Source organism: Novosphingobium sp. Leaf2 (genome assembly GCF_001421325.1).
Lineage (GTDB): Bacteria > Pseudomonadota > Alphaproteobacteria > Sphingomonadales > Sphingomonadaceae > Novosphingobium.
Window position 1 is genome coordinate 57,672 of sequence record NZ_LMJY01000019.1, and the last position, 163,232, is coordinate 220,903.

Genomic DNA, 163,232 nt, shown 5'->3' on the forward strand with positions numbered 1-163,232 from the left:
TCGTGCGATCGAGGATCGAGACCCGCCCGGCCGCCCGCGCCTCCTGAAAGCTCTCCAGCGCGCTGGAGTTGTATCCCCACAGCGCAAACGGATCGGCGGAGCGGATCTCCGAGGCCAGCAGGCTGGCGAAACGGCGATTGCCGAACTGATCCAGCTTCACTGCTGCACGTGCGAAGCCCCCGCGCGCGGCCATCCGCTCCAGCCATTCGTAGAAGCCGATCGTCTTCACCAAGTCCGGGTTGAGGGCGCGATGCTCGAACCGACTGAATTCGCGATGGACTTTCGCGCGCAGACCGCTCGGCAGAAAACGTTCGACCCGGTATGGCCATTTATCCGAATTGTAAAAAATGCTGGTGGCATAGAATTGCAGGCGTTCCAGGTTCTGCAACGCGGTTGCCGTCTGCCAGCTATGCTGCGTACCAGGGTGAAATACGGCGATCTTCAAGGACACACCTTTGCGCAAACGAACACCCGGAAATGACCAGCGACCTTTTTGCGTTGCGCTGCGGAATGTCAATCGGATAGGTGTTTGTCCATGGATTTAGCCGTCAACCCGCACCCCGGAATCCGCCGATGACACCCCAGGTCCGGGAGCGGCTGCGGGCCTTGCGGGTCCTATGGGTATCCCATGGCTACGGCTACGGCGGCGACTTCATGTATTTCGGCGAGATATTTCGGTGTTTCCGCGATCTGGTACCGAACATGGCCGTGGTGGTGGATGACCGCACGATTTTTCAGAACACCTATGACATCGCGCTGCGGCCGATCCTACGCGTGCTGCGCAAGCCGATCAAACGCACCGCGCCGGACGGGCAGGTCTATGAAACAGAGATCGCCTTGCCCAGCCCGGCCTTCGCCGCGCGGCTGGCCCGCGAAAAGGCGGATGTGATCATCACCATCGAATTCACGCCCGCCGCCCTCATCGCCACCACTGTCGCCGCGCTGATGCCGGGCCGCAAGCTGGTGCTGCTGGTGGAATCGGACCCCTCGCGGCGCGGTGGCAGCGCCAACAAGGCGGTGCGGGCGGTAAAGCGCTGGGCGGTGCGCCGCGCCCATGTCATCCAGACCAACAACGTGCATGGCCGACGCTATCTGGTGGAGGATCTGGGCGCCGCACCTGAGCGCGTGCGGGTCGCGCCCTATCTCACCTCGCGCCCGCCCGGCCCGGAGACCGTCATCACCGCGCACGACGGGCCGCTGCGCCTGCTGTTCGCCAACAGCATCAATCCGCGCAAGGGTCTGCGCGAACTGATCGCCGCGCTGGCACTGGTGGACCCGGCGGTGCGCCGCACCATCACGCTCACTGTGGTGGGCGATGGGCCGGAGCGCGCCGAACTCGAAGAATGGGCCACCGCCACGCTCGACATGGGAGAGCGCTTGCGGTTTGAAGGTCGGCGATCCTATGCGCAGCTTGGCCCGTTCTATGCGCAGGCCGATGTGCTGGCGATCCCCTCTTTGGCCGATTACCGCTCGCTCGCCGGGTTCGAAGGGCTGGGCTATGGGCTGGCATTGCTATCCTCGATCCACGACGGCGCCACCGAAGAGACGCTGGAGGACGGCATCAACGGCTTCGCCATCGACCCACAGGATACAGCGACACTGGCCCGGCGCATCGAAACATTGGCCCGCGATCCGGACCGCGTTCGTGCCATGCGCCGTGCCGCGCTTGATCGCTATCGGGACCGGTTTTCGCTGGAAGCGATCGCCGCGAACCTTGCGGAAAGTGTCGCCCTTGCCGTGGAACGGTAATCCAATCGTGCTGTATTGCCGGCGGCATAATTGCGGCGAGCGGCGATTTCGCGTAGCCTCGATCGCTAGGGGAATCACGTAATGCTCGAACGGCCAGACCATCCGCGCAACGCTTACGCATGGATGGATGTCTTCCGGGCGCTGGCCGCAACCCTGGTCGCGATCAGCCATGTGCGTGACATTATGGTTCGCGATGCCAGCGGTTCGGATGGCCTCCTCACCAAGGTTTTCTATTTTCTGACCGGGTTCGGGCATACCGGCGTCGTGGTATTCTTCGTGCTGAGCGGGTTCTGGATCACGCGGTCCGTCATGAACCGGATGGATCAGCACCGCTTCTGGCCCAATTACCTGATCGACCGGGTCTCTCGCCTGTGGGTGGTGCTTCTGCCGGTTCTGCTGATCGGCGGCACGCTTGACTGGATGGGAAGCCACCTGTGGCAATTCCCCAACTACGTGGGCACCAGCGGCGCACACAGCATCACCGGCAGCGTGGCCGATCATCTCGAGATCATGCACTGGATTGCCGGCCCGCTGTTCCTGGCAAACATCTTCGTGGCGCCCTTGGGGTCGAACGGGCCACTGTGGAGCTTGTCGTTCGAGTTTTGGTATTACATCTGGTTCCCGGCACTGGCCATGTTGCTGTTCCGGAAGCGCGCCACGATAGCCCTGCTGTTCCTGGGCATCGGCATTTTCTGCCCGCCGCTATCGGTCGGGTTTATCAGCTGGCTGGCGGGGTCGGCCCTGCATTTTGCCCTGAAGCGTTTTGCGCAGGGCAGGCGCACCGGCGTGGACGCACTGGGGCTCGTCGGCATGTTCGCGCTGGTCCTGATGCTGCTCAGCATGTCGCGGATCTTTCATTCCATATGGTTCGATCCGGTGGTGGCGGTGGGTTTCGCGATGTTCCTGTTCTTCCTGTGTCGGACGAATCTGCGATTTCCGACGATCCTGTCCCCGGTCGGCAGCTTTGGCAGCATGGGCAGCTTTTCGCTCTACGCGCTGCATTTTCCGGTCGCGATGGCGGTGGTGGGGTGGTGGTACGGCGGGGTCCGCCGCGAGCCTACCCTAGCTACCATGATTCATGCGGTGCTGCTGACGTTTGCCCTTGTCGCCATCGGATGGGTCTTCTCGCGCGTAACCGAGGCCAGAACCGATGCAATTCGGGCATTCTTGAAGGCCCGAATTGCAAATCGAACCAGAACCGCTACCGTATGATCGACCGGCCCATGAATCTTACGCTTCTCGCCACGAACTGGATGCCTGCCGATGTATGAGTGGGTGCTCTTCGCCAACGTGGTGGTCTACCTCGTCATCCTGGCGTATTATCTGCGTTCGCCTTGCATCAGCGCATTTCATCCCGCGACCTTTTATGCCGCGGTGCATGGCTTTGTGTTCGTGGTCCGACCGATTTTCGCGTGGTACGGGCACTACACCAAGGTCTATACCGTCTATGGCTTCATGCCGACGCAGGATGTGAAGATCACGTCGATTGGCGTGGTCGCTCTGGCCTATTGCGTGGTCATGCTGAGTTTGATGCATTGGGCGCCAAAGCCAGTCACAACCGTCGAAATCCCCAGTGACATCCGCGAGCGCCTGAAAAAGCCGATTCTGGCTACGTTTGCGCTCCTATCGCCAATTGCCCTTTATGCCTTGCTGCGTTCTTGGGCCAACCGCGCTTACGATACCGACACAATGGTCACAACGGCCAGCGGCTATCGCGTCAACACCAGCGGCGTGGGCTACCTTACCGAAGCGCCCAACATGCTGATCCCCCTCACGTTGATGCTGGCGTGGGCTTTCCGTTTCCGGCCGGTGGCGATGATCCCTTTTGCAATTTTCGTCGTTCTGAAGGCCGGATCGGGCGGGCGCGGCACGTTTGTCATCGGGGCCGCCGCAATGGGGCTGCTGTACCTTTACGAGCACCGCCGCAAATGGCCTACGCCCCGCATCATGGGTCTGTTTGCGATTGCGCTGGTGCTGTTTACGATCGTCGGCGCGGATCGGGGGCGCGGTATCCGTGGGTATTTTATCAAGAACCAGGTTGAGGAAACCCAACCGCGCGTTGTCGAAGACAGATCGCTGCTGGATGGCATGGACTATGCCAATATGGAATATACCGAATACATGGTTCGGGCGGTTCCGGAACTCACCCACACATACGGATATTTCCTCGACAACCTTCAGATCCTGACCGAACCGATCCCGCGCGCTCTGTGGCAAGACAAGCCCGTCGGGCCACCGATCAAGATGTGGAATCTACGCGACTATGGCAACGCGATGGGCATCACGGTGTCGGTCGGCGGCAACGGGTGGTCTAACCTGGGCTGGATCGGGGTGATCCTGTATTCGCTGTTTACCGGATTCTGTCTGGCGAAGTGCTACAATCTGTTCCTGCGCTATCGTTACGCGCCGCTGGTGGTGATTGGGTACTTCGGCTTTCTGGCCGGCACCATCCTATACCTCCGTGACGGCGCGTTGATCACCGTTTTCCGCTCACAGCTGTTCAACATCGCGCCGCTGTTCCTGGTCTACCTGCTCAGCAGGCGCGTGCATCGCCGCGTTCGCCTGCTCGGCATCCTTGGGCCGGCGGCGTACAAGGCGCAGCTCGCCAGAAAGCTGCAGGAACTGCGTGAGCGCAAGCGGAATGCGGCCCTTGCGGGCCTTCGCGGCGGCGCACGGCCTCTCCCCGTCGATCCCGCTACGCCCTGATCTGCCCGGCGATCACACAAACTACCTCCAGTCAGTATCGGCACAACCTTGCATGACTAACCGGTCCGACGCTTATCCCACCTCGCCCCAGTCGCTCTCCGGCTTGCGAGTCGGCCAGTTGACGGCATCGCTCTCCAGGATGGGCGGCGGGGTGTCCGAAGCCGTCGTCAAGCAGGCGGAGATGATCCGCGCGCTGGGCGGTGAACCAGTGGTGTTCGCGCTCGACGACCCCCATGCGGCGCAGGACGCCGCACGGTTCGGCGACGCTGAAGTGCATATCGCTCCGGTCAGCGGGCCGCGCCAGATCGGGTTTGCCCCCGCGCTTGTCGGCATGCTGGAGAAGGCGCGCCTGGACGTGCTGCATCTGCATGGCATCTGGATGTACCCGTCGCACGCCGGGGCGGCGTGGGCGCGGCGGACGGGCAGGCCCTACGTGATCAGCCCGCACGGCATGCTGGATCCCTGGATCACAGCGCGCGGCCGCCTGAAGAAGACCCTGGCGCGGGCGGGCTACGAGCGGGCAAGCTGGCGCACGGCTGCCGCGATGCATGCTTTGACCGCCCGCGAAGCGCAGGATATCCGCCGCGAAACGGGCCGCACGGACAGCCTGGTGATACCCAACGCCGGTCCTGCTCCGATGTCGCAGCCTGCGCACACGCGTGCCCCGACGTTCCTGTATCTGGGCCGCATCCACCCCAAGAAGAACATCGACGCGTTGATTGCCGCCTGGACCCAGCGCGCCAGCGCAATGGCCGCGACCGGCGCGACGCTGGTGATCGCCGGGTGGGGCGAGGATGCCCACGTGGCACACTTGCAGCAAAGCCTGTCGGGGGCCCCATCCAGCATCACGTTCGCCGGGCCGCTTTACGGCGATGCAAAGGCGCGCGCCTATGCCGACGCGCGCTTTTTCGTGCTGCCCTCGCACAGCGAAGGGCTGCCGATGGTGGTGCTGGAGGCATGGGCGGCAGGTACGCCGGCCCTCATGACCAGCGAGTGCAACCTTCCCGAAGGCTTCGCGGCTGGCGCTGCGATCAACTGCGGGTTCGATCCTGCGGTGATCGGCGCGGCGCTGGATACCGCACTAGCGATGCCAGATCCGCAATGGCGAACAATGTCGGACGCGGCCCTATCGCTGATGCAAGGCCGGTTCTCGGGCGAGACCGTGGCGCGGCAGTGGGCCGGCGCCTACCTCGGCCTCACAGGACGGCACGCGGAAGCGGGGATTGCCGCATGAGCCTGCTCGATGCCAGCAAGACCGCGCCGCTGGAAGGCGGGGCCAGCTTCTCGCTCGCCAATCGGCTTGCGCGTGTTGCCTGGGGCGTGGCGTGGCTGGTGCTGGCACGCTGGACGCCGCCGCCGCTTCATCGCTGGCGCCGGCTGATCCTGATTGCCTTCGGGGCCAAGGTTCACCCTACCGCCCGCGTCCATGCCAGCGTGACTATATGGTTGCCGGCCAACCTGGCGCTTGGCGCCCATTGCCTGGTCGGGCCGGGTGCCCGGATATACAATCAAGGGCGCATTGAAATCGGCGCCCACACTGTCATCTCCCAAGGCGCTTATCTGTGCGCCAGTTCGCATGACGTGCGCGATCCTGCATTCCAACTGGTGCTGCGCCCGATCCGCATAGGTGAGCGGTGCTGGGTGGCCGCCGATGCCTTCGTCGGCCCGGGCGTGACGATCAACGATCGCGCTGTCCTCGCCGCGCGTGCCGCCTTGTTCGAGGACGCCGTGGTGGACGGCATATATCGCGGCAACCCCGCCGTGCTGATCCGCGAACGCAAACTCAATCCAATGCCGTCCCGGAACTGACGGGTAACGCCGTCAGCCGTGCCTGGTCAGCGCAACACCAGTTCACCAGGACCGCCAACACCCTGCCCTGCCATCAATTCCACGCTTTGCACCGGGCAGTTTTCGTTCGGCAGCGTGAAGGCAACGTCGTCCTCCACCAGGGATTTGCTGACCATGAAACGGCTGGGATTTGCGGGATTGAGGCACTTCACACGCAAATACACGGTTGCGGCTTTGGCCCCCTTGGCGATTTTGCCGGATGACCACGTTGCGTAATGCATGCCAGGCCCGAGCCGGACGATCTTGTTTGCAAGCTGCTTCATCATCGGGTCGGTATTTTCGAAGGACAACCGGTACCGGCCATCGGAACCGCGCGCCACAGTGGAGTCTACCCCGGGCTCTTCCGGATAGCGCCATTCGAATGGCCCGGGCACGTAATCGTCCGCAGCTGAATTGAACGCCGAAGACGCAGGTTGGGCGACCTTGTTGCGAGCGCAAGCGCCATTCCACAATGCCTGTGCGGCATCGACACGGCCTGCCATCGCCAGATTGCCGGCTCTGCGTCCCATGTCGGCACAATCGAAGGTGGCGCCGCGCGCCGCCAGCCGCGCCAGCACGCTGCGCAGCACCGCCGGGTCCAGACCATTTGCCGCCCAGTCGACGAAATCGTTTACCGCCGGGGTGTAGTGCCCGATCCGGTCGACGAAGTGAGCCTGAACTTCAGGCTGCACCAGCATCGCCTTGGTAATCGTGAAGGTGCGGTTATCCTGCACCGACGTACGCCACAAAGCTGCGAGGCGATCCGCGGCCACATCCCACATGCCGTTGTCGAAGGCCGAAGCGCCGACCACGATCTGCGGCACGGCGCTGCGCCAGCCCCGTCCCGCCGCAGCGGCGAGCGCCTCGCGGCTTAACGTGTCGTTCTGGACCCGCAGCGCCGCAAAGCCGAGATCCGCAAGGCTTTCCTCAGGCATGGGACGACGATCGACCAGCAGCCTCGCATCATCGAGCGTGCCATCATCATCGCCGGCATCCAGCGCGCTTTCAACCAGCGCCTGCTGGGCGAAATTACGGAACGGGATGGGCACGATCCTGGCCAGCACCGGGTCACGCCGCGATTGGCGATCAAGCGCATACCCCACGGCCACAACCGCCAGGGCCGCGAGGACGGCCCACCACACAATGCGCGATGCGAGGAGGGCCGGGCGCACGGTCAGACGGTCTTTTCCTCGTCCCGGCCATAGGAGTAGTAGTTGTAGCCGTAATACTCCTGCTCGCTACCCCCGCTCTTGGGGTCGAACTTGTTGAGCACGATGCCCAGGATCGGGGCATTGATCAGCTTGAGCCGGCGCAGCGCCGTCTTCACCGCGCCGCGATGGAAGCCGCTGGCATCCAGCAGGAACAGCACGCCGTCCGACAGTTTGGCGATCGCGACGGTATCGGAAAGGCCCAGCATCGGCGGACAGTCGATGATGACCGAATCGTACATCTGCGCCAGTTCGGCGATCAATTGCCCCATCCGATCACCGCTGAGCAGAAGCGCCGGTTCGGGCGGCATCGGCAGCGCGGTCAGGTAGCTGAGGTTTTCTATGTCGGAAGGCAGCACCAGCGAGGAAACCGGCACATCGCTGACCAGCGCCTCCGTCAGACCCGGGGCTTGCGCGCCCATCCGGCGGTGCAGGGTCGGTCTGCGCAAGTCGGCGTCGATCAGCAGGATGCGGCGGCCCAGGCGCGCCATGTCTGCGGCGATGGCATAAGCACTGGTGGTCTTGCCTTCGGACTGCCCGGCGCTGGTGACGACCAGCACCTTGGGGAAGCCGTGTGTAGTGGAATACCGCAAGTTGACCACCAGCGAGTGGTAGGCCTCGCTGATCGAAGACTTGGGATCGCCAAGGCTGTCTGCGGTCGAACCCTCTTCCTGCACAGGAATGACAGCGAGGAGCGGGAGGGCCAGCTTGCGTTCGACGTCGGAGGGAACCCGGATCGTGTCGTCGAAGGTTTCCTTGAGATACACGAACACGGCAGCGGCAAGGCATCCGAGCACGAAGGCGACCAGCAGGTTGACGAACATCTTGGGCGACGCCGGACGGTCAGGAACTTCGGCACGGTCGATCAGCGAAATGTTGTTCGACGTGGCGCCGGCGGTGGCGCTGATCTGGTTGTAACGGGCCAGCAGCGCGTCGTACAGCGCCCGGTTGGTGTCCGCCACGCGCTTGAGCAGGTTGTAGTGAACGCCCTGATCCTGTTCGTTCAGCGCGTTCTGCTGCAGGTTGCCGACGCGCGAATTGAGCGAATCTTCCTTCGCCTTCACCGCTTGGTAGTTCAGGTAGATCGAACGCTTGATCGACGTACCGACGGTTTTGATCCGCCGATCGAGCTCCGCGATCTGCGCCTTGTACGTCTTGATCGTGGGGTAATCTTCGAGATGGCGGGTGCGTTCGTTGGCGAGCGAGCCTTCCAGCGCCGCTTTCTGCTTCAGCAGGTCTTGCACCACCGGATTGGCTTGCACTTGTGGGATATTGAGCAACGGCTCATTGGCGATGGTGCGCCAGGCGTCTTCGGCGGCAATGCGATCGGTCGTTGCGCTACCTGCCGAGCCGTTGGTCTGAACCAGCGCTTCATTGGTGACGGACAGCGTTGAATCCGAATTGGCCGCGCCACCCTGGCCCGCCACGCGGATCAAGCCGGCAGCGCGCGAGTACCGATTGAGGTCGCGCTCGGAATTTTCCAGGCGCGCGCGCGTTTCCTCAAGCTGCGACATGAGGAATTCGCGTGCATAGGCGGAACTTTCGAACTTCTGGTTGAGGTTCGCCTGAATGAAGTTTTCCGCATACAGATCCGCCAGCTTCGCGGAGTAGCCAGGGTCACGGCTGGTAATGCTGATGCTGACAATGCGGCTGTTGGTGGGCAGGTTTACGGTGAGCGCGTTGGACAGCAGGTCGACCGCCTGCTTCATGCGCGCTGCAGCATTGCCCTGCGCGGTCTGACTGCCACCAAGTGCGTTGAAAAAGCGCGGGTCGTTTACCAGCTTGCCGCTGGCGATGACACGCTGCGCGAGGGACCTACCCTTGAGGATGTCAACCTGGGTCTGCAGAAACCTGTCGGCGTCAAAGGATTCGTTGCCGCCAGAAACATCGCTGCCCTGGATGATCTCGTCCGCCTGCTGGTTCACCAGCACGCGCGAGAAGGCAACGTACTGCGGCGTGATCATCAGCGTCAGCACGATGCCCGCAACGATCGCCGCGCCGATGATGGCCAACACCCATTTCAGGTTACGGCGCAGCGCCGCGATGACCGCACGCAGATCGAAACCAAGCCCCGAGGCGCTGGCGTCATCATCCAGATCGTAGATGAGGCTCGCCTCATGATCCATCGTCTGTCCCTGCAACTGCTGTTCCACCCTCATTGTACCATTCATCCAGAACCTAAATCGCCGTCACCGGCAACAGGATCGGCACTGTCACGGACAGCATCGCCGTACCAAAACAACGCACGTTTCCGATGAACCCGCCCCTTGCCTCAAGCCCTGTTACCACCGCGCACCAAACTATCCGAACCGGAACTTTTACCTGCAGACCGGCTCTTGCCGATGAGGATCGCGACGAGCATCGCTGCCAAGCACAGTATCGTCTGGTTTCTCAATGGATAGTCCAGAACGGATTGAAAAGCGATACAGCACAGCATGATCGCGGCGGCCGAGCGACCCGGACTGTCCCGGCCGGCCAGCGCGCGAAACGTGGTGGCACCAAGCCAGCCCAGCCATGCCAGCGTCAGCGCCACGCCGAAAATGCCGGATTCCACTGCCTGCTCAAGCAGTTCGTCATGCGCCCGGCCTGCACGCGTGGGTTCCAGATATTCGATTGATTCGTCGATCTGGAACACTTCGTCAAACGTGCCCACACCCGCGCCCACCGGCCAGAACCGTTTGGCCGAAGAGATGGTGTCGTCCCAGATCCAGAGCCTGACGGCCTGCAGATCGTCAAAACGCGCAACCGCGTTGTGGATGCGATCGTTGCCTTGCACCAGCAGGCCGACGCCGGTGACGATCACCAGGAACGCCGGCGCGAGCACCAGCAGGATGGCCCGCGGCTGTCGAGCCGTGGCTGCACGCAAGCTCGGCAAGGCGCGGGATGCGAGATACAGAAGCGGGATAAGCATCAGCGCCATGGCCGAGCGGGAATGGCTGAGGATGATGGCGAAGCAGAACACTGCCCCCAGACCTATGCCCGCGATCGTGGCAGGGTTAAGGAACCTGCCGCGGTCGAACCGGCCGCGCGATATCAGCGCGGTCAGCGCCAACACCAGGAACAGGCCGCTGGTGTTGCGGTTGGCAAAGGTTCCGAACAATTCGCTGCTGCCGATGTCTTCGGCGTAGATCATTCCCGCCGTGCCGCCTGATGCAAGTTGCACCCCGCCCAGCAAAACGACGAGCACACCGCCCAGAACCACGAGCATCAGCATCTGGTCTCGCTTTTCCGTCACGCGCAACGCCAGAAGCAGTACGGTAATCGGTGCGATCAACCCAAGGAATCCCACGATCGTGCGGGCAGGCGAGACACTGATGGGGCGCCAGGACTGTGCCTGACCGATCAGCGCCAAGGCTTCTTTTTCCAGCCCACGGCCCGGAAGCGCTTGCCAGATCGCTGGCGGCAGCGGAACGAGCTGCACCAACGGGACGGCCAGCGTCAGCGCCAGCAGAATGGTAAGGGGACGCGACGCGCGCCACAGGACAGCGCCGATTGCAGGGCCGTTCCAGGCCAGCAGGCCGATTGCCGCCAACTGCACCGCGAGGTTCCCACCCGCGGCACCGACACCTCCGCCGCCCGCCGCGAGCGCAACTGCCAGCAAGAAAGCCAACTGAAGGAACAAAGGCGATGGCGCGCGCATGGACCGCCTGTAGCCCGGAGCAGCGGAAACCTGGTTCCCAGCGTTCAAAAGCGCGCTCCCGTAAGTGCCAAGGCGGGTGATCACTAAACCGGAGCCTGGCACCGGAAAACCCCAACGTGACCAGAGCAAACTACGCCGGACACGTCAACGCCCGCAGACAGCATTAGCTGTCTGCGGGCGTAAACTTAACGAACCCGTCGTTGGCTTAGTTAGAGCCGTTCGACTTGTTGTTATTGTCGTCCGCAATGATCACTGCACCGCCGACAAGAGTGGCAGCCGCAAGGGCGCCAACGATTGCGGTGGATGTGCCATCGAGGTTTTCGTTCGAACGCACCTTGGTGGAGCGACGCGAACCGAAGTCCGAAAGTTTGCCGGCCGAAACGACCGAACCAGCTGCTGCCGTGCCTGCCTGAGCAGCCACGGGAGCAACGACTAGACCTACGGCGGTAGCGGCCGAGAGCAGATTGCTGAGCTTCATGTTGCCTCCTGAAAGACGCGGATAGATTGATACGCCGTTCGGTTATATCGCACTGCACAATGAAACGCAATCCAAATTCCGTATATTCCCTTAGGAAATAAACGCGTTAGATTCCCGCAGCCTACTTCGTCTTTTAGGCCTATAGTTTGCGGGTGGCATCAAGTCATCTGAATACAAAAATGCGAATCGCGTTAATTGCCGGAGTGGCCTTAATGAAAACATCGGGTCTGGCGTTGTGCGCGGTTGCGCTCGTTGTCGCGCCAGTGCGGGCGCCGGCGCAGGAGTGGCCGCTCAATTTGCGGACGCAGATGATTCGCATGGCGTCGGTAGGGTACCGCCTATCGATCGCCGCCGCTCCGCTGTGCGGCAAAAAAGGCTCCCAGACCGGCCTGTTGATCGACGCTCTGGCGGCCTACAGCCCGCAGGATCGACCGCTCGTGCGCAGCCTGCTACATTTTTCGGACCTGCCGCAAATCGCCGGGGTCGCGCCCGGCAGCCCTGCCGCTGGTGCAGGTATTCAGCCAGACGATCAAATCATGGCTATCGACGGCCGCGCCGTCTCAGCCATTCAGGCGGCCTCGCGCACGCCCGATCTGATTGCCGACGAGTTGGACGAGCAGCTAACCGCAGCCCCGGCAGGCGCTGCCGTGCATCTTGAGCTGAAGCGCGACGGCAAGATCATGTCCGTAGATTTGCGCCCCGCCCAAGGCTGCGCAGCGCGGTTCGTGGTAAAGACCGACAAGGGAATCGAAGCGTTCAGCGACGCACGCAATGTCGGTCTTGGCGCAAAGCTCATCGCCTTCACGCAGAGCGACGACGAACTGGCGATGGTGGCGGGGCATGAACTGGCGCACATCATCTATCGCGACGCCTCTACCCGCAGCCGCTTGCGCCAGCGCGACAAAGAGGATCGTGCCGATATTCTGGGCGCGTCGCTGGCCAGATGCGCCGGCTACGACCTGAAGCGCGCGCTGGCGTTCTGGCCGCGATACGACAAACAGAACTGGTTGCGCTTCTTCCGCGACGCTGCCCACCGGCCGGTGAAAGACCGCGTTGCCCTGATCGAAGCCCGTTCGCTGGCGGGCCCCTGCCCTCCTGAACTGCAGCCAGCGCCAGACACGTGAGCCGCCTGCAGCACGCCTGTGCGCTATAGCCCTTCACAAAATGCCTCTACGGCACTACCGCGTTGCAATGTGCGATGCAGGGTCCGTGCAACATCGTGTGTCAGTTCGTGCTTGAACGACTTTAGGCGTTGAGGCTTGATATTGGGACGGGGTTGATGGCATCCAATCGCACACGTTACCGCAAGTTCCGAACTGGGCACTGGCGTTGGTTCATGCGGTTGCCGGCCGCTTGAATCTGCTATGGTTCACGTCAGGGGAGACGTCCGATAGTGCTTCGATATTCCAGGCTTCGCAGCTTTTCAGTCCTGCTTGCAGCCGCGACCGCCATGGCCGGATGCACGTCGACGACGCCAAATCCAAACCTGCCGCAAGGGGCCGCCGCTTATGACGTGATTCCGGCCAAGGCGCCATCACCCGCAAATTACGTTATCGCGCCCAGTGACGTACTGAACGTCAACGTGTTCGGCGAAGACGGGCTGAGCAATCCGCAGGTCCGCGTCGATGAAGCGGGATATGTGCAGTTGCCGCTGGTGGGGCAGATCAAGGCTGCAGGCATGACCGCGCCGGAACTGTCGAGCCAGATCGCCACCAAGCTGGGCAGCCGCTACCTCATCGACCCCCAGGTCACCGTGGCTGTTACGGAGCCGGCCAAGCGGATCGTGTCGGTGGAAGGCGAAGTGAAAACGCCCGGCGTTTATGAAATCGACAACAACTTCACCCTGCTCTCAGCCATTGCGCGGGCGCAAAGCCCGACGCAGACCGCGCGGTTGAGCGAAGTGATCATCTTTCGCACCATCGACGGCAAGCGAATGGCGGCGCGGTTCAATCTGAAGGACATCCGCAGCGGCATTGCGCCCGATCCCGAAGTGCTGAACGGCGACGTTATCACTGTAGGCCTTTCGGGCATCAAGCAGACGTGGCAGGATATCCTGCGGGCTGCGCCGATCTTCAACGCCTTCGTGCTGCTCAGCTCAAACTGACGCAGGTCTTGCCGATCGCCTCCGGAGCCGACGGCGCAAGCCGCAGCAGGCGGACGGTCGGCCAAGCGGATTTAACGGCACGCGCATCACATGCCGGTTGAACGAGGTTACGCATGACTATCAAGCACCCCGTCCTCGTTACCGGCGGTGCCGGCTATATCGGCAGCCACGCCGTGCTGGCACTCAAGGATGCCGGCTGGCCGGTCGCGGTGATCGACAATCTGGTCACCGGCTTTCGATTCGCGATCCCCGATGGCGTGCCGCTGTATGAAGGCGACATCGCGGATGGCGCGCTGCTGGCACGGATCTTTGCCGAACAGGGCATGGGCCAGGGCCAGGGCGCGATCATGCATTTCGCCGGCTCGGTCGTCGTGCCCGAATCGGTCAGCGATCCGCTGAAGTATTATCACAACAACACCGCCAAGAGCCGGGCGCTGATCGCAGCAGCGGTGGAAGCCGGCGTGCCGCATTTCATCTTCAGTTCCACGGCCGCTACCTACGGCATTCCCGAAGTGTCGCCCGTCACCGAAGACAGCCCGAAGGTGCCGATCAATCCCTACGGCATGTCCAAGCTGATGACCGAGGCCATGCTGGCCGACGTGGGCCGGGCCCATGCGTTCAATTATTGCGCCTTGCGCTACTTCAACGTGGCCGGGGCGGACCCGCAAGCGCGCACCGGGCAATCGACCGCCGGGGCCACGCACCTCATCAAGGTTGCGGTTGAAGCGGCGCTGGGCAAACGCAGTCATGTGTCGGTGTTCGGCACCGATTTCGACACGCCCGACGGCACCGGCGTGCGCGATTATATCCATGTCTCTGACCTCGCCAATGCCCACGTCCTGGCGCTGGAAGCGCTGATCGAACAGCCGGCCCGCTCGCTCACCATGAACTGCGGATACGGGCGTGGCTTCTCGGTCCTGGAGGTTCTCGATGCAGTGGACCGGGTGACCAACCAGAGGATCGATCGCCAGCTGGAAGGCCGCCGCGCCGGCGATCCCGATGCACTGATCTCGGACAACAGCCGCATCAAGGCGACGATTCCCTGGGTGCCGCGCTACGCCGACCTGCCCACCATCGTCGAACACGCACTGGCGTGGGAGCGCAAGCTGGGCGAAATCCAGCAGCGGTAACGCCAGGCGCGCCTGGCCCCGGCGTTTCAGTTCGTCGGCCCGACCGAAGGCACGAACAGATATCCCTCATTGCGCACGGTGCGGATAATGTCGCTGCCGCCCTGCCCGTCTGCCAGCTTGCGGCGCAGGCGTGAGAGTTGCACGTCGATGGCGCGGTCATAATGATCCGAATCCTCGCCGCGCGACCAGTCGAGCAACTGATCTCGGGTCAGCACCCGGCGGGGATGCTCGGCAAACGCGCGCAGCAACCGGAATTCACCGTCCGATAGCGAAATCAGGGCATTGGTGGGGTCGAACAGCAGGCGCAGGCCAAGATCCATGCGCCATCCGGCAAAGTGCAGGCATTCTCCCGAATCGACGTCAGCCACGCGGGCGAGCGCAAGCGTCGTGTTGGAGGTGACGGCAGCATCAGGCTCGGCAGCAGCCCGGCGGCGCAGGACGGTGCGGATGCGGGCCAGTAGCTCGCGCGGGTTGCATGGTTTTGCGAGGTAGTCGTCCGCGCCCATTTCCAGCCCGACGATGCGATCCACATCGCTTCCCACGGCAGACAGCATGATCACCGGGGGGGCGTCACGGCCAAGCTGGCGCAGCGCGGTAAGCCCGTCCTCGCGCGGCATCATCACGTCCAGCACGATCAGATCGAAACGCTCGCCGGCCAGCATCGCGCGCATTTCCAGCGGGTCTGCGGCGGTGCGGGTCTCGTAACCGTGCTTGGCGAGGAATTCGCCGATCAGGGAGCGGATGCCCTCATCGTCGTCAACGATGAGAATGCGCGTATCAAGGTTCATCACCGGCAGGTCTATAATCATTCCCGCGTGATGAACAGCACCTGTTCCAAGGGTATTTCATCCACGGATACAGGTCGCGACGAGTCTGAAATAGATCTGCAAAGCGGTGAAATCCGTTCGCAACCTGCGCCGCCCAGATCAGCAGCCATGGACAGCCACGAGATGCATCGGGCCGCCGGAAACCGCCGCATGGAAGCGCCCCCCGCTTTCCGTGCCAGCCCTCCCGCGCCCTTTGCATCCCAGCCCATCGCCCGGGACGCCGCCGCCATGGCTGCCCGCGGTGCCGGGGTCGTCGCACGAGCAGGTTCTGTAGTCGCACCCGTCTTGCTCGTAGACGACCCCGGATCTAAAGGGCGTGCATCTGACGGCGTTGCCTGGCGCCGTCTGCAAACTGTCATGGCGCGCTGCTACCCGCAGCGCCGTCAAGCCGCACCGCCCGCTGAGCCGGGCTGCGCGATACGAGTTTCCTCCGGCCTGCGGCATCGCGGCCGGATCATCCGGGGTGACCGTTCCCGCCACCAGCCCTTGTGGCTGGCGGGAACGCGGAGCGGGGACAGGAGGGACGTGTCCCTCTCTCCTGTCCCCGCTCCGCATACCATCTACCGCTATCGAATTTCACCGTTCCCCGTGCCACAAGCACGCGCATGATTCTTCCCGTGCTTCCCCGCCGGTTCGGCATGCCGCTGGCGATGCAGATGGTCGCCATCCTGGTGTGCGTGCTGCTGGCTGCACAGTTGGTGACCCTGGCGCTGACGGTCATCCTGCCGCCACGACCGAATGCGCGGTGGGACATGGCCGAGGTGGCGGCTGCGCTCATGGGCGGCAATCCGCCCGCGCGGCTGGAGCGCAGGATCATGCGCGGGCCGCCGGACGTGGCCGGGCAAGGCTGGCTGGTGTCGCAATCCTCGCGCGATGCGCTGGCGCGCCGGATCGGCCGTCCGCCGCAGGACGTGATTCTGGCCTTCTACACGCAGCTTCCGGTTGGCGGGGTCGCCGTGCCCAGCGCGCGCGGTTCGCCGCTTGCTTTGGCCGACGGGATGTCCGGCGGCATGTCGGCATTGCTGATCGCGCCTGCACATGCGCAGGCCATACCTGGCGGCCCCCCGATCGCCGGCAGCCCCGGCCCCGCCGGCATGCCCGGCGGTGGATTTCCCGGAGGCCGGCTGCCGGGCGGCGGCCTGCCCGGTGGCGGACTTCCGGGGCGCGGGTTTCCGGGCGCTTCTTTTCCGCGAAATCCCGGTCAACCTGGAACGGGGATGCCGCGCACGACTTTGCCGGGCGGCGGCAGCTTGCCTGCCGGGCCTGGTGCAAACCCGGGAGGTTCCGGCAGACCCACTGGCGTAGGAGCCGGATCAACCGCACCCGCGCCAGGCCAGACCACCACGGGGTTGGGCCAGGGCGCGCTGCCCGGTAGCCCGTTTGGAGGCCGTGGCCCATTCGCCGGGCCCGAATCGCTGGGAGCGCTGGGACGACCCACCGGCGCACTGGGACCCGGGATGAGCTCCCGCATCATGGTCATGCCCAACCTGCCGGCCATCAACCCGGACGCCCCCCGGACGCCGCGCGCGGCGACGCAGAATATCGTTGGCGACACCGGCGAAAGCAGGACAGTCCTTCCTGGCGCCGCAGGCCCGGTAAGCGTGAAAGTACCCCTCGCGACCGCGCCGATTGTCCTGCCCGCGCAGCGCCCTGTGGTAACGGCTGTGGCGGCGCCCGATGCGGCAACCTCTGCCGTCGTCACCAAGCCGGAGCCCATACCATTCCGCCGCGAACGTGATTCGCTGTTCGAGCTGGCATCGCCGCCGTTTATCGAGGGGGATTTCGTGGCCGCTGCACGCCAGGCTGACGGCACCTGGCTGGCAGTGGCCCCCCGCGCCGAGGCGTTCCCCAACGCCTGGCAGACCCGGGTGATGCTGTGGTTTGCCCTGTCGCTGGCGATCGTCAGCCCGCTGGCATGGCTGTTCGTGCGGCGCATCGTACTGCCGCTGCGCGATTTCGCGGTGGCGGCGGAGCAACTGGGCCGCGATCCTTCCGCAACGATCCTGCCGCTCTCCGGGCCGGCAGAGATCGGCCGCGCTGCCAACGCCTTCAACCAGATGCGCCATCGCCTGCGCGCCTTCGTCGATGACCGCACCGCCATGGTGGGCGCGATAAGCCATGACTTGCGCACGCCGCTCACCCGGCTGCGCTTCCGCATCGAAGACGTGCCAGACGATCAGCGCACCGGATTGCTGAAGGAAGTGACCGAGATGGAAGCGATGATCAGCCAGGTCATCGGCTTCATCCGCGATGCCTCCACGCCGGGGCCCCGCCAGCGCCTGGACTTTGCCGACGTGATCGCCGGCAGCGTTGCCGACTGGCAACTGGTGGGCGCCAACGTCCTGATCGAAAGCACCACCCACGTGCCGGTGGACGTGGACCCGGTGGGCATTCGGCGCCTGCTGGCCAACCTTCTCGAAAACGCGGTGAAATACGGCGAAAGCGCGCGCGTGCGGGTTTCGCTTTCCGGCGGCGAGGCGGTTGCCGAAATCGTCGATGCCGGGCCGGGTATCCCCGAGGACGAGTTCGACCGCGCATTCGAGCCGTTCTATCGCAGCGAAGCGGCGCGACGGTCCGGCCGCACCGGCAGTGGCCTTGGCCTTGCCGTATGCCGCTCGATCGCGCGGGCGCACGGCGGCGATGTCTCGTTCGCGCACGGCAAGGACGGCTTCATCACCCGGCTGAGCGTTCCGGCAGCATTCTCCTCCCCCCTGCGCAAGGCGGCGTGATCCGCTTGAAAACGCCCATCGTCCTAAGCACACTGGCGCCGCTGCTGGCGCTGCTGCCCGGCGCCCGCGCCGCCGCGCAAGACACCACAGCGCCGATCCAGGCCCCGACGACCGTATCGCTGGACGCCGCTGCCCAGCCGGCTGACGCGGCAACCGCTGATCCTGCTTCCCCGGCGCCGCCCCTGTGGACGGCGGCATTATCCACCGGCATCAGCGCGCGGGATAGCGGGCCGGACGGCACCTGGCAGACGCTCAACCTGACCCGCCGGGTGGGCCGGGGCTACGTGCGCGGCACCGTGATGCGCTATCACGGCACGCTGCTGCAGTCGGACGTGGCGCTGCCGTCCGATTACTATGTCGGCACCATCGGCGCGGGCGGCAACTTCGATAACTGGGTGATCGATGGATGGGCCAGTTACGGGCGGCAGGTCTACGGGCGGATCAGCACCAGTGCGGGAAGCCGGGCCAGCACCGGATCGAAGGCGAGCGACTATTACGCCGCCGGCGGCGATTTCGGGCGCGTAGTGCCCCTGGGCGGCAACTTCTTCCTGACCCCCACGATCGCCGCCGCCTTCGCCCAAGGCAAACTACTGCGCCCTGCGCCCACCGGCACCACGTTTACGGACCTCGAAACGAACGAGCCCACCTGGTCCGCCAATGCGGCCACCCGGATCGATTATGCGTTCGGGCCGCAGCACAGCGATTACGTCGGCTTGTCGCTGTCCCGCAACTGGACCAGCAACGGCATCTCGATGCTGCGCATCCGCCCCGAGCTGCAAAACGACGGCGCCTTGGGCCTCGGGCTTTTCAGCAAGCATTATCCCGACAGCTGGTTCGAGGCCGGGGCCAGCACCAGCCTGAAGCTTCGGCGGGACATTTATCTCGATCTTTTCGCCACCCGCAGCTTTGGCGTTTCGACCGGCGACATCACCACCGGCGGATTGTCTTTACGCAAATCCTTCTGACACTTGACCAAACCAGGTGGCGTGACGGCGCGGCAAACTTTGTCATTACCGCATTGCTGACTATCGGGTCTCGCGGAATTTTGCATTGCAGCAAAGACCCTCGGGCTTTATGGAATTACCACTATTTCATTTGGGGTGTGTCTAACGATGAGCAATTCAGGCAGCGGCGCGCGCAAAGTGGCTTTGATCACAGGCGTTACCGGACAGGACGGCTCCTATCTGGCCGAATTTCTGCTTGAGAAGGGCTACGAGGTTCATGGCATCAAGCGCCGCGCCTCGCTGTTCAACACCGCGCGCGTCGATCACATCTACGAAGATCCGCATCAGCACGGCTCGCGCTTCAAGCTGCACTACGGCGATCTTAGCGACACCTCCAACCTCACCCGCCTGATCCGCGACATCGAGCCGGACGAGATCTACAACCTAGGCGCGCAAAGCCACGTGGCCGTCAGCTTCGAAGCGCCGGAGTATACCGCCGACGTCGACGCGATCGGCACCTTGCGCATCCTGGAAGCGGTGCGATTCCTTGGTCTGGAAAAGAAGACCCGCTTCTACCAGGCCTCCACCTCCGAACTGTACGGGCTGGTGCAGGAAATTCCCCAGCGCGAGACGACGCCGTTCTATCCCCGCTCGCCTTATGCGGTCGCCAAGCTCTATGCGTACTGGATCACGGTGAACTACCGCGAAGCCTACGGAATGTATGCGTGCAACGGCGTCCTGTTCAACCATGAGAGCCCGCGCCGCGGCGAAACCTTCGTCACCCGCAAGGTCACCCGCGGCCTCGCCAACATCGCGCTCGGCCTCGAACCGTGCCTGTACATGGGCAACATCGATTCGCTGCGCGATTGGGGCCACGCCAAGGACTATGTCCGCATGCAGTGGATGATGCTGCAGCAGGAAGAAGCGCGTGACTTCGTGATCGCCACCGGCGTGCAGTATTCGGTGCGCCAGTTCATCACGTGGGCCGCCAAGGAACTGGGCGTGACGCTGGAATTCACCGGCACCGGGGTGGACGAGATCGCCACGGTCACCGCGATCGAAGGCACTTTGGCGCCCGCACTTGCCGTTGGCGATGTCGTCATGCGCATCGACCCGCGCTATTTCCGCCCTGCCGAAGTGGAAACGCTGCTGGGCGATCCCTCCAAGGCCAAGGAACTGCTGGGCTGGGAGCCGGTCATCACGGTGCAGGAAATGTGCGCCGAAATGGTCGCCGAGGATCACAAGGCCGCGCGGCGCCACGCGCTGCTGAAGGAGCACGGCCTGGAAATCCCGGTCAGCGTCGAAGGCTGATCGCTGCCGCATCACAGGAAAGGGGCCGGGACCGGAGACTGTCCGCCGGCCCCTTTTTCTGTGCGTGATTAGCTTCTGATCCACCTTTGGCCGCTATGGCCGGATCGCAACGTGAGCGGCACCCGCCCTCGCCGCTGCTGGAGGCATGATGACGACGCTGGGTTCAACGGTTCTGGTGACAGGCGCAGCCGGGTTCATCGGCGCGCAAGTGGCGCAGGCCCTGCTGGCGCGCGGTCAGCAGGTTATCGGCATCGACAACCTCAACGCCTATTACCCGGTGTCGCTGAAGCAGGCGCGCCTCGATCGCGTGGGGGCAGCGCACGGCGATGCGTTCCGCTTTCTCCCGCTCGATTTTTCGGACGCCGGGGCGCTGACAGCCGCGCTCGAACCCTACCGCTTCGATGCCATCGTCCATCTGGGCGCGCAGGCCGGGGTGCGCTACTCGCTGGAAAATCCGCAGGCTTACGTTGCGTCCAATCTGGCCGGCCATGTCAACATGCTGGAAATCGCCCGCGCGCGCGGCGTGGCGCACATGGTCTACGCCAGCTCAAGCTCGGTCTACGGCGGCAACGCCAAGCTGCCTTTCGCCGTCGAGGATCGCGCCGACCATCCCGTGTCCCTCTATGCCGCCACCAAGAAAGCCGACGAACTGATGAGCGAGACGTACGCCCATCTGTTCCGCATCCCTCTGACCGGCCTGCGCTTTTTTACCGTATATGGCCCGTGGGGCCGGCCCGACATGGCAATGTGGAAGTTTGCCGAACGCATCCTGCAGGACCGCCCGATCGAGGTTTATAACCACGGCGAGATGCAGCGCGATTTCACCTACATCGACGATATCGTGGCCGGCGTACTGGCCTGCCTCGATCGTCCACCGGCAGACGATGGCGCACCAAAGGCGGGCGGCAGCGTCAAGCCCCATGCGCTCTACAACATCGGCAACAACCGCTCGGAGCATCTGATGCGCCTGATCGCGGTGCTGGAAGAAGCCTGCGGCCGCAAAGCCACGCTGAACCTGATGCCGATGCAGGCCGGCGACGTTCCCGCCACGTATGCCGACATCACCGCGCTCACCCGCGACACGGGCTATGCGCCCAGCACGCCGATCGAGGTGGGCGTGCCGCGCTTTGTGGACTGGTTTCGGGGGTACACCGGCCTGTAATCGCCGTCACCGACGTGACCGGGAGGTGCGCTGCACTTCCCCTTGCGCTCCTTCGGCCCTAAAGGCCGCTCCTGTTCTCCTCCCATGAGGTTCACATGAAGATTGCTATGGTGGGCTCGGGCTACGTTGGCCTGGTGTCAGGTGCCTGTTTCGCGGATTTCGGCCACGATGTGGTGTGCATCGACAAGGACCAGTCCAAGATCGATCGCCTGCATGACGGGATCATGCCGATCTACGAGCCGGGGCTGGACGCGCTGGTCGCCGGCAACGTGCGCGCCGGGCGGCTTTCGTTTACCACCGATCTGGCCGAGGGTATCGCCGGAGCATCGGCAATCTTCATCGCCGTGGGCACTCCTTCGCGCCGGGGCGATGGCCATGCCGACTTGTCGTTCGTGCATGCCGTGGCGCTGGAAGTGGGGGAGCACCTGTCGAACGATGCGGTCGTCGTCACCAAGTCCACGGTGCCGGTGGGTACGGGTGATGAAGTGGAGCGGATCATCGCGCAAAGCGGCACGAAGCACCGCGTCTCGGTGGTTTCCAACCCGGAGTTCCTGCGTGAGGGCGCCGCCATCGGTGACTTCAAGCGGCCTGACCGGATCGTCATCGGCGCTGAGGACGAGTTTGGCCGGGCGGTGATGCGCCAGGTCTATCGCCCGCTGTTCCTGAACGAATCGCCGATACTGTTCGTCTCGCGCCGGTCGGCCGAAATGATCAAATACGCGGCCAATGCCTTCCTCGCCACTAAGATCACCTTCATCAACGAGATCGCGGACTTGTGCGAGAAGGTCGGCGGCAACGTGCAGGACGTGGCGCGCGGCATCGGGCTGGACGGGCGCATCGGCAAGAAGTTCCTCCACGCCGGCCCCGGCTATGGCGGTTCGTGCTTCCCCAAGGATACGCTGGCCCTGCTAAAGACCGCGGAGGACTATGACAGCCCGCTGCGCCTGGTGGAGGCAGTCGCCAAGGTCAACGACAGCCGCAAGCGCGCGATGGGCCGCAAGGTCATCGAGGCGCTGGGCGGCCACGATGCGGCGCGCGGCAAGCGCGTGGCGATGCTGGGCCTGACCTTCAAGCCCAACACCGACGACATGCGCGATTCGCCCGCCATCGCCATCGCCCAGACGCTGACCGACAACGGCGTGTCGGTGGCGGCCTTCGATCCCGAAGGCATGGAATCAGCCCGCGCGCTGATGGCCGAAGTGGAGATGGTGGGTGACCCCTACGCGGCGATCACCGGCGCGGACGCGGTCGTGATCGTCACCGAATGGGACGCCTTCCGCGCGCTCGACCTCGACCGGGTAAAGGCGCTCGCGAACGCGCCCGTGCTGGTGGACCTGCGCAACATCTACAAGCCGGAAGACATGCGCGCGGCGGGCTTTGCCTATACCTCGATCGGGCGGGCATAGGGCAGGCTATTCAACCGCTGCGCTCTAAGGTCGCCGAGCGGATTTCCCCGTGCGCTTGGCGGCATAGAGCGCCGTGTCGGCGCGCACGAACAACTCTTCGGGATCATAGGCGAAGGGATCGGGCGGGACGGCGATGCCGCTGGTAGCACCGACCGTGAATATCTGATCCTGCCACAGCGCGGGTGCGCGCAGATGCGCCAGAAACCTGTCAACGCGCGCCCTGATGGCGGTTATTGGCTCATCGTCACTGACAACCACGGCGAATTCGTCGCCCCCTATCCTTGCAGTCAGCAGTGCATTGGGGAAGCTTGCGGACAACCGCTCGGCGAATACTCGGAGGCAGGTATCTCCAGCCGCATGACCCAATCGATCGTTGACGCCCTTGAAGCCATCGAGATCGAACAGGATCAGCGCGCCGAGCGGCACCAGCGGCAATGTTGCGCCGCACCTGTTCAAAAAGCGGCTTTCGTAGACGGCGCGACTTGCCAGCCCGGTCAGCGCATCATTTTCTGCGATACGGCGCAGTTCTTCGGAGCGTAACTTCTCCTCGGTGATGTCCTGCTTCAGTCCGTGGAGGATGGGATCACCATTTGCACTGCGGGCCATTTCGCCCGTTATTCGCATCCATCGCTGCTCGCCGCCGGGGCGCACAATTTGCGCATCGAGCGTAAAGGCACCGCGCATGGCGATCGCCTGCGCGCGGAGCCTCTCCAGATTTTCGCGGGATTCATCGGTGTACATGGCGACAGTCTGCTGCCGGTCAGGCACCATCTGGGGCGGTAGCCCAAAGATGTCGTAAACGCCCGAAGTCCAACTCAAGCGATTGTCCAACAGATTGCAGGACCACGCACCGATCCGTGCCAGTGCCATCGCCCGGTCGAGCGCCGGGTCCGTCATTTCAGGAAAACGGCTTGCAGGCTCACTCGACAAACGTTCACCCCAGACAGGTGGCGGCGCATGAAACTGCTGAGTGCACATCGACATGGGGCCGATATACGCACCATTCTGTTAAGAGACCGTTCTCCAACGATCTCTTACGCAGTGGCCTTCTCAATACTGGCCGGGATCGTACGGCTGGTTCTGGCCGTACCCACGCGGCGGCGCCTGACGAGGCACCGGGGTGGGGCCGGGGACCGGCACCATCCGGCCGCGACCGTTGGCGCCGGGGCGCAAGCCCGGATCGTCATTGCCTCGCCCGGTCGCGCGGTCGAGGAAATCGCGGCCCGCAGCGGGCGGTGCGCCGCCCGGTTGCGGACCCGGCTGGGGTCCATAGTCCGGCGGCACCGGCGCGCCGTCATCCGGCTGGCGCGGTTCGGCGGGCTGGCCGCCGCCTTCGGGGCGCACCAGATTGCCGTTCTCGTCCGTGTAGTAATAATCGTCAGGATTGCCCTGCAGCTGCTCGTCGTCCGGCTCCAACTGCCACTCGGGAAGCTTGAGCTGGGTGTCGAACTGCTCCACCGGGCGCTTGGCGACGGCAACGCGCATGTAATCGGCAAAGGCGCGGGCAGGCGCATGGCCGCCGGAGAGGCCCGGCACCGGCCTGGCATCATCGCGGCCCATCCACACGCCGGTGGTGATGCCGCTGGAGAAGCCCAGGAACCAGCCATCCTTGTTTGAACTGGTAGTGCCGGTCTTGCCCGCCACCGGGCGGCCGATCTGCGCCGCGCGCCCGGTTCCGGTGGCCACGGCGGTCTGCAGCAGATCCGTGATGCCCGCTGCCACATGCGGGGGCACCAGCAGCTGGCCCTGCGCGGACTTGTGCTGATACAGCAGTTCGCCCGACGTGGTGGTCACTTTGAGGATGCCGTAGGGTTCAACCGACGTGCCGCCCGCCGAAATCGCCGCGAAGGCGCGCGTCATATCGATCACCCGCACTTCGGACGTACCCAGCACCATCGCCGGCTTGGTGTTGATCGGGGTGCTGATGCCAAACCGGCGCGCCATGCTGGCAACGGTGCCAAAGCCGACCTCGTTGCCCAGCTGCGCCGCGATGGTATTCTTGGAATAGGCAAAGGCGGTGCGGATATCGATCTGGCCGGCGAAGTTGCGCCCGTCATTCTTGGGGCTCCAGCCGTCGATCGTCACCGGCTCGTCCACCACGCGGTCGTCGGGCTTGTACCCGGCTTCCAGGGCCGCGAGGTAGACGAACAGCTTCCAGGACGAGCCTGGCTGGCGCAGTGCGCTGGTGGCGCGGTTATAGTTGGAATTGACGTAATCGGTGCCGCCCACCATCGCCAGCACCGCGCCGTCCCGATCCAGGCTGACGAGCGCGCCTTGCGCACCCTTGGGCACGTTGCTGTCCACCGCCCTGGTCGCCGCATCCTGCATCGCGGGATCGAGCGTGGTCCACACCTCGATCGGCTCCTTGTTTTCGGGCAGCAACACATCGAGCTGGGGCAAGGCCCAGTCGGTGAAGTAACGGACCGAGTTCTGGCCCTTTTCCCTGGCGACGGCGACGTCCGAGAAATCGGTGCTTTCGGCCTCCGCCTGCGAGATCACGCCCGATCGCGCCATCAGCTGCAGCACCACTTTGCCGCGCTGCTTGGCGGCCTCGACATCGGCGGTGGGCGAATAGTTGGACGGGGCCTTCACCAGCCCGGCGATGATTGCGGCCTCGGCGGTGGAAAGTTCGGTAGCGGGGTGGCCGAAAAACTTGCGGCTGGCGGCATCGATGCCATAAGCGCCGCCGCCGAAATACACCTTGTTGAGATACAACTCGAGGATCTCATCCTTGGTGAACTTGCGCTCCAGCGCGAGCGCCAGCACCATTTCGCGCGCCTTGCGGGTAAACGAACGGGAATTGTTGAGGAACACGTTGCGCGCCAGCTGCTGCGTGATCGTGGAGGTGGCCTTCGCCCGCCCTCCGGTCGTGAACGAGACGTAGACCGCGCGCATCAGCCCGATCGGATCGACACCGGGATGCTCGCGAAACCGCCGGTCTTCCACGGCCTGGATCGCGCCGCTCATCACCGTGGGGATCTGGGCGTACGGTATCCACTTGCCGTAGCTTGGCCCCAACGAGACGAGTTCGCGCCCGTCGCGCGCGCGCACCACGATCATCTGGCCGTTCTGGCTGCTTTTCAGCGCGTTATAGTCCGGCAGTTCGCGCATCGTGAAGAATACGGCGGTGCCAAGGAAGATCGCTGCCAGCAACACCAGCGCGGTGCCCCATACCAGCGCGGCGCGCACGATGCGGCGCCAGAGGGGTTTTTGCACAGGTTCAGGAGATGCGCCGCGGGTCGGGCGGCGGCGGCCGGGAGGATTGGCCATGGGTAAGGTATAAGCCCCAATCAAAAACGAACGTTCGGGTAACTCCTACACCTTGCACCGGCATTTGTAACCAGACGTGAACGGGTGGGCCCGGCGGCATGCCGAACCCGCCCGCGATCATCGTGGAAAAGCCTCAGTCCTGCGGTTTGAAGTCCAGCGAGGCGCTGTTGATGCAGTAGCGCAGGCCCGTGGGCCCAGGACCATCGGGGAACACATGGCCCAAGTGACCTTCGCACTTGGCGCAGGTCACTTCGGTGCGCACCATCCCGTGCGAGGTATCGCGATGCTCGTCCACCGCGCCGTCAGTGACGGGCGCGGTGTAGCTGGGCCAGCCGGAGCCGGATTCGAATTTGGTGTCGGACCCGAACAGCGGTTCGCCGCACGCAGCACAGGTATAGACGCCCGGCTGCTTGTTCTTTTCATACTTGCCGGTGAATGCGCGTTCGGTTCCGCCCTCGCGCAGCACGCGGTACTGCTCAGGCGTCAGGCGATCGCGCCATTGTTCATCGGTGAGTTCGATCTTGTCGGTCATGGCAGGCAAAACTCCTTCGCGCCCCGATATGGGCGGTCCAGGCGCCCAATTCCAGAGGTTCAGCTGCCCAGCGCGGCCAGCCCCCCGGTCGAGCCGAACCCGCCTTCGCCGCGCGCCGTCTCGTCAAGCTCGTCCACGGTGAGCCACGATGCGCGCGTGACCGGGGCCAGCACCAGTTGCGCCACGCGGTCGCCCCGGCGGATCACGAAAGGCTCCAGCCCCAGGTTGACGAGGATCACCTTCAACTCGCCGCGATAATCGGAATCAATGGTGCCGGGCGCATTGGCGACGGTGACACCGTGCTTCAGCGCCAGCCCCGACCGCGGACGCACTTGAATCTCATACCCGGTGGGAATGGCGATCGCGAGGCCGGTGGCCACCGCCTGCCGCTCGGCCGGGGCCAGCGTCAGATCCTGCGCGCTTACCACGTCCATGCCTGCTGCGCCGTCCGTCGCGTAACCGGGCAGGTCCAGCCCCTCCCCGTGAGGCAGAACCTTGACCATCACGGGAACGTCAACGGGGGAGTGCATCGGCGATCCTTTCGATCAGGACGCGCGCCACGTCCTGCTTGGGCATTTCGGGCAGCGTGATCACGCCGTCGGCGGTGACGATGTGGACGGTGTTCGTATCCCCGCCCATGACATCGCCCGACACGTCGTTGGCGACGATCCAGTCCGCGCCCTTGCGGGTGCGTTTTTCGGTGGCGTGCGGGATGACGTCCTGCGTTTCGGCGGCAAAGCCCACCACCAGCGAAGGGCGGCGCAAGCTGCGAGACAGACCCGCCAAAATGTCCGGGTTTTCCGCCAGCTGGAGCGCAGGCACGGCCCCGCCCTGCTTCTTGAGCTTCTGGTCCGCCGCACCGGTCACGTGCCAGTCCGCCACGGCGGCCACCATGATCGCGACGTCAGCGGGCAGCGCAGCGTCCACTGCCGCTGCCATGTCCCGCGCGGTTTCGACGTCCACCCGCTCGACGCCCGGCGGGGTCGGCAGATGGACCGGCCCGGCCACCAGCGTCACCCGCGCGCCCGCTGCCGCTGCCGCTGCTGCGATGGCGAAACCCTGCTTGCCGGACGAGCGATTGGCGATGTAGCGCACCGGGTCGATCGGCTCATGCGTCGGCCCGGCGGTGACCACCACGTGCCGCCCGTACAATGCGCGGTGCCGCGCGCCGACGTCAAAATCCGGCTGGCCCAGAAGCACGTCCTTCCCACCGGTTTCGACTCCGCCTTCCAGCGCATCGGCGATCCGTTGCCAGATCCGCTCCGGTTCGGGCAGGCGACCAGGTCCGTATTCACCGCAGGCCATCGCGCCTTCGTCCGGCTCCATCACATCAACGCCGGACGCGCGCAGCGTGGCGACGTTGCGCATTGTGGCGCCGTGCTGCCACATGCGCACGTTCATCGCCGGAACTGCCAGCACCGGCTTGTCGGTGGCCAGCAGCAGCGTGGTCGCCAGATCGTCGGCCATGCCCGCCGCCATGCGCGCCATGAGATCGGCGGTTGCTGGGCACACCACCACCAGATCGGCCTGGCGGCTAAGCTGGATGTGGCCCATCTCGGCCTCGTTCTTGAGATCCCACAGCGTGGTGCGCACGGGATTTTCGGACAGCGCCGCCAGCGTCATCGCGGTGACGAACTTCGCGCCGCCATCGGTCAACACGCAGGTGACGGAGCCGCCCTGCTTGCGGATAAGGCGTACGAGTTCGCAGGCCTTGTACGCAGCGATGCCGCCGCCAACGATCAGCAGGATGCGCGGTCCGTTCATGGTGCGGGCTTGTGCAACACGGCGGCGCGGCGCGCAATCGCTTTGCGGTCATTGGCCGCGAGGCGCAAAGCGCAGGGCGATCTTTATCCGTTCCCTGGCCGCTGATCCAGGCAGCCACCCATGCTCCCGCGCTCAGGCAAAAATGCCTCCAAACCAAGTGCTGCGCATGCCGCCGACAAGATAGCGGGCGCACCGCGACAAGATTCGTCGGCCCGCCCACCATAGCCTCGCCAAGAGCGGTCCAATCTGTCGACTAAGGGCGTATCACTGATGCAGAGCCTATCCCTCCCCGAATGCGTGCGCACCGCAATGGTACCGGCGCATGGCTGATCCGCTGCCGCATATTGCCCAGCCGGCGGCGATGATCGCACCGCAAAACACCGCTCTCATCGTTATCGATGTCCAGGTGGATTTCGCTTCGGCAAAAGGCGTGATCGGTCGCCACGGCGTGGACATGAGCCCGGCCGAGGCAGCGATCGATCGCATCGAGGCGTTGATCGCCGCCGCGCGCCAGGCGGGTACAACGGTAGGCTTTATGCGCGTCATGACCCGGCCCGAAACCGATTCAAAGGCGCTCAAGATGTGGATGGCCCGCCGCGGCACGCCCGGCAGCGAAGGCATATGCAGGATCGGCAGCGGCGGCGAAGACTACTACCGCGTCCGCCCCGAGCCGGGCGATATCGAAGTGAGCAAGCTGGCCTACTCCAGCTTTCACGGAACCGATTTCGAGCACCAGCTGCGCGCCCGCGGGATCGACACGCTGGTAGTGACCGGGCTCACCACCGACTGCTGCGTCGATTCCACCACGCGCGATGCCTTCCACCGCGACTTCCACACCTTCGTGGTGTCCGATGCCTGCGCCAGTTTCGATCCGGGGCTGCACACCCACACGCTGAACGCGCTGAGCCAGCATACCTCGCTGCTGGTGACGACAGACGCGGTGGTCGACGCGTGGCGCAATGGCGACGACGTAGCCGATGCGCCTGAAAAGCGCGCCGTGGCATGAACGAGCGCCCTGGCCCCGTTACAGTCGACCTGCTTATCCGCAATGCCTGGATCGTTACGATGGACGCGCAGCGGCGCATCTATCGTGATGGCGCGTTGGCCATAGTGGGAGACCGTATCCATGCAGTTGGCCCCAGCGCGGAAATCGAGGCGATGGTATCGGCGCGCGAGGTGATCGACGGATCGCGCTTCGTGCTGACGCCCGGGTTCGTCAACTGCCACGTCCACGTCACCGGAGAGCCGCTCACGCGCGGTGCGGTCCCCGACGATACGGACTGGGAAGCCAACGTGATGGGCTGGTTGATCCCCACGTATCAAGCGCAGACCCCTAAGGAGGAGCGGCTCTCCGCGCGCTTCGCTGCGCTTGAAATGCTGCGCACCGGCACCACCTGCTTCATCGAAGCGGGCACTATCCTGGATCTGGCCGCCGTGCACGACGGCCTCGCGGAAACCGGGATACGCGGTCGCATCGGCCAATGGGCGCAGGACCGCGCTTTCGCGCCGGGCGAGGACCAGGCCGCCCTCACCCGTCAGGCGATCGATACGCTGCAACGCGAAGTGGAGCGCTACTCGTGCGCTGGCGATCCGCTGCTTGCCGCATGGCCCGCACTGGTCGGTCATGCCACCGCAACTGACGATCTGTGGCGCGCGGCGAGCGAATTGGCGCTGGCACACAACGCGGGCGTCACGGCCCACATGAGCCCGGACCCGCAGGACCCCGAATTCTATCTTGCCACCACCGGACGCCGGCCGATCGCCCACCTCGCCGAGATCGGGGTGCTGGGCGACCATGTGTCGCTGACCCACGCGATATTTCTCGATCGGGCGGAAGTGGATCTGCTGGCCGCCACCGGCACCCACGTCACCCATTGCCCGATGACCGCGATGAAAGGAGCCTACGGCGCCAGCCACTCTGGCCTGTTCCCCGAAATGGCCGCAGCCGGTGTCCCGATCCAGTTCGGCACCGACGGCAACAACAACGGCAATGCCGCAGACCTGATGCGCGCGATGTATGTCACCGCGGGCCTGTTCAAGGATTCCCGCCGCGATTCCAGCCTCTTTTCCGCGTACGACGTGCTCGAATGCGCCACCCTCAACGGCGCCGCCGGCGCACAAATGGGCCATCTTATCGGCAGCCTGGAGCCGGGCAAGAAGGCCGATTTCGTCGCCCACGACCGCGATCGGCCGGAATGGACGCCACTGCTTAATGTCGTCAATCAGCTCGTCTGGTCGGCCGACGGACGCGGCGTGCACAGCGTGTGGGTCGATGGCCGCCGCGTGGTCGACAGCTATCGCTGCACCACAATAGACGAGGACGCCATCTACGCCGAGGTCGAAGCCGCCGCGCCCATCCTGCTGGCACGGGCGGGCAAGACCGTACCGTGCCGCTGGCCGGTCCTGTAGACACCGCCGCGCAAGGCAGCGCAGGGTAACGGCTGACCGGGGCTTACCCCGCCGCCAGCATCACGCCCAGCGCGGCCCCGGCCACCCCCAGCCCGCGAACCCAGCCGGACGGCATGCGCCGTGCGATCTGTACGCCAAGGATGTGCAGAACAGCGGTTGACGCGATGAAACCCGCGGCGAAGTTCGCCAAGCCCTGACCCGGCGCTTCCAGCCCGTGCGCCATGCCATGCGCCATGCCGAATGCGCCGGTCACCGCGCACGCGGTCGCCAGCGACGCGCGCAGGCGCAGCGCCACGATGCAACCGAGCACCAGCACCGACAGCACTATTCCCCATTCCGCGCTGCCGGTGAACCCGCCCAGCCCGGCTCCCGACAGCGCAAGGCCAAAGCCCGCGACCATTGCACCGACGAACGCAGCCGGTGGCGCCCAGCGGCTTTTGCCGGGCAGCGTGCCGCTCCACATCCCGACCAGCACCATCGCCGCCAGATGGTCCGTCCCGGTCAACGGATGCAGTACGCCCGATAGCAGCGGATAGGCTGCCAGAGCATGGCCGGGGTGTGCTTGTGCCACAGCCGGCACCAGAATCGCCGCCGCCGCGATCGGCGCTGCGAGCATGCTTTGCATTTTCATCGGCCCAGCCCTCCTTTGGTGATGATGAAGCTTTCGATCTCGGCGACACCGTGGCCGGCGCGCACGTTGGCAAAGACGAACGGACGCGCGCCCCGCATCTTGCGAGCATCACGGTCCATCACCTCCAGACTGGCGCCGACATGCGGCGCAAGATCGATCTTGTTGATCACGAGCAGTTCGGAGCGCGTAATCCCCGGCCCGCCCTTTCGCGGGATCTTGTCCCCTGCCGACACGTCGATCACGTAGATCGTCAGATCCGCCAGTTCCGGGCTGAACGTGGCGGCAAGGTTGTCACCGCCGCTTTCGATCAGCACCAGTTCAAGACCGGGGAAGCGCCGTTCGAGGGTGTCGACCGCGGCAAGGTTCATCGAGGCGTCCTCCCGGATCGCGGTGTGCGGGCAACCGCCGGTCTCCACGCCCAAGATGCGGTCCGCATCCAGTGAGCCGGCACGCGTCAGAAACTCGGCGTCCTCACGCGTATAGATGTCGTTGGTGATGGCCGCGATCTGGAAGCGCTCGCGCAGCGATTTGCACAATGCGTCCATAAGCGCCGTCTTGCCTGAGCCGACCGGCCCGCCGATGCCGACGCGCAACGCGCCGGTGGTCTGCGGTGGGACGATCTGTTCCATCTGCGTCATGTCCTGAAAAGCCTTGTGTAGGTGGTTTCATGTGCCATGCAGCCGATCTCGGCCACCAGCGTGCAGCCGCGCAGCGCCAGAAAGGGATCACCACCCGCGTGCGCGATCAGGTCGGCGGCCAGTGTTCGCAAGGGCACGCGCAAGGCGTGGAGCGCGCGTTGGGCATCGGTCTGGCCCAGCGGCACCAGGCGCTGGGCGGCCGAGACCAGATTGGCCACGCAGCCGTGGAGGTATGCAACCAGCCCGTGCATCTCCGGCACCGCATGAAAGCCGAACAGGCAGCCGGCCGCAACCGGATACGCCAGCGCGCCCTCCGGCACCGCCGCGATCATCCCGGCAAAGCCGCTGGGCGCCGCAGCGTGGAGCGCGATGCGCCGAAATGCCGCGCCCTGTGCGGTGGTTTCCAGGTGGCGCTCGAAGCCGCTCTGCGCCGCGGCGGCAAGCTCGGCCACCTGCACCAGCATATCTGCGTCGCCTGCTGTGGCCGCACGCAAGGCGTGAAGGAAGAACACCGCTTCGTTGTGCAGCGGGCCGTGTTCGAGCAGGTCGCCGATCCAGTCGACCGTCGATGCGAGGTCGCGCACATGGCCCGCCTCCACAGCCCATTCCAGCCCGCCGGAATGCGCGAAAGCGCCGATCGGCCAGGCCGGGGACATCCAGCTCAACAGATCGAAGAGGGTTCCGTCATCCATGGGCATGGTTATGGTGGGCGTGATGGTGATGATCGTGCGCGCCGTCATGCCCGGCATCCCCGTGCGCGTGGCTATGGGCGTTGCTATGGGAATCCCCGTGGCCGCCACCCGCGTAAGCGCCGCCTTCAGGATCGAACGGCGCAAGAACGGCCCGGCACGTGCCGCCCAGCCCTTCGACCATGTGCGCGATCACATGGTCGGCGCGGATCAGCAGGGTTTCGCCGGCCAGTTGCGTGGGAAGGTGGCGGTTGCCCAGATGCCATGCGATACGCACGAGCGCGGCGATATCGGGCGCGCCGATCGCGATCAGATGCTCGGGCGTCGCCTGGACCGCTACGACCGCGCCGTCCTCCAGTTGCAGGCCATCTCCGTCGCGCAAGTGAACCACGTTGGGCTGGTCCAGCAGGATCGTGCGGCCATTGCGGGTGGCATGCACGATCCGGCGGCGGCGGCGGTGATCGTGGTCAAGTTCTACCACGTCATCGGCCGCTGCCCCGCCGCCCGGAATGATCGTGATGATGCGCTGCATGGTGTGATAAACCCTTGCTCAGTAAAGAAAATAGCGTTGCGCCAGAGGCAGTTCGTCGGCCGGTTCGCAGATCAGCAACTGGCCATCTGCGCGCACTTCGTATGTCTCGGGGTTCACTTCGATCACCGGTAGCGCGTCGTTGTGCTTCATGTCGCGCTTGCCGATCGCGCGGGTCGCGCGCACGGCGCTAAGGGTGCGATGCAAGCTCAGGCGGTGCGCGGGATCGGTTTCGAGCGCCGCCGCGCTGACGAACGTGATGCAGCTTGCCGCCATCGCGCGTCCGTAGCTACCGAACATCGGCCGGGCATGGACGGGCTGCGGCGTGGGTATCGAGGCATTGGCGTCGCCCATCATGGCATGGACGATCATGCCGCCCTTGATCACCAGTTCGGGCTTGGCGCCGAAGAAGGCGGGGTGCCACAGCACCAGATCGGCCAGTTTACCAACTTCGACCGAGCCGACCTCGTGCGCCAGTCCTTGGGCGAGCGCGGGGTTTATCGTGTACTTGGCGACGTAGCGCTTCACGCGCGTATTGTCGGCCGCGTCGTCATCGCCATCGAGGGGGCCGCGCTGCCGCTTCATCTTGTGCGCCGTCTGCCACGTGCGGGTGATCACCTCGCCGACCCGCCCCATCGCCTGACTGTCCGACGACAGGATCGAGAGCGCGCCAAGATCGTGCAGAATGTCTTCGGCTGCGATCGTTTCCTTGCGGATGCGGCTTTCGGCGAAGGCGAGATCTTCCGCGATCGAAGGGTCGAGGTGGTGGCATACCATCAGCATGTCGAGATGCTCGTCGATGGTGTTGACTGTAAACGGCATCGTCGGGTTGGTGGACGAGGGGATGACGTGCGCCAGACCGGCCAGGCGGATGATGTCGGGCGCATGACCACCGCCCGCGCCTTCGGTGTGGAACGCGTGGATGGTGCGGCCCTGGAAGGCGGCTATCGTGTCCTCGACGAAGCCGCTTTCGTTCAGCGTATCGGTGTGGATCATCACCTGGATGTCCATGGCGTCAGCAACGGAAAGGCAGCAGTCGATCGCGGCCGGCGTGGTACCCCAGTCCTCATGGAGCTTGAGCGCGCAGGCCCCGGCGCGAATTTGCTCCACCAGCGCTTGCGGCTGGCTGGCGTTACCCTTGCCGGCAAAGCCCAGGTTCACCGGCAGGCCTTCAGCCGCCATCAACATGCGCTCGATATGCCACGGTCCGGGCGTACACGTCGTCGCGTTGGTGCCGGTCGCAGGGCCGGTGCCGCCGCCGATCATGGTCGTCACACCGCTGGCGATCGCCTCTTCCACCTGCTGCGGGCAGATGAAGTGGATGTGCGCGTCCACGCCGCCTGCGGTGAGAATGCGCCCTTCACCCGCGATGATCTCCGTCCCCGGCCCGATCACGATGTCGACGCCGGGCTGCACATCGGGATTGCCAGCCTTGCCGATCGCAGCGATCCGCCCGTCGCGCAAGGCGATGTCGGCCTTGTAGATACCGCTCCAGTCAAGCACCACGGCGTTGGTGATGACGGTATCGGCAGCGCCCGCCGCGCGGGTTGCCTGGCTTTGGCCCATCCCGTCGCGGATCACCTTGCCGCCGCCGAATTTCACCTCCTCGCCATAGGACGTGCAGTCATGCTCGATGCGGATGATCAGGTCGGTGTCGGCCAGGCGCAGGCGGTCGCCGGTGGTGGGGCCGTACATGTCGGCATACGCGGCCCGGCTCATCCGATAGGCCATCAGTCGAGGTCTCCCATGACATCCTGCCGGAAGCCGAACACCCGGCGCGTACCGGACAGCGGCACGAGGTCTACCATGCGGCTCTGCCCCGGCTCGAAACGCACCGCCGTGCCGGCAGGAACATCGAGCCGCTGCCCGCGCGCCGCATCGCGATCGAACGCCAGCGCCGGGTTGGTTTCCGCGAAATGGTAGTGGCTGCCCACTTGGATTGGCCGATCGCCGGTGTTGGCAATGGCAAGCCGCGTGACCGGACGGCCCGCGTTCAATACGATCTCACCGTCTGCGGCAAGCAGTTCGCCCGGGATCATCGGCGCCATCGGATCAGCGGATCGGGTCATGGACGGTAACCAGCTTCGTGCCATCGGGAAAGGTCACCTCGACCTGCACGTCCGGGATCATTTCGGCGATGCCGGGCATCACCTGCTCGCGGGTGATGACGTGCGCGCCCGCTTCCATCAGGTCGGAAACCCGGCGTCCATCGCGCGCGCCTTCGATCACGAAGTCGCTGATGAGCGCGATCGCCTCGGGATAGTTGAGCCGCACGCCGCGTTCCAGCCGCCGGCGGGCCACCATTGCCGCCACGGAAATCAGCAGCTTGTCCTTTTCCCTGGGCGTCAATTGCACGTTAGCAACGCCACACGCGAGGCAGTCGGGCATCGCCGCGCAGAACGTCGAGCGCGCCCGAAAGGCACAGCCGCAGCGCCGCCGGATCGGCACAGAGCAACCGGGCCGAGACGATCCCGTTCCACGCGCTCGCCCCGGCAAGTACGTTCGGATGATGTTCCAGTTCGGCGCGCAAGGCGTCCAACCGCCCCGCCCCATCGCCTCCCAGCGCAAGGATCACCGCTGACGCCGTCGCCCCGTTCCCCAGTGCGGCGCGGGCCATCTGCGCGGCGGGCGCTTCGCCAAGGTCGAGGACGTCGGCATAGATCAACGTGCCATCGCGCCACGCACGCACGCGGTCACGCAGCATGCCCGAGGCGAAACGCTCACCGCGCGCAAGGCGACCGAACACGAGGCATTCGCACCACAGCAGCGTGGCATCGCCCTGCACCACGATCGCGGCCTCACGCTCCAGCCTGGCCCCATCGAACAGGATGGTTTCCTGGGGCAGCCATTCCCCGTGGGCACCCGCCGCCACCGTCAAGCGGGTGGACACCGTGCTGGCGGGGCCCCGGCTGCCATAGACCTTTTCCGCCGCCTGGGTCGTCAGCACAGCGGCCGTGCCGGTATCCCACATGACATCTTGCGTCACCGCGTCACCGCCGCACAGGCCGCCCGACGTGTTGATCATGACCGCTTCGGTGGTCCGCCCACGCGGCACGCGCACGCGCAGGCATCCGCCCTCCTGCCGCCGGCGCAGTACGGTGGCACCGCCCCGGCGTTCGAAACGCAGCGACAGGCTACCCTGGCTGCGAAGGTAGGCCGGGACCGTGGCCACAGCAGGCTTCAAACCGGCGTCTCACCCTTGATCTGGATGCGGTATCCCGAACGGACTTGCGGGAAGTAATCCCAAATCGCCATGTGCTGGCCGCACCGGTTATCCCAGATCGCGATCGCATGTGGGCTCCACGTGAACCGGCACTGGAACATCGGGCTTTGCACATGTTCGAACAGGAAACCCAGCAGGGCCTCGCTCTCGCGCTCGGAAACCCCGTCGATCCGGGTGGTGAAACCGCGATTGACGTACAACGCCTTGCGCCCGGTAACCGGATGGGTGCGCGCGATCGGATGCGACGTGCACGGCAGCGTCATCCCCTCGGGCACGAGGCCCCCGAACGCCTTCACCCCGTCATGAGTCGCGGTCAGCCCTTGCAGCTGCGCGCGCATCCGGTCGGACAGCGCGTCCCAGGCGGCGTACATGCTGGAGAATACGGTATCACCGCCAAGCGGGGGAATGGTGTGCAGGTAAAGGATCGAACCCATCGGCGGCTGCGGATCGCAGCTCATGTCCGAATGCCAGTCCTCGCCCGCGACATACTTGGACGTGTGGTCGGCGTGCATCTTGGTGATCTCGTCAAAGCCGGGGACGCGCCAGGGCTTGGTGCTGGGCGCGACATGCGCTTCTCCGAATACCGCGGCAAGACGGCGATGCGCGGCGAAATCCAGCGGCTGATCACGCAGGAAAATCACCATGTGATCGGCCAGAGCCTGACGCAGCTCCGCCGCCACATCCTCGCCATAGGGCTGGGTCAGGTCAACGCCGCTGACATAAGCGCCGATCGTGGGATTGAGACGCTCCACCTTGAGCAGCGCGTAGCGCCCGTCCGCGTGCGGCCTGTCCTGAACCACTGTCTCCATTGCTGACTCCTAATCCCTTGCTGATCGAAGGATTGCACCAATTCAAAACTGGTGCAATTTATAATGCATATATCATGGCGAACTACACGGCTGTTCAAACGTTCGACCATCCGCGCGCGTCAAACCCTGCGCGCATACTACACCGTCGATGTTTTCGTGCTTGAGCCAGAGCGCCATTTCCTTCGGCATGGTGCGCGCAGCCCCGGTCGATGACCCACCTGCTCAGACAGTCGCCGCCACCAGCGCGTCCACCGCCGCGCGGTCCGGCATCGACGGCGCCGCGCCGCGCGCGCGCACCGAGAGGGACGCGGCGGCATTGGCAAGGCGAAGCGCGTCTTGCGGCCCGATGCCCTGATCGACGCAGGCCGCGATGACGCCGCAGAAACAGTCTCCGGCGCCGCTCGTGTCCATCACAACGGGTGCCGGGATCGCAGGCGAGAAGATCGCATCGTTTGCCCACACCGCTACCGAACCGATCGCGCCCAGCGTCACCACCACGGCCTGATTGGGCCGGCCCAGCAGCCGCCGCGCGACCAGCACGTCATCCAGCGTTTCCGGTTCCCGGTCCAACTGGAGATAGTCGGCAAATTCGGTCTGGTTGAAGATCAGCATATCGGCCAGTCCGAACAGCGCCGCACCCGCCGGAATCGCCGGCGCGGCGTTCAGGATCTTGCGCAAGGATGCGGCCGGCGCGCTGGCCAACAACCGGGCAATCTCGTCCACGTCGTTTTCCAGCTGCACCAGCAGCACGCGCGTTTGTGCAGACAATGCGGGCAGCGCGTCCATCGCGCGCGCGGCCATATTGGCGGCAGGCTCTACCGCGATCATGTTGTCGCCGCCCGGTTCGATCAGGATCGTCGCGCGCCCGCTGGGCTGCCCGGCCAGCACCTGGACATGCGCGGTATCGATGCCCTCGGCCACCAGCGCGCTGCGTAACTGGACACCTGCGTTATCGTCACCCACCGCGCCGGCCATGTGCGTGACCGAGCCGAAGCGCGCAGCGGCGATGGCCTGGTTCAGGCCCTTGCCGCCCACGGCCTCCTCGCTCTCCTGAACCAGCAGCGTCTGCCCCCAGCCGGCCTTTGCAGGCAGCCGCAGCGCGATGTCCAAATTGAGCGACCCGAACACTGTGACAGACATACACCACCCAACCTGGCCGGAATCGGCCCGCTACCGTGCTAGACGCGCCGCGCCGCCAAGTCTTGGCCTGGCGCGCACACGTTCAGTACGGGCGATCACCTTTCACCCACATGCGATGCATCTCGCGGATATACCGTGTGTCGTCAAACAAGGTGCCCGTGTGCAAAGTACAGCGGTTGTCCCACACCAGCACGTCGCCGACCTGCCACTTGTGGCGGTAGACAAAACGCTCCTGCGTCACGAATGCGATCAACGCGTCGATCACCGGCTCGCTCTCGGCGGTAGACCAGCCGACGAACCCGGGCGTCAGGCTTGACACCCACAGCGCCTTGCGCCCGTCGGCCGGATGGGTGCGGACCAGCGGATGCACCACGTCCGGATTGGCGCGCAAGACTTCAGGCGGAATCGCCTTTCGCCCTTCGCTGCGCATGTTGGCAAGGTATTCGAACGAATGGATCTGCTTGAGCCGCGCCAACTCCGCCTGCCGCTGTGCGGGCAACGCCGCAAAGGCCGCGCATTGATCTGCCAGCAACGTATCGCTGCCCTCGGGCGGGACCGCGATCGCATAGAGCATGGTGCACATCGCCGGCTCGGCGGTGTAATTGAGGTCGGTATGCCAGCCGATGCCGTCGTTGTGCGCGCCGACCGGCCTGCCGTCCTCTACCCGGTTGGACAGGATGTAGATCTCCGGATGATCGGGCAGCGTGAAATCCTGCAGCGTGTGTCCCTCCAGCGGCCCGAACGCCTTGCCAAAGCGCACGAACTGCTCGGGCGTGAGTGACTGCCAGCGCAGCACGAGGGCGCCGGTGCGATGGAACTCGGCGACGATATCGGCCAGTTGCGCATCACCGGCAGCCGCAAGATCGACCCCGCCGATCTGCGTGCCGAAGCCGGGCTTAAGCTCTGCGCGATCAAGCGATGCCGTGCTCATACAACTGCCTCCGGCCCATCCTTGCCCAGCAGCGACCAGTCGTACTTGAGGTTCAGGTGCGACCCGTCACAAAAAGGCTTGGTCCTGGAATAGCCGCAACCGCAGATCGCCTGCAGCCCGGTTTCGGGGACAGTGAAGGCCATCGCCGGGGCAGTTCCGCACATGTGCGCGGGGTCACACGGCTGCGCCTCGGCCTTTCCGCATTTGCACCAGTGGTACGTCTCGCCGGCTTGGAGAGTTGCGAAGTACGGCTGCTTGCGCGTGCCGTCGGGCCAGCGTTTCTTCACCCACCCTTCGGCGATCGGGCTTGCCATGTTGAGCTTGAGTTCGACTGTGCTGAACAGCCACCTGCCACCGACCTTGCGGAACCGCGCATCGTACGTGCCGGCGATCCAGTACGCCTCCGCTTCGTTGGTATGCTCGTTCGGCAGGTTTGCCGCTTCCCACAAGTACCAGAACCCGATCGCCTCCTCGCCGGACGGATCCAGGGTGATCTGCACCGAGATCATGTTGTGCAGCGACCACCAGATCTTTTCGCCCGCTACCGCCTTGAGGCCCAGCGCACAGCCATCGCCGCCCACGAAAGTGCCGAACCCCTTGCACGTCCACGTGGCATCGTCGGTAAACAGCGGGCGCAGCAGCACCGGATCGTTGCCCACGTCGCACGAGCGCGCGTAGGTGGTAACCAGATCGGCGATGGCGTCCTTCGCGGTCAGCTTTTCGACTTGCGCGCGCAAGGTCGCGAGTTCTGCTGCGATATCCGGGATGCCGAAATCGGTGGTAACGGTCATCACTCGGCCGCCTCCGCATAGACGCCAAGCGTGGCGGCATAGCTCTTGTACCGCTTGATCAGCCAAGTGTTGATCTGCGCCAGCGTCTTTTCATTGGGCGACCAGCGGGTGCGCGGTGCCACGCGGGACGACAAGCCCTTGTGGGTGCGGATATTGGCTTCGGTATCCTGTTCGTTGAACACGGCCACCCCGTCGATCGTGCCTTTGAGCAGCAAGTCCGCCGTGGGCAGGGACAAGTTGTCCCAGCTGGTCAGCACGCCCACGCGCAGGGTGATGTCGCCAGCAGCCTGCGGCAGGATCACGTAATAGAACACCACGTCTGCCTGGGCGCCCAGAAACAGGTTGGGCATCACGCCGGCAAACACCACGCGCGAACGCTCTTCGTCGGTCAGGTCGGGCAGCGCAGGAAACAGCGCCTTGCCCGCAATGTTGAAGCCACCGTCGATGTGCGTGAATTCGACCTCGCGATAGATCGCGCCATCGTCGGCGTCATCCCAATCGTTGAAGCGCACGTTGCTGGAAGGCGCAAAATCGTGGATGCCGGCATGCAGGTAGTGTGTGTGGTACGGCTCCAGCGCGTTCTCCTGCATGAACTTCCAGTTCCACTTGTTAGAAGCCCACTCGACCGGTTTGATCGAGGCGAGTTCGGCCATGCGGTGGTTTTCCAGCAAGCCCGTCAACGTCTTGAGCCTGGGCGCGAGCGGCGCGGCCTCGCCATCGAAGTTGACGAAGATGAAGCCGTTCCAGATCTCCGAGCGGAACACCGGCAGGCAGGCGGTGCGCCTGAGTTCCGCGAACGGCAGCGTGCCTTCCATTTCGGGCGCGGCGGTGAGATTGCCCTCCAGGTCATAGGACCAGCCGTGGAAGGGGCAGGTAAAACCGCGGGCGTTGCCGCTGGCTTCGCCCAGCAAGTGGCCGCGATGACGGCAAACGGCAGAGAGCACGCGTACCGTGTCGTCCTTGCCGCGCACCACCAGCAGCGGCTCGCCAACGATCTCAATCGTGAAGTAGTCCCCCACGTCCGGGATCGCGCCGACGTGGCCGGTCGCCACCCACTCGCGATCGTACACGGCGCGCTTCTCGAATTCGAACCACGCGGGCGAGGTGTAGCACGCGGGTGGGAGGCTCATGGCCTGCGACACGTCGCCAACGCTGGCGCCAAGCTGGTCGAGAAGGTTCAGCACCTCCGGTTCCAGGGTCGCTTGCGGCAAGCCGGCCTGCACGAACGCACTCATCGTGTCACCTTTCGAAAATTCGCATTACAAGCATCAATATTTTGCCGTGCATCTTGCATTGCACTATACATGTGTAATGACTGGTCGCAACCGCCCTTTTCGGAGAGCCCACGTGATATTTTTGTGCAAGGCGGTTGACGTACCGGTGGGTCGGGCCAAGCGCATCGCGCGCGGCCGCAAGCCGGCGGTGGCCGTGTTCGAAGTCGGCGGGGTGTTCCACGCTACTGCGGACCAGTGCACGCACGGCACTGCGCTGCTTTCGCGCGGGAAGATAATCGACGGCGTGCTTATCTGCCCGCTGCATGCCGGCAGCTTCGATCTGGTCACCGGCGCACCGGTGGACCCGCCGTGTGATGAGCCGCTGGCCGTCTATCGGGTGGAACTGCGCGATGACGGAATCTACGCCGACGTGCCGGACTGAGCGGCGCGATCAAACCGTGGCAGCAGCAGGAACACCACCAGCGCCAGCACCATCAGTGCGCCGACCAGATAAAGGCCAGGCGCATAGCTGCCGTTGCGGTCGTACGCGGCATTGAGAAGCAGGGGAGACAGACCGTTGCTGATCAGCGCGCCGGCATAGGCAACACCGGAAATCGCGCCCATCTCACGCAGGCCAAAGTAGCGGGCGAGCAGATACGGCAGCACACTGAATTCAACGCCAAGACCCATGCCGGTAAGGATACTGCCCAGCACCGCCATCCCCGGGCCCTTGGCATGGGCCAGCAGGATCAGCCCCGCTGCGGCCAGCGCGAAGAACGCCGCCGTGCGGCGCGGGCGCGCTGCATCGTCAAGCATGTGGCCGGCAAGCGGCTCGATCACTACGCAGACCAGCGCAAACAGGGTGACCGCCAGGGTCGCGCTGCCCACCGCAACGCCTTGCGAGGTCAACACCGTAACCGTGCTGGCAAAGACGCCCGTAAGGGCGCCGCCGCCAACCGGCACTGCCGCGAAGATCGCCCAGAACAGCGGGCTGCGCATCGCCTGCGCGAACGTGGCGCCGGCTTGAGCCCCCTCCTCCTGGGCCACGGCCTGCCGGGGTTCGCGCAAAGTTACGAACAGGATCGGGAAAGCCGCCAGCAGTATGAATACGCCCAGCGCACCGAATGCCACCCGCCAGCCGACGGTGGCCGCCAGGAACGCCGCGAGCCCAGGCATGACCATACCGGCCAAGCCGTTGCCGACCCCGCCCACGAGGCCGAGCCAGAAGCCGCGCCTGGCAAGAAACCATTGGGACAGAAGTTTTGCCAACACCATCGTGCTCGCCAGCACGCCCACTGCGCCTGCCAGGAAAAACAGTGCGTAGAATGCGATGAGCGACACCGGGGCAAGGCCGATCAGCACCAGCGTCAGGCCTAGCGCGGCAAAGCCGGACAGCAGGGTTGCGCGGGTTCCAAACCGGTCGGCGATACGGCCCGCTATCGGGTAGCCCAGGGCCTGCGCCAGTGAGAGCGCGGTGAATGCGCCCGCCACTTCGGTGCGGGTCCAGCCCAGGTCCTGCGCGATCGGCACCAGCAGCACGCCCAGCGGGATCGAGATGCTGCCGGTCACGCCGATGAAATTGCCCAGGGTCGCGCCGAACACCAACCCGCCGCGCCCGGAACCGGACCTTGCGCGCAATGGACCGGACGCAGGGATGTTGGCGATCGCTTCGGTCATGGGACATCCTCGGATTGCAGCGTGGCCTGCCTCGGCGCGGCGGCGAAGGCCGCAGTCGGGGCGATGGTGACGGCGTGACGGCACGGCGCGCGCAGCACCGCGGCATGGTCCAGCGGCGAGCCGCCGGGCGCCACGAAATCAAGTTGGCTGTCGACGATCAGCCGTACGCCTTTTCTGCCGGACAGCATGGACGCGAGCGATGGAAGCACGTTGGGCGGCATGGCGAGGTGACTTCCGAAGCAGCGACCGGAGATCAAGCTACACAAAATTTACACGGTATCAACAATGTAATATGCCATGCATTATGTATCGCTAACCGATATGATATGCATTGCACAACGATGGCCAAACCTGCGCCCATGGCCGTGCCCGCTCGAAAGCGGCAGCGGCGGTGAGCACCAAGCCATCGGCAAGGTGGCGCCCCACGATCTGCAGCCCCACCGGCAGCCCGCTTCCGGTAAAGCCCGCCGGCACGCTCGCCGCCGGCTGTCCGGTCCAGTTGAACGGGTACGTGAACGGCGAAGCGTTGGCCTGTTGCGCAGGGATCGCGCCGATCGCATCGGGATTGAAGTCCTCCACGCTGAACGGCGGGGAGGATACGGTGGGCGTCAGCAACAGATCATAGCCCTGCATGAAGCGGCGCAGTTCGTTGCACACGCGCTGCCGGGCCATGGCCGCGTCGGTAAAGTCCTGCCCGGTCCAATCGCGCTCCAGCATCATCAACAGTCCGGGCAGGTGGATCAGGCCCTGCCCGGCCAGATCGCGCAAACCGCGCAGATCGGAATCGCGCATGATGATCGCCAGGAACACGTCGAACATGTCCTCAAGCACCGGCGTGTCGTCAACCACTTCGCAGCCCAGATCCGTTGCGAAGACCTGCGCGGCGGCCTGCGTGATCGCACGCACTTCGGGATCGACGGCGGAAAACCCGAAATCAGGCGTGAAGGCGATTCGCAGCGGCGGCAACGGTGCGCGCGGGGCGGCCAGCCAGTCCACATCGCCGGCGGGAAGCGAATGCCAGTCCCGCGCGTCCGGCCCGGCGATTACCGACATCAGCAACGACGCATCTTCGACCGTGCGGGTCAGCGGGCCCAGGTGCTCCACGCTTTCCCAACTGCTTACGCCGGGATAGCGCGGATCGCGGCAGCCCGGATACGCCGGCACGCGGCCGTAGGACGGCTTCAGCCCGAACAGGCCGCAGTAGCTGGCGGGCCCCCGGATCGAGCCGCCGCCATCGCTGCCGATACTCAGCGAACCCATCCCCGCCGCCACCGCCGCCGCGCTGCCCGCGCTCGATCCGCCCGATGTCATGGCCGTGTTCCAGGGGTTGGCCGTAGACGCAAAGACCGCATTCTTGCCTGCACCCGCATAGCCGAATTCCGGCGTATTGGTCTTGCCGATGACGATGGCGCCCGCCGCGCGCACGCGCTCCACGCAGACGTCGTCTTCCTCGGGGATGAAGCCCACGTAGGCGCGCGAGCCGCTGACCGTGGGCATATCGGCCGTGCAGATCAGGTCCTTTACCGATATCGGCACCCCGTGCAGCGGACCCAGCGCATCACCGCGCAGAACCGCCGCCTCGGCCGCACGAGCGTGATCGAGGGCCGGAGCGATGTCGAGATGACAGAACGCATGGACGAGCGGTTCGAGCGCCGCGATCCGGGCGAACACCGCGTCGACCACCTCGACCGGCGAAACCTGCCCGGAACGGATGAGCTGCGCCTGTTGCGTGGCCGTAAGCGCCGCAAGGTCGCCAACTCCAACGGTCGAGCCGGTGTTTGCCAGTCTGCTCATACCCAACTCCATAAAGACGCCGCGCGGCGCCAATGGAGCAAGGGTAAGGCTATCTGGCACGTCAGATCAATCAAAAAGCATGGAAATGTGCGCGGCATATTCGCGGTTTCGTTACCGGCATCTGCCAATACCGTCCCCAACGCAACGTGGAAGGAGACGGCAGATAGCGGTTTGCGCTTCGCCGTGCCTGCAGCCGGGTCCGAAAGCCTGAAAGCAAGGGTATCCGGCGTAGTCCCCGCACACGGATCACTTGTCGATCGCGGTTGTACTTGTCGTGGAGCGCACACTCTTTGGTACGGATCAACCCCTGCATTGCGGTACATCAAAAGTTATGGAACGATGCTGCCGGAACAAGATGAGGTGTCGGTCCGGCACGGGTCCAGTCATATTTTTTGAATATAGTGCCGTACAATTTGCATTGCATATTTTTCATGGCATCGTAATCTTGTCCGCAAGGCCTTTGCTTACGTTCGCGGCGCGGGGGCGCCGCCCGGGGTTTTTGAATCAACCAGAAAAAGACTGACCAGGGAGCGGATCTCAACCACAAAACAGGGAGATCCACATGCAATCAACAAACGTGATCGAACAGGTAGTCCGGCTCGCTATCTCAACCTCGCTCTTCGCGATCGCAGCGACCTCCACCCAGGCGATCGCGGCGGATGCCAGCGCCCCGGCCGATACCGACGCGCCGCAGTTGAGCGACATCATCGTTACCGGTGAAAAGCGCGAGACGCGTCTTCAGGACGTGCCGATCGCCATCACCGCCATCGACAGCAGCGTGCTGCGCCAGCGCAACACCAACAGCCTTGACGACCTTGACGGCTATGTCCCCGGCCTCAACATCGCCCGCAATCAGGGCGCCGAGCGCGTGATCACCATCCGCGGTATCGGCTATGAAACCAGTTCGAACCCTAACTCCCAGCCCGGCGTCGCCTTCCACATTGACGGCGTTTACATCGCCCACACCATGGCGCTCGGCCAGGACCTCATCGACGTCGACCGTATCGAAGTGCTGCGCGGGCCGCAGGGCACCGTCTTCGGCGAAACGTCTACCGGCGGCGCGATCAACGTCATCACCAACAAACCCAAGCTGGGCGACACCAGCGGCAATGCCTCGGCCTCGTACGGCAATTACAACTACGTGAAGGTCGATGGCGCGGTGAACGTGCCGCTTGGGCCGACCCTGGCGGCGCGGTTCGCCGGGCAGTACCTGCGTCACGACGGCTATGGCTATTCCGTTGGCGTGCCGAACGTCAGCAAGTACGCGCTGGATGACGCAAACAACCTGGCCGGGCGCGCCTCCCTGCTGTGGCAACCCAGTTCGACCTTCAGCGCCTTGCTCGAAGCCTCCGCATTCCACGCAGACCATGCCGGCGCGGTGCAGAAGCTGATCACGGACACGACCCCGGGCGCTCGCAACGTCGATCAGGACCTGCCTGCAACGTACAAGCTCGACACCCGTATGGTATCGCTGACGCTGTCGCAGGAGCTGAACGACACGATGGTACTGAAATCGGTCAGCGCATACCAGTACATGAACAAGAACCAGACGTCGGAGTCCGACCGCACGGCGAACCCCGCGATCTTCGATCACCTGGTGCGCTGGCACGATCGCAGCAAGACATTCAGCCAGGAAGTCACCCTCAGTTCGCAAAACACCTCCACCGTGGAATGGACCCTGGGCGGTTTCTTCCTGCGCCAGCGCGCACTGCAGGATATCCTGGAGCTATCGGCTCCGGGCATCGCAGCGGTGGTGTTGCCCGATGGCACGGGGGTGAAGTTCCAGACTGACAGCCCCTACCAGCACACCTCGCTCGCCGGGTACGGCCAGGCGATCTTCCACGCCTCCGATGCGCTCGCGATCACGGCGGGTCTGCGCTATAGCTGGGACAAGGTTTCCGCGCAGCCTTACCAGTTCTATTACCTGGTTCCGCCGCGCTCTGCCAAAAGCGATGCCCTGACCGGCAAGATCAGCGCCGACTACAAGCTGACGCCCGACAACTCCATCTATGTCACCGCATCCACCGGCTACAAGCCGACGGGCGTGAGCTTCGTTTCAGACAAACCGTTCGAAGCCGGCAGCTTCTCCTCCGGTCCGCAATACGTGCCGCAAAGCTTCAAGAAGGAGACGGTGAAAGCCCTGGAGATCGGCTCGAAGAACGAATTCTTCGACAGGCGCGTTCGCCTGAACGTGGCCGGATACTATTACTGGTACAAGAACTTCCAGTTCACCGCCGACGACCCGGTGCCTTTCGCCGGCGGCACCGACAACATTCCCAAGGCGGAAGTCTGGGGCGCCGAGGCGGAAGCCACGTTCATCGCCTCGCCGGCACTGCGCTTTGACGGCACGTTCTCATGGGGCAAGGGCAAGTTCACGTCGGACTTCCTGACCATCGATGCGCAGACAGCAGCGCAAGTGCGCGCGCAAACCTTCGCCGCGCTGGGCTACCCCGCCGGCTACTACTACGACGCGCGGATCGAGGCAGCCGTGGACGCCGCGCGCGAGAACCTGAACGGCAAACGTCTGCCAAAGATGCCGACCACGCAGGGCACTTTTGCGGCGACATATACCGCCGCGCTGCCCTCTGCCGAACTCGCGATGCGCGGTGAGGTGGCCTATCGCGGCAGCTACAACTACCGCGTGTTCGCCAACAGCTTCCTCGACAAGGTGCCGTCCTACACCATCTTCAACGCCTCGATCACGTATACACCTGAAGGTCAACCCTGGCGCCTGGCGCTTCGGGCGCAGAACATCAGCAACAAAGCGGGCATCGCCTCGCGCTTCTCGGACCCATATGGCTCTGGCACCACCAGCGTGGAATACATTCCGCCCCGCCAGGTGATGGGCAGCGTGTCGGTCAACTTCTGAGGGATAGCGGACGGGTCTTGCCAGCAAGGCTCGTCCGGCACCCCGCGGGCGGCGGCCCTAAGGCGGCGTAGACACATTCCGCAACGCCGCGATTTGCCTGTAAAGGGGCTGGACCAAAAGCCGCCACTTCCGCGTCGGCTTGGCTCGAAATATCGACATATTCCATCACCTCACCTCCTTGAACTGACGGCTTTTGCCTCCAGTCGTGGCGATGCGGAATGTGTCCACGCCGCCTAATGACGGATCAGCCGCGCTCTACCGTCAAAGGCACGCGTGCCGTTGCCTTGGATTTCGCGGCGGACGCCCCGCGCACCTTGGCAGCGCGCTTGGATGCTGGCTTGGCGGAGGATGCACGCTCCCCAAGTTCGCCCTGACGATCCCCCTGCAGCACCCGCATCACCGAGATCGAGCGCGCAGCCTGCTCGTAAAGGCCGCAGATCCGCCACATGCTCTTGATCGCGGCGGAGAGTTCCTCATTGCCCTGGAACGTCGTCCCCAACGTGTTGAGCAGGACATCCTTGCGCACTTTCGCGTAACGGTCGGTCAGTTCCATCCCCCGGTCGGTCACGCGGTAAGTCGTCTGCCGCAAGGGACCATCGCCCTTCTCGATCAGGCCCGCTTTCTCCAGCTTGCGCAGGGCGTACAGGATGTTGGAGGAATCGTCCCGGTTCAGGTAGCGCCCGATGTCCGCCGCGCTCTTGGGCTCCTCGTTCATGCGAATGAGCTGCAGAACGGAAACGTCGGGTTGCGCCAGATATTCACCACTCACGAATTCGTGGACGGACGACGACCAGCGCGCAAACGCCTCGGAAATGTGGTGCAGCGCAAATTCAAACTCGTGAAATTCACGCTCGGCCTCGCCGGGAGAAAGGTGCGATTTGAGCAGGAGATTCTTGGTTTGCTCGTCCTGATCCGCATTCCCGGCCATCGTCGATCCATCTTTTCATGTAAAGGTGCACAGCGAATTGCTCGCAAAACCTGACTGGAGAGATACGCCCAGTGCATCCGATTTTCAAACTGTAGCGGTGCACGCAACGGCGCGTTTTCAGATGATGTGCACATATATCGGCATCGGCCGCTGTCTTTCGGCTGCCCAAAGGGGGCAACCGCGCAAGGAATTGCGTTCGCCAGAACAGAGATGGCCACGCAACTTTGTGCATGAATTCGTACTGTCATCAAAGTTAAGTCAAACTGCCACGATCCTTGCCTAACCGACGCCCAGCATGGGTGCGACCATGCGAGATTCACAGGGCACATTTACATGATGGCAATTCGATCGACGGCCAAGGCCGCGCGCTGGGCAATGCTCGCTGGCACCGCGCTTACAGTGTGCTCGGCAACGCAGGTAATGGCACGCGAAGATGCCGCGACAGCGGACGCGGCTCCGGCGGCTGACGACACGTTGAGCGGCGGTGCAATCATTGTCACCGGCGCCAAGAGCACCCGGTCCGCCACGGCGATTTCGGACGCGGAAATCCAGAAGATCCTGCCCGGCGTCTCGCCGCTGAAGGCGATCCAGACGCTGCCTGGCGTCTTGTACATCACGGCCGATCCGTGGGGCAACAACGAGCAGAACGCGCAGATCTTCATCCACGGGTTCGCCGGCAACCAGCTTGGCTACACGATGGACGGCATTCCGCTGGGCGATCAGAGCTATGGCAACTACAACGGCCTGTCCCCCCAGCGCGCGGTGATTTCGGAGAACGTGGGCCGGGTCGTCGTGGCGACCGGCGCCGGCGATCTGGCGACCCCTTCGAACAGCAACCTGGGCGGCACGGTGGAAACCTTCTCGTCCGACCCGCTCAGCCGGTTCAGCATCCGCGGTGCGCAGACGGTGGGCAGCTACGACACGTCGCGCACCTATCTGCGCATCGACAGCGGCGATCTGGGCGGCGGCAATTCGGGCTATATCTCCGGCGTGCGGCAGCGGGCACGCGCCTGGGACTTCAACGGCATCCAGAAGGGCTGGCAGGCCAACGCGAAGTTCGTGCACGACGACGATGCCGGCAAGCTGACGCTCTATTTCGACTACAACGACATGACGCAGCCCAACGAGGATGCGACCGTGTTCTTCAAGCCCTCCGCAGGTGGCACCGCCACCGCCGTGCAGTTGTTCACGCCCTATACAAAGCCGTTCTTCTATCCCGATTTCGACGGCTACCGGACCAATTATCTGAGCGCGCTGGGCAACTCCCCTGCGGCGGCTGGCAGCAATTACCGCAACTATTACTCGGACGCGCAGCGCACCGATTATCTGGGCTACGTGCGCTACGACGCACACCTGTCCGACAAGATCACCTGGTCCAACACCGGCTATTATCACCACAACGACGGTGCCGGCGTGGTAGCCGGCCCGCTCGGCCAGTCTATCACGACCGCGCAAGCCTATCTTGATCCCAACTACGCGACCCTGCCGACCAACTGCCGGTTCACCGCCAACAACAACGGCGTGCGCCCCTCTGCCTGCACGGCGTTGACCAACGCCCAGGCGGCAGCGTCCGGCGCTGCGCTGGTGGCGGCTACGGGCGGTTCGGGCATGATCACCCGCACCACCGAATACCGCATTGATCGTGAAGGCCTGATCTCGGCGATGAATATCGACCTTGGCGCGCACAAGATCGAGTTCGGCGGCTGGTTCGAGCACAACAGCACGACGCAGTGGCGCCGCTGGTATGCCGTACCGGTGTCCGATTCTTCGCTCAGCACGCCCTACGTGCGCCCCGCCGACGTGCTGGACCCGCTGTTCACGCAGTATCAGGGCGAAGCGCGGATCAACCAGTTGCAGCTGCACCTTCAGGACACCTGGCAGGCGACCGACAGGCTGCTGGTGCAAGGTGGCTTCAAGACCAGCGCGCAGTGGGCCAGCGGCCGCTTCCCGGTGCAGCCGCGCGTCGGTTCGCTGGGTGGCACCACCGCGCTGCCGGAAGGCAAGATCAACACCAAGAACTGGTTCCTGCCCGCCTTCGGCGCGACGTATGATTTCAACGGACATGAGCAGGTCTACTTCAACGTCCAGAAGAACCTGCGCCAGTATCAGGCCTATCTCGCTGGCGGTGGCGGTCCCTGGTTCACTGGCAGCCAGGCCGCGTTCGATGCCTTTGCCGATGAGGGCAAGCCCGAGACCAGCTGGAGCTACGAAGCAGGCCTGCGCACCAGCCGCACGTTTGCCAACGACGTGGCGATCCAGGCGCAGATCAACTACTACCACGTCGATTTCAGCAACCGCCTGCTCGCCATCCCGACCAACCCGGGCGGGATCGCCGGCAGCGGCATCACCGGCGGCACCTCGACACTGGTGAATGTCGGCGACGTAAAGACCAACGGCGTTGACGCCGCGATCACGCTGCGCATCGGGCGCAAGTTCTCGCTCTACAACGCCGTCTCGTACAATCTGTCCAAGTACCAGAACGACTACACCTCAACCGCGCTGGGCATCGGCGCGGCCACTAACACCTGCATCGGCGGCTTCATAGTGACCGGCGGCGTCGTGCCGACGTGCGGCAAGCAGCTTCCCGGCACGCCGAAGTGGATGAACAAGACGGTCGCGACGCTGGACGTTGGCCCTATCGAAGTGCAGGCGATCGGGGACTATGTGGGCCGCCGCTTCGCCACCTATACCAACGACACCAGCGTCTCCTCGTACTTCCTGACCTCGCTGCGCGTCGCCGCGCGAGTGCCGGACCGCACGCTGCCGCTGGACAAGGTGGAACTTGCGCTCAACGTCACCAATCTGACGGACAAGAAGGGCGTGTCGACACTGTCGATCGGATCGGCCACAAACAGCTATTCGGCGTATCCGATCGCGCCGCGCCAGTGGTTCCTGACGCTTTCGGCGGCCTATTGAGCGTCATGTTCTCAAGGCGCTGTACACTGATCGGCGGCGCGGCCCTGGCCTGCGCCGCCGCGCTTCCGGCAACCGCCGCGCCCCGGCGCCAGGGCGCGCCGCTGGTGATCGGCCACCGCGGCGCCTCGGCGCTGCGGCCCGAACACACGATCGGTTCGTACGCCAAGGCGATCGAGGACGGCGCGGACTTCATCGAGCCTGATCTGGTGGCGACCAAGGACGGCGTGCTGGTTGCCCGGCACGAGAACAACATCGCGGAAACTACCGACGTGGCCGCGCACCCGCAGTTCGCCAGCCGCCGCACGCAAAAGACGATCGACGGGCAGGCGGTGACCGGCTGGTTCACCGAAGACTTCACTCTGGCCGAACTCAAGCAGCTGCGCGCGCGTGAACGGCTTACCGGCATGCGCACACAAAGCCATTCCTACGACGGGGCGTTCCAGATCGTCACGTTCGAGGAAATCGTCGATTTTGCCGCTGCCGAAGCGGCAGCGCGCGGGCGGCCAATCGGGCTGATCCCCGAAATCAAGCACGGCACGTACTTCGCCGGCATCGGTCTGCCGCTGGAACCGCGCCTGCTGGCGATGATCGGCCTGGGCGGCTACCTGCGCCGCGCACCGCTGGTCATCCAGTCGTTCGAGGTCGGCAACCTGAAGGCGCTGCGCCCGAAAGTGGCCGGCTTTGCCAACGTCCAGCTCATGCAGCTGATCGAAGCGCCGCAGAACGCCCCTTACGATCTGGTCGCGGCTGGCTGGAAGGGCACGTACGCGCAGATGCTAACGCCCGAAGGGCTGGCGGAAATCGCGACGTATGCCGACTGGCTGGCCCCCCAGGTCCGCGCCTACATCCCGCTCGACGCCGCAGGCCGGCTCGGCGCCTCGACGGGTCTCGCCGCAGCAGCACAGCGCGCGGGCCTTCTGGCCGGCACTTGGACTTTCCGCCCGGAGAACAGCTTCCTCGCTGCCGATTTCCGCGACAATGCCGGCCCAGCCGCGCGCAACCCGACCGGCAGTATCGCTGAAATCCGGCGCTATCTTGCCGAGGGCCTCGATGGCTTTTTCACCGACGACCCCAAACTGGGACGCGAGGCGGTCAAACAATTTGAGGGATGAGGCAAAGCCTTCAGCGCGCGGCAGCCGACACTGACATAGCGGCCCGCCACACTTGCGCGAGCGCCCGTGGCGCGAATACCAGACCGCCGAACATGGCGGGGGCGATCATCGCGCCCCAGTAGAAGTTGTCCCACCGCCCCGCGATCATGAAGGCAAAGCCGTAGCCTGCGCACAGCAGGAACCCGAACAAGCCGGAGCGGCTGCGCCAGCCCAGCCAGCCGAACGTCATCAGAACAACCGCCGGGCCGGCCAGAAAATGCGGCAGCCAGCGCAAGTTGCTGGATTGCACGACGTTGGCCAGCCAACCCGTCATCCCGCGCATCACCAGCCACGGCGGGCTGTGCCGCTCGTTCGCCAGCACATGCTGCTCCACCAGCGACAGGTGCCAAGCGAGACCAGCGGCGAACACCACGATGAGTGCGATCCACGCCGCCGCCTCGCGCCAGTTGCGGTTCCAGGCCGCAAAGGCCGCCATCAGCAGCACGAACGGCAGCGCCAGTTCGCGGATGGCGAGCGCGAGCGCAGCTGCGCACAAGGCCGCTATCCAGCGCCCACCCTGCCCGTCCCTGCCAGGCCGGTGCAACCCGAAAGACAGGGCCAGCAGTCCACCGGACCACAGTTCATGGAGCGGAAAATAATGGCGGTTAAGTTGTAGCGATGCACCCACGAACACCAGCGCGGTGCCGATGCGCGGCAGCCGCCCGCGATCTTCCGGCCGCTCGCCCAGCCGGCGCCACCACACCGCTACGATGGCCAGCATCAGCGCAATAGCGGCCACCACCTGCCCGGTCTTGCCCAGCCAGGCGTCGAGATAAGCTAGCGTCGGCAGGCGCACGGCGATGGCGGGGTTCACCGGGTAGTTGCGCGCACGCTGTTCGGGCACGATGAAGTCGTAATAGTTTTCGCCGCGGGCAATCCGCGCGATCGCCACCTCATACAGCGCGATGTCTTCGTCGTACGGCGTCTTCGCGGTGTTGACTGCGTGGCCCGCCGTATCCACCGGGCCTTCGACTGCCCCCTGCCAAGGCGAGCGGTTGCCCGGCTTGTTGGTGGGGAATATCATGGACGCGATCAGCACGGCCAGCAGCAGCACCAGCGCGGCGCGCGCCCATGCAGGCGACAGACGCGACAGCCAGCCGCCAGCCGGGGATGTCAGTGAAGAAGTGTCCAGTACGTCAGGCCCCACGCGATGCCGCCCCCCAGGATTGCGGCCAGAGCATAACCACTCCAGTGGTTACTTTCGCGTTTACGAGACCGGCGCCGATCCCAGATCAGGTCCACTTTGGGCAGCGGCGCCTGTTCGGGCGCGCCGCCCTTGGCAGGGAAGCGTTCCTCGATCCGGCGCACCAGCGCGGGCAGGCGCAGCAAGGTGTCCACATCGGTACGCAGGCGATCGACGATCATCGCCTCTGGCCCCAGCTCGTCGCGGATCCAGTCCTTCACGAACGGGCCGGACACGTCCCACATGTTGATCTGCGGGTCGAGCGCGGTGGCCAGCCCTTCGACCATCACCATCGTCTTTTGCAGCAGCAGCAAATGGGGCTGCACGGCCATGTCGAAATCGCGGGTGATGGCGAACAGCCCGTCCAGCATGGCTCCGACCGACAGTTCGGACACCGCCTTGCCGCGCATCGGTTCGCCCACCGCGCGCAGCGCGGTCGCGAAATCGTCCACCGTGTGATAGCTGGGCACGTACTGCGCCTCGAAGTGGATTTCCGCGACGCGGCGATAATTACCGGTCGTCAGGCCATAAAGAATCTCGGCCAGCCACAGCCGGGCCTGACGGTCGATCCGGCCCATGATCCCGAAATCGATGGCAACGATGGTCGCCTTGCCGGGCGCGCCGCGCACGAACAGGTTGCCCTGGTGCATGTCGGCATGGAAAAACCCGCAGGAAATCGCCTGGATGAGGAACGTCAGCACCAGCCTGCGCGCCAGTGCCGGCAGATCGTGCCCCGCCTCGCGCAAGCCGGACAGGTTGCTCATCTTGATGCCGTCGATCCACTCGATCGTCATCACCGCGCCGCTGGTCCGGTCCCAGTCGATGGCGGGAACACGGTAATCGTCGATCCCCTTCATCGCGTCGGCCAGTTCCGAGGCGGAAGCCGCTTCGCGCCGCAGATCGAATTCGCGCAGCGTCCAGCGCTTGAGGTTGGCGATCACCGCGCGCGGGCGCAGACGCGATGCCTCCCCGCCCAGCGCTTCGAGATGCGCGGCGGCCCACTCATACGTTTCCACATCGCGCGTGAACTGCTCGCGAATACCGGGGCGCAGCACTTTGACCGCAACCGTGCGCCCATCCAGCGTCACCGCACGGTGCACCTGCGCGATCGAGGCCGCGCCAACCGGCGTTTCCTCGATGGAGGCGAACAAGGTGGTTAGCGGACGACCGAACGTGGTTTCGATCTGGTGGCGGATTTGCCCGAAGTCCACCGGCGGCAGGCTGTCCTGCAAGCTCAGCAGATTGCGCGCGGGGCCCTCACCGACCAGATCGGGCCGGGTTGCCAGCGCCTGGCCCAGCTTGATCGCTGCCGGACCGATGGATTCGAACGCGCCGGCGTAATCCGGCTCTGCCGGCACGCGCGCACCGAACCGTGCGATCCGGCACAAGCGCTTGACCGGGCCAGGCGCATTGCGATCGTTCTCGATCCCGCGCAGCGCACCGTGGCGCGCCAGAACGCGGCCCCACTTGAGCAGCCGGGTGATGTGCGTGACGGCGGAGGTCACCGGGGTGTCAGACCTTCCACCCCGAATGAATGGCCACAAGGCCGCCCAGGATCGGCTCCACCTTGGTATGCCGGAAGCCGGCGGCCCGGATCATGCCTTCGAATTGCGGCATCGGCGGGAAGCGGCGAATCGATTCGATCAGGTAGCGGTAGGATTCGGCATCGCCCGCGATCATGCTGCCCAGCTTGGGCACCAGCTTGTGCGAATAGGCGTCGTACACGTCCTTGAAGCCGGGCCACTCGGTCGTCGAGAATTCCAGGCAGAAAAAGCGCCCGCCGTACTTCAGCACGCGGTGCGCTTCAGCCAGCGCCTTGTCGATGTGCGTGACGTTGCGGATGCCGAAAGCGATCGTGTAGGCGTCGAACGCGCGGTCCTCGAACGTCAGTTCCTCGGCGTTCTGGCGCGACCAGACCAGCGTGTCGATCCCGCGCTCCATCGCCCGCTCTATGCCCACGTCCAGCATGTCCTGGTTGATGTCCGACACGGTGACGTGCGCGCCGTCCTTCTCCATGCGAAACGCGATGTCGCCGGTGCCGCCCGCCATATCGAGGATCTGCTCACCCGCGCGCGGTTTCACGCGGCGCACGAACTTGTCCTTCCACAAACGGTGCATACCCACCGACATCGCGTCGTTCATGATGTCATACTTGCGGGCAACGGAGGAGAAGACAGCGCCTACGCGCTCTTCCTTCTCTTCGGGACGGACATCTTCGTAGCCGAAGGAAACGGTATCGCTCATGCGTGATCCTCTAACCGGCGGGGGGCCGGGGCGCCACCAAAGTTTTGTTCGCCTCACCCCGCAACGCCAGAGCGGAAAGTATGATCCCGGCCAGGATCGCGGCCATGCCCAAATAGTGGTAGCGCTCCAGCCGTTCGCCCAGCAGCAGCGCGGACAGCAGCGCGCCGAACAGCGGCATCAGCGTGATCGCTTGGCCCGCCCGCGCCGCGCCCAGTTGCGCGGTGGCGGAATTGTAGATGAAATAGGCCAATACGGAGGGGAATATGCCGACATAGGCGAACGCGGCGATAGTGCCCGCGCTCCACACCACGCGCTGACCATGCGCCCATTCCCACGCGGCCAGCGGAGCCATCGCCGCCGCGCCAAGGATGAAGACCAGCAACAGGAACGCCCCCGGCCCGATCGCCGGCTTCTTCCTGAGCAGCACAGTATAAAGGCCCCAGACCAGCACGCCGCACAACACCAGTGCATCGCCCGCGCCCAGGTGCAGGCCGGACAGCGCGGAGAGGTCACCGCGAAACACGATAAGCACCACGCCGAGGGTGGATGCCAGCACGCCCGCGACCTGGATCGGCACCGCCCGCGTCTTGAACAGCGCACGGTCGAGCACGAGCACCAGCGCCGGGATCGCGGCCTGCAGCAGCAGCGCGTTGGCCGCGCTGGTGTGGTGCAGGCCTGAGTAGATGAAGGCGTTGAAGCACACGATGCCCAGAAACCCCAGCGCGGCGATCCAGCGCCACCCCGCCATCGCCGCCGCACGCTGCTGCCACGCGGTACGCGCTGCGAACGGGGCGATGATGATCGCGGCGATCAGCCAGCGCCCGAATGCCAGGGTAAAGGGCGGGATCACATCGCGCACGGCGCGCCCGGTTATCGAATTGCCTGCCCAAAACAGCATGACGAGACCAAGCAGCAACAGGGCGCGGGTGGTGGAACGCGGTTGGGACATGCCGCCCCGCCTAGCGTCACCGGCGCACAATGGCGAGACTGGACTGGCTGCGCCGCGCGTGTGTCCCTATGTCATAGCCAACATGCCCGAACTTCCCGAAGTCGAAACCACGGTGCGCGGCCTTGCCCGCTTTCTCGAAGGCGAGCGGATTGCGCGTGTCGTGGTAAACCGCCCGGACCTGCGCCGCCCGTTCCCGCCCGATCTGGTGCAGACGCTGACCGGCGCGCGCGTCACCACGATGGGGCGACGCGCCAAATACGGGCTGATCCATACCGACCGCGACCAGACCATGGTGTTCCACCTGGGCATGTCCGGCCGCTGGCGCATCGAGCCCGAAACGCCGGACAAGCACGATCATCTGCTGCTGGAAACGGCGGGCGGCCACGTTCTGGCGCTTAACGATGCGCGGCGGTTCGGCTCTGTCGACCTGGTGCCCACCGGCGCGCTGGATAGCTGGGGCCCGTTCGCCTCGCTTGGCCCTGAGCCGCTGGGCAGCGGGCTGACGAGCGGCCACCTGTACACTGCGTTCGCCGGGCGCACCGCGCCGGTAAAGCAGATGCTGCTCGACCAGACGATCGTGGCAGGGCTGGGCAACATCTATGTGTGCGAGGCGCTGTTCCGGTCCGGCATCCGGCCAGACAAGGCGGCGGGCCGCGTCACACGCCCGGCCCTGGCACGGCTGGTGCCGGCAATCCGCGAGGTCTTGTCCGAATCGATTGCGGCCGGCGGCTCCACGATCCGCGACTATGCCCAGCCCAACGGCGAACTTGGCTATTTCGCCGCATCCTGGCAGGTCTATGGCCGCGAAGGCGCTGCCTGCGCCTGCGGCGCGCCGGTGCAGCGGTTCGTACAGGGCGGGCGCAGCACCTTCTGGTGCCGCAAATGCCAGAAATAGGGGCTTTGCGCCGCCCCTCCGGGTTGACGCAAACGGCCTTCATCGCTAAGGGGCGCGCTTTCCGGCGAGTCCTGCTCGCCAAAGCAGATTCGTCAGACATCGGCGGCCCAGTCAACTGTTGGGGCGCCACACAGAGGAAATTCGATGGCCAATACGCCGCAAGCCCGCAAGCGCATCCGTCGCAACGATCGCCGCGCCGAGATCAACACCAACCGCGTCAGCCGCATCCGTACCTTCATCAAGAAGGTCGAGACGGCTCTGGCTGGTGGCGACAAGGATGCCGCTGCGGCCGCGCTGAAGGAAGCGCAGCCCGAGCTGGCACGCGGCGTGGCGCGCGGCGTGCTTCACAAGAACACTGCGTCGCGCAAGCTGTCGCGTCTGACCAAGCGGGTATCCTCGCTCTGATCAGCGAGTGATTCGCTTCTTACGCGAGTTTTCGAAAGCTTGCGCAAGGTACGGAACAGGAACGGAGCCGGGGTCGTCGATCCCGGCTCCGTTTTCGTTTGTGCTGCGGTGCAGCAACCCATCGCGGTAATCGGCGGAAATGCTGCGATTCGAACTGCTGCGGCGCGGAACTTTTTGATTCTAAACAACATTACAGTTCGACGACGGATTTGCGCCACTCCCGCGTGAGTCAACCGTCATAATTTTTTTTATTTGGGGAGGACCGTATTGCCTGCGCGGCGATGCGGTTCATACAGAGCCTCGAGCCGTGCGGAACGGCTTGGGGAACAGCATCAATCCTGACGTACCGGCCGAGAACGCACGTTCGCGGTTGAGGATCGTTTTACGCTGATTTTTGCTGGGATTCAGGCTTCCGCAACCATCGGGCAACCACACCGTTGCCCCGCACACGAGACAGGGAGTTGATAGCGATGTCGAATACGTCAACAGGTCAGCCCCTGATATACCTCGCCGCGGAAGATGGGGCTGAAGGCGCAAGTGTGAACAAGAAGACGAAGGCGGTACGTGTGGCGATGGAAGAAGATCAGGAAGCCGTTAATCTGGCGGCAGACTGGGCAGACATCAGCCAAGGCCTGCGCAAGGATCTGGGCCACCAGGCCCACAGCCAGTGGATCAAGCCGATCCAGCCGGGCAACTGGTGCAAGGAAACCGGCACGCTGGACTTGTATCTCCCCACCGAATTTTCGGCGAACTGGGTGAACGACCGCTTCGCGGACCGTCTGTCGCTCGCCTGGAAGATCGCGCGCCCCGACGTGCGGCACGTGCGTATCCTGGTGCACCCCGGCCGCCGACAGCTGCCTGAGCTGCGGCTTGGCAACGGTGGCCGTCCGGCCAGCGCGCCGGCCAACGATTCGGCAAACGGCGGGACAGACCCGCTGGGCATCGCGCTGGCGGGCGAATCGTTCGCGGCGCTGGGCCAGGGCCCTGCCGGGATCGACGCATCACAAACCTTCACCAGCTTCGTCACCGGCACCTCCAACGTGCTGGCCTGCAACGCCGCGCAGCGCATGGCCGCCACCGAAACGCCGCAGTTCTCGCCGCTGTATCTCAAGGCCGCGACAGGTCAGGGCAAGACCCACCTGCTCCACGCGATCGGCCACGCCTATCTCGCCACCCATCCGCATGCGCGCATCTTCTACTGCTCGGCAGAGCGGTTCATGGTGGAGTTCGTGCAGGCTCTGCGCCAGAACCAGATGATCGAGTTCAAGTCACGCCTGCGCGGGTTCGACCTGCTGCTGGTGGACGACATCCAGTTCATCATCGGCAAGGCCAGCGCGCAGGAAGAACTGCTCTACACGATCGATGCGCTGCTGCAGGAAGGCAAGCGCCTGGTATTCGCCGCCGACCGTGCGCCGCAAGCGCTGGACGGCGTGGAGCCACGCCTGCTCTCGCGCCTGTCGATGGGGCTGGTGGCCGACATGGCGCCAGCCGATATCGAATTGCGCCGCTCGATACTGGAAAGCCGCCTGCAGCGCTTCGCCTCGATCCAGGTGCCCGCAGACGTCATCGAATTTCTGGCCCGCACCATCAATCGCAACGTGCGCGAACTGGTGGGCGGCCTCAACAAGCTGATCGCCTACGCCCAGCTCACCGGCCAAGCGGTCTCGCTGCAGCTGGCCGAGGAACAACTGACCGACATCCTGTCGGCCAACCGTCGCCGGATCACGATCGACGAGATCCAGCGGACGGTCTGCCAGTTCTACCGCATCGATCGCACCGAGATGAGCTCCAAGCGCCGCGCCCGCGCGGTCGTGCGGCCGCGTCAGGTGGCCATGTATCTCGCCAAAGTGCTGACGCCGCGCTCCTACCCGGAAATCGGTCGCAAGTTCGGTGGCCGCGATCATTCCACCGTCATCCATGCGGTCCGCCTGATCGAGGAACTGCGCACCCGCGATGCCGATATGGACGGTGACGTGCGCTCGCTGCTGCGCCAGCTGGAAAGCTGATTTCCCGCTGGTTTCTGGCGCATACCGTCCGGCGCTCGGCTGAGCGGTTTACGGCAAAAAATTAACGATTAGATAAGGCCGTGGCCGTAGCGTCGAGCAAACGCACACGCGTTTCCCGTTTCGTTTCAATGCCAGGGCCTGCTTCGTCATGCGCTTTTATCGAGCCACCACGTTCCTGTTCCCGCGCAGCTTCGAACATCGCATCTTGTTCGTCTGCTTCGGGGCCGTTCACGTCCCCCTGATCGCCTGCATCGTACTTCAGGCGATCACCGGCCAATGGCAGCTGACCACGCTGGTCACGCTGCTGGTGGCAACACTCATCGGCACCGGATTGGGCCTCGCCGCGATCCATGCCCTGCTGGCGCCGCTGTCACAGGCAACCGCCATGCTTCAGGCGATCCAGACTGGTGAGCGCGTGCCGGTAGTCCCCCAAGGGGCAAACGATCTGGTGGGCCGCCTGCTTGACGGCGTCGCCACCGCCGCCAACGAATCCGCCGCCCCCATCGAGCGCCTGACCGACGCGGCCGAGCGTGATCCCCTGACCGGCATCCGCAACCGTCGCGGCTTTCTGGATGCCGCCGAACAAGTGCTGCGCAGCCGCGGCAACGCAGTGCTGGCGATCATCGATATCGACCGGTTCAAGACAATCAACGACGATTTCGGGCACGATACCGGGGATGCGTTGCTCCGCTCGCTTGCCAAGCGAATCGAGGATCACTTGCGCCGCAGCGACATCGCCGCGCGCTGGGGCGGGGAGGAATTCGCCGTCCTGCTGCCCCATACGACGCTGGACGAAGCGCGCCTGGTGATGGAACGCCTGCGCGCCACAGTGGCGCTGGACAAGGGCCTGGGCGTGGAGGACCGCGCAGTCACGTTCTCCTGCGGGTTGGCGCCGGTGCGCAGCTTTGCGCAGTTGGCGGATGCCACCAAGCAGGCGGACGAGGCTCTCTATGCCGCCAAGAACGCGGGGCGCAATCAGGTCCACGTTATCGACTCGTAGGGCAGTGGCGCAGGCGCGATGAACGTCCGGCAATGCAACGGATCGGATCAGGCCTCAGGCAGCTCTACGCAGACATCGTCGCCTTCGATGATCGCCGGATAGACCGGGATCGGTTTACGCGTCAGCGTGCCGCTCGGCGTGCCGTCCCTCATGTCGAAGCGAACACCGTGCAGCGGGCAGAAGATGTGCGGCCCTTTGACCTTGCCACCCTCAAGATAGGCGAACGCGTGGCTGCACATGTTGTCCATCGCGAACACGCCAAGCGGCGTGCGGCAGACGAGCACCGATTTTCCGCCGATATCGAACGCCTTGCCGCCATTTTCTGGAACGTCCGTCAGCGATGCTATGCGATGCCGCGCCATGTTCCACGATGCCTCTTATGTTGACGAGGCCGCCGATCATGCCCCTTTTGCGATATCTGAACGGTCAGCCCTGCGCGCCAGGCTGGCCGATGTAGCGATCCAGCTCGGCATGGAAATGGCCGATCCGCTGCTCCTGTTCGGACAGGATCGACCCCTTGAATGCCATGCTTTCTATGCCCCGTTGGACTTCGGCAAATAGGCTGCTGTCCTGGTCGAACACTTCACCCAAACCGCCTTCACGCCAATCGATGTGCTGGATTTCAGCCTTTTCTCGGCCGGAAATGTCCCAGCCTTCGGGGAGCCCCATGTACGCTGGCGGCAGAATCTGCGCGTCTTCCTGCGGCGGCATCATGACGATGACATCGAAGATGAACTTGCGCGGATCATGCGGATGGGGCCGGAAATACAGCATCGACACACCTTCCGGATGTATCCCCAGCTGGATGTTGGGAAAAATGTCGTAGTTCCAGTCATCGGTAAGCTGATTGTCGAGAAAGCCGGAGAAATCCAGCCCGAGCCGCTCGGCCCGCTGGCGCTTCGCTTTTTGAATGGCCTGGCGCACATCATCCTTGGTGCCGGCAAAACTGTCCGGGTCCAGACCGACCTCGATCATCGTGGCGCGCAGCCCCGGATTGAGGCCATCGGCATCCATGCGCGGGCTTTGCGTGGCGAACTTGGTCACCATCCGGCTCATGCCGTTGGGATACAGATCGATCTGCGCATTGTAGTCGTTGAACACCGGCAGGATCTGGGGGTGTATGGCGTGCACGTGATACGCCTCGTTGAAGCCGTCCACCGCCACCTTCCAGTTGGACTCCCAAACCGCTTGCACACGCCGCATGATGCGCATGTCCTTCAGCCGATAGGGTTTTGCGTGGTCCACCAGCGGGCCAAGGTATTCCAGCAGTGGCTTGGCTTCGCGGTCCATGTTGAGGAAGATGAAGCCTTCCCAGCTTTCGCAGCGCACTTCCACCAGATCCATCGACCGGCACAATGCTTCCGGCCGGAAAGTCTCTCGGTCCGTGACATGCGCGATCTTGCCATCGAGCCCGAAGCGCCAGTTGTGGAACGGGCACGTGAAGCCACCGGGGCGGCATCCCTCCTCATCGGAAACCAGCCGATTGCCGCGATGCGGACAGACGTTGAAGTAGGCGCGAAGGCGATTGTCGTCATCGCGCGTGACGATGAAGCTTTCTTTGCCGATCTCGAACGTGATGTAGTCGCCGGGGTCGGGAATATCTTCCTCCCGACCTGCCCAGTTCCACACCCTGGACCACAGCAGCTTGCGCTCCGCGTCCATATAATCAGCCGACCAGTACCTTTCTGGCGAGATCGGCTGCACGCCGTTGTCGACATACGGCGCCTTGGCTTCGTAGCTGTCGCGAGGTGCTTCGGGATTGACCGGCCACGTTTGGCGATAATCGTACGCAGGTTGATGTGCCATGACGCAGACCCTGACCTCTCTCATCTTCCGGGCTTTCACCCGGCGAGCGGGACTTGTTGTCCTCGCCATGCTCCGAACCATAAATGATTATCCCGGCATGACAATCACGATATAATCATTCATGACTGTTTTTTATTTCAAGGCGTCGGGGCCTGGGACAATCCGCGCACTTCTCGTATGCCTGTACATGCTGTAGGCGGGCGGGATGATACCTGCCACATTTACCCAGGCCCTCCTGCGCGGCGTCCGTTCTCACTGCCCGCGCTGCGACAAGGGCCACCTGTTTCGCAAATGGCTCAAACCGCGGGAACGGTGCCCGGTGTGCATGCTGGACCTTACGCCCCAGCGCGCGGACGATTTTCCCGCCTACATCGCCATGCTTGTCACCGGGCACCTTATGGCGCCGCTGATCATCGCCTTGTCGGTGGACTGGGATATGGGCCCTGTGGCGATGATGGCGATCCTGGTGCCGCTGGCCATCGCCATGATGCTGGGCATGCTGCAACCTGCAAAAGGCGGCGTGATCGCGCTGCAGTGGTGGTTCGGCATGCACGGTTTCGTCAAGGAACGGCTGGCCCTGCCCGAAGCGGAAGACGGCGGCGCGGCGTGAGCCTGTCGCCCGATCGGCTCGCCCGCTTCGCGCGGCATATCGTGCTGCCCGAAGTGGGCGGCACGGGCCAGGTGGCATTGTCACGCGCGCGCGTGGTGCTGGTCGGCTGCGGCGGAATCGGCAGTCCGGCCCTGCAATACATCGCCGCCGCAGGGATCGACCGGCTGACGCTGGTCGATGACGACACGGTGGACCTCAGCAACCTGCAACGCCAGACGATCTACACGCCCGCTGACATCGGCAGGTCAAAAGCGGAAGCCGCTGCCCTTTGGGTTCAGCGCTTCGATCCGGCCATCAAGGTTGATGTGGTCGCCGCGCGGCTGGGGGATGACAACGCGCGCGACGTCCTTTCCGGCGCCGATCTTGTACTCGACGGTTGTGACAACTTCGCGACGCGGCTGGCCGTGTCGGACGCCTGTGTGCACCTCGGCACGCCTTTGACCACCGCCGCGATCGGACGCTTTCAGGGCCAGGTGGCGAACTTTGCGGGGCATATGGCCGATCAGCCCTGCTATCGCTGCTTCGTGGGCGATGCCTTCGACGGGGCCGATTGCGATACGTGCGCCGCGGACGGTGTGCTGGGCGCGATGGTGGGCGTGGTGGGCACCTTCGCCGCCATGCACGCCATGCGGGTGCTGCTGGCCGGCCACGCAGCCTTGGGCGAGCCGCAGTTCGGCACGCTGCACCTGATCGACGGGCTGGCCCCGTCCATGCGCCCGCTCAGGATCGCCAAGGACCCGGAATGCAAGGGGTGCGGTTCGGGGCGGTAAGCAGCCCTGCCCTTACCCCGACTGCCCGCTCAGCACCTCGTCCACCCAGGCAGGCACCAGGACGCTGGCCGGACCGTGGCGCGCCTCGTCGAACCAGCGCGTGCCTTGACTGGGCTCAAGGTTCAACTCCAGCGTCGCGGTGCCTTGCGCGCGGGCTTCGCGTACGAGCCCGGCGGCGGGATAGACGGCGCCCGAGGTGCCGATCGACACGAACAGGTCCGCCTGCCCCAGCGCGGCGTAGATGTCGTCCATGCGATACGGCATTTCCCCGAACCACACGATATCGGGGCGCAGCGCGTTGGCACCGCAGTGCGGGCACGGCGGACGGTCCATCAGCGGCCCACGCCAGGGATGGCGCGTATCGCAGGCCGTGCACCAGGCGTTCAGATGCTCGCCATGCATGTGCAGCACCCGGCGCGCACCGGCCCGTTCGTGCAGGTCGTCCACGTTCTGGGTGACGATCAGCAGGTTGCCCGCCCATTCCCGATCCAGCCGGGCCAGCGCCAGATGCGCGCCGTTGGGCACCTTGGTCTGGATCGCCGCGCGGCGCATGTCGTAAAAGCGCAGCACCAGATCGGGATCGCGGGCAAAGGCTTCCGGCGTCGCCACATCCTCCACGCGGTGCTGTTCCCACAGGCCGCCTTCCGCGCGGAAAGTGTCGATCCCGCTCTCGGCCGAAACACCCGCGCCAGTGAGAATCACGATGTTGCGATAGTCCGTCATCAGCGCGATGTAGCGCCAACGGACGAGGATTTCGCCGTCAGTTTTACCCACACCACGGCAATGCCCGCGCCAACGATCGCCATCGCCATATCTTTTTGCGCATCCCACACATCGCCTTGCTGTCCGTTGTAATCGTCCGCCGTTGCAGGGGATGCCACCATCGTCAGCACCCATTCGAAGATTTCGTATAGCGCGCTGACCGCACCCACGAACAGGAACGCGGTCCACAAGCTCGCCCGCCATCCCATCCCCGCATGGCGCCGCATCGCCTCTGCGAAGGGCGCCACCCACAAGACGCCGAAGGCAAGATGCACCAGTCGATCGTATCCGTTGCGCGCCATCCCGAATGTGCCGCTGATGGTGTGGCCGGTCAGCGCCTGCGACCATTCGTCGTAAGGCACGTTAGAATACGTGTAACGCCCGCCCAGTGTGTGCAGCAGCCAAAACCCCAGGAGCAGGCCCACAGCCGTGTCGGAGAGCGGCCAGCGCGCCAGCAGGAGTGGAGCGGCCAATAGCAGCAGCACCGTCGGCACGTGCTGCAGCCACGCAATCGCAGGATAAGGCTGATCCACGTTCGCGGCCAGAACGGCACATGCCAGGACAAGCAGGGCCAGGAACTGGCGCTGCGAAAGGGTGCGCCAGGCATGAAGATAGCGGGTCATGCAGGCGCGATGACAGCCGCATTTCCGGGTGTCGAGCGCGAAGGCCGCTGGCAGTGAACGGATGACGATCTTGCGGATGCCGGCCACCCCCGCCATGAGGCCGGCATTGAACGGAGACGGCACGTGGCGCGAATCGGGATTATCGGCAGTCAGGGGCGCATGGGCCAGGCGATCGCGGCGGCCATTGCCGATGCGGGCGAGGATTTCACCGGCGGCGTCGACAAGGACGGCGACGTCAGCGCGGTAGCCGGCATAGCCGACATCCTGATCGACTTTTCGAGCCCCGCCGCGCTGGAGGCCAACCTTGATGCGGCGATGGCGGCGGGCGTGCCCATCGTCATCGGCACCACCGGACTGGAAGAGCGCCACCACTGGCTGATAGACGCCGCGTCGCAAACCATCCCGGTGCTGCAGACCGGCAACACGTCGCTGGGCGTAACCCTGCTGGCGCATCTGGTTCGCGAAGCCGCCGCGCGCCTGGGAGACGACTGGGATATCGAGATCGTGGAGACGCACCACCGCATGAAAGTGGATGCGCCGTCCGGCACCGCGCTGCTGCTGGGCGAAGCGGCGGCACAGGGACGCGGGCTGCCGCTGGCGGACAACGCCGTGCGCGGACGCGACGGGATTACCGGGCAGCGCGAGGCCGGGACGATCGGCTTCGCCTCCTTGCGCGGCGGTAGCGTGGCGGGCGATCACACCGTCCATTTCCTGGCCGACAATGAGCGGTTGTCCCTGTCGCACCTGGCGGAAAACCGGGGTATCTTTGCCAAGGGCGCCGTGCGCGCGGCGCAGTGGCTGCTGGGCCGTGAGCCGGGCCGCTATACGATGCCGCAGGTGCTTGGCCTTTGAAAAAGGCGGACATATTCGAATTCTTCCGCCGCCTGGCAGAGGCCAATCCGGCACCGGAAACCGAGCTGGCGTTCGGCAATAGCTATCAGTTGCTGGTCGCCGTCACATTGTCTGCGCAGTCAACCGATGTCGGCGTGAACAAGGCTACGCGCGCGCTGTTTCAAGACGTTAAAACACCCGCGCAGATGGTGGCGCTGGGCGAAGATGGCCTGAAGGCGCACATCAAGACCATCGGCCTGTTCAACACCAAGGCAAAGAACGTCATCGCCCTGTCGCGCATCCTGGTGGAGCAGCACGGCGGCGAGGTGCCCGCAGACCGCGAAGCCCTCGTCGCGCTGCCCGGCGTGGGCCGCAAGACCGCCAACGTAGTGATGAACTGTGCGTTCGGCGCGGAAACCTTCGCGGTGGATACCCATATCTTCCGGGTCGGCAACCGCACCGGTCTTGCCAAGGGGAAGACTCCGCTGGCGGTGGAACTGCAGCTGGAAAAGAAAGTGCCCGCGCCGTTTCGCGTGGGCGCACATCACTGGCTGATCCTGCACGGACGCTACATCTGCAAGGCGCGCACGCCCGAATGCTGGCGCTGCCCGGTCGTTGACTTGTGCGCGTTCAAGGCCAAAGTGCTGGAGCCGAAAAAGACGACGGCCTGACGCGGGGCGGGAACGATTACCCCTGCCGAAACGTCGCACACGGGAGAGGATCGCGCCATGAACATACGCCCTGCCGCGCTGCTGCTTACGCCCCTTGCGCTGGCCGCCTGCACGCCGGACAATCCCGCCAACACGCCGCCGCCCGCCCCCGCCGCCACGCAGATCGGCGCGGCCGTGGACTGCCTGTCCGTCACCCGCTTCAACAACACACGCATCCGCGATGACCGGACGATCGATTTCTTCGGCGGCGCCGGCAATCAGATCTGGCGCGTAACGATGCCCAACGGCTGTCCGGGCCTGAAATCAGCCGGCACGTTCAGCTACGAAACCTCACTGACTCAGCTGTGCAAGCAGGACATCATCTATCCGCTTCAGCAGCTGGGCGGATCCTACCAGCGCATGGGCGGCTGCGGCATGGGTGCTTTCGTGCCGGTTAAGCTGGCCAAATAAGGCCGGTCAGCCGTCGTACTGCGCCGGGTCCACGTTCAACCCGCGCCGTCCGTCCGCCGCCGTGTGCGCGGGCGCATGCGGCACATCGGCATCGGGGTTCATCAGCGGCTGAAGCATCCCTTCCGAACGGGTAATGACGGCGGTGGCCACTGCATTGCCGACCACGTTGGTGGCAGACCGGCCCATATCCAGGAATGTATCGACGCCCAGCAGCAGCGCGATGCCTTCCACCGGCAAACCGAACTGGGTGAGCGTGGCGGCGATCACCACCAGGCTGGCGCGTGGCACCCCGGCGATGCCCTTAGAACTGACCATCAGCGTCAGCAGCATCAGGATCTGGGTGCCGATCGGCACGTGAATGCCATAAGCCTGCGCGATGAAGATCGACGCAAAGCTCATGTAGATCATCGAGCCATCGAGATTGAAGCTGTAACCCAGCGGCAGGATGAAGCCTGAAATCCGGCGCGGCACGCCAAAGCGGTCAAGCTGCTCGAACAACTTGGGCAGCCCGGCCTCGGACGAGGCAGTGGAGAAGCTGAGCAGCAGCGGTTCGCGAATGTAGCGAAACAGCGTGATGACCCGGCGGCCCAGGAACAAGCCACCCACGCAAAACAGCAGCACCCACAACAGGAACATGGCGAAGTAAAATTCGCTGACCAGCACACCGTAGGTCACGATGATACCCAGCCCACGCGTGGCGATCACCGCCGCCAGCGCGCCAAATACGGCGAACGGGGCAAAGCGCATGACGTAGCCGGTCACCTGGAGCATCAGTTCGGCGAGCGCTTCCGTGCCACGCACGATCGGCGCGCCTTTCTCACCGATGGCGGTCAGGCCCACGCCCACGAACAGGGAAAACACCAGGATCTGCAAGATGTTGTTCTGCGCCATCGCCTGGATCGGGCTGGCGGGAAACACCTCCAGGATGAAGTGGCGCAAGCTCAGTTCAGCAGTGTCCAGATCGCCAAGGTCGCTGGCACGCTCCAGCCCCACGCCGACGCCGGGCTTGAACAGGTTCACCAGCAGCAGGCCGAGGCTGAGCGAGATCAGGCTGGCCGTCAGGAACCAGCCCAGCGCCTTGCCGCCGATGCGGCCCAGCGCCGCACTGTCGCCCATGCCGGCGATGCCGGTGACGATGGTGGAGAACACCAGCGGCGCCAGGATCATCTTGATGAGCTTCAAGAAAACATCGGGCAGCAGGCGCAGGTAATCGGCCCAGGCGGCTATCCGCGGGTCGCCATCGGGCAGCACGGCGTGCATGCCCCCGCCCACCACGATGCCCAGCGCCATGCCGATAAGGATGTAAAGCGTCAGCCGCCTGCCCATGATACCTCGTAATGAAATTGCCGCAGAACCTAACATCGTTGCCAGCCCGGTCAACGATGGTGCCGCAGTTGTCTTTACCGCGCGGCGAGGGCTGCCAGCGTGACCCGGCGATAAATGCCCACCAGAGCTTCCAGATCGGCGATCGCCACAGCCTCGTCCCGCTTGTGCATCGTGGCATTGCACAGGCCGAACTCGATCACCGGCGACAGGTCCTTGAGGAACCGCGCGTCCGACGTGCCGCCGCTGGTGGACAGTTCCGGCTCCAGCCCCGTCTCGGCGCGGATGGCATCGGCGAGGATACTGGAAAACGCACCCGGCTGGGTCAGGAACGCCTCGCCGGAGATGACCGCGCGGGCGCTGCCGCCGTGGCGCCGGGCGATCTCCGCCACCCGGTCCGCCAGCCCCTGTCCGGTATGCAGGTCGTTGAAGCGGATAGACACGCGCGCGGCGGCCCTGGCCGGGATCACGTTGGTGGTGGGATTGCCGCACGACACGTCGGTAATCTCCAGATTGCTGGCCTGGAACCAGTCAGTGCCCTCGTCCAGCACCAGCGCGTCCAGCTCGGCCAGGATCGCCACCAGCCTGGGAATCGGGTTGTCGGCCAGATGCGGGTACGCCACGTGGCCCTGCACGCCGTCCACGTCGATCCAGATGTTGACCGACCCGCGCCGGCCCACTTTCATCACATCGCCCAGCCGGTTCACCGAAGTCGGCTCGCCCACCAGGCACAAGTCCGGGATTTCGCCGCGTTCGCGCATCAGGTCGATCAGCGCCAGCGTGCCGTAGCGGGCGGGGCCTTCCTCGTCCCCGGTGATCACGAAGCTGACGGTCCCGGCCTCCGCCGGCACTTGCCCGGCGGCGGCCACCATCGCCGCGATCGAACCCTTCATGTCCACAGCGCCCCGCCCATACAGCAGGTCGCCCCGCCTTTCGGGCGCGAACGCGTCGCTGGTCCATCCGTCACCGGGCGGCACTACATCCAGATGGCCGGCAAACGCGAAGTGGCGCGCGCCTTCCGGACCGCGCCGCACCGCGAACAGGTTCTCCACCGGCCCGTCAGGCGCCTCGCCCGCTACAAAGCGGGTGACCGCGAAGCCGAGCGGGGCCAGCTGGCTCTCCAGACAATCGAACACCGATCCGGTAGCCGGCGTGACGCTGGGACAGGCGATAAGCGCCTCGGCAAGATCGACGACGTTGGCCGCCAGGGGTATGATGTCGGACATGGCAGCGCGCATCGCACAAGCCGCGCGCGAAGGCTATACACAAGGAAGGAGTGGCCGATGCCCAAACTCGATCTGGCGACCATCCCGCAAACCAACGCCACCGGCTATCCGGCGCCGTTCGATGCCGCCGTCCAGGGCCGCTGGTATTGCCGCCTGGCGCCAGCGGATGGGCTGAGCGCCCTGCGCGCCAGCCATGTCGTGCTCAAGCCCGGCGCCTGGTCCAGCCAGCGCCACTGGCACGACGAGGAGGACGAATTTCTCGTGATGCTGACGGCGAGGCGGTGCTGGTGGAGGATGAGGGGCGCACCATCCTGAAACCCGGCGACGTGTGCGCTTGGGCGATGGGTGTGGCGAACGGCCACCACCTCATCAACGAAAGCACTGCCGACTGCACCTTCATCGCGATGAGCGCGGGCAATGCCAAAGGCGGTGGCGGCTATGCCGACATCAACATGAAGTTTCGTGGCGGCTACTTTCACAAGGACGGCACGCCCTATCCGCCCAAGCAGGGCGGCTGAGACGCGCCCGTCAGGCCAGCGCCTTGTCCAGCATCTGCGCCAGGCGCAGGCCTGCGCGCTCAATGCGCTCGTCGATGATAGGAATGGCCTGCTCGGTCGCCGCGTTGGTCCACACCACCTTTTGCGGTTCCTTGACGTTGCACGGCAGGGTGCCGCCGAACGCGGCCGGGTACAGGAAATCGCGGCTAACCTGCCAGCTTTCGCGCGCCCAGTCCTCAACCCCGCCGGTCGCCAGCCGTGCCTTCTCCGCCGGGGTATAGACCCGCACCAGCGGCGGGCGGGCGGACGTGATGGCACGTTCGGCCAGTACCCCGTCCCAGATCGAATGCAGATTGCGCCCAGGCGCAATGCCGTAATCGGCCTTAACCGCGTTGGCGCCCTGATCCTCGTTCTCCCCCACATGCAGGGGCTGGTGAATATCGCCGACGAAGTGGACCAGGAACGCCAGCGATTCCAGCCGCAGCACCGGTGCCAGCTTGCGATCCGCCAGCAAACGCGCGTCGCGCACGATCTGGTCGGTTGCGCACATCCCGTCGCGGCAGTTGCGCTTGAGGTCGAAGACGCCGCACACCGGCTGGTCGTGGTAGTGCCAGGCGTTCTGATACGCCCAGCGCCACCGCTCGCCCTTGATGCAGTCAGGCCACGTCGCTGCATCTTCGATCGTGCGCATGGAGCAGGCGGGCGTGTCCATTTCCTTTTCATGCGCCAGCAGGCGGCGGATCGCGACGCGGGTCTGCGGCTTCACGTTGGCCATGGCGATCGCCGCCACGGTGCGATGCCCCAGCGCGCCCCAGGCCATCGCCGGGCCGGACAGCAGCGTCGCCGCCAGGGCGAGCAACAGGGCCAGGCGGCGCATCATGCCACCGGCTTTTCGAACTGTTCGATCACCCAGTCCTCTGACTCGGCGGCGGCGATCCAACCCTGCATCCATTCATGTTCCCACACTGCCTGCATGTACGCCTGCGCGAAGCCCGGCACGCCAATGCCATAGGTCAGGAACCGGCTGACGACCGGGGCATAGAACACGTCCGCCGCGCCAAAGGTGCCGAACAGGAACGGGCCGCCCTTGCCGAAGCGGGCCCGGGCCTCTGCCCACAACGTCAGGATGCGCACGATATCGGCGCGGGTTGCATCATCAAGGCCCGGCAACGTCACGCGGGCGCGGATGTTCATCGGGCAGGCGCGCCGCAGCGCGAGGTAGCTGGAATGCATTTCCGCCACCATCGAGCGAGCCATCGCGCGCGCGGCATCGCCCTTGGGCCAGAACCGGTCGCGCCCCACCTTGTCGGCCAGATAATCGACGATCGCCAGACTGTCCCACACCACGGCGTCGCCATCCCACAGGATCGGCACTTTGCCCTGGCTGGGGGCCAGATCGTCGGACGCCTTCTTGAACGCCTCCCACTCCTCGCCATAAAGCGGGACGGTGATCTCGTCGAAGTGGAGACCGGATTGCTTGCAGGCCAGCCAACCGCGCAGCGACCAGCTTGAGTAGTTCTTGTTGCCGATAATAAGCTTCACGGGCGGCGATTCTCCGTTGCGCGAAAGCCGGACCTAAGCGGTGGCAACGGGCCTGTCGAGGCCGCCTTTTCAGAACAGGCGGGTCAGGCCGTAGAACAGCGCGCCGACAAGCGCACTTGCCGGGATGGTGACCACCCACGCCACGATCACGCGGCTCGCCACTGACCAGCGCACGGCGCTGGAACGGCGCGCGGCGCCGGTGCCGACGATCGATCCGGTGATGGCGTGCGTGGTGGATACCGGGATGCCCATCGCGCTTGCCCCGAACACCACGATTGACCCGGCGGTGGAAGCGCAAAAGCCCGAATGGTGGTTCAGCTTGGTGAGCTTGGAGCCCATCGTCTTGATGATCTTCCACCCGCCCGACAGCGTGCCCAGCGAAATCGCGGTGTAGCAGGACAGTACCACCCAGTGCGGTACGTGGAAGCCCCCGCTCATGTGCCCGGTGGAATAGAGCAGCACGGCAATGACGCCCATCGTCTTTTGCGCATCGTTGCCGCCGTGGCTGATCGAATAGGCGGCGCTGGAAAACAGGTGCAGCGTCTTGAAAATGCCGTTGGAGCGACGCGGCGTGGTGCTCTTGAACAGCCAGCTGGTCAGCAGCATCAGCGCCATCGCCAGGATGAAGCCCAGGATCGGTGAGGCCACGATGGCGATCACGGTCTTGATCGTGCCCGAACTTTCGACCACCGCAAACCCGCCGTGGGCGATGCCCGCGCCCAGCAGCCCACCAATCAGAGCGTGGCTGGAACTGGAAGGGATGCCCTTGATCCAGGTCAGCACATTCCAGAACATCGCCCCGATCAGCGCGCCGAACACCACGGCCGGGGTTACCGCATCCACCGAGATGATGCCCTTGCCCACCGTTTCAGCCACATGCAGGCCGACGAAAAAGTAGGCGAGAAAATTGCCGGCGGCCGCGAACAGCACCGCCAGTACGGGCGAGAGCAGCCGCGTGGCAACGACCGTGGCGATGGCATTGGCCGCGTCGTGCAACCCATTCAGGAAGTCGAACGCGAGCGCGAGCACGACCAGCCCGATCAGCAGCGGCAGGGCAAGGCTGTGGTCCATGAAATCAGGAGTGATCGATGACCAGGCCGTCGATCTCGTTGGCGAGATCCTCGAAGCGATCGACCACCCGCTCCAGCCGCTTGAACATTTCCTGGCGTACGAAGAAGTGCATCGGATCGCTCAGGTCGGCCTTGAACAGCCGCTTTAGACCCGCTGCGTGGATTTCGTCGGCGTGCCCTTCCATGCGCACCAGCCGCTCGGTCAATTCGTGCAGGCGGTGCCCGTTGTCCCCGATCTTGCGCAGCAGCGGAATCGCCTCTGCAGTAAGCCGGGCGGCATCGACGATGATGGCCGCCATGTCGATCATCTCAGGCTCGAACGTGACCACTTCGTACAAATCGCAGGCATTGGCCACCTGCTGCATTTCGTCGATGGCATCGTCCATCGCGTTGATCAGGCCGGTGATCGCCGAACGGTCGAACGGGGTCAGGAAGCTGCGGCGCACCGTCTGCAGCACTTCGCGGGTGATGTCGTCCGCGTCATGTTCGCGCTCGGCAATTTCGCGGATGTGCTGACCCCGGCCCGGTCCGCCCTGCGCCAGCCGCGCCAGCGCGTCGGCGCCCGCCACCAGCGTTCCTGCCTGTCTTTCGAACAAGTCGAAGAAGTTGCCCTGTTCGGGGAGCAGCTTCTGGAACCAGGCGAACATCGTGTTAATTCCCGTTTTTGTAGCGACCGTGCCGGCCACCGCGCCGAACAGGCGCGCAGGGCTGGCCGCGGCTCGAAATTCGCTCGCGCCGAAAGAACGGATAAGCGCGCGAAGGTCTTCCTCGTCAACTGCCTTGGCGGCATCGGCAAGGGAAAACCAGCGGCGTTCGCGTTGATGCTGTTCGTCCCAGGTGTCCAGTTCCTCCGTCACCGAGAACGGATAGACGTCCACGTCGGCCCATACCGACGCGCCGGACGCGCGCTGCTTGCGATAGCGGTATGAGCCCAACGGCACCGGGCACGTTGCGCCGCGCACGCCCGCTTCCTCATGCGCTTCCTGTGCGGCGGCGGCGTGCGGCGCCATCCCCTTCATCAGTCCGCCCTTGGGAATGACCCAGCGGCGCGACTGGCGCGAGGTTATCAGCAAAATCTGGATTGGCGCGTCCACGCTGGCGCCCAGCGTGCGATAGGGAAGAACGGCAATCTGGCGCATCGGCGAGACTCCTTCATCCCTGACCACACAAGCTGCGGCCCATAAGCGAGCCGACGTTGTCACGCAATCGTCACATAACTTGGCGCGACTGCACGATCATATAGAGCCTGCGTGAACATCCCGTTTCAGCACACGAACGTATGTTGCCCATGCCCGCCGCGTTGGCGATCAAAGCTCCGAATCGCCCAGCACGGCAGCACGCAGTTCATCGATGCCCAGGCCTTTTTCCGAACTCGTCACGTGCACCACCGGGAATGCGGCGGGATGCTTGCGCGCCTCGGCGATCGTGGCGGCGTGCACCGCGTCCAGTTCGCTGGCCTTGATCTTGTCCGCCTTGGTCAGCACGATGCGATAGCCTACCGCAGCCTCGTCCAGCATCTTCATCATGTCGGCATCCACCGGCTTCACCCCGTGGCGCGCATCGACCAGCAGCAGCGTGCGCTTGAGCACCACGCGACCACGCAGGTAATCGCGCACCAGGCGCCGCCAGTTCTCCACCACCTTGGGCGGCGCCTTGGCGAAGCCGTAGCCCGGCATATCAACCAGCCGGAACCGCAGCGGCTCGGCCACGTCGAAGAAGTTCAGCTCCTGCGTGCGCCCCGGGGTAACGGACGTGCGGGCAATCGCCTTGCGGCCCACCAGCGCATTCAACAGCGACGACTTGCCCACGTTGGAACGTCCGCAAAATGCAATCTCGGGCGTTTCCGGCTCGGGCAGGAAATTGAGCGAGGGTGCGCTTTTCAGGAACGTGACCGGCCCTGAAAACAGTTTGCGCGCCCGCTCCGTCAATTCGGCCAGCGCCTGATCGTCATCCATGCTCAAGCCTTTGCGCCCTTGTCGCGCTCAGCCGCGCGGGCTTTGTCCTGCGCGTCCTTGTCCTGCTGCGCCTTCAATTGCGGATGGCGGCTATACAGGAACTTCTGCTGCGCGATCGTCAGGATGTTGGAGGTGATCCAGTACACCAGCAGGCCAGAGGCGAACGGAGCCATCACGAACATCATGAACCACGGCATGATCTTGAACACCTGCTGCTGCGCCGGGTCCATCTGCGCGGGGTTGAGCTGGAACTGCAGGTACATCGTCAGGCCCAGCAGCAGCGCCAGCACACCGATCGCCAAGAAGCCGGGCGGCTGGAAGTTGAGCAGGCCAAACAGGTTGAGCACATGCAGTGGATCGGGCGCGGACAAGTCCTTGATCCACAGGATGAACGGCTGGTGGCGCATCTCGATCGAGAGGATCAGCGTCTTGTAGAGCGCGAAGAACACCGGGATCTGCAGGAACATCGGCAGGCAGCCCGCCAGCGGGTTGACCCCCTCCTTCTTGTAGAGGGCCATGATCTCCTGCTGCTGCTTTTGCTTGTCGTCCTTGTAGCGTTCTTGCAGCGCCTTCATCTTAGGCTGGATCGCACGCATCGCCGCCATCGAGGCGAACTGGCGCTGCGCGACCGGGAACATCGCGCCGCGCACGATCACGGTCAGCAGGATGATCGCGAAGCCGAAGTTGCCCACCAGCTTGAACAACGAGGTCAGCAGCCAGAAAATCGGCTTTTCGAACCAGCGGAACCAGCCCCAGTCGATCGCCAGGCTGAAATTGGTGATGCCCTGCTTTTCGTAGGCGTCGAGCACGGCATGTTCTTTGGCGCCGGCGAACAGCTTGGTGGTGGCGGATACGCGGCTGCGCGGCTGCACCACCTGCTGGTCATAGATCAGGTCGGCGCGGAAAATGTCGTTGCCCATCGCGCGAAACGTGCTGTCGGCCTTGGCGTTCACCGGTACGATCGCGGACATCCAGTAGATATCGGTAAAGCCGATCCAGTCCGCCTTGCCCTGGTTCACGACCGACTTCTGCGCATCGAGATCGACGCACGAGGACAGGAAAGAGAACGACGAGCCGCACTTGTAGCCCACGTTGAAGTTCACCGAGCCATCGAACGCGCCGATCGGACCGGAGTGGACGTTCCAGGTGGACAGGCTGGCGGTCTTGTCGGTGCGGTTCACAAGCGCGAAGGGCTTGACCACAACCGGCACGCCGCCGGCATTTTCCACCGTCTGCACAGCGGTGATCATGTAATTGTTGTCGATCGAATACGTGATCGCAAAGCGCTGGCCGGTGGGATTGGCCCAGGTCAGCGTTACCGGCGTGGAAGGGGTCAGCCGCGCATTGGCGGGCGCGGTCCATACCGTCTGCGCGTTAGGCGCGGCGACGCCGCCCTGCCCCAGCCAGCCCACTTGCGCGAACTGCTGCGCGGGCGTGCCGGCGGGCGAGAAGATGCGCACCGGGCCGGAGTTCTTCTCCACCGTTTCGCGGTGGCGGTTGAGCACCAGGTCATCGACCATCGCGCCGGTCAGGTTGATCGAGCCGGACAGGCCCGGCGCGGCCACGGGAACGCGGCCACCGCTGGCCAGTTCCGCCCTCAGGTCCTTCTGCTCCAGCGCCACGTCATTGGGATCGACCAAGCCACCTTCGCGCGTCGGCTTGATCGGGGTCGTCGGGCTGGTGGCCTTTTCCGCACCGCCTGCCGCCACGGTCTGCACCGGGGTCTTGGCTTGGGGATAGAAATAGCCGACAGCGGCTTCCCAACCGAAAAGCACGAGCGCCGTCAGCACGACTGCCAGGATGATGTTGCGTTGGTTTTGCACGAAGGCTTGTGTCCTGCTCGAAAATTTTCCGCTTCGGCGGCAGCGTGCCAGACGCCCCACCCCCGCTTAGGTACTGTCAGTCCGGTACGGGATCATGACCGTGCCCGCCCCACGGCTGGCAGCGCAATAGACGCCACAGCGCCAGCAATCCACCCTTGATCGCACCATGCCTGCGCACCGCCTCTATCGCATACTGCGAGCACGACGGCGTGAAGCGGCACGTGGGCGGCATGATCGCCGACGGGCCGACCTGCCACAGCCGGGCGATGCCGATCAGCGCCAGGCCGGGAAGCGACACGACAAACGCCAGCGCCCGCTTCACTTGCGCGGCCCCCGCTTGCGCCCGTGCGGCCTTGGCGAATCGCCCTTGCCATCCCGCGCCCGGCCCAGCGCGGCGATCAGTTCGGTGCGCAAGGCGGTGAAATCACGCTCAATCCCGTTTTCCCGGCCGATCAAGACGTGGTCGGTGTCCGGCAGGCCATGGTCGGCAAGCAGTTCGCGCAGCAGCGCCCGGAACCGCCGCTTCATGCGATTGCGCACCACCGCGTTGCCGATCTTCTTGGTGACGGTGATCCCGGCGCGCTGCCCGTGCCCCGCATTGCGGTTGGCCAGCAGTACGAAGCCGGGACGCGCGACTCGCAGGCCACGGTTGGCGGCCAGGAAATCCGATCGGCGGGTCAGGACCGTGTAGGCGTCAGCCATTGGCGTAAAGCTGCCTCGATTCGCGCCAAAGCAAAACGGCGCCAGACCATGCCTCCGCACAGCAGCGAAAGCATGGTCTGGCGCCGTCAGGCAAGGGTTCGACACCCCTGCCGCCAGCGGCGGATCAGGCCGACAGCTTCGAGCGGCCGCGGGCGCGGCGGGCGCGAAGCACCTTGCGACCGCCGACGGTGGCCGTGCGCGAGCGGAAGCCGTGACGGCGGGCGCGAACAAGGTTGCTGGGCTGGAAAGTGCGCTTCATGACAGTCCTCGAACATTCAAACAAAAAGGGGTCGCCGAACCGACGACCACGTAAACCGTTGCGCGCCGTTACGGGAGCGGGCCCGCAGAGTCAAGAACGGCAAGTTGCACGCGCGGTGTGCCCGGCAGGTCGGGCCGACCGTCCAGCTGCGCCCAGTGCGCCATCTCCACCCGATCCAGCCAGCGCGCCGACGCGAACGGCACCGAATTGGTCATGGCATAGAACGCCGCCGCCTGGCCCGCGCTCATACCCATCTGCCGGTAGTACGCAAGATAGCGCTGGTTCTCCGGCGCCGTAGCCGCATAGTCACGCGGTTCGTGGCCGGTATCGTCCTGCCACGAATGGACCGCGAACTCCGCGCCGGGATCGGCGTAGCGGCGCACGCCGGCCAGGAACAGCTCGACCGCACCTGATCGGACCGACCCGTCCGCCGGCACGTGGGTTACCAGGCCATGCGCGCGGATCATGCGGCCCACCGCAAGGTTCGCCACGTCATCGTCCGTGCCGGGGCACTCCACCATCTCGATCTCGCCAATGCCGGGATGATCGCGCAGCATCGCGGCGAACAGCGCAGGCGTGCGCGCATCGGTAACGTCCACCAGCGCGGCGCGCCCTTCATCCAGCACGCGGAACGGGCCATAAGCCTGCCCTTGCGGCAGCGCGATCTCCTGTGTCACCGTCTCGGACAGGACGACGACGGTGCGCTCGGTCCCGTCCGGGCTGGCCTCCACGTTCCAGTCGACTGTCTGATAACCGATCGCCTGCGCGGCCGCAGGGCCGGCAAGGCAGCACCAGATCAGGGCCAGGTTTGCAATGAGCGCGCGCATGCGGCAACGGTGCCTCCGATACCCTTACCCCGGCTTGCACAGACGCGGTTAAAACGCTGTAAGCCATGAATTACGCAGGTGCCCTGAAGGGCCGCGCCGGGTAGGCCCCGTCGCATGGTCGCCCTTGTCTCCACCGTCGCGTATCTCGGGCTCGAAGCGCGGGCCGTCGAAGTGCAATGCCAGATCGCGCCCGGCATGCCCGGTTTCACGCTCGTCGGTCTGCCGGACAAGGCGGTGGGCGAAAGCCGCCAGCGGGTCAGCGCCGCGCTGACGGCTATGGGCCTGGCGCTGCCGCCCAAGCGCATCATCGTCAATCTCTCCCCCGCTGACCTGCCCAAGGAAGGCTCGCATTATGATCTGCCGGTGGCGCTGGCCCTGCTGGCCGCGATGGGCGTGATCGATGCCGAGCAGATGGGCGATTTCGTGGCCGTAGGAGAACTCGCACTCGACGGGCGGCTGATCCCCTCGCCCGGCGTGCTGCTGGCCGCGATCCACGCCAGCGCGGTGGAGAAGGGGCTGATCTGCCCCGCCTCGCAAGGGTCGGAGGCGCGCTGGGCCAGCGAGGTCCCGGTCGTCGCCGCGCCGGACCTCATCAGCCTGCTCAACCACTTGCGCGGACGGCAGGTGCTGCCCACCCCGCCGCCGGGCGAAGTAACGCCGCCGGCGCGCGGGGCCGATCTGCGTCAGGTCAAAGGGCAGGAAACGGCGCGCCGGGCGCTGGAGATCGCAGCGGCGGGCGCCCACAACCTGCTGATGGTAGGGCCACCGGGCGCGGGCAAATCGCTGCTTGCCGCATGCATGCCCGGCGTTCTGCCCGAACTCACCCCGTCAGAGGCGCTGGAAGTCTCGATGGTCGCCTCCGTGGCCGGCACGCTGGAGAATGGCCGCATCAGCCGCGCCCGGCCCTATCGCGCGCCGCACCACTCAGCCTCGATCGCGGCACTGACCGGCGGCGGGCTGAAAGTGCGGCCCGGCGAAGTGTCGATGGCGCATCTGGGCGTGCTGTTTCTGGACGAGCTGCCTGAATTTCAACGCCAGGCGCTCGATTCGCTGCGCCAGCCGCTGGAGACCGGCGAGGTTACGGTCGCGCGGGCCAATGCGCATCTGACGTACCCGGCGCGGGTCCAGCTGGTGGCCGCGATGAACCCGTGCCGCTGCGGCCACCTGGGCGATCCGGCGCTGGCCTGCAGCCGCGCACCGCGCTGCGCCGCGGATTATCAAAGCAAGGTGTCCGGCCCCCTGCTCGACCGCATCGACCTGCATGTTGAGGTGGACCCAGTACGTGCCGTCGATATGGCGCTGCCTCCGCCGGCAGAAGGCAGCGCCGAAGTGGCCGCCCGTGTGGCGCGGGCCCGGGCAGTACAGTCCGCCCGCCTCGAAGGCATGGCCGCGCGCACCAACGCAGAGCTGGAAGGGGATCTGCTGGAAGCACACGCCACCCCGGACGAGGCGGGGCGCAAGCTGTTGCTGCAGGCGGCAGAAGCGATGCGCCTGTCCGCGCGTGGTTACACCCGCGTGCTGCGCGTTTCCCGCACCATCGCCGACCTGGCGGGGTCGGCCAGCATCACCCGCATCCATATCGCCGAGGCGTTAAGCTATCGCCGGCGCGCGCCGGTGAATTGAGGCATATGTTGTCTCATGGCCGGCATGAGGATGATGCGAATATATATATATATGCGTGGATCGATCAAGCAGCCCGAAGAGAAGCGCCTTCCCAACGATCGGCTAGCGGGCGTGGTGAACTGAACTTTCGCCAGACCGCGTGGGGAAGTTCGGATCGGACGGAAGGGCTAGGTTTGGTGGATTGCTGCCTTTCGGTGTTTGTCCTGAAGAGGTATGCACGCTCCGATGAAAGTCCGGGTGACACACCTCCAAGCAACTGCTCGCGTGCGAGAAGTGCTTCATACGATCCTCTCATCAAAGGAATGGTCCCTCAACGCTAGTTCGATCCCGGCATCCGACTACATGGAAGGCCGAGAGCCCTTTCGCCGCTTCTTCGATGTCTATGAGGGTTCGGACGGAGAAGACTGGCTCGGCATCATGGAATGGGCGGTTCTTGAAGAGATGCGGGCAGGTGGGACGGACACAATTGCGAACGAAGACACGGTGACTCGCATTGTCGACCGACTCGACTGTCATCCTGACATCTGTCTCGAACGCTAGAAAGCGAAGGAAGTGTCCGCTTTGGGGTGCGGCCGGTCAGGCTGCTTTTCTTTCGGAACGGCGGAAACCGGACGCCCCCCTTTGGAGTGCGGCCCTCTGCATCAGGAGGGACCGAAAGGGGTGGATTCCAGACATCACGGATGATCGCGAGTAAAGTCGTCGTTCCACCACCGGGGAGAAAATTTCATCTTCTTGCCTCGCGGCGTCATCAAAGCTGAAAAGCACTGTTGCACTTCCATGCTTGGCATCTCGCCATCTATGAACAGTTGCGACTTCGTCGGTCTCACGACTACGCGAAGCTCTCGAAATCCACATTCGCGAGCTGCCTCTGTGGCCTTTGATATGCTTTCAAATGGTCCTTCGGCGATTGGCTGTTGCGGAGAGGTAGCCTCGGCAATCGTACTGGCCGTCAAAAGAGAGAAGGCCATGATGCATTTAAGCATAAGGTCACCTATTGAGCTGGCATTTCGATAACTGTCCGGTCCTGAGTACAGCGGCAACGGGGCGGTTACGGACATTGGCAGTTCGCTTGCGCCGACGGGTAACACCAGCGCCTTGGCCCCGCCTCACCCGGCCTTCTTCGCCTTGTGTTCGGCCAGCGCCTTGTCGATCTCGACGATGCGCTGGCGTTCGGGCGTGCCTTTGGGCAGCCCCTTCAGGCGGCATTCGGCCCACAGCTTGCGGCGTTCGGATTCAAGCGCCTTGAGGTAGAGATCGGCCATCGGTTATTTCCTTTTACCCGGCCGGGTCGCGGCGCGGGTACGTCTGGCGCCGGCAGTGCCGGTGCCCTCATTGTCTTCGGCAGACAGCTTGCGCCATCGGCCCAACCGCGCTGGATCGAGCGTGCCATCGCGCAGCGCGGCGCGCACCGCGCAGTCCGGTTCGGCTTCGTGGGTGCAGTTGGTATAGCGGCATTCCAGCGTCATGGCGACGATATCGTCAAACACTTCGGCAAGGCCCGTGGTCGCCTCGGTCAGCCGCAGTTCGCGCATACCGGGAGTGTCGACCAGCCAGCCGCCGCCTTCCAGCCGGTGCATTTCGCGTACCGTGGTGGTGTGGCGGCCCTTGCCGTCGGCCTCGCGCACGGCTTGCGTGGCGATGCTGTCCGATCCGCGCAGCGAGTTCACCAGCGTCGATTTGCCGACGCCCGACGATCCCAGCAGCGCCACCGTCTGCCCCGGACCGCAGCGTGCCGCCAGCCCGGCAAGGCTGCCCGCATCGCGCCCGTTCACCGGCTCCACCTCCAGATCGGGCTGCAACGCGCGCGCGGCCTCTATGAACGTGCCGACGTCATCCGCCAGATCGATCTTGGTCAGCACCACCACGGGATGCACGCCCACCTCGCGCGCCAGCACCAGATAGCGCTCCAGCCGGGCGACGTTGAAATCCTGGTTGCAGGATGTGACGATGAACAGGGTGTCGACGTTGGCGGCGATCAGTTGCAGCCGCCGCTCGTCCCCCGGTGCGGGGCGCTTAAACAGGCTCGCGCGATCCAGCAGCCGGATGGGGCTATGCGTTTCGCCATCGATCAGCAGCCAGTCACCCACCGTGGGGCGATCTTCCGGCCCTGCCGGCTTGGGCAGCATGGAGGAGATCATCCCCTCGAAGCCCTCGCCCGCCACGGCCACCATGCCCCGATGCACGGCCATCACCCGCACGGGCAGGTAATCGCGCGCTTCATAGTCCAGAACCTGTGCGGCGAAGAACGGTCGCCAGCCAAGCTCTGCCAGAGTGAGGCCCTCGGCAGGCGTCAGCGTTGGCACGGGCGTGAAGGATGCATCGGTGGCGATAGGCTGTGTCCCTGGTAAATGTGGGTAGTAATCAGACTGCCCCTTTGGCGTCTGGCGCGCGTTCGCGCAATCGCGTTGATGGCGCCGGCTATTCTTGCACGTCCAGCTGGCGCAGCACCTCGGCCACGACCTTGGGCGCGCTGGAAAAATCCAGATGGCTGCAGCGGATCGCCACCGCGCGGTCTCTTTCATGCGGCCACCCGCACGCGGCGCGCGGGGCGATGATGCCATCGCGCGGGCTCCACAGGGCCACGGTGGGCACGGCGGGCTTTGCGGAAAAATCGCAGTCGATCGGCGGGCTGTCCACCGAATGGCCGGTTACCACCTGATAGGCCTTCCAGGCGTTGTTGGCGCGCGGATCGCCGGAGAACGGCGTGCCCATGGTGATCACCTTGGCCACCAGATGCGGTTCGCGCCGGGCGATTTCCCGTGCGAACAGACCGCCCAGGCTCCACCCCACCAGTGCGACCGGATGCCAGCTTTCACGGGCAATGATAGCCACACGCCGCATCAGGTAGGAGAAATTGCGCTCGTTGGCGCCAAGGTTGAGCCCCAGCCCCCAGTGATGCACGTGATGCCCGGCGGCAGACAGCGCATCGGCCATCGGCTGCATCCGGCGCGGGTGGGCGCCAAAGCCGGGCAACAGCATCACCGGCATCGGCCGCACCGCCGGCTTCACCTTCTGGACGCGATGCCCGCGCCGATAAAGCGAGCGCAGTTCGGCCAGCATCAGCTCCGTCGGCGGCTTGCGCACGCCATCGGGATGCTGCTCACGCGCGAACGCTGCACGACGCGCGATGGCATGGCGCAGCGATCCGGCGAACCGTTCCTCGTCTTCGCTTAGCGGGCCCATCGCGCCTTTCGTATCATCATGATGCCTTGCAATCGCCAAGGCGGGTGGTCTTCATGTGCATCGTCATCTTCATCGTGCTCATCGGCGCGGGCGCGCCACTGGCGTTCATATCGATGACGACGTCGGAGCCGTCCTTCTTCACGGTCCCGGTGAGCGTCATCGTCGCGTTGCCCTGCTGCGGGGACTTGCAATCAAGTTGGGCATCCAGATGACCGCCATCAACATCGAATTTCGAATAGCTGCACTGGCTGCCCTTGCCCATACCCTTGAACATGTCGCGAAAGCCCTTGTCGGCGTCGGCCTTGGTCAGGCAGATGGTGTTCTGCTGATTGGCCTTCATCATCGCCTTCATCTGCTCGGCGCTTTCCTTGGGCATGCCCGGAACGTCGAACCGCGTGATCTCCAGCACCTGCTTGTATTCGCCGGGCTCGGGCGTTTCCAGCTTGGCCGCTTCCTGCTTCACTTCTTCGGTAGATTTGGGCGCACCCGGCTGCTTGGACCCGCAGCCCGTCAGCGCCAGCAGCGCCGCTGCCCCGATAATCGTCATCGCGCTTTTCATGGTGTTTCCCTCCATTGCCATTTCCATCGCCCTGTCCCGCCAACGCGCCGTGTGCACAGCGGTTGCCGCCGGGCCAGCCATACCCCATATGTTCCGGTATGGCAGAGCTTATTATCCGTCGCGGTCTGGAAGAACCCGATACCACGGGCGCTTTCGTTCCCCACAAGCCGCAGCGCCCTGACAAATCGATGCCCGGCCGGCCATTTCGCGTCGTCTCGGATTATCAGCCCGCCGGCGACCAGCCGACCGCCATCGCCGAACTGGTGTCCTCCGCCGCGCAAGGCGAAAAAACGCAGGTGCTGCTAGGCGTTACCGGCTCCGGCAAGACGTTCACGATGGCCAAGGTCATTGAAGAACTGCAGCGCCCGGCGTTGATCCTGGCCCCGAACAAGATTCTGGCCGCGCAGCTGTATGGCGAGTTCAAGGATTTCTTCCCCGACAACGCGGTGGAATATTTCGTCTCCTACTACGATTATTACCAGCCCGAAGCCTACGTCCCCCGGTCCGATACCTACATCGAGAAGGAAAGCTCGGTGAACGAGGCGATCGACCGGATGCGCCATTCGGCCACGCGTTCCCTGCTGGAGCGGGACGATGTCATCATCGTCGCCTCGGTGTCCTGCCTTTACGGCATAGGCTCCGTTGAAACCTATTCTGCGATGATCTTCGACCTGGAAGTGGGCAAGGCGCAGGATCAGACGGAGATCATCCGCAAATTGGTGGCCCTGCAGTACAAGCGCAACGACGTGGCCTTTGCACGCGGCAACTTTCGCGTGCGCGGCGACAATCTGGAGCTGTTCCCATCCCACCTGGAAGACGTGGCTTGGCGCATCAGCTTTTTCGGCGACGAGATCGAGGAGATCGCCGAATTCGATCCGCTCACCGGCAAGAAAGGCGCCGCGCTCGATAAAGTGCGGGTCTACGCCAATTCGCATTACGTCACGCCGGGCCCGACGATGCGGCAGGCGGCCGACGCCATCAGGTTCGAACTGACCGAGCGGTTGAAGGAACTGGAGGCCGAAGGCCGGCTGCTGGAAGCGCAGCGGCTGGAACAGCGCACCAACTTCGACCTGGAGATGATCGCCGCCACCGGATCATGCAACGGGATCGAGAACTACAGCCGCTTCCTGACCGGGCGTCTGCCGGGTGAGCCGCCTCCCACCTTGTTTGAATACCTGCCGGACAACGCGCTGCTGTTCGTCGACGAAAGCCACCAGACGGTGCCACAGATCGGCGCGATGGCGCGCGGGGACCATCGGCGCAAGATCACGCTGGCGGAATACGGCTTCCGCCTGCCCAGTTGCATCGACAACCGCCCGCTGCGCTTCAACGAATGGGACGCGATGCGCCCGCAGACGTTCGCGGTATCGGCAACACCGGGCCACTGGGAAATGGACCAGACCGGCGGCGTCTTTGCCGAACAGGTGATCCGCCCCACCGGTCTGATCGATCCGCCGGTGGAGATCCGCCCGGTGGAAGATCAGGTGCAGGACTGCATCGTGGAGTGCAAGGCGACCGCCGCCAACGGCTATCGCACTCTCGTCACCACCCTGACCAAGCGGATGGCCGAGGACCTGACCGAGTTCATGCACGAGGCCGGCGTGCGGGTGCGCTACATGCACTCCGATGTGGAGACGCTGGAGCGCATCGAGCTGATCCGTGACTTGCGCATGGGCGTGTACGACGTGTTGATCGGCATCAACCTGCTGCGTGAAGGGCTGGACATTCCCGAATGCGGCCTGGTGTGCATCCTGGACGCGGACAAGGAAGGGTTCCTGCGTTCGGAAACCTCGCTGATCCAGACCATCGGGCGCGCGGCGCGCAACGTGGACGGGCGGGTCATCCTCTATGCCGACCGGATGACCGGTAGCATGGAACGCGCCATCGCCGAGACCGACCGGCGCCGCACGCGGCAGGAGGCGTTCAACGCCGAGCACGGCATCACCCCGCAATCAATCAAACGCCGCATCGCCGACATCGTAGCCGACACGGCCAGCCGCGACGGTGTCATCATCGACATCGAGGACGATGGCCGCAACAACCTCGTGGGCCACAATCTGCGCGGCTACATCGAAGACTTGGAAAAGCGCATGCGTACAGCCGCCGCTGACCTGGAATTCGAGGAAGCCGGCCGCCTGCGGGACGAGATCCGGAGACTGGAAGCCACCGAGCTGGGGCTACCCGAAGCAGAGCACAAGGCGCCGAAAGTCGGTCGTTCGAACGAAGGCAAGCCAGGCACCCGCAAGATGCGGTACGGCAAGACGCAAAGGAAGTTCGGGAAATAAGGCCGGCGCGTGAAGGGCCACTGCGCCCTCAGATCTTCCCGAACTTCGCCTCGTATGCCCCGGTGTCGCCGGTTGCCAGCAGGCGGGCCTGTTCCACCCAATTATCGCGGCGGGGGCGGCCGGCAAAAGCGCCCAGTCGCGTATCCAGATCATCGAGATCGGCGTCCGTCCACGCGGCGATCTGGGCATAGCGGGTGATGCCCAGCGCGTGCAGCACCGTCAGCATCTTGGGACCAAGCCCCTTGATCTTGCGCAAGTCATCGGGCTCGACATCGCCGCCTGCTGTTTCCTCCAACGCCGGTGCGGACGCTGCCGGGGTAGGGTCAGGCTCGGCGGCGATCGTCTGCGGCGGCTCGGCAGGATGCGCGCGCGCCTCGTTGGCCTCGCGCTGGGCGGCGACCGCGATCAATTCGCCGATGCCGGCCATACCGCCCGCCATCGCCGGGGGATCGATGTGAAACGCGGCCGCCGGCGCGGAATCGATCAGCGCCTGGTTGCGCTGCGCCGGCGCAGCGCCTTCGTCCAGCACGTCAGGCCGGCGATCACGCCGTGCAGGCTCGCTGCCGCGCGCGAACACGAAATAGGCCACCACCAGGCCAACAAGCAGCGCAACAACAAAGACCAGCCAGTTGGCCTGAACCATTTCCAGCACGACGATCCTACCCTTTCCGATTCCACACCAGCCAGCCGATGCCAAAGCCGATCCCGTAGGTCAGCAGCACCGAAACGGCCATTTCAAGCCATAGCGGCAAGACGGCTTCCTTTCCTAGTGTCCATCCGCGCGCACCCGATCATCCCGGCCCTGGCGTATCGATGGGCGTGGGCTTGACGGGGGCGGCGAAGATCACTGAAAATTCGATGCGGCGATTGGCCGGGTCGAGCGGATCGAGGCCCGGCACCGGCTTGGTCGATCCCACACCCGCCGCGCGCAGCCCTTCTTCGGGAATGCCGCGCGCGATGAGGGCGGAGCGCACCGCTTCGGCGCGCGCCAGCGATAGCGCGAGGTTCACCTTGGGAATGCCGCCAGCATCGGTATGCCCGGTCACCGCGATGATGCTGCCCACGCACGGGCGCAGCGCGCGGGCAACCTCGTCCAGCGGCCGTTCGCTGGCGGGATCGAGCCGGGCGCTGGCTTCGGTAAAGCGGATGGAGCGGGTTTCCAGGATGCGCTGCACGTCGTCCTGGCAATGGAGCGAGGCCGCCGGGCCATCCGCCTCGCGCGCCCAGCTGACACCCGCGATGCCCGGCACCGCCGCGATCGCTGCGGCCACGCGGGTGCGGGTGTCGATGCTCAGCCCCTTGCCGCCCGACAGCACCGGGTGGCGCGTCAGCCAGCCGTAGCGATCGCTGAACGCCAGCGTCACGCCCTTGCCTCCCGCTGTATCCCGCGCTGCCTGTGCCTGACGCGCAAGTTCGCCGACAAAGGCCGCGCCACGCATGCGGGTGGCCGCCATCGACATGGCCAGGCACAGCGCCGCACCGGCGACGACGAGCGAGGCGCGGCGCGGACTCATGCCGCCTTGGTCTTCTGGAACAAGCGCCGGTCTTCAGGGCCGAACGCCTTTTTCCAGATGACCAGAAAATAGGCACCCAGGATCGCCGGCATGCCGATCGCCAGCGCCAGCCATTCGGGTAGGAACCGCACCGCCAGAAAGCCGACGATCACCGCCGGCGCCGCCGCCCATAACAGCGCCCAGCGCCAGTTGTTGATCGGCGCGCCCAGGATGCTGGACAGCAGTCGCGCCTTGACCAGCGAGGACAGCCCCAGCGCCACCATCAGCGCCACGGCAGCAGCGGCAGCCTGATACAGCGAGTTGAAGCCCAGCCGCTGCATCGCCAGGATGCCCGCCAGCGTCAGCACCGCCTGGATGCCGATCGTGCCGATCGATATCCACAAATTTCGCAGCCGCGCCACATAAACCAGCGCCGCCTCGCTGACGACGGAGGTAGCGGCCACCACTTCTGCCGCCAGCAAAAACACCAGCGCCCCGGTCCCACCCACGAACTCGCGACCGACCAGCCCCATCACGCCGGTTCCGGGTATGCCCAGCGCCAGGGCGATCCCGGCTTGTGACGCCGTGATCCAGAAGCCCACCTGACATACTTGCCGGGCGATCGCGGCGTAATCGCGGTCTTTGAGATTACGGGTGATGACCGGGCCCAGCACCGGCTCGAAGCTGGTCTTGAGCTTTTGCGGCAGGCTGGCGACCTGCTGCGCGGCGTAATAGACACCCACTGCCGATGGCGGGGCAAGGAAGCCCAGCAGAAATATATCGACCCGGCGCGTTCCCCACTCGATCGCATCGGCCAGCGCGATCGGCAGGGAGCGGATCGCCAGCTTGCGCATCGGGCCAGGCCTTGGCCGCCACCCTTTAGGCACGCCATAAGCACGGAAGAAGGGGATGAACGCGGTGAGCGCGGCGGCATATATCGAGGCGATATAGGCGATCGACAAGCCGCTTTCGGGCTGCACCCAGATCATCGCGAACGCCACCAGCGAGATCGTCCAAGGCTCGACGATGGAACGCGACCACACCGTGGGTGAAACCCGCAGCTTGTAGGCCAGCGCGGCCAGCCAGATTTCGGTCATCGTCATCGCCGGCAAGGCGACCACCATCAGCCGGTCGATCCACGTGTAATGGCCGCCGGGAAACAGGATTTCAGGCACGAACCATATCAGCACCGAGGCAACAATGCTGGCGATCAGCGCCAGGATCGTGCCATCGGCGATCACGTTGGCGGGCGGCACCTGCCCTTCGGTTTCCGACAGGCGCTGCGCCAAGCCGCGCTTCTCACCCATGGTGCACAGCATCGAGGTCAGTTCGATCAGCACCAGCGCCGATGCGAAACGGCCCAGTGCGGCAGGCCCATAGACCGACGAGCGTCCGGCGATGAACAGGAACGGGATGCGCGCGGCCAGGCGCAGGAAAAAGCCGAACAGGTTGGTGCGCCCGCCTTTCGCCAGCGCGGCGATATCGTCGCGCTCCTTGTCGCCCTGCGGCGCGCTGGCGGGATCGCCGTAAGGACCGCTCAAGCGGAAGGCTCCTGTTCGGCGCGCAAAGGCCGGGCGAGCAGCGCACTCACCACCTCGCTAGCAGGCGCTTCGCCGGCCAGCAGCCGGCGCACGGCCTCAACAATGGGCATCTGCACGCCGGCCTGCGCCGCCAGTTGCGCCAGCACCGGCGCGGTGGCCGCGCCTTCGGCCACGCTGTTCTTGCCTGACAGGGCATCTGCCGCCGTCAGCCCTTTGCCCAGCGCGAGGCCCAACGAAAAGTTGCGGCTTGAGGTGGACGAGCACGTCAGCACCAGATCGCCCAGTCCGCACAAGCCCGACAGCGTTTCCGCCCGCGCCCCGCGCGCAAGGCCGAAGCGCAGCATCTCGGCATAACCGCGCGCGATCAGCGCAGCGCGCGCGTTCTGACCCAGGTTGAGCCCTTCGACCACCCCGCACGCGATCGCCAGCACGTTCTTCACCGCGCCGCCGATCTCGGCGCCGATCACGTCGTCGGAATAATAAGGCCGCAGCGCCGGGCGGGCGATGGCCGGCGCCAGACGATCCCATTGCGCGCGCCCGCCGCCGCACGCCAGCGTAACGGCGGTAGGCAGCCCGGCGGCCACTTCATGTGCGAACGTGGGGCCGGACAGCACCGCCAGCCGGTCCGCGGGGCAAACCTGCGCCGCTACTTGCGCCATCAGCCTGCCGGACCCGGCCTCAATCCCCTTGGCGCACAGCACCAGATCACGTGTGCCACCGGGCAGAGCCGCGATAACGGAGGCCAGGAACTGCGCGGGAACTACCACCAGCAGTACCGGCAGTTCGGCCATTTCAGCCATGTCGCTGGTGGCACGGATCGCCGGGGCGAGCGCGGCACTGGGCAAGTACAGATCGTTGCGGCGCTGGGTGTTGATCGCTTCCACCAGTTCGGGCTCACGCGCCCATAGCAGCACGTCGCCCGGCGCGCCGGCGTTGCCATCGCTATCGCTTGCCCCGGCCAGCGCCTGAGCCAACGCGGTGCCCCAGGCCCCTGCCCCGATAACCCCGATGCGTGCGTTCATGCCTTCACCCCCGCCCCGCGCACGACATCCGCCGCCGGGTCCAGCGGCCAGCGCGGACGGGCGGCAACGTCCAGCGGATCGTTCTGCCCCTGCTCCAGTCGCTCCACCCCGGCCCATGCGATCATCGCCGCGTTGTCCGTGCACAGCTGCATCGGCGGGGCGATGAACGGCAGGCCATGCCGCGCCGCCAATGCCTCAAGCGCCGAACGGATGGCGGTGTTCGCCGCCACGCCGCCGGCCACCACGAGCGCATTGACGGTGCCCACCTTGCCAAGTGCGCGGCCTGTGCGATCGACCAGGCAATCGATCGCGGCCTGCTGGAAGGATGCGGCGATATCAGCGTCGGCATAGTCGCCAGACTGCTTGGCCCGCAGCACCGCGCTTTTCAGCCCGGCGAAGGAGAAGTGCGGCTCGTCAGACCCCTTTAGCGGGCGCGGCAGCGGCACCTTGCGGGCATCACCCTGCAAGGCCAGCCGCTCCAGCGCCGGGCCGCCGGGGTAGCCGAGGCCCAGCACTTTGGCGGACTTGTCGAACGCTTCGCCCAGCGCATCGTCGATCGTGGTGGCAAGGCGGCGGAAACTGCCTACCCCTTCGACCAGCAGGATCTGACAGTGACCGCCCGATACCAGCAGCAGGAGATAGGGATACGCCAGGCTCGCATCGGCCAGGCGCGGCGACAGCGCGTGCCCTTCCAGATGGTTGACCGCGATCAACGGCTTGTCCGCCGCCATTGCCAGCGCCTTTGCGGTGACGAGCCCCACCATGACCCCACCGATCAGGCCCGGCCCCGCCGTTGCGGCGATTGCGTCCACATCGTCCAGCGTCATCCCCGCATCCGCCAGCGTCGCGGCGATCAGGGGGGCAAGGCGTTCGGCGTGCGCACGGGCGGCAATCTCTGGCACCACGCCGCCATAGGGACGATGCGCATCGTCCTGCGATGCGATGCGCTGGGCCAGGATGACGCGCCCGTCCGTGACCAGCGCCGCGGCCGTCTCGTCGCAGGAAGATTCGATGCCGAGAACTGTCCTCACGGCCTTCCCCTGAACGACAATGGCGGGTAGCACAAGCCGCCGATGACCTACGATGAACACCCTAACGTCCGCCCGCGCGAACGGTTTCGCCTTGGTACCCGGCGCTCGCCACTGGCGATGGCGCAGGCCCACGAAGCGCAAGGCAGGCTGGCGAAAGCCCACGGGATCGATCCGGACCGCGTGGAGATCGTGGCAGTCACCGCCAGCGGCGATCGCATTCAGGACCGGGCGCTGGCCGAAATCGGCGGCAAGGCGCTGTGGACGAAGGAACTGGACGACTGGCTGGCGCGCGGCGAGATCGACTTTGCCGTGCACTCCGCCAAGGATGTAGAAACCATCCGGCCCGAGGCATTCTGCATCGGCGCGATCCTGCCGCGTGAAGACGTGCGCGACGTGCTGGTGGGCGCGGCCAGCATCGCCGCCCTACCGCCCGGAGCGGTGGTGGGCACAAGTGCCCCGCGCCGCGCGGCGCAACTCCTCCACGCCCGGCCGGACTGTCGCGTGGTGACGTTTCGCGGCAACGTGGCGACGCGGCTGGCCAAGCTGGCGGCGGGCGAGGTGGACGCCACCTTCCTGGCCGCCGCCGGCCTCAAACGGCTGGGCGAAACCGGCACCGGCCACCCGCTCGATGCGCAAGACTGGCTGCCCGCCCCGGCGCAAGCGGCGATCATGGTCGAATGCCGCGCCAACGATGCGCGCACCCGCGCGTTCCTGCGCGCGATCGACCATGCCCCCAGCCGCGCACAAGTGCTGGCCGAACGCGCGCTGCTGGCCGGGCTGGGCGGCAACTGCCACAGCCCGATCGCCGTGCTGACCCGGCTGGAAGACGACATGCTGGTGATGCAGGCTGCGCTCTACAGCCCGGACGGGGCCGAGCATGTCAGCGGCGAGGCGCGATTTGCCGCCGATGATGCAGCTGGCCCCGCAAGGCTGGCCGCCGATCTGCTGGACCGCGCGGTGCCGGCGATCGCCGTGCATTTCGCCGGTCCGGAAAGCTAAGGCGCTAGGCATGACGCTGCCCGTGCTCGTGCTGCGCCCGGAACCTGGCGCATCGGCGACTTTGGCATCGGCGCGTGCCGCCGGACTGAATGCCTATGCCTTTCCCCTGTTCGCCGTGCGGCCGCTGGCGTGGGAGCCGGTGGCGGCAGACACGGTGGACGCGCTGTTGATCGGCAGCGCCAACGCGCTGCGCCACGGCGGCGCTGCGCTGGCGCAGTATCGCGGCCTTCCCGCCTACACGGTGGGGGAAACCAGCGCCCGGGCTGCGCGCGATGCGGGGCTTCATGTCATCGCCACCGGTCGTGGCGGGCTGCAGGATCTGCTCGACCGGCTGGAGCCCGGCCATGCGCGCCTGCTGCGCCTTGCAGGGCGTGAGCGGGTGGAACTGGCCGTGCCGCCGCAGGTCGAGATCGTGGTGCGCGAGGTTTACGCCAGTGAGCCGGTGCCCCTGCCGGATGGCCTGGCGCACGCGCTCGCCGCCCCCGTGCTGGCGCTGCTCCATTCGGGCGAGGCTGCGGTGCGGCTGGCGCAGCTGTGCGACGAAGCCGGCATCGCGCGCAGCCACATCCACCTGGCCGCGATCGGTCCGCGTGTGGGCCGGCGGGCGGGCACGGGATGGACGCGCGTGCGCAGCGCCGCCAGCCCGGACGATGCGGCGTTGCTGGCCTTGGCCGCGCAGATGTGCCAAGACATTGCGCACGACGCCCAACTGCCAGAAAAAAGGCCTTGATGCAGGATATTCCCTCGCCGGTCCCCGCCGCCCTGCCGCGCAAGCGGTCAGTGGCGCCCACCCTGATCGTCGCCCTGATTGCCTTCATCCTCGGCGCGGCGCTGACGGGCTGGATCGCTGTGCGCGGATACCTGCCGACCATGCTCGGCGCGCTCTCTGTGCCAAGCGTGGAAACCGCCACGCCAGCCCCTACCGCACCGCCCTCCGTCGCCGCGCAGCTGCAGCAGATCGGCACCGTTGAGGGACGGCTGGCGATGATCGAGGATCGCCTCTCGCGCATCGATCCGCAGGCGCGCGCCGCCGCCAGCAACGCCGGGCGCGCCGAAGCCCTGCTGGTCGCCGCGTCCGCGCGCCGGCTGGTGGAACGCGGCGAGCCGCTGGGCCCCGTGGCCGACCAGCTGCGCCTGCGCTTTGCCGATGCGCAGCCGCGCGCGGTGCAGACGGTGATCGACTTTGCCGCCAAGCCCGTCACCCTCGATGATCTCAGCTCACGACTGGAAGCCCTCTCGCCCGAACTGACGGTGACCGGGAAGGACGCCAACTTGTGGGACCGCATCCGGCACGAAGTGTCCTCGATGTTCGTGGTGCGGCGCGATTCCAGCACGCTGAGCGCACCCTCCACCCGCATCGAACGCGTACGCCTGATGCTGATCGCCGGGCGCATCGACGCCGCGATCGACGAACTGGGCCGTCTGCCCGGCGCCGACGCCGCAGACCGCCTGATCACCGACGCGCGCCGCTACGAAGCGGCGCAAAAGGCGCTGGACCTGCTGGAAACCGCCGCCATGCTGGAGCCCAGCCGCCTGCAGGACGCCAGCGGCCAGCCCATCGTGGAACCCAGCACCCTGGAACCCGCCGCCCCGCAGGACGAGCCGACGCAAGACGCTGCGCAGTAGGTTTGCGAGCGTTCCGATTCGCACAACTTCCCGGGAAGCTGCCACACCATTATTGCGCCGAGGGCACTAACTACCTAGAAGGAAGCTACTTGGCCTTGTTTCGCGTCGCGGCGATAGCCATCGCCGGTCTATGCAGCTTTGCGTCGCTATCTGCTCAAGCTGTGAAACCAGACCTTTCTTTGTTGCCGTACGGTAGCAGGCCTGATCTCGTTGCTTTGCCGAACGAACGTGAAATACACATGGTGTGCATGGGCCACGGATCGCCGACGGTGGTAATGACTGCGGGTTTAGGTGACTGGAGCGTCACTTGGAGCAAGGTACAACCGACTATCGCAAAGCAGGTTCGGGTTTGTGCGTGGGACCGCGCAGGATTTGGATTTAGTGGGCCAAGTTCCGAGCCACAAACGGTTGATCGGACAACTACTGATCTCGAACGCGCATTGCGCGCCGGTAAGATACCGGGCCCCTATATTCTAGTGGGTCATTCCTCCGGCAGCTACGAGACACTGCTCTTCAAGGATCGTCACCCTGCCGAGGTAATCGGTATGGTCTTGGTCGACCCTGCTTATCCCGATCAAGCGGCCATATCCGCAAGGGAAACCCCTTTGCTTGCCGCTTCAACCAGAGCATGGGATGAGGGCGGGGCTGCAATTTCCCTTAGATGCGCCGCAACCCTGGAGAATGGTTCATTGAAGGTGGGTTGGGCAGATCCAGACGGATGCCTGTCGATACCTCCAGAGTATCCTGACGCGCTGAAGCAACGATCGCTTGGGCTCTATCGGAACCCGGCAATGTTCAAGACTGCAGCATCGCTGTTTGCGACCTTCGCCGAAAGCAGCCGGTTGATTGTCAATAAAGATCGCAAGTACGGGGCAATGCCATTGCGTGTGTTGACCGCTGATACGTTATCGGCGGGACCCGATGCCTCGCCCGCGCTTGAAGCGGAAATGCCGAAGGTGAGCGCTGAATGGCAGCATCAACACGACCAACTCGCCGCCCTATCGAAGCGCGGTGTCAATTTACGGGTCACTGGCACGCAGCACGCCATTCAACAAATGCAGCCACATGCCGTAATCGAAGCTGTCAAAGCAGTTATCGAGCAATCTCGCGGGCAGGAACAATCGCCAATTGCCCGTTGAGCGTGAACAAAGGAGGGTGGTTGCAAATCCAATCTAAATGCCGCCTTCATGCGGGCCTCGACCATACGCTAGAGTCGCTGTTTATTCACCGCAGCACTACCCGCCAACCTACCCCTGCATCAATTCCGGCAGCTTGCCGGAAACACCCCGCGCCTCGTCCATGAAGAAGCGCTTTAGCATGGGCGCGCGTTGGACTGCGCCCATGCCGAGGCGGCGTACGGCGCTGGCGGCGCGGCCGGGGATGCCGAACAGTCGGGTCAACCCGTCCGTCACCGCCATCACCATCGAGGTATCGAGCGCGCGCCATGTCTCGTAGCGGGCCAGCAATTGCGCATCGCCCGGCTCCAGCCCCAGCCGCATGCCTTCGCTGATCACTTCGACGAGCGCGCCGACATCGCGCAGGCCCAGGTTCAGCCCCTGCCCCGCGATCGGGTGCATGCCGTGGGCGGCATCGCCGATGACGGCCAGGCGCTCGCCCACCACACGCCCGGCGTGGTGGAAGCGCAAGGGATAGCTCATGCGCGGCGCGGAGAGCGACACCGCCCCCAGCACGCCGTGCATGCGCGCGGCCACTTCGTTCACGAACATCGCATCGGGCATCGCGGCGATGCCAGCGGCGTCCTTTTCGGCCACCGTCCACACCAGCGCGCTGCGATGGCGGCCTTGCGCATCGTCCAGCAGCGGCAGCAGGGCGAACGGCCCGGCGGGGTAAAAGATTTCCCAGGCCGTATTGTCATGCGGCATGTCATGGAACAGCCCGGCCACGAAGGCGCGGTGCCGGTATTCCCACTTGGCAAGCGCGAAGCCCGCCTCGTCCCGCGTGGGAGACTGGCGGCCTTCCGCCGCCACCAGCAGCGATCCGGCAATCACCCGCCCGTCTGACAATTCCACTTCGACGCCGTAGGGTCCGCGATCCTTGCGCACAGCCTCGGTGCGCACGTGCCAGTCGATCGCGGGTTCATCGCGCGCGGCATCGAACAGCGCCATGCGCAGATCGCGGTTGGCGAACATGCGGCCCAGCGAGCCTTCATCCGGCTTGGGCGTGAAATCGATCCGCCCCGGCTTCATCCCGTCCGTCACCGCGATCGAGGCAATCGGGCAACCCAGCGGCGCCAGCCGGTCCGCCAGACCGATGTTGGTGAACAGGTTCCAGCTGGCGGTGGAGATGGCGGACGCGCGCCCGTCTGCCCCCTCGGCCACCAGATCGGCCGGGTCGGCCCGGTCGATCACGTGGCTGGTGATGCCCGCTTTGGCCGCGGCCAGCGCCAGCGTCATGCCGACAAGGCCGCCGCCAAGGATGATCAGGTCGCGGCGGTCCGCGGGCGAAGGTTCGGTCTGGATCGAGTCGCTCATCGCGAGCAGCTATCGGACTCCCCGGCGTAGATGTCGAGACACCTGCCATCCCATGTGCCCGCCGGCTCGCTCAGGCCCACCAGGGCGGCAAGCGTGGGGGCGATGTCCACGGTTTCCACCGGCTGCGCCTGCTCCATCGGCACCATACCCTTGCGCCAGAACAGCATCGGCACCCGGCGGTCGTAATCCCAGGCGCTGCCGTGGGTGGACACGTAGCCCGGCACCGGCTTGACGCCCGGCACCACCGCGCGCCGCGTCATCATCAGTACTTCGCCCGAGCGCGCCGGATCGAACGAGGCGGCGACGCGCTCGATCTGGGTCCAGTCCTGCGGGTGGCCGCTGGGCACCTTCACCGCCTTCAGCTCATCCGCCGTGTAGACGCCGGACACTTGCGGGTTCGCCTTCAGTTCGGCGACCAGTTCACGGATCACGGCCTTGCGCTGCTTCGGGTTAAGCCCCGCATTCAGCCAGATGTCCCCCGAGCCGCCCGCGCCATACAGCAGCGGTCCGTCCTTTACGGTGATGCCGGTGGCCTTGCCGACCGAGGCGGACAGCGCCTTGTCGATCAGCGCCGGATCGAGGCGGGCGGCGTCCGGCACGCCTTGCAGACGCATCCGTTCGGGCACGTCAGTGCCGCCATGATCGGCGGTCAGCACCACCACGTAATCGATCCCGCGCGCGTCCAGCGCGGTCAGCAGGGTGCCGATGGTCTGGTCCAGCTCGTTCATCTGGATGCACATTTCCACGCCTTCCATGCCATAGGCGTGGCCGACCTTGTCGGTAGCGGAATAGCTGACCGACAGCACGTCGGGCGCAGGGCCCCGGCCCAGCGGCATTTCATCGAGCAGGCGGATCGCCATCTCGGTGGTGGCGGCATCCACGCGCGGGCTGTTGACGAAGCCCTTGTAATCGCCGCCGGTGAGCGGAAAGCGGTACGTGCCGATGGAGAAATTGCCCAGCGGGGTGGCATGGTCCACCGCGCCGCACCAGTCCGGCACCGGCAGCGGGCCCATCCCGGCGTCCACCCGCGATGCCAAAGCGGCATTCTCGGCGATGGCGGCGGGGGACAGCTTGCGATCCGCGAACGTGGCAAAACCCTTGCCCTTCACCCAGTACGCGGCATCGGCGGTGTGTCCGCTCATCATCACCACCGCGCGGTCCTTGGCAGACACCGCGACGTTCAGGCTGGCGGGGTTCTTGCGCTTGAGCAGATCGCCCAGCGTCGGCGCCTTCAGATGCGCGGTGGCGACGACCGAATCCTCGGAATTGCTGGCGGGGTTTGTCTCGTCCTCCACGCAATACACCTGCTTGTCGGCGCGGGCGATGCCCGGCACGAACCAGTTGTTCGCGATGATGCCGGTGCGGTTGGGGTGAACGCCGGTGAGCAGCGTGGAATGGCCGGGGCACGTTTCGGTCGCCGCGTGGGACTGGAAGCCGGACGGGAACACCGCGCCTTGCAGCAGCCGCGCCAGACCTTTGGAATAATGCTGACGGTACTGGGAGAACAGGTCCGCCGAATACTGGTCCACCGAAATGGCCACGATCAGCTTGGGCGGGGTGGCCGGGGCCGGCGTCGCAGGGGCGGGCTGCGCCGCTTGCGGAGCGACGGGCGCGGCCGGAGCGGCGGTTTGCGCCATTGCGGGCACTGAGGCGCCCAGCACGAGAGCAACGGCGAGCGACGAGAACGAAAGGCGCATCGAGGGAAGGTTCCTTGAAAAGTCGGCGCGTAGCGGGCAGATGCCCTGATGACCGGATCGTCGCCGCACTGCAAGGCGGTCCAAACCCACGGAGCATCATGGATACGCGCCGCTATCGCCTGCTCGTGACAATCTTGTGTCACCTGCTGGCCTGCCTGTTCGCCGCCGCTCCGGCCCACGCCGCCCCGGGGCCCGGCGCGCCGACTCACATTTCAGCCGAACTCGTCGCCGGGCCGGTGCGCGATGGACAAGCCACGCTGGCGATCCGGATGACGCCGCAGCCCGGCTGGCATGGCTATTGGCTGAATCCGGGCGATGCGGGGCTGGGCATGCAGCTGGCGTGGGACGTGCCCCCGGGCGTGAGCGTGGGCACCCCGCGTTACCCGGTGCCGCGCACGCTGGTGGTGCAGGGCCTGATGAACCACGTATACGAAAGAGAATACGCGGTGCTGGTGCCGGTCACCCTGGGCAAGGCCACGGGCCGCGTACCGGTGCGGGTCAAGGCGAACTGGCTGGCCTGCACCGAGCAGCTATGCGTGCCCGAACGCGCCGAACTGGCGACCGAGATAGTGCCCGGCGCCCAGCACGACGCCCGCTTCGATAGCTGGACGCAGGCCCTGCCTGCCCCGCTCGATGCGCCCGCCACGTTCACGCTGGACGCGCGCGCCCTGCGCATCGCGGTGCCGCTGCCCGCGTCCGTGCCGCTGCAGGGCCCTCACCTGTTCGTCCAGCAGGACAAGCTGGTGGACTATGCGGCAGCGCAAACCTTCAGCCGCAAGGGCGATACGCTGCTGATCTCGATCCCTCGCGCGCGCTTTGCGGGCCAGGATGCGCAAGCGGTGCAGGCGGTGCTGCGGCTCGATGCGGCCGGCAACGGCATCGCGTTTTCCGCACGTCCCGGCGCCGTGCCCACCGGCGGCGTACCGGTGGCCGGTACGGGCGCGGCGCAAACGGACGGATCGGCATTGCCCGCGCTGCCATGGCTGCTGCTCGCCGCATTGGCTGGCGGTCTGCTGCTCAACATCATGCCGTGCGTGTTCCCGATCCTGTCGCTCAAGGCGCTGAGCCTCGCGCGCGCCGGGGAGAGCCAGCGCCACGCGCGGGTTGAGGGCCTTGCCTATGCCGCGGGCGTGATCGTCGCCTGCCTGGCGCTGGGGGCGATCCTGCTGGTGCTGCGCGCCGGCGGCGAGCAGGTGGGCTGGGCGTTCCAGTTGCAAGAACCTGCCGTCGTGGTGGCGCTGTTCGCGCTGGCCGTAGCGATCACCGCCAACCTGGTCGGCCTGTTTGAATTCGCCGTGCCCGGCTTTGCCTCATCCGGCTCGCCGCAAGGGGCCTTCGCCACCGGCTTGCTCGCCGCCTTCGTTGCCACCCCGTGCACCGGCCCGTTCATGGCCAGCGCGATGGGCGCGGCGCTGCTGCTGCCGGTGGCGCCCGCGCTGGCACTGTTCGCCACGCTGGGCCTTGGCATCGCCCTCCCGTTCCTGGCCGTGGCCTTCATTCCCGCGCTGCGGGCAAGGCTGCCCCGGCCGGGCAAGTGGATGGAGACGTTCCGGCACATCATGGCCGTGCCGATGGGCCTAACGGCGGCGGCGCTGGGCTGGCTGGTGTGGCGCGTGGGCGGTACCGGCTCGCTGGCCTATGTGCTGGCGCTGGCCGTCCTGCTGCTGGCGCTGCTCGCCTTGGCGGGACGCGCGCAGCGGCGCGGCAAACCAGCACTGGTGCCCGCGCTGGCAGTCGTGGCCGTGCTGGCACTGGGCGTGCTGACGATGCCGAAACCGGCCCCGCAGACGCAGGCGGAAAGCTCGATCCTTAACGCCGTGCCGTTCTCCGCGCAGGCACTGGCCGACGCTCGTGCCGGGGGCAAACCAGTGTTCGTGTGGATGACGGCGGACTGGTGCCTGACCTGCAAGGTCAACGAAAACGTCGCGATCGAGCGCGAGGACACCCGCGCCGCTTTCGCGAAGGCCGGCGTGGTCGTGCTGCGCGGCGACTGGACCCGGCGCGACCCCGAAATCACCCGCTACCTGACGCAACAAGGCGCGGCCGGGGTACCGCTGTACATGTGGTACGGCCGCGATGGTCAGCCGCAGCAACTGCCGCAAGTGCTGACGCCGGCCTTACTTGCGCAAAAGGCCGGGGCCTAGAAACAGCACAAGGCTGCGGAACGGGAACAGCCCGATCCGCAGCCTTGTGCATTATCGTTCGCGGTAACTTCAGCCGTGCTTTTTCGCGGCAGCCTGCTTGGCCTTCTTCGCATAGTGGTGATGGGCTACCGCACAGCCGGCAGCCGCACCCATCACGGCATGGCCCTTGCCGACCATGTGACCGCCTACAGCACCGACGGCGGCGCCACGGATGCAACCCTTGGCCATCACCGGCTGCGCGGCCACCATCATCAGCGGCAGGGCGATCAGGGAAACGTACTTCATGGCAGCATCCTTCAGCATAAGGTTGATGCCCTGAAAACGGCCATTGCCGGGGGATGTTTCATTAACTTTCCGTCATGTTCATGGCGGCCTTGGGCGTGGCACCGCCGCCACGACGTTGTTGATCCGGACTGGCCGGGACGGTGGTCAATCAGGCTCGTCCTGCGTAGCGAAGGCTCTGATTTTCTCAACCAGCCAGCGTACGCCCGGATCCGACATCCGGGTGGGGTGATACTGCACCACTTGCTGAAGCGGGGCGAGATTGGCAGGCACCACAGCATACCGAATATCGAACTGCTTCGTCATGAGCCTGGCCAGCTTGGCGTGCATCAGCACCAGCCGCTGCGTGCCGATCAAAAGCCAGGGCAGGACCGTGAACGAGGATGCGACCACTTCGACGCGGCGTTCGTACCCCAATTGCGCCAATTGCCGGTCGCCGACCGTGGCAGATCGATGATTGCCCACCGCGACGGCAACGTGCCCGTACCGAAAAATCGCGTCGATCGTCACGCCCTCAGCGAAAATCTCGTGATCCTTGGCGCCCACCAGGACGTACGTTTCCTCGTAGAGCGGCTCGGTCGGCACGTTTGCCAGCGCGTACTCGCTGGGGCTGATCAACAGGTCGATCTGACCCCGGCGCAATTGTTCGGTGGCATGTTCATCGGCCAGGATGAACTGGAAGCGCAGGCCCGGTGCCGTTGATGCAAGCTGTCGCGAAAGCGGCGCCAGGATAGCGGCCACCACGTAATCCGAAGCCACGATCCGAAATTCCCGGTCCGCGTGCTCAGGCACGAATTGCACCGATGACGTCAGCGCGGATTCGGCGCTGCGCAAGCAGGCCTGCACTTGCGGCAAAAGGATTTCCGCGAACGGGGTGGGAAACATTTGCCGCCCGTGCATCACCAGCAGTTCGTCGCGAAAGTATGCGCGTAATCTGCCAAGGGCCGCACTCGCTGCCGGTTGACTGACACCCAGAATTTCGCCCGCACGCGCGGTATTGCGGGTTTCCATCAGCGCTTCGAACGCGACGAAAAGGTTCAAATCCATGCCCTTGAACCGCACCGCTCGTTTCCCTTCAACTTGTTTTCGTTATCGCTATCAACTCGATCAATCAATTTCACAAGGAGATAGAAGCGCAGTAGATGTTCACTGGTAAGGTCACTTGTAAAAAGACGTGCCAATGGGGAGTATGCCGGTGAACAGATATGCCGCAACCATTCTGCTGAGCGCAACGATGCTCAGTTCGCCTGCCGTGCGGGCACAGACCGCCGAAACACGCAGCGCCGAAGCGGACGCCTCGACCGTTGGCGATATCGTGGTGACCGCGCAGCGCCGCAGCGAAAGCCTGCAGCGCGTTCCGGTCAGCGTCACCGCGCTAAGCAACGAAGTCCTGAAATCACAGAACCTCAATGACCTGACCCAAGTCTCGCGCGCCGCGCCGTCGCTTCAGGTCGGTACGGACAATTCTTTCGTCGTTCGCGGTGTCGGCACGCTGGCCTTTGCCGGCACGATCGACAGCAGCGTCGCTCTCGCGATCGACGACGTCAACCTCGGGCGGCCGCTGCTTAACAGCCCGATGTTGAACGACATCGCCCAGGTGGAAGTACTCAACGGGCCCCAGGGCCTGCTGTTCGGAAAGAACGCTTCCGCCGGCCTGCTCAACATCAAGACGGCGCGCCCGAAACTGGGCGAATACTCCAGCTCCACCAATGTCGAGCTGGCCATGCGCTCCACCCCTGGCGCGGATCGTGATGCGCCGGGCATCATCCTGCGGGAAACGCTCAACATTCCCGTGTCGGAAAATTCCGCGCTACGTTTGAGCGGCCTGTATTCCTATCAGGAGCCGGGTACGACATACGTCGGTACGCCCAACCCTGGCACGCGGCATGACATCAACGCGCGCAGCTATTCGGTGAAAGCCAAGTATCTGGCGCAGTTGTCAGACCAGCTGTCGTTCTATGTGATCGGCGACTATAACGAAAACCACGGCATCGCCGGCATTTTCGACAACACCTATCGCTCCGTCGATGCTACCAGCATCAACTTGCGACCGCTTGCCGCAGACGGAATCACGGCAGGTGCTGACAACCTGCTCTTCGGCGGCGATGCTGACCAGTATCGCGATATCAAAACCGGTGGCGCACAAGCACAAGTAACGTACGAACTTGGTTCGGGTGTGGAAATAAGCAACCTGTTCGCATGGCGTTTCTACACCCAAGACCAAGCGGTTGACGGCGATTACCTTTCCGCCAATGGACTGAACATCAATTCGAGCAACGGTCGGTACGACCAGTATTCCAACGAACTGCGCGTGGCACTGCCGGCGGGCAATCGCCTGAGCGGCCAGGTCGGGCTGTACTGGTTCAAGTCCAAGCTCGATACCGCGCGCCAGCTTGCCGGAAACAGCTACACGCCAGCCTCCGTCCTTGCCGGCAATCCCTTCTGCGTCGGCGCTGTCATCGCCGCCAGCTGTGCCCGCAGGAACTTGGCTCAGGTGGGCAGTGACCGCGATTACGTGCTCGACACCGAGAGCTACGCCGCGTTTGGTCAGCTTACGTATGACTTGACCGACGCGTTGAAGCTGATCGCTGGCGGCCGTGTGACCCATGACAAGATCGACCTCGATCTGACCCAGAACCAACTCAATTATTTCCAGACGCTGAGCGGGCCGCGCGGAAGTTTCGAGTCGAACTACAAGAACACGGATTTCAGCTGGAAGATCGGGGCACAATACCAGGCCACGCCGACGCTCATGCTTTATGCCTTCTACGGGCGCGGATACAAGGGTCCCGGCTTCAACGACAGCTTCCCCACCGCAAATGCGGACGTCGTCGTGCGCGAGGAAACGTCTTTGACGGGTGAAGCCGGCATCAAGTCGTCGTTCTTCGATCACCGCCTGACCTTCAACGTGTCAGCATTCCACACCAATTTCAGCAACTTCCAGGTACAGTCCTTCGATCCTGGCCTGGCCACCTTCGTGGTTCAGAATGCCGCCAAGGTCATTTCCAAGGGCATCGAAGCGTCAGTCATCGTCGCTCCGTTCCAGGGCCTGACCATAAACGGCTCGGCATCGATCCTTTCATCAAAGTTCGACAAGTTCACCGGCGCCCAGTGCTACCCCACCCAGACCACCTTCGGCTGTTCTGCAACCGTCAGCGTCTTCGATGCATCGGGCCTGACCCTTCCTGCCGCGCCCAAGTTCACCTCGTCCATGCAGGTCCAGTACGAAGTGCCTGAAGGCAGGGTGCGCCCCTTCATTCAGGGCAACTGGTATCACCGCTCCTCGATCAACTACGTGGTGAATCGCGCGCCCGGCGCCGGACTTGGCGCAGTCGACATATTCGGCGCCAGCGTAGGCGCCAAGATCGGCGACCAGTTGCGGGTGTCCTTGTTCTGCAAAAACTGCACGAACAAGATCTATCCGACCGCGATCGGTATCGATTCCGGCGATTCCAATGCTCGCAACGCCCGGGGGCAACTCACGCCGAAGCTTTCGTACACCCAGCAATTCGGCCTGGATTCGGTGCGCGTGATCGGCGTGAATCTCGGGATGGACTTCTAAGCGCCTACTCGGAAAGGGCATTTCGCATGTCGGCAGACACCCTTAGCAGGCGGGCCATTCTTCAAGGTTCCGCTTTGGCCGGCATGGCGGTTTCGGCGCCGGCAACGGCCAGAAAAATGGTGTCCGGCAAGCAAGGCGGCCGCTTCCCCGACGGATTTCTGTGGGGAGCGGCCACTGCGGCGCATCAGGTGGAAGGCAACAATACCACCAGCGATTCCTGGACGATCGAGCACGTGCGCCCCACGTCGTTCGCCGAACCATCGGGTGATGCCTGCGACAGCTTTCATCGTTGGCCACTCGACCTCGACATCGTGCGCGACCTGCATCTCAATACGTATCGCTTCTCGATCGAGTGGGCACGCATAGAACCCGAGCAGGGGCAGTTCTCGCTGGCCCTGCTGGATCATTACAAGGCCATGATCGCTGGCTGCGCGCAGCGAGGGCTTCACGCGGTCGTAACGTTCAACCACTTCACCTGTCCGCGCTGGTTCGCGATGCTGGGCGGCTGGACCAATCCCGATGCGCCCGTCCTGTTCGCGCGCTACTGCGATCGCGCAGCACGGCACTTGGCAGGCTCGATACACAGCGTCGTCACGCTTAACGAGCCCAACCTGATGGCCCTGCTGCGCTTCAAGCTGCCGCCTCAGGCGTTTGCCCGCAACGATGCGATCATGGCGGCGGCAGCGCGGGCTTGCGGGTCCAGGGTCTTCGTTGGTCAGTTCATCGAGAACGAAGCCCAGTCGGCGGCGATGCAGCCGATCATGATCGAGGCCCACCGCCAGGCCCGCTCGGCGATAAAGGCGGTACGCTCGGATCTGCCGGTCGGTTTCAGCCTGGCGATGGAAGATGATCAACCGATCGGCCCGGATAGCATAATCGGCAAAAAGCGGGCCAAGTGCTACGATGCCTGGCTGCGCGAAGCGCGCACCAACGATTTCATCGGCGTACAAAACTACGAACGCGCCCGGATAGACGCCACCGGGCAGATGAAGCCACCTGCGGACGCACCCTTGAGCACGCGGGGCACCGAAATCTATCCGGCGTCGCTGGCCGGCGCCGTTCGCTATGCGTGGGAAACCGCCCGCGTCCCGGTGCTGGTGACCGAACACGGCATCGGCACCGCGCGGGACGAGCAGCGCGCCGCCTTCATTCCCGCCGCCTTGCGTCATCTCAAGACGGCAATGGACGAAGGTGTGCCGGTGCTGGGCTATATCCACTGGTCCCTGCTCGACAATTTCGAGTGGATTTTTGGCTACGAGCCGAAGTTCGGGATCGTGGCGGTGGACCGGACAACCTTTCGGCGTTCGCCCAAGCCATCGGCCAAGGTTCTGGCCGACATTGCCCGCGCAAATGGCTTCTAAACCCTCCCGCGACAGCGCGGCGGCAGGCTGCTTTCGGGGCCGATACCTGGCGTGCCGCGTATCGCCATTTGTTTACATGAGGACCGGCACATGAATGATCTCAAGATCCTTGTCATCGGCGCAGGGATTGGTGGTTTAGCGGCTGCGATTGCTTTGCGGCGGGCCGGCCATCAGGTGACGGTGATTGAACGCGACCCGACCTGGTCGGTCTACGGTGTCGGCATCATCCAGCAGTCGAATGTGATCCGGGCGATGGATCAGTTGGGCATACTCGAGCAGTTCCTCGATGCGGCCTGCGGTTTCGATGCGGTCGAGATTTACATTCCGTCAGGCGCGAAGGTCGCGCGGGTGCCTTCGCCCAATCTGGTCCCGGGCAAGCCGGCCAACGTGGGCATCGGGCGCCGGGCTCTCCAAAAGGTGTTGGGCGACAGCGCGAAGGCGCTGGGCGCACAGATCCGTCTTGGCCTCTCCGCCGCCGCCATCGCCGATGATGGCGAAGGTGTCACGGTGTCCTTGTCCGACGATAGCGAGGCGCGCTTCGATGTCGTCGTCGGCGCCGACGGTGTTTACTCGCAGACGCGTGAGGCGATTTTGCCTAATGCAGAAAAGCCCGCGTTTACCGGGCAGGGCGTTTGGCGCTATAACTTTCCGCGTCCCACCGATCTTGACGCTCTGCATGTCTATAACGGCGCGGTAGGTGTCGGCCTGGTACCCATGAGTGCCGATCAGATGTATCTGTTCGCAACCAGCCCGGAAGATGGCAATCCGTTCTACCCGCGCGCGGGGCTTGCAGCCGTGATGCGCGAGAAGCTGGCAGGCACAGCGCCCCAGATCCAGGCTTTGGCAGAACAGATCACCGATGACGCCGGTGTCGTCTATCGCCCGCTGGAGGCGCTGATGGTGGAAGGACCTTGGCACAAGGGCCGCGTGGCGCTGCTGGGCGATGCGGTCCACGCCACCACCCCACATCTGGGCCAGGGCGCGGGCATGGCGATCGAGGACGCCATCGTGCTGGCCGAAGAGATTGGCCGTCACGACACGCCGGAGGCTGCCTTCGTCGCGTATCACGACCGGCGCTACGCGCGCTGCCGCTACATCGTCGAGAAGTCACTGGAGATTTGTCACGGCCAGATCGGCCGAGGACCCCCGGTGGATAACCATCAGGCGACGGGTGAGATGTTCGCGCTCGTCTCCCAGCCCATCTGACCGATTTATCGAAGGATACCAACGATGACCCGCGTAACCGAGATCCGCTATGTTGGCTACGGCGTCGAGAATTTCGATGCCGAACGTGCCTTCTACGCCGACGACTGGGGCCTTGTCGAAGTGGCGGCCAAGGACGGCGCCGCCTGGTTCAAGACCCACGGCCACGATGAACATCACGTGGTGCGCCTGCACCAGTCGGACGTGAACCACGTCGAGGTGATGGCGTTTGCGGCCGACACTCGCGCCGATGTCGATGCACTGCACGACAAGGTCGTGACCGCCGGCTGCACGGTGATCTTCACGCCCCAGGACCTGGACACGCCAGGCGGTGGCTATGCATTCCGCTTCTTCTCCCCGGATGGCCTGCCCTTCGAGATTTCCGCCGATGTCGCCCGCTCGACCAGCCGCGCGATGGAGCGTTGGGAGGGCATGCCGGTAAAGATCAGCCACATCGTCCTGCACTCGCCCGATCACCAGGCGATGGTGCGGTTTTTCGTCGACGTGCTGGGCTTCAAGGTCAGCGACTGGCTGGGCGATTTCATGTGCTTCCTGCGCTGCAACGAGGCGCATCACCGCGTGGCGATCCTGCCGGGGCCGCCATGCCTCAACCACGTGGCCTACGATATGCTCACCGTGGACGACATGTTCCGCGGCGTGCATCGCCTCAAGCAGCGCGGCACGGATCTGCGCTGGGGGCCGGGCCGGCACACGGCGGGCAACAACACCTTCAGCTATTTCTGCACGCCGGCGGGCTTTGCGGTGGAGTACTCGTCGGAATTGGACAACGTCGATTTCGATAATCACGTCGATCAGGTCCACGCCCCCAGCCCCACCATCATGGACCAGTGGGGCATCGGCGTGGGCGGACCGCAGACGATGCCGCATCCCAAACCCGATGCCCGCCTGTTCCAGGCGGCGGAGTTCTGATCATGGCGCTTTTCGAATACTTCCCCAATTACATCTGGAACCTGTCGGTTTCGATCGCGATGGAATCGGGCGGGCAGATCGGTGAGATCATCGACATGTGCAAGCCGATCCGCGATGCCGCAGCAGGCGGCGCGGATGCCGGCACACCGCAGTTCATGCAGGCCTGGGCGACGATGGGCGACAAGCTGCTGGAACTGGCCGGCGAGGACGAGGCCAAGGGTCGCCTGTTTTCCGCGTCCACCAAGCTGGAACGCGCGTCGCTGTATCTGCTGATCGCCGAGCGCATGCAAAGCCATGGCGCCCCCGGCCGCGAGGCGACGTACGCCAAGGCGCGTGCGGCATTCGACAAGTCGACCGTGCTGGGCAAGATCAACCGCGAACGGGTGGAGATTCCACTTGGCGCGGGCACAATGCCGGCTTTGTTCACGCGGGCGCCAGGCGAAGGCCGCAAGCCCGTGGTGGTGTTCTGCAACGGCCTCGATAGCTGCAAGGAGATGCTATACTGGACCCGCCTGCCGCTCGAACTGGCCCGGCGCGGCGTCTCCACCTTGTGCGTCGATCAGCCCGGTTCGGGCGAGGCGCTGCGTTTGCAGGGCCTGCCTGTCGATCCCCATTCGGAAAGCTGGGCGAGCAAGGCGGTGGACTGGCTTGAGCAGCAGCCCGAGGTCGATCCCGCCGCAATCGGCATGACCGGCATCTCACTGGGCGGTCATTTCGCGCCGCGCGCCGTTGCGTACGAGCCGCGCTTTGCATCGGGCGCAGTGTGGGGCGCCAACCACAACTGGCGCGAGGTGCAGGACAAGCGCATGGCGCGCGAGGGCGAGAACCCGGTCCCGCACTACTGGGCGCACGTGCACTGGGTGTTCGGCGCCAAGGACCAGGACGACTTCCTGGAGAAATCTGCTCAGATGGACCTCAACGGCCACATGGATCGCATCACGGTGCCGTTCCTGGTCACCCATGGCGCGAACGACCGCCAGATCAGCCCGGCCTACGCCGACGACCTGTACGACCAGCTGGTCAATTCGCCGCGCCGCGAGAAGGTGATCTTCACCGCCCGCGAAGGCGGTGTGGAGCATGTGGGCGCAGACAACATGACCTTCGGGCGCGATCTGCTGGCGGACTGGTTTGCCGAAACGCTGGGCGGCCGGGCGGGATAATGGCCCGCGCGGTTCCAGCTCAGGACTACATCCGGCGCGAAGTGTTGGTGAGCATGGCGATCAATGCGGTCATCTCGCTGGGCTTTTTCCTGCTGGTGTTCGGGCCATCGCAACCCGCTCCGGTCTGGGGCGTGGGTGGATGGGTGTTCGATTTTCTGCCCCAAGGCTTCATGGTGGCGCTGATGGGCACGATCGTGCCGGGCCTCATCGCGTCAAGGAAGCGCGCGCGTGGGGCAGTTGCACCCTTGGATAAAGGGTCTCGGTTGCCCCGCACCGTCCTGCCGCTCGCGGTGCTTCTGGCAGCGGTCAGCGCGCTTGCTGGCACGATGCTGGTCGCATTGATCGTGTGGCTGTCGGATATATCAAGCCTCAGCCCGCTTGCCGGCAGCGGGCTCAAGATCGTCTTCGGAGGTCTGCTCGGGGGCCTTGTCACATACACCGGCCTGAATGCGCTCTTGTCGCGCAGGTGATTGAAAGGAAAGCCCAATGCCCCGCCAGTTTATCGATCTGTCGATCACATTGTGCAACGATGTCGTAAGCGATCCGCCGTTCCTGCGGCCCAAGATCACGTACCAGACCCATGGGGAGACGTTGACGGAACTGCGGCACTTCTTCCCCAACGTGAAGGCGGAAGATACGCCGGACGGCGCCGGCTTCGCAGCGGCGGAATGGGTGACGCTGACCACGCACAACGGGACCCACCTCGATGCGCCGTATCACTTCCACCCCACGATGAACGGCAAGGACGGCGAGCCCGAACGCTCCATCACCATCGACGAAGTGCCGCTGGAATGGTGCTTCCAGCCCGGCGTGAAGCTGGACTTCCGGCACTTCCCCGATGGCTACGTCGTGACGGCCAACGACGTGGAAGCGGAACTGGCGCGGATCGGCCACGAACTGCAACCGCTCGAAATCGTGCTGGTGAATACCGCGGCGGGCAAGGCGCTGGGTCGGCCGGACTTCGTCAGCGTGGGCTGCGGCATGGGCTATGAAGCGACGATGTACCTGACCGAGCGCGGCATCCGGGTGACCGGCACCGATGCCTGGTCGTGGGACGCCCCGTTCGTGCATACGGCCAAAAAGGTCGAGGAAACCGGGGACACCTCGCTCATCTGGGAAGGGCACAAGGCGGGCCGCGACATCGGTTACTGCCATCTGGAAAAGCTGCACAACCTGGAAGTGCTGCCCGGCCACGGCTTCACCGTCAGCTGCTTCCCGCACAAGATCGAGGGCGCGTCCGCCGGCTGGACCCGTGCCGTCGCCATCATCGAGGACTGAGCCCCATGCGCCTTGCCACCCTGGACAACGGCACCCCGGACGGACAGCTTGTCGTCGTATCGTCCGATGGCGCACGCTGCCTGCCAGCCCCGATGCCAAACCTGCTGGGTGCGATGGCGGGCTGGAGCTCCGCCGAGCCTTCGTTGCGCACGCTTGCGGCAAGGCTTGAGGCCGAAGACGGCGAAGCGCTGGACGCAGGGCGTCTGCGTGCACCGCTGCCCCGCAGCTGGCAGTGGCTCGATGGGTCGGCCTTCGGCACCCACGGCGAACTCATGCAGATCGCCTTCAACCTGCCACCGATCGAAACCGATCGCCCGCTCATGTACCAGGGCATGTCTGATCGCTTCTACGGCCCCACCGAACCGGTGCCGTTCCCCAGCGAGGCGGACGGCATCGACTTCGAGGGCGAATTCGGCGTCATCGTCGATGCCGTGCCGATGGGCGTCACGCCCGCGCAGGCGCTTGATCACATCAAGCTGGTAGTGCAGATCAACGACTGGTCGTTGCGCACCATCGCGCCAGTCGAGATGAAGACCGGCTTCGGCTGGGTCCAGGCCAAGCCCGCATGTTCAATGGCCCCCTTTGCCGTTACGCCCGATGCACTGGGCGATGCCTGGCGCGACGGGCGGGTCTGCATGGACCTGCATATCCACTGGAACGCCGCGCCCTTTGGCCATGCCAACGGCGCGGCCATGGACGTGGGCTTTCACGATCTCGTCGCCCACGCCGCGCGCACCCGCGATCTGGCCGCCGGCACGATCATTGGCTCGGGCACCGTCTCGAACCCGAACTACGCCCAGGTCGGCTCAAGCTGCATCTCCGAAGTGCGCGCCATCGAAATCATCCGCGACGGCAAACCCACCACCGCCTTCATGCGCTATGGCGACACCATCCGCATGGAAGCCAAAGACCAACTGGGGAAAGCGCCTTTCGGCACAATCGAGCAAGCTACCAAGGCGTATTGAGCGTTCTGTAGGCGGCGCTGGACTCGTCGCGGCACGCCGACTTTCGTAAGTCAGTCTTTTAAAACCGAAAAGGCAATGTTGACGCAAAGCACGCTCGTACCTTACGCCGTCTCATGTATTCTGGATCCAGAATTAACCTGGTAAATGCAGCGCAAGAGGCACAGGCATGACGCGTAATGGCCTTCTACTTTTTTCTTGCGCGTTAAGTCTGATGGCCACTTTGCCGGCAGAGTCCAAAGAGGTTGTGCTTGCGCCCACCACGCCTTGGAACCTGGATGCGTCCGATGGAGGATGCGCGCTAAGACGCGGCTTTGGCGATGCACGACGTCCGTTGATACTGGAAATGCGACGATTTGCTCCTGGCGATCGCTTCGAATTTTCCCTCGGCGGCGATCAGGTCAAGGCGTTTGGCAGCGACATAGCGATTTACTATGGTGACTTGACGCCGGAGGCCAGCCATTCCGTTCAGCGCGCCAAAGCTAATCGCAACGAACAACCGCCCGTCGATCTGGTTTATACGACCTCAAGCCTCGGACCGGAAAGAGACTTTAGCGGCGTGGACCTTGTTACGCCCGAGATGGAGGAGAGCGTCCACGCCATCGCCGTCAAGTCTGGGGGGCGATCAATCCGGCTGGAAACCGGCTCGCTTGGCAAACCTTTTGCGGCAATGCGCCAATGCACCGCCGCTCTTGTTGCATCCTGGGGTTTGGATGAACGTGTCCAGGCAGGCCGGTTGCGACAGTTAAGACCGCTCGGCCAAACCCAGTGGGCCCCGGAGATTCAAAAGATATATCCTTTGGAACTGGCCGCTAAAGGGATGCAGGCGCGTGTCAATGTGCGAATATTGGTGGATACGGACGGTAAACCGACGACTGCAAAGTTCTTCGTTCTTACAACGACCCACAGTTTGACAAAATCGCTTGCGACAAGATGATGGAAGTCGCGCGATTTACGCCGGCCCTTGATAAAGATGGCAAGCCTGTCGCCTCATACTATGCGACGACAATAAGCTGGACAATCTCGCAATTTCCGTAGGCACGACGAAATTTGCCAAGGCGATTGGGGTTTTCATATCGACATAGCGCAGTGCCCTGAAGACAGGCTAACACGCGCCTCCTGTCGCGTAGAATGAAGGCCATTTGATGACGTTGTTCGATTTGCTGGTGCCCACTTACACACAGATGCTTGGCGCTTTGTCAGCCTGGCTCGCCAAGGCCGAGGCGCAGATGGACGGCAATGCGGATGCTTTGCTTTCCGCGCGTTTGACCCCTGACATGTTCCCGCTGGCGACACAGGTGCGCTTTGCCTGCGTGCAGGCGCAGGAAGGCATTTTTCGGCTGCGCGGCGAGGCGTTTCCCCCCTCCATTGCCGAGCTGCTGGAGGAAGGGCGTAATGCGCAGCAAAAGGCTGGTTCGATCGCGGACGCACGGGCCCAGATCGCCGAAACGCTGGCGGTGGTCGAAGCGGCAACCGCAAACCTGCCCGAAATCGATCCGGCCACGCCGATCGCGCATGCGTTGCCGCAAGGCATGGTTTTCGATCTGACCGCCCAGCAGTATGCGCGCGACTGGGCGCTCCCGCAGTTCTACTTTCATGTCATGACCGCCTATGCGATCCTTCGCGCGCATGGCGTGGACCTGGGCAAGGCGGACTACGTTTCGCACATGTTCGGCTATCTGCGCCCCGGCACGATGCCCGCGCAGTAGCGGGCGCTTACAGCACCTGCGCCACGCCCTCCAGGCTGGCGCGCAGCTTGTCGATCGCCTGCGCTTTGAGCTGATGTACCCGCGGGATCGACACGTTCAGGACTTCGGCGATTTCGGAAAGGTTCAGTTCCTCCACGAAATACAGCTGGACGATCAGCTTCAGCCTGTCGGGCAGTTCGGTGATGGCCGCAATCACCGCATCGCGGGTCTGCGCGTCTGACAGGAGGGCGAAGCTGTCCGGGGTCTGCGCGGCGAAGGCGGCGTTCTGGTCGGAATAGCATTCGTCGATCGAATCGAAGCGTAGCGGCGCGCTGGCATCGCGCATCGCGGCAAGGTCCGCCTCGCCCACGCCCATCGCACGGGCCAGTTCGTGTGGCCGGGGATCGCGGCCCAGCTGGCCGCGCAGCGCCGTTTCCGCCTGCGCCAGATGCCGCCGCCTTTCCGCCGCCCCGCGCGATAGCGGCGCTGCCCGGCGCACCAGATCGACCATCGCGCCGTGCACGCGCATCTTGGCATACGCGGCAAAGCCGTCCTCGGTGGGCAGGTCGTGCTTTTGCGCGCATTCGGTAAGCGCGACGAGGCCAGCCTGCACCAGATCGTCAAGCTCCACGCCCGGCCGCCCGGTGCCGTGAACATGCCAGGCCTGGCGGCGCACCATCGGCAGGAAGCGGCGGACCCGGTCGGCGACATCGCCGACGTAGGCGCGGCGGGCGGCAGCAAACGGCTGTGGATCGAAGTTCATGCGGCCATGCTTTCGGCTGGATCGAAATCGTCAGGGCTGGGAAGACCGGGCGTGGGCTGCGGCGGAGCGGCGGCGCCGATCACGTCGATCACCTCGATCGGCTGGGTGGCGGGCAGTTCGGAGATGGACAGCACCAGGCAGCCCGGCGCGCGCAGGCGCAGTAGCGCGGCCAGCGCGCGCCGGGCGCGCGGCTGCACAACCAGCGCCAGCGGCGCGGCGTGCGGCCCGCGCATCTCTGCCAGCGCCAGCACGCGTTCGCCGATCATGCGGGCAAGGTCTGGCTCGATCACCGGCTGTCCGGTTGCAGGATCGAGCATGCCCTGCACGATCGCGGCTTCCAGCCCGGCATCCAGCGTAATTACCGGCAGGCGCTGCATGGGCGAACAGATCCGCCCCACGATCAGCGCTCCAAGGTCCGCGCGCACCAGTTCGACCAGGCGGTCATGGTCAACGCTTTGCTGCACTGCGCGGGACAGGCTGGCAAAGATTGGCACCAGATGGGCGATGGGAATGTAATCTTCCAGCAGCGCGCGCAGCAGGCGGGTGACGGCGGCGAGCGAGAGCGGCGCGGGGGTGACGGTTTCGACCAGCCCGGCGGAATGCTCCTTCAGCGCCTCGATCAGCACGCGCACCTGATCCGGGCCCAGCAGATCCTGCGGGCGGGCTGACAGCAGCTGGTTGAGGTGCGTGGCGATCACGGTGCCGGGGTCCACGGTCAGGAACCCTTCCGCCGTCGCGTGATCGCGCGCGGCGGGATCAATCCACAGTGCCGGGCAGCCGAAGCTGGGATCGAAGCAGGGTTCGCCGCGCAGGGAATGGTGGACGCTGGCCTCGCCCGCGTCGATCGCCAGCACCTTGTCCGCCCGCACCGCCGCGCCGCCCAGGTTCACACCGCCCAGCACGATGCGGTATTCGTGCGGTGGCATGTCCAGCGCATCGCGCACGCGAAACTGCGGCACGATGAAGCCGAAGCTCTGGCTCAGCTGCTTGCGCACGCCGGTGACGCGGCTGACCAGCGGGGCGCCGCGCCGCTCGTCCACCAGCTGCACCAGGCCATAGCCCAGTTCGATGGTGACGAGGGTATGGTCTGACACATCCTCCAGCGCGATCTTCGAAGGGTCGGCGGGGGCTTCGGGCTCCACAGCGGCTGGCGGAGCGATCAGCGCACGCTCGGCACGTTTCCGCAAGCCGTGCCACAGCCATCCGGCCAGCCCGGCAGCGGGCAGGAAGATCGACTGCGGCATCGCCGGGATCATACCGATCGCGCCAAGCACCACGGCTACCGGCAACCACGTGCCGGGCGCGGCGAACTGGTTGCCGATCTGCCCGGCAAGGCCCCGGCTGTCCGACACGCGGGTGACGATCATTGCTGCGGCGATAGACAGCAGCAGTGCGGGCACCTGTGCCACCAGCGCATCGCCGATGGCCAGCGTGATATAGGTCTGCGCCGCCTGGCTGGCGGACAGGCCGTGGCTGATCATGCCCAGGCAGAAGCCGGCAATGATGTTGACCCCCAGGATCAGCATCGCGGCGATGGCATCGCCCTTCACGAACTTGGACGAGCCGTCCATCGAGCCGTAGAAGTCAGCCTCGGTCGCCACTTCGCGGCGGCGGGCCTTGGCCTCGTCCGCGCTCATCAGGCCGGCGGCAAGGTCGGCGTCGATCGCCATCTGCTTGCCCGGCAGCGCGTCCAGCGTGAAGCGCGCGGACACTTCGGACACGCGGCCTGCACCCTTGGTGACGACGACCATGTTGATGATCATGAGGATCAGGAACACGAAGATGCCGACCGCGAAATTGCCGCCGATCAGGAACGCGCCGAAGCTTTCGATCACTTTGCCCGCGGCCGCCTCGCCCTCGTGCCCGTGGACCAACACCACGCGGGTGGAGGCGACGTTGAGCGAGAGGCGCAGCAGCGTGGCGAACAGCAGGACGGAGGGGAAGGCGGAGAAATCCAGCGGCTTTTCCGCGTTCATCGCCGCCATCAGCACCGCGACCGACAGCGCGATGTTGAGCACGAACGCCACGTCCAGCACGATCGCGGGGACGGGCACGATCATCAACACGATCAGGACGAGGATGCCCGCCGGCAGCGCCACCGCCCCGGGATTGCGAATGCGCGAAAGCAGCATCACAGGCCCAGTTTCGCCAGCTTGGTGTACGCTGCGCGGACGTGGCCGGGCGCCGACTTGCCGCCAGCTCCGAACGCAGCCTCCAGCGTGTCGGACATCGAGCGCCTTGCGACCGGTGATGGAGATGCGGGCAAACCTGCGTTGAATTCGCGCGCGATCGGGCCGGACGACTGCCAGGCGGCGGGATCGTAGGCGATGCGCGGACCGCTCGTGGCGATGGCGGCGTCACCTTCCATCGCGCCGGCCACTTTGTCACGCATCAGCGCCATCACCCCGCCCACGGAGCGCGCCGCGCCGCCGGCATAGAAGATCGAACGATTGGCAGCGGCGGCCTTGGGCAGCAGCGCGGCGGCGCTTTGCGTGGGATCGGTGGCCAGCGCTTCAAGGAGCTGGCCGGCACCCGCCGAACCCAGGAAGTGCGCGAGGTACAGTTCAGCCGCATCGGGTGTCCGGCCCAGCCGGGCGGACAAGTCAGCGCGGTTGTCCGCCGCCAGTTCGCCCGCCATCAGCGCCGCTACTTGCGGATCGTAGCGCAGCGCCATCACTTGCGCGCGGCCCCCGGCGCTGCCGATCGCATCGTTTACCCAGGCCATCCCGTGCTCGGCGCCGTGGCGGCCCATCGTGTTCAGCCAGGTGCCGGAGGTGAACTGGTACAGTCCCGCCGCGCTGGAGGTGGCCGCGCGCGCGCCGGGATCGAGGCTCGATTCCAGCTTCGCCTGCGCCAGCAGATAATCGAAGTCCACGCCCGTGGCCTCCGCGGCACGGGCGATGGCATCGCGCACCTGCGTCCCTGCTTGTGCAAGCGTGCCGACCCCGGCCAGACCTTGTCCATCGCTCAAAATGGGATACTCCCGGCAAAACAATCTACCGGGGCTTTTCAGCAAGAGCCGTGCCAGACGCTTGCGGGCCGGGTCGCCCCCGGCCTGTGCGCGAATGTCAGCCCCGGCCCGCGCCCATCGCGTACCCGGCCGGGATGCGGTATAGTTGCGCGCTGCCGGTCAGCGCGTTGAGCCGGCGCGATACGTTGGCGGCCACGATATTGCGCACTTGCCGGTTCACTTCGTTCAGCCGCCGCGCGGCATCCAGCATGCCCCGGCATTCCTCGTCCAGCTGCCCCGCACCCAGCCCTTCGCCCACCTCGTCCAGGGTTCCGCACAGGCGATCCTTGTCGCGCGTGGTGCCAACGATCGCGTCAAGGTCCAGCCCGGCAAGCGCCTGCCGCTCCGCCTCCAGCACGGCAAGCATCTGCCGCAGGGCATCATGCACGGCGGCGGGCGAGGCATTGGGCAAGGCGTTGGCGGTCATCAGCGTGCAGTCCTCAAAAGCATGCCGGCAGCGATCATTGCATCGGCGATCTTGGCAGGCAGGACGGGATATGTCCCTGATTCCACCGCCTTGCGGATCAGCGCCACCCGGTCGGTATCGACCGGCGCTTCACCGGCAGACAGCGCCTGCGAGGTTTCGACAGACGGCGTGGCCGAGATCTGCGTGCTGGCGGCGGGCGCGCTGGTGGTGGTCGCGCCCGGCACGGCGGCGGTGTTGACGCGCGCCAGCCTGCTTTCGATAGCGCCGGGGCGCTGGGTAGAGCCCACTTCGATTGGTGGCATTGTGCCGCTCCTTGAGAATGTCCTGAACCCAAGAACGGCAAACGCGGCATCGATTAAAGGGCGGCGGCAGTGCCGCATTACGGCAACGGCAGCGAAACCAGGCCGGGCCGTTCGATCCGTGCGCGCATGGTGTCGTTGCGGCTACCCGACGGCGCGGCTGCGGAGCGCACCTTGATCCAGCCACCGACCGGGCCCGATTCCAGCGCCTCTCCCGGCTGGGATACGGTGAACCCCTCACCCGTCACCGCAATCGCGACGGCATCGCCGCGCGTCACCGCAATCTCGACGGCATCGCCGCGCGTCACCGCAATCTCGCCTGCCTGCCCCTGCCCCGCATTTCGGACGGGCACAAACACGCGCCACCCTCCGGGATCGCCGCATTGCACGACCACACTGTCATGCGCAGGCGTGCGCCAGGACAGCGCGGTGCCGGTGCGGCAGGGCTGCAAGCGCAGGCGGCGGTCCACCGCGGTGGCGGCGCCCCCCGGCTCACCCACCGCCGCCCCGGTGAACAGCGCGACCTGGCGGTCTATCGCGTCAAGATCAGCGAAGGCGGCAGACGTCGGGGCGGCAGTAAGGATCAGCAGGCTGGCTAACATTTAGGGACGTTACCTTTGCGCGCGTGATGCGCTTGGCCCGTCATCAGCAAGGCCCGTGCCAGCCTGCGCGCCCGGCACGTCGTAGGCCAGCGCGACCTGCACCGGGCCGGCGCCGGGCTCCACCACGATGCGCGCCGCGCGCCCGGCTACGCCAGCCTCACCGGCGAGCCGCGCAGCCTGCGCCAGCGCCTCCTCGCGCGCGCCGGGGGATGGCCCATAGCGCGCCGTGATCGTCAGCTGCTGGCGCGGATCGCCGGCCTGGCGCGCCAGCCATGTCGCAAGCGCAGGCGCGCCGCTGGATGGCTCGTACACCGCCACCGCTTCCGATCGCGCGGAGACGCGAGCAGGTGGCGGAGTGTTCGCAGGCGTACGGCCATGCAGGGCCGCCGCGCTCAGCATGAACAAAATGAGCGACAAATCCGCCAGTGAGGTCTGCCAGCCGAAGCCCTGATTGCGCCTCATCGGTGCGGCGCACCATTGGACGGATGCGTGGGGACCGGGTGCCCCGGCAGCGCACCGGCCACCTGCCGTTCCAGCCATTCCAGCACACGCTGGCGCTCGCGCTCCTCGTGCGCGGCGCGCCGGGCGATCATCCGCGCCAGCGGGGCGAACAGCAGGTTGCCCAGCAGCAGCCCGTACAGCGTGGTCAGCACCGCCATGGAAATCGCGCCGGTAAAGTCCGCCGCTGCATCAGGGTGTGCCGGCAGGCGGCTCAGGGAAACCAGCGTGCCGGCCAGGCCGAAAACCGGCGAGAGTTCCGCCGCCTGGTCGAACGTGCGCATCGCCCGGCGGCTCTGACCAAGGCGCCGGCGGCGATGGGCGCTATGCGCGGCCTGCAACGCTGTGATGGAGCGCGAGCCGATCAGCGCGTCGGTCACATCGTCGAATTCGGCGTCGCCGACGTGGTGGGCCTCGGCGCGGATCACCCCGTCCTGCTGGATTTCGCGGACCTGCGCGGCCAGTTCTGCGCGCGCCCGGGTGGCGCTGAACTGCGGGCGCGCCAAAGACAACGCCGCCAGCAGCGCGGCGCGCGTATCGTGCAAACCGCAGCGCAGCACCGTGCCCAGGCACGTGCCGCCGGCGACGATGGCAATGCTCAAGGGATCGAACAAGGTATTGGCGATCATGCGCTCTACGCTCCTTTTGCACGAGGAGAACGGCGGCGGCGCGGCAATTTCAGGCTAGGGCGCGCATTTGCCGCCGTCCGGCAAAGGCTTGCCGGTTGCACCGGCTCAGCGCCTTCGCTGGCCCGCCCGGCCCTGCCCCGGCGGCATTTGGCACGCCCCTTGCGAAATACCCGGCACACACGTTTCGGGACACGCAAGACCCATGTCGCAGGATCTATTCGGAATACACGGCAAGGCGCTGGAGCTGCGATCGCAGCGCATGGGGCTGATCGCTTCCAACATCGCCAATGCCGGCACGCCGGGCTACAAGGCCAAGGACATCGACTTTGCCGCCGCCATCCGCGCCGCCGACAAGGGCGTGGGTCTGGACAAGGCGGCGGATGCGGCCACGCAGTACCGGGTGCCGGTGATGCCCTCGCTGGATGGCAACACGGTGGAGCTGCAGAACGAGCAGCTGGCGTTTTCCGAAAACGCGGTCGGCTATTCGGCTACGCTCGATTTCATTCGCGGGCGGGTCGATACCGTCAAGCGCGCGCTGCGGGGCGAATGAGCATGAGCAGCTCCACCGGCCCCCTCAACCTGTTCGGCGTGGCGCAGCGCGGCATGTCCGCGCAGTTGGTGCGCATGAACGCAGCCGCCTCCAACCTTGCCAACGCCGGCTCTGTGTCGGCGACGGAAGAGGGCGCATACAAGCCGATCCGCGCGGTGTTTTCCGAGGACCTCGACCGCGCCAGCGGCCTGGCCACCGTGTCCGTCTCGGGCGTGGTGCGCGAAAAGGCCGCCGCGGTGCGCCAGCACGATCCCGACCATCCGCTCGCCGATCCCAACGGCGACGTATGGACCGCTCCCGTCGATGAGAACGCGGAGATGGTCGAGATGCTCGAAGCCTCGCGCCAGTACCAGAACATGGTCGAGGCATTGTCTACCGCCAAGCAACTGATGCTCGACACCCTGAGGATGAAATGACGATAGCTTCCGTAACCGCCGCAGCCTCGGGCACCAGCGCCAAGGCAAAGAATTCGCTCGCCGACCTCGATTCCGGCGATTTCATCAAGCTGATGACGGCACAGCTGCAGCAGCAGGACCCCACCAACCCGACCGACAACAACGCGATGCTGGCGCAGATGGCGCAATTCTCCTCGCTCGCCAGCACCACCAAGAGCGGCGAGACGCTGCAGAGCATCGCTGACAAGCTGGATTCCGTGGTGTCGGCGCAGAACGCCACCGCCACCGCCGTCGCCAAGCTGGCCGCCGCCCAGACCTCGACCGCTACCGCCAACCAGACCCCGACCGCCTGACCCCCTCACCGGAGATAATCCAGATGTCCTATTACACCTCGCTCACCGGCCTCAAGAACGCGCAGACCGACCTCAACGTCATCTCGCACAACATCGCCAACGCCGAGACCAACGGCTTCAAGAAAAGCACCACGCAGTTCGCCGACATCATTTCGTCTTCGGTCGTCACCGATCCGTCGCTGACCGTGGGCATCGGTTCGCGCGTCGCCAACATCGCGCAGAATTTCACGATGGGCGCGATCGAGCAGACCGGGAATGCGCTTGACCTGACGATCGGCGGCGAAGGCTTCTTCACCACCGTCTCGCCCACCTCGGGCAGCACCGAATATACCCGCAACGGCGCCTTCAGCGTCGATGGCAACGGCTTCATCAAGAATGCGCAAGGCGCGAGGCTGCAGGTGTTCCCGCAAGTCAACGGCGTGACGAACACGGCCAGCCGCCAGGATGCACAAGTGCCGGCCACCAACGCCGCCGGATCGCCGTTCGCCAGCGTCACGGTGGATCAGCAGGGCCAGGTCGTGGCCGGGTATGACGATGGCACCACGCTGACCATCGGCACCGTGGCGCTCGCCAACTTCATCGCGCCCACCGGCCTCAAGCAAGTGGGCGATTCCAGCTGGAAAGTGTCAGGCAAATCGGGCGCACCCAATTATGGCGCGCCGGGCACGGGCGCATTCGGCGCGCTGGATTCCGGGCAGCTGGAACGTTCCAACGTCGACATCGCCGAAGAGCTGGTCGATCTGATCAGCGCGCAGCGGTATTTCCAGGCGAACGCCAAGGCGATCGATACCGCCACGCAGATCTCTCAGACCGTCATCAACCTGCGCACCTGATAACGTGACGGGAGGCTTGGCATGGACCGGCTGATCTACACCGCCGTTTCGGGCATGAACGCCTCGATGAATCGTGAGCGCGTCATCGCCAGCAACATGGCGAACGCGCAGACCGTGGGCTTCAAGGCGGAAATCCTGCAGGCCACGCCCACCACCCTGGAAGGCCCGCAGCTGGAAGTGCGCGCGCTGTCCAGCACCGAAGTGACCGGCGCGTCGATGAAGGCGGGCGGGCTGACCAGCACCGGCCAGCCGCTCGACGTGGCGATGCAGGGCGATGCGATGCTGGCGGTGCAGGCGGCGGACGGGCAGGAAAGCTACACCCGGCGCGGCGACCTGTCGGTCACCGTCACTGGCGTGCTGCAGAACGGCGACGGGCTGCCGGTGATCGGTAGCTCGGGGCCCATCACCGTCCCGCCCGGCTCCAAGGTAAGCATCGCCCCCGATGGCGGCGTGCTGGCGCAAGACCCCGACACGCCCGACCAGCCGCCCCAGGTGCTCGACAAGCTCAAGCTGGTCAGCACCGCCGGCACCCGCATCGCCAAGGATGTGGACGGCCAGTTCCGCGTCCCCAACGGCGGAATCCTGCCGGTAAACGAGAATGCTCAGGTGATTCCCGGAAGCCTGGAACAGTCCAACGTCAACCCTTCACAGGTATTGACGGACATGATCGCGGCGCAGCGGCTTTTCGATATGCGCACCAAGCTGGTCCAGACCGCAGGCCAGCTAGACGAAGCCGGCGCGCGCCTGATGCGCATCGACAGCTGAGCCCACTCACAAAGGAATAGCAGATGCCCAGTTCCGCCCTCCAGGTTGCCCGCACCGGGCTTGAGGCACAGGACACGCGCATGCGCGTGATCTCGAACAACCTCGCCAACGTCTCGACCACCGCCTTCAAGCGCGACCGCGCCAACTTCGCCACGCTGGCCTACCAGGACGCGCGGGTGGCCGGCGCGCAGTCGTCCACCGAAACCGTCTACGCCACCGGCCTGAACCTGGGCACCGGCGTTGCCGTGCAGTCCACCACCCGCATGGAATCGCAAGGCTCGTTACAGACCACCGGCAATTCGTTCGATCTGGCACTGGACGGCGACGGCTATTTCCAGGTCCAGCTTCCCGGCGGCCAGCTGGCCTATACCCGCGCCGGCAATTTCAGCCGCACCGCCGAAGGCCAGCTGGTGACCGCCCAGGGCTATCCGGTGCAGCCCGCCATTACCGTGCCCGAAGGCGCCACCTCGGTAACCATTTCCGACGACGGCACCGTATCGGCGCAGCTGGCTGGTCAGACCGCCCCCAGCCAGCTGGGACAGATCACCATCGCCAGCTTCACCAACCCGGTGGCGCTACAATCGTCGAGCGACAACTTCATGCTGGAAACCGCCGCCAGCGGCACCGCGCAGATCGGCGTGGCGGGCGAACAGGGTCGCGGCCACGTGCGCCAGGGCATGCTCGAAGCCTCCAACGTGAATGTGGTGGAGGAACTGGTCGACATGATCGAGACGCAGCGCGCCTACGAGATCAATTCCAAGATGATCTCGGCGGTGGACGAAATGCTGCGCAACGCGAACCAGACGCTGTGAGCACGCGCACGCCGATCCTGATCGCGCTGGGCACGCTGGCAGCCGGTGGGGCGCTGGTCGCCAGCCCCGCGCTGGCAAAGAAGCGCCCGCCCCAGCCTTCGGGCTTCGAGCCGACCCTGCCGGTCCCGGCAACTGTCGCCCCCGCCGCCGTCACCGGCAGCATCTTCAACATCGCGGCCGGCTACGCCCCGCTATACCAGGGCACGCGCGCGGCCCGCATCGGCGATCCGCTGACGATCCTGCTGGTGGAGAACACCACGGCGGCCAAGTCCGTCAGTTCGAAAAGCGGCAAGAACGGCTCGGCCTCGATCACCCCGCCCACGCGCGGGCTGGTGTCGAAGCTGCTGAATGCCGATGCGCTGAAGGCGGGCTCCACCTCCTCGTTCAACGGATCGGGCAACGCGGCGCAGACCAGTTCGCTGGATACGACGCTGTCGGTCACAATCGCCGAAGTGCGTGCCAACGGCACCGCGCTGGTGCGCGGCGAAAAGCGGATGCTGATCAGCCAGGGCGACGAATGGGTGCGCTTTTCCGGCATCGTGCGGCTGGCCGACATCGACCAGGAAAACCAGATTTCCTCCGCCCGCGTCGCCGATGCCCGCATCGAATACACCGGCAAGGGCGCGCTGCAGACCGCCAGCAAGCAAGGCTGGCTGGGCCGCTTCTTCAACAAAATCTCCCCATTTTGAGAACCGCGATGCGCCGTCTCCTCCCCTCCCTGCTGCTGGCCGTGCTGGCCCTGTTCGCCGCCCCCGCTCAGGCCGAGCGCGTGCGCGACCTGGGCCAGTTCCAGGGCGTGCGCACCAACCAGTTGACCGGCTACGGCGTGGTCGTCGGCCTGCCCGGCACCGGGGATGACAATCTGGAATACCTGACGCAGGCGATGAAGGGCGTGTCGGGCCGCATGGGCCTGACCCTGCCGCCGGGCATCGCGCCCGGCCTGAAAAACGCCGCCGCCGTGGTCATCACCGCCGATCTGCCCGCCTTTGCCAAGCCCGGCCAGCGCATCGACGTGACCGTCTCCACCCTCGGCAAGGCCAAGTCCCTGCGCGGCGGCGCGCTGATCCTGACCCCGCTGTACGGCGCGGACGGGCAGATCTACGCGATGGCGCAAGGCAACCTGGCCGTGGGCGGGCTCGACGCGTCGGGCCGCGATGGCTCCAAGGTCACCGTCAACATCCCGACCGTTGGCCGCATCGCCGAAGGCGCCAGCGTGGAACGCGCCGTCGCCACCGGCTTCGATGCGGGCGAGATGCTGCGCTGGAACCTGTTCGCCGCCGATTTCCTCACCGCCGCGCGGGTGCGCGATGCGATCAATAGCAAAGTGCCAGGTATCGCCACGGTGGAGGACGGCGTGACGCTCGCGCTGCGCCTGCCCGGCAACCCGGACAGCCGCGCCAGCATGATGGCCGCGATCGAGATGATCGACGTCGATCCGGCGGAAACGCCCGCGCGCGTCATCGTCAACAGCCGCACCGGCACCGTGGTGATCAATTCTGCCGTGCGCCTGTCTCCCGCCGCGATCAGCCACGGCAAGCTGACCGTGCGCGTGCAGGAGAACCCCAGCGTCGTCCAGCCCGCGCCCTTCAGCAAGGGCCGCACCGAAGTGGAGCAGCATTCCGCCGTGTCGGTGGAAGAGGAACAACGCTCGGTCGCCCTGTTCAAAGGCGGCGCTTCGCTCGCCAAAGTGGTGGATGCGCTCAACATGCTGGGCGTCACCCCGTCCGATCTGGTCGCGATCCTCGAAGCACTGAAACAGGCCGGCGCGCTCAAGGCCGAGATGGTGGTGATATGAGCGGCATCCTGCCCGCCGCCAGCGGTATGACCACCAGCGCGCAGCAGACCGACCGTGAAAAGCTGCACGTCGTCGCCAAGCAGTTCGAAGCGGTATTCCTGCGCGAAATGCTAGGCGCGGCGCGCAAGACCAGCTTCGGCGGCGACGGCGGCGCGGGCGACATTTCCGGCGGGCAGGCGATGGACACCTTCCGCCAGTTGCAGGACGAACACTTCGCCGACGCCACTGCCAACAGCGGCGCGATCGGACTGGCCAAGCTGCTGGAGGTGCAGATGTCGCGCTTCGTGGCGGACGGCTCTACGGACCGCAAGGCTTCCGGCAAATGAGCCCTGGCATCGCCGCCCGGCCTTTATTCCCGGCCCTTCCCACCGTTCTAAGCGCGTCAGCCATCAACGGACCGGATTGATCCCATGAGCTCCGATCTTCTCTCCATCGGCAAAGCCGGCGTCCGGGTTGCCCGCGCGGCGCTTGACGTGACGTCGAACAACATCGCCAACGCGTCGAGCGCGGGATACGTGCGCCGGTCGGTGACGGTGCAGGAAGTGTCCGGCGGCTCCAGCCTTTCCACGCCCGGCGCGATCAACCTGGCCGGTGCGCGCATCACCGGGATCGTCCGCAATGCCGATGTGTTCCGCCAGTCCGAAGTGCGGCGCACCGGTTCGGACGCGGCGCGCGCCTCCGCCGAAGTGCAGGGGCTGGAAAACGTCGAGGCGGCGCTGGAACAGACCGGCGTGTACCCATCCATCGTCGCGCTGGAAGGCAGCCTGCAACAGCTGCTGTCCGACCCCACCGACGGCTCGCTGCGCGCGCAAGTGGTGGAAGACGGGCGCACGATGGCGCAGACCTTCAACACCGCCGCCCAAAGCCTGACCGCCGCCGCCAAGGGCCTGCAGTTCGATGCGCAGGACGGCGTATCCCAGGTCAACCGCACCGCGGCAGAACTGGCGCGGGTGAACCTGCGGCTGATGCGCAGCGGCGATGCCAGCAGCGATCAAAGCGCCCTGCTCGACCAGCGCGACGGGCTGCTTCAGCAATTGGGCGAACACGCCGACATCACCACCACGATCAACCCGGACAAGACCGTCACGGTCACGCTGGGCGGGCCGACCGGGGCCACGCTGGTATCGGGCGCCACCACCCAAGCGCTGGCGATGGGCACGGCGGCGGACGGCACGCTGTCCTTCACCGTCAACACCCAGCCGGTGACGCTGGGTTCCGGCGCGATCGCGGGCAAGGCGCAGGCGCTGGTGGAATTGTCAGGCGCCCGCACGGCGCTGGACGGGATCGCCGCGCAGATCGTCACCACGCTCAACGCGGCGCAAGCCACGGGCGTGGACCTTCAGGGCAACGCCGGCCAGCCGATGTTCTCGGGCACCGATGCGGCCAGCATTGCCCTGGTGGCAAATGGCGGCGGCGCCATCGCCACCGCCCCTGCGGGCGCCGGCGCAAACAGCCGCGACGTGAGCAACCTTGCCGCCATGCGCACCGCATTTGCCGCCGCCGATCCGGCCGGCGCGATGGATACATTGCTGTTCAGCGTGTCCAGCGCGGTGGCGGGCCGCACCGTGACGCGCGATGCGCTGGCCTCCATCGCCAGCAGCGCGAAAGTTTCGTTGCAGGCGCAAGCCGGCGTCAATCTGGATGACGAGGCCGTCAACCTGGTCCGCTTCCAGCAGGCCTATCAGGCCTCGGCGCGGGTGATGCAGACCGCATCCGACATCTTCGATTCTATCCTGGCAATCAGGTGAGGCGGCCATGATCAGCATTTCCACGAGCACCGGCGCCTTCTTCGAACGGTCCCGCGCGGACATCAAGAGCCTGCGCGGGCAGGCCGAGGCGCTGCAGCAGCAGCTGTCGAGCGGCAACCAGCTCTCCCGCTCGTCCGACAATCCGGTAGCAGCCTCGCGCCTACGGGCCTTGTCGCGCCTCGATGCGCTCTCGCAAGTGGACACCGCGAATGCAGACCGGGCGAGTGCCGACCTGACGCTGGCGGGCGGGGCGATGTCGGACATGGCCGATGCCATCGTGCGCGCGCAGGAACTGGCGACGCAAGCCGCCTCCTCGACCCTCACCGGCGATCAGCGCAGCGCCATTGCGGCCGAACTGGACCAGCTGCACGGCAATCTGCTTGCCTTGTCCAACGCGCGCGATTCCAATGGGCACGCGCTGTTCGGCGGTGAAGGGACCGGCGATGCCTATGCGCTCGATGCCGCGGGCAAGGCCACCTATGTAGGCAGCGCGCAAGTGGAGGAACTGCCGCTGGGCGAAGGGCAAAGCGTCAGCCGTTCGATGAGCGGGCCGCAGTTCCTGTCCTTTACCGGCAAGGGCGGTACCGCCACCGACGTGATGGGCACGATTAAGGCGCTGTCCGATGCGCTCAAGGCAGGTCCGGGCACCGCGTCTGCCATCGATGCGCTGGCAGACCTGAAGACCGGGCTGGACACCCTGACCACCGGCCAGACCGTGATCGGCAGCCGCCTCAACTGGATCGAGGTGACCACCGATCGCCGCACCGCAATGGGCGAACTACGCTCGTCCGAGCAGGCGGATATCGGCGGTGCCGATCTGGCCACCACGGTTACCCGCTTGCAAGAAACGCTGACCGTGCTGGAAGCCAGCCAGGCCAGCTTCAGCAGGCTCGCCAGCCTTTCTTTGTTCGACCAGCTGCGCTGACGCGGCGCCCATTTCCCGTGCGCGCGTTGGCGCCCCCTTTTTCGGAAGCGTGATTAACCATGTTTGCAATCATCGGCGTCGTCATCCTGCTGGTGATGGTTTTTGGCGGCTTTGCGATCACCGGCGGTGCGCTAGGGCCGGTGATGGAGGCGATTCCGCACGAGATGCTGATCATCGGCGGGGCGGCGATCGGCGCGATCGTTACCGGCAACTCGATGCACGAGTTAAAGGGCCTGGGCGGCGGCATGATGAAGGTGTTCAAAGGCCCCAAGCATAACAAGCAGGACCATATCGACGCGATCATCCTCACCTCGCGCCTCATGAAGCTGCTGCGTTCCGAAGGGCCGGTGGCGCTGGAAAGCCACGTCGCCGATCCCAAAAGCTCGGCCATCTTTGCCGAATTCCCGCGCCTGCTGGGCAACGGTCCGCTGATCCATGTCATCGCCGATACTCTGACGCTGATCGTCGTCTCCTCGGGCACGCTGGAAGTCCATGCGGTGGAGGACGTGATCGATAACAGCCTCAAAACGCACTTCCACGAAACCCACGAAGCGCAGCACGCGCTGCAAAGCCTGGCCGATGCGCTGCCGGCGCTGGGCATCGTGGCGGCGGTGCTGGGCGTGGTGAAAACGATGGGCTCGATCGACAAGCCGCCCTCGATTCTGGGCGCGATGATCGGCTCGGCGCTGGTCGGCACGTTCATGGGAGTGATGCTGGCGTACGGCATGGTCGCGCCAATGGCGGGGCGGCTGAAACAGGTGCTGGAGGCTGACGAGCAGATCTTCCATGCGGTCAAGCAGGTGATCATCGCCAGCCTGCATGGCTGGCCGCAGCCGCTGGTGGTGGAATCGGCGCGCTCGGGCCTAGGCCATGCCTTCCGCCCCACCCTGTCCGACCTGCTCGACGCGATGCGGGGCAAGTAACGTGGCAAAAGCAGCGGATGAGCCGGTCCGCCCGATCATCGTCAAGAAGATCACTGTGGTGGCCGCCGGCCATCACGGCGGCGCGTGGAAAGTCGCCTACGCGGATTTCGTCACCGCGATGATGGCGTTCTTCCTGCTGCTGTGGATCCTGGGCGCGACCACGGAAAAGCAGCGCAAGGGGATCGCTGATTATTTCTCGCCCACCCTGGTCAAAAACCGCTCGGCGCAATCGGGCTCCGGCACCGGTCTGCTTGGCGGGTCATCGCTGACCGACCAGGACAAGCTGCCCCACCCCGGCGGCAGCGGCACCAAGTCCATCACCATCCCGCGCGATGCCACTGGCGGTCCCAAATCAGGCGCCACACGCAGCCAGCGCGCGCGCCAGCAGGTGGAAAAGAAGCTCCAGTCCACAGAACGGCTGCGCAAGCTGGCTAAGCAGGTGCGCATGGTGGACACCAGCGAGGGCGTACGGATCGACCTTGTCGATGATGCCAACTTCTCGATGTTCCGCGTCGGCACGACCATCCTGACGACCCCGGCGGACGACCTGCTGGCCGCATTGGGGCAGGCCCTGGGCCCGGACACCGGCGGCCTGACAATCCGGGGCCACACCGATGCGCTGCCGTATCGCCCCGGCATCGCCGGCAACAACTGGTCCTTGTCCGCAGGCCGGGCCGAAGCCACCCGCCAGGCGCTGATGCACGATGGCATTGCCGAGGCCCGCTTCCGCCGCATCGAAGGCGTTGCCGATCGCGAACTGCTGATCCCCAAAGACCCGCACGACCCGCGCAACCGCCGAATCTCGATCACCCTGTTGAATTGACCTGATCAGCCGTTGCGCTACACCGGGGGGGGCGTGACAGGGTGGATCAAGCAACGATGCGGGTGCAAGCTGAACGAGAGGACTTCCCTGACTTCTGCAAGGGCGTGCTGATCGCGCTTGTCGTGTTTGGTCATGCGATCCAGTACGTGGTGCTGAAAGGCCAGGCGCAGGCACTGCAAGACCCGGTGTTTTCAGCCATCTACCTGTTCCATATGCCGTTGTTCATGGCACTGAGCGGCTATTTCGCTACCCCTGCGAAGCTGCGCAAGGTGTCGCTGCCATCAGTCGCCTTGGTGCGAGGGGGGCAGATCCTCAGGCCGATGATGACCTGGGTGGCGCTGACCGTCCTCGCACACATCGCGATCGACCTTTTCCACCAGCAACACAACGTAGTGGGCTGGGCAAAGTTTGCTGCGAATGCGCTGGTTTCGAGCTACTGGTTTTTGTGGGCCGTATTCGGGTCTTACCTGACGCTGCGCGCGCTGCTGGCGTTGCCGCTTTCACCGGCAGTGTCAGTTCCGGTGCCGGTTTTGATCCTCGCCCTGCTACCCCTGCATCGCCTGCCTTTGGTGGGCGGGACGCTAGCGGATTTTGCGTTCATGTTCCCGTTCTTTTGCGCCGGCAGCTTTCTGGGCGGCCGGCGTAAGCAGCGGCCCATGATTGGCGTGAACGGGCCGGCCCGCTATGGCGCGCTCGCGGCCTGCGCGGCGGCAACAGTCACACTCTACCTGCGCTGGACACCTGAAAACTACGTCTACGTCAACCGGATGGACCTGATCCACCAGCCCGGTGCAGTCATTGCGATGCTGGCGGCCGGGGTGGTGGCATCGGTCATCGTGATTGCCCTCACCCATGCGCTCTATACCGGGATCCGGGGATCGTGGATCGCAGCGCGCGTGGTCGCAATGGGGCAGCTGACGCTTCAGATCTATCTTGCCCAGGGCTTCTTCTTTGTGATCGTCGGGGCCTTTCCGCTCGCTCTGGCCGCACGCATGCCATATCTCGCCGCACTAATTGCGGCGGCGGCCATCACCCTGTTCGTCCTCATCGGCATCACCGCCGTTGTGAAATTCAGCAGGGCCATGGGCAATGCGGTATTCCGGCAGGTCTGGGGCATGGAGCTCCGGCGCGTCTGATCACCCCCCCATTGCCGTGATTCGCATCGGCGCGGTACGAAAAAGGCCAGCGATGCGCCGCATAAAGATTTGTTACCACACACCGGAATACCTGACCTTAGTTTGCCCCCAAAACACGCGGTACATCGGGCTTTGCAGCGCTTCGACCATCTGCACCCTAAGCATTGTTACGCGGCCTTAAATTACCGCTCTTTTTGCCGTCGCCTGCGCACAAGTGCCCCTAGGAACACGGTTAATCCAAAGGAGCACGGAACATGGCCGCACAGCCCAGCACACCAGACACGCTGCGCCTTCATGCGCCGCTGCTGCAGCGCGCGCAGGCGATCGCGGCGTCCTTGTTCGACCCTGCCGGCATCGACTTTCGCGATGTAGCCGATGCCGCCCCGGTGCGCCCGCGCACCCGCTGCGTGCGTCTGACGCGCGCCGCCGCGCCCGCGCTATCCCGCGAAGGGGCCAGCCTGGTTTCGGTTGCCTACGCCGATCCGGTCAGCGAAAGCGCGCTGGCGATGATCCTGGCAGCGATGGCCGGCCCTGAAGATCCGATCGCCGCCGACCCGGAAAGCCTGTCTGTTTTCGCGCTGGCCGAGCGGCTTGCGGTCAGCGACATTCCGGTGCTGGTCAACGGACCGACCGGAACCGGCAAGGAAGTGCTCAGCCGCTTCATCCACGCCCGCTCCGCCCGCAGCGCCGGGCCGTTCACCGCGGTCAACTGCGCGGCGATGCCCGAAACGATGCTCGAAGCGATGCTGTTCGGCCACCAGAAGGGCGCGTTCACCGGCGCCACGGCGGCCAGCGAGGGCTTCATGCGCGCGGCCGATGGCGGCACCCTGCTGCTTGACGAAATCGCCGAACTGCCGCTGGCGCTGCAGGCCAAGCTGCTGCGCTGCCTGCAGGAGCAGGAAGTTGTGCCGATCGGCTCCACCCGCGCGATCAAGGTGGACGTGCGCATCATCGCCTGCGCCAACCGCGATCTGCCCACCGAAGTGGCGGAAGGCCGCTTCCGTGCCGACTTGTTCTATCGCCTCAACGTGTTCCCGCTCACCTTGCGCCCCCTGCGTGAGCGGGCGGACGACGTGGCCCCGCTGGCCTTCGCGATGGCCCTGCGCCACTCGGCCGGCATGGCGGCGACGCCCTGCTTCACCGAAGCGGCGCTGGCGATGCTGAAGCTGCATTCATGGCCCGGCAACGTGCGGGAACTGGAAAACGTGGTGCGCCGCGCCCTGCTGCTGTCCCACGGCCGCGCGATGATCGCGCCCGAGCACATCGTGTTCGACAGCCCGGCGCGGCTGGTCAGCCCGCTCGCCATCGGCGGCCTGGCGATTGCCGCCACTGGCGCTGGCATGACGACGGAACCGACGGACACCGCAGGCGGGCGCAAGCTGGCCAGCATCGTGCAGCTTTCCGAAGCGCGCCACATCGTCGAAATCCTCGATGCGTGCGATGGCAACCGCCTGCGGGCCGCGCGCGAACTCGGCATTTCCGAGCGTACGCTGCGCTACCGGCTGGCCTCGATGCGCGATGCCGGCATCTTTGGCCGCACTGCAGCGGGAGGCGGTCGATGAGCGCGATCCCCGGCCTGGGCTCCGGCGGCGGCATCCAGCAGATCCTGCAATTGCGCCAGCAGATCATTTCGCGAAACGACCTGCTGCGCGAACTGCACACCGCGCCCGGCACGGACGCGGCAAACCCCGTGGGGGGCGCGCAACAGCCCGCGGGCGGCTTCGCCTCATCGCTCCAGAACGCGCTGAACGGGGTGAGCGCGGTGCAGCAGAAGTCCGAGGACCTGTCGGTCGCCTACGAGAAGGGCGAAGTCACCGATGTCGCCAAAGTCATGCTCGCCCGGCAGGAGGCCGGCGTCGCGTTCGAAGCCACCTTGCAGGTACGCAACAAGCTGCTGTCCGCCTACCAGGACATCATGCGGATGGGAGTCTGACTAGATGGCCGACCTCGTTCCGGCGCCCACCACCCCCTTTGCCGGCTCTCCGTTCGCCGCTGGCGGCAGCGTGCTGACCCGGCTGTCGTCGGTGGCGGCGCAGCCCGCCGTCAAGAAGATGCTGCCGGTGTTCCTGGGCCTGTCCGCCATCGGCGGCGCGGCGCTGACGTGGAGCCTGATGGCGCCCTCGCCTCAGCGCGTGCTGTATGCGCAGCTGGACGATGCAGACCGGGCTGGCGTGGCCCAGGCGCTGGACGGCGCGCAGATCGCTTATGCGATCGACAACCGCACCGGCGCGCTCACCGTTTCTGAAGGCGATTATTACAAGGCGCGCATGCTGGTCGCGCAGAACGGCGCGCTGGCCAATCCCGAAAGCGGCGATCAGATGCTGGACAAGCTGCCGATGGGCGCCAGCCGCACGCTGGAAGGCGAACGCCTGCGCTCTGCGCGCGAGCATGACCTGCAACTCACCATCGGCCAGATCGACGGCGTGGAAGCGGTGCGCGTGCATCTGGCCGAAGCGGAAAAATCCGTGTTCGTGCGTGATAACGTGGCCCCCACGGCATCCGTGATGGTGCGCCTGAAAGCGGGCCGCACGTTGAGCCAGAGCCAGGTCTCGGCGATCGTCAACCTTGTGGCAGGATCGGTGCCGGGCCTGTCTGCCGATGCGGTGCGGGTGGTGGACCAGCACGGCCAGCTGCTGTCACAAGGCGGCGGCGCGGAAAACGACCGGCTGGACATGCAGGCGCGGCTGGAGGCCAAGCTGCGCGAACAGGTGGCGCAGTTGCTCACCCCGATGCTGGGCGACGGCACGTTCACCACCGAAGCGCAAGTGCAGCTGAACATGGACCAGACCACCTCGGCGCGCGAAAGCTATGACAAGGACGGCGTGGTCCGCACCGAACAGCAGCAGCAATCGCAAAACGGCGCGGCTGGCCCGGCCAGCGGCATTCCCGGCGTATTGTCCAACACCCCGCCGCCCGCCACGCAGGCCGTACCCGGCGCGCCACAGGGCACCCAGCCTGCCGCCGCAGGCGCAACACCCGCCGCGCCCCAGAACGGCGAAAGCTCATCCGCCCGGACCTATGAACTGGGGCGGCAGGTCTCGGTTTCGGAGACCGGGCCGGGCGGCATCAAGCGGTTGACGGTTGCCGTGGCGATCAGCGCAGATGCGATGAAGGGCGCCAAGGCGCAGGACATCCAAGATCTGCAGGCGCTGGTCAGCGCCGCGGTGGGCGCCGATCCGCAACGCGGGGACACCGTGAAGATCGTTTCGCGCAGCTTCACCCCGGTGGTGGCGGACACGACCGCCTTTTACGAAACCGCATGGTTCGCCATGATCGTGCGCAACGGCGCGGCGGTGCTGGCAGTGCTGCTGGTATTGCTACTGGGCGTGCGCCCGATCATCGCCGCAACGCGCGGGGACAAGCCGGTGAAAGGCAAGAAGGCAAAGAAGGGCAAAGGCGGCAACAGCGCCGATGATGCCGCCACCATGCAGGCTGCGCTTGCCGGCGGGCCCGGCTCCACCGCCGCCCTGCCCACCCGCACGATGGCGACCGGGCCTGACGGCGTCGCGGTGGAAATCAGCCGCGCCGAACTGCTCTCGCGCCAGCTGGGGCTTGCCCAGCACATCGTGTCGGAAAAGCCGGATAGCGCCGTGCTGGCGCTGCGCCAGATGCTTGCCCAGCCGCATGAAGACCAGCCCAAGGCCGCCTGATGAACCAGCTTACCCCCCTGTCCGCGCCGCTCGACGCGGCTGACAACGCCGCCGTCATGATGATGCTGCTGGATGAGGATCAGACAACCCACATCCTGGGCAGCCTGGAGCCGCGCGAACTGCGCCTGCTGGGCGAGAAGATGTGCGCGCTGGGCGAAATCGGCCCTGACGTGATCGCGGCGGCCATCACCGGCTTCGTCGAGCGAACCGAGAAGATGGGCCTCGTCGTCCACGACCGGGTGGGGCAGGTGCGCACGATGATGAACCGCGCCATCGGCGAGGTGAAGACCGACAGCATGATGCGCCGCATCGCGCCGTCCGCGCCGCAGACCTCCTCGCTCGAACTGGCGCGCTGGCTGACGCCCGAGGCGCTGATCCCGCTGGTGAAGGGCGAGCATCCGCAGGCCATTGCCGTACTGCTGATCCAGCTGGACCCCGAAGTCGCCGCCGCGGTGATGCACGGCCTTGCGCCCGAAGTGCAGCCCGAGATCGTCCACCGCATCGCCACGCTCGGGCCCGTCGCGCCTCACGCGATCGAAATGCTGGAGGAGCTGCTCTCACGCCGGATTTCGGAATGCCACGGCCAGCGCCCGCTGCAGATGGGCGGCGCGCGCGAGGCAGCCGAGATCATCAACTCGGTCGGCAAGGTGATCGAAAAGCATGTCCTTACCGCGCTGGTGAAGCGCGACAAGGTGCTGGCCCGTCAGATTGAGGAGGAGATGTTCAAGTTCGAGCATCTGTTCGTGCTCAATCCGCAGGCGATGGGATCGCTGCTGCGCGACGTGCCCAACGAAACGCTGATCGATGCGCTCAAGGGCATTTCGGAGGACGAGCGCGAGGTGTTCTTCCGCGCCATGTCCAGCCGCGCCGCCGATGGCGTGCGCGACGAGATCGCCGCGCGCGGTCGGGTCAAGCTGGCGGACGTGGTGGCCGCGCAAAAGGCGGTCGTCGCCGTGGCGCGCAAGCTGGCGGCGGACGGGACCATTGTGTTCGGATCGGGGGACGACGATTATGTCTGACATGGGTTTCAGCCTTGGCGCGCCGATGGTGCGGCCGCGCCTGTCGCTGGTGGAAGCGCTTGGCCAGCCTGGTGCCTTTCGTGCCAACGCCCGCTTCGGCGGCCTTGCGGTTCTGGCTGCCGCCACGCCGCCCGTCCTGGACGCACCGGACATCCTGGCCGAGACGTATGCGCGTGGCTACGCCGAGGGCCATGCCCAGGCACAGACCGAGGCCGCCGCCGTGCTGCTGGCGCACGATACCGCGCATCAAGCCTTGTCGCTGGCATTCGCCCGCATCGACGCGCAGCTGGAAGAAGACTTGCGCGCACGCCTGCGCGATACAGTGGCGGCGCTGTGCGAAGCGGCGCTGGGTCCGCTGGCGCTGGACGCGAACGCGCTGGCCACCCGCATACAGCGCGCCGTCGCCATGCTGTCACGCGCGGACGACGAACGTGTTGTGCGGCTGCATCCCGCCGATATAGCCCTGCTGTCCGACTGCATGGCAGCGGACTGGACGGTGCGGCCCGATCCGTCGCTGGAACGCGGGACCGTGCGCGTAGAGACCGCCAGTGGCGGTGTGGAGGATGGCCCCGCCACTTGGCGCGCCGCCATCGCCGAAGCGATGCACGACGCGTAAGCCACGCGTTTTCGGCATGACCGCCCCCCACGCCGCCATCCTCAATGATTTGGCCGCCGCACCCGCCGATTTTGCGCCGCGCCGCTTCGGGATCGTCACCGCCTGCGATGGCGGGCTGCTCGAAGTGTCGGGCCTGTCCATACCCGTGGGGGCCATGTGCCGCGTGGCCAATGGACCGGCAGCGCTCAGCGCTGAAGTCATCGGTTTTCGCAGCGGGCGCACGATGATGATGCTGTTAGGCGATACCGTCCAGTTGCGCCCGGGCGCGCGCGTCATCCCCACAGGTCGCCCCGGCATGCTGCCGGTGGGCGAGGCGTTCCTGCGCCGCGCCGTCGATGGTGAAGGGCTGCCGATCGACGGTGGCCTGCCGATCCACACCCGGCGGGAATGGCCCGCAGGCGGCGTGCGTACCGCCGCCCTCGATCGCAGCCCCGTGCGCCAGCCGTTCGACACCGGGGTGCGCGCCTTGAACGCGATGACCACGTTCGGGGTCGGCCAGCGCATCGGCGTGATGGCCGGGTCGGGCGTGGGCAAATCCGTGCTGATAGACATGATCGCGCGCGGAGCGGCGCAGACGCGCGGAGCGGACGTGGTCGTCGTCGGCCTGATCGGCGAGCGCGCGCGCGAAGTGTCCGATTTCGTCGAACGGCACATGGACGATGCCAGCCGCCACAAGACCATCGTCGTTGCCGTGCCGGCAGACCATGCGCCCAACCTGCGCCTGCGCGGCGCGATGCTGGCAACCGCGATGGCCGAACATTTCCGCAGCCAGGGCAAGCGGGTGCTGCTGATCTTGGACAGCCTGACCCGCGTGGCGCACGCCGCCCGCGAAATCGGCCTGCTGCTGGGTGAGCCCGGCGCGGCGCGCGGCTATCCGCCGTCTGCGCTGGCGACGATCACCAAGCTCGTGGAACGCGCCGGCAATTCGGCGGCCAGCGGCGGCTCGATCACCGGGCTCTACACGGTGCTGGCCGATGGCGACAATCAGGACGATCCGGTGGTGGATACCGCCCGCTCGATCCTGGATGGCCATATCGTCCTCTCGCGCGATCTGGCGCAGCGCGGGCAATATCCGGCGATCGACATCGCCGCCTCGCTCAGCCGGGTGATGAACGACATCGTGCCGCCCGCGCACCAGCAGCACGCCCGCACGTTTCGCGCGCTGACCTCCAGCTATGAGGCGAACCGCGATCTGGTGCTGATGGGCGCGTACCGGATCGGCGCGGACCAGCAACTGGACCGCGCGATCGCCATGCACGGCGCGCTCACCGGTTTCCTTTGCCAGCCCCAAGGCGAAGTGGTGAACCTCGATACGAGCGGCGCGCAGTTGGCGGCGCTGCTGGGATGAACGCTGACCAACACAAGCTGGCGCGGCTCAACCGGCTGGAAAAACTGCGCGCGATTGCCCGGCAGACCGCTGCCGCCGAAGCGGCGCAGGCCGAAAACACCCTAACCCAGCTGCGCGGCCTGGCCGAGCGGACCAGCGCGATGGCGCAGGATTATTCCGCACGCCGCAATGCCACGAGCGGGGCGGCGCTGCAGCACGTCGGCCGGTTCGTGAGCGGGCTGCAGGTGCTCAGCCGCACCACGCACGGCGATGCCCTGCGCGCCAGGTCCATCGCCGATGCGCGCCAGCACGCGCTGGTCGAAGCCGAACGCCGCCGCGCCGCCGTGGAGGACCGGGCCACCGCGCAAGCAAACCTCATCCGCGCGAAAAACCAGCCGCCGGTGCTCAGTGGCAAACGCAAGATTGGCACGGGTCTTGAATAGCACCGGGCAACAACGTTGCGGCAGCCATTCAGGACGACCTTTACCAATGATACAGACCACCCCCGCCCCGGTTGCCGCCGCCATGGTACTGAACGCGGGTGCCGACATTTCGGGGCTCAACGGTGGAGCAGACTTCGCGGCGCTGGTGGGCGCGCTGCCTCCAGTCGCTGCGCCTGCCTCCACTGCGAGTGTCGAAGCTCAAGCTGAAGCGCCCGCCGCGCCGCTGCCGCTCGACCTGACCGGGATAATCAAGGGCACGCAGGACGGCTTGTCAGCGCTGGCACTGCAGGCAGGAGCGGCGCTGGCGGTCACCCCACCGGTTGCCGCAAACATCCTGGAGCCAGCGCTGACGCCCAGGCCAATCCCGCAGCCTGTGCCACCCCCATCACTACCCCCTGCCGCCGGCCCGGCGCCGATTGCACCGCCATCAGACCCCTCATTCACGCCGGTCCCCACGCCGCGCGGCACGCCGGGCCTGCCCGACGCCGAGGCGCAAATGGAAACGGCATTGCACCCGGTCGTGCCGGGCGCAGCAGTGCGGCCTGAAGCGCCTTCGCCAGAGTCTGCGAGCATCCGCGTGCCCGGCGGCAGCGGCGGCAAGGTGGCCGGCAAGATCCTGCCGGACCCGGAAGAACCGCGCCAGTCTGCTCCCGACGCCGTCGTCCATCCCGAAACGCAAACACCCGCCGTGCCCACGAGCGCGGACCCGGCACCGGCCACCACGCTGGCAAACGCCATTGCAGGCACGACCGATCGCCTCGTCGCTGAACCGGTAAGCGTTCCGCAGGTTGCCGCAGCGCCGCCCGTCGCGGCAGCGACGCCTGTGGCCAGCGCGCCCGACCCGACGGTAGCAACAGCACTGCCACGCGTCTTGGCCAGCACGCAGATGCCGCGCCCGTCCGCCCATGCTGCTATACAGTTCGAAGCCATCGAGATGGTTGCCGCGCCCCCCGCTGACCACAGCGCAGGAGGATCACTAGAGGCATCGCATCCGCCCCCTATCGCAAGGCGCCCCGAGAGCGCACCCGACGCGGTGACAAAGACGGTGACGATGCCCGTGACGCCAGTTGCTGCTTCGGCTGCTGACACCGCGCCGCCGCATGTCCGCAATGCAGCCGTAACGCCAGGAGATGCCACACCAGCGTCCACACCCCGCTCCGAGATGACTATCGCGCCGCGCCCGTTAACCCCTCCCGCCGAACGCGCAGAGGCCGCGTTGCCGGCCCAGCCGAACGTCGCACCGACGCCCGCGCTGACGAGAGCGCAACCGACCATGCCAGACGTTCCTTCGGCCACGCAGCCCGCGCCCACGCCCACGCCCGGATTGGTGCCACCGGTTACGGCGCCCATCAGCAACGCTGCCATGCGCGCCGCGAACCTCTCGCCCGCTATCGAATCCGCCGCGCCGGTCCCGCAGCAGCCGCAGCGCATAGCAGCAATGCCGGACGTCTTGCCCGCCGCTCCCGCCCCTGAGGCAAGCTTGCCCGCGGGCGATCCAGCGGAATCGACGTCCGCTGAGGCTCCCCCCCCACACCTGCTCCAACCGGCTCAAGCGCTGGCGGACGCCGCGCCTGCGAAGCCGCTAATTACAGCAGCACGGCTGCGTCAGCCAGCGCGAAGCGATAACATCGCGCCGCCGGTCGATGACTTGCCTGTGCCAGCGCACTCCGCACCTTTGCCGGCGCAAGCCCCTGCCCAGACTGAAAGCGCGCCACGCGAAACCCCCATGCGCGCCGAGCCCACCTCGCCCCGCGCGCTGGATGCCGCGCCGCAACCGACTATGCCACACACCCGGGCACCGCGCGCAATCCAGATGGAGGCCGCCGCGCCCGGACCCGGCACCCGCGACGATGCCCCTCCTCCAAAAGCCGCATCGTCGCAGCCGACCGTGACCGCGCCCACGCGAAGTCCAGACGCTTTCACCGTAAATGCAGCGCCAACCCCAGCGCCCGCGCTTACAACGCCGCCATCGCCAAGCCCCGCGCCGCAGGACTTCGACACGCTCGTCTCCCGCCTTGCCGACGCGCGCGAGCAGGCCACGCCGCATGTCGTGCGCACCGCTTTCGAGCATGCCGAGTTCGGCCGCGTGGCCATGCAAGTGCAGCATGACGGCGCTGGGCTTTCCGTCACCCTCGCCAGTCAGGACCCGGAGTTTGCCGGGGCCGTCCAGGCGGCCGCAGCCACCGTGGCGACCAGCTCGTTCGGCAATGGTTCGCCCCAGCCGGGGGACTCGCAGCGCCAAGATCCAGCGCCGGGCCAGTATCAGGGTTCGGGCAACGCCGGTGCGCCGTCCGGCAGCCCCACGGGTGCGGGCAGCGGGCAGGGACAGCCGTCACGCGGGGATGCCACCGGCCAGCAGCCCCGGCGTGAGGGCGGCACGTTTTCCGGCCGGCAGGACCAGCCGCAGGGCGGCGCGCCCCGCCACCCCAAAGCACCGCGCCCCAGCGGCGACGTCTACGCCTGAGCCAGTTCAACAGGGACACCGAATAGATGAGCGACAAACCGGCCAAGACGGATGGCGGCGATGAAGACACGCCGAAAAAGAAGAAAGGCAAGCTGGGCCTAATCCTGATTGCAGTGGCGATGCTGGTGATCGGCGGCGGGGCAGTTTTCGGGCTGATGGCGGCGGGCATCATCGGCGGTCATGGCGACACTGCGAAGAAGAAGGATGAAGGCCCGCAGCTGGTGCGCAAGGGCGCGGTCGATCCCTACGCCCCGCCCGCCAAGGAGGGTGAGGGGGAAGGCGGCGCAGAAGCGCCGGAAAGCGAAGCCGGCGATCCGTATCGCACCGCCTACTACAGCTTTTCCGATGATTTCACGTCCAACCTCAAGGACAGCGACGCGATGATCCAGGCCAGCATCGCCTGCTCCACCCGGCGCGACGGGCGCGTGCTGCAATGGCTGGCTAAGCACGAGCTGGCGATCCGTTCCAAGCTGCTGGAGATCCTGGCCGACACGCCCGAAGACGATGTGACCACGATCGCCGGCAAGGACCGCCTGAACCGGCGCATGACCGCCGCGATCAACCAGGTGCTGATCAGCAAGGAAGGCTTCGGCGGCGTAGATGCGGTCTATTTTCGCAGCTTTATCATCCAATGACTGGTCCCACGCTTTCCCCGCCCCGCCCCGCCGCGCACTGCGCCGAACTGCTGGGCGCTGGCCCCTCCATCGCCGATATGGTGCGCCCGCTCACCCAGCTGGGCGAAAAGCTGGCGCGCGCCCTGCCCGCCCTGCTGGCCCGCGTGACCGCAAGCGACCCGCCGGTGGTGCGCATCGGCATTCCCGAACACGGGACGCTGGACGGGCTGGCGCAAAGCGCAGAGGCCTTGGCGGCCCACGCGTTGATGGGCCTTGGCCCGCGCCGCCTGCCGTTGGTGGCAAGTTTTGAGGCGGCTCCCGTACTGCGCCTGCTGGATCGCACGTTCGGCGGACGCGGCGTGGTGCCCCATCCGCTGCCAAGCGCCTTTCCACTGTCAGCGGAACTGCTGCTGGCGCGGATCGAGGACGCCATCGCGACAGCATTGAGCGCCGGGCTGGGCGGTGATGAAACGCACCGGGTCCATCCGCTGCGGCGGGACACCAGCCTCACCCGGCTGGCTCCGTTCCGCCCCACCGAGCCGCTGCTGCGCCTGGTGCTGGACGTGGAGGAGGCGGACGCCGAGGCGTGGTCGCTCGCGCTGGTCCTGCCGCTGTCCACGCTGGAAGGCGCGCTGGTGGTGCCGCGACGCAAGCGCCGCGCCCCGTCCGCCGCCCCGCGCCCCGGCATAGCCGACGAGCCGTTCACCTCGCTCCCGCTCGAAGTGACGGCGGTGCTGGTGGACATGGCGCTGCCGTTTTCGCGCCTGTCCGCGCTGCGCCCCGGCGATGTGCTGCCGGTAACGGTGGCGCGCGCGGTGCCGCTCAAGGTCGATGGCCGCACTATCGCGGTGGGCACTGTCGGCGAAGTCGAGGACCGAGTTGCGGTCCAGGTCCAGAACGCATTCTGATCGAGGAACACGAACAGTCATGAGTATCCATTCCCGCGGCCTCGATTTTCTGCGCGACGTCGATGTACGGCTTTCAGTGGAGTTGGGGCGCACCCAGATGAAGCTGAAGGACGTGTTGGCGCTGGGGCCCGAAAGCCTCGTCATGCTCGATCGCATGACCGACGATCTGCTCGATGTGCTGGTGAACGGCAAGCCGATCGCCAAGGGCGAAGTCGTCTCGCACAACGGCCGCTTCGGCCTGCGCATCGTCGAAATGCTGGGGGTTGAGGAAACCGCCCCGCCGCAGGACGCGATGGGCCTGCCCGGCGAAGGGGAGGCGTGATGGCGTGGTATCTGTTCAAGCTGCTGATCCTGCTGCCGCTGATCGCGGCCATGGTGTGGGGCTGCCTGAAGCTGGCCAAGGTTGTGCAGGTGCGCACCGGCGTGGGCGCGGGATCGAAATCGATCCGCGTGGTGGAAACGACGATGCTGTCTCCCACCCTGAAGCTGGCGGTGATCGAATTTCACGGACGCGAAATCCTCGTTTCCGCATCGCGGCAGGGGCTGACCCGGCTGGCCGAGGCCCCGGCCCGGCGACGCGCGGTGGAGGACGGGGAATGAGGGTCGCGCGCCGCGCCGCGCTTTTCGCCACCCTGCCGATGACGGTGCTCCCGCTCGTCGCGCACGCCCAGGCCGCAGCGCCGGCGCCCACCGCCATTCCCGGCGCGCTGGACCGTGCGTTCGGTTCGCTGGGCGGCACGGACGGGCCGGGCATGACGATGTCGTTGCAGCTGCTCCTGATCATGGGGCTGCTGACGATCCTGCCCAGCCTGATCCTGATGATGACCAGCTTCACCCGCATCCTGGTGGTGCTCTCGATCCTGCGCCAGGCGATCGGCCTGCAGCAATCGCCGCCCAATCAGGTGTTGATCGGGCTGTCGATGTTCCTGTCGCTGTTTGTGATGGCACCCACGCTGGAGGAAGCTAACCGCACCGCGATCGCACCCTATGCGGCCGGCACCATCAATGCCGAGGCGGCGATCCAGAACGGTGGGCGCGCGTTTCACGGTTTCATGATCCACCAGACGCGTGAGCGCGATCTGATGATGTTCGCCAGCATCGCCAAGGCGCCGCGCTTTGCCAAAAGCGCGGACGTGCCATTCTCGATCCTGCTGCCGGCCTTCGTCACCAGCGAACTCAAGACCGCGTTCCAGATCGGCTTCATGCTGTTCCTGCCGTTCCTGGTGATCGACCTTGTCGTCTCGTCGGTGCTGATGAGCCTTGGCATGATGATGATGAGCCCCACCATCGTCTCGCTGCCCTTCAAGCTGCTGCTGTTCGTGATGGTCGATGGCTGGGCGCTGCTGATGGGCTCGCTGGCGTCGAGCTTCGGATGAGGAGCGCGGACCGTGGATGACATCGGCGCTCTGCTCGCGCTGGCGGACCGGATGCTGTGGGTGACCGCGCTGGTGGCCGCGCCGGTGCTGCTGGCCTCGCTTGCGGTGGGTCTGGTCATCGGCATCGTGCAGGCCGCCACCTCGGTGAACGAACAGACCCTCACCTTCGTGCCGAAGCTGGCGGTGATCGCACTGGTGCTGGTATTGCTGGGCAGTTCGATGATGACGCTGGTGGCCGATTTCACGCAGGAGATCTTCGACCAGATCGCCCATACCGGCGAGACCACGCAGGTGCCTTCTTGAACGGTATGGACTTCGGCTACGGCGCGCTGGAGGGGGAGTTCTGGCGGCTGGTCTTCGTGATGACCCGCATCGGCGCGGCGCTGGTGGCAGCACCCCTGTTCGGCGCGGTCAGCGTGCCGGCGCAGGTGCGGGTGATGGTGGCGGGCGCGGTGGCGGTGATGGTTTGCGCGTGGACCCCGGTGCAGGCGCCCGCGAACCTCATGTCGCTGGCCGGCATCCTGGCGGTGATGGGCGAAGTGCTGGTGGGGCTGACCCTGGGCTTCGTGCTGCAATTCTCGTTCGCCGCGCCGATCATCGCCGCCGAAGTGATCGGCGGGGGCATGGGGATGAACATGGCCGTGGCGGTGGACCCTTCCGCTGGCACCCAGTCCCCGGCGATCGGGCAATATTTCATGGTGGTGCTGACGCTGGTGTTCCTGGCGCTGGGCGCGCACCTGCAATGGTTCGCGCTGGTCGTGCGCAGCTACGACGTGTTTGCGCCGGGTCATACATGGCTGGGGCCGGAACGCTTCGCACTTGTGGCCGGGTTCGCAGCCCAGATGTTCCTCACCGCCGTTGCCATCGCCCTGCCGGTTACGCTGGTGCTGCTGGTGGTACAGATCGTGGCGGGCGTGCTCAGCCGTTCCGCCCCCGCGCTCAACCTGTTTTCGCTGGGGATGCCGATGGGGGTGCTGGGCGGGCTGGCCGCGCTGCTGATATCCGCGCCAGTGCTGACGGATCTGGTCACGCGCTTGTCCGCCGAAGCGCTGGATCATGCCCGCCAGGTGCTGCAATGAGCGAACAGGAAGGCGAAAAGAGCTTTGCCCCGTCCGAAAAGCGCAAGGCGGATGCGGCCAAGCGCGGCGATGTCATCCGCCCCCGCGAACTGGCGATCGCCGCTTCGATGGCCTGCGGTGCGGCGTGGCTGCTGCTGGCCGGGCCCTGGCTGCTGGACATCTGCACCCGCCTGCTGCGCGCCGGCTTCACCTTCGACCGCGCAGCCCTGGACGATTTCCGCCCGGGCACCATGCTGGCCGGCGCGCTGGTCTCCGCACTGCCGCCGGTGGCCGTGCTGGGCCTTGCGGTGATGGCGATATCGCTGGTCTCGCAACTGGGCTTTGGCAGCGGGCGCTGGCTGCCGGGGAACCTTGCGCCCAAGGGTTCGCGGGTGAACCCGCTGGCGGGGCTGAAACGGGTGTTCGGCCCCTCTGGCTGGATCGAGATGGCGAAGGGCCTGGCCAAGGTAGCGCTGTTGAGCGTGATCGCATGGGGCTGGGGCCGCGGGCGGATCGACGCGTTTGCCCGGCTCGGCGGCGGTGACGTCGTGGGCCAGTTGTCCTGGGCATGGAACACCATCGTCATGCTGCTGTTCTGGTTGGCGGTCGGGCTGTTCGTGATCGCGATGGCCGATCTGCCGATCCAGATCGTGCGCCGCACCGTGCGTCTCAAAATGACACTGCAGGACGTGCGTGACGAGGCCAAGGAGGCCGAGGGCGCGCCCGAAAAGAAAGCGATGATCAAGGACCGTCAGCGCAAGATCGCTATGGGTGGGCTGGTACCGGCCATGAAGCAGGCGCAATTCGTCATTACCAATCCCACGCACTTTGCCGTCGCCCTGTCGTACGACCCGGCCAAGGCGTCCGCCCCGATCGTGGTGGCGAAGGGCCGCGCGGAAAAAGCCGAGGCGATGCGCGCCCTGGCGGCGGAAAACGCGCTACCGGTGCTGCACTATCCCGCCCTTGCACGCTCGGTGTTCTACACAACGCGCGAACGCCAGGCCATCCGCGAGGAGCACTACGTAGCGGTTGCCGCGCTGCTCGCTTTCGTGCTGGCCCTGAAACGCGGCGAACAGCGCAGCGCCCCGCAAGTTTCCGTGCCCGTGACCGTGCGCTTCGATGCCGACGGACGGCTCGATCCCGCCTCGGTTGTATGAGCGCGCATCTTAAAAGAGCGCGGGCATCACCGTTCTGCATAGCATGGTAACCAGCACCTCCTCCACTACGGCCCCGGCCACCACCACCACATCATTGGTGACCGCGCTTGGCGGGGGCAGCGGGGTTGATATGACCGCGCTGGCCAACAACCTCGCCAATGCCCAGTTCGCCGCGCGCAACGATCGACTTGCGGCGCGCGCGGACAAGCTGGACGCGCAGATCTCCGCCGCCTCCAATATCAAGTCGCTAATGCTGGGGCTCGATACCTCGCTGGGCGCGCTGGTCCGCTCGGGCAGCCTGGCGCGCACGCCCACGCTGGCAAACCCCGCCGTCGCCACCGCATCGCTTTCCGGCAGCAGCCAGCCCGCCGGCACGTTTTCGCTGGAGGTGACCCGGCTGGCGAGCGGGCAGCAACTGGCGGGCACGCCTTTCGCGGCCACCACCAGCACCGTGGGCAACACCGCTGTGCCCGGCGTCATGACGCTCAGGTTCGGGACCGTTTCAGGCAGCACGTTCGCACCGGACACGGCCCACGCCGCGGTGGACGTGACCATTCCGCAAAACGCTGCGCTCGCCGATGTGGCAAGCGCCATCAACGGCGCGAAAGCCGGCGTTACCGCTTACGTCACCACCACCGTCGATGGCGCGCAGCTCGTGCTGAAAGGTGCCGATGGGGCGGCCAACGGCTTCGTGCTGGAAACCGGCGACCCCACCCTTGCCGCCCTCGCATGGTCACCGGGCGGCACATCGGGGCAGTTGCTCAACACCGCCAGCGACGCCGCCTTCAAGGTTGACGGGCTGGCGATGAGCGCACCGTCCAACGCCGTCACCGATGCGATCCCCGGCGTGAAGCTGCAGCTGGCGGCCACTAACGCAGGCGCCCCCACCACCGTCCGCTTTTCCGACCCCTCCAGCGCCATCACCACCTCGATGCAGGATTTCGTGGATGCTTTGAACGAGGTGACCTCGGCGCTCAACGCGGCGACCGCGCTGGGCGGCGATCTGGCCAACGATCCCGGCGCGCGCGCCCTCAAGCGCTCGCTGGCGGGCTTGGGCGGCACCACCGTGATGCCCAATGCCACCGGCGCGGCCAAGACGCTAGCCGACCTTGGCCTCAAGATCCAGCGTGATGGCACGTTCGCGCTGGATGCCGAGCGCTTGTCCGCCACCACCACCGCCGATCCCGATGGCGTGGCGGCGATGTTCACCAACGGCGTGCACGGCGTGTTTGCCACCGTGGACCGGATCTACCGCGCCGCTACGTCCGCTTCGGATGCGTATTCGCTGGGCAACTCCATCACCGGCTACACCAAGAAGAAAACCAGCATCGCCACTGAAAAGACCGACCTTGCCGAGCAGCAGGAAAAGCTGCGCGCGCGCCTGGTGGCGCAATACACCGCATCGGAAACGCGCATCGGCGCCAGCAAGTCCACCCTGGCGATGCTGACCAACCAGATCGCGCAATGGAACAAGAGCAGCTGACATGCTGATGCAAAGTTCCCCCCAGGAAGCCTACCGCCGCGTCGATTTCGATGCGCGGGTCAGCGGCGCCGGCCCGGCCGAACTGGTCCACTTGTGCTACGAACACCTGACCAGTGCCTTGGGCACTGCCGTCCACGCGCAGCGCCGGGGCGATAATTGCCTGAAAAGCCGCTCGATGACCCGGGCATTGACTGCCATCACCGCGCTGCAGATGGGCGTGGCCGGCGCCGATGGCCCCAATGCCGGCATGGCAGCGGCGCTTAGCCAGCTGTACGAGGGCGCGCGGCGCACAATCCTTGACAATGCGCTGGACTTCGATGGCGATGTGATCCTGGCCCTGCGCGCTGATTTCGCCGAAATCGGCCAGGCGCTGATGGCGGGATAACGCCGTTTCGGTGTTTACGTAAGGCGACAAACAGGCGCTGTTGCCGCCCTGCCCTCGTACTTACCTCGATATCGGAGCAGGTCTCGCGCGACGAGCGGCGATGACTTGCGAATAACCCCCTAAGGGACAAGCCTAGGGGAAATCGGCCGTGGACATCATCTCGAACCTGATCCTGATCGATACCGACATGCGCCGCCGCGCTGCCATCAGCCATGCACTATCCGCAGGCGGCATCCACGTCGAACCGTTTGAGAACGTCACCGAACTGGCAGCGTCCTGGCCGCGCTCGGGCGTGGTGCTGATCCACGACGAGGCCGGCACGATCGACGCCTTGATAGACAGCATGGCTCATCACGGGGAATGGTTTCCGATCATCGCCTTTAGTGAACAGCCGTCTCCCCAGCGCATCGTCCAGGCGATCCTGGATGGCGCGATCGACTATATCGCCTGGCCGATCGAACCTGCGCTGCTGACCAAAGGCCTGGCCGATGCGATCGCCCGCGCCGAAGGGCTGGGCAATGCCAAGCTGCGCGAAGTGATGGCCCGCGCCCGCGTGGATCGCCTGACCCGGCGCGAACGCGAAGTGCTCGGCGGGGTCGCCAGCGGGTTGTCCAACCGCCTGATCGGCGAAAAGCTGTCGATCAGCCCGCGCACGGTGGAAATTCACCGCGCCAACATGCTCAACAAGCTGGGCGCCAATCACACCTCGGACGCGATCCGGATCGCAATCGAGGCGGCGCTGGTGAATTGACCTTAGGGGTAAACCCGGTGCAGCCGATCAGCCGCCCGTTAACGCTGCGGCGGCTATACACGGTGCGTCGGCCGGGGCATACCCGTTGCCACGGGCCGGCATTCGATGGCCGCAGGTGCGCGGCAACGGGCCCGGTTAGCCCCTCCTCTGGCCGGGCCCGCTTTGGCGCTTCACCTCAGCGCCAGTGGCCCGCGCCACGCATCAATGCAGCCGCGCGGCGCTGCCCTGGACCGCCGCCACGGCACCCACATGCCCGCCTTCAAGCCGGCCCAGCACGGTCTCCACATGCGCCGCCAGCAGCGCCAGCGCCAGCGTGGGGCCTTGTGCGGTCACATCGTCCCCTGCGCCCACGGGGGCAATGCTGGCCAGACACACGTTGCCGCTGCCGCGTGACAGCATGAAGCAGCTCTCGCGCCCCACGATCGCGATCGCCGCCGCCACCGCCGCGCCGCCGTCCAGCATCGTTTCGAGCATGGCCATGTCCAGCGGGCCCGAAGCGTCCGGTCCGCTGCCGCCCAGCAGGCGCATCGCATCGCGCACCCGGTCTCCCTCTTCGCACGCGGCGCTGCCCGCGCAATCGTTCAGGAAGGCGTGAAGCTGCTGCACGCGCGCACGCGTGGCGGGGTCCGATACGGTGCCGGTCATGTCTTTTTTGTTCTTTCGCGAGTCCGAAGAGAGCGCGAAGATCCCCAACCCGGCCTGATCGTCAATACGCAGTTGCCGCAGCGTTATCGGGCCGTCCCGGATTGTGACAGACCGCTGGCGCTTCCCCGTTGCCGCCTGCAGCATGGAACCAGGGCACCATGCGTTCGATCGCATCCTCTATTTCAGGGGTGGAGGCAGCGAAGCTGAAGCGGATGAAGCGGTGCCCGTCCACGGGATCGAAATCCACCCCCGGCGCGGTGGCGACGCCGGTGTCGGCCAGCAGCTTGCGGCAAAACGCCAGGCTGTCGTCCGTCAGATGTCCGATGTCGGCCCAGATGTAGAACGCACCATCAGGCGGAGCGATGCGCTGCAGGCCCAGGCGCGGCAGCGCGGCCAGCAGCAGTTCGCGGTTGCACGCGTACGTGTGCAGGTGCCCTTCCAGTTCGGCGCGCGCATCGAACGCCACCAGCCCGGCATGCTGGGCGATGACCGGCGGGGTGAGGAACAGGTTGGCGATCCGGGCTCGCGCCGCATCGATCAGCCGGGGCGGCACCACCAGCCAGCCCAGCCGCCACCCGGCCATGCTGAACCACTTGGAAAAGCTGTTCACCACCAGCGCATCGGGCAGGTGCTGCAACAGCGACTGCGCCGGATCGCCATAGGTCAGCCCGTGGTAGATCTCGTCGGAGATCACCGCGATACCCTTGCGTGCGCAGACCGCAGCGATCGCCGCCAGTTCCTCGGACGCGATCAGGGTGCCGGTGGGGTTGGCCGGGCTCGCCACGATCAGGCCATCGGGGGCCGGGTCCATCGCGTCGATCGCGGCGGCGGTAATCTGATAACGCTGCGCCGGGCCGCACGGCAGTTCCACCGGCTCGATGTAGAGCGTGCGCATCGCGTTGCGATAGGCGACATAGCCGGGGCGGGCCAGCGCCACCCGCGCGCCGGGCCGGAACAGGCACGACAGCGCCAGCACGAACGCGGGCGACGCCCCGCAGGTCAGCAACACCTGATCGGGCGACACCGCCACGCCATAGGCCTCATCATAATGGCGGGCGATCCGCGCGCACAAGGCGGGGCTTTCCCAATAGCCCCCGGCCTCGGCATCGAGCGCGGCGTGCGCCGCCGCAATCGCCGCCGCCGGCGCGCCGGTGGACGGCTGGCCATACTCCAGATGAATGACACTACGCCCCTGCGCCGCCAACTCATAAGCAAGGCGACCGATGGTGGTGGCGTGAAAAGGCTCGACGTGCGCGATCATGGGCTGGTGGTAAGCTGCGGGAGGGCGCGATGCAATGAGGGGGTGGGGGGCGTTGCTGCGATTCAAGAGCATAGCTCAGACTTCAAGAGATTGGGGCAACGGGATTATGTTCAAAGCACGCTTATATCATGGCCCAGCACCATGGCGGCGTAGAGGAAATCTCGAACGTTCCGGTGCTCTCGTGAGAAATAGCTCAAGATCGGCAACGCTTGCCATGGAAGGATATCACCGCCCCACGGGTGAATCGGTAGTAGGCCCATATTCCAACCATAACTGAATGGGTTCGGTAGAAGGTCTTCGTAAGGTGCGCTAACGCAGTGCAACAGCACCTGACCGATTTCTATTGTAGTTACGAGTGTATTGGGCTCGGTCTGAATTTGGGGAGACTGAAATTGCGACCTAACGGCGAGGACTCTATTGCAATAGGATATCTCTGGAACACCTGAAATTCGGCCAATCCACACGGTCCATTTCGGTGGGACACCCTGATTTTTAAAGAAGTACTGACGGTCTTGAGTCGTAACTCCGCAGGTATCCTGACTCATAGCAATTACCGTAGCTGTAACAGCCGTCCACAAAGCTATCCGGTTGGCGTCGATTACATTCATGTCATGCCATTCCCCTTTGATAAGCGGGGTAAGCGTGGGGATGACATCGTCCTGGATTCTTTTCATCCACCCGGAGTTGCAACGCTTGCAAACGCGAGAGTAGGTCTGATTGCCAAGATTGCCTTGTTTAAACTTTACCGTCTCTTTCACTAAATCGGTCGGCGACATATTGGAAGCAAGGCGGATCGACCGGTGCTCATGATAGTCGGTCGTCCTGGGGATGACATGACGAACCCAATTCGCGACTAGGTGTTCACCACTGCGATTTCCCACTCCTCCGCAGAAAATGCATTTTCGAGGTGGCGGATTGGCCATAACATATACCGAAAAAGTGGCACGAAAACGACGTTCTGCAACGTGAGCTCGACCCGTAGAGGCTGAGCAATTCACAAGGCAAAGCAAAGCCTAGCAACCCAACTCGAATAAAGTCTTGATCAGAATCTCGTTTCCGACGCTCTCCAACCTCGGAGAAAAGCTAGAGAGATTACCATTCCGCCGCTAGCGCAACCACCTGTCGGTCATCCAGCGCACGGTAGGCGTCTAGCAAACCTCGCATCGAGTGACGATCACCCACCCCCCCCTTCACCGCACCCCCGCCAGCGCCTTCTGCCTTCGGCGTTGCACAGAACTCCCCAGGCCGATCGCCTCGCGGTATTTGGCGACGGTGCGGCGGGCGAGTTCGAAGCCTTTGGTCTTGAGCAGGTCCACCAGCGTGTCGTCCGACAAGATGGCCTTGGGGTCTTCGGCGTCGATCAATTGGCGGATGGCGGCTTTCACCGCTTCGGCGGAGGCGCCGCCCTCCCCGTCCGCCGAGGCGACGCCCGAGCCGAAGAAGAACTTCAGCTCGAAGGTGCCGCGCGCGCAGTGCAGGAACTTGTTGGAGGTGACGCGGCTGACGGTGGATTCGTGCATGCCGATGGCCTCGGCCACGGTACGCAGAGTGAGCGGGCGCAAGTGCGCCACGCCGCCGCGAAAGAAGCCGTCCTGCCGCTTCACCAGTTCGGTGGCCACCTTGAGGATGGTTTTCTGCCGCTGGTCCAGCGCCTTGATCAGCCAGTTGGCATCGGCCAGCCTGTCCGCCAGCCAGGCGCGCGATGCCTTGTCGTCGCACCCGCCCTTGAGCTCGACGTAATAGCCGCGGTTGACGATCAGGCGCGGCAGCGTGGCCTGGTTAAGCGCGATGCCCCAGCTGCCGTCAGCCTGCTGGGTCACCAGCACGTCGGGCGTCACCGCCGCGCTGGGCTCGCCGCCAAAGCGCAAGCCGGGCTTGGGATCATAACCGCGCAGTTCGGCCAGCATGTCGGCGAAATCCTCGTCGTCCACCCCGCACATGCGCTTCAGCCGCGCCAGTTCGCCGCGCGCCAGCAGATCGAGGTTGGCGATCATCCGGGCCATTGCCGGATCGTAGCGGTCCGCCTCACGCGCCTGCAGGGCGATGCACTCCGACAGCGTGCGTGCACCAACGCCGGTGGGGTCCAGCGACTGCACGAGGTCAAGCGCGCGCGCCGCTTCGCCGGGGTCGAGGGCAAGGTCTGCGGCGATCTCGTCCAGCGCGACGGTCAGATAGCCCGCATCGTCCAGCTGACCGATGATGTAGCGCGCCACGGCAGCGGTGCGTGCATCGCGCGCCGCCGCGCCCACTTGCGCCTCCAGGTGTTCGGCGAGCGTGTGGCCCAGGCTTGCGCGCTCGTCGATGCCGGGACCGTCTTCGGTCGCGCCGATGCGCACGTCCGCGCCCCAGGCGGTGTCACCCGGCCCCGCCCCGTCGCCGGTGTCGCGATCCCGGTCGAGCGCGGTGGTGTCGATATCGAGCGGGCGGTCATCGGCGGCGTGACCTTCGCCGATCAGACGGTCCACCCCGGAGGTTTCCAGCGCCGTGGCGCGCACCGGTTCGCCCTGCTCCGGGGTTTGCGAGGGCGCGGCGGGCGTGCCGATATCGAGCAGCGGATTGGCGTCCAGCGCCTCGCCGATGAAGGTTTCGATTTCCAGGTTTGACAGCGCCAGCAGCTTGATCGCCTGCTGCAGCTGCGGCGTCATCACCAGCGACTGGCTTTGCCTGAGGTCCAGCCGTGGCCCCAGCGCCATCCCTCAACCCTCCCGGAAGCGCGGCCTCACAACGTGAAACCTTCGCCCAGGTAAAGCCGGCGCACGTTTTCGTCCGCCACCAGCGCTTCGGGGCTGCCCGCGAACAGCACCTGCCCGCCATAGATGATGCAGGCGCGATCGACGATATCGAGCGTTTCGCGCACGTTATGGTCAGTAATCAGCACGCCGATGCCGCGCGTTTTGAGATCGCGCACCAGATCGCGGATATCCGAGATCGACAGCGGATCGATGCCCGCGAACGGTTCGTCCAGCAGCATGATAGAGGGCTTGGCGGCCAGCGCGCGGGCGATTTCGCAGCGGCGCCGTTCACCACCGGACAGCGCCATCGCCGGGCTGGTGCGCAGGCGGGTGAGGCCGAATTCATCGAGCAGGCGATCCAGCTCGGCCTGCCGCTTGTCCCGGTCCGGCTGGTTGAGTTCGAGCACCGCGCCGATGTTCTGTTCCACGGTCATCCCGCGAAAGATCGAGGTTTCCTGCGGCAGATAGCCCAGCCCCAGGATCGCGCGGCGATACATGGGCAGGCGGGTGACGTCCACGCCGTCCATCAGGATACGGCCGGAATCGGGCCGCACCAGCCCCATGATCGAGTAGAAGCACGTGGTCTTGCCCGCGCCGTTGGGGCCCAGCAGCCCCAGCACTTCGCCCTTGGCCACGGACAGCGAAATGTCGGTCAGCACCGCTCGCTTGTCATAGCTTTTGGCGATCGAAATCACCTCAAGCCCGCCATTTTCGGCGAGCAGCGCGGAATCGGTGGCGGCGAACGCCTGCGAGGGAGCGGAACCGGCTGTCATCGCGGCGGGCTTAACGCACGCACGGCCCCCACCGCAAGCCGGCATTTCCGCTTAGGGATGCCGACTGGCAGGTTTCGTGCATGAGGGGCAACAACGCGCCGCGATCTTGCAGTCCGGCCCGATCAGTGATGTAGTTGGCTAACGGGCAACGCGCTGGGGGGCTGGCATGGACGAAACGACACGCGAACACGCCGATCCGGGCGCGGTGCCGGCGGCGGACTGGCGGCGCAGGATGAGCGATCACATCGCCTACGCGCTGTTGGTGTACACCGCGCTGCAGATCTTCCTGACGGTAGGCGCGCTCAAATCGCATGGCGGATCGCTGCTGCCGTATTTCGCGCTGATCGTGCTGGTCCTCGCGATCATCCCCGCCTGCCGCCGGTTCGAGGCGCGCTGGAAGCGGCTGGACGACGCACAGGCGCACGACCCCGCCCTAACCCCACGCTACCGCCGCGACAGGGCGGCGCTATGGCTGCTGGCGATCGGCCTGCCGCTGGCGCTGACGGGGCTGTTTCATGGGCTGGCATGGGTGTTTGGGGGTTGAGGGGTTTGAGTTCAGCAAAGGCGAGGTTTACGGCAGATTGCTGGCATTACGCCGGGAATGACGCGACGACGGCATTGCGCCCATATCAGCCATTCGTTCAACTGGTTGGCGCTCCCCTAAGCCGCCGTTTGTTCAGAAAGCCTCAGCCTCCATTCGCCGAGGCGGGTTGGCGCCGCGCTTCGTTTCGGCAACCGGTCCGGTTGGATCATCGCTTCTCGCCTGTTAATCCGATGCGCTGGAACTGGATGGAGGGGATGCAAATGCGAGTTATTTTGCTCGGAGCGGGGGCTTCGAAAAGCTACGATCAAAGCCCCACAGGGCAGCGCATGCCGATCGCTCGCGACTTCTTCGACATATTTGATAAGCTCGATCTTTCGACAAATCTCTGGGTGCTGATCGGCTCCATCATCGTCTTTTTGGAAGATGATTTGGGCATGGGGTCGGGAAGCGCATTCGACTACCTCCGCTCGGGCATCGACATCGAGGACCTCCATTCACAGATTGAGGCCGCGCGCGATACGCAACTCAAGAGCAATGGCTTGGTTGCCGCGATGACGCCATACAAGGCATTCAACGAACTGCTTTTCCTGTTTGCAGCGGTCATCAACGACATTCAGAACGGCCCGCCGTCGCAGGCCCATATGAAACTAGTGGACGGCCTAAATTCCGACGATGTGCTTATCACCTTCAATTGGGACACACTCCTCGACCGGGCTCTCGCAGAACGGACGACATGGCGACCAGATTGGGGTTATGGCGTTACGCCAAACGCCATGTTCAACGACGGATGGCACCCGCCGGTGACAACGAACAAGGACAGCAAGACAGGAAATCTGCTGCTGAAATTGCACGGCTCGACAAATTGGCTGACGGCCTATTCGGTTACCGATGGGCATGGAACGATCGTGTCGGGCCAAGATCTCGACCCGAGCGCCTTCGGCATTTTCGAGCGAGCATCCGGGCCTTACGCCTGTTTCAAGGGTCGGTACATGCCGGGCTACCAGCCTTGGGCCTACGGCTATTACCCGCCTAATCTGAATTTCCCCGGACGAGCGCCGCCTGACGGCTATACCATCGTAGGCGTGACACCCAACTTCCCCTGGACGAAGCCCGGCCGCGCCCCGGATGCGGGTCTCCCTTCGATGCCGCTCATCATTCCTCCGGTGAAGAACAAGAGCTACGAATTCTTCGGCGACCTGTTCAAAACACTTTGGTCCCGAGCGGAGGACGCGCTCGCGGCGGCGGACGAAATAGTGATTATCGGATACTCTTTTCCCAAGACCGATATCCAGAGCGACAAGCTTTTTCACCGCGCCTTTTCGCGCCGCGCGACCATTCCGAAGATCACGATCGTCGATCCCAACCCGGCCCCTGTAGCGGACAGGATGACCAGAGACCTCGGCATCCCAGATTCGCATCTGAAAGTCATTGCCGAGTATTTCACAGCGAATTTTAATCTCGATGCACTTTAATCTTGCACTGCCGACCAGAGCTGAAGATTGGTAAACGGTCCATTGGGCTATAAACATTCGCGACGGCGAAAGTCCGCTTCTTTCAACGTGGCCCAAAAAAACAGACTGACCGGAACCGGCCAGAGGGCGCTTGGCTGGTTGCGGCGTGAGATGCCAAGCGGCTTTGCGCCCATCCAAGCTGTTTGGCGGCGGCATTGCCGCACCTAGAAACGGACAGTCAGATTGCGAATGGGCTGCCACATTATGGTTATTCATGTTGCAGGGATGGAACGGCGGCTGCCGGCAAGAGTGGATCCCCACTTTTGTAGGAATTGCAGGGGAGGGTACCGTGCCGCCGCTGGCGGGGCAGGCGCCTAGACGTTGGACGAGGCGCGGGCGCGCCGACGCCGCCTCCGCTGCCCACAAACTTCGAATTGTTGACCAAAAAGATATCCAGATGTTGTAATTTCGGGCTTCGTTAGCCAAGGTGTGATGCGTCCCACTCAACCATGGGTATGATAGGATCGTTTTGAGGTGATAATGACTTTGGGTGTTGAGATGGCCAGCGGCAAACAGCGGTTTGCGGCGCTGCTCGGCGGTCGCGGAAGCGCGATTTACGATAGGCCGTTGCTTGAAACCAAAGACTGGATCGTAGCACCCACCCTCGGCGCAATCGTGCCAGGTTGGCTCCTGATCATTCCGCGCCGCGCAGCACCCAATTGCCGCGAATGGTCCACATCATCAGGGATGTCGCCCCTTGGCGCAGTGAAAGAGGTTGCGGGGCACTTGGGTCTCTCGATGGACGAGGTAATCTGGTTCGAACATGGTCCGGCGTCCATGGGCACCCCGGTAGGATGTGGCCTAGATTATGCTCATCTGCACATGATTATACGCCCTCGGTTCAATTTCGCTGATTTCGCGGCCGGTGCACGTGCTCAGGCTGATCTTATCTGGAGCGAGTGCGAGGCAACCGACGCCTATGCGCGGTCTGGCACCAGGTCGTTTTACATTGCGGGCTCAGGTGATGTGGCGATAGTTGCTAAAGATGTAGAAGCGGGGGGCTCACAGTTCTTCCGCAGGATAGCAGCTTCGCTTATCGGCAATGGCGAAGTTTGGAATTATCGCCACCACCCTCACACCGAGAACATCGAAGGCACTATCGAGATGTTCCGCCATCTCGAAAGCGCTGGATGACGTGGCTGAAGGCGAACCGCCCCTTACGACGGAGCATCCAGCGCCCATGAAGCCCGCCGTCGGCGTGCCCGCCGACTATACCGATGGCCGGCGACCCTGGCAGTGGGAGTCAAAGTATCCTCCCGAGGCTCGACGTGAAACGAACTTCGAAACCTGCGCGCTCATTACGATGCTGATAGTTTCAATGCTCGGCGCGGGATTTTGCCTTGGGCTGGCGGATCAGAATGTGGCGATATTGCTGGGTGGTGCCAAGCTTACTATTAGCTTTCGTCTTTTGGCAATTTTCTTTACAGGGTCCGTTGGCGGGGTCACGTTTTCGATCAAATGGCTCATCCATTCCGTCGCCAAGGGTAAATGGCACCTTGATCGGCGATATTGGCGTTTGATGACGCCTGCGATCGGGGGAGCATATGCCTGTGTGGTGATGACGCTCTTCGCATCAGGCGTTTTCGCCTCGCAGACAGCAACTACGCCAGCGGCGGGCATTGCTCCTACCGCGGCACTGGCTTTTCTAGTCGGGTATTTTTCGGACGGGGTGAGCGGACTGCTTTCGAATATTGCGAATGCCGTGTTTGGTACCCTGGAAAAGAAGTGAACAACATTATCCTGTCCGATGCTTACCCGTGCATCGATTGGGCGGACGTTCACCAACTCAGCGCTACTTTTGGCGTGAAGGGCGCTAGTTCGCTAGCGATACCAAGAGCCTGGACACCTCCTTTCGCGCTGATTCCCGCTGCCTTGGCTTCCACTGCTGCGGACACGGATGGATGGCTCGACAAGATTCTTCTCACGAAGCTAGGCGAGATCGCGGGGCCCCAAAAGCGGCTTCTGATCCGTTCTAGCGTTGTGGGGGAGAGTATCTGGGATAGAGGCACTTTCGAAACCTGCGGGCTGGAGGTCGACGATGACTCGACCATCTTCGGTGGGCAATTGGTAGAGGCAATCGGCAAAGTCCTGGCATCAACGGGTGGGCGAGAGACGGGTGTTATGATTCATCGCCATATTCGCCCGACGGCCCAAGGCGAGTTTGGCAATCTTCAACGCATTTCCAAGACCCGGGATCATTGGGAAATTGCCGTCCGAGAGGCGGATGGCCTGACCCTGCGCCAGCGAGTGAACAGCCAGCGCGACCAGGCTAAGGAACCCGAGGCCCCGCTCGCCATCCGCTCTGGTCTAGCCCGTGAGCGGTTGTTCGGGGGCATCGGAGCTTGGCTAAACAACGAACTTCTACGAGGGCGTTCGCAACGTCTGAATTGCGAATGGATCACCGACAATAATGCTTACTATCTCGTCCAGATCGACGAGGAGGATGAGGACCTTTCGGGCGTGAACCCCTTTCAGGTTCGCATTCCACCAGCTGTTCGGCCAGCGGCGAATAGCGGCGCTTACTTCCGCTTGGCGGAAGGGGAAGCACTGCGCGCTTGGGATAAACTCGAAGTTCTTGAGCAATTGTGGGAGCCCGATGCGTTCCACAAGCCCACATTGTTCTATGCTCCTTTAAGCGCCTTGCCTACGCGCCTGACGCAATCGGTGGAGAAGAGACTTGAAAATGATTTTCGGACGCTAATTGGTAAATCGGGCATTGTTGTGCGCACTAGCGTCTCTGCTGGTGCAAACAAGATCACCAACTTGCCCCGGTCGGAGTGCCTAGATCCTATTACGGCAGCGCGATGGGTCATAAAGCACGCCCGGGAACTACGGCGGGCAAACCCAGATACGCAGTTTGCTTTCGTCGCGCATCGCTTTGTAGCCTCAAGAAGCAGTGCGTGGGCGCGGGCGGAACCCGCTAGCCCAGTCGTCGAGATTAATTCGCTCTGGGGGCTACCCGACGCGTTGCAATATTGTCCCTACGATATTTGGGAAGTCCACGTGCCTACAGGGCATGCCACCGACTATCCTGAATACAAGTCAGACATGCTCATTTCACAACCAGACGGGGGGTGGGAATATGTGCGCGTCAAGAATGAGCTTGCGCGGAGCAACAGCATTCTATCCGCTGAGGCGAAGGACATTGCTTTACGATCTGCCCAAATCGCCGAACGTCTTGGACGCGCCTGCCATATAATGTGGTTCGTTGGCTGCTTGGATACGGACGGCACCACGTTTAATGTGCCTTGGTACTGGACCGAAGCTCACGATGCAGATCACGATCCCGCTAAGAACCCTGACCGGAACAGCTATCGAGTCTTTACCGTAAGCGATCGGAGAACGCTTCAGCAGTTCGTCAGTTGGAAAGGCCCACGAACGAAGCAGGCGCTCGCTCTGCGGCCTAATGACTTGAATCTCATGCGCGATAATTCCTTTATCGAGGCCGTCGGAGCGGCTGCGCATACTGCGCAGGTCCCAATCATTCTGTCCGGCTCGACGTTAGCCCACGCGTTTTACCAGCTGCGCAAAATCGGATGCTCGGTCGTCACTCCAACAGAGAAAGACCATTCCCGTGTTCGCCGCGCGGCTAATTTGGGCAAGCTGGTCCGCGACAAAATTCCTAATCGGATTGCTCAGCGGCACGAAATGCAGATAGCACGACAGATTTCCGGCAACATAAGGAAAGGCTTTTTGATCAGCAAACTCATCGAGGAAGCCCTTGAGGTGCGTGAAGCGTCGAACGATGCCCAGACGCGTGAGGAGTTAGCTGACCTCTTTGAAGTATTCCGCGCCATCGCCAAGGCGGAGGGCGTATCGCTCGAGGCAGTAGAACAGGCAGCGGACGAAAAAAAGCGCAAGGCTGGCGGATTTGAGGAGGGCCATATCCTGTTGCAGACCGGGATCACAGGCTCTGATCGCAATGTGCTCGCCGACTGGGAGCGCGGAATTGGAGAGGTTCTATCGGGTCGATCGGCAGAAGATGTTGCGGAAGTTCCCTTCTCCTTTTTCGGCTTCATGGAAATGGACCATCCCCATTCAATATATTTCGATCAGCTAGGAATACGTCTAGACATCGTACTCAGGGCAGATCGTCTCGAATTGCGGTTAACGCCAGGGCCGCAGCAACTCGGCCTCCCGCTCCACTAGAGCGTCAGCTATCCCACACCCGGCTTCCAACCGGACATCCTCCTAGTGGCGGAGCGGCCATCACGCGCGCATGGGGGAACGAATTGGGTTGGTCGGCAGCCGACGCTAAAATGAGCGTCGGCTATCCCCGCAACTTAGCCCCGGACCAGACGGTCTCCTACCGGCCATAAATGCCGCCCCCCCCCCTCGCCAACGCCCCCTATCGCCGCATCCGCACCTCAGACCCTCTTCACATTCAAGCCCTCCAAATCCGCAACTCCCGTTTGCCCTGTGCGGGCATGGCGACTAGGGCGGGGCCGACATCGTGTCCTATCGGGAGTTTACAGGTCATGCTCAGCCCGGATGAGGCGCGCGCGCGCGCGGTGGATCTTGTGGCGCGTGCGCGCAGCGCTGGTGCCGATACTGCCGATGCGGTCTATGGTGCCAGTGCGTCCGAAGGGATCCAGATCCGGCTGGGCAAGCTGGAGGACGTGGAACGCTCCGAAACCCAGCATATCGCGCTGCGCGTGTTCGTGGGCAAGCGCTCTGCCAGCATCGGCTCGTCCGACCTCAGCCTTGCCGCGCTGGACGAACTGGCCGCGCGCGCGATCGACATGGCCCGCGCCGCGCCGGAAGACGCGTTCGCGGGCCTCGCCCCGGACGAACTGCTCAGCCATGGTGACTGGCCCGCGCTGGACTTCCTCGACGCGCACGAGCCCGCGCCCGCGACCTTGCGCGCCATGGCCGAGGAGGCCGAGGACGCCGCGCGCGCGGTGGCGGGCATCACCAATTCCGATGGCGCCACCGCCAGCGCCGGGCACGGGGTGTTCGCGCTGGCGACCAGCCACGGCTTTTCGGGCGCCTATGGTTCCACCAACCGCGCGATCAGCGCCTCGGTGGTGGGCGGCACGGGGGCTGACAAGCAGCGCGACAACGCGTGGCGCTCTGCCCACCATCACGCCGACCTGCCGTCTCCCGCCCAGATCGGCCGCGAGGCGGGCGAGCGCACCGTGGCGAAGCTGGGCGCCGGCAAGCTCAAGAGCGGCGCGCTGCCGGTGGTGTTCGATCCGCGCGTGTCGGGCTCGCTGGTCGGCCACCTGCTGGGCGCGATTTCGGGCAGCGCCATCGCCCGGCGCTCCAGCTTCCTGCTCGACAAACTGGGCGAACAGCTGTTTGCGCCCGGCCTCGTCATCACCGACGATCCGCATGTTGCGCGCGGCCTGCGGTCCCGCCCATTCGATGCCGAGGGCCTGCCCACGGCGCGGCGCAATCTGGTGGAGGACGGGCGGCTGACCGGCTGGCTGATGGAATCCGCCTCCGCCCGCCAGCTTGGCCTTGCGCCCACCGGCCATGCCGCCCGCAGCGGCGGCGGCGCACCCGGCGTATCGGCCAGCAACGTGCACCTTGCCGCCGGCACGCTGTCGCCTGCCGAACTGATGGCCGACATCAAGGACGGGGTCTACGTCACCGAACTGATCGGCCAGGGCGTAAACGGCGTGACGGGAGACTATAGCCGCGGCGCGGCGGGTTTCCGCATCGTCGACGGGCAACTGGCCGAGCCGGTGGCCGAGTTCACGATCGCCGGGCACCTGCTGCGCATGTTCGCCGCGATGGTGCCGGCAAATGACCTGGAATGGTACCGCGCAGTCAATGTCCCCACAGTGCGGGTGGACGGCATGACGGTAGCCGGGGACTGACGACTGGAGCGGGCGAAGGGAAATCAGCCGTGGCACCATCGTGAGGCGCGCCGACGACTACCTGAGCGCGGTCTCGCAAGCGTGCGGTGATGGTCTGTATGGTGGCTGGGGCCTCGTCAGTTAGGTCGAGGGGATGGTCCATGGATGACGCTTTCAAGGACGGTTGCGGTGACGATCATGGCGACGACTCGTGCCCGATCTGTCGGGGTGAAGACCTCGACCCGGACTTCCTTGCATGGGTCGAACAGGCGGCGGCTCAGCCGGGTCGTGCGATGACCGCTAAGGAAGCGATCGAGTGGATCAACAGCCTCTGACGGCTTCACGCCTGCTGGGGAGCACCACGACGAGCGATCTCCCACTGATGCCCGCAGGCGAGGCATTTATTCCGCTTCGCTGATGCCGGGNCCGCCCGTCGTACAGGGCGCGCCCGGTGAGATCTGTCGGGGTGAAGACCTCGACCCGGACTTCCTTGCATGGGTCGAACAGGCGGCGGCTCAGCCGGGTCGTGCGATGACCGCTAAGGAAGCGATCGAGTGGATCAACAGCCTCTGACGGCTTCACGCCTGCTGGGGAGCACCACGACGAGCGATCTCCCACTGATGCCCGCAGGCGAGGCATTGCCGGTCAGGCGCACCGATCTCCTGCATGCACCCGCCCAGCACGGCGTCGCCTCGCTCGACCTGCTCAATGAGGTCGGAACCGGGCATGCCGTAGCTGATGTCGATGCCGCGCTTCTCCTTGCAGGCGGGGCAGACGAACATCCTGACGGTCACGCAGCGAGCGCCCGGTAGACGCTGGCGCGACCGATGTTCATCGTCTTGGCGATCTGGGCGGCACCCATGCCGGTGCCGTGAAGCTCCTTCACGCGGGCGGGGTCGATGCTGGCGGGACGACCGCGATACTTGCCCGCAGCCTTGGCCTTCATCACCCCTTCCATCTGGCGTTCGCGCCGGATGTCATTCTCGAACATCGCGACCGCACCGAGCACGGCGAGCATCAGGCGTCCGGTGCTGGTGTCGGTATCGACCCCGCTCTGATTGAGGCAGCGGAACGCCACCCCCTTGGCGGTCAGGCACTCAATGATCCGGTGAAGATCGCCGACGCTTCGAGCCAATCTGTCGAGCCGGGTGACGACGAGCGTGTCTCCTTCGCGCACGAAGTCGAGGGCGAGGGCCAGTTGCTCACGCTGGTTGGTCGAGCGTCCCGACATCTTCTCGCTAAACACCTTCTCGCATCCGGCTTGGGCGAGTGCTTCGTGCTGGATGTCGAGGCACTGCCCCGAACTCGAAACCCGACCATAACCCACCAGCATCGGCATCTCCGTCTCGTTTGATCCTTAGATGTAGCCTCTCACAAGTCTCRRATTTGTCGAACTTATTCGAATGAGACGGGAATCCGGGGGGCGTGRGACTCYCCATGTGATTTTGCCCTATCGAGGCGGCGAGGCACCCGGCAACGCACTCATTTCGCTTCAGAAAATCGCAAACCCATGAGAGCGTCGATCTTCCATCACAAGGGAGGCGAGCATGGCGCGAACGACGATCCGGGATCAGCGCGGTTTTATCATCGGCCACATCGAGGACATGACGCAGGGGCGTCAGCGCGCGTTCAACTTTGCGGGGCGCATCCTCGGCACCTATGAGCCCACCACTGGCAAGACCGTCGATGACGCCTTCCGCATCATCGGCACCGGCAATCAACTCATGGGCCTCATCGAACGGGCGCGGT

General features: G+C 65.1%; 165 protein-coding genes and 1 pseudogene (1 of these 166 only partly in view). 89 read left to right on the forward strand and 77 right to left on the reverse strand.

All coding sequences use genetic code 11. The annotated features are described in order from the left end of the window. Window positions 1-445, reverse strand: the 5' portion of a protein-coding gene (locus ASE49_RS14625) for a glycosyltransferase family 4 protein (protein WP_056774101.1). The gene continues 800 nt to the left of window position 1, outside the view; only the first 445 of its 1,245 coding nucleotides appear in the window; its start codon is at window positions 443-445; its stop codon lies beyond the left edge, outside the window. Between the two features lie 128 nt (window positions 446-573). On the opposite strand from ASE49_RS14625, the gene ASE49_RS14630 reads away from it, so the two are divergent. The 5 genes from ASE49_RS14630 (at window position 574) to ASE49_RS14650 (ending at window position 6,264) form a co-directional block, all read left to right on the forward strand. Next, on the forward strand, window positions 574-1,749 hold the full coding sequence (locus ASE49_RS14630) for a glycosyltransferase family 4 protein (RefSeq protein WP_056774103.1): 1,176 nt from the start codon (window positions 574-576) through the stop codon (window positions 1,747-1,749). Window positions 1,750-1,830: 81 nt separating this feature from the next. Further along, window positions 1,831-2,961 (forward strand): acyltransferase family protein, encoded by a 1,131-nt coding sequence (locus ASE49_RS14635; RefSeq protein WP_056774105.1) that lies wholly within the window; start codon window positions 1,831-1,833, stop codon window positions 2,959-2,961. A gap of 51 nt (window positions 2,962-3,012) precedes the next feature. Further along, entirely contained in the window at window positions 3,013-4,455 is a 1,443-nt protein-coding gene (locus ASE49_RS14640; protein ID WP_056774108.1) for an O-antigen polymerase, read from the forward strand. 52 nt (window positions 4,456-4,507) lie between these two features. Continuing rightward, entirely contained in the window at window positions 4,508-5,689 is a 1,182-nt protein-coding gene (locus ASE49_RS14645; RefSeq protein ID WP_162234257.1) for a glycosyltransferase, read from the forward strand. Next, complete coding sequence (locus tag ASE49_RS14650) at window positions 5,686-6,264, forward strand: acetyltransferase (RefSeq protein WP_056774113.1); 579 nt, start codon at window positions 5,686-5,688, stop codon at window positions 6,262-6,264. The genes ASE49_RS14645 and ASE49_RS14650 overlap by 4 nt, the downstream gene beginning before the upstream one ends. A 26-nt stretch (window positions 6,265-6,290) precedes the next feature. Here ASE49_RS14650 and ASE49_RS14655 read toward each other — a convergent pair whose 3' ends face one another. The 4 genes from ASE49_RS14655 to ASE49_RS14670 form a co-directional block, all read right to left on the reverse strand. Further along, on the reverse strand, window positions 6,291-7,454 hold the full coding sequence (locus ASE49_RS14655; protein ID WP_056774115.1) for a hypothetical protein: 1,164 nt from the start codon (window positions 7,452-7,454) through the stop codon (window positions 6,291-6,293). A 2-nt stretch (window positions 7,455-7,456) separates the two neighbouring features. Continuing rightward, window positions 7,457-9,649 (reverse strand): GumC family protein, encoded by a 2,193-nt coding sequence (locus ASE49_RS14660; RefSeq protein ID WP_056774119.1) that lies wholly within the window; start codon window positions 9,647-9,649, stop codon window positions 7,457-7,459. A gap of 113 nt (window positions 9,650-9,762) precedes the next feature. Further along, window positions 9,763-11,130, reverse strand: a complete 1,368-nt coding sequence (locus tag ASE49_RS14665) for an O-antigen ligase family protein (RefSeq protein WP_056774121.1) — start codon at window positions 11,128-11,130, stop codon at window positions 9,763-9,765. 205 nt (window positions 11,131-11,335) lie between these two features. Then, window positions 11,336-11,608 carry a hypothetical protein gene (locus tag ASE49_RS14670; protein WP_056774123.1) on the reverse strand — a complete coding sequence of 91 codons (273 nt, stop codon included), beginning with the start codon at window positions 11,606-11,608 and terminating at the stop codon, window positions 11,336-11,338. Between the two features lie 152 nt (window positions 11,609-11,760). Here ASE49_RS14670 and ASE49_RS14675 point away from each other — a divergent pair, with 152 nt between their 5' ends. The 3 genes from ASE49_RS14675 to galE all read left to right on the forward strand — a co-directional run bounded on the left by ASE49_RS14675 (window position 11,761) and on the right by galE (window position 14,842). Further along, on the forward strand, window positions 11,761-12,732 hold the full coding sequence (locus tag ASE49_RS14675; protein ID WP_235523011.1) for a M48 family metalloprotease: 972 nt from the start codon (window positions 11,761-11,763) through the stop codon (window positions 12,730-12,732). A 326-nt stretch (window positions 12,733-13,058) separates the two neighbouring features. Continuing rightward, window positions 13,059-13,712 carry a polysaccharide biosynthesis/export family protein gene (locus ASE49_RS14680; protein ID WP_056774129.1) on the forward strand — a complete coding sequence of 218 codons (654 nt, stop codon included), beginning with the start codon at window positions 13,059-13,061 and terminating at the stop codon, window positions 13,710-13,712. A 113-nt stretch (window positions 13,713-13,825) separates the two neighbouring features. Further along, window positions 13,826-14,842: a UDP-glucose 4-epimerase GalE gene (gene galE, locus ASE49_RS14685; protein WP_056774130.1), complete on the forward strand. Its 1,017-nt coding sequence runs from the start codon at window positions 13,826-13,828 to the stop codon at window positions 14,840-14,842. Between the two features lie 26 nt (window positions 14,843-14,868). On the opposite strand, the gene ASE49_RS14690 is transcribed toward galE, so the two are convergent. Then, on the reverse strand, window positions 14,869-15,630 hold the full coding sequence (locus ASE49_RS14690) for a response regulator (protein WP_082456506.1): 762 nt from the start codon (window positions 15,628-15,630) through the stop codon (window positions 14,869-14,871). A gap of 644 nt (window positions 15,631-16,274) precedes the next feature. Here ASE49_RS14690 and ASE49_RS14695 point away from each other — a divergent pair. The 5 genes from ASE49_RS14695 to ASE49_RS14715 all read left to right on the forward strand — a co-directional run bounded on the left by ASE49_RS14695 (window position 16,275) and on the right by ASE49_RS14715 (window position 23,221). After that, a complete protein-coding gene (locus ASE49_RS14695) occupies window positions 16,275-18,398 on the forward strand; it encodes an ATP-binding protein (RefSeq protein ID WP_056774137.1) in 2,124 nt (707 codons plus the stop codon). Window positions 18,399-18,403: 5 nt separating this feature from the next. Next, on the forward strand, window positions 18,404-19,363 hold the full coding sequence (locus ASE49_RS14700) for an autotransporter outer membrane beta-barrel domain-containing protein (protein WP_200922072.1): 960 nt from the start codon (window positions 18,404-18,406) through the stop codon (window positions 19,361-19,363). A gap of 147 nt (window positions 19,364-19,510) precedes the next feature. Continuing rightward, a complete protein-coding gene (gene gmd, locus ASE49_RS14705) occupies window positions 19,511-20,653 on the forward strand; it encodes a GDP-mannose 4,6-dehydratase (protein ID WP_056774139.1) in 1,143 nt (380 codons plus the stop codon). A gap of 148 nt (window positions 20,654-20,801) precedes the next feature. Next, window positions 20,802-21,815, forward strand: coding sequence for an NAD-dependent epimerase/dehydratase family protein (locus ASE49_RS14710; protein ID WP_056774493.1), 1,014 nt, complete (start codon window positions 20,802-20,804; stop codon window positions 21,813-21,815). A 95-nt stretch (window positions 21,816-21,910) separates the two neighbouring features. Continuing rightward, complete coding sequence (locus tag ASE49_RS14715; RefSeq protein ID WP_056774142.1) at window positions 21,911-23,221, forward strand: UDP-glucose dehydrogenase family protein; 1,311 nt, start codon at window positions 21,911-21,913, stop codon at window positions 23,219-23,221. A gap of 24 nt (window positions 23,222-23,245) precedes the next feature. Here ASE49_RS14715 and ASE49_RS14720 read toward each other — a convergent pair whose 3' ends face one another. The 5 genes from ASE49_RS14720 to ASE49_RS14740 all read right to left on the reverse strand — a co-directional run bounded on the left by ASE49_RS14720 (window position 23,246) and on the right by ASE49_RS14740 (window position 28,787). Then, a complete protein-coding gene (locus ASE49_RS14720) occupies window positions 23,246-24,205 on the reverse strand; it encodes a diguanylate cyclase domain-containing protein (protein WP_082456500.1) in 960 nt (319 codons plus the stop codon). Window positions 24,206-24,271: 66 nt separating this feature from the next. Next, on the reverse strand, window positions 24,272-26,491 hold the full coding sequence (locus tag ASE49_RS14725; protein WP_056774148.1) for a transglycosylase domain-containing protein: 2,220 nt from the start codon (window positions 26,489-26,491) through the stop codon (window positions 24,272-24,274). Between the two features lie 133 nt (window positions 26,492-26,624). Continuing rightward, window positions 26,625-27,023 (reverse strand): peptide-methionine (R)-S-oxide reductase MsrB, encoded by a 399-nt coding sequence (gene msrB, locus ASE49_RS14730; protein WP_056774152.1) that lies wholly within the window; start codon window positions 27,021-27,023, stop codon window positions 26,625-26,627. A gap of 59 nt (window positions 27,024-27,082) precedes the next feature. Continuing rightward, on the reverse strand, window positions 27,083-27,553 hold the full coding sequence (gene dut / locus ASE49_RS14735; RefSeq protein ID WP_056774154.1) for a dUTP diphosphatase: 471 nt from the start codon (window positions 27,551-27,553) through the stop codon (window positions 27,083-27,085). After that, window positions 27,537-28,787: a bifunctional phosphopantothenoylcysteine decarboxylase/phosphopantothenate synthase gene (locus ASE49_RS14740; protein WP_056774156.1), complete on the reverse strand. Its 1,251-nt coding sequence runs from the start codon at window positions 28,785-28,787 to the stop codon at window positions 27,537-27,539. Before ASE49_RS14740 ends, dut begins: the two co-directional genes overlap by 17 nt. A 322-nt stretch (window positions 28,788-29,109) precedes the next feature. On the opposite strand from ASE49_RS14740, the gene ASE49_RS14745 reads away from it, so the two are divergent. Further along, window positions 29,110-29,793, forward strand: a complete 684-nt coding sequence (locus ASE49_RS14745; RefSeq protein WP_056774158.1) for a cysteine hydrolase family protein — start codon at window positions 29,110-29,112, stop codon at window positions 29,791-29,793. After that, window positions 29,790-31,196 (forward strand): amidohydrolase family protein, encoded by a 1,407-nt coding sequence (locus ASE49_RS14750; protein ID WP_056774161.1) that lies wholly within the window; start codon window positions 29,790-29,792, stop codon window positions 31,194-31,196. Before ASE49_RS14745 ends, ASE49_RS14750 begins: the two co-directional genes overlap by 4 nt. Window positions 31,197-31,239: 43 nt before the next feature. Here the strand turns inward: ASE49_RS14750 and ASE49_RS14755 are convergent, their stop codons facing one another. From ASE49_RS14755 to ASE49_RS14815, 13 genes are all read right to left on the reverse strand, one after another. Further along, entirely contained in the window at window positions 31,240-31,827 is a 588-nt protein-coding gene (locus tag ASE49_RS14755; protein WP_056774165.1) for a HupE/UreJ family protein, read from the reverse strand. Continuing rightward, complete coding sequence (ureG, locus tag ASE49_RS14760) at window positions 31,824-32,465, reverse strand: urease accessory protein UreG (RefSeq protein ID WP_056774168.1); 642 nt, start codon at window positions 32,463-32,465, stop codon at window positions 31,824-31,826. The genes ASE49_RS14755 and ureG overlap by 4 nt, the downstream gene beginning before the upstream one ends. Then, on the reverse strand, window positions 32,462-33,205 hold the full coding sequence (locus tag ASE49_RS14765) for an urease accessory protein UreF (protein ID WP_056774496.1): 744 nt from the start codon (window positions 33,203-33,205) through the stop codon (window positions 32,462-32,464). Before ASE49_RS14765 ends, ureG begins: the two co-directional genes overlap by 4 nt. Continuing rightward, window positions 33,150-33,686 carry an urease accessory protein UreE gene (locus ASE49_RS14770; protein ID WP_056774170.1) on the reverse strand — a complete coding sequence of 179 codons (537 nt, stop codon included), beginning with the start codon at window positions 33,684-33,686 and terminating at the stop codon, window positions 33,150-33,152. Before ASE49_RS14770 ends, ASE49_RS14765 begins: the two co-directional genes overlap by 56 nt. Window positions 33,687-33,704: 18 nt before the next feature. Continuing rightward, the gene (ureC, locus tag ASE49_RS14775) at window positions 33,705-35,414 is read right to left on the reverse strand and encodes an urease subunit alpha (protein ID WP_056774173.1); all 1,710 of its coding nucleotides are present in this window, start codon (window positions 35,412-35,414) and stop codon (window positions 33,705-33,707) included. After that, window positions 35,414-35,752, reverse strand: a complete 339-nt coding sequence (locus ASE49_RS14780; protein ID WP_235523005.1) for an urease subunit beta — start codon at window positions 35,750-35,752, stop codon at window positions 35,414-35,416. Before ASE49_RS14780 ends, ureC begins: the two co-directional genes overlap by 1 nt. Continuing rightward, window positions 35,736-36,038 (reverse strand): urease subunit gamma, encoded by a 303-nt coding sequence (locus tag ASE49_RS14785; RefSeq protein ID WP_056774175.1) that lies wholly within the window; start codon window positions 36,036-36,038, stop codon window positions 35,736-35,738. Before ASE49_RS14785 ends, ASE49_RS14780 begins: the two co-directional genes overlap by 17 nt. Before the next feature lies 1 nt (window position 36,039). Next, the gene (locus tag ASE49_RS14790; RefSeq protein WP_056774178.1) at window positions 36,040-36,867 is read right to left on the reverse strand and encodes an urease accessory protein UreD; all 828 of its coding nucleotides are present in this window, start codon (window positions 36,865-36,867) and stop codon (window positions 36,040-36,042) included. Next, window positions 36,864-37,715 carry a TauD/TfdA dioxygenase family protein gene (locus tag ASE49_RS14795; protein WP_056774180.1) on the reverse strand — a complete coding sequence of 284 codons (852 nt, stop codon included), beginning with the start codon at window positions 37,713-37,715 and terminating at the stop codon, window positions 36,864-36,866. Before ASE49_RS14795 ends, ASE49_RS14790 begins: the two co-directional genes overlap by 4 nt. A 222-nt stretch (window positions 37,716-37,937) precedes the next feature. Further along, the gene (locus ASE49_RS14800) at window positions 37,938-38,855 is read right to left on the reverse strand and encodes a ribokinase (RefSeq protein ID WP_056774183.1); all 918 of its coding nucleotides are present in this window, start codon (window positions 38,853-38,855) and stop codon (window positions 37,938-37,940) included. An 82-nt stretch (window positions 38,856-38,937) separates the two neighbouring features. Next, window positions 38,938-39,786: a TauD/TfdA dioxygenase family protein gene (locus ASE49_RS14805; protein WP_056774186.1), complete on the reverse strand. Its 849-nt coding sequence runs from the start codon at window positions 39,784-39,786 to the stop codon at window positions 38,938-38,940. Then, window positions 39,783-40,577 carry a nuclear transport factor 2 family protein gene (locus tag ASE49_RS14810; protein ID WP_056774189.1) on the reverse strand — a complete coding sequence of 265 codons (795 nt, stop codon included), beginning with the start codon at window positions 40,575-40,577 and terminating at the stop codon, window positions 39,783-39,785. Before ASE49_RS14810 ends, ASE49_RS14805 begins: the two co-directional genes overlap by 4 nt. Then, complete coding sequence (locus ASE49_RS14815) at window positions 40,577-41,812, reverse strand: aromatic ring-hydroxylating oxygenase subunit alpha (protein WP_056774192.1); 1,236 nt, start codon at window positions 41,810-41,812, stop codon at window positions 40,577-40,579. Before ASE49_RS14815 ends, ASE49_RS14810 begins: the two co-directional genes overlap by 1 nt. Window positions 41,813-41,924: 112 nt before the next feature. Here ASE49_RS14815 and ASE49_RS14820 point away from each other — a divergent pair, with 112 nt between their 5' ends. Next, entirely contained in the window at window positions 41,925-42,233 is a 309-nt protein-coding gene (locus ASE49_RS14820) for a non-heme iron oxygenase ferredoxin subunit (protein ID WP_056774194.1), read from the forward strand. Here ASE49_RS14820 and ASE49_RS14825 read toward each other — a convergent pair. The 3 genes from ASE49_RS14825 to ASE49_RS14835 form a co-directional block, all read right to left on the reverse strand. Beyond that, complete coding sequence (locus ASE49_RS14825) at window positions 42,212-43,468, reverse strand: MFS transporter (RefSeq protein WP_056774197.1); 1,257 nt, start codon at window positions 43,466-43,468, stop codon at window positions 42,212-42,214. The two genes, ASE49_RS14820 and ASE49_RS14825, sit on opposite strands and share 22 nt — an antisense overlap. After that, window positions 43,465-43,689, reverse strand: coding sequence for a hypothetical protein (locus ASE49_RS14830; protein WP_056774200.1), 225 nt, complete (start codon window positions 43,687-43,689; stop codon window positions 43,465-43,467). The genes ASE49_RS14825 and ASE49_RS14830 overlap by 4 nt, the downstream gene beginning before the upstream one ends. A 91-nt stretch (window positions 43,690-43,780) precedes the next feature. Continuing rightward, window positions 43,781-45,262, reverse strand: coding sequence for an amidase (locus tag ASE49_RS14835; protein ID WP_056774204.1), 1,482 nt, complete (start codon window positions 45,260-45,262; stop codon window positions 43,781-43,783). A gap of 562 nt (window positions 45,263-45,824) precedes the next feature. On the opposite strand from ASE49_RS14835, the gene ASE49_RS14840 reads away from it, so the two are divergent. Continuing rightward, window positions 45,825-48,131: a TonB-dependent receptor gene (locus tag ASE49_RS14840; RefSeq protein ID WP_056774206.1), complete on the forward strand. Its 2,307-nt coding sequence runs from the start codon at window positions 45,825-45,827 to the stop codon at window positions 48,129-48,131. 244 nt (window positions 48,132-48,375) lie between these two features. Here ASE49_RS14840 and ASE49_RS14845 read toward each other — a convergent pair whose 3' ends face one another. Continuing rightward, window positions 48,376-49,059: a winged helix DNA-binding protein gene (locus tag ASE49_RS14845; protein ID WP_056774209.1), complete on the reverse strand. Its 684-nt coding sequence runs from the start codon at window positions 49,057-49,059 to the stop codon at window positions 48,376-48,378. 333 nt (window positions 49,060-49,392) lie between these two features. On the opposite strand from ASE49_RS14845, the gene ASE49_RS14850 reads away from it, so the two are divergent. Both ASE49_RS14850 and ASE49_RS14855 read left to right on the forward strand, forming a co-directional pair. After that, window positions 49,393-51,975 (forward strand): TonB-dependent receptor, encoded by a 2,583-nt coding sequence (locus ASE49_RS14850; protein WP_156370333.1) that lies wholly within the window; start codon window positions 49,393-49,395, stop codon window positions 51,973-51,975. Window positions 51,976-51,980: 5 nt separating this feature from the next. Continuing rightward, the gene (locus ASE49_RS14855; RefSeq protein ID WP_056774210.1) at window positions 51,981-53,087 is read left to right on the forward strand and encodes a glycerophosphodiester phosphodiesterase; all 1,107 of its coding nucleotides are present in this window, start codon (window positions 51,981-51,983) and stop codon (window positions 53,085-53,087) included. Window positions 53,088-53,097: 10 nt separating this feature from the next. Here the strand turns inward: ASE49_RS14855 and ASE49_RS14860 are convergent, their stop codons facing one another. From ASE49_RS14860 to ASE49_RS14875, 4 genes are read right to left on the reverse strand one after another with little or no spacing between them, the layout of a single operon-like run. Next, on the reverse strand, window positions 53,098-54,273 hold the full coding sequence (locus ASE49_RS14860; protein ID WP_200922059.1) for a hypothetical protein: 1,176 nt from the start codon (window positions 54,271-54,273) through the stop codon (window positions 53,098-53,100). Beyond that, entirely contained in the window at window positions 54,240-55,814 is a 1,575-nt protein-coding gene (ubiB, locus tag ASE49_RS14865) for a 2-polyprenylphenol 6-hydroxylase (protein WP_056774213.1), read from the reverse strand. The genes ASE49_RS14860 and ubiB overlap by 34 nt, the downstream gene beginning before the upstream one ends. 7 nt (window positions 55,815-55,821) lie before the next feature. Then, on the reverse strand, window positions 55,822-56,553 hold the full coding sequence (locus ASE49_RS14870) for a class I SAM-dependent methyltransferase (protein WP_056774215.1): 732 nt from the start codon (window positions 56,551-56,553) through the stop codon (window positions 55,822-55,824). Between the two features lie 10 nt (window positions 56,554-56,563). Next, on the reverse strand, window positions 56,564-57,502 hold the full coding sequence (locus ASE49_RS14875) for a DMT family transporter (protein ID WP_056774217.1): 939 nt from the start codon (window positions 57,500-57,502) through the stop codon (window positions 56,564-56,566). An 82-nt stretch (window positions 57,503-57,584) separates the two neighbouring features. Here ASE49_RS14875 and mutM point away from each other — a divergent pair, with 82 nt between their 5' ends. The 4 genes from mutM (at window position 57,585) to ASE49_RS14895 (ending at window position 61,808) form a co-directional block, all read left to right on the forward strand. Continuing rightward, the gene (gene mutM / locus ASE49_RS14880) at window positions 57,585-58,397 is read left to right on the forward strand and encodes a bifunctional DNA-formamidopyrimidine glycosylase/DNA-(apurinic or apyrimidinic site) lyase (protein ID WP_056774220.1); all 813 of its coding nucleotides are present in this window, start codon (window positions 57,585-57,587) and stop codon (window positions 58,395-58,397) included. Between the two features lie 144 nt (window positions 58,398-58,541). After that, window positions 58,542-58,802: a 30S ribosomal protein S20 gene (gene rpsT, locus ASE49_RS14885; protein ID WP_056774221.1), complete on the forward strand. Its 261-nt coding sequence runs from the start codon at window positions 58,542-58,544 to the stop codon at window positions 58,800-58,802. A 572-nt stretch (window positions 58,803-59,374) separates the two neighbouring features. After that, complete coding sequence (gene dnaA / locus ASE49_RS14890; protein ID WP_056774506.1) at window positions 59,375-60,808, forward strand: chromosomal replication initiator protein DnaA; 1,434 nt, start codon at window positions 59,375-59,377, stop codon at window positions 60,806-60,808. A gap of 148 nt (window positions 60,809-60,956) precedes the next feature. After that, complete coding sequence (locus tag ASE49_RS14895; protein WP_056774225.1) at window positions 60,957-61,808, forward strand: GGDEF domain-containing protein; 852 nt, start codon at window positions 60,957-60,959, stop codon at window positions 61,806-61,808. Window positions 61,809-61,855: 47 nt separating this feature from the next. Here ASE49_RS14895 and ASE49_RS14900 read toward each other — a convergent pair whose 3' ends face one another. Both ASE49_RS14900 and ASE49_RS14905 read right to left on the reverse strand, forming a co-directional pair. After that, complete coding sequence (locus ASE49_RS14900; protein WP_056774228.1) at window positions 61,856-62,170, reverse strand: Rieske (2Fe-2S) protein; 315 nt, start codon at window positions 62,168-62,170, stop codon at window positions 61,856-61,858. Between the two features lie 64 nt (window positions 62,171-62,234). After that, window positions 62,235-63,614 carry an aromatic ring-hydroxylating oxygenase subunit alpha gene (locus ASE49_RS14905; RefSeq protein ID WP_056774231.1) on the reverse strand — a complete coding sequence of 460 codons (1,380 nt, stop codon included), beginning with the start codon at window positions 63,612-63,614 and terminating at the stop codon, window positions 62,235-62,237. A gap of 205 nt (window positions 63,615-63,819) precedes the next feature. Here ASE49_RS14905 and ASE49_RS14910 point away from each other — a divergent pair, with 205 nt between their 5' ends. Continuing rightward, complete coding sequence (locus ASE49_RS14910) at window positions 63,820-64,224, forward strand: DUF983 domain-containing protein (protein ID WP_056774233.1); 405 nt, start codon at window positions 63,820-63,822, stop codon at window positions 64,222-64,224. Beyond that, on the forward strand, window positions 64,221-64,994 hold the full coding sequence (locus ASE49_RS14915; RefSeq protein WP_200922061.1) for a HesA/MoeB/ThiF family protein: 774 nt from the start codon (window positions 64,221-64,223) through the stop codon (window positions 64,992-64,994). The genes ASE49_RS14910 and ASE49_RS14915 overlap by 4 nt, the downstream gene beginning before the upstream one ends. A gap of 12 nt (window positions 64,995-65,006) precedes the next feature. Here ASE49_RS14915 and ASE49_RS14920 read toward each other — a convergent pair whose 3' ends face one another. Both ASE49_RS14920 and ASE49_RS14925 read right to left on the reverse strand, forming a co-directional pair. Continuing rightward, entirely contained in the window at window positions 65,007-65,717 is a 711-nt protein-coding gene (locus tag ASE49_RS14920) for an NAD-dependent deacylase (RefSeq protein WP_056774236.1), read from the reverse strand. Next, complete coding sequence (locus tag ASE49_RS14925) at window positions 65,717-66,379, reverse strand: DUF2238 domain-containing protein (RefSeq protein WP_056774511.1); 663 nt, start codon at window positions 66,377-66,379, stop codon at window positions 65,717-65,719. The genes ASE49_RS14920 and ASE49_RS14925 overlap by 1 nt, the downstream gene beginning before the upstream one ends. 123 nt (window positions 66,380-66,502) lie before the next feature. Here ASE49_RS14925 and dapB point away from each other — a divergent pair, with 123 nt between their 5' ends. From dapB to ASE49_RS14940, 3 genes are read left to right on the forward strand one after another with little or no spacing between them, the layout of a single operon-like run. Next, complete coding sequence (gene dapB / locus ASE49_RS14930; RefSeq protein WP_056774239.1) at window positions 66,503-67,231, forward strand: 4-hydroxy-tetrahydrodipicolinate reductase; 729 nt, start codon at window positions 66,503-66,505, stop codon at window positions 67,229-67,231. Beyond that, entirely contained in the window at window positions 67,228-67,881 is a 654-nt protein-coding gene (gene nth, locus ASE49_RS14935) for an endonuclease III (RefSeq protein WP_056774242.1), read from the forward strand. The genes dapB and nth overlap by 4 nt, the downstream gene beginning before the upstream one ends. Window positions 67,882-67,938: 57 nt before the next feature. After that, window positions 67,939-68,331 (forward strand): hypothetical protein, encoded by a 393-nt coding sequence (locus ASE49_RS14940; protein ID WP_056774243.1) that lies wholly within the window; start codon window positions 67,939-67,941, stop codon window positions 68,329-68,331. 6 nt (window positions 68,332-68,337) lie between these two features. Here ASE49_RS14940 and ASE49_RS14945 read toward each other — a convergent pair whose 3' ends face one another. Beyond that, the gene (locus ASE49_RS14945) at window positions 68,338-69,657 is read right to left on the reverse strand and encodes a dicarboxylate/amino acid:cation symporter (protein ID WP_056774245.1); all 1,320 of its coding nucleotides are present in this window, start codon (window positions 69,655-69,657) and stop codon (window positions 68,338-68,340) included. Between the two features lie 74 nt (window positions 69,658-69,731). Beyond that, on the reverse strand, window positions 69,732-70,880 hold the full coding sequence (gene dapE, locus ASE49_RS14950) for a succinyl-diaminopimelate desuccinylase (protein ID WP_056774514.1): 1,149 nt from the start codon (window positions 70,878-70,880) through the stop codon (window positions 69,732-69,734). A 57-nt stretch (window positions 70,881-70,937) separates the two neighbouring features. Between dapE and ASE49_RS14955 the strand changes: the two are divergent. Further along, window positions 70,938-71,398, forward strand: a pseudogene (locus tag ASE49_RS14955) (cupin domain-containing protein). Between the two features lie 10 nt (window positions 71,399-71,408). On the opposite strand, the gene ASE49_RS14960 reads toward ASE49_RS14955, so the two are convergent. The 10 genes from ASE49_RS14960 to ASE49_RS15005 all read right to left on the reverse strand — a co-directional run bounded on the left by ASE49_RS14960 (window position 71,409) and on the right by ASE49_RS15005 (window position 79,555). Then, entirely contained in the window at window positions 71,409-72,257 is an 849-nt protein-coding gene (locus tag ASE49_RS14960) for a S1/P1 nuclease (protein ID WP_442946031.1), read from the reverse strand. Next, window positions 72,254-72,919, reverse strand: coding sequence for a glutathione S-transferase family protein (locus tag ASE49_RS14965; RefSeq protein ID WP_056774248.1), 666 nt, complete (start codon window positions 72,917-72,919; stop codon window positions 72,254-72,256). The genes ASE49_RS14960 and ASE49_RS14965 overlap by 4 nt, the downstream gene beginning before the upstream one ends. Window positions 72,920-72,988: 69 nt before the next feature. Then, window positions 72,989-73,990, reverse strand: a complete 1,002-nt coding sequence (locus ASE49_RS14970; protein ID WP_056774251.1) for an inorganic phosphate transporter — start codon at window positions 73,988-73,990, stop codon at window positions 72,989-72,991. A 4-nt stretch (window positions 73,991-73,994) separates the two neighbouring features. Next, complete coding sequence (locus tag ASE49_RS14975) at window positions 73,995-75,128, reverse strand: DUF47 family protein (RefSeq protein ID WP_082456502.1); 1,134 nt, start codon at window positions 75,126-75,128, stop codon at window positions 73,995-73,997. Between the two features lie 168 nt (window positions 75,129-75,296). Next, window positions 75,297-75,944 (reverse strand): ribosome biogenesis GTP-binding protein YihA/YsxC, encoded by a 648-nt coding sequence (yihA, locus tag ASE49_RS14980; protein ID WP_056774254.1) that lies wholly within the window; start codon window positions 75,942-75,944, stop codon window positions 75,297-75,299. 2 nt (window positions 75,945-75,946) lie between these two features. After that, the gene (yidC, locus tag ASE49_RS14985; protein ID WP_056774258.1) at window positions 75,947-77,767 is read right to left on the reverse strand and encodes a membrane protein insertase YidC; all 1,821 of its coding nucleotides are present in this window, start codon (window positions 77,765-77,767) and stop codon (window positions 75,947-75,949) included. 76 nt (window positions 77,768-77,843) lie between these two features. Further along, window positions 77,844-78,089, reverse strand: a complete 246-nt coding sequence (gene yidD / locus ASE49_RS14990; RefSeq protein WP_056774262.1) for a membrane protein insertion efficiency factor YidD — start codon at window positions 78,087-78,089, stop codon at window positions 77,844-77,846. After that, complete coding sequence (gene rnpA / locus ASE49_RS14995; protein WP_056774264.1) at window positions 78,086-78,469, reverse strand: ribonuclease P protein component; 384 nt, start codon at window positions 78,467-78,469, stop codon at window positions 78,086-78,088. Before rnpA ends, yidD begins: the two co-directional genes overlap by 4 nt. A gap of 124 nt (window positions 78,470-78,593) precedes the next feature. Next, window positions 78,594-78,728, reverse strand: coding sequence for a 50S ribosomal protein L34 (gene rpmH / locus ASE49_RS15000; protein WP_056774268.1), 135 nt, complete (start codon window positions 78,726-78,728; stop codon window positions 78,594-78,596). A 68-nt stretch (window positions 78,729-78,796) separates the two neighbouring features. After that, complete coding sequence (locus ASE49_RS15005) at window positions 78,797-79,555, reverse strand: hypothetical protein (RefSeq protein WP_056774270.1); 759 nt, start codon at window positions 79,553-79,555, stop codon at window positions 78,797-78,799. A 114-nt stretch (window positions 79,556-79,669) separates the two neighbouring features. On the opposite strand from ASE49_RS15005, the gene ASE49_RS15010 reads away from it, so the two are divergent. Further along, a complete protein-coding gene (locus ASE49_RS15010; RefSeq protein ID WP_056774273.1) occupies window positions 79,670-81,178 on the forward strand; it encodes a YifB family Mg chelatase-like AAA ATPase in 1,509 nt (502 codons plus the stop codon). A gap of 264 nt (window positions 81,179-81,442) precedes the next feature. Next, the gene (locus ASE49_RS15015) at window positions 81,443-81,718 is read left to right on the forward strand and encodes a hypothetical protein (RefSeq protein ID WP_156370334.1); all 276 of its coding nucleotides are present in this window, start codon (window positions 81,443-81,445) and stop codon (window positions 81,716-81,718) included. Between the two features lie 134 nt (window positions 81,719-81,852). On the opposite strand, the gene ASE49_RS18340 is transcribed toward ASE49_RS15015, so the two are convergent. From ASE49_RS18340 to ASE49_RS15030, 5 genes are all read right to left on the reverse strand, one after another. Beyond that, complete coding sequence (locus tag ASE49_RS18340; RefSeq protein WP_162234259.1) at window positions 81,853-82,236, reverse strand: hypothetical protein; 384 nt, start codon at window positions 82,234-82,236, stop codon at window positions 81,853-81,855. Between the two features lie 48 nt (window positions 82,237-82,284). Next, the gene (locus ASE49_RS18580; protein WP_200922062.1) at window positions 82,285-82,440 is read right to left on the reverse strand and encodes a hypothetical protein; all 156 of its coding nucleotides are present in this window, start codon (window positions 82,438-82,440) and stop codon (window positions 82,285-82,287) included. A gap of 3 nt (window positions 82,441-82,443) precedes the next feature. After that, window positions 82,444-83,481 (reverse strand): ribosome small subunit-dependent GTPase A, encoded by a 1,038-nt coding sequence (rsgA, locus tag ASE49_RS15020; RefSeq protein ID WP_235523006.1) that lies wholly within the window; start codon window positions 83,479-83,481, stop codon window positions 82,444-82,446. Window positions 83,482-83,596: 115 nt separating this feature from the next. Beyond that, window positions 83,597-84,361, reverse strand: a complete 765-nt coding sequence (locus ASE49_RS15025; protein ID WP_056774279.1) for an esterase/lipase family protein — start codon at window positions 84,359-84,361, stop codon at window positions 83,597-83,599. Between the two features lie 16 nt (window positions 84,362-84,377). Beyond that, window positions 84,378-84,935, reverse strand: a complete 558-nt coding sequence (locus tag ASE49_RS15030) for a DUF3617 domain-containing protein (RefSeq protein ID WP_056774523.1) — start codon at window positions 84,933-84,935, stop codon at window positions 84,378-84,380. 83 nt (window positions 84,936-85,018) lie between these two features. Here ASE49_RS15030 and uvrB point away from each other — a divergent pair, with 83 nt between their 5' ends. Continuing rightward, window positions 85,019-87,205, forward strand: coding sequence for an excinuclease ABC subunit UvrB (gene uvrB / locus ASE49_RS15035; protein WP_056774281.1), 2,187 nt, complete (start codon window positions 85,019-85,021; stop codon window positions 87,203-87,205). 28 nt (window positions 87,206-87,233) lie between these two features. Here uvrB and ASE49_RS15040 read toward each other — a convergent pair whose 3' ends face one another. The 5 genes from ASE49_RS15040 to tsaD all read right to left on the reverse strand — a co-directional run bounded on the left by ASE49_RS15040 (window position 87,234) and on the right by tsaD (window position 92,292). Then, entirely contained in the window at window positions 87,234-87,848 is a 615-nt protein-coding gene (locus ASE49_RS15040) for a hypothetical protein (RefSeq protein ID WP_056774526.1), read from the reverse strand. Between the two features lie 148 nt (window positions 87,849-87,996). Beyond that, window positions 87,997-88,719 (reverse strand): OmpA family protein, encoded by a 723-nt coding sequence (locus ASE49_RS15045; protein WP_056774284.1) that lies wholly within the window; start codon window positions 88,717-88,719, stop codon window positions 87,997-87,999. Further along, window positions 88,716-90,239 carry a lipopolysaccharide biosynthesis protein gene (locus ASE49_RS15050; RefSeq protein WP_056774287.1) on the reverse strand — a complete coding sequence of 508 codons (1,524 nt, stop codon included), beginning with the start codon at window positions 90,237-90,239 and terminating at the stop codon, window positions 88,716-88,718. Before ASE49_RS15050 ends, ASE49_RS15045 begins: the two co-directional genes overlap by 4 nt. Then, on the reverse strand, window positions 90,236-91,261 hold the full coding sequence (locus ASE49_RS15055; protein WP_056774289.1) for an NAD(P)H-dependent glycerol-3-phosphate dehydrogenase: 1,026 nt from the start codon (window positions 91,259-91,261) through the stop codon (window positions 90,236-90,238). Before ASE49_RS15055 ends, ASE49_RS15050 begins: the two co-directional genes overlap by 4 nt. Next, complete coding sequence (tsaD, locus tag ASE49_RS15060; protein ID WP_056774292.1) at window positions 91,258-92,292, reverse strand: tRNA (adenosine(37)-N6)-threonylcarbamoyltransferase complex transferase subunit TsaD; 1,035 nt, start codon at window positions 92,290-92,292, stop codon at window positions 91,258-91,260. The genes ASE49_RS15055 and tsaD overlap by 4 nt, the downstream gene beginning before the upstream one ends. Before the next feature lie 42 nt (window positions 92,293-92,334). Between tsaD and hemC the strand changes: the two genes are divergently transcribed. The 4 genes from hemC (at window position 92,335) to ASE49_RS17900 (ending at window position 96,056) form a co-directional block, all read left to right on the forward strand. Next, the gene (gene hemC, locus ASE49_RS15065; protein WP_056774294.1) at window positions 92,335-93,291 is read left to right on the forward strand and encodes a hydroxymethylbilane synthase; all 957 of its coding nucleotides are present in this window, start codon (window positions 92,335-92,337) and stop codon (window positions 93,289-93,291) included. A 10-nt stretch (window positions 93,292-93,301) separates the two neighbouring features. Then, window positions 93,302-94,021 (forward strand): uroporphyrinogen-III synthase, encoded by a 720-nt coding sequence (locus ASE49_RS15070; protein ID WP_056774296.1) that lies wholly within the window; start codon window positions 93,302-93,304, stop codon window positions 94,019-94,021. After that, window positions 94,021-94,917, forward strand: coding sequence for a hypothetical protein (locus tag ASE49_RS15075; RefSeq protein WP_056774300.1), 897 nt, complete (start codon window positions 94,021-94,023; stop codon window positions 94,915-94,917). The genes ASE49_RS15070 and ASE49_RS15075 overlap by 1 nt, the downstream gene beginning before the upstream one ends. Window positions 94,918-95,006: 89 nt before the next feature. Then, the gene (locus ASE49_RS17900) at window positions 95,007-96,056 is read left to right on the forward strand and encodes an alpha/beta fold hydrolase (protein WP_156370336.1); all 1,050 of its coding nucleotides are present in this window, start codon (window positions 95,007-95,009) and stop codon (window positions 96,054-96,056) included. Window positions 96,057-96,164: 108 nt separating this feature from the next. Here ASE49_RS17900 and ASE49_RS15085 read toward each other — a convergent pair whose 3' ends face one another. Together ASE49_RS15085 and ASE49_RS15090 are read right to left on the reverse strand one after the other, a co-directional pair. Then, complete coding sequence (locus ASE49_RS15085) at window positions 96,165-97,409, reverse strand: FAD-dependent monooxygenase (protein WP_056774305.1); 1,245 nt, start codon at window positions 97,407-97,409, stop codon at window positions 96,165-96,167. Beyond that, complete coding sequence (locus tag ASE49_RS15090; RefSeq protein ID WP_056774308.1) at window positions 97,406-99,106, reverse strand: alkaline phosphatase family protein; 1,701 nt, start codon at window positions 99,104-99,106, stop codon at window positions 97,406-97,408. The genes ASE49_RS15085 and ASE49_RS15090 overlap by 4 nt, the downstream gene beginning before the upstream one ends. A 98-nt stretch (window positions 99,107-99,204) precedes the next feature. On the opposite strand from ASE49_RS15090, the gene ASE49_RS15095 reads away from it, so the two are divergent. Then, on the forward strand, window positions 99,205-101,250 hold the full coding sequence (locus tag ASE49_RS15095; protein ID WP_056774311.1) for a protein-disulfide reductase DsbD family protein: 2,046 nt from the start codon (window positions 99,205-99,207) through the stop codon (window positions 101,248-101,250). Between the two features lie 69 nt (window positions 101,251-101,319). Here the strand turns inward: ASE49_RS15095 and ASE49_RS15100 are convergent, their stop codons facing one another. Together ASE49_RS15100 and ASE49_RS15105 are read right to left on the reverse strand one after the other, a co-directional pair. Further along, complete coding sequence (locus tag ASE49_RS15100; protein WP_056774529.1) at window positions 101,320-101,535, reverse strand: hypothetical protein; 216 nt, start codon at window positions 101,533-101,535, stop codon at window positions 101,320-101,322. A 144-nt stretch (window positions 101,536-101,679) separates the two neighbouring features. Then, entirely contained in the window at window positions 101,680-102,579 is a 900-nt protein-coding gene (locus ASE49_RS15105; protein WP_235523007.1) for a LysR family transcriptional regulator, read from the reverse strand. Between the two features lie 148 nt (window positions 102,580-102,727). Between ASE49_RS15105 and ASE49_RS15110 the strand changes: the two genes are divergently transcribed. The 11 genes from ASE49_RS15110 to ASE49_RS15155 all read left to right on the forward strand — a co-directional run bounded on the left by ASE49_RS15110 (window position 102,728) and on the right by ASE49_RS15155 (window position 113,697). Next, window positions 102,728-105,094, forward strand: a complete 2,367-nt coding sequence (locus tag ASE49_RS15110) for a TonB-dependent receptor (protein WP_235523008.1) — start codon at window positions 102,728-102,730, stop codon at window positions 105,092-105,094. Window positions 105,095-105,120: 26 nt separating this feature from the next. After that, window positions 105,121-106,455 carry a glycoside hydrolase family 1 protein gene (locus ASE49_RS15115; protein ID WP_056774318.1) on the forward strand — a complete coding sequence of 445 codons (1,335 nt, stop codon included), beginning with the start codon at window positions 105,121-105,123 and terminating at the stop codon, window positions 106,453-106,455. 90 nt (window positions 106,456-106,545) lie between these two features. Beyond that, window positions 106,546-107,661 (forward strand): FAD-dependent oxidoreductase, encoded by a 1,116-nt coding sequence (locus tag ASE49_RS15120; RefSeq protein WP_056774320.1) that lies wholly within the window; start codon window positions 106,546-106,548, stop codon window positions 107,659-107,661. Between the two features lie 24 nt (window positions 107,662-107,685). Continuing rightward, window positions 107,686-108,588: a VOC family protein gene (locus ASE49_RS15125; protein ID WP_056774323.1), complete on the forward strand. Its 903-nt coding sequence runs from the start codon at window positions 107,686-107,688 to the stop codon at window positions 108,586-108,588. A 2-nt stretch (window positions 108,589-108,590) separates the two neighbouring features. Further along, on the forward strand, window positions 108,591-109,748 hold the full coding sequence (locus tag ASE49_RS15130; RefSeq protein ID WP_056774325.1) for an alpha/beta hydrolase family protein: 1,158 nt from the start codon (window positions 108,591-108,593) through the stop codon (window positions 109,746-109,748). Continuing rightward, window positions 109,748-110,218 carry a hypothetical protein gene (locus ASE49_RS15135; protein WP_056774328.1) on the forward strand — a complete coding sequence of 157 codons (471 nt, stop codon included), beginning with the start codon at window positions 109,748-109,750 and terminating at the stop codon, window positions 110,216-110,218. The genes ASE49_RS15130 and ASE49_RS15135 overlap by 1 nt, the downstream gene beginning before the upstream one ends. A 16-nt stretch (window positions 110,219-110,234) precedes the next feature. Further along, a complete protein-coding gene (locus ASE49_RS15140; protein ID WP_056774331.1) occupies window positions 110,235-111,026 on the forward strand; it encodes a cyclase family protein in 792 nt (263 codons plus the stop codon). A gap of 5 nt (window positions 111,027-111,031) precedes the next feature. Continuing rightward, entirely contained in the window at window positions 111,032-111,991 is a 960-nt protein-coding gene (locus tag ASE49_RS15145; protein ID WP_056774333.1) for a fumarylacetoacetate hydrolase family protein, read from the forward strand. Between the two features lie 166 nt (window positions 111,992-112,157). After that, entirely contained in the window at window positions 112,158-112,925 is a 768-nt protein-coding gene (locus tag ASE49_RS15150; protein WP_162234260.1) for a hypothetical protein, read from the forward strand. Continuing rightward, window positions 112,907-113,026, forward strand: coding sequence for a hypothetical protein (locus tag ASE49_RS18980; protein ID WP_442946032.1), 120 nt, complete (start codon window positions 112,907-112,909; stop codon window positions 113,024-113,026). Before ASE49_RS15150 ends, ASE49_RS18980 begins: the two co-directional genes overlap by 19 nt. Before the next feature lie 107 nt (window positions 113,027-113,133). Then, window positions 113,134-113,697 carry a DUF1993 domain-containing protein gene (locus tag ASE49_RS15155; RefSeq protein WP_056774339.1) on the forward strand — a complete coding sequence of 188 codons (564 nt, stop codon included), beginning with the start codon at window positions 113,134-113,136 and terminating at the stop codon, window positions 113,695-113,697. A gap of 7 nt (window positions 113,698-113,704) precedes the next feature. On the opposite strand, the gene ASE49_RS15160 is transcribed toward ASE49_RS15155, so the two are convergent. From ASE49_RS15160 to ASE49_RS15195, 8 genes are all read right to left on the reverse strand, one after another. Continuing rightward, window positions 113,705-114,439 carry a sigma-70 family RNA polymerase sigma factor gene (locus ASE49_RS15160; RefSeq protein ID WP_056774340.1) on the reverse strand — a complete coding sequence of 245 codons (735 nt, stop codon included), beginning with the start codon at window positions 114,437-114,439 and terminating at the stop codon, window positions 113,705-113,707. Next, a complete protein-coding gene (locus ASE49_RS15165) occupies window positions 114,436-116,571 on the reverse strand; it encodes a flagellar biosynthesis protein FlhA (protein WP_056774343.1) in 2,136 nt (711 codons plus the stop codon). Before ASE49_RS15165 ends, ASE49_RS15160 begins: the two co-directional genes overlap by 4 nt. After that, complete coding sequence (locus ASE49_RS15170; RefSeq protein ID WP_235523009.1) at window positions 116,571-117,410, reverse strand: lytic transglycosylase domain-containing protein; 840 nt, start codon at window positions 117,408-117,410, stop codon at window positions 116,571-116,573. The genes ASE49_RS15165 and ASE49_RS15170 overlap by 1 nt, the downstream gene beginning before the upstream one ends. Window positions 117,411-117,507: 97 nt before the next feature. Beyond that, complete coding sequence (locus ASE49_RS15175) at window positions 117,508-117,876, reverse strand: flagellar protein FlgN (protein WP_235523010.1); 369 nt, start codon at window positions 117,874-117,876, stop codon at window positions 117,508-117,510. Next, window positions 117,876-118,178: a flagellar biosynthesis anti-sigma factor FlgM gene (flgM, locus tag ASE49_RS15180; protein WP_056774345.1), complete on the reverse strand. Its 303-nt coding sequence runs from the start codon at window positions 118,176-118,178 to the stop codon at window positions 117,876-117,878. Before flgM ends, ASE49_RS15175 begins: the two co-directional genes overlap by 1 nt. Window positions 118,179-118,255: 77 nt before the next feature. Beyond that, window positions 118,256-118,777, reverse strand: coding sequence for a flagella basal body P-ring formation protein FlgA (locus ASE49_RS15185; protein WP_056774347.1), 522 nt, complete (start codon window positions 118,775-118,777; stop codon window positions 118,256-118,258). A gap of 9 nt (window positions 118,778-118,786) precedes the next feature. Beyond that, window positions 118,787-119,239: a hypothetical protein gene (locus ASE49_RS15190; RefSeq protein WP_200922064.1), complete on the reverse strand. Its 453-nt coding sequence runs from the start codon at window positions 119,237-119,239 to the stop codon at window positions 118,787-118,789. Beyond that, entirely contained in the window at window positions 119,236-119,904 is a 669-nt protein-coding gene (locus ASE49_RS15195; RefSeq protein WP_056774349.1) for a MotA/TolQ/ExbB proton channel family protein, read from the reverse strand. Before ASE49_RS15195 ends, ASE49_RS15190 begins: the two co-directional genes overlap by 4 nt. A 202-nt stretch (window positions 119,905-120,106) precedes the next feature. On the opposite strand from ASE49_RS15195, the gene flgB reads away from it, so the two are divergent. The 33 genes from flgB to ASE49_RS15360 all read left to right on the forward strand — a co-directional run bounded on the left by flgB (window position 120,107) and on the right by ASE49_RS15360 (window position 148,213). Next, a complete protein-coding gene (gene flgB / locus ASE49_RS15200) occupies window positions 120,107-120,454 on the forward strand; it encodes a flagellar basal body rod protein FlgB (RefSeq protein ID WP_056774352.1) in 348 nt (115 codons plus the stop codon). Window positions 120,455-120,456: 2 nt separating this feature from the next. Next, window positions 120,457-120,870 (forward strand): flagellar basal body rod protein FlgC, encoded by a 414-nt coding sequence (gene flgC / locus ASE49_RS15205; protein WP_056774355.1) that lies wholly within the window; start codon window positions 120,457-120,459, stop codon window positions 120,868-120,870. Then, window positions 120,867-121,202 carry a flagellar hook assembly protein FlgD gene (locus ASE49_RS15210; protein WP_056774359.1) on the forward strand — a complete coding sequence of 112 codons (336 nt, stop codon included), beginning with the start codon at window positions 120,867-120,869 and terminating at the stop codon, window positions 121,200-121,202. The genes flgC and ASE49_RS15210 overlap by 4 nt, the downstream gene beginning before the upstream one ends. A 23-nt stretch (window positions 121,203-121,225) precedes the next feature. Then, window positions 121,226-122,035: a flagellar hook-basal body protein gene (locus ASE49_RS15215; RefSeq protein WP_056774362.1), complete on the forward strand. Its 810-nt coding sequence runs from the start codon at window positions 121,226-121,228 to the stop codon at window positions 122,033-122,035. Between the two features lie 21 nt (window positions 122,036-122,056). Beyond that, complete coding sequence (locus ASE49_RS15220) at window positions 122,057-122,800, forward strand: flagellar basal body rod protein FlgF (RefSeq protein WP_056774364.1); 744 nt, start codon at window positions 122,057-122,059, stop codon at window positions 122,798-122,800. Between the two features lie 23 nt (window positions 122,801-122,823). Then, window positions 122,824-123,612 carry a flagellar basal-body rod protein FlgG gene (gene flgG / locus ASE49_RS15225; protein WP_056774368.1) on the forward strand — a complete coding sequence of 263 codons (789 nt, stop codon included), beginning with the start codon at window positions 122,824-122,826 and terminating at the stop codon, window positions 123,610-123,612. Further along, window positions 123,609-124,301, forward strand: coding sequence for a flagellar basal body L-ring protein FlgH (locus ASE49_RS15230; RefSeq protein ID WP_056774371.1), 693 nt, complete (start codon window positions 123,609-123,611; stop codon window positions 124,299-124,301). The genes flgG and ASE49_RS15230 overlap by 4 nt, the downstream gene beginning before the upstream one ends. Before the next feature lie 8 nt (window positions 124,302-124,309). Beyond that, window positions 124,310-125,407: a flagellar basal body P-ring protein FlgI gene (locus tag ASE49_RS15235; protein ID WP_056774374.1), complete on the forward strand. Its 1,098-nt coding sequence runs from the start codon at window positions 124,310-124,312 to the stop codon at window positions 125,405-125,407. Next, complete coding sequence (locus ASE49_RS15240; RefSeq protein WP_056774377.1) at window positions 125,404-125,733, forward strand: rod-binding protein; 330 nt, start codon at window positions 125,404-125,406, stop codon at window positions 125,731-125,733. Before ASE49_RS15235 ends, ASE49_RS15240 begins: the two co-directional genes overlap by 4 nt. A gap of 84 nt (window positions 125,734-125,817) precedes the next feature. Next, entirely contained in the window at window positions 125,818-127,155 is a 1,338-nt protein-coding gene (flgK, locus tag ASE49_RS15245) for a flagellar hook-associated protein FlgK (protein ID WP_056774380.1), read from the forward strand. A 7-nt stretch (window positions 127,156-127,162) separates the two neighbouring features. Further along, entirely contained in the window at window positions 127,163-128,080 is a 918-nt protein-coding gene (locus ASE49_RS15250) for a flagellin N-terminal helical domain-containing protein (RefSeq protein ID WP_056774383.1), read from the forward strand. A gap of 59 nt (window positions 128,081-128,139) precedes the next feature. After that, complete coding sequence (gene motA, locus ASE49_RS15255) at window positions 128,140-129,003, forward strand: flagellar motor stator protein MotA (RefSeq protein ID WP_056774385.1); 864 nt, start codon at window positions 128,140-128,142, stop codon at window positions 129,001-129,003. 1 nt (window position 129,004) lies between these two features. Next, window positions 129,005-129,826: a flagellar motor protein MotB gene (locus ASE49_RS15260; RefSeq protein ID WP_056774387.1), complete on the forward strand. Its 822-nt coding sequence runs from the start codon at window positions 129,005-129,007 to the stop codon at window positions 129,824-129,826. Between the two features lie 56 nt (window positions 129,827-129,882). Further along, window positions 129,883-130,962, forward strand: coding sequence for an acyltransferase family protein (locus ASE49_RS15265; RefSeq protein ID WP_056774390.1), 1,080 nt, complete (start codon window positions 129,883-129,885; stop codon window positions 130,960-130,962). A 254-nt stretch (window positions 130,963-131,216) separates the two neighbouring features. After that, window positions 131,217-132,524: a sigma-54 interaction domain-containing protein gene (locus ASE49_RS15270; RefSeq protein WP_056774393.1), complete on the forward strand. Its 1,308-nt coding sequence runs from the start codon at window positions 131,217-131,219 to the stop codon at window positions 132,522-132,524. Next, window positions 132,521-132,895: a flagellar hook-basal body complex protein FliE gene (fliE, locus tag ASE49_RS15275; protein WP_056774395.1), complete on the forward strand. Its 375-nt coding sequence runs from the start codon at window positions 132,521-132,523 to the stop codon at window positions 132,893-132,895. Before ASE49_RS15270 ends, fliE begins: the two co-directional genes overlap by 4 nt. Window positions 132,896-132,899: 4 nt before the next feature. Further along, the gene (fliF, locus tag ASE49_RS15280) at window positions 132,900-134,612 is read left to right on the forward strand and encodes a flagellar basal-body MS-ring/collar protein FliF (protein WP_056774398.1); all 1,713 of its coding nucleotides are present in this window, start codon (window positions 132,900-132,902) and stop codon (window positions 134,610-134,612) included. Next, window positions 134,612-135,631 (forward strand): flagellar motor switch protein FliG, encoded by a 1,020-nt coding sequence (gene fliG, locus ASE49_RS15285; RefSeq protein ID WP_056774401.1) that lies wholly within the window; start codon window positions 134,612-134,614, stop codon window positions 135,629-135,631. The genes fliF and fliG overlap by 1 nt, the downstream gene beginning before the upstream one ends. Further along, window positions 135,624-136,247 carry a FliH/SctL family protein gene (locus ASE49_RS15290; RefSeq protein WP_056774403.1) on the forward strand — a complete coding sequence of 208 codons (624 nt, stop codon included), beginning with the start codon at window positions 135,624-135,626 and terminating at the stop codon, window positions 136,245-136,247. Before fliG ends, ASE49_RS15290 begins: the two co-directional genes overlap by 8 nt. Window positions 136,248-136,263: 16 nt before the next feature. Beyond that, window positions 136,264-137,595, forward strand: a complete 1,332-nt coding sequence (locus ASE49_RS15295) for a FliI/YscN family ATPase (protein ID WP_056774406.1) — start codon at window positions 136,264-136,266, stop codon at window positions 137,593-137,595. Continuing rightward, window positions 137,592-138,017, forward strand: a complete 426-nt coding sequence (locus ASE49_RS15300) for a hypothetical protein (RefSeq protein ID WP_056774409.1) — start codon at window positions 137,592-137,594, stop codon at window positions 138,015-138,017. Before ASE49_RS15295 ends, ASE49_RS15300 begins: the two co-directional genes overlap by 4 nt. A 46-nt stretch (window positions 138,018-138,063) precedes the next feature. Next, window positions 138,064-140,481 carry a hypothetical protein gene (locus ASE49_RS15305; RefSeq protein ID WP_056774411.1) on the forward strand — a complete coding sequence of 806 codons (2,418 nt, stop codon included), beginning with the start codon at window positions 138,064-138,066 and terminating at the stop codon, window positions 140,479-140,481. A 26-nt stretch (window positions 140,482-140,507) separates the two neighbouring features. Then, on the forward strand, window positions 140,508-141,116 hold the full coding sequence (locus ASE49_RS15310) for a flagellar basal body-associated FliL family protein (RefSeq protein WP_056774414.1): 609 nt from the start codon (window positions 140,508-140,510) through the stop codon (window positions 141,114-141,116). Beyond that, complete coding sequence (locus ASE49_RS15315) at window positions 141,113-142,003, forward strand: flagellar motor switch protein FliM (RefSeq protein ID WP_056774417.1); 891 nt, start codon at window positions 141,113-141,115, stop codon at window positions 142,001-142,003. The genes ASE49_RS15310 and ASE49_RS15315 overlap by 4 nt, the downstream gene beginning before the upstream one ends. A 19-nt stretch (window positions 142,004-142,022) precedes the next feature. Continuing rightward, window positions 142,023-142,325 (forward strand): flagellar motor switch protein FliN, encoded by a 303-nt coding sequence (gene fliN, locus ASE49_RS15320; protein WP_056774420.1) that lies wholly within the window; start codon window positions 142,023-142,025, stop codon window positions 142,323-142,325. Next, window positions 142,325-142,603, forward strand: a complete 279-nt coding sequence (locus tag ASE49_RS15325; RefSeq protein WP_056774422.1) for a flagellar biosynthetic protein FliO — start codon at window positions 142,325-142,327, stop codon at window positions 142,601-142,603. Before fliN ends, ASE49_RS15325 begins: the two co-directional genes overlap by 1 nt. Next, entirely contained in the window at window positions 142,600-143,379 is a 780-nt protein-coding gene (gene fliP / locus ASE49_RS15330; protein WP_056774424.1) for a flagellar type III secretion system pore protein FliP, read from the forward strand. The genes ASE49_RS15325 and fliP overlap by 4 nt, the downstream gene beginning before the upstream one ends. Before the next feature lie 12 nt (window positions 143,380-143,391). Further along, window positions 143,392-143,682 carry a flagellar biosynthesis protein FliQ gene (fliQ, locus tag ASE49_RS15335; RefSeq protein ID WP_056774427.1) on the forward strand — a complete coding sequence of 97 codons (291 nt, stop codon included), beginning with the start codon at window positions 143,392-143,394 and terminating at the stop codon, window positions 143,680-143,682. 5 nt (window positions 143,683-143,687) lie between these two features. Continuing rightward, entirely contained in the window at window positions 143,688-144,458 is a 771-nt protein-coding gene (fliR, locus tag ASE49_RS15340; protein ID WP_200922070.1) for a flagellar biosynthetic protein FliR, read from the forward strand. After that, window positions 144,455-145,594 carry an EscU/YscU/HrcU family type III secretion system export apparatus switch protein gene (locus ASE49_RS15345; protein WP_056774432.1) on the forward strand — a complete coding sequence of 380 codons (1,140 nt, stop codon included), beginning with the start codon at window positions 144,455-144,457 and terminating at the stop codon, window positions 145,592-145,594. Before fliR ends, ASE49_RS15345 begins: the two co-directional genes overlap by 4 nt. Before the next feature lie 43 nt (window positions 145,595-145,637). Then, the gene (gene fliD, locus ASE49_RS15350; protein ID WP_056774434.1) at window positions 145,638-147,077 is read left to right on the forward strand and encodes a flagellar filament capping protein FliD; all 1,440 of its coding nucleotides are present in this window, start codon (window positions 145,638-145,640) and stop codon (window positions 147,075-147,077) included. 1 nt (window position 147,078) lies between these two features. After that, window positions 147,079-147,462 carry a flagellar protein FliS gene (locus ASE49_RS15355; protein WP_056774437.1) on the forward strand — a complete coding sequence of 128 codons (384 nt, stop codon included), beginning with the start codon at window positions 147,079-147,081 and terminating at the stop codon, window positions 147,460-147,462. A gap of 148 nt (window positions 147,463-147,610) precedes the next feature. Beyond that, window positions 147,611-148,213 (forward strand): response regulator transcription factor, encoded by a 603-nt coding sequence (locus tag ASE49_RS15360; RefSeq protein WP_056774441.1) that lies wholly within the window; start codon window positions 147,611-147,613, stop codon window positions 148,211-148,213. 201 nt (window positions 148,214-148,414) lie between these two features. Here the strand turns inward: ASE49_RS15360 and ASE49_RS15365 are convergent, their stop codons facing one another. The 5 genes from ASE49_RS15365 to lptB form a co-directional block, all read right to left on the reverse strand. Next, a complete protein-coding gene (locus ASE49_RS15365; protein WP_056774444.1) occupies window positions 148,415-148,858 on the reverse strand; it encodes a hypothetical protein in 444 nt (147 codons plus the stop codon). Window positions 148,859-148,919: 61 nt separating this feature from the next. Further along, a complete protein-coding gene (locus tag ASE49_RS15370) occupies window positions 148,920-150,119 on the reverse strand; it encodes a pyridoxal phosphate-dependent aminotransferase (RefSeq protein ID WP_056774446.1) in 1,200 nt (399 codons plus the stop codon). A gap of 110 nt (window positions 150,120-150,229) precedes the next feature. Then, window positions 150,230-150,895, reverse strand: a complete 666-nt coding sequence (locus tag ASE49_RS15375; protein WP_156370339.1) for a hypothetical protein — start codon at window positions 150,893-150,895, stop codon at window positions 150,230-150,232. Window positions 150,896-151,309: 414 nt separating this feature from the next. Continuing rightward, entirely contained in the window at window positions 151,310-152,812 is a 1,503-nt protein-coding gene (gene rpoN, locus ASE49_RS15380; RefSeq protein WP_056774451.1) for an RNA polymerase factor sigma-54, read from the reverse strand. Between the two features lie 26 nt (window positions 152,813-152,838). Then, window positions 152,839-153,624, reverse strand: a complete 786-nt coding sequence (gene lptB / locus ASE49_RS15385; protein ID WP_056774453.1) for an LPS export ABC transporter ATP-binding protein — start codon at window positions 153,622-153,624, stop codon at window positions 152,839-152,841. 166 nt (window positions 153,625-153,790) lie between these two features. Here lptB and ASE49_RS15390 point away from each other — a divergent pair, with 166 nt between their 5' ends. The 7 genes from ASE49_RS15390 (at window position 153,791) to ASE49_RS18350 (ending at window position 161,818) form a co-directional block, all read left to right on the forward strand. Continuing rightward, window positions 153,791-154,168 carry a hypothetical protein gene (locus ASE49_RS15390; protein ID WP_056774456.1) on the forward strand — a complete coding sequence of 126 codons (378 nt, stop codon included), beginning with the start codon at window positions 153,791-153,793 and terminating at the stop codon, window positions 154,166-154,168. A gap of 200 nt (window positions 154,169-154,368) precedes the next feature. Continuing rightward, complete coding sequence (locus tag ASE49_RS15395; RefSeq protein ID WP_156370340.1) at window positions 154,369-155,640, forward strand: hypothetical protein; 1,272 nt, start codon at window positions 154,369-154,371, stop codon at window positions 155,638-155,640. 519 nt (window positions 155,641-156,159) lie between these two features. After that, window positions 156,160-156,813 carry a hypothetical protein gene (locus ASE49_RS15405; RefSeq protein WP_156370341.1) on the forward strand — a complete coding sequence of 218 codons (654 nt, stop codon included), beginning with the start codon at window positions 156,160-156,162 and terminating at the stop codon, window positions 156,811-156,813. A gap of 46 nt (window positions 156,814-156,859) precedes the next feature. Beyond that, window positions 156,860-157,408: a hypothetical protein gene (locus tag ASE49_RS15410; protein WP_056774465.1), complete on the forward strand. Its 549-nt coding sequence runs from the start codon at window positions 156,860-156,862 to the stop codon at window positions 157,406-157,408. After that, window positions 157,405-159,828 (forward strand): nucleoside triphosphate pyrophosphohydrolase, encoded by a 2,424-nt coding sequence (locus tag ASE49_RS15415; protein ID WP_056774468.1) that lies wholly within the window; start codon window positions 157,405-157,407, stop codon window positions 159,826-159,828. The genes ASE49_RS15410 and ASE49_RS15415 overlap by 4 nt, the downstream gene beginning before the upstream one ends. Window positions 159,829-160,157: 329 nt before the next feature. After that, entirely contained in the window at window positions 160,158-161,504 is a 1,347-nt protein-coding gene (locus tag ASE49_RS15420) for a TldD/PmbA family protein (RefSeq protein ID WP_056774471.1), read from the forward strand. A 140-nt stretch (window positions 161,505-161,644) separates the two neighbouring features. Further along, window positions 161,645-161,818, forward strand: coding sequence for a hypothetical protein (locus ASE49_RS18350; RefSeq protein WP_156370342.1), 174 nt, complete (start codon window positions 161,645-161,647; stop codon window positions 161,816-161,818). 243 nt (window positions 161,819-162,061) lie between these two features. Here ASE49_RS18350 and ASE49_RS15425 read toward each other — a convergent pair whose 3' ends face one another. Next, window positions 162,062-162,277 (reverse strand): hypothetical protein, encoded by a 216-nt coding sequence (locus ASE49_RS15425; RefSeq protein WP_056774473.1) that lies wholly within the window; start codon window positions 162,275-162,277, stop codon window positions 162,062-162,064. After that, window positions 162,274-162,816: a recombinase family protein gene (locus tag ASE49_RS15430; RefSeq protein ID WP_056774537.1), complete on the reverse strand. Its 543-nt coding sequence runs from the start codon at window positions 162,814-162,816 to the stop codon at window positions 162,274-162,276. The genes ASE49_RS15425 and ASE49_RS15430 overlap by 4 nt, the downstream gene beginning before the upstream one ends. Window positions 162,817-163,030: 214 nt before the next feature. On the opposite strand from ASE49_RS15430, the gene ASE49_RS15435 reads away from it, so the two are divergent. Beyond that, window positions 163,031-163,232: hypothetical protein (locus ASE49_RS15435; protein WP_056774475.1), on the forward strand; the 202-nt coding region annotated here is incomplete at its 3' end.

Bases quoted from the DNA above. Each gene is read 5' to 3' on its own strand.
- ASE49_RS14780 (WP_235523005.1), bottom strand. From the start codon at position 35,752: ATGACCCGATCCGCTGATCCGATGGCGCCGATGATCCCGGGCGAACTG.
- ASE49_RS15100 (WP_056774529.1), bottom strand. From the start codon at position 101,535: ATGAAGTACGTTTCCCTGATCGCCCTGCCGCTGATGATGGTGGCCGCG.
- ASE49_RS15140 (WP_056774331.1), top strand. From the start codon at position 110,235: ATGCCCCGCCAGTTTATCGATCTGTCGATCACATTGTGCAACGATGTC.
- ASE49_RS14770 (WP_056774170.1), bottom strand. From the start codon at position 33,686: ATGCAGCGCATCATCACGATCATTCCGGGCGGCGGGGCAGCGGCCGAT.
- ASE49_RS15125 (WP_056774323.1), top strand. From the start codon at position 107,686: ATGACCCGCGTAACCGAGATCCGCTATGTTGGCTACGGCGTCGAGAAT.
- flgK (WP_056774380.1), top strand. From the start codon at position 125,818: ATGAGCTCCGATCTTCTCTCCATCGGCAAAGCCGGCGTCCGGGTTGCC.
- hemC (WP_056774294.1), top strand. From the start codon at position 92,335: ATGACCTACGATGAACACCCTAACGTCCGCCCGCGCGAACGGTTTCGC.
- ASE49_RS14910 (WP_056774233.1), top strand. From the start codon at position 63,820: ATGATACCTGCCACATTTACCCAGGCCCTCCTGCGCGGCGTCCGTTCT.
- mutM (WP_056774220.1), top strand. From the start codon at position 57,585: ATGCCCGAACTTCCCGAAGTCGAAACCACGGTGCGCGGCCTTGCCCGC.
- ASE49_RS15300 (WP_056774409.1), top strand. From the start codon at position 137,592: ATGAACGCTGACCAACACAAGCTGGCGCGGCTCAACCGGCTGGAAAAA.
- ASE49_RS14895 (WP_056774225.1), top strand. From the start codon at position 60,957: ATGCGCTTTTATCGAGCCACCACGTTCCTGTTCCCGCGCAGCTTCGAA.
- ASE49_RS15210 (WP_056774359.1), top strand. From the start codon at position 120,867: ATGACGATAGCTTCCGTAACCGCCGCAGCCTCGGGCACCAGCGCCAAG.
- ASE49_RS14815 (WP_056774192.1), bottom strand. From the start codon at position 41,812: ATGAGTGCGTTCGTGCAGGCCGGCTTGCCGCAAGCGACCCTGGAACCG.
- rpsT (WP_056774221.1), top strand. From the start codon at position 58,542: ATGGCCAATACGCCGCAAGCCCGCAAGCGCATCCGTCGCAACGATCGC.
- ASE49_RS15115 (WP_056774318.1), top strand. From the start codon at position 105,121: ATGTCGGCAGACACCCTTAGCAGGCGGGCCATTCTTCAAGGTTCCGCT.
- galE (WP_056774130.1), top strand. From the start codon at position 13,826: ATGACTATCAAGCACCCCGTCCTCGTTACCGGCGGTGCCGGCTATATC.
- ASE49_RS14810 (WP_056774189.1), bottom strand. From the start codon at position 40,577: ATGACCGTTACCACCGATTTCGGCATCCCGGATATCGCAGCAGAACTC.
- motA (WP_056774385.1), top strand. From the start codon at position 128,140: ATGTTTGCAATCATCGGCGTCGTCATCCTGCTGGTGATGGTTTTTGGC.
- ASE49_RS15215 (WP_056774362.1), top strand. From the start codon at position 121,226: ATGTCCTATTACACCTCGCTCACCGGCCTCAAGAACGCGCAGACCGAC.
- ASE49_RS14715 (WP_056774142.1), top strand. From the start codon at position 21,911: ATGAAGATTGCTATGGTGGGCTCGGGCTACGTTGGCCTGGTGTCAGGT.
- ASE49_RS14925 (WP_056774511.1), bottom strand. From the start codon at position 66,379: ATGACCCGCTATCTTCATGCCTGGCGCACCCTTTCGCAGCGCCAGTTC.
- fliN (WP_056774420.1), top strand. From the start codon at position 142,023: ATGAGTATCCATTCCCGCGGCCTCGATTTTCTGCGCGACGTCGATGTA.
- ureC (WP_056774173.1), bottom strand. From the start codon at position 35,414: ATGGCCTATCGGATGAGCCGGGCCGCGTATGCCGACATGTACGGCCCC.
- ASE49_RS14740 (WP_056774156.1), bottom strand. From the start codon at position 28,787: ATGAACGGACCGCGCATCCTGCTGATCGTTGGCGGCGGCATCGCTGCG.
- ASE49_RS15010 (WP_056774273.1), top strand. From the start codon at position 79,670: ATGGTCGCCCTTGTCTCCACCGTCGCGTATCTCGGGCTCGAAGCGCGG.
- ASE49_RS14855 (WP_056774210.1), top strand. From the start codon at position 51,981: ATGTTCTCAAGGCGCTGTACACTGATCGGCGGCGCGGCCCTGGCCTGC.
- ASE49_RS15070 (WP_056774296.1), top strand. From the start codon at position 93,302: ATGACGCTGCCCGTGCTCGTGCTGCGCCCGGAACCTGGCGCATCGGCG.
- lptB (WP_056774453.1), bottom strand. From the start codon at position 153,624: ATGACAGCCGGTTCCGCTCCCTCGCAGGCGTTCGCCGCCACCGATTCC.
- ASE49_RS15265 (WP_056774390.1), top strand. From the start codon at position 129,883: ATGCGGGTGCAAGCTGAACGAGAGGACTTCCCTGACTTCTGCAAGGGC.
- ASE49_RS18340 (WP_162234259.1), bottom strand. From the start codon at position 82,236: ATGTCCGTAACCGCCCCGTTGCCGCTGTACTCAGGACCGGACAGTTAT.
- ASE49_RS15290 (WP_056774403.1), top strand. From the start codon at position 135,624: ATGTCTGACATGGGTTTCAGCCTTGGCGCGCCGATGGTGCGGCCGCGC.
- ASE49_RS15235 (WP_056774374.1), top strand. From the start codon at position 124,310: ATGCGCCGTCTCCTCCCCTCCCTGCTGCTGGCCGTGCTGGCCCTGTTC.
- ASE49_RS14845 (WP_056774209.1), bottom strand. From the start codon at position 49,059: ATGGCCGGGAATGCGGATCAGGACGAGCAAACCAAGAATCTCCTGCTC.
- ASE49_RS15105 (WP_235523007.1), bottom strand. From the start codon at position 102,579: ATGGATTTGAACCTTTTCGTCGCGTTCGAAGCGCTGATGGAAACCCGC.
- msrB (WP_056774152.1), bottom strand. From the start codon at position 27,023: ATGACCGACAAGATCGAACTCACCGATGAACAATGGCGCGATCGCCTG.
- ASE49_RS15135 (WP_056774328.1), top strand. From the start codon at position 109,748: ATGGCCCGCGCGGTTCCAGCTCAGGACTACATCCGGCGCGAAGTGTTG.
- dut (WP_056774154.1), bottom strand. From the start codon at position 27,553: ATGCACTCCCCCGTTGACGTTCCCGTGATGGTCAAGGTTCTGCCTCAC.
- ASE49_RS14920 (WP_056774236.1), bottom strand. From the start codon at position 65,717: ATGACGGACTATCGCAACATCGTGATTCTCACTGGCGCGGGTGTTTCG.
- ASE49_RS14900 (WP_056774228.1), bottom strand. From the start codon at position 62,170: ATGGCGCGGCATCGCATAGCATCGCTGACGGACGTTCCAGAAAATGGC.
- ureG (WP_056774168.1), bottom strand. From the start codon at position 32,465: ATGACGCAGATGGAACAGATCGTCCCACCGCAGACCACCGGCGCGTTG.
- fliP (WP_056774424.1), top strand. From the start codon at position 142,600: ATGAGGGTCGCGCGCCGCGCCGCGCTTTTCGCCACCCTGCCGATGACG.
- ASE49_RS14635 (WP_056774105.1), top strand. From the start codon at position 1,831: ATGCTCGAACGGCCAGACCATCCGCGCAACGCTTACGCATGGATGGAT.
- ASE49_RS15295 (WP_056774406.1), top strand. From the start codon at position 136,264: ATGACCGCCCCCCACGCCGCCATCCTCAATGATTTGGCCGCCGCACCC.
- ASE49_RS15405 (WP_156370341.1), top strand. From the start codon at position 156,160: ATGACTTTGGGTGTTGAGATGGCCAGCGGCAAACAGCGGTTTGCGGCG.
- ASE49_RS14750 (WP_056774161.1), top strand. From the start codon at position 29,790: ATGAACGAGCGCCCTGGCCCCGTTACAGTCGACCTGCTTATCCGCAAT.
- ASE49_RS14960 (WP_442946031.1), bottom strand. From the start codon at position 72,257: ATGATGCGCCGCCTGGCCCTGTTGCTCGCCCTGGCGGCGACGCTGCTG.
- ASE49_RS15370 (WP_056774446.1), bottom strand. From the start codon at position 150,119: ATGATCGCGCACGTCGAGCCTTTTCACGCCACCACCATCGGTCGCCTT.
- ASE49_RS14875 (WP_056774217.1), bottom strand. From the start codon at position 57,502: ATGTCCCAACCGCGTTCCACCACCCGCGCCCTGTTGCTGCTTGGTCTC.
- ASE49_RS14970 (WP_056774251.1), bottom strand. From the start codon at position 73,990: ATGGACCACAGCCTTGCCCTGCCGCTGCTGATCGGGCTGGTCGTGCTC.
- ASE49_RS15165 (WP_056774343.1), bottom strand. From the start codon at position 116,571: ATGCTGCTTTCGCGCATTCGCAATCCCGGGGCGGTGGCGCTGCCGGCG.
- ASE49_RS15075 (WP_056774300.1), top strand. From the start codon at position 94,021: ATGCAGGATATTCCCTCGCCGGTCCCCGCCGCCCTGCCGCGCAAGCGG.
- ASE49_RS14640 (WP_056774108.1), top strand. From the start codon at position 3,013: ATGTATGAGTGGGTGCTCTTCGCCAACGTGGTGGTCTACCTCGTCATC.
- ASE49_RS15345 (WP_056774432.1), top strand. From the start codon at position 144,455: ATGAGCGAACAGGAAGGCGAAAAGAGCTTTGCCCCGTCCGAAAAGCGC.
- ASE49_RS15410 (WP_056774465.1), top strand. From the start codon at position 156,860: ATGAAGCCCGCCGTCGGCGTGCCCGCCGACTATACCGATGGCCGGCGA.
- uvrB (WP_056774281.1), top strand. From the start codon at position 85,019: ATGGCAGAGCTTATTATCCGTCGCGGTCTGGAAGAACCCGATACCACG.
- ASE49_RS14800 (WP_056774183.1), bottom strand. From the start codon at position 38,855: ATGTCTGTCACAGTGTTCGGGTCGCTCAATTTGGACATCGCGCTGCGG.
- ASE49_RS18580 (WP_200922062.1), bottom strand. From the start codon at position 82,440: ATGGCCGATCTCTACCTCAAGGCGCTTGAATCCGAACGCCGCAAGCTG.
- yihA (WP_056774254.1), bottom strand. From the start codon at position 75,944: ATGGATGACGATCAGGCGCTGGCCGAATTGACGGAGCGGGCGCGCAAA.
- ASE49_RS14695 (WP_056774137.1), top strand. From the start codon at position 16,275: ATGATTCTTCCCGTGCTTCCCCGCCGGTTCGGCATGCCGCTGGCGATG.
- ASE49_RS14665 (WP_056774121.1), bottom strand. From the start codon at position 11,130: ATGCGCGCGCCATCGCCTTTGTTCCTTCAGTTGGCTTTCTTGCTGGCA.
- rnpA (WP_056774264.1), bottom strand. From the start codon at position 78,469: ATGGCTGACGCCTACACGGTCCTGACCCGCCGATCGGATTTCCTGGCC.
- ASE49_RS14680 (WP_056774129.1), top strand. From the start codon at position 13,059: ATGGCCGGATGCACGTCGACGACGCCAAATCCAAACCTGCCGCAAGGG.
- dnaA (WP_056774506.1), top strand. From the start codon at position 59,375: ATGGAAGAAGATCAGGAAGCCGTTAATCTGGCGGCAGACTGGGCAGAC.
- ASE49_RS15240 (WP_056774377.1), top strand. From the start codon at position 125,404: ATGAGCGGCATCCTGCCCGCCGCCAGCGGTATGACCACCAGCGCGCAG.
- dapE (WP_056774514.1), bottom strand. From the start codon at position 70,880: ATGTCCGACATCATACCCCTGGCGGCCAACGTCGTCGATCTTGCCGAG.
- ASE49_RS15040 (WP_056774526.1), bottom strand. From the start codon at position 87,848: ATGGTTCAGGCCAACTGGCTGGTCTTTGTTGTTGCGCTGCTTGTTGGC.
- ASE49_RS15315 (WP_056774417.1), top strand. From the start codon at position 141,113: ATGACTGGTCCCACGCTTTCCCCGCCCCGCCCCGCCGCGCACTGCGCC.
- ASE49_RS14765 (WP_056774496.1), bottom strand. From the start codon at position 33,205: ATGACGGCGCGCACGATCATCACCATCACGCCCACCATAACCATGCCC.
- ASE49_RS15325 (WP_056774422.1), top strand. From the start codon at position 142,325: ATGGCGTGGTATCTGTTCAAGCTGCTGATCCTGCTGCCGCTGATCGCG.
- ASE49_RS15250 (WP_056774383.1), top strand. From the start codon at position 127,163: ATGATCAGCATTTCCACGAGCACCGGCGCCTTCTTCGAACGGTCCCGC.
- ASE49_RS15120 (WP_056774320.1), top strand. From the start codon at position 106,546: ATGAATGATCTCAAGATCCTTGTCATCGGCGCAGGGATTGGTGGTTTA.
- ASE49_RS18350 (WP_156370342.1), top strand. From the start codon at position 161,645: ATGGATGACGCTTTCAAGGACGGTTGCGGTGACGATCATGGCGACGAC.
- flgM (WP_056774345.1), bottom strand. From the start codon at position 118,178: ATGCCACCAATCGAAGTGGGCTCTACCCAGCGCCCCGGCGCTATCGAA.
- ASE49_RS15055 (WP_056774289.1), bottom strand. From the start codon at position 91,261: ATGAACGCACGCATCGGGGTTATCGGGGCAGGGGCCTGGGGCACCGCG.
- ASE49_RS15365 (WP_056774444.1), bottom strand. From the start codon at position 148,858: ATGACCGGCACCGTATCGGACCCCGCCACGCGTGCGCGCGTGCAGCAG.
- ASE49_RS15390 (WP_056774456.1), top strand. From the start codon at position 153,791: ATGGACGAAACGACACGCGAACACGCCGATCCGGGCGCGGTGCCGGCG.
- fliD (WP_056774434.1), top strand. From the start codon at position 145,638: ATGGTAACCAGCACCTCCTCCACTACGGCCCCGGCCACCACCACCACA.
- ASE49_RS14725 (WP_056774148.1), bottom strand. From the start codon at position 26,491: ATGGCCAATCCTCCCGGCCGCCGCCGCCCGACCCGCGGCGCATCTCCT.
- ASE49_RS14905 (WP_056774231.1), bottom strand. From the start codon at position 63,614: ATGGCACATCAACCTGCGTACGATTATCGCCAAACGTGGCCGGTCAAT.
- fliF (WP_056774398.1), top strand. From the start codon at position 132,900: ATGGCCGACCTCGTTCCGGCGCCCACCACCCCCTTTGCCGGCTCTCCG.
- fliR (WP_200922070.1), top strand. From the start codon at position 143,688: ATGGACTTCGGCTACGGCGCGCTGGAGGGGGAGTTCTGGCGGCTGGTC.
- ASE49_RS14940 (WP_056774243.1), top strand. From the start codon at position 67,939: ATGAACATACGCCCTGCCGCGCTGCTGCTTACGCCCCTTGCGCTGGCC.
- ASE49_RS15190 (WP_200922064.1), bottom strand. From the start codon at position 119,239: ATGAGGCGCAATCAGGGCTTCGGCTGGCAGACCTCACTGGCGGATTTG.
- rpmH (WP_056774268.1), bottom strand. From the start codon at position 78,728: ATGAAGCGCACTTTCCAGCCCAGCAACCTTGTTCGCGCCCGCCGTCAC.
- ASE49_RS15145 (WP_056774333.1), top strand. From the start codon at position 111,032: ATGCGCCTTGCCACCCTGGACAACGGCACCCCGGACGGACAGCTTGTC.
- ASE49_RS15085 (WP_056774305.1), bottom strand. From the start codon at position 97,409: ATGAGCGACTCGATCCAGACCGAACCTTCGCCCGCGGACCGCCGCGAC.
- ASE49_RS14825 (WP_056774197.1), bottom strand. From the start codon at position 43,468: ATGACCGAAGCGATCGCCAACATCCCTGCGTCCGGTCCATTGCGCGCA.
- rpoN (WP_056774451.1), bottom strand. From the start codon at position 152,812: ATGGCGCTGGGGCCACGGCTGGACCTCAGGCAAAGCCAGTCGCTGGTG.
- ASE49_RS14850 (WP_156370333.1), top strand. From the start codon at position 49,393: ATGATGGCAATTCGATCGACGGCCAAGGCCGCGCGCTGGGCAATGCTC.
- ASE49_RS14870 (WP_056774215.1), bottom strand. From the start codon at position 56,553: ATGAGCGATACCGTTTCCTTCGGCTACGAAGATGTCCGTCCCGAAGAG.
- ASE49_RS15130 (WP_056774325.1), top strand. From the start codon at position 108,591: ATGGCGCTTTTCGAATACTTCCCCAATTACATCTGGAACCTGTCGGTT.
- ASE49_RS14670 (WP_056774123.1), bottom strand. From the start codon at position 11,608: ATGAAGCTCAGCAATCTGCTCTCGGCCGCTACCGCCGTAGGTCTAGTC.
- ASE49_RS14645 (WP_162234257.1), top strand. From the start codon at position 4,508: ATGACTAACCGGTCCGACGCTTATCCCACCTCGCCCCAGTCGCTCTCC.
- ASE49_RS14650 (WP_056774113.1), top strand. From the start codon at position 5,686: ATGAGCCTGCTCGATGCCAGCAAGACCGCGCCGCTGGAAGGCGGGGCC.
- ASE49_RS14720 (WP_082456500.1), bottom strand. From the start codon at position 24,205: ATGTCGATGTGCACTCAGCAGTTTCATGCGCCGCCACCTGTCTGGGGT.
- ASE49_RS14840 (WP_056774206.1), top strand. From the start codon at position 45,825: ATGCAATCAACAAACGTGATCGAACAGGTAGTCCGGCTCGCTATCTCA.
- ASE49_RS15090 (WP_056774308.1), bottom strand. From the start codon at position 99,106: ATGCGCCTTTCGTTCTCGTCGCTCGCCGTTGCTCTCGTGCTGGGCGCC.
- ASE49_RS14690 (WP_082456506.1), bottom strand. From the start codon at position 15,630: ATGAACCTTGATACGCGCATTCTCATCGTTGACGACGATGAGGGCATC.
- ASE49_RS15430 (WP_056774537.1), bottom strand. From the start codon at position 162,816: ATGCTGGTGGGTTATGGTCGGGTTTCGAGTTCGGGGCAGTGCCTCGAC.
- ASE49_RS15005 (WP_056774270.1), bottom strand. From the start codon at position 79,555: ATGCGCGCGCTCATTGCAAACCTGGCCCTGATCTGGTGCTGCCTTGCC.
- ASE49_RS15220 (WP_056774364.1), top strand. From the start codon at position 122,057: ATGGACCGGCTGATCTACACCGCCGTTTCGGGCATGAACGCCTCGATG.
- fliG (WP_056774401.1), top strand. From the start codon at position 134,612: ATGAACCAGCTTACCCCCCTGTCCGCGCCGCTCGACGCGGCTGACAAC.
- ASE49_RS15420 (WP_056774471.1), top strand. From the start codon at position 160,158: ATGCTCAGCCCGGATGAGGCGCGCGCGCGCGCGGTGGATCTTGTGGCG.
- ASE49_RS15175 (WP_235523010.1), bottom strand. From the start codon at position 117,876: ATGACCGCCAACGCCTTGCCCAATGCCTCGCCCGCCGCCGTGCATGAT.
- ASE49_RS15030 (WP_056774523.1), bottom strand. From the start codon at position 84,935: ATGGAGGGAAACACCATGAAAAGCGCGATGACGATTATCGGGGCAGCG.
- ASE49_RS14805 (WP_056774186.1), bottom strand. From the start codon at position 39,786: ATGAGCACGGCATCGCTTGATCGCGCAGAGCTTAAGCCCGGCTTCGGC.
- ASE49_RS15375 (WP_156370339.1), bottom strand. From the start codon at position 150,895: ATGTCGCCGACCGATTTAGTGAAAGAGACGGTAAAGTTTAAACAAGGC.
- ASE49_RS14630 (WP_056774103.1), top strand. From the start codon at position 574: ATGACACCCCAGGTCCGGGAGCGGCTGCGGGCCTTGCGGGTCCTATGG.
- ASE49_RS14945 (WP_056774245.1), bottom strand. From the start codon at position 69,657: ATGGGCAGGCGGCTGACGCTTTACATCCTTATCGGCATGGCGCTGGGC.
- ASE49_RS14755 (WP_056774165.1), bottom strand. From the start codon at position 31,827: ATGAAAATGCAAAGCATGCTCGCAGCGCCGATCGCGGCGGCGGCGATT.
- ASE49_RS15025 (WP_056774279.1), bottom strand. From the start codon at position 84,361: ATGGGCCCGCTAAGCGAAGACGAGGAACGGTTCGCCGGATCGCTGCGC.
- fliE (WP_056774395.1), top strand. From the start codon at position 132,521: ATGAGCGCGATCCCCGGCCTGGGCTCCGGCGGCGGCATCCAGCAGATC.
- flgC (WP_056774355.1), top strand. From the start codon at position 120,457: ATGAGCAGCTCCACCGGCCCCCTCAACCTGTTCGGCGTGGCGCAGCGC.
- flgB (WP_056774352.1), top strand. From the start codon at position 120,107: ATGTCGCAGGATCTATTCGGAATACACGGCAAGGCGCTGGAGCTGCGA.
- ASE49_RS15185 (WP_056774347.1), bottom strand. From the start codon at position 118,777: ATGTTAGCCAGCCTGCTGATCCTTACTGCCGCCCCGACGTCTGCCGCC.
- ASE49_RS14710 (WP_056774493.1), top strand. From the start codon at position 20,802: ATGACGACGCTGGGTTCAACGGTTCTGGTGACAGGCGCAGCCGGGTTC.
- ASE49_RS15150 (WP_162234260.1), top strand. From the start codon at position 112,158: ATGACGCGTAATGGCCTTCTACTTTTTTCTTGCGCGTTAAGTCTGATG.
- ASE49_RS14975 (WP_082456502.1), bottom strand. From the start codon at position 75,128: ATGCGCCAGATTGCCGTTCTTCCCTATCGCACGCTGGGCGCCAGCGTG.
- ASE49_RS14745 (WP_056774158.1), top strand. From the start codon at position 29,110: ATGGCTGATCCGCTGCCGCATATTGCCCAGCCGGCGGCGATGATCGCA.
- ASE49_RS14830 (WP_056774200.1), bottom strand. From the start codon at position 43,689: ATGCCGCCCAACGTGCTTCCATCGCTCGCGTCCATGCTGTCCGGCAGA.
- ASE49_RS14795 (WP_056774180.1), bottom strand. From the start codon at position 37,715: ATGGAGACAGTGGTTCAGGACAGGCCGCACGCGGACGGGCGCTACGCG.
- ASE49_RS15270 (WP_056774393.1), top strand. From the start codon at position 131,217: ATGGCCGCACAGCCCAGCACACCAGACACGCTGCGCCTTCATGCGCCG.
- ASE49_RS15195 (WP_056774349.1), bottom strand. From the start codon at position 119,904: ATGATCGCCAATACCTTGTTCGATCCCTTGAGCATTGCCATCGTCGCC.
- ASE49_RS15095 (WP_056774311.1), top strand. From the start codon at position 99,205: ATGGATACGCGCCGCTATCGCCTGCTCGTGACAATCTTGTGTCACCTG.
- ASE49_RS15160 (WP_056774340.1), bottom strand. From the start codon at position 114,439: ATGAACTTCGATCCACAGCCGTTTGCTGCCGCCCGCCGCGCCTACGTC.
- ASE49_RS15310 (WP_056774414.1), top strand. From the start codon at position 140,508: ATGAGCGACAAACCGGCCAAGACGGATGGCGGCGATGAAGACACGCCG.
- gmd (WP_056774139.1), top strand. From the start codon at position 19,511: ATGAGCAATTCAGGCAGCGGCGCGCGCAAAGTGGCTTTGATCACAGGC.
- flgG (WP_056774368.1), top strand. From the start codon at position 122,824: ATGCCCAGTTCCGCCCTCCAGGTTGCCCGCACCGGGCTTGAGGCACAG.
- ASE49_RS15045 (WP_056774284.1), bottom strand. From the start codon at position 88,719: ATGAGTCCGCGCCGCGCCTCGCTCGTCGTCGCCGGTGCGGCGCTGTGC.
- ASE49_RS15305 (WP_056774411.1), top strand. From the start codon at position 138,064: ATGATACAGACCACCCCCGCCCCGGTTGCCGCCGCCATGGTACTGAAC.
- ASE49_RS15155 (WP_056774339.1), top strand. From the start codon at position 113,134: ATGACGTTGTTCGATTTGCTGGTGCCCACTTACACACAGATGCTTGGC.
- ASE49_RS14660 (WP_056774119.1), bottom strand. From the start codon at position 9,649: ATGAGGGTGGAACAGCAGTTGCAGGGACAGACGATGGATCATGAGGCG.
- ASE49_RS15355 (WP_056774437.1), top strand. From the start codon at position 147,079: ATGCTGATGCAAAGTTCCCCCCAGGAAGCCTACCGCCGCGTCGATTTC.
- ASE49_RS14835 (WP_056774204.1), bottom strand. From the start codon at position 45,262: ATGAGCAGACTGGCAAACACCGGCTCGACCGTTGGAGTTGGCGACCTT.